Source organism: Streptomyces sp. NPDC051214 (assembly GCF_040682375.1).
Lineage (GTDB): Bacteria > Actinomycetota > Actinomycetes > Streptomycetales > Streptomycetaceae > Streptomyces.
Window position 1 is genome coordinate 228,847 of sequence record NZ_JBFBAT010000003.1, and the last position, 230,686, is coordinate 459,532.

The window sequence follows — 230,686 nt, forward strand, 5'->3', positions numbered from 1 at the left end:
GCCCATCGGACCGGACACCCTCACGGTGATCGCGGGCCCGTGCGCGGTGGAGAGCCCCGCACAGACCCTGGCCGCCGCGCGCCTGGCCAAGGCGGCCGGCGCCGCGCTGCTGCGCGGCGGTGCCTTCAAACCGCGCACCTCCCCGTACGCCTACCAGGGGCTCGGCGAGGAGGGGCTGCGGATACTCGCCGACGTCAGGGACGAGACCGGACTGCCGGTGGTCACCGAGGTCATCGACCCGGCCAGCGTCGAACTGGTCGCCCCCTACGCGGACATGCTGCAGATCGGCACCCGCAACATGCACAACTTCGCGCTCCTCCAGGCGGTCGGCGCGGCCGGCCGGCCCGTTCTCCTCAAGCGCGGCTTCGGAGCCACGGTCGAGGAGTGGCTGATGGCCGCGGAGTACATCGCGCAGCGCGGCAACCTGGACATCGTGCTGTGCGAACGCGGCATCCGTACCTTCGAGACGGCCACCCGCAACACCCTGGACATCAGCGCGGTGCCCGTCGTCCAGCGTCTCTCCCACCTGCCGGTGATCGTGGACCCCTCGCACTCGGGAGGCCGCCGCGACCTCGTCGCCCCCCTCACCCGCGCCGCCATCGCCGTCGGCGCCGACGGCGTCATGATCGACGTGCATCCCGACCCCAGGACGGCGCTCTGCGACGGCAACCAGGCCGTCACCCGGGCCGAGATCGGCGAGCTCGCGAACATCGCCGCGGTCCTGTCGCCGCTGATGGGCCGCACCCTCACACGGCCGCCGGCGCGGGCCGGGGTGGGTTCTGGTGCCCGATAGGGGTGAATAGGGGTTTCCCGCCCTAGATCAATTCTGCTAGTGAGGGGTACCCGGCCCATAAGCGCGTTGTTAGGGTGAACGTGGTTCGGCCAGCGGGATTCCGCTCCTCTGTCAGGAACGGAACGGAATCCCGGCGGAGGGGAAGTGGCGCCAAGTGCGGGTGCAGTTCCGCGATTCGACGAGAGATGTGCGGCTCGGGCTCGTCACCGCATGGCGGTGACGTAATTCCGCGCACCTCGTTCATCGCCCGGACACCGGGCGAACCAGTCTTCTTTGCGCGCCACACCTTTCACTTCATGGTCGATCTCTCCCGGAAACTGCGCCGCTCCTGACCAGCGGGTGGTCGAGCGAGCACGGGAGACATCAGATCACTAGGGGGATTTCAGTTGGCAATACCTGGGCATGCGCAGATCGACCAACTCATGGTCGTCGAAGTGGAGATCAACACACTGTCGACGGCCGACTCACCGCGAACCTCCGGAATGGACCAGGAACACGTGGAGGCGCTCGCAGTGGTGCAGAGCCCGCTGCCGCCCATCACCGTGCACCGTTCGACCATGCGCGTCATCGACGGACTGCACCGGGTGCGCGCCGCCGAGCTGCGGGGACAACGCAAGATCGCGGTGCGGTTCTTCGAAGGGGACACGGCCGACGCCTTCGTGCTGGCCGTCGAGTCCAACGTCACGCACGGTCTGCCGCTGACCACGGCGGACCGGAAGCGTGCCGCGGGGCGCATCATCGCCTCGCACCCGCAGTGGTCGGACCGGATGATCGCCTCCGTCAGCGGCATCGCGCCGGGGACCGTGGCGGAGATCCGCAGACGGGACCCGGCCGACCGGGCCGGTGAAGCGAGCAGGATCGGCCACGACGGCCGGGTGCGCCCGGTCGACGGGACCGAGGGACGCAGGGTGGCCAGCGAACTCATCGCCGAGAACCCCCAGTTGTCCCTGCGGCAGATCGCACGCGTCGCGTCCATCTCCCCGGAGACGGTCCGCGACGTACGCAACCGGATGATGCGGGGCGAGGACCCGCTGCCGCGACGCGGGAAACGCGGGGGTGGCGACGGCCTCACGAGCGCCCCCGTCAGCGGCCAGGGGCCCACCGCCGTGCCCGACCGCGACGCGGCTCAGGACCGCACCGCGGTCCTCAAGCGCCTCAACGCGGACCCCGCGCTGCGCTTCAGTGAGACCGGCCGCATCTTGCTGCGGCTGCTCAACATCCACACGATCAGCGCGGCGGAGTGGGACGAGATCATCGACAGGACCCCGCCCCACTGCGGCCGCATCGTGGCCCATCTGGCCAACGAGTGCGCGGAGATGTGGGCGGAGGTCGCGGTGCGCGTCCAGCGCAAGGTCGCCGAGACCGCGTAGGACGGCCGGTGGCCCTGGCGTCCAACTGAGCGGATTGCCCGGTTGGACGCCGACCTCGTGCCGCAAAAAGCAACGCGCCCAATTCGCTGCCCAATTGCGGACCTGGATGGCAGGAATCCCAAAAGGTATCGTCCTGCGGGTGAGTGAATTGCGTGCCACATCAGCGGACTTAATTCCGTAACGCCGAAGCAGGAGGATTCCCTCGCGTGTTGATCACCCAAGGACCTGGTGGACCTACCGTCGGAGGGCCGCAATCAGGGGCCCAGAAGCAGCCGCTCCGGCCGGGATCAGTACGCCGGGCAATGTCCTACATGAAGCCGCACAAAATCGCGTTCGCTTTTCTCCTCGTGACCACCGTGGTGGATTCCGTCATCGTCGTGTCGACGCCCTTGCTGCTCAAAAAGATCATCGACGACGGAATACTCAAGGACGACTCGTCGGTCATTGTCGCCGTCGCCCTCGTCGTGGCGGGACTCGCCGTCGTGGACGCGGTGGCACAACTCGTGCAGAGCTATTTCTCCGGGCGCATCGGACAGGGCATCAGCCACGACCTGCGGGTCGAGGCCTTCAAGCACGTGCAGCGGCAGCCGATGGCGTTCTTCACGCGGACCCAGACGGGGCTCCTGGCCAGCCGACTCAACGGCGACGTCATGCTCGCCCAGCAGGCCCTCACCACGATGCTGGTCTCCGCGACCAGCGTGCTGACCGTCCTTCTGGTCCTCACCGAGATGTTCTACCTGTCCTGGCTCATCAGCCTGATTGCCGTCGCCATGCTGCCGCTGTTCATCGTCCCCGGCATCTACGTCGGCCGGCGCCTGCAGCACTACTCCAGGGCCCAGATGCAGGCCAACGGCGAGCTGGGCGGCATCATCAACGAGCGCTTCAACGTGGGCGGGGCGATGCTCGCCAAGCTCTTCGGGCGCCCCCGCGAGGAAGCGGCCGCGTTCGAGGACCGGGCGGGCGAGGTGCGCCAGGTCGGAGTCGTCTGGACCGTCTACAGCAGGCTCTCCTTCATCTTCATGGCGCTGATCGCGTCACTGGCGACCGCCCTCGTCTACGGCGTCGGCGGCCGTCTTGTGCTCGACGACGTGTTCCGCATCGGCACGCTGGTCGCCCTGGCCGCGCTCCTCGGCCGGCTCTACGGGCCCATCACGCAGCTGTCCGCCCTGCAGTCCAACGCGCTGACCGCGATGATCAGCTTCGACCGGATCTTCGAGGTGCTCGACCTCAAGCCCCTCATCGAGGAGAAGCCGGACCCGGTCGCCCTTCCCGCGCCGGGCAGCGGCCCCGCACCGGAGATCGAGTTCGACCAGGTGTCCTTCCGCTACCCACGCGCCAGCGACGTCTCCCTGGCCTCGCTCGAATCCAACGCCCTGTCGGCGGCCGAGCGGGCCAAGGAGACCGCGGAGGTCCTCCACGGGATGACCTTCCGGGTGCCCGCGGGCAAACTCACGGCCCTCGTCGGCCCGTCGGGCGGCGGCAAGACCACCACCACCCATCTGGTGTCCCGGCTCTACGACCCGACGTCGGGAAGTGTCCGCGTCGACGGCCACGACCTGCGCGACGTCAGCCTCGACTCGCTGCGTGACGTCGTCGGAGTGGTCAGCCAGGACGCGCACTTCTACCACGACACGATCCGCGTGAACCTGTCCTACGCACGTCCCGACGCCACCCAGCGCGACCTGCTGCGAGCCTGCGACGCGGCCCAGATCGGCGACCTGATCCGCTCCCTGCCCAGCGGCCTCGACACCGTGGTCGGCGACCGCGGTTACCGGCTCTCCGGCGGCGAGAAACAACGCCTCGCCCTGGCCAGGCTGCTCCTGAAGGCGCCCTCCGTCGTGGTGCTCGACGAGGCCACCGCCCACCTGGACTCCGAGTCCGAGGCGGCCATCCAGCAGGCCCTGACCACCGCGTTGCGCGACAGGACATCCCTGGTGATCGCCCACCGCCTGTCCACCATCCGCGAGGCGGACCAGATCCTGGTCATCGACGAGGGCGAGGTCCGCGAGAGCGGCACGCACGACGAACTCCTCGCGGCAGGAGGGCTCTACTCCGAGCTCTACCACACGCAGTTCAACCGCCCCGGCACCAACGGAACGGCTCCTGACGCCCACAAGGAGCGGGTGCTGCACGGCCCGGTCCTTGGCGGCGGCCCTGTCCTCGGCGGGAGCGGACCCGTGCTCGGTTCGGGCGGCCCGCCGCCCGCGGTGGGCGCCGAGCACATCCTGCGCCTCGGCGCCGACCCGGACGAGCGCTGAGCGCCTGCCTGAAGGGGGAACGTGGTGGAGTCGTCGGTGGTGGCGGAGCTGATCGCCGCGCGGGTGGAGTCGTCGCCCGCCGCGGTGGCGATCGAGGGCGAACGGACGCTCTCGTACGGGGAGTTGTGGGCGGAGTCGGGGCAGTGGGCGGCGTACCTGACCGCGCTGGGTGTCGGCCGCGGTGACCGTGTCGCGGTGGTGATGGAGCGGTCACCGGACTTGGTGGCGCTGCTCCTGGGGGTGTGGCGTGCGGGCGCCGCCTACGTCCCCGTCGACGCGGGCTCCCCGGCAGGGCGCGTCGCCTTCGTCATCGAGGACGCCGCTGCCGCGATGGTGCTGTGCACGGCGAAGAGCCGCAGCGTGCTGCCCGGGAGCATCGACGTGCGGGTGGTCGACGACCCGGCGGTGCGGGCGGCGGTCCGCGCCCAGGACGCCCGGGACGTCGTCCGTGCCCCGCTGACCGGGCAGGACGTGGCGTACGTGATGTACACGTCGGGCTCGACCGGAACGCCCAAGGGCGTGGCGGTACCGCACGCGAGCGTGGCGGCTCTGGTGGGTCCGACGGGTTCGACGGGTCCGACGGGTTCGCCGGGGGAGGACGGCTGGGCGGTCGGCCCGCAGGACGCGGTCCTCATGCACGCCCCGCACTCCTTCGACGTCACGCTGTTCGAGGTGTGGGTGCCGCTCGCCGCCGGTGGCCGCGTGGTGATCGCGGGGCCGGGCGTGGTGGACGGCCGCCGGGTGCGCGAGCACGTGCGGAGCGGAGTGACCGCGCTGCACGTGACAGCCGGTTCGTTCCGCGTCATGGCCGAGGAGACTCCGGACTGTTTCACCGGCCTTCGGGAGGTGCTCACCGGCGGGGACGTGGTGCCGCCCGGGTCCGTGGCCCGTGTGCGCGAGGCCTGCCCGGACGTGAGGGTCCGCCATCTGTACGGGCCGACCGAGACGACCCTGTGCGCGACCTGGCATGTGCTGCGGCCGGGCGAGCCGGCGGGACGCGTGCTCCCGATCGGGCGCCCGCTGCCCCACCGCCGGGCCTACGTCCTGGACGAGGATCTCCGGCCGGTGCCGACCGGCGCCGCCGGGGAGCTGTACGTGGCGGGATCGAGCCTGGCGCAGGGCTACTGGAACCGGGCAGGACAGACCGCCGAGCGTTTCGTGGCCTGCCCGTACGCGTCGTCGGGCGAGCGGATGTACCGCACCGGTGACCTGGTGCGCGAGACCGCTTCCGGCGAGCTTCTGTTCGTCGGGCGGGCGGACGCACAGGTGAAGATCCGGGGCTTCCGGGTGGAGTTGGGCGAGGTGGAGGCAGCCCTGGCCGCTCACCCCGCCGTCGCGCAGGCTGTCGTCGTCGCCCGCGAGGACCACCACGGCGAGCGCCGCCTGGTCGGTCACGTCGTGGCCGAGAGCCCGGACGTCCTGGACCCCCGGGCCGTACGCGCCCACCTCGCGGACACGCTGCCCGAGTACATGGTCCCGGCCGCCGTGCTCACCCTGGACACCCTCCCCATGACCCGCAACGGCAAGGTCGACCGCGCCGCCCTGCCCGCGCCCGACTTCGCGGCGAAGGTCACCAGGCGCACGCCGCGCACCGAGGCCGAAGCGCTCCTGTGCGACCTGATGGCCGAACTGCTCGGCCTGGAACGGGTCGGCACGGACGACAGCTTCTTCGAGCTGGGCGGCGACTCGATCATGTCGATGCAACTGGCCGCACGGGCCCGCCGCGCCCACCTGTTCTTCAAGGCGGAGGAAGTCTTCGAGCACGCGACACCTTCGGCACTGGCCGCGGCCGCCCGGTTCGGGGAGCCAAAGGGACCGCAGGAGCCGCACGCGCCGCACGCGCCGCACGAGCCGACGCCAGGCGAGCGCTTCGCCGGCTCACTCGTGGACGACCTCACGCAGGCCGAGGCCGGCCGCCTGCGGGCCGCGGTGCCCGGCATGGTCGACGTATGGCCGCTGTCGCCGTTGCAGGAAGGGATGCTCTTCCACGCGACCTTCGCCGACGGCGGACCGGACGTGTACGCGAGCCAGCGGACGCTGGCCCTGGACGGCCCCCTCGACGTGGACCGGCTGCGTACGTCGTGGCGGACGCTGCTCGCCCGCCACGCCGTCCTGCGCGCGAGCTTCCACCAGCGCGACTCCGGCAAGACGGTGCAAGTCATCGCGCGCGCTGCCGAGTTGCCCTGGCGCGAGGCCGATCTCTCGAAGCTGCCGGAGGGCGACGTGCCCGCGGAGGTGGCACGCCTCGCCCAGAGGGAACGGACCGAGAAGTTCGACCTCCGGGCGGCTCCCTTGCTGCGGCTGCTGCTCGTACGTCTGGGCACCGGCCGGCATCGCCAGATCGTCACCGTCCACCACTCGCTGGTCGACGGCTGGTCCACCGATGTCCTCTTCACGGAGCTGTCCCAGGTGTACGCGGCAGGCGGTGACGGCCGGACGCTGCCCGCCACGACGCCGTACGACGCCTACCTGTCCTGGCTCGACCGGCAGGACAAGGAAGCGGCCGGTGCGGCCTGGCGCGCCGCGTTCGCCGGGACGGACGAGCCGACGCTGCTGGTGCCCGAGCAGCCGGGCGGGGCGCAGGTCGTGCCGGAACCGGTGCCGTTCGAGCTGACCGAGGAACTCACCCGCGGGGTGACGAAACTGGCCCGCTCCCAAGGGGTGACCGTCAACACCGTGGTGCAGGGCGCCTGGGCGCTGCTCCTGGCCCGGCTCGTGGGGCGCACCGACGTCGTGTTCGGCACTCCGGTGGCGGGCCGGACCGCGGAGCTGCCGGGGGTCGAGTCGGCGGTCGGCCTGTTCCTCAACACCGTGCCCGTACGCGTCAGCCTGGCGGCGGACCAGTCGGTCGCCGGGATGCTCGCGGACCTGCGGGAGCGACAGATCTCGCTGATGGCGTGGCAGCACCTGGGACTGCGGGAGATCCGTCAACTGGTCGGCCCCGGCGCGGACTTCGACACGCTCGTGGTGTTCGAGAACCTTCCCCGGACGCCGCTGGACGGGACCGGTACGGACACCGGCCTGTCCATCAAGCCCCTCGGGGAGCCCGAGGACAGGGGCCATTATCCGATGGCGCTGATCGTGGTCCCCGACACCCGGCTGCGGGGGCTTCTCGTGCACCGCCCGGATGCGGTCGGACGCGACCGGGCCGAGGCCGTGATCACCTCGCTGCGCCACGTCCTCGGGCAGATGGTGGCGAACCCTGCGGCGCCGGTGGGACGGATCGACACCCTTCCCGAGCCCGCCCTCGGCCCCGATCTCCGATCAGCGTCCGGACCCGAACCACAGCTCGACCCCGTCGGGACGGCACCGGAACTCTTCGCCGAGCAGGCCGCGGCCACGCCCGCCGCGGTGGCGATGGTGGACGGCGAGCGTTCACTGACCTACGGCGAACTGGCAGCCCGATCCGAGGCCCTGGCACGGCACTTGACGCTCATCGGCGTGCGTGCGGAGACACGGGTGGCCGTCCTGGCGGAACGCTCGGCGGAACTCGTGACCGCGCTTCTGGCGGTGTCCACCGCGGGCGGCGTCTACGTCCCCGTGGATCCGGGCCTGCCCGCCGCGCGGCTGCGCACGCTGATCGACGACGTGGCACCGCCGGTCCTGCTCTGCCTGCGGGAGAGCCGCGCCGCGGTGCCGGACGACTACACCGGTCAACTGGTGCTCCTGGACGACCCGTTGCCCGGCCGGTCTCCTGCCGCGGAGGGGGACGGGCCGACACAGGGCGCGCAGCGGCGTATGCCTCTGACCGCCTCCCAAGCGGCCTACGTGATCTACACATCCGGATCGACCGGCGTCCCGAAGGGCGCGATCGTCCCCCACCGGGGCCTGCGCAACCTCGTCGCCGACCGCATCCAGCGCTACCGGATCGGCGCGGACAGCGCCGTGCTCCAACTCGTCTCGCCGAGCTTCGACGTCTCCATGTCGGACATCTGGCCCGTCCTGTGCGCGGGTGGCCGACTGGTCCTCGCGCCACCCGCCCGGCGCCGCGCGTCCGGCGAGGAACTGGTCCACCTGATGCGCGCGCAGCGCGTGACGCATGTCGCGATGACCCCGACCCTCCTGGCCCAACTGCCGCCCGACGACCTGCCCGCGCTGCGTGTGCTGGTCATCGGCGGCGAACCCGCCTCCGACGAACTGCGCGCCAAGTGGTCGGCGAACCGCGAGATCTACAGCGAGTACGGGGTCACCGAGGCATCGGTCGCCTCGACTGTGAGCCGCGCTCTGGGCGCGCACGACGAGCCGTCGATCGGCCGCCCGGTGGCCAACACCTCCGCCCACGTCCTCGACGCGTTCCTGCGGCCGGTGCCCGCGGGCACGGTGGGCGAGCTGTATGTGGCGGGCGCCGGCCTGGCGCGCGGATACCTGCGCAGGACGAGGCTGACGGCGCGGCGCTTCGTGGCCAGCCCGTTCGCCCGCGGCGAGCGCATGTACCGGACCGGGGACCTGGTGCGCAGGACCGGCACCGGTGACCTCGTCTACACCGGGCGGGCCGACGCGCAGGTGAAGGTGCGCGGCTTCCGGGTGGAACTGGGCGAGATCGAGGCGGCGCTCACCGGACATCCCGCCGTCGACCGGGCCGTGGTGATCCTCAAGCAGGACCGGCGGGGCGAACGCCGCCTGGTCGGCTATGTGGTGGGCGCCGGCTCCCGGGCCGGCTCCCGGACCCACGGTCAGGAGGTGGACGGTCCATCCGTACGCGAGTACGCGGCCAAGGCGCTGCCCGACTACATGGTGCCCGCGGCCGTGCTCGCCCTCGACGTGCTGCCGGTCACCCCGAACGGCAAGATCGATGTGCCCGCGCTGCCCGCCCCCGACTTCGCCGAGCACGCCGTCGGCCGGGCGCCGCGAGGCGACGCGGAGGAGATCCTGTGCGCCCTGTTTGCCGAGGTGCTCGGCCTGGAGCGGGTCGGCGCCGACGACAACTTCTTCCGGCTCGGCGGGGACTCGATCAGCTCGATGCAACTGGTGAGCCGTGCCCGCGGGGCGGGCGCCTTCTTCAGCGCGCAGGACGTGTTCGAGCACGGCTCGCCGGAGGGCCTCGCCCGGGTGGCCAGGCTCGATGCGGGGCGAGCCGCGGGACCGGACGTGGGCGAGGGCGAAGTGGCCTGGACGCCCGTGCTGCGGGCCCTGGGGGAGCGGGCCCTCGGCGGCGCCTTCACCCAGTGGGTGGTGATGGGGACTCCCGCGAACCTCGGCGCCGCAACCCTGACGGCAGGCCTGGACGCCGTACTGGACACCCACGACATGCTGCGCGCCCACGCCCTGCACGACGGCGACGCGCGGCCACGCCTGGTGGTCCGCCCGCGCTCCTCCGTGGACGCGGCCGATCTCATCACCCGGATCGACGCGACGAAGGCGGCGGCCGGCGACCTGGACATGCTCGCGGGGCAGGCAGCGCGCGACGCGGTCCTGCGCCTTGACCCCTTCGCGGGGGTGATGGTCCAGGCCGTGTGGCTGGACGCGGGCCCGCAGCGCGTCGGCCGACTGGCCCTGGTGATCCACCACTTGGCGGTGGACGGCGTCTCGTGGCGCATCCTGGCCCCAGACCTGCGCGCCGCCTGCGAGGCGGCGGCCGCCGGGCAGAAGCCGCGCCTCGACCCTACGGGAACGTCCTTCAGGCGCTGGTCCAGCCTCCTCGTCGAAGAAGCGAACGCCGGGCACCGCACAGCGGAACTCGACGACTGGATGACTCTCCTCGGCGACCGTCCGGACCCACTGCTCGGCGAACGGCCCCTGGACCCCGCACGGGACACGGCGGCCGGCATGCGCCACCGCACCTGGACAGTGCCGCCCCGACAGGCGGCGACGCTCGCGGGACCGACACCGGCGCTCTTTCACTGCGGGGTGCACGAGGTGCTCCTCGCCACGCTGGCCGGAGCGGTCGTCCGAGCGCGGCGAGGCACCGACGGCACGCTCCTGATCGACGTCGAGGGACATGGGCGCAAGCCGGTCGGTGACGCGGATCTGCTGCGCACCGTTGGCTGGTTCACCAGCGTGCATCCCATCCGCCTCGACCTGTCCGACATCGACCTGTCCGGTGTCGACGCGGCGGGCGCTGCCCCCGGTGGCCCGGCCGCCGGTGCGCTCCTCAAGGCGGTCAAGGAGCAGGCGCGCGCGGTGCCGGGTGACGGCCTCGGATACGGGCTGCTGCGCCACCTGAACCCCGGGACGCGACCGGTGCTCGCCGCACGGCCGAGTGCGCAGGTCGGCTTCAACTACATGGGCCGCTTTCCCGCGGCCGCCGGGACGGATGCCGTCGGGCCCTGGCAGCCTGCGGGCGAAGAGGCGATAGGAAGCTCGGCCGCCGATGCCATGCCCGCGACGCACACCCTCGAGGCCGGTGCCACCGTCCGCGACACCGCCGAGGGGCCCGAACTGACCCTCTCCCTGAGCTGGCACGGCGCGCTGCTCGACGACACGGCAGCGGACCGCATCGGCGAGCTCTGGCTCGACCTGCTCGCGGGCCTCGCCGCGCACACCACCGACCCGGCGGCGGGCGGCCACACCCCGTCCGACTTCCCCCTCGTCGAACTCGCCCAGGACGAGGTCGAGCAATTCGAAGCGATGGCAGCAGAGCTCGAAGGAGGGCATTCGCTGTGAAGACACCCACCCCCGCCACGGGGCACGCGCCCGCCGCCCGCCCGTCGGTGCCCCGGGCCAAGGGCTCCGCGCTGGCGGAGGTCTGGCCCCTGTCGCCCCTCCAGGAAGGGCTCCTGTTCCACGCCGACTTCCATGGCCAGGGCCCCGACGTCTACACCGTGCAGAACATCCTGGCGGTCGACGGCCCGCTGGACGCGGACCGCTTCCGCGCCTCCTGGGAGGCGCTGCTGACCCGGCACGCGGCGCTGCGGGCGAGCTTCCAGCGGCGCAGGACGGGCGAGGCCGTACAGCTCATCACCCGTGAGGTCGTCCTGCCGTGGAGCGAGGCCGACGTCTCGGACCTCCCCGAGGCCGCGGCGAGGGCAGAGACGGAACGCCTGGCCGAACGCGAGCGCGTCCGCCGCATCGATCCGGCCGCCGCACCACTGATGCGTCTGCTCCTGATCCGTACGGGCGAGCGCAGGCACCGCCTGGTGATGACGAGCCACCACATCCTGATGGACGGCTGGTCGGCCCCGGTCCTGCTCGATGAACTCGCCGAGATCTACGCGGCCGGCGGCGACGCCTCGGGCCTTACGCCCGTCACGTCCTACCGCGAGTACCTGGCCTGGCTCTCCCGCCAGGACAAGGAAGCCGCACGCGCCGCCTGGAAAGCGGAGCTGGCCGGAGCGGACGAACCGACGCTGGTCGTGGGCCCCACGCACCCGGCCCACGGCGACACTCCTGTGCAGAAACGCTCCTCCCACCTCACCGCGAAGACGACCGAGGCGCTCGCCGCCCTGGCGCGCGCTCACGGCCTGACGACGAACACCGTGGTGCAAGGCGCATGGGCGATGGTCCTCGCCCGGCTCGCCGGACGCACGGACGTGGTGTTCGGCGCGACGGTGGCAGGACGGCCCCCGGAGCTGCCGGGCGCGGATTCCATGATCGGCCTGTTCATCAACACGCTGCCGGTACGGGTGCGGCTCGACGGCTCACAGCCGCTGCTCGACATGCTGCACGAGCTGCAGGAACGCCAGTCCGCGCTCCTCGCCCACCAGCACCTGGGCCTTCCGGAGATCCAGCAACTGGCCGGTCCGGGCGCCGGTTTCGACACCCTGCTCGTGTACGAGAACTACCCTCGGCCGCCCACAGAGGCCCCCACCCCCGACGCGATCACCCTCACCACAGTGGATTCACGCCAGGCGACCCACTACCCGCTGTCGATCGGTGTCGCCCCCGGTGAGCGCCTCCGGGTGGACGTGACGTATCAACCCGGCCTGGTGGACGAGGCGGTGGGCGACGCGCTGGGTGGGTTGCTGACAGTTGTGCTGGAACGCATGGTGGCGGACCCGTCGGCGGAGGTGGGCCGCATCGGCGTGACGAACTCGCTGCCCGTACGGGGCCCCGGAGCCCCTGCGGAGGTCCCTGTGACGCCTCCCTCGGTGGCTCTCCCGACGACGGGAGTGTCGGTGCCACAGCTGATCGCGGACCGGGTGGCACAAGCGCCGGGTGCGGTGGCGGTTGGGGGCGTACGAGCACTGTCCTACGCGGAGTTGTGGGATCGAGCGGGGCGCTGGGCAGTGCATCTGAGCTCCCGGGGTGTGCGGCGGGGTGACCGTGTCGCGGTGGTGATGGAACGGTCCGCAGACCTGGTGGCCGTACTCCTGGGCGTATGGCGGGCGGGTGCCGCCTATGTGCCGGTGGACGTGAGCTCGCCCGCGGAGCGGGTGGCCCACGTGCTGGCGGATGCGGCTCCGGCAGCGGTGGTGTGCACGTCGGACAGCCGCCACGTGCTTCCGGCTGCGGGGCGGCTGGTGGTGGCAGATGACCCGCAGGTCATCGCGGCGCTGGCGGCCGTCGAGGACACGGAGTTCGCCGCGCCGATGGACGCGCGGGACGTGGCGTACGTGATGTACACGTCGGGTTCGACCGGCGCGCCCAAGGGCGTGGCGGTGCCGCACGGCAGTGTGGCGTCGCTGGTGGGGGAGCGGGAGTGGGGAGTCGGCCCGGCGGACGCGGTGTTGATGCACGCGCCGCACGCCTTCGATGTATCGCTCTTCGAACTGTGGGTTCCCCTGGCGGCCGGCGGCCGCGTGGTGATCGCCGAACCGGGCGTCGTCGACGCTCAGCGAGTCCGCGAGCACGTGAACCATGGCGTCACGGCGCTGCACCTGACCGCGGGCTCGTTCCGGGTGCTCGCGGAGGAGTCGCCGGAATCCTTCGCGGGGCTGCGTGAGGTGCTGACCGGTGGGGATGTCGTCCCGGCCGGATCGGTGGCGCGCGTGCGTGAGGCCTGCCCGGATGTGAGGGTGCGGCACATGTACGGGCCGACGGAGACGACGCTGTGCGCGACCTGGCAGGTGGTGGAGCCGGGCGATGCGATGGGCTCCGTGCTCCCGATCGGGCGCCCGCTGCCGCAGCGTGAGGCGTTCGTGCTGGACGCGTTTCTCAAGCCGCTGCCGCCGGGGGTGACCGGCGAACTGTACGTGGCGGGTGCCGGGTTGGCGCAGGGCTACTGGGACAGCTTCGGCGCCACCGCCGAGCGGTTTGTGGCCTGCCCTTACGTGCCCGGTGAGCGGATGTATCGCACCGGCGACCTGGTGCGCGCGACCTCGTCCGGCGAGCTGCTCTTCGTCGGGCGCGCGGACGCGCAGGTGAAAGTACGGGGTTTCCGGGTGGAGTTGGGTGAGGTGGAGGCGGCCCTGGCCGCCCAACCGGACGTCGCCCAGGCCGTCGTCGTCGCCCGTGAGGACGGACCAGGCGAGCGACGGCTTGTGGGTTACGTCGTACCGGAGCGGACGGCGGCCATCGACCCCATGGTTCTCCGCGAGGACGTCGCCCGGACGCTGCCCGACTACATGGTGCCCGCCGTCGTACTTGTCCTGGACGCCCTGCCGGTGACCCGCAACGGCAAGGTCGACCGCGCCGCCCTGCCTGCCCCCGACTTCGCCGAACGCGTCTCGGGCCGCGAGCCGCAGAGCGAGGCGGAGGAGACGCTGTGCGGCTTGTTCGCCGAGGTGCTCGGTCTGGAGCGGGTCGGCGTGGAGGACAGCTTCTTCGAGCTGGGAGGCGACTCGATCATGTCGATGCAGCTTGCCGCGCGGGCCCGCCGCGCCGACCTGCTCTTCAAGGCGCAGGACGTCTTCGAACACGAAACACCTGCCGGGCTCGCGGCCGTGTGCCTGCGTACGGGCGAGGCACCGTCATCGCCGGATGTGGGCGTGGGCGATGTGCCCTGGACGCCGGTGATGCGAGACCTCGGTGAGCATGCCGTACGCCCGAGGTTCGCCCAGTGGGCGATCGTCAGTGCTCCGTCGGGGCTCGAACGACGCGTCCTGACCGCGGCGTTGAAGGCCGTCGTGGACACACATGACGTACTCCGCTCCAGGGTGGTCACGGACGATTCAGGGCCGCGGCTGCACGTCGACGAGCAAGGCTCGCTGGATGCCGGTGCGCTGATCACCCGTGTCAACGCGACCTACGCGGTGGCAGGCACCCTCGACGACATCGCGGACGAGGCGGCACAAGAGGCCACGGAGCGCCTCGACCCGTCGGCGGGCGTGATGCTTCAGGTGGCTTGGGTGGACGCGGGGCCGGGTCGCGTCGGCCGTCTCGTTGTTGTGGTGCATCACTTGGTGGTGGACGGGGTTTCATGGCGGATCTTGCTGCCGGATCTGAGGGTGGCGTGTGAGGCGGCGGCTGCGGGTGGGGAGCCGCGGCTGGATGCGGTGGGGACGTCGTTCCGGCATTGGTCGCGTCTGATGGTGGAGGAGGCGGGTGGTGAGGCGCGGGTTGCGGAACTTGACGCGTGGGCCGGCTTGATGGGCGCCTCTGAACAGCCCTTCGGGGGGCGGGAGTTGGACCCCGCTCGTGATACTGCCGGGTCGATGGGTCGTCGTTCGTGGACGGTGAGGGCTGAGGATGCGGCGGCCCTGGTGGGGCGGACGCCGGCGGTCTTTCACTGTGGTGTGCATGAGGTGTTGTTGTCGGCGTTGGCGGGTGCGGTGGCCCGTTGGCGGCCGGGCGGGGGTTCGGGTGCGGCTTCGAGTGTGTTGGTGGATGTGGAGGGGCATGGTCGCCGGTCCGACGGTGGGGTGGATTTGTCGCGGACGGTGGGCTGGTTCACGAGTGTGTATCCGGTCAGGTTGGGCGTGGAAGGCATCGATGTGGATGAGGTGGTGGCTGGTGGGGCGGCTGCCGGGGTGTTGTTGAAGAGGGTCAAGGAGCAGGCGCGAGCGGTGCCGGGTGACGGGCTCGGCTTTGGTCTGCTGCGGCACCTCAACCCGGCCACCGCACCGGTTCTGGCGGCCTTGCCCCGCCCGCAGATCGGCTTCAACTACCTGGGCCGCTTCACCTCCGACACGGCGGGCACCTCGATCGGGGGCTCGCTCGATCCCGCCATGCCCGCCACCCATACCATCGAGGCGGGCGCGCTCATCGTCGACACGATCTCGGGGCCCAGGCTGACCCTCACGCTGAGCTGGGCCGCCGCGCTCCTCGACGAGGCGGCGGCGGAACGTCTCGGTCAGCTCTGGCTCGACGTGCTCGGCGGTCTGGCCGCCCACACGGCTGATCCCGGCTCGGGTGGCCACACGGCCTCCGACTTCCCGCTCCTCGACCTCGCGCAGGATGAGGTCGACGAGCTCGAAGCCGACTTCGCCGACGACATCGAGTAGCCGCCAAGCCCCGGCCCGCATGCGGCCCTCACCCCCACCCTCTCTGTCCCTGCCTCTACCTCTGCCCTAGCGCCCGTTTGGTCCTGATTTCGTACGCAGCAACTCGCTCTGAGGAGAGAAGCGATGACCCGATCCCTTGTCGAGGACGTGTGGCCGCTGTCGCCACTGCAGGAAGGGCTGCTCTTCCACGCCGCCTTCGACAGCGACGGGCCCGACGTCTATCAAGGGCAGCGGGTACTCGAACTGGACGGCCCGCTGGAGGCGGACCGGCTGCGGAAGTCCTGGCAGGCGCTCCTCGCCCGGCACGCGGCCCTGCGGGCGAGCTTCCGCAGGCGTAAGACTGGCGAGGCGGTGCAGGTCATCGCACGCGACGTCGAACTGCCGTGGCGTACGGCCGACCTCACCGAGCTCGCGGACGCCGACGCGGCGGAGGCGGCGGCCGAGGCGGACCGGCTCGCGGGCCAGGAACGGGCTGAGCGCTTCGATCTGGCGGCGGCCCCGCTGCTGCGGCTCCTGCTGATCAGGCTCGGCGCGGAGCGGCACCGCCTGGTGGTCACCAGCCACCACGTCCTGATGGACGGCTGGTCCATGCCGGTGCTGCTCGACGAACTCACGGCGGCCTACGCGGCGGGCGGCGACACCTCAGGGCTCAAGCCCGTGACCTCGTACCGGGAGTACCTGGCCTGGCTCGGCCGGCAGGACAAGGATGCGGCGCGGGCCGCCTGGCAGGCGGAGTTCGCCGGGGCGGACGGGCCGACGCTGGTCGCGCCCGAGGATGCGGGCCGCTCGCCGCTGCCCCCGGCAAGCCTCACCAACGAACTGCCCGCGCCGCTGGCCGACGGCCTGGTGCGGTTCGCCCGTGGCCAAGGTCTGACGGTGAACACCGTGGTGCAGGGTGCGTGGGCGCTGGTCCTCGCGCGGCTCGCCGGGCGTACGGACGTGGTGTTCGGTGCCACCGTGGCCGGCCGGCCGATGGAACTTCCGGGCGTCGAGTCGATGGTCGGCCTGTTCATCAACACACTGCCGGTACGCGTCCGGCTCGACGCCGGGCAGCCGGTGGCCCACATGCTGGCCGAACTGCAAGATCGCCAGGCCGGGTTGATGGCACATCAGCACGTGGGCCTGCCCGAGGTGCAGGGGCTCGCGGATTCCGGTGGCGCGGTCTTCGACACCCTCGTCGTGTACGAGAACTACCCGAGCCCGCCCGCCGAGCGCCCGACGCGGGACACCTTCGGGGTACGTCTCGCGGTGGGCCAGGAGACCGCGCACTATCCGCTCACGCTGGTTATCGCGCCCGACGGTGAACGGATGCTCTGCAAGCTCGACTACCGTCCAGACCTGTTCGACCGCGAGACCGCCGACTCGGTGTACGCCTGGCTGGTGCGGGTGCTCGAACAGCTGGTGGCGGACCCCTCGGTGCTCGTGGGACGGATCGGGGTGCTCGCCGAGCCTGAACGCGGCCTGGTCGTGGAGGGCTGGGGCGGCACGGCGGGTGAGGTGCCGAGTGGCCCGGTCCCGGAGTTGATAGGCGGGTGCGTGGCGGCGATGCCGGACGCGCCTGCCGTGGAGGGTGAACGGACGCTCTCGTACCGGGAGTTGTGGGAGACCTCCGGCAGCTGGGCCCACTACCTCACGGACGCGGGCGTGCGGCGCGGTGACCGCGTCGCCGTCGTGATGGAACGGTCGGCGGATCTGCTGCCGCTGCTGCTGGGAGTGTGGCGGGCGGGCGCCGCCTACGTGCCGGTCGACGCGGGCTCCCCGCCGGAGCGCGTGGGGTTCGTCATCGAGGACTCGGCTCCGGTCCTCGTGCTGTGCACGGAGAAGACCCGGGCCGTCGTGCCGGACGGCGGTGCCGAGCTGGTCGTGGTGGACGACCCGCGCGTACGGAAGGCTGCGCTCGCCGGGGCTGCCCCGGACGCTTCGCCTGTCCTCGTGGGTGCGGACGACGTGGCGTACGTGATGTACACCTCGGGTTCCACGGGCGTGCCCAAGGGCGTGGCCGTGTCGCACGGCAGTGTCGTGGCGCTGGTGGGGGAGCGGGGCTGGGCGGTCGGCCCCGACGACGCGGTGCTGATGCACGCGCCGCATGCCTTCGACGTATCGCTCTTCGAGGTGTGGGTCCCGCTGGCGGCGGGCGGCCGTGTGGTCGTCGCCGGGCCGGACGCGGTGGATGCCGAGCAGGTGCGCGAGCATGTGGGCCGCGGCGTCACTTCGGTGCATCTGACCGCGGGTTCGTTCCGCGTCGTCGCGGGTGAGTCACCCGAGTGCTTCACCGGGCTGCGCGAGGTCCTGACGGGCGGGGACGTGGTCCCGGTGGAGGCGGTGGCCCGGGTGCGCGAGGCGTGCCCCGATGTGGTCGTACGGCACCTGTACGGGCCGACCGAGGTGACCCTGTGCGCCACCTGGCGGCTCTGGGGGCCGCATGACGCCATCGGGTCGGTCCTGCCCATCGGCCGCCCCTTGGGCAACCGGCGGGTCTTCGTCCTCGACGCGTTCCTCCAGCCGGTGCCGTCGGGCGTGACCGGGGAGCTGTATGTGGCGGGCGAGGGCCTGGCGCAGGGGTACTGGGGCCGCGCCGAGCTGACGGCGGAACGCTTCGTGGCCTGCCCGTTCGTGCCTGCCGGGCGGATGTACCGCACCGGGGACCTGGTGCGCTGGTCCGACACCGGTGAACTGCTCTTCGTCGGGCGTGCGGACGCGCAGGTCAAGGTACGCGGCTTCCGCGTCGAACTCGGCGAGGTGGAAGCGGCGCTCGCCGCCCATCCGACGGTGGCGCAGGCGGTGGTGGTCGCCCGCGAGGACGGCCCCGGGGAGCGCCGACTGGTCGCCTACGTCGTGCCCGGGACCCCGGACGGCGCGGAACCCTCCGTCATCCGCGCACATGTGGCACGATCACTGCCCGACTACATGGTCCCGGCCGCCGTGCTTCCCCTGACGGAACTCCCCGTCACCCGCAACGGCAAAGTCGACCACGATGCCCTGCCCGCCCCCGACTTCGCGGCACGGGCGACGGGACGCGCACCGAGCACGGAGACCGAGGCGACGCTCTGCGACCTCTTCGCCGAGGTGCTCGGTCTGGAGCGGGTCGGCGTGGAGGACAGCTTCTTCGAGCTCGGCGGCGACTCGATCATGTCGATGCAACTGGTCGCACGAGCCCGCCGCGTGGGCCTGGTGATGACACCGCGGCAGGTCTTCGACGAGAAGACTCCGGAGCGCCTGGCGCGCGTGGCGGCGGAAGTCGGGGCTGCCGGGGGCGCCGCGGAGAGGGCACGTGGCGTCGGTTCCTCGCGGGACGCGGCGCTGGGTGACGTGCCCTGGACTCCGGTGATGCGGGAGCTGGGTGAGCGCGGTCTGCGCGGTGGATTCGCGCAGTGGACGATCGTCGGCGCCCCGGCCGGGCTCGGCCGGGACGTGCTGGCGGGCGGCCTGGGCGCCCTCCTCGACGCGCACGACATGCTGCGGGCGCGGGTGGAGGCCGACGGGGACGAGCCCAAGTTGTCCGTACGGTCACGGGGCTCTGTCTCTGTCGAAAGCCTGGTCATCCGAGTCGACGCGCAGGACACACCCGAGGAGTCGCTGAACGACGTGGCGGTGCGGGCGGCGCGCGACGCGGTGGAGCGGCTCGACCCGGCCGCGGGCGTGATGGTCCAGGCCGTATGGGTGGACGCCGGACCGAAGCGTGACGGTCGACTGGCCTTGGTGGTGCATCACTTGGTGGTGGACGGGGTCTCATGGCGGGTGTTGCTGCCGGATCTGAGGGTGGCGTGTGAGGCGGTTGTTGCGGGTGGGGAGCCGCGGCTGGATGCGGTGGGGACGTCGTTCCGGCATTGGTCGCGTCTGTTGGTGGAGGAGGCGGGTGGTGAGGCGCGGGTTGCGGAACTTGACGCGTGGGCGGCCTTGTTGGGGGCCTCGGAACAGCCGGTCGGAGGGCGGGAGTTGGACCCCGGCCGTGATACTGCCGGGTCGATGGGTCGTCGTTCGTGGACGGTGAGGGCTGAGGATGCGGCGGCCTTGGTGGGTCGGACGCCGGCGGTCTTTCACTGTGGGGTGCATGAGGTTTTGTTGTCGGCGTTGGCGGGTGCGGTGGCCCGTTGGCGGCCGGGCGGGGGTTTGGGTGTGACGCCGAGTGTGTTGGTGGATGTGGAGGGGCACGGTCGCCGATCTGACGGCGGGGTGGATTTGTCGCGGACGGTGGGCTGGTTCACGAGTGTGCATCCGGTCAGGTTGGGCGTGGACGGCATCGATGTGGGTGAGGTGGTGGCCGGTGGGCCGGCTGCCGGAGTGTTGTTGAAGAGGGTCAAGGAGCAGGCGCGGGCGGTGCCGGGTGATGGGCTCGGCTTTGGTCTGTTGCGGCATCTCAACCCGGCCACCGCACCCATCCTGGCGGCCTTGCCCCGCCCGCAGATCGGCTTCAACTACCTGGGCCGCTTCACCTCCGACGTGGCGCAGAGCACGGTGGCCGCCTGGCAACCGGCCGGGAGTGAGGCGGTCGGCGGCTCCATCGATCCCGAGACGCCCGCGCAGCACGCCCTGGAAGCAAGCGCCGTCGTACAGGACACTCCTGAAGGGCCGCAGCTGACCGTCACGTTGAGCTGGCCCTCCGCACTTCTCGACGATGCCGACGCGGCAGAACTAGGCCGTGCGTGGGAGCAGGCGCTCGGCGGACTCGCCGCGCACACGGCCGATCCCGCCGCCGGCGGGTACACACCGTGCGACTTCCCCCTTCGCGATCTCGCGCAGCACGCCGTGGCTGAACTGGAGGCTACGGAACCGCAGTTAGAGGACATCTGGCCGTTGTCACCGTTGCAGGAAGGGATGCTGTTCCACGCGACGTTCGACGAAGAGGGGCCGGACGTCTATCAGAGCCAGCGGCTCATGGCGCTGGACGGCCCGCTGGACGTGGACAGGCTGCGCGCGTCATGGGAGGCGCTCCTCGCCCGGCACGCGGCCCTGCGGGCGAGCTTTCACCGGCCCGGTTCGGGTGAGGCGGTACAGGTCGTCGCGCGGCGGGTGGAGCTCCCCTGGCGTGTCGCCGACGTGTCGGGGCTCGCCGAGGCCGACGCGCAGGCCGAGGCGGAGCGGCTGGCCGAACGAGAGATGGCGCAGCGCTTCGATCTGACGAAGGCCCCGCTGCTGCGCCTGCTGCTCATCCGCTTCGGGGAGAACAAGCACCGACTCGCCGTCACCAGCCACCACATCCTGGTGGACGGCTGGTCCATGCCGGTCATCCTGAACGAGGTGTCCGCGCTGTACGCGGCGGGCGACCGGGCGGCAGACAGCGACACCCCGCACCCGAGGCCGACCGCCTCCTATCGCGACTATCTGGCCTACTTGCGGCAGCAGGACACGGAGGCCGCACGCGCCGCCTGGCAGACGGAGCTGGCCGGTGCGGACGAACCGACGCTGGTGGCGCCCGCTGACCCGGGCCGGCCACCGGTGCTGCCCGAAGTCAGCTCGGCGGAGCTCTCCCGTGCGGAGACCCAGGCGCTGACCGAGCTGGCCCGCACCCATGGTCTGACGGTGAACACCGTGGTGCAGGGTGCGTGGGCGCTGGTCCTCGCACGCCTCGCCGGGCGCACGGACGTCGTGTTCGGCGGCACCGTGGCCGGGCGGCCACCGGAGCTGCCCGACGCCGAGTCGATGATCGGCCTCTTCATCAACACCCTCCCCGTGCGCGTGCGGCTCGACGCGGACCAGCCGGTCCTGGAGATGCTCGCCGAGTTGCAGGAGCACCAGGCCGCGCTCATCGCCCACCAGCATGTGGGCCTGTCGGAGATCCAGCAGCTCGCGGGCCCCGGCGCGGTCTTCGACACCATGCTGATGTTCGAGAACTATCCGCGGAACGCGGCCACGCTCGCCGGACCGGCCGACGAGGTCACGATCACCCAGCTGCACACCCTGGCCGGTACGCATTACCCGCTGGCGGTCGGGGTCATTCCGGCCGACCGGCTCCGCGTCCTGGTGACCTACCGGCCGGACCTGATCGGCAGGGAGAACTCCCTCCGCACGGCACGTGAGGTCGTGCGGGTCCTGGAACAACTGGTCGCGTATTCCGCCCTGTTGGTGGCGCAGGTGGACGCGCTGAGCGCCCCTGACCGCGCGACGGTCGTGGAGGAGTGGAACGACACAGGGGCGCAGGCCGCCCGTGTGACTGTCCCCGAGTTGATCGCCGAGAAGGTGGCTTCATCGCCGGACAGCGCGGCGATCGAGGGCGAACGACTCATGTCGTATGCGGAGTTGTGGGCGGAGTCGGGGCAGTGGGCCGCGTACCTGGCCGGGCGCGGGGTGGGGCGGGGTGACCGGGTGGCGGTGGTGATGGAGCGGTCGCCCGACTTGCCTTCGCTGCTCCTGGGGATCTGGCGGGCCGGTGCCGCGTATGTGCCGATCGACGTCGGATGGCCGGTGGAGCGGACTGCTTTCGTCGTGAGCGACGCGGCCCCGGCTGCCCTGGTGTGCACTTCGGACAGCCGAGCAGCGGTACCGGTCGGCGGTCACGTGCCCGTCGTGGTCCTTGACGACCCCCAGGTGCGGGCGGCGCGGGCCGAGCGCGACGGCGAGCGCGACGGCGAGCGGCCGGTCGTGCCGCTGACAGCGCAGGACATGGCGTACGTGATGTACACGTCGGGATCGACCGGCACACCCAAGGGCGTGGCCGTGCCGCACGGGAGTGTGGCCGGGCTCGTGGGGGAGCCCGGCTGGTCCGTGGGCCCGGACGACGCGGTGCTGATGCACGCCCCGCACGCCTTCGACGTATCGCTGTACGAGATGTGGGTGCCGCTGGCTGCCGGTGGCCGCGTGGTCATGGCCGAGCGCGGTGTGGTCGATGCCCGGCGGATGCGCGAGCTCGTGCGGCGCGGGGTGACGTCGGTCCATGCCACGGCGGGCCAGTTCCGGGCGCTGACGGAGGAGACACCTGACTGCTTCTCCGGCCTGCGCGAGGTGCTGACCGGCGGTGACGTGGTCCCCGCCGGTTCGGTGGCCCGGCTGCGGGAGGCGTGCCCCGACGTGACCGTCCGCCACATGTACGGGCCGACCGAGGTGACCCTCTGCGCGACCTGGCATGTGCTGAGGCCGGGCGACGCGATGGGCTCGGCGCTGCCGATCGGGCGCCCGATGCACGCACGGCGTACCTATGTCCTGGACGCGTTCCTCAAGCCTCTGCCGCCGGGCGTGACCGGCGAACTGTACGTGACCGGGGAGGGCGCCGGGGCCGGGTTGGCGCAGGGCTACTGGAGCCGCCCCGGCCTGACCGCCGAGCGGTTCGTGGCCTGCCCGTACCTGCCCGGCGAGCGGATGTACCGCACCGGCGATCTGGCGCGCTGGACCGAGGACGGGGAGTTGCTCTTCGTCGGGCGGGCGGACGCACAGGTGAAGATCCGGGGCTTCCGCGTGGAGCTGGGCGAGGTGGAGGCGGCCCTGGCGGCGCACCCCGACGTGGCCCAGGCGGTCGTCGTCGCCCGCGAGGACCGGCAGGCGGAGCGCCGCCTGGTCGGCTACGTCGTCCCGGACGGCGGAAACACGGACGGTGGAAACACGGACGGTGGAAACACGGACGGCGGAAACACGGACGGCGGAAGCACGCCGCCGGACCCCGAGCTCCTACGCGCCCACGTCGCGAAGACACTGCCCGAGTACATGGTCCCCACGGCCGTGATCACCCTGGACGCCCTCCCGGTGACCCGCAACGGCAAGGTCGACCGCGACGCATTGCCCGCCCCGGACTTCGCGGGGAAGGTCACCGGGCGCGAGCCGCGCACGGAGACCGAGGCGGTCCTGTGCGCGCTGACGGCCGAGTTGCTCGGCCTGGAACGGGTCGGGCCCGACGACAGCTTCTTCGAGCTGGGCGGCGACTCGATCATGTCGATGCAGCTGGTCGCCCGCGCCCGCCGGGCGAACCTGCTCCTCACGGCGCAGGACGTCTTCGAGCACGAGACGCCTGCGGGCCTCGCGGCGGTCGCCCGGCACGAGGGTGCACGCACGGCTGACCCGGAGTCGGGCATCGGTGAGGTGCCCTTGACGCCCGTGATGCGGGCGTTGGGCGAGCGAGGGCTGCGCGGCAGGTTCGCGCAGTGGACGATCGTCGGTGCCCCGGCGGAACTCGGCCGGGACATGTTGACCGGTGGCGTGGCGGCCCTCCTCGACACGCACGACATGCTGCGGGCCCGCGCCGTGACGGGCGCGGCCGATGGGCCCGGTGAGCGGGGGCTCAAGCTGACTGTGGGGCCGCGTGGCTCGGTCGACGCGGCAGGCCTGGTCACGTGTGTCGACGCGTCGGACACGCCGGACGACGAGCTGGACGGCCTCGCGGACGATGCGGCCCGTGCGGCCACCGAGCACCTTGACCCCTCGGCGGGGGTGCTGCTGCAGGCCGTCTGGGTGGACGCAGGGCCGGGGCGGACCGGTCGACTGGCCCTGATCGTCCACCACTTGGTGGTCGACGGGCTGTCGTGGCGCGTCCTCGTCCCCGATCTGCGGGCCGCGTGCGAGGCGCTGGCGGCCGGACAGCCGGCGGAACTCGACGCGGTGGGCACGTCGTTCAAGGAGTGGACGGAGACCCTTGCCGAGCAGGCCACCGGCGAGAGCAGGACCGCGGAGCTCGCGGACTGGGCGGCTCTGCTCGGCCCGGCTCCCCTCGCGCCAAGCATGCTCGAACCCCCGCTCGGCAAACGGGAACTGGACCCCGCGCTGGACACCGCCGCCTCCATGCGGCGCCGGACATGGACCCTGCCGCCGCATCTCGCGGAGGTGCTGGCGGGCCGGGCGCCGACGCTGTTCCACTGCGGGGTGCACGAGGTGCTCCTGGCGACGCTCGCGGGCGCGGTCACGCAGTGGCGCGGCGAGGGTGGATACGGGGGCGGAAACGAAGGTGGGCACGAGGCCGGACACGTGCTCCTCGATGTGGAAGGCCACGGCCGGGAGCCGCTCGCGGGCGCCGAACTGTCGCGCACGGTCGGGTGGTTCACCGCCACGCACCCCGTCCGCCTGGACGCGAGCGGCATCGACCTGGACGCAGCGCGGACCGGTGGCCCGGCGGCAGGAGCCCTGCTGAAGACCGTCAAGGAGCAGGCGCGGGCCATACCCGGCGACGGGCTCGGATTCGGACTGCTGCGCCACATCAACCCCGAGACCGCGCCGACCCTCGCGGCGCTGCCGACGCCGCGGATCGGCTTCAACTATCTCGGCCGGTTCAGGGCGGAGGCACCGGAGGGCCAGGTCGCCCCCTGGCAGCCGGTGGGCGGCGAGGCGATCGGCGGTTCGGTCGACCCGGACATGCCCGCCCTGCACGCCCTGGAGGCGGGCGCCGCGGTGCAGGACACGCCCGAAGGGCCGGAGCTGACGGTCACGCTGACGTGGCCCGCCGGCGTTCTGGAGGACGCGGAGGCGGAGAGGCTCGCCCGGACCTGGCTCGACCTGCTCGCCGGCCTGGCCGCACACACCGCCGCCCCGGTGCCGGGCGCCGCCACCAACCCAGCCACGAGCAGCCCCACCACCGGCCCCAGCACCGGCTCCGCCGCGGGCGGGCACACCCCTTCCGACTTCTCTCTCGTCGACCTCGCACAGCACGAGGTCGACGAACTCGAAGCCGCCGTGCCCGAGTTGGTGGACGTATGGCCCCTCTCACCCTTGCAGGAGGGGCTGCTGTTCCACGCGGGGTTCGACGAGCAGGGACCGGATCTCTACGAGGGGCTTCGTGTATTGGACCTGGACGGCCCTCTGGACGTGGGCCGGCTGCGGGCTTCCTGGGAGGCCGTCCTCGCCCGGCACCCGATCCTGCGGGCGAGCTTCCACCGGCGCGCGTCGGGTCAGGCCGTGCAGGCCATCGCCGGGGAAGTGCTGCTCTCTTGGCGTGAGGTCGACTTGTCGGCACTTCCGGCCGCCGAGGCCCGCGCCGAACTCGACCGGATCGCAGGGGAAGAGCGTGCCCGCCGACTGGACGTGACGAGGGCTCCGCTGCTGCGCCTGCTGCTGATCCGCCTCGGCGAGAACCGTCATGCCCAGGTGGTCGTCAACCACCACATCGTCACCGACGGCTGGTCGCTGCCGGTCCTCATCGCCGAGATGTCCGCGATCTACGCCGCGGGCGGCGACGGGCACACCCTGCCCCCCGCGACCTCGTACCGCGAGTATCTGGCATGGCTGGCACGCCAGGACAAGGAGGCGGCCCGCGAGGCCTGGCGCACGGAGTTCGCGGGCGCGGACGAACCCACCTTGGCGGCGCCGGACGACCCGTCGGCCGCGTCGGCCGTGCCCGCACGCCTGCCCTTCGAGTTCGGCGAGGAACTCACCCGGAGCGTCGTCGAACTGGCACGTGCGCACGGTCTGACGGTGAACACCGTCGTGCAGGGCGCCTGGGCGCTGCTCCTCGCCCGGATCGTCGGGCGTACGGACGTGGTGTTCGGTGCGACGGCGGCCGGCCGGCCCGCCGAGCTGCCCCGCGTGGAGTCGATGGTCGGCCTGTTCATCAACACGCTTCCCGTACGGGTCGATCTGCGGGCGGAGCAGTCGGTCGCCGCGATGCTGACCGGTCTCCAGGAGCGGCAGGTGTCGCTCATGTCCCACCAGCACATCGGTCTCTCCGAGATCCGCGGCCTCGCCGGACCGGGCGCGGCCTTCGACTCGCTCGTCGTCTACGAGAACTACCCGCGCCCGCCTCTGCGGGAGCCCTCACCCGACACCCTGTCCATCCGCCCCGGCGGCACACCGGAGGACACCGGCCACTACCCGCTGACGCTGATCGCGGTGCCCGGCGAGCGGCTGCACGGCGAGTTCATCTACCGGCCCGGCGTGTTCGACCGTGTCTGGGCCGAGGAGATGGTGGCGTCACTGGGCTGTGTGCTCGAAGGGATGGCCGCCGACCCGTCGGCGCCCGTGGCCCGGGTGGGCGTCCTGGACGGGGCGCGCCGCGAGCGCGTCGTGGGCGAGTGGAACCGTACGCGGGTCCCGGTGCCCGCCGAGACGTTGCCCGAGCTGTTCCGGCGGCAGGCGGAGCGGTCGCCGGACGCCGCCGCCCTGGTGTCGGGCGAGCGGACGCTGACGTACGCGGAGCTGTCGGCCGAGGCCGGGCGCTGGGCGCGCTGTCTGATCGCGGCGGGCGTGGGGCCCGAGCGCCAGGTGGCCGTCCTTGCCCCGGCGTCGGCGGCGACGGTGATCTCCCTCCTCGCGGTGTCCATGGCGGGCGGGGTCTTCGTGCCGGTGGACCCGGGATACCCGCCGGAGCGGGTGGCGTTCGTGCTCGCGGACGCGGACCCGGCGGTGCTGCTGTGCACGCGGGAGACGCGTGCCTCGGTGCCGGAAGGGTTCACGGGCCGCCTGATCGTCCTCGACGACCCGGAGGTCGTCGCGGACGTCGCCGCGCGGGCGGCCGGACCCGTCGGCCCCGGGGAGCGGACCGGGCCGCTCGGCCCGGACAACGCGGCCTACGTGATCTACACCTCGGGGTCGACCGGGACGCCGAAGGGCGTGGTCGTCCCGCATGCCGGGCTCGGCAACCTGGCGCGGGCGCAGATCGAGCGGTTCGCGGTGGGGCCGGACGCGCGGGTCCTGCAGTTCGCGTCACCGAGCTTCGACGCGGCGGTCTCCGAGCTGTGCATGGCGCTGCTCTCGGGAGGTGCGCTCGTGGTGCCGGGCGCGGACGCCCTGCCGCCGCAGGTGCCGCTCGGGCAGGCGCTCCGCACCTGGAACGCGACCCATGTGACCGTGCCCCCCAGCGTGCTGGCGGTGGAGGACGAACTACCGGCGGAACTGGCCACGTTGGTGGTCGCCGGAGAGGCTTGCCCTCCGGCGCTCGCGGACCGCTGGTCGGCAGGGCGGCGCATGGTGAACGCGTACGGGCCCACCGAGCTGACGGTGTGCGCGGCCATGAGCGCGCCCCTCACGGCGGAGGCGGGAACACACCGGGACGCGGTGCCGATCGGCAGCCCGATGGCCAACGTCCAGGTGTTCGTGCTGGACCGCTTCCTCCAGCCCGTACCACCGGGAACGCCGGGCGAGCTGTACGTCGCGGGCGCGGGGGTGGCCCGCGGGTACTGGGCGCGGCCCGCTCTGACCGCCGAGCGGTTCGTGGCCTGTCCGTACGCGAGCGGCGAGCGGATGTACCGGACCGGCGACCTGGTGCGCTGGACCGACGACGGCGAGCTCGTCTTCGTCGGGCGCGCGGACGCACAGGTGAAGGTCCGGGGCCACCGAATCGAGCCGGGCGAGGTCGAAGCGGCCCTCGCAGCGCATCCCCAGGTCGCCCAGGTCGTGGTCGTGGCGCGTGACGACCGACGGCCGGGAGAGCACCAACTGGTGGCGTACGTCGTCACTGATGCCCCCGACGCGTGCCCGGCCGAGCAACTCCTCGCCGCATTGGGCGACTTCGCGGCCGAGCGGCTCCCCGCCTCCATGATCCCCTCGGTGTTCGTCCCGCTGGAGCGCCTGCCCCTGACCCCGAACGGGAAGGTGGACCGGCGTGCGCTGCCCGCCCCCGACTTCGCGGGGAAGGTCGCGGGACGGGAGCCGCGGACGGAGACCGAGGCAGTGCTGTGCGGTCTGTTCGCCGAGGTGCTCGGCCTGGAACGCGTCGGCGTCACGGACGGCTTCTTCGAGCTGGGCGGCGACTCGATCTCCTCGATGCAGCTGGCTTCCCGTGCCCGCCGCTCCGGCCTCGTGGTGACGCCCCGGCAGATCTTCGAGGAGAAGACCCCCGAGCGCCTCGCCACAGTGGCCGAGACGACCGACGGCGGCGGGCACGACGCCGTGGAGGACATCGGCGTGGGTGAGGTGCCCTGGACGCCGGTGATGTGGGAGCTGGGCGAGCCCGCACGGCGGCCGCGGTTCGCGCAGTGGGCCGTCGTCGGGGCCCCGGCGGGCCTCGGACACGACGTACTCCTGACCGGTGTGGCCGCGCTCCTCGACACTCACGACATGCTGCGCGCACGCGTGGTCACGGCGGACGACGACCGCACCGAACCGCTGCTCGTCGTCGGCGAACGGGGAGCCGTGGACCCGGCCGGCCTGGTGACCCGCGTGGCCGCCGAACACGCGGCGGCCGACGCACTGGACGAGATCGCGGAAAGCGCGGCGCGAGAGGCCGTCGGACGCCTCGATCCAGCGGCGGGGGCGATGTTCCGGGTCGTGTGGGTGGACGCGGGCCCGGAGCGTGTCGGGCGGCTGGTCCTGATGGTCCACCACTTGGCCGTGGACGGAATGTCCTGGCGGATCCTGCTGCCCGATCTGGCGCTCGCCTGCGAGGCCGCGGCGGCGGGACAGGCGCCCGTGCTCGACCCGGTGGGGACCTCCTTCAGGCGCTGGGCGAACCTCCTTGCGGCACAGGCGCACCAACCGGACCGGGTGGCGGAGCTCGCCGCGTGGACGGCACAACTGGACGGCACGGAACCACTCCTCGGCCGACGTGCGCTCGATCCGGCCGTGGACACCGCCGGGACGACGCGCCGCGCGTCCTGGCAGGTCCCACGGGAGGAAGCGGCCACGCTGGCGGGCCGCACCCCCGCGCTGTTCCACTGCGGGGTGCACGAGGTGCTCCTGGCGACGCTCGCGGGAGCGGTCACGCACTGGCGCGACGAGGACGGGCCCGTACTCCTGGACGTGGAGGGTCATGGCCGCGAGCCGGTCGAGGGCGTCGATCTCTCCCGCACCATGGGCTGGTTCACCAGCACGCACCCCCTGCGCCTGGCCGTCGCCGACGTGGATCTGACCGAGGCGGCGCACGGCGGACCGGCGGCCGGAGCACTCCTGAAGGCGGTCAAGGAACAGGCACGGGCGGTGCCCGGCGACGGCCTCGGATACGGCCTGCTGCGCCACCTGAACCCCGAGACGGCCCCCGTGCTTGCCGCCCTGCCCGGACCGCAGATCGGCTTCAACTACCTGGGCCGGTTCGCCGCCGGAGACCCGGCCGACGGCCGCACCGCCGCTGCCTGGCAGATGGCCGGCGACACGGCGATCGGTGGCTCGGCCGACCCGGACATGCCGTCCATGCACGCCCTGGAAGCGGGCGCGGCCATCGTGGACACTGCTGACGGGCCCGAGCTGACCGTCTCGCTCAGCTGGGCGGGCCACGCGGTCGACAGCGCCGACGCCGAACGTGTCGGACGGCTCTGGCTGGACATGCTCCGCGGTCTCGCCGCCCACACCACCGATCCCGCGGCCGGTGGCCACACACCTTCCGACTTCCCCCTGCTCGGCCTGGCACAAAGCCAGATCGAGGAGCTCGAAGCCGGATTCGGCCCGCTCTGACACGAAGTCCCGAGGCTCCGAGGAGAAAAGAGATGACCCGATCACCGGTCGAGGACGTGTGGCCGCTGTCGCCGCTCCAGGAAGGACTGCTCTTCCACGCCGCCTTCGACGACCAGGGTCCGGACGTGTACACCGTGCAGTCCGCGCTCGACATCGACGGCCTGGTGGACGCGGGCCGGTTACGGGCATCGTGGGAGGCGCTCCTGGCCCGGCACGCCGCACTGCGCGCCTGTTTCCGGCAGGTGAGCGGCGCCCAGATGGTGCAGGTCATCGCACGCGAGGTGGCACTGCCCTGGCGTACGGAAGACGTGTCGCACCTCGACGGGCCCGAGAGGCCGGCAGCGCTGGAGCGCCTTGCGGAGAGCGAGCGCGCGGAGCCTTTCGACCTGGCAGCGCCCCCACTGCTGCGCCTCCTCCTGGTACGCGTCGGCGAAGAGCAGCACCGCCTGGTGATCACCAGCCACCACATCCTGATGGACGGCTGGTCGGCGCCGGTCCTCATCGGTGAACTCTCCGCCCTCTACGCGGCAGGCGGCGACGCCTCCCGCCTTCCCCGTACGACCTCCTACGGCGCGTACCTGAAGTGGCTCGGACGCCAGGACAGGGAAGCCGCTCAGGACGCCTGGCGGGCGGAGCTCGCGGGTTCCGACGAACCGACGCTGGTGGCACCGGCCGTCCCGGACCGGCTCCCCGTCTTCCCCGAGAACGTGAGCGAAGACCTCCCCGAGGAGGCCACGCGAGGTGTGGTGGAGCTGGCCCGCGCCAACGGCCTGACGGTGAACACCGTCGTGCAGGGCGCGTGGGCGATGGTCCTCGCGCGGCTCGCCGGACGCACGGACGTGGTGTTCGGCGCGACGGTGGCGGGGCGTCCCCCCGAGTTGCCGGGCGTGGAGTCGATGGTGGGGCTGCTCATCAACACACTGCCCGTGCGCGTACAACTGCACGGCGCACAACCGGTGATGGAGATGCTCCGGGCCTTGCAGGAGCGTCAGTCCGCCATGATGGCGCATCATCACCTCGGTCTCTCGCGGATCCAGAAGGCCGCGGGACCCGGAGCAGGCTTCGACACGCTCCTGGTGTTCGAAAGCTTCCCCCAGCCCCCCGCCTCCTCAGAGACGGCTGCAGTCGGCGAGAGCCTCTCGCTCAGGCCGGCGGGATTCACCCGCGAGGCCGCGCACTACCCGCTGACACTGGTGGTCGGACCCGGCGAACGCATGCACCTGAAGCTGGAGTACCGGCCGGACCTGTTCGACCGAGAGGTCGCCGTGGCGGCGCTCGCCTCCCTTGTGGGCGTCCTCGAGCAGGTGGCCGCCGATCCCGAGGCGGTGGTGGGAAGCGTCGGGGCGATGGCGCGCGCCGGACGTGCGGCGGCCGTCCGGCCTCCGCGCGAGGTGGTGCCGGAGCTGATCGCCGGACGCGTGGTGTCGTCACCGGGCGCGGTGGCCGTGCAGGGCGAACGGGAGTTGTCGTACGGGGAGTTGTGGGCGGAGTCCGGCCGCTGGGCCCAGTACTTGACCGGCACGGGGGTGCGGCGAGGCGACCGTGTCGCGGTGGTGATGGAACGCTCGCCGGACCTGGTGGCGCTGCTCCTGGGAATCTGGCGCGCGGGCGCCGCCTATGTGCCGGTGGACGCGGGCTGGCCGAGGGAGCGGGTGGCCTTCGTGCTGGCGGACGCGGCTCCGGTGCGCGTGGTGTGCGCCCCGGAGTGCCGGGACCTGGTGCCGGAGCGGGATGCCGCGCGTCTGGTGGTCCTGGACGACCCCCAGGTGCGCGCGTCACTGGCGGCGTGCGGAACCGACAAGCCGCCGGTCGTTCCCGTGGACGCGCGGGATGTGGCGTACGTGATGTACACGTCGGGTTCGACCGGCGCGCCCAAGGGTGTGGCGGTGCCGCACGGCAGTGTGGCGTCGCTGGTGGGGGAGCGGGAGTGGGGGGTCGGCCCGGCGGACGCGGTGTTGATGCATGCCCCGCATGCCTTTGACGCCTCGCTCTTCGAACTGTGGGTGCCGCTGGTCGCGGGCGCTCGCGTGGTGATCGCCGAGCCCGGCGTCGTCGACGCCCAACAGGTGCGCGAGCACGTGAAGGGCGGTGTCACGGCGGTGCACCTGACCGCCGGGTCGTTCCGGGTTCTCGCGGAGGAGTGGCCCGACTGTTTCGCCGGTTTGCGTGAGGTGCTGACCGGTGGGGATGTCGTCCCGGCCGGATCGGTGGCGCGCGTGCGTGAGGCCTGCCCGGACGTGAGCGTGCGGCACATGTACGGGCCGACGGAGACGACGCTGTGCGCGACCTGGCAGGTCGTGGAGCCGGGCGATGAGATGGACGCCGTACTCCCGATCGGACGCCCGCTGCCGCACCGTGAGGCATACGTCTTGGACGCGTTCCTCAAGCCACTGCCGCCGGGGGCGACCGGCGAACTCTACGTGGCGGGCGCCGGGTTGGCGCAGGGCTACTGGGGCAGCTCCGGCGCCACCGCCGAGCGTTTCGTGGCGTGCCCGTATGCGCCGGGTGAGCGGATGTATCGCACCGGCGACCTGGTGCGTGCGACCTTGTCCGGTGAGCTGCTCTTCGTCGGGCGCGCGGACGCCCAGGTGAAAATTCGGGGCTTCCGCGTGGAGTTGGGTGAGGTGGAGGCGGCCCTGGCCGCCCACCCGGACGTCGCTCAGGCCGTGGTCGTCGCCCGTGAGGACGGACCGGGCGAACGACGGCTTGTCGGCTACGTCGTACCGGAGGGGACGGCGGCCATCGACCCCCAGCATGTCCGCGCACACGCCGCCGAGACGCTGCCCGGCTACATGGTTCCGGCCGCCGTACTGGCCCTGGGTGCCCTGCCCGTGACCCGCAACGGCAAGGTCGACCGCAAGGCCCTGCCCGCCCCCGACTTCGCCGAACGCGTCTCCGGCGGCAAGCCCCGGACAGCCGCCGAGGAGACCCTGTGCCGCCTGTTCGCCGAGGTGCTCGACCTGGAACGGGTCGGCCCCGACGACAGCTTCTTCGACCTGGGCGGCGACTCGGGGCTCGCGATGCGCCTCGCGGGACGGGTCCGCGAGGAGTTCGACGCCGAGCTCGGCATCCGGCAGTTCTTCGGCTCTCCGACACCGGTGGGGGTGGCCCGGCTGCTCGCCACGAAAGCACGCCCCGTACTCCAGCCGGTCGAACAGCGCGACGAAGTCCCTGTCACAGCAGGCCAGTTGCGCGCCTGGCTCATGTCCCGGCTCGACGACGAGGCAGCAACCGACCGCATCCCGGTGGCGCTGCGGCTCAGCGGCGAGCTCCACCAAGAGGCGCTGCGCGCCGCCCTCGGCGATGTGGCCGCGCGGCACGAGATCCTGCGCACCACGTTCGACGGCGCACGCGGGGGCGCCCTGCGGCAGCGCGTGCTCGACGCCGCCACTTCCCGCCCGGCGCCGGCCGTGGTGCGGACGACCGAGGCGGAGCTGCCGGAGCTGATCACCACCTGGGCGGGGCACGCGTTCGACCTGGGCCAGGAGGTGCCGTGGACGCAGACGCTGTTCCGCCTCTCGGACGACGAACACGTGCTGCTCCTGGTGGTGCACCGGATCGCCGCCGACGAGGCATCGCTGGACGTCCTGGTCCGTGACCTGGCGACCGCGTACGGCGCGCGCCGCGAGGGCCGGGTGCCGGAACGGGCGCCCCTGCCCCTCCAGTTCGCCGACTACGCGCTCTGGGAGCGGCAGCTCCTCCAGGGCGAGCAGGAACCGGAGAGCCTGGTCAACGATCAACTCGCGTACTGGAAAGACACCTTGGCGGACATCGACGTCGAGATCGAACTGCCCGCCGACCGCAAGCGGCCGTCCCTCGCCTCGCACCGGGCGGGAACCGTCCCGCTGGGCCTGGACGTCGAGGCGCACGGCCGTATCGCCGACCTCGCCGAGGACGACGGGACGACCACGTTCATGGTGGTGCAGGCGGCCCTCGTGATGCTGCTCGCCCGGCTCGGCGCGGGCACCGACGTCACGATCGGCACGCGGATACCGCGACGGGACGAGTCCGGTCTCGAGACGCTGGTGGGGCCCTTCGCCGGGGCCCTCGCCCTGCGTACGGACGTGTCGGGCGACCCCACCTTCCGCGAGTTGCTCGGCCGGGTCCTCGCGGCGAACCAGGAGGCGCACGAACACCGGGACGTGCCGTTCGAACGCCTCGTGGACGCCCTGGAGCTGCCGCCCTCACTCGCGCGCCACCCGGTGTTCCAGGTGCTCCTGGAGGTCGACGACAGCGTCGCCGAACCGTGGGACCCCTGGGAGCTGCCGGGCCTGCGTACCGTACGCCTGGATGCGGGAGCGAACGCCACCGAGCTCGACCTGGAGTTCAGCCTCACCGAACGGTACGAACCCGACGGCGACCTCGGCGGCATCCAGGGCCGACTCCGCTACGCCACCGAGCTGTTCGACCACGCGACGGCGCAGACGCTCGCGCGGCGGTTCGTGCGCGTGCTCGACCAGGTGACGGCCGACCCGGAGCGGCGCCTGAGCGCGGTGGACGTGCTGCTGGACGCCGACGAGGCCCGTCGCCTCACGGCGGGCGTGACCGGCACGGCGGCTGGGCGCCCGACGCGCTCCGTGGTGGAGACGCTGGCCGAGCAGACGGCACGTACACCCCACGCGGTCGCCGTCACGGACACCGATGGCTCGCTGACGTACGAGGCGTTGGACGCCGCGGCGGAACGGCTCGCGCGGCGGCTGACCGCGCGCGGAGCAGGCCCGGAAGACGTGATCGTGGTGGCCCGGCCGCCCGGCAACGCGTCGGTCGTCGCGCTGCTCGGGGTGCTGAAATCCGGCGCGGCGGCCTCCGTCGTCGAAGCACTCGAAGATCCCGCCCGCCCGTCGGTGGGTGAGGGTCTCGCGGCCGGAAAGATGCTGGTCTGCTCGGCGGCGTTCGCCGCGTCGCTGCCCGCTGACACCGCGGTTCCGGTCGTGGTGCTCGATGCCGGGACCGACGCGGCACCAGCGCAAAGCGGAGCCCCTCGGGCCCTCCCCGGGCACTCGGCGCTCGTCGTCGAAGGCTCCGTCGTGGAACACCGCACGCTCGCCTCCCACACAGCGCACCGCCTGCATGCCTCCCCGGCGTTGGGAGCGGCACCGCTGCTGGATGCCAGGGCACCGTTCGCGGCGCTCGTGACGCCGCTGCTCGCGGCGCTCTGTGCGGGAGGGAGCGTGCGGCTCGGCCTGCCCGGCCAGGAACCGGAAGCGGGGGGACCCGGAACCTTGGTGGTCACGACCCCCGAGTTCTTCGCCTCCGAGCCGAACACCCTGGTCGTGGACGTGGCGGGCGAGCCGCGGGCCCTGGACCAGGTGCGCGACCAGCGGGAGCGGCACCCCTCGCAGTCGCCGGCGTGCGGATACGGAGTGCCCGAGACCGCGGGGGTCTGGCTGGAACACCGGCCGGCGTCCAGGACGACCGGCGCGTGGGAGCCCCGCACCGGCGACCCGGCGGCGGACACCCGGGCTCTCGTGCTCGACGAACGCCTGCGCCCGGTGCCGCCGGGCGTCACGGGTGACCTCTACCTGGCCGGCACCACACTGGCCCGCGGCTATGCGGGCGACCCGCGACGCACGGGCGAACGGTTCGTCGCGTGCCCCTTCGGCTCCGCGGGCGAGCGCATGTTCCGTACCGGGGAACGGGCGAAGCGGACGAACGCGGGCCACATCGCCGTACAGCCCGAGGACCGGGGGCGGGCACGCGGAGCCGGTGTGGGACGGCGGCTGGGCAGGAAGCGCGGTGACTTGAACGTCCTGCTGCCCCTGCGCCTGGAAGGCAGCCGGCCCCCGTTGTTCTGCCTGCACACCGGCATGGGCCTGAGCTGGACCTACGCCGCTCTCCTGCCGCACCTTCCGCAGGATCTTCCGGTGTACGGCGTCCAGGCGCGCGGTATCGCGCGATCCGAGCAACTGCCGGGCAGCGTCGAGGAGATGGCGGCCGACTACGCGGAGGAGATCCGCACGGTGCAGCCCGTCGGCCCCTACCACCTCCTCGGGTGGTCCATCGGCGGGACCATCGCCCAGGCCGTCGCCGCGCGCCTGGAGGAACTGGGCGAGGAAGTGGCGCTCCTGGCGCTGCTCGACGCCTATCCCGGCAGTGGCGCGGCGAAGTCGCGGTTCCGTGGCGAGGAGGGGCAGGAGTCCGAGGGGTACGGCGTGCTGCGGCAGGGGGAGGGGCAGGCGCAGGGCGGCGACGTGGCCTCCCTCTACCGTTCGTCCGGCATGAGCGAGCAGGCCCTCGCCAACCTGGAGACGGTCGTCCGCAACATGTCGGGTTTCGTGCCGGACCACACGCCCCGCCCCTCCCGCGGCGACCTGACGCTCTTCGTGGCGGCCGCCGACCGGAGCGAGGACCGGCCCGTGGCGGAGGCCGTCGCGAGCTGGCGGCCCTACATCGAGGGCGCCATCGAATCGCACGAAGTGCCCGTCGGCCATTACGACATGCTCAAACCCGAGGCCCTCTCGCGCATTACACGCGTGGTCGCGCGAAAACTCGACGCCACGGGAAAGACCACGGAGAAGAACACGGAAAAGAATACCGATCAGAGCGCAGCAAGCACCGCAGCCGAAAAGGAGACCGAACGATGACCAACCCCTTTGACAACGAAGACGGCACCTTCCTGGTTCTCGTCAACGACGAGGGACAGCATTCCCTGTGGCCCGCGTTCGCCGAGGTCCCCGAAGGCTGGACCACCGTGCACGGCGAGGGCACCCGGCAGGAATGCCTCACGTACATCGAGGAGAACTGGACGGACATGCGCCCCAAGAGCCTCGTGGCGGACATGAGCAGGAACGAGACGGCGGTTCCGTAGATGGACACGGAGTCGCTGGTGACCGTGGCGCTCGGCGATGTGGCCGTCATCCTCATCGCCTCCCGCCTCCTCGGAGCGCTGGCCCGCCGCTGCGGCCAGCCGGTGGTCATCGGCCAGATCGTCGCCGGTATCGCCCTGGGCCCGACGCTCCTCGGCCGCCTGCCCGGAGATCCGACCTCGCGGCTCTTCCCGTCCGAGGTGCTGCCGTTCCTGACCGTCCTTTCGCAGATCGCCATCGTCATCTTCATGTTCGTCGTGGGGTACGAGATGGACTGGCGGCAGCTGCGCCAAGGAGGCAGAGCGGCGGCCACCGTGGCGCTGTGCGCGTTCCTGGTCCCGGCGGCTCTGGGCGTGGGCTCGGTGGGTCTTTTCCACGGGGCGTTCGACGCGGTCCAGCCGGGGCGCGCGGACGGCAGGGCGTTCTGGCTGTTCATGGCCGTGGCGGTCTCCGTCACCGCGCTGCCCGTGCTGGCGGCGATCGTCCGTGAGCGGGGGCTCGCGGGCACCCCCGAGGGCACCGTGGCCACCACCGCGGCCGCCCTCATGGACGTGGTCGCGTGGCTGGTCCTGGCTGCCGCGCTGGCCGGCACCGGGCACGCCACGGGGCGGTCGTGGCAGCTGACGCTGCTGCTGATCTCCCTGTTCGTGGCCGCCTTGTTCCTGGCGGTGCGACCGGCGCTCGGGTGGTGGCTGCGGCGCTCGGGGGCGGCGTCCGCCAACCAGCTCACGATCGCGCTCGGCCTCGCCCTGGGCAGCGCCTGGGTGACCGCGGAGCTCGGCCTGCACCCCGTGTTCGGCGGGCTGCTCGCCGGCCTCACGATGCCCCGCACGGGCGGTGTGCCGGACGCCGATGTGCTGCGTCCGCTGGAGCAGACCTCCGATCTGCTGCTCCCGCTGTTCTTCGTGACGACAGGGCTGTCGTTCAACCTGGGCGCGCTGGACGGGGACGCCGGCCTCCTGCTGCTGTTGATCCTCGCCGTGGCGGTCCTCGGCAAGCTCGGCCCCGCGTACGCGGCATCCCGCGTCAGCGGTCTGGACACCTACCGGTCGGCGACCGTGGCCGCGCTGGTGAACACCCGTGGGCTCACGGAACTGATCGTCCTGAACGTCGCTCTGGACGCGGGCATCATCGGTCCCGCACTTTTCACCGTTCTCGTGCTGGTGGCTCTGGTCACCACCTTCATGACAGGTCCTCTGCTGTCCCTGACACAGCGCAGGCAGCAGCGGAAAACTCCGCGCGGTACGGAAAAGAAGGCTGTTCCCGCATTGACGGATGGACAGCCTTGACGCCCGGGACGGGCGATTTCAGACTCGTTTGAGCATCAGAAATATCTGGGGCAGTGGGATTCTCCGGGCGGGTGCCGTGGCATTCGGTTCTCCGTCCGGGGAAAGGGGAGAGGGATGACCTTGCCGGATTCCGAGCAATTCGACGTGGTGGTGGTCGGCGGAGGGCCCGCCGGGTCGACACTGGCCGCATTGGTGGCCCTGCAGGGCCGGCGCGTCCTGGTCCTGGAGAAGGAGTTCTTCCCGCGCCACCAGATCGGGGAGTCCCTGCTGCCGTCCACCGTGCACGGTGTGTGCAGGCTGACCGGCGTCGCGGACGAACTGGCCAGGGCGGGCTTCCCGCGCAAGCGCGGCGGCACGTTCAGGTGGGGGTTCAACCCGGACCCCTGGACCTTCTCCTTCTCCGTCTCCCCGCGCATGAGCGGGCCGACGTCGTTCGCCTACCAGGTGGAGCGCTCCAAGTTCGACGACATCCTGCTCAAGCACGCCCGCACCGTGGGCGCCGAGGTGCGCGAAGGCTGCGCGGTCCTCGACGTCATCGCGGACGACGAGCGGGTCAGGGGCGTCACGTACACCGACGCGGACGGCAACGAACGCCGGGCCCTTGCCACCTTCGTCGTGGACGCGTCGGGCAACAAGAGCCGCGTGTACCAGCGGGTGGGCGGCAAGCGCGAGTACTCGGAGTTCTTCCGCAGCCTCGCCCTGTTCGGCTACTTCGAAGGCGGCAAGCGGCTCCCCGAGCCGAACTCCGGCAACATCCTGTCCGTCGCGTTCCCCAGCGGCTGGTTCTGGTACATCCCCCTCAGCGACACCCTGACCAGCGTCGGCGCCGTGGTGCGGCGTGAGATGGCCGAGAAGATCCGGGGCGACCAGGAGAAGGCGTTCATGGCGCTCGTCGAGGAGTGCCCCCTGATCGGCGAGTACCTCGCGGACGCCAAGCGGGTCACCACCGGGCAGTACGGTCAGTTCCGCGTCCGCAAGGACTACTCGTACCACCAGACGACCTTCTCCCGCCCCGGCCTCGTCCTCATCGGCGACGCGGCCTGCTTCGTCGACCCGGTGTTCTCGTCGGGCGTCCATCTGGCGACGTACAGCGCGTTGCTCGCGGCCCGCTCCATCAACAGCGTCCTGTCCGGGCGCGTCGACGAGGACGCGGCGTTGCAGGAGTTCGAGGCCCGCTACCGGCGCGAGTACGGCGTGTTCTACGAATTCCTGCTGTCCTTCTACGACATGCACCACGACGAGGACTCCTATTTCTGGCAGGCCAAGAAGGTCACCAGGGCCGAGCGGCCCGAACTCCAGTCGTTCGTCGAGCTCATCGGCGGTGTCTCCTCCGGCGAGCGCGTCCTGACCGACGCCGAGATCCTCGCCAAGCGCTTCTCGTCGGGCTCCGCGGAGTTCGCCGCCGCGGTCGACGAACTCGCCGACAGCGCGGACGGAAGCATGGTGCCACTGTTCAAGTCCTCGGTGGTGCGCGATGTCATGCAGGAGGGCGGCCAGGTCCAGATGAGGGCCATGCTCGGCGAGGACGCCGAAGCGGAGGCACCCCTGTTCAGCGGCGGCCTGGTGCCGTCACCCGACGGCATGTTCTGGCAGCGGCCCGCGCCCGCGTCCGGCCCGTCCGCGTAGACAGCAGCCGAACAGACAGAAGGAGGTCCGCGCATGGCGCGGCCGTCAGAGCTCTCCATGCACAACCGCAGGGACCGTCTTGACCCGCTGCCCGAGCTGGGTGAACTCAGTGCGAGGGCCCCGCTGTCCGAGGTCGAACTCGGCGAAGGGCCCGGCTCGTCCACGGGCTGGCTCGTCACGGGCCACGACGAGGTGCGCGCGGTCCTCGGGGACGCGGAGCGGTTCAGCACGGCCCCGCCCGCGGGCGGCAGCCGGCCGGTCCAGGCGGGCAACCTCATCCAGTACGACCCGCCCGACCACTCCCGGCTCCGGCTGCTGCTCACGCCGGAGTTCACGGTCCGCCGGATGCGGGACCTGGAACCCGCCGTCGAGGCCGTCGTGGCGGACTGCCTGGACTCCATGGAGAAGGCGGGGCAGCCCGCCGACTTCATGCGGCACGTCGCCTGGCCCGTCCCGGGGCTCGTCATGTGCGAGCTGTTCGGCGTGGCACGCGACGACCGGGCCGAGCTCGCCCGGCTGCTCAAGGTCAGCAGGCCCGCCTTCCGCGGCCGGCGACTCCAGATGACCGCGGGCGCCGCCTATCTGGCGTACGTCGACCAACTCGTGGCCCGCAACCGGCGTGCACCCGGCGACGACCTGCTCGGCAGGCTGGTGCGCCGGCACGGCGACGACATCGACGACGACGAACTGGTCGGCCTCACCGCGTTCGTCATGGGTTCGGGCGTCGAGAACATGGCCAGCATGCTGGGCCTCGGCATCCTCGCGCTGCTCGAACACCCCGATCAGATCGCCCTGTTGCGCCGGTGCCCGCATCTGATCGACCAGGCCGTGGAGGAGTTCATCCGCTACCTGTCGATCATCCCGACGGCATCACCGCGGACCGCCCGCGAGGACGTGCCCCTGGCGGGCGAGGTCATCAAGGCCGGTGACCAGGTGGCCTGTTCACTGTTCGCGGCCAACCGCGTACGGCCGCCCGGCGCGCCGCCGGACACCCTCGACATCACCCGTGAGGCCACCGCCCACGTGGGACTCGGCCACGGCATCCACTACTGCATCGGGGCCTCGCTGGTGCGGATGGAACTCAAGAGCGCCTACCTGGCGGTGCTGCGCCGCTTTCCCGCGCTGCGCTCCGCCGTGCCGCCGCAGGAGATCCGCTTCCGGACGCAGGCGCCGTACGGCGTGGAGACACTGCCCGTCACCTGGTAGGGGAGCGATGACACCGACGACCGAGCCCGGCCCCGTCCACGTCCGCCGTGAACGCTTCGGCCCGGGAGAAGACCTGCGGCGGCTGTCCGCGGCACGCGCCGTCACCCGGATCGACGTGGGGCCGGGGACCGACGGCATGGCCGTCTGGCTCGTCACCGGCCACGCGGAGGTACGCCAAGTTCTCGCGGACCACCGGAGGTTCACCACCCGGCGCCGCATCGGGTCGCGCGTACCGTCCGGGCGTGCCGAGGGACCGCGGCCCGACGAGCTGATCGGGCAGCTCATGGACTACGACCCGCCCGAACACACCCGGCTGCGGCAGATCCTCACACCCGAGTTCACCCTGCGCCGGATGCGCAGGATCGAGCCGGGCATCACCGGCATCGTCACCGAACACCTCGACGCCATGGAACGCGCGGGACCGCCCGCCGAGCTGGTCGCGGCCTTCGCCTCGCCCGTCCCCGGCGCCGCCCTGTGCGAGCTGATCGGAGTGCCCCGCGACGACCGCGGCGACTTCCTGCGCCGCTGCCACGCCTTCCTCGCGCCGGGCCGGGGCCGGCAGCGGCGGGCGGCGGCCGGAGAGCTGCTCTCGCGGTACGTCGCCGCGATGGTGGCCCGGCAGCGCACCGACCCCGACGAGGGCTTCCTCGGCATGCTGATCCGCGACCAGGGCGACCACGTCACGGACAAGGAACTGCGGGGCGTCTGCGTCCTGTTGGTGCTCGCGGGCCTCGACAACATCTCCGGCATGCTGGGCCTCGGCACCCTGCTGCTGCTCGGCCACCCCGACCAGCTCGCCGCCGTGCGCGACGACCCGGCGGCGGTGGACGGCGCCGTCGAGGAGCTGCTGCGCCACCTGACCGTGCCGCACGCCCCGACACCCCGTACCGCGCTGGAGGACGTCACCGTCGGAGGCCAGCTCATCAGGGCGGGCGAACACGTCCTGTGCTCGCTGCCGATGGCCAACCGGGACCCCGCGCTGCTCGCCGAGCCGGACCGTTTCGACATCACACGCGAGCCGGGGGCCCATGTCGCCTTCGGCCACGGCATCCACCACTGCCTTGGGGCGGCACTGGCCCGCATGGAACTGCGTATCGCCTACCCGGCGCTGCTGCGGCGCTTCCCCGGCCTGCGCCTCGCCGTGCCGCAGGACGAGGTGCCGTTCCGCACGCACGCGCTCGCCCACGGGGTGGAGCGGCTCCCGGTCACCTGGTGACCCCACCTTTCCCGTCGAGCCAGAACGCGGAGGACGAGCACATGGACGTACGGGTCGACCGCCACCGATGCGCGGGTTCCGGGCTCTGCATGGCCCAGGTCCCCGCGGTCTTCGACCAGTCGGACGAGGACGGCAAGGTCCTGCTGAACGTGCCGGCCCCGGGCCCCGAGTTATTGGCCGCCGTGCGCGCGGCGGCCGCACGGTGCCCGTCCGGTGCGATCACGCTGCTCGAACACGACACCGCGGGCCACTGACACTCACGTAACCCCGCTCGACCGGTCTAGGGGATGCGCACCGTACGCAGCTCCCGCGCCGCCTCGACACCGGGGCAGCCCGCGAGCCCGCGCGCGTCGCGCAGTTCGGCGGCCAGCAGGTCGAGGACCTGCCGGACCGGTCTATGGGATGCGCACCGTACTCGGCTCCCGCGGCGCCTCGACACCGGGGCAGCCCGCGAGCCCGCGCGCGTCGCGCAGCTCGTCGGCCAGCAGGTCGAGGACCTGCCCGACCGGTCTACGGGATGCGCACCGTACGCAGCTCCCGCGCCGCCTCGACACCAGGGCAGCCCGCGAGCCCGAGCGCGTCGCGCAGCTCATCGGCCAGCAGGTCGAGGACGTGGCGGACGCCCGCCTCTCCGCCCGCGGCGAGCCCCCACACCGGTGGCCGCCCCACCAGCACTCCGTCGGCCCCCGACGCCAGCGCCTTGAGCACGTCCGTGCCGCTGCGGACGCCGCCGTCCACCATGACCTCGCAGGCACCGCCGACGGCCGCCACCACCTCGGGCAGGGCGTCGATGCCGGGCAGCGCGCCGTCGAGCTGCCGGCCGCCGTGGTTCGACACCACGACGGCGTCGGCGCCGACACCGGCGGCCCGCACCGCGTCCTCGGGTGCGAGGACGCCCTTCACGACCAGCGGGATACGGATGGCGGCGCGCAGTTCCTCCACGCACTGCCAGGTCACCGCGGGCGAGAACGCCTCCGCCGTGTGCGCGGCCACGGCCGATCCCCCCGCCGCCGAGCGATGCGCCGCCGAGGCCGCACCGCCGTCGAGATGCGCCGCCCGCACATCGCCGGGCAGCGTGAAACCGTTGCGCACGTCCCGCGGGCGGCGGCCCATCCAGGGCACGTCGACGGTGAGCATCAACGCCTCGCAGCCCGCGTCCTCGGCCCGGCGCGCCAGGTCCAGGGAGCGCTGCCGCTCACGGAGCCAGTAGAGCTGGAACCACACCGTGCCGCCGACCGCCGTCACCTCCTCGACGGGGACGCTGCTCAGCGTGGCCACCGTGAACGGCACCCCCGCCGCCTTCGCCGCCCGCGCGGTCGCCAACTCGCCCTCGGGATGCAGCAGTCGGTGGTACGCGACCGGGGCGACGGCCACCGGCATCCGCACCGGACGTCCGAGAAGCGTCGCGTCCGTGGCGCAACCCGACACGTCCCTGAGCACCCGGGGTGCGACGAAGACACGGTCGAACGCCTCCCGGTTCGCGGCGAGGGACCGCTCCCGGCCGCTGCCGCCCGCGACGAAATCCCACACCTCGGGTGGCAGGGCCGCGGCCGCGGCCCTCTCGGCGTCGCCCAGATCGCGCACCGCGGGCTCAGCGCGCCACACGCTGCCCGGTCCGTTCCAGCTCCACGGCCTCGTACAGCGCCTTGATGTTGGAGCTGCCGAAGGTCTGGGCGCCCTGGCGTTCGATGACCTCGTAGAAGATCGTGCCCCTCGGATGGGCCGACGCGGTGAAGATCTGGAACAGCTGGCCGTCGTGGTCCTCGTCGACGAGGAGATTCGTCGCGCGCAGTTCGCCCAGCGTGTGGGACTTGAGCCCGATCCGCTCGGCGAGCAGTTCGTAGTACGTGGACGGGGTCCGCAGGAATGCGACACCGCGCGCGGACAGCGTGCGCACGGAGCGGACGGCGTCCTTGCTGGAGAAAGCGAGATGCTGGACCCCGGCGCCGTGGTGGCTCTTGAGGAATTCGTCGATCTGACCGGGCTGCGCCAGCGGATCGGGCTCTATCAGCGTCAGCGTCACCGCGCCGGTCGCGCTCTGCACGACCTTGGAGTCCATCGCCTGGGCGCCGACGACGATGTGCTCCTTGAAGACCTCACGGAACCCCAGGGCCCGCTCATAGAAGCGGGCCGTCGCATCGAGGTCGCCGGCGTTCAGGCACACCGCGATGTGGTCGATGTCGATGAGCCCCACCTCGCTGGTGCGCGCCTCGCGCGAGCCGAGCGCGGGAACGAAGCCGGGCGGCAGGCCGGGGCCCTCCCCCGGGGAGCGCTCGACCAGCGTGTGCACCACGTCGCCGAAACCGGCGACGGCGGCCGTCACCGCGGGGCCCTCGCCCGCGTGCCGGGTCGGCTGCCGCAGGGGACGCGCGCCGCCCGCCACCGCGGCGGCGAAGGCCGCGGACACATCGGCCGTGCGCAGGGCGATGTCGGCCACGCCGTCGCCGTGCGTGGTCACGTACGTGGTGGCGGGGTGCCGTCCGGCTGTGGCCTCGGTGAGCACGAGGGTCATGCGTCCCTGGCGCAGGGCGATGCTGCGGTGCTCGGCGGATCCGCCGGTGCCCACGACCGTGAAGGCGTACTTGTCGACCCAGGCGAATGCCGCGGCCTCCAGGCCGTCGACGTACATCTCGACATAGTCGATCGCGAGATCCGAGTGGTGACCGTTCGGTGCCGTTGCGGGTAAATCCGTCATCGTAGTCCTCGTGGGAAGAAGAATGCGGATTCTTGCTCTCGCGCCGGTTCACGGAATGCCGGAACAGCAGAAAGCGCGAGGCAGAATTGTCTTTGCGCACCTATGCTACGACTGACTTCTTTGTGTCCGCACCTGTCAAGCCATTGCTGTGGATCTGTTGTCAGGAGACGCTGAAGTGATGGAAATCCTGCAAACTGAAATCGCCGTCGCGGAGTTGAACGCGGCCACCCTGCACGCGTCGTTGTCCGATGTGTCGATGGAGTCCATGAACCTCCTCAACCAGGTCGCCGACACCTATCCGGACGCGATCTCGTTCGCGGCGGGACGCCCGTACGAGGGCTTCTACGACGTGGCGCAGATCCACGAACACCTCCGGGTCTTCTGCGACCACCTGCGGACCCGGCTCGGTCTGAGCGAGGCGCAGACCGCCCGCACGCTGTTCCAGTACGGCGCGACGAAGGGCATCATCGGCGACCTCGTCGCGCGCAACCTCGCCGTGGACGAGGGCATCGACGCCGACCCCGCCTCCGTCGTCGTCACGGTCGGCTGCCAGGAGGCGATGTTCCTGCTGCTGCGGGCGCTGCGCGCCAACAGCCACGACGCCGTGCTCGCGCCCAGCCCCACCTATGTCGGCCTGACGGGGGCCGCGTTGCTCGCCGACATGCCCGTGCTTCCCGTGCGCACCGCGGCCCACGGCATGGACCTCGACGACCTGGTGGTACAACTGCGCCGGGCACGCGCCGAGGGAAAGCGGGTCCGTGCCTGTTACGTGACGCCCGACTTCGCCAACCCGGTGGGCGTCAGTCTGCCGCTCGCCGACCGGCTCCGGCTCCTGGACATCGCCGCCGACGAGGACATCCTCCTCCTCGAGGACAACGCGTACGGCCTGCTGAACAGCGCCGCCGACCGGCCGCCCACCCTGAAGTCGCTCGACCGCCGTCAACGCGTCGTCTACCTGGGCTCGTTCGCCAAGACCGCGATGCCGGGCGCCCGCGTCGGCTACGTGGTCGCCGACCAGCGGGTGACCGGCGGCAGCGCAGAGGGCGTACTGCTCGCCGATGAGCTGTCGAAGCTCAAGAGCATGCTCACCGTGAACACCTCCCCGATCGCCCAGGCCGTGATCGGCGGCAAGCTCCTCGCCCACGACTGCAGCCTGGTCGCCGCCAACCGGCAGGAGACGGAGGTCTACCGCCGCAACCTGAGCCAGGTCCTCGACGGTCTCGACCAGCGCCTCGGGGCCTTGCCCGACGTCACCTGGAATGTGCCGACCGGCGGGTTCTTCATCGTGGTCACCGTGCCGTTCACCGTCGACGACAGCCTCCTGGAGTACGCGGCGCGCCGCCACGGCGTGCTGTTCACGCCCATGCACCACTTCTACGGAGCCTCGGCCGGGTTCCGGCAACTGCGCCTCTCCATCAGTACGTTGACGCACGACCGGATCGAGAGAGGTCTCGACGGGCTCGCCGCGCTGATCCGCGAGCGCCTGGACGGTGAGGTCACATGACGATCCGGACCCTGGCCGTCATCGGCACCGGACTGATCGGCACCTCCGTGGCCCTCGCGGCCCGCGCGCACGGCGTGAGCGTCTACCTTTCCGACCGCGACGAGTCCGCCGTCCGCGCGGCGGCGGTCCTGGGCGCCGGACGGCCGCAGCTCCCGCGGGACCCCGTGGATCTGGCCGTCCTCGCGGTACCGCCCAGCCAGATCGCCCCGGTCCTGTCCGAACTCCAGGCGCGAGGGCTCGCGTCGAGCTACACCGACGTGGCGAGCGTCAAGGCGCTCGCCGAGCGGGAGATCCTGGACACCGCCCCCGACCCGTCCCGCTACATCGGCGGCCACCCCCTGGCCGGACGTGAACGGTCGGGCCCGCTCGCCGCCCGCGCGGAGCTGTTCCGCGACCGGCCCTGGGTGCTCACCCCGACCCGCCTCACCTCCCGCGCCGCCTTCGGCCGCGCCCTCGACCTCATCGCGCTGTGCGGCGCCGTGCCGCGCGTGATGCGGGCCCGCGCCCACGACGACGCGGTGGCGCTCACCTCGCACGCGCCGCACCTGGTGGCCAGCCTGATGGCGGCCCGCCTGCGGGAAGGCCCGGTGGACGCCGCCCGCCTCGCGGGGCAGGGGCTGCGCGACACCACCCGGATCGCCCGCGGTGACTCCCGGCTGTGGAGCGACATCGTCGAGTCCAACGCGGCGGCGGTCGCCGACATCCTCACCCGGCTCCAGGAGGACCTCTCCAGCGTCGTCGCCGCCCTGTACGACCTCGCCGACCGCGAGCGGGGGCGGGAGCTGTCCGGCAAGAGCAGGCACACCCTGGTGGACCTCCTCGACCGCGGGGCCGCCGGCGTGGGGGAGCTGGACGAGCCGCGCCCTGGACAGCCCGTGCCGTGCCCTCCGCGGTGAAGTCCGCGTCACCGCAGGTGAGTTGGGGTGCCTCACCGGCGCCCGTGGCCGGGTGCCGGTGAGGCTGTACGGACGGTGTCGTTTGTATCCGCCGTGTGACCGGCGCCCGCGTAGAACTTGGCCCCATGTCCACCACACACAAGCGAACCGCACAGACACTGCTCGCGGCGTCGGCGCTTGTCGCCGGCGTCTTCCTCACCGGCTGCTCCGGTGACTCGTCGGCCGCCTCTTCGGACGACCCGAAAAAGCCGGACGCCTCGCCCACCAGCCCCTTCGACCAGGCCCTGGCCTTCTCCCAGTGCATGCGCGACAACGGCGTGTCCGGGTTCCCCGACCCGCAGAAGGACGCGGGCGGCGGCATCGCGCTCACACCGGGCGGCGACGTCGACCCCAACTCGGCGGAGTTCCAGTCCGCCACCGAGGCCTGCCGCGACAAGATGCCCCAGGGCGGCCAGCTCGGCGGGGGCGGAGGCGGCGGCGAACCGCTGGACTCGGCGAAGGTCGCGGCCTGGGCGAAGTGCATGCGCGAGAACGGCCTGCCCAAGCTGCCCGACCCCGAGATCAACGGCGGCAACATGGCCCTCGACTTCGGCGCCAGCGGCATCGACCCCGGCAGCGACGCGTTCCAGAAGGCCAGGATCGCCTGCCAGGACAAGTGGCCAGGCGGCGGCCTCACCGGCTCCGGCGGCGGCGCCTGATGACCGCGCCCGACGAGACCCGTGAGCGGCAACGGGACGATCAGGCAGGGGAGTGCGAGGAGACCGAGGAGTCGGCCCAGGGCTCAGGCAACGGCTCCGGCGCCCTGGAGCTGCACGCGCCGGGTGAGGTGTCCGAGCGGACCCCGAACGCCGTCGATGCTCTGGAGGAGACGGCTGCGCCGGAGGCCGCCCCCGACGCAGGCGACGGCGGCGAGGCGACCACGCCCCCGGCGGCGCACGGCCGCAGGCGCCGCCCCCTGCGGATGTCGCTGATCGTCGTCGCGGCGATCGCCGTGGTCGCCGCGGCGGGCGCCGCCACCACCGGCGTCCTCGGGGACGACGGCTCCGGATCGGCGGGCGACGCCCCCTCCGCGCCGCCGAAGACCGCCGAGGTGCAGCGGACCACGCTGACCCGCACGGAGAGTGTCGACGGGAACCTCGGCTACGGCGACGCGACGGCCGTACAGGCCCCCGCCGCCACCAAAGCGGGCGCCGGGATCATCACCTGGGTCCCGGGCGACGGCGACACCATCGAACGCGGCGGCACCGCCTACAAGGTCGCGGAGCAGAAGGTCCCGCTGCTCTACGGCTCCACCCCCTTCTACCGCCCCCTGGTGGCGGGCACCGAGGGCAGGGACGTCGAGATCCTGGAGAAGAACCTCTCCGCGCTCGGCTACACCGGCTTCACCGTCGACGAGACCTACGACGCGGGAACCGCCGAAGCCGTGCGGGACTGGCAGGACGACCTGGGCCGCGAGGAGACCGGCACCGTGCAGCCGTCCGACGCCGTGGTCGCCCCCGGCGCCCGGCGCGTCGCCGACGTGAAGGCCACGGCAGGCGCCCCGTCGAACGGGCCCGTCCTCACCTGGACCGGCACCGAACGCACCGTCACCGTCGACCTCGACGTGCAGTACGAGGACATGGTCGAGAAAGGCACCAAGGCCACGGTCACCCTTCCCGACGACACCACGGTCAAGGCCGAGGTGACCGACGTCGGCACCCCCACCACGCCGGCCCAGGCCGGCGGCTCCGAGGACGGGGGCGGCCAGTCCGGCGGCGACGACAAGCCCACGCTGCCCGTGGAGTTGAAGGTCGAGGACCAGAAGGGGCTCGGCCGCTACCAGGCGGCCGCCGTGGAGATCTCACTGAAGGCGGAGACGCGGAAGGACGTGCTCGTCGTCCCCGTCAACGCCCTGGTAGCGCAGCGCGGCGGCGGATACGCCGTGGAGGTCGTCGGAGCGGACGGAGAGGTGAAGCCGCGGCCGGTGAAGGTCGGCATGTTCGCCGACAGCATGGTCGAGGTGTCCGGGGCCGGCATCACCGACGGCACGGTCGTGGGGGTCCCCAAGTGACCACTGTGGCGCACCCGGTGGTCGAACTGGCGGGAGTCTCCAAGACGTACGGAGAGGTCGCGGCGCTCAAGGGCGCCGACCTCGTCATCCGGCGCGGCGAGTTGCTCGCCGTCGTCGGACCTTCCGGTTCGGGGAAGTCCACCATGCTCAACATCATGGGCACCCTCGACCGCCCCACCACCGGCACGGTGCACATCGACGGCCACGACGTGGCCAGGCTCAGCGACCGGGAGCTCTCCGCGCTGCGGGCCGGGACGATCGGCTTCGTCTTCCAGCAGTTCCATCTCGCCCCCGGCGTACCGGCGCTGGACAGCGTCGCGAACGGCCTGCTCTACAGCGGCAGGCCGCGGGGCGAGCGCCGCAGACTCGCCGAACGGGCCCTGCGCCGGGTCGGCCTCGGCCACCGTCTCTACCACGAGCCGCACCAGCTCTCCGGCGGCGAGAAGCAGCGCGTCGCCATCGCCCGTGCTGTCCTCGGCGATCCGCCGCTGCTCCTCGCCGACGAGCCGACGGGCGCTCTCGACTCCCGTTCCGGCGCGGTGGTGATCGAGCTCCTGCACGAACTGCACCGGGCCGGGACCACCGTCGTGGTCATCACCCATGACCGGGACATCGCGGGCTCCCTGCCGCGCGAGGTCCGGATCAAGGACGGCCGTATCGAGCAGGACGCCGCCGCCCTGCTGCCCGAGGAGGCCGTGCGATGAGCGTGACCAGGGAGCTGAGTACGCCGGGGGAGCGGGGCACGGCGCGTGAACTGCCCCGCCCCGCGCCGCCGCCGCGCCCCAAACCGGCCCGGATGGGACCGGCCGACGTGCTGCGGGTCGGCGGCTCCGGCCTGCGTTCGCGGCCCATGCGGGTCTTCCTCTCGGCGCTCGGCATCGCCATCGGCATCGCGGCGATGGTCGGCGTGGTGGGCATCTCCACCTCCAGCAGCGAAGACCTGAACCGGCGCCTGGCCGCGCTCGGCACGAACCTCCTGACCGTCTCCCCGGGTCAGTCCTTCGCCGGTGACGCGGCCCATCTGCCCGACTCCTCCGTCGACATGATCGGCAACATCAAGGATGTCGAGTCGGTGTCCGCCATCGGCAAGACCAGCGCCAAGGTCTACCGCAATGACCACATCAAGAAGGAGGAGACCGGCGGCCTCAACGTGTACGCGGCCCGTACGGACCTGCCGAAGACCGCGGGCGCGCAAGTCGTCGACGGACGCTGGCTGAACGCCGCCAACCAGCGTTACCCGGCCGTGGTGCTCGGCCCCAAGGCGGCCGAGCAGCTGGGCGTGTTCCGGGCGGGAGCCGACACGAAGGTGTGGCTCGGCGGCCAGTGGTTCACCGTCGTGGGCATCCTCGCGCCCAACGAACTCGTCCCCGACCTGGACTCGGCCGCGCTGGTCGGCTGGCCCGTCGCGGAGAAGGAACTGGACTTCGACGGCCACCCGACGACGGTCTACACACGGGCCGAGGAATCCGCCGTGGGCGACGTCCAGTCCGTGCTCGGCGCCACCGCCAACCCGGAGAACCCCAGCGAGGCCAACGTCTCGCGGCCCTCCGACGTCCTGGAGGCCAAGGAGGCCACCGACGACACCCTCAGCGGTCTGCTGCTGGGCCTGGGCGCGGTCGCCCTGCTGGTCGGCGGGGTCGGGGTCGCCAACACCATGGTCATCTCGGTCCTTGAACGCCGCTCGGAGATCGGCCTGCGCCGCTCGCTCGGCGCCACCCGCGGCCAGATCCGTACGCAGTTCCTGTGCGAGGCCCTGCTGCTGTCGGCCCTGGGCGGCCTGGGCGGGGTCCTGCTCGGCATCGCCGTCACCTCCGGCTACTCCACCTACCAGGGCTGGCCCTCGGTGGTGCCGGTCTGGGCGATGGCGGGCGGGGTCGGCGCGACCCTGGTCATCGGCGGGCTCGCCGGGTTCTATCCCGCGGTCCGCGCGGCCCGGCTGCCTCCCACGGAGGCACTGGCCACGACATGACTCCACAGAGGTGATCCCGTAAAACGTGCCCCACTGGACGCGGTGCCTTCGTCAGCCTAAATCCCCCGCGGGCGACGAGGGCATCGCTTTGTCCCCGGACGGCCCCCTTCCTCACCGGCCGCATTTTCGGCCGATCACCGGTCCGCGCTATTCCTGGACAGTGACTTTTCTGGACGGCCCTTTTCTCTCGTATTCTCGCCCCATGACTGAGCACTTAGGGAAAGCCGACGAAAGTGCCCTGTTCGACCTGCTCCAGGAGCAGCGCATCGGCACGCTCGTCACCCTCAAACGTGACGGCCGCCCGCAACTCTCCAACGTCGGTTACGCGTACGACCCCGACGAACGCGTCATCCGCCTCATGGTCACCGACAGCCGCGCCAAGACCCGCAACCTGCGCCGCGATCCGCGCGCGAGTTTCCTCGTCACCGACGGTGCCGGATTCTCCTACATGATCGCCGAGGGTGACGCCGAGCTGACGCCGGTCGTGAGCGACCCGCACGACGTGGTCGCCGACGAACTGGCCCTGGTCTTCAGGGGGTTCCAGGGAGAGCACCCGGACTGGGAGGGATTTCGCACCGCGATGGTCCGGGAGCGGCGCCTGGTGATCCGGCTGCACGTCAAGCACGTGTACGGCGCCGCGGGCAAACGCGTCCTCGCGGGCAGTGGCAGCGGTCCCAAGGTGGCCATCAAGGGACCCGGCAGCGAGCCGGTGGCCGGCGGCCCCGGCCTGCAGCTCGGCACGGACGGCCCGCCGCCTCACCTGCGGTAGAGCTCGGTCGCGAGCGCCACCGCGGCGTGCGTCATGGGGTGTGGATCGTGGCGGCGCCAGATGAGATGGACGGCGATCGGCTCGGTGTCGCGCAGCGGGCGGAACACGATGCCGTCGCGGCGGTACTGGTTGGCGGTGCTCTCCGGGGTGAGGCCGACGCAGCGGCCCGACGCGATGATCGCCAGCCAGTCGTCGATGTCCTGGGTGTACTCCACCGGGGGGCGGGCCTCTTCGGGCCACAACTCGGCGGTGGTCGTGCCGGTGCGCCGGTCGATGAGGAGCGTACGGTCCCGTATGTCGGCCAGCGGGACGGAGCGCCGCTTGGCCCACGGGTCGTCGCTGGCCAGGGCGCAGAAGCGGCGCTCGTGACCGACGACGGCGCTGGCGAAGCGTGACTCGTTGAAGGCGGTGCGCACCACGGAGAGGTCGCACAGTCCCTCGGCGAGGCCGCCGGTCGCGGAGTTCGTCCGGATCAGGGACAGCTCGACGTCGGGGTGTCCGGCGGCCCAGCGGCGCTGGAACTCCGCCGTGTGGCGGCCCATCGCCGACCAGGCGTGGCCGATGCGCAGCCGGGTGTGTCCGGTGGTCGCCTCCCGGATGAGGTCGTCGGCCTCCGCGAGCAGGTGCCGGGCCCGGGCGAGCACCTGAACTCCCGCGGTCGTGGGCGTGACGCTCCGGCTGGTGCGGTGCAGCAGGCGCACCCCGAGCACCTCTTCCAGAGCGCCGAGGGTGCGGGAGACGGCCGCCTGGGAGACGCCGAGCTCGGCGGCGGCATCGGTGAAGCCGCCGGTGTCGACGATGGCGACCAGGCAGCGCAGATGCCGCAGTTCCAGATCCATGTCCGCAGTGTAGGGACGGCCGGAGCACATGCATAACCAGAGCGTATGGATAACCAAAGCGTATGCATGATGCCTCGCATGCATTTTTCGTATGCGTGAGAGTGGCGCATCCTGCGGTGCATGGACACGTCTCAGAGCCAGGCCGCGCCCGCCGCCATGCCCGCTGTCGTCGACGGTGTCCCGGAGCGTGTGGGCGATCCTGCGAGCAGTCCCCGGGGGCGCCTCTCGGGCATGGCGATGATGTTCGGCAGTGGCCTGTCCAACCAAGTCGGCGCCGCGACCGGCGCGTTGGCGTTCGGTGTCATCGGTCCGGCCGGTGTCGTGGCCGTACGGCAGTGGGTCGCGGGCGCGGTCCTGCTGGCGGTGGGCAGGCCGAAGGTGCGCGCCTTCACCTGGCGCCAGTGGTGCCCGCTGCTGTGCCTGGCGGCGGTCTTCGCCACCATGAACCTCTCGCTCTACACCGCGATCGACCGCGTGGGCCTCGGTCTCGCGGTGACCCTGGAGTTCCTGGGCCCGCTGACGGTCGCGTTGGCCGCTTCCCGCCGTGCGGTGGACCTCGGGTGCGCGGTCGTGGCGGGCGCGGCGGTGGTCGCGCTGGCCCGCCCGCAGCCCAGCACGGACTACGTCGGCATCGGGCTCGGGCTGCTCGCCGCGGCCTGCTGGGCCTCGTACATCCTGCTCAACCGCACGGTCGGCGCCCGCCTCCCCGGCGTCGAGGGGTCGGCCACGGCGGCGGGGATCTCCGGGCTCCTCTACCTGCCGGTCGGCATCGTGGTGCTCGCCCATCACCCGCCGACGGCCGCGGCCCTGGCCTGCGCGGCCACCGCCGGAATCCTGTCCTCCGCAGTCCCGTTCCTCGCCGACCTGCTCGCCCTGCGCCGGGTCGACGCCCGCTTCTTCGGCATCTTCATGAGCGTCAACCCGGTCCTCGCGGCCCTGGTGGGCATGGCCGTCCTGGGGCAGTCCCTGGGGTGGGTGGAGTGGCTGGCGATCACGGCGATCGTGACGGCGAACGGGGTCAGTGTCCTGAAGCGGTCCTGAGGCCGTCCCACGCGAATGTAGCGCAGCTTAACAATCATTAAAAACTTGTTGCTTGTCCTTTCAGGTCGGCGGCGGCATCGTTTCGTTCGGTGACAACGGCCCGGCCAGGACAGGGAGATCAACAGTGAACGGCGTCCCCGGAAGAACCTGGGCAGCGGCAAGGGTGGGCGTGCTGGCCCTCCTCTGGGGATCGACCTTCCTGTGGATCGAACTGGCCCTGGAAGGCTTCTCTCCCGTGCAGGTCACGCTCCTGCGCTGCGCGCTCGGGGCGGCGACCTTGACGGTCCTGCTCTTCAGCACAGGCAAACGCCTCCCACGGGGCCGTGCGACGTGGAAGCACATCGTCGTCGCCGCCTTCTTCTGCAACGCCCTGCCTTTCGGGCTCTTCAGCGTCGGGCAGCAGACGGTCGACTCCGGGGTGGCCGGGGCACTGAACGCGACGACCCCCTTGTGGTCCGTCCTGATCGGCCTCGGCATCGGCACGGAACGCGGGCTGCGCCCCGTCCGCCTCGCCGGACTCCTCCTCGGCTTCGCGGGTACGTCGCTGATCTTCGCCCCATGGCAACAGTCGGGGCTGACGAGTTGGGGCGCCCTCGCGATCGTGGGAGCGGCGGCGAGCTACGCCGTCGGCTTCACGTACATGGGGCACCATCTCGTCGGCAAGGGCATGCCCACCCTGTCCCTCTCCGCCGCCCAGCTCATGGCGGCGACGGGCCTGACGGCGCTGGCTCTGCCGGTGGGCGGCCTGGAGCCGGCCCACGTGGCGCCCACGACCCTGATCGCCGTCACCATCCTGGGAATCTTCGCCACCGGCATCACCTTCCACCTCACCTACCGGATCATCGCGGACGAGGGCGCGACGAACGCCGCGACGGTCGGATACCTGCTGCCGGTGGTCTCCGTGGCACTGGGCGCGATCGTGCTGGACGAGCCCTTCAGTCTCCGGGTGGCCGCGGGGATGGCGGTCGTCCTCACCGGAGTGAGCATGACGCGCCGCCAGAAGAGGACCCGGATCACACCGCCGGCCAAGATCCCGGAAGCTGCGACTCATCCGGCTGACGCACGGCATCCGTGGGTACATACCTCGCATGACTGATGCCGTGGACTCCGACGAACTCCTGCGCCGCATCCAGCGTGCCCGAGCCTGGGCCCAGCAGGAGGAACAGCACTGGAAGACACAGTCCGACAAGGCGGAGCCAGAAAACCCGGACGAACCCGCAACGGCAAAAACCTCCGCCACCGCGTACGAGGCAGTCCGCCGGGTCCTGGACGAAATCATCGAACCGGGGACCCACGACCGCGACTAGGCGTGACCGCCCTGTAGGGCGCTCCCCGGGCGCAACGGTTCTCCCGCAAAGTGCGGACCAGGCCCTTCCGTGCCACCCGCCACGACATCAGCGCGACGTCCGATTCCCGCCAGCGACCGCTCACTCCCCACCCCATTGTTGAGGGTGCAAGGGAAGCGAAGAGAAGCAAAGCAGGGAAGCAAAGGGAGTCGTCATGACCGTCTACGCCACCGTTACCAGCCCGCTCGGTGAACTGCTGCTGGTGGGTGAGCCGGCGCCGGGCGGTGTCTCGCTGTCGTCGCTGTCCATGACCGGCCAGAGGAACGCACCTGCAGTGAACAGCGGCTGGGTCCGCGATCCCGACCGTTTCTCGGAGGTCGCGCGACAGCTCTCCGCCTACTTCGACGGCGAACTCACCACGTTCGAGATCGAGTTCACCCCGAGCGGCACCGACTTCCAGCGGCGCGTCTGGAGTGCCCTGGAGGAGATCCCGTACGGGACCACGACCACCTACGGCGAGCTCGCCCGGCGGATCGGTGTGGAGCGGGGGCGCGTGCAGGCCCTGGGTGCCGCGATCGGTGCGAACCCGCTGCTCCTGATCCGCCCCTGCCACCGCGTGATCGGCGCGGACGGCTCCATGCGCGGCTACGCGGGCGGCGTGGAACGCAAGGTCCAGCTCCTCACCCATGAGGGCGCCCTGCAACCCACCCTCGTCTGAGCCTCTGTCCGACCCGCACGACCACGAAGGACCCCTCATCATGATCGACACCGATCACCCGGCAGCCACCCGCGTCGGCGAACGCGTCGCGGCGCAGGACTGGGGCGCGCTGGCCGCCGAGCTCGACGAGCACGGTCACGCCCTGACCGGTCAGCTCCTTGACCCCGAAGCCTGCCGTGACATTGCCGCCCTGTACGACGACACCGACCGCTTCCGCAGCACCATCGACATGGCCCGATACCGCTTCGGGTCGGGCCAGTACCGCTACTTCACCCACGAACTCCCGGACGTCGTACGAGAGCTGCGCAAGGCGTTCTATCCCCGGCTGCTCCCCGTCGCCCGCGACTGGGCCGCCAGGCTCGGCAACCCCGCCCCCTGGCCCGACAGCCTGGGGGAGTGGGTGAAGATGTGCCACGCGGCCGGACAGGCCAAGTCCGCCCAGATCCTGCTCCGTTACGGACCCGGTGACTGGAACGCCCTGCACCGCGACGTCTTCGGCGACATGCTCTTCCCGCTCCAGGTCGTCATCGGACTCGACGCCCCGGGAGCCGACTTCACCGGCGGCGAGTTCCTCATGACCGAGCAGCGCCCCCGCGCCCAGTCACGCGGCTCGGCCACGACCCTGCCGCAGGGCCACGGCCTCATCTTCACGACCCGCGACCGGCCCGTGGCCTCCAAGCGCGGCTGGTCGACCGGACCGATGCGGCACGGCGTGAGCACCGTCCGCTCCGGGCGCAGGCACACGCTCGGCCTGGTCTTCCACGACGCGTCGTGAACCCCTCCGCGGCAGGGGAGAGGACGGGTCCGCGTACGTACAGACTGTGCGGGCCCGACGGCAAGCCGTACCCCAGCGCCACACCCGGCACCCTGGCCGGCCACCGCCGCGCACGCCTGTACGGCCGCCTCGACTGCCCCTCCGCGCTGCGGGCCGTCGCCCGCGGCCCGTACGCCACCCACCGGGTGTTCTTCCCCGACGAGGCCACCGCGATCGCGGCCGGACACCGCCCCTGTGCGGTCTGCCTGCCCGCTCAGTACGCTCGATGGAGAGCAGACCCAGAAAGCACCGGCACACCATGAGCATCCTCAAGGAGCGGGAAGCCTCCCGTTCACCCCTCGTCAGCGCCACCGAGCTGGCCGCCCACGCGGACCTCCCCGCGCCCGCCGCGCACACCGAGGCCGAACTCGCCGCCCTCATAGGCCTGTTGACACTGCCGAAGGCGCGGATCGAGACCGTCACGGTGGGCCACAGCCGCGACCCGGCGTCCCGGGCGGCCGCCGAAGCCCTCGCCGCCGCGTGGACGGCCCGCGGCGGCACCGTCCTCGCCACGGTGAGCTGGCCGGAGGCCGCCGCGTCCTGGCTGCGCCCCGCCCACCGCCTGACCGCCGAGCTCCCGGACGCCTGGGTGATGGCCGCCGCGCCCATCGGATTCGCCCAGCTCGCCCGGCGCCTGCGCCACTCCACCGACTGGGACCCGGCCCGCACCTACGCCTTCGCCTCCCTGCGGGACTCCCGCGTCCCCGCGCTCGCCGGGGACGACGTACTGCACGGCCTACGCGGCGCCACCCCCGACGGCGCCACCTGGGACGTACGCCACCGCTGGGTCACCACCCACCTCTCCGCGGAGGTGACCTCGTGAACGCCCTCATCCCCAGGCCCAAGCGGGAGATCGCCCCCGGCGCGGTCCACGTGCCGGAGTGGCTCACCCTGGACGAGCAGCGCCGACTCGTCACGGCGTGCCGCGACTGGGCCACCGGACCCGTGCCGATCCGCCACACCCAGCTGCCGCGCGGCGGAGTCATGTCCGTGCAAACCGTGTGCGTCGGATGGCACTGGCAGCCGTACCGGTACACGCGGACCGCCGGTGACGTGAACGGCCGACGGGTCGCCGCCTTCCCGGACTGGATGGTCGCGCTCGGCCGCCGGGCGCTCACGGCGGCGTACGGAGACGCGTCGGCCGCGGCCGATCACACGCCCTACACGCCCGACACCGCGCTGATCAACTTCTATGACGGGCAGGCCAAGATGGGCATGCACCAGGACAAGGACGAGCGGTCGTCGGCCCCGGTGGTGTCCCTGTCCATCGGCGACACCTGCGTGTTCCGCGTGGGCAACACACAGACCCGCACCAAGCCCTACACCGACATCGAACTGGCCTCGGGCGACCTGTTCGTCTTCGGCGGCCCCTCGCGCCACATCTTCCACGGCGTGCCCAAGGTTCACGAGGGCACCGCGGACCCCGCCACCGGCCTGGCATCGGGCCGCCTGAACATCACCATGCGGGTCACCGGTCTCACCGACTGACCGGGCGGCCCGGGGCCGCTCGCCTACTCGAAGCGCGAGGTGTCGCCCGCCCCTCGGCGCACGATCTCCGCCTCGCCGCCGGAGAAGTCGATGACCGTGGTCGGGCTCGTGCCGCAGTCGCCGGAGTCGACCACCGCGTCCACCACGTGGTCGAGGCGTTCCTTGATCTCCCAGCCCTGGGTCAGCGGCTCCTCCTCGTCGGGCAGGAGCAGCGTGCTGGAGAGCAGCGGCTCGCCGAGCTCGGTGAGCAGGGCCTGTGTGACGACGTGGTCGGGAATCCGGACGCCGACCGTCTTCTTCTTCGGGTGCAGGAGCTGGCGCGGCACTTCCTTCGTCGCGGGCAGGATGAAGGTGTAGCTGCCCGGCGTGGCCGCCTTGATCGCGCGGAACACGTCGTTGTCGACGTGCACGAACTGACCCAGCTGCGCGAAGTTCTGGCACACCAGGGTGAAGTGGTGGCGATCGTCGAGGTTCCGGATCTTCCGGATCCGGTCGAGACCGTCGCGGTTGCCCAGCTGGCAGCCGAGCGCGAAACAGGAGTCCGTCGGATACGCGATCAGCGCACCGGATCGGATGCTGTCGGCCACGGTGCTGATGCTGCGCTGCTGGGGGTTGTCGGGGTGCACGTCAAAATACTTCGCCATCCGCCGAGCCTACGTGATCGCTTCAGCCACCCCCGGTTTCTCGGCGGCCACAGAATTCTTCCCGGGTGGCGCGCGTCGACGCGTCAGTCGTCGTCGACGACCGTGATCAGCGCGAGCGTGATGTTGTCCGGGCCGCTGGCGTCGATGGCGGCCTTCCACAGCTCGAAGACGGCCCGGCCTCCGTCGTGGGCCGCGAGCAGCTCGGCCAGGGTCTCCTCGGGCACGGGGTCGGTCAGGCCGTCGGAGCACACCAGGAAACGTTCACCCCCGACGAGCGGCACCGTGCTGACGTGCGGGGTGATCGCGCTGAACCGGAGGGCGCCGCCGAGGGCCTGCGTGACGATCGACGTGGTGCGCCGGCCGGGCGCGGGCGGCGGGCTGTCGTCGACGCTCACCTGCCGGAGAGTGCCGTTCGCGCCGCTGCCGCTGCCGCTCACGTCGAGCACTCTGCTGTCGCCGACGTTGAACACAAGGAGTTCCTGTCCCAGGACCACGACACCCGCGACCGTCGTCCCCATCGTCGTCAGCTCCGGGTCGCGTTCAGCGGCCTCGTACACGGCGTGATTGCAGGCGTTCAGCGCGTCACGCACAGCCGACTCGCTGTCCAGCAGGGACCCGAGCGCCGCAAGCCGCCGTACGACGAGGCCGCTGGCCACCTCGCCGCCCGGCTGACCGCCGATGCCGTCGGCGACCGCGACGACGAGGGGGTTGCCGAGCGGGAACCCCAGGGTCTGCGGGTTCTCGGTCATCGTCCCGCACAGCGTCCATGGGCCGACGGCCAGACTGTCCTCGTTGTGGTCGCGTACGAGACCGGGGTGGCTCAGTGCGGTGACTGTGATGTAGGGCATCCGTGGGTCGCCTCTCCGCAGCGGCGGGCGTGTTCCGCAAGACCATTGTCGCGCCGTGCGCCGCTCCCGGCTCAGTGGCGGACCGTGTGCGCCCCCTGCCCGGCGGTGACCGTGCGTGCCATGGTGGGGGAGTCGGCTGGTCTGGACCAGTCTCCCGTCTCGGTGAGGTCTTGGTGACTCAGTTCTTGGTGACTCGGTGAGGAGCGTACGCATGCGCGGCACAACGGTCTTGCCCGGCGAGGGGAACAGCGGCTTACCCGGCAAGGAGGGGATGCCGACGCATCGCCTGGAAGTCCCCATGCCCAACGCGCTGCCGTTCGCCATCGGCACCTTCGACACGATCGGTCCGATGTCGCGGGCGTCGTTCCCGCACCGGCACACCTTCCACGAGATCGTGCACGTCACCGGCGGCACCGGGGAGCACGTCGTCGACCTGGCCCGCTTCGCCCTGCGGCCGCCGAACCTGTGCTTCATCGCCCCCGGACAGGTCCATCACTGGGAGAACGTCACCGGTCTGGAGGGGAACGTCATCCTCTTCACCGAGGACTTCCTCCTGGACCACCCCGCCGACCGTCACGCGCTGCGCGGGCTGGGGCAGCGCTCGTGGGTCGAACTCCCCGACGAGGAGGCCGACCGTACCGCGCGTCTCGTCGCCGATCTCGACGGTGAGTACCGTGCGGGCGCCGACGGATTCCAGGGCGTGCTGCGGGCCCTGCTGCACGTCCTGGTGGTGCGGGCGGCGCGGCTGCCGGTACGCCGGTCCGCCGAGGTCCCGTCCGCCCCGCGCACCGGCCCCGGCTCCGTGGCCGCGCGGTTCTCGACCCTGCTCGCCGGCCCGGAGGGCCCCCTGCGGTCCGTGCGCGCGTGCGCACGGCAGCTGGGTGTCTCCGAGGGGTACCTCAGCGAGGCGGTCAAGGCTTCCACCGGCCGAACGCCCGGCGAACTGATCCGGCAGGCGCGGGTGCACGAGGCCAAACGCCTGCTGCTGCACACGGAGTTGTCGGTCCGTCAGGTCGCGGACCGCGTCGGCTTCGGTGACCCCGCCTACTTCTGCCGCTTCTTCCGCCGCGAGACCGGCGCGAGCCCCGGGGACTTCCGGCGCGGCGACGGAGATATTCACCATGACCACCGACTTGAGTCCATCGCCCGGCCCCTGCCGTCCGCATAGCTTCGGAGCCGATCCGGAACCCACCCCACCCCCTTCAGGAGGAGCGATGGAGCGCGAGATCGGCACGACGGAGGACGGCATGCGCGACGACGACGGAGCCGGCCCGGCCAAGGAGCAGCGTGAGGGTGGCGGCCCCAGCCGCAAGACCGTCCTGAGAGCGGCCGCCGCGGTGGGCATGGCCCTGCCGGTGGCCCTGATGGGGGTCCCCGCCCTGGCCAGGACGGCGGGCGAACGCGGGGTGGCGCCGGAGGTGACCCCGGCCTGCGACGACGGTGACGACCCGACGCCCCCGCAGATGGAGGGGCCGTACTTCAAACCCAACTCGCCCCGGCGCACCTCGCTCCTCCAGCCGGGCACCCCGGGGGTGCGGCTCACCGTCACCGGTTACGTCTTCGGGAGCGCCTGCCGGCCCATACCCAGGGTCCTGCTGGACTTCTGGCAGGCCGACACCTACGGGACGTACGACAACACGGGGTACCGCTTCCGGGGCCACCAATTCACCGACGCCGTGGGCGCGTTCAGGCTCACCACGGTCGTGCCCGGCCTCTATCCGGGCCGTACCCGGCACCTGCACGTCAAGGTGCAGGCCCCGGGGCGCCCGGTCCTCACGACCCAGCTGTACTTCCCCGGCGAACCGCGCAACAACACCGACCCGATCTTCGACGCGCGGCTGCTCATGAACGTACGCACCGTCGGCAACGCGAAGGAGGCGGAATTCGACTTCGTCCTGAATGTGCCCCAGTAGACCTGACCGCGCTCCGGCTGAGCGGCTGTGAGGGGCGTGGGTGCGGTGGGGCGCCGTACAACCTTTGGTGGACGTGAGGGGTCAAGTGTTCGGCCGGCATGAACCGGCGGTGACATCCGCCGGGCAGCCACCCAACCGCACTCTGAACCAAGGGAATCTGTATGTCGCGAGCCAAGCAGCACGCCGTCGGTCGGCGTGCCCGTCGCACCCTGCCCCTGATGGCCGCCTCCCTGCTCGTGGGCAGCGGCCTCTCGGCCCTGGCCATCGGGCAGGGCAGCGCCTGGGCGGCCACACCGGACGCCGACGCCGGCCGTGCCGGCGCCGCCGCCGCGAAGGTGACGGACGACTTCAACGGCGACGGCTACGCCGACCTCGTCGTCGGCGCCCCGGGCGCCACCGTCTCCGGCAAGGCCAAGGCCGGGTATGTCGTCGTGACCTACGGCTCCAAGGACGGTCTCGACCCGGCCGACAAGAAGGTCATCAGCCGCTCCACGAGCGGCGTGCCCGGCGCGGCCACCGCCAAGCAGGAGTTCGGCCGGCACTTCACCAAGGCCGACCTGGACCAGGACGGGTACGCGGACCTGGTCGTCGGCACCGGAGTCGCCGGCGGAGGCTCGGTGATCCTGTGGGGCTCCGCGAGCGGCCCGACCGGCGGCACCGCCGTCAACACCTTCGGATTCGCCCCGCAGGCCGGGGACTTCGACGGGGACGGCACCACCGACCTGGCGCTGTTCGACCTGGTGGCGTATCACGGCGACGACCCGGTGGAGCAGAAGGCGCGTTTGTGGAAGGGGCCCATCGCGCGCACGGGTGCCCCGGCCGCCACCCTCGACTTCATGGACAAGTCGGAGTGGTGGAGCTACGAGAGCGAGGAGCGCCCCTACCCCGGCTGTCGCGAGAAGCCCGAGATCTGCGTCAACGGACCGCTCTCCGTGCAGGGCCCGGTGATCCCGAGGGCCGTCGGTGACATCAACGGCGACGGGCGCTCCGACATCGCAGTCAACGACTACACCGGCGACGGCTCCTGGACCAACAGCATCCTGTACGGCAGCCCCACCGGCTTCAAGCGCGGCGAGGCGGCGGGGGCCAGGGGGCAGCTCGGCATCGGCGACATCAACGGCGACCGCTACGACGACCTCGTCGTCGGCGAAAGCGAGTATGACGAAAGAGAGGCCCCGGTCATGGTCGCCTACGGCTCGGCGGACGGCCTGAAGCCGGAGGTCCAGGAGTTCGACCAGAGCCTGCCCGGCATCCCCGGCGCCGAGGAGGAGGGCGACCGCTTCGGCAGCTCCCTCTCCGTCGGCGACGTGACGGGTGACGGCTTCGCGGACATCGCGATCGGTGTCGTGGGCGAGGACGTCAAGACCGTCGGCGACGCGGGCGCCGTCGTCCTGGTGCACGGGAGTGCCGACGGCGTGACCGGCACCGGCGCCCAGGCCTTCCACCAGGACACCGCGGGCATCCCCGGAGTCGCCGAGGCCGACGACCAGTTCGGTGCGGCCGGCGCGCTGCTCGACGTCACGGGCGACGGACACCGCGACCTCGCGGTGTCCTCCACGCGGGAGAACGCCCAGGCGGGCGCGATCTGGTCGCTGCGCGGCACCTCGACCGGACTGACCGCCACGGACTCCGTCGCGTTCGGCCCCAAGGACGTCGGCGCCCCGGACGCCGCGGCGCTCTTCGGCACCACCCTGCGCTAGGCACGCAGCGGCACCAGTGCGGGCCCGTGTAAGGGGGATGACAGCTCGTCACCTCCCGTACGCGGGCCCGCCCCGTCAGTCGCCTCCGCCCCCGCCGCCCCCGCAGCCGGAGTCCGCGTGATCGGAGCCCGAGTCGCGCTCCAGGGCGTTGCCCAAGCGGATCATGGCCCGGCCAAGACCGGACGGAACGAACTGCGCCTCCGTGACGGCGCGTCGGACCGTGCCCTTCGGAAGAACCTCGGGCCCGGCGAACACGTGGTCGGGGAGGGTCCCCTCCTCCTCGGCCGCCTGGAGCCGCTGCCTGCCGACCCGGGTCAGCTGGTGCCGGGACCTGGTCACCAGGCCCCACTCGGCGAGCCGGTCGCCGATCTCCTCCACCTCCGGGGACTCACGCAGCTCCGCGCACACCGAGGCGGAGCTGCGGCTGTTGGGGCACGCCGCCATCAGGGCCCGCTCGACCGGATGCCCCGGTGTCTCCTCGCCCACGGCGCACACCCGTGACGCCCTGAGCCTGAGCAGCCCGCGCTCGGCGAGCCCGATCACCGCGCACTCCACCACGCGTCGCGGCCCACCCGCCAGATAGGCGATGTCGTACACACCAAGGGCCCGTCGTGCTGCCGCCGCCGTCGTGGCCCGCCTGAAGTACACCCGCATGCCCTCACCCCCTTCGGACACCCCGTCTTTCGCCTGTGGTGCCCGACGCACGGAGCACGCACCCCTCACCCGCGCCCCTTCAGAGCAAAACTTGAGGGTCCGGGCACCGCCCGTCTCCCTTGACAGCAACCGCCCCACGGCGATGGCCTTGAGCCCTGCCGCGCGGCGACGCGGCGGCCACGGAACCGGGCACGGGGCACAGGGGGAGAGGGCCATGCTGCGGGTGCACTTCACGGCCGAGGACCTGGCGCGGGTGCGGGTCGCCTCAGGTCCGGACTTCCTCTGGGAAATCAGCAACAGCGTCCAGACGCTCCAACGGCGCGATGGTGCAAGGGTGTTCGGGGCGTGGCGCCGCTGGGCGAGGCCGCGCCTCTCCGACAGCTGTCGCCTCCTGTCACCCCTCCTGCCGCCGCACGGCTCTTCCCCGGACTTCCTCACCCCCACCCACGGGGAAGGCGAGACGCTCCAGGCCGCGGTCGACACCCTCGTGCGCACCCCTCGGCCGCGCCTGCGCACCGATCTGTCGCGGGTGGCCGCCTCGCGCCGGCTGCCGGGCTGGACGGCATCGCTCGCGCAAGGAGACGCCGCCGCCCTGCGGCAGTTGGGGCGAGCGCTGCACACGTACCACCTGGAGGCGCTTGCGCCGTTTTGGCCCCGCATCCACGCCCAGATCGACGCCGACCGCATCGTCCGCCTGCACAGCCTCCTCGGCGGCGGGACCGACGGCCTGCTCGCGGGCCTCGGCCCGCAACTGCGCTGGCAGCCACCGGTGTTGGAGGCCGACTATCCGGTGGATCAGGAGCTGCGCCTCGACGGCCGGGGGATCACCCTGCAGCCCTCGTTCTTCTGCTGGCCCACCCCCGTCACACTCGCCGACGGCGAACTGCCGCCCGTCCTGGTGTATCCCATCGACCATGCACTGGACTGGAGCCAGCCCGCACCCGCCGACCGCACGGACGACGGCGCCCTCGGGCCGCTCGTCGGGCACACGCGCGCCGCTGTCCTCAAGGCGGCGTGCACCGGCTCCTCCACGGTCGAGCTCGCCCGCCTGCTGGCGGTCACGCACCCGGCGATCAGCCAGCACGTCAAGGTGTTGCGCGCCGCAGGCCTGCTGACCACCGTCCGCAAGGCGGGAAGGTCACTTCATGTCGCCACCGCGGAGGGGCGCGCGCTGCTGCGCAGCTGCGGGTCGTAAGTCTGGGCTTTCATCGATTGCTTCTGGCATGGGCATGCAAGGAAGCTGACCGAGCAGTTGCTCACGCATCCCCCCCCACCGCATCCCCCCCACCGCATCCCCCCACCGCATCCCCCACCGCGTCGCGTCCCGACACCCCGCCCCGCGCATCGCTCGACGCGCGTCCACGTGTGCCCTTCCGCGCACGGCAGGCCGGGACGCCTCGACGATCCGATGAAGGAGTGGCGTTGCGCACTACTCGTACCCTCCCCCTCACCCACCGCGCGGCCGTGGCCGTCTCACTCGCCCTGGCCGGCACCCTCTGCGCCGTGCCCGGCATCGCCCAGGCCGCCGCGACCCCCGCGACCCCCACGGCGCCCGCGGCCTCCTCCGGGCACGGCCTGAAGTGGTTCCAGGAGCGCCACGGCCTGCCCCGCACCGGCTCGGTCGACAACGCGACCGCCAGAGCCCTGCGGCAGGCGCCCGACGCCGAACTGCGCCGCACGTTTCGCACGGCGGCCGACCTCGGACCCGAGGAACTCGCCAACGCACGCACCGTCATCGGTGTCGGCAAAGGAGCGCAGATCCCCGAACAGGGCCTGGTCATCGCCCTGATGACCGCCATGCAGGAATCGAAGTTCGTCAACTACCTGACGCCGGTCGACCACGACTCCCTGGGCATCTTCCAGCAGCGCCCGAGCACCGGCTGGGGCACTCCGGAGCAGATCACCGATGTCGCCACCTCGTCCAAGTCCTTCTACGGAGTGGCCCCCTTCGGCAGCAACCCGGGCCTGATCCAGATCGACGGCTGGCAGACGATGCCCCCGGGCGAGGTCTGCCAGGCGGTCCAGGTCTCCGCCTACCCCGACCGCTACGCGCAGTGGGAACAGTTCGCCCGCGACCTGCTGGCCCAGGAAGGGCCCACGGTCCCGCCGATCCCCTGACCCCCGCACGCCAGCGCGCCCACCGTCCCCCTCACGTCCCCACACGCCAGGAGTCCGCATGCGCAAGAGACTTGTCTCCACAGCGATCGCCGTCGCCGCCGTCGGTGCGCTCGTCACCCCGGCCGTAGCCCAGGCAGAACCCGCACACCCGCACAGCGTGTCCGTCCTCGCCGAAGGTTCCAGGGCCGGGACCGCGGTCGTCAGCGGACAGAACGAACCGGGCACCCGGCTGAGCATCGGCGGTGCGCGGACCAAGAGCGCACACACGCTCCCGGTCGACTACCAGGTCCAGGAGACCGGCTACTGGTGCGGCCCCGCCGCCACCCGCATCGCCCTGTCCGCGCGGATCGCCCCGCCCAGCCAGGGGGCGCTCGCGGCCCAGCTCGGCACCACCGAGGCGGGCACCGATCACATCAGTCAGGTGACCGGCGTGCTCAACGCCAACCTCGGCACCGGGTGGTACGAGACCAAGGAGATGCCGAACGACCCGCCCACCCAGGCCCAGAAGGACCTGCTGTGGAACGACATCGTCCTGGACATCGACCACAACTACCCGCTGGTCACCAACATCGTGGCCCCGCCCGGCAACCAGCCGCCCGGCTACCCCTCGGACCAGACGATCTACCACTACTTCACCGTCATCGGCTACGACGACGCGAACCGCACCGTCCTCATCGCCGACCCCGCCTCCTTCGGCGGCAACCAGATCTACTGGCTCTCCTTCGATCAGCTCGCCACCCTCATCCCGCCGAAGGGCTACGCCGCCTGATTCGCGAGCAGAACATCGCGGGCTGAGTGCCGTGAGCCGAGTGCCGCGAGCCGGCGACTGTGGGTGGCGCCACCGACACATGCGCCACCCACAGCCCGCTCGGTCGCCGTCTCGGGGGTGACAGCGACAGCCTCAGCGGCACCGACTCCGCTGAGGCCGAACAGGAAGCAGGGTCCAGGCGGTCCTGCCGACCTCAGGCACAATGACGGTCACGACGAGCTACCTACTGCTTCCGTCGCGACCGGGCGCTTGGATGCACCGTGGACCAAGATTCTTCAGGAGCCCTCCTGCGCGTCCTCCAGACGAAGTCGCAGACTGTGGATGCCGCGCCGGGCATGGCTCTTCACCGTGCCCAGTGGCCACCCGGTGTGCTCCGCGATCTGCGGATGGGTCAGGTCCTCGTAGAACGACAGGCGCAACACCGTCCGCTGGGGGCGCGGAAGCCTGGCCAACTCCTGGGCCAGCAACGTCCGTTCGACCGTCGAGTCCATGCCCTCGTGCACGCCGTGATCCATCGTGGCGAGCTGCGCCACCGCGCCCTCGACGAGTGCCGCCCGCCGGGTGCGCGCGCTGAGCGCGTCCGCGATCCTGTGCCGGGCGATCCCGGTCAACCAGGCGCCCAGGCCACCGAGTTCGGGGCGGTAGCCGCCGCGGCCGCGCCACGCGGCGAAGAACACCTGCTGCGTGATGTCCTCCGCCTCGCGGCTGTCGCCGAGCGCGCGCTGGGCGAGGGCGTGCACCAGCGGACCCCACCGGCGGTACACCGCCGCGAGACTCGCCTCGTCTCCACCGGCGAGGCCCCGGGCCAGGTCTGTGGTCCGCTCCCTGACGGGGGTTCGCACCGGCTGTGGCACCAGTGGGCTCATCGGCGTGTCGTCAGCTCCCTCCGGCGATCGCGATCGCCGTACGAACGAACGTAATCGGGCAGTCGCGCCGTCGCTGTGGCCGCGATCCGGTCATCCTGGGAACAGCTGCTCCGGCACGGCAACTCGCATCGGTTGTGCGTCGTATCGTGGCCGGATGAGCGAGGGGAAACGCCGCGGTCAGAGCAGCGAACCGGCGGGCACCGGCGTCACCACCGGGACCCTGGCACGGCGGCTGGGGGTGTCACCGACGACGCTGCGGACCTGGGACCGCAGATACGGCCTCGGTCCTGCCCGGCGCGATCCCGGTCACCATCGCCGCTGGTCGGAGCGGGATGTCGCCATGGTGGAGGAGATGGGCCGCCTCACTTCCTCGGGGGTGCCGCCTGCCGAGGCCGCTCACCAGGCGCTGAAGCTGCTCGATCCCGACGTGGAATCCGGGGCCGCGCCCGGCCCGGCCGCCGTGCCGCGGCCGAGGCGGCGGGCACGTCAGACGGCGCCGTCCCCCGACACGTTCGTCCGCCGTCAGCGGGGCCTGTCGCGCGCGGCCGTGCGGCTCGACGCGCCCACCATGCAGGACCTGCTGGACGACGCGGTGGAGAGCCACAGTCTGGTCACCGCGTGGCAGGAGGTGATGGTGCCGACGCTGCACGCGGTGGGCCGCAAGTGGGAAGAGGCCGGCGACCGTTACGTGGAGGTCGAGCACCTGCTGTCGTGGCACGTCTCCCGCACCCTGCACCGTTGCTCCATGGCGCCGACGGTAACGGCCGCGAGCGCGCCCCTTGTGCTGGCCTGCGTACCGGGCGAACAGCATTCGCTCCCGCTGGAGGCGCTCAGCGCGGCCCTTGGTGAACTGGGCGTCCCGCAGCGCATGTTCGGCGCCGCCGTGCCGGTCGAGGCGGTCTCGTCCGCCGTACGGAGGACGGGCCCGGCCGTCGTGGTCCTGTGGGCCCAGGCCCGCTCGACGGCGAGCGTCCCACTGGCCCGCCACATCGCCGAGACCCGCTGGGGCGTACGAGGCGCCCGCGGCCGCCCCACGGTCATGCTGGCCGGCCCCGGCTGGGCGGGCCCCACCCTCCGCGGCGCACTACGCCCCACAAGCCTGCCCGAGGCACTGACCCAGATCGGCAGGGCTCGCGGCGCGGCCGGGGTTGACCGGGGGACGGCGTAGAGCCTCGGGAGAGTTGGCCCGCTGCCGTCGGCGACCCGCACTGCGGCTCTCCGGCCTGCGCCAGGCGTTGGCCCGGTTCGGCAGCGTGTGTGGTGGGGACGCGGACAGGCACGGGGCGTTTGCGTCCCGCGTGGCCCGTGAGGGCTCAGCCCACTGGTGTCAGCGGTGTTCGAAGTGCGCTTCGTCCCTTGGGCCAGGCGGCCAGGAGGCGGGCGCCCAGGCGGTCCTCCAGGAAGTCCGTGGCCTCGATGCCGAAGACCACGTCGGACTCCAGGCCGGGTTCGCTCGCGAGCAGGCCGCCGATCACGTCGCGGCGCACCACCTGTTCGTGCACGGCGTCGGCCTCCACGTGTTCGTCGTAGAACCGCTCGGCCGCCTTACCGGCACCGCACGTGCGCATCGCCTTGGCCAGCCGTCGCGAGCCCGGGGACGACGTCACCTCGACGGCGGCGAAGTGTCCGACGAGGGCTCCGCGCAGCGCCCGGTGCAGGCCGAGCAGGGACATCAGATTGACCGTCGCGAGTGCCTCCGCCGGAGCCGCGTCGAGGTAGTGGCCGTAGGCGGTCTCAAGGGAGAGGTCCCGCATGAGGTCGGCGTAGAGCCGGGCGTGGATGTCCTCGGCCCGTCCCGCCCCGAACTCGTCGAACTCGACGGCCACCATGCCCGCCTTGGCCCGGCCGTGCAGCCGGGGGATGACCCAGGCGTGCGGGTCTGCCTCCTTGAGGTGGTACAGGGAGCGCAGCGCCGCGTACTCCCTGAGCTGCCACAGCTCGCCGTCGCGTTGCAGATGGTGGCTGACACTGGTCGGAACGTGGCCGATCGGCTCGAGGAGCAGGTCGGCCAGGGCGCGTTCGGCGCTGTCCGTGGAGCGGCAGTTGGCGCGCAGCGCGCCAAGGAAGCGTCCTTCGAGCGCGCGGCGAAGACCCAGCAGCTCGGGGTCCCATTCGAGGTCCTCGCGGACCCCGTCGAAGCCCTGGTAGTGCAGCTCGTAGAGCGTGTAGAGAGCGAGCTGGAGGTCGTCGCCGTACGGGTCGGCGTCGTGCGTGTCGAGGGGCAGCGGCCCTGAACTCCCGCCCGCGCGCAGGGTGTTGATGACGAGCTCGGACAGCACGCCGCGGGGCTCGGGCAGGGTGGGGCTCGTGTGGCGTGACTCGCGGAGACCGTCCGGGAGCGTCTGGTTCTCAGCGGGCATCGGGTGCTTCCTCCCCCTTGGTGTGCTCGTCGGTGGCGGCAGTGGCGTCGGGGGCTGCCTCGGCGGCCCTGGCGTCCTCGGTGCGCTCGGTGTCCTCGGGCTTCACGCGGCGGCGGTGGCTCGTGTCGCACCACGGGTAGGCGCGGCTGCGGCGGCACGTGCAGATCGCGGTGGTGAAGCGCCGGGAGGCCACGACGCTGCCGTCCTCGGCGACGACCTCGACGGGCCCCTCGACCAGCAGCGGCCCCTCGGGGTCGATCGTGACCCGGCGCGGCCGTGGCTCCCGGCCGGACCCGGCCGGCGCGGGTTCAGGTGCGTTCGGCACGGATGACCACCAGTTCTTCCTTCTCCTCGTCGCCCAGCAGCCCCTGCCTGCGCAGGAAGGCCTGGCGTGAGCGCAGGACCGGCCCGAACGGAATGAGCGCGCGGTCGGTGACCGAGGCCTCGAGGCCGGCCGTGGAGAGCCGGGCCAGTGTGGCGTCGGTGTCACACAGCGCCGAATGGACCATGAGCAGCACACCTCCGGGGCGCAGCACCGCGGGCGCCGCGTCGCAGATGCGGTCGACCAGCGCGCGGCCGTCCTGTCCAGCGTCCCAGGAACGCGCCGCGCCGCGCCGTGGCACCTGGCCGGAAGGCGAGGGCACGTACGGAGGATTGCTCGCCACGAAGTCGTAGGACCGCCCGGGAACGGCGGACGTGAGGTCGCCCCGCAGGACGGTGATGCGCTGCCGCGCCACCAGCGCGTTGAGGCGGGCGGTCAGTACGGCACGCCGCGCGATGTCCACGGCCGTCACCTGGGCGCCGAGCCGCGCCGCGTGGACGGCCAGCGCACCGCTGCCGGTGCCGAGGTCCAGCAGATCGGCGCCGGGGCCGATGGCCTCGCGGCCCAGGGCGCGAGCGAGCAGACCCGTGTCGTCCTGCGGTGCGTAGACCCCGGGAAGGGTCATCAGGCGTCCCGGGGCCGCACCAACGGCTGTATCGGCGACCATCACGCACCTCCGGTGATTGCGGGGCCGGCCGGACGGTGCCCCGCCTGGTCCGGCCCTCTCACCACACTCCGCTCATCCCGCACCTGCCACCACTCGGGTGGTGACACACAGTGACGGGTCGAACGACGAGTCGGACCGACCGGGTGTCTCTCTGGCCTCATGAATTCCTCGGCTGCTCGGGGCTCGCTCCCGCGACTGTCGATCTCCCAGGTGCCCTGCCAACCGGGGCGCACACGTACGGACCGCTTCGAGCCATCGGGCCCGGCAGCGGAGGAAGGACGAGGAGGAGGGGTCGCGATTGCGCCACTGCCACCTGGGTACGCGGCCTTCTCAGCCACTCAGCGGAACAGCCGCTGGCACCCCGGACACAGAAAGGGCGCCATGCCGCTCAATATCTTCGTACTCGGCCTGGACGAGGCCAATCTTCCGACGCTGCGCGCGGTCCCCGACGCGCAGGACTACGTCTTCCACCCCCTCCTGACAGTCGACGAGCTGCAGAGTGGAGAGGTGTCCGTCCCCGCGCTGCTGGAGAAGGCGGAGGGGATACTCGACGCGTTCGACGGTCACATCGACGCGATCGTGGGTTACTGGGACTTCCCCGTCAGCACGCTCGTGCCGATCCTCAGCGAGCGCTACGGAACGCGGAGCACCAGCCTGGATTCCGTGGTCAAGTGCGAGCACAAGTACTGGAGCCGCCTGGAACAGCGGCGCGTCTCCGACGCCCATCCGCCCTTCGGCCGCGTCGACACGGAGAGCGCCGACCCCAAGCCGCCCGAGGGCATGGACTTCCCGATGTGGCTCAAGCCCGCGCTGTCCTACTCCTCGGAACTGGCGTACGGGGTCAAGGACCAGGAGGAGTTCTCCGAGGCGGCCGCCCGCATCCGCGAGGGGATGGGCCGCATCGGGCGGCCTTTCGAGGACATTCTGGCCCGCGTCGACCTGCCCCCGGAGATGGCCGACGTGGGCGGCCAGGTCTGCCTGGCCGAGGGCGCGCTCACCGGCATCCAGGTCGCGGTCGAGGGCTACGTCCATGAGGGCGAGGTGACCATCTACGGGATCATCGACTCGATCCAGTACCCCGACTCACCGTGCTTCCTGCGCCACCAGTACCCCTCGCGGCTCCCCGAGCCCGTGCAGGAGCGACTGCGGGACATCTCGGAACGGGTGATGCGTCAGATTGGCATGGACGCGGCAACGTTCAGCATCGAGTACTTCTACGAGCCGCGGTCCGACGAGCTCAACCTCCTCGAGATCAACCCGCGCCACTCCCAGTCGCACGCGGAGATGTTCGAGTACGTCGACGGGGTGCCCAACCACCACTGCATGCTGAGCCTCGCCCTCGGCAAGGACCCCGAGCTGCCGCACCGCAAGGGCGACTACGCCACGGCGGCGAAGTGGTACTACCGCTGGTTCGCCGACGCCACCGTGCACAACGTGCCCTCGCGCAAGGACATCGAGAGCATCGAGCGGCGTATCCCCGGAGTGCGCATCGACGTGGTGCCCGAGGAGGGACAGCGGCTCTCGGACATCTCCCAGCAGGACAGCTACAGCTACGAGGTGGCCCATATCTTCACCGGCGGCGAGAGTGAGGAGGACATGCGGGCCAAGTACGACCAGTGCGTGGCGGCCCTCGGACTCACCTTCGACGAGGCCGAACCCGGTGGCCGCGAGACGAAGAACGACTGAACGCCGAACACCCTCCCAATCACCCCCCCCACAAACACCCCCCACGAAAGCACCCCCGCAACACGAAGGAGCGTCTCGGCTTGCGCTATGTGAGCGACCTTCCGTACGAGACCAAAGAAGAGGAGAACGTCACCATCCCCGCGGCGGACGGAACCCGCCTCGCGGCCCGCATCTGGCGGCCGACGTCCTCCGACCAGGACCCCGTCCCCGCGATCCTGGAGTACATCCCCTACCGGCAGCGTGACCTGACCGCCGAGCGCGACTCCATCCATCACCCCTATATCGCGGGGCACGGTTACGCCTGCGTCCGCGTGGATTTGCGTGGCACCGGCGACTCCGAAGGGGTGCTCAAGGACGAGTACCTGGAGCAGGAGCAGACCGACGCCGAGGATGTCCTGGCCTGGCTCGCCGACCAGCCCTGGTGCGACGGCACCACCGGCATGATGGGGCTCTCCTGGGGCGCCTTCGCCGCGCTGCAGGTCGCCGCGCGGCAGCCGGAGAGCCTGCGCGCCATCGTCATCGCGTCCTTCACCGACGACCGGTACGCCGACGACATGCACTACATGGGCGGCCAGCTCCTGTCGGACAACCTCGCCGAGGCGGGCACCATGTTCGCCTACGGCACCATGCCCCCGGACCCGGTCATGGTCGGCGATCGCTGGCGCGACATGTGGCACGAGCGGATGGAGGGCACCCGCCCCTGGGTGCTGGAATGGCTCAGGCACCAGCGCCGCGACGACTACTGGCGGCACGCCTCGGTCTGCGAGGACTACCAGGCCGTGCGCACGCCCGTCCTCGCCTCCAGCGGTTGGGCGGACGGCTACTCGAACGCGGTGACGCGGCTGCTCGGCAATCTGGACGTGCCGCGCAAGGGCCTGATCGGCCCCTGGTCCCACAAGTTCCCGCACCTCGGTGAGCCGGGCCCCGCCATCGGCTACCTCCAGGAAGTGGTGCGCTGGTGGGACCACTGGCTGAAGGGCGTCGACAACGGCGTCATGGACGGGCCGATGCTGCGGACGTGGATGCAGGACAGTGTCCCGCCCTCCACGTCGTACGAGGAGCGTCCTGGACGCTGGGTGGGCGAGCCGTCCTGGCCGTCCCCGCACATCACGCCCGTCGTGCGGCGCCTCACCCGCCACGGGCTTTCCGAGCCGGTCTCGGAGACGGACGCGTCGCGCGATTCCCCCGAGGGGGAGCGGACGGGTGCGGGCGAGGGGCTGTCCGTCCAATCACCGCTGTCCGTAGGCCAGTTCGGCGGGAAGTGGGCCTCCTACAACGCGCCCCCCGACCTGCCCTACGACCAGCGTGAGGAGGACGGCGGCTCGCTGGTCTTCGAGACCGACCCGCTGACCGAGCGCACGGAGATCCTCGGCTCGCCCTCCGTCGACCTCGACCTGAGCGTCAACCAGCCGGTGGCCATGGTCGCGGTACGGCTGTCCGACGTGGCGCCCGACGGCAGCGCCACGCGTGTCAGCTACGGCCTGCTCAACCTCACCCGCAGCGAGGCCCACGGTGATCCGCGTCCCCTCGAACCGGGGCGCCGATACCGCGCCTCCATCCCGCTCAACGGCGTCGCCCAGGCCTTCCCGCCGGGCCACCGCATCCGCGTGTCCCTGTCCACCTCGTACTGGCCGCTGGCCTGGCCGCCGCCCAAGCCGGTGCTCCTGACCGTGTACGAGACGTCGAGCACCCTGACACTGCCGGTCCGCCCGGTCTCGGAGCCCGACGCCCTGCCGGAGCAGCCCTTCGGCGAACCGGAGGGCATGCGGCCGAGGTCTCCCGTCCAGCTGGTCGCTCCCGAGGAGCGCTGGCAGGTCAAGCGTGACCTGGTCGACTACGCCGCGGAGCTGGAGATCGTCAAGGACCGGGGGACGGTGCGCCTCGAGGACATCAACCTCGACGTCGGCCGCCGCGCCTACGAGCGCTACACCTCCAGGGCCGAGGACTTCACCTCCGCGACCGGCGAATCGGCCTGGACGATGTCCTTCAAGCGCGACGACTGGGACGTACGGGTGGAGACGCGCACGGTCCTCAGCTGCGACGAGGACACCTTCCGGGTGGACGCCACCCTGGACGGTTACGAGGGTGACCGGAGGGTTTTCTCGCGTACCTGGAATGAGACCGTGCCCCGCGACTTGCTGTGACACCGCGCTTGTCGTGACACCACGGCGGAATGCCGTGGTGAGACGGCCGGAATTTTCTGTTTGGCCCCTATGCGGCAGGGCACCCGGTGCGTTGGAGGTTGATCATCTCCTCCCGCCATGTGAATCCCTGCGTCTCGGGGAAAACGAATTGAGGAGTTCTCGATGAGCAACGAAATCTGGAGCTACGCTCCCACCGCCGGGCACGGCCCGGACGCCGATCTGACCGGTTACAAGGTCGAGGCCGCCGACGGCCACATCGGCAAGGTCGACAAGCACTCGAACGAGGTCGCCAACCAGTACATCGTGGTCGACACCGGAGTGTGGATCTTCGGCAAGGAGGTGCTGCTGCCTGCGAGCACCGTGACCGCCATCGACCACGAGGCGCGCAAGATCCTCGTCTCGCGCACCAAGGAGCAGATCAAGGACGCTCCCGAGTTCGACAAGGAAAAGCACCTGGGCGACCCCGCCTACCGTGACCAGCTCGGCGGCTATTACGGCGGCATGGGCCCGGGTCACTGAGCAGCACGGCGGCGTGAACATTCCGCCCCATGGACACCGATGGCGTCCGAGGCAGCATCTGCCTCGGACGCCATCAGGCGTTTATTGAGGCGTTTATGCGGGGGCGCGGGAAAAACCGGCCCGGCGCACTTCACGTCCGCCGGTGCTTTCGCTCAGCCGACGCGGGCGGCGATGACCCGGGCGCATTCCAGGGATTCGGTGTGCGTCGTGTCCACTTCCATGTCGTAGAGCACGCCCTGGTGGACCAGTTCGGCCTGGGACGCGGCCATCCCGGCGGCCCGGTCGCCCCGTGCCGTCTCCCGGCCCGCGGCGACCGTGCTGTCACAGCGGACGCCGACCCACAGCACCCCGACGTCCTTGAGGGCTTTGTGCCACCGCTCCTGGGAGGCCGGACCGCCGAGAAAGACCTCGTCGACGATGATCCGGGCTCCGGCGCGGGCCATCGAGGCGATCCCCTCGATCCAGGCCGCCTCAAGGGTCCGGAACGCGGGGCCGACGGCGACCTTGCCGTCGTCGGCGATCTCGATTCCCTCCGAAGCGGTCCGCATGGCCGCGGGCATGGCGTCGACCAGTGTGTCGCAGCCGAAGGTCAACCACGGATCGGGCAGCACCGCCTGCAGGCACCGCGCGATGCCGGACTTACCGGAACTGGACCCGCCGTTGAGGACGATCACTTGAGTGGTCACCGCGCCACAGTAGGAGCAGCACCGCGCCACCGGAAACGGATTTCGGCCCCGCCCCGGGTGCCGTCCGCGGTCCGCTTGGTCAGCCTCTGCCGTCGTACGGGCTGACCCGTCGGTAGGCGGCTCGCGCGTGCAGGACCCGGCCCGCCGTCGTGCCGACGAGGGCCGCGATCAGCAGACACGTGATCCACTCGGGGTCCCGGTGTCCGGCCCAGGAGATCTCGCCGATGGGATGCGCGGCAAAGAAATTCAGGAGCAGCCAGCACAACAGGGCCGTCCCCGGTGCCGCGACGAAACGGCCCCGCAGCCCGAGGAGCGCGGCAAGGACCGAGAGAGCCGCGAGCGCGATCCCCGTCCGGTCGAGCGCACCGAGCAGATCGAGCACCATCACCAGCACGAAGGCACCCGCATAGGCTCCCGTCCAGATGAAGGGCGTGGCAACAGGCTCGGGAACGACCCGCACCCCTTTGGCGATGTACCGCCACTCCACCACCATGGTTTCCTCCCCACCGCCGGTCCGCCGGGGCGCCGCTGCCCCGGGGACATCCGTGACCGGCGCCTCCCGCAACGGGACGACGCACCGGAGATCGGGCACGGGCGTGGTCCCGGGCAGATTGTCGCACCACATTCGACGGCCGCCGTCCCGACGGACATCGGCCCGGTGGTCTCCCGCTCGTCGTGTCCGCGTCATAATTTTCGGATGAACCTCGCCTCGGCTCCCGAGCCCTCCGCGCCCCGACGGCGTGCCCGCATCGTCGTCGTGGGGGCCGGACCGGCGGGCCTCGCCGTCGCCAACATCCTCCGCGCCGCCTCCGTCGACTGCGTGGTCCTGGAGACGGAGAGCAGGGAGTTCATCGAACAGCGGCCCCGCGCGGGCTTCATCGAGGAATGGGCCGTGCGCGCCCTGCAACAGCGGGGTCTGGCCGACCGGCTCCTGGCGCACGCGCAGACGCACGGCGAGTGCGAGTTCCGCTGGGCGGGGGAGCGCCACCGGTTCGCGTACGCGGAGCTCTCCGGGCACCGCCACTTCGTCTACCCCCAGCCCCTGTTGGTGACGGACCTGGTGGGCGCCTACGCCGACCGGGCGGGCGGCGACATCCGCTTCGGCGTACGCGACGTGGAACTGCACGGCATCGACACGGACCGCCCGTCGGTGTCGTACACCGACCCGGAGAGCGGCGAGCGTGTCCACATCGAGTGTGACGCCGTCGCGGGCTGCGACGGCGCGCGCGGCGTGACGCGGACCTACGCCGCGGCGCGGCGGGCCACCGTCGCCCGGCACGACTACGGCATCGGCTGGCTCGCCCTCCTCGCGCAGGCGCCGCCGTCCTCGGACTGCGTCGTCTTCGGCCTGCATCCGCGCGGCTTCGCGGCCCACATGGCCCGAAGCCCCGAGGTCACCCGCTACTACCTGGAGTGCCCGCCCGGCGACGACCCCGAGAACTGGCCGCACGAGCGCGTCTGGTCCGAGCTGCACGCCCGCCTCACGGTGGCGGGCGCGCCGCCGCTCACCGAGGGGCCACTGATCGAGAAACGCGTCCTCGACATGCACAACTACGTGGTGGAACCCATGGCGTACGGGCGCCTGTACCTGGCGGGCGACGCCGCACACCTCGCCGCCCCGATCGCGGCGAAGGGCATGAACCTCGCCCTGCACGACGCCCTGTTGCTCGGTGACGCACTCGTCGCCTACTGCGCGGACGGGGACGAGAGCGGTCTGAGCGGTTACTCGGAGGCATGTCTGCCGAAGGTGTGGCAGTACCAGGAGTTCTCCCGGTGGCTCTCGGAGCTGCTGCACGGGGCGTCGTCGGGTGACCCCTTCCAGGCGGGCATCGCGACCGCGCGGCTGCGCGGGATCCTCGGCTCGCCGGCGGCGGCGGCCGCGTTCGCCGAGGTCTACATCGGGAAGCGGGCCGATGGCTGAGGATCTGCGGGTGCGCGCTGCCCGGTTAGGGTGGGGGGACCCCCCGCCGTGTCGCAGCCGCCGAGCGCAGCGCTCCCGGCTCCTTCTTCCCGCACGCCCAGGGTGATGCCAGGCGCTGCCCGAGCATGACAGGTACCTCTCTTGTCCACGTCCGCACCGTCCCCGGCCGCCCGGCTGCGTGGCCTGCGCCCCGACTGGCTGTCCGACCCGAAGGTGTGGCGCACCGAGGTGCTCGCCGGTCTGGTGGTCGCGCTCGCGCTGATCCCCGAGGCGATCTCGTTCTCCGTGATCGCCGGGGTCGACCCCGCGATCGGACTCTTCGCCTCCTGCACCATGGCCGTGACGATCTCGATCGTCGGCGGACGCCGGGCGATGATCTCCGCGGCGACCGGCGCGGTGGCCCTGGTCATCGCCCCGCTCAACCGTGAGCACGGACTCGGTCATCTCGTCGCGGCCGTCATCCTGGCCGGCGTCTTCCAGATCGTCCTCGGCGCGCTCGGGGTCGCCAAGCTGATGCGTTTCGTGCCGCGCAGCGTGATGGTCGGCTTCGTCAACTCCCTCGCCATCCTCATCTTCATGGCGCAGGTCCCCGAGATGCACGACGTGCCCTGGCCCGTCTATCCGCTGATCGCGGCCGGGCTCGGCCTCATGGTGTTCTTCCCGAAGGTCACCAAGGTGGTCCCGGCACCCCTCGCGTCCATCGTGATCCTCACGGTCATCACGGTCGGCGCCGGGATCGCGGTGCCGACCGTCGGCGACAAGGGCGAGCTGCCGTCCTCCCTGCCGATGCCGGGGCTGCCCGATGTGCCGTTCACCCTGGACACGTTGACGACCATCGCGCCCTACGCGTTCGCCATGGCGCTGGTCGGCCTGATGGAGTCCCTGATGACCGCCAAGCTCGTCGACGACATCACCGACACCCCTTCCTCCAAGACCCGTGAGTCCATCGGCCAGGGCATCGCCAACATCGTCACCGGCTTCTTCGGCGGCATGGGCGGCTGTGCCATGATCGGCCAGACGATGATCAACGTGAAGGTGTCCGGGGCCCGCACGCGGCTGTCCACCTTCCTCGCGGGCGCCTTCCTGATGGTCCTGTGCATCGTCTTCGGGCCCGTCGTCTCCGACATCCCCATGGCCGCGCTGGTCGCCGTGATGGTGATGGTCTGCTTCGCGACCTTCGACTGGCACTCCGTCGCCCCCAAGACGCTCAAGCGGATGCCGGCCGGTGAGATCGCGGTCATGGTCGTCACCGTGGTGTGCGTGGTCGCCACGCACAACCTCGCCGTCGGCGTGGTCGCGGGATCGATCACCGCGATGGTCATCTTCGCCAGGCGCGTCGCGCACCTCGCCGAGGTCACCGCTTCCACCGACCCGGACGGCGGCCGGGTGACCTATGCCGTCACCGGCGAGCTGTTCTTCGCCTCGTCCAACGACATCGTCGGACAGTTCGACTACGCGGGCGATCCCGACCAGGTCGTCATCGACCTGACGGCCGCCCACATCTGGGACGCCTCGTCCGTGGCCGCCCTGGACGCGATCGAGACCAAGTACGCCCAGCGCGGCAAGACCGTGGAGATCGTCGGCCTGAACAAGCCGAGCGCCCAGATCCACGAGAAGCTCACCGGCGAACTCACCGGCGGGCACTGAGAGTCCGGCACGGATGACTTTTGTACCGGGGGACCGGCGACATCCGTCTCTGCCCCGCACCGCACCCGTTCCGTCACGCTGAGGTGAGTACCGCGGGGGTGTCCGAGCCCCCGCGGACGCCGGCAGAGGGAGGCGTCGAGGCCATGGTCCCGGCGAGTCCGACTGAACAGAGCGTGCCGAGGAGCGGTACGTACGAAATCGACGCGGCGGCCTCGACAGTGCGGTTCCGCACGCGCACGGTCTTCGGCCTGTTCCTGGTCCGGGGCACCTTCGGCATCACCCGGGGACAGATCACCGTGGCCGACCCCGTCGACACGTCCTCGGTGGACGTCACGGTCGGGGCGGCCTCGTTCGACTCCGGTCTGCGGCCCCGCGACCGGCACGTCACGTCCGCCGACTACTTGGACGCGGCCAGGCACCCGGAGATCGAGTTCCGCAGCCGGCAGGTGACGCGGTCCGCGACGGGCACGGCCGTGCTGCAGGGCGAGTTGACGGTACGAGGCGTCACGCGGCCCGTGGCCGTCACGGTCGGGGCGCTCCAGCTGAACGGAGGACGCCTGACCGTCGAGGGCACGGCCACCGTCGATCGGTACGCGTTCGGAGTGACCACGGCGAAGGGCATGACCGGACGCCGCCTGGACATCCACCTCGCGGTCGAAGCGGTCGAAGGGGTCGTCGGCGGATCAACCGGTCCCGGCGGCCCGTGAGGCAGGCGTCAGCGCGCTCTCAGGCGGGGCGTCCGTCGATCCGGGTGCGGCTCGTGATGGACTCGGAGCATGGCTGTAGAGGCTCTCATCGTCATCGACATGATCAACACGTACGACCACCCCGACGCGGAAATCCTCCGTAAGTCGGTCGAGGAAGTCCTGCCCAACGTCCGCAGACTGATCGAGCGGGCACGGGAGAAGGACGTCGCGGTGATCTACGCCAACGACAACTTCGGCCTGTGGCGCTCGCACCACGACGAGCTCCTCGACATCGCCCTGAGCGGTCCGCACGCCGATCTGGTCGCCCCCATCCGCCCCGAGGGCGACTCGCTCTTCGTGGTGAAGGCCCGGCACTCGATCTTCTACGACACCCCTCTGGAGTACCTGCTGCGCCAGCGCGGCATCGAGTCCGTGCTCCTGTGCGGCCAGGTGACCGAGCAGTGCGTCCTGTACTCGGCGCTCGACGCGCACATCAGACACCTGGACGTCGTCGTGGCCGAGGACGCCTGCGCCAGCATCCAGGGTGACCTCGCGGCGGCCGCCTTGCAGATGATGGAACGGAACATGCAGGCACGCCTGGTCCGCTCCACCGACGAGGCGCTGTTCGGGTCCGCATGAACCCGCTGGACGAACTGGACGCGCGGGTCACGGAGTGCTTCGCCTGCCCCCGCCTCGTCGAGTGGCGGGAGGAGGTGGGTCGGGTCAAACGGGCCGCCTTCATGGACTGGACGTACTGGGCCCGGCCGGTGCCCGGGTTCGGGCCGCCGGACGCCTCCATGCTCGTCATCGGCCTCGCGCCCGCGGCGCACGGCGGGAACCGGACGGGCCGGATGTTCACGGGCGACCGTTCCGGGGACGTCCTCTACCGGGCGATGTACGAGCTGGGCCTCGCGTCGAGCCCGCTCGCGGTGTCCGTCGACGACGGCCTGACGCTGCGCGGGGTGCGGGTGACCTCTCCGGTGCACTGTGCGCCGCCCGAGAACAAGCCCACCCCCGGCGAGCGCGACACGTGCAGGCCGTGGCTCGTACGGGAGATGGAGTTGCTGGGGCCCCGGCTGCGGTCGGCCGTGATCCTGGGGGCGTTCGGCTGGCAGGCCGCCCTGCCGGCGTTCGCGGCGGCGGGCTGGCGCGTGCCGAAGCCCCGGCCGCGGTTCGCGCACGGAGCGCGGGTGACGCTGCAGCGTGACGACGCGGAGGTGGCCGCAGGCCGCTCGGCGGCTGCCGAGTCCGGACAGGCCGGGCCGGGCCCCGTCACCCTGTACGGCTGCTTCCACGTCAGCCAGCGGAACACGTTCACCGGCCGGCTGACCCCGGACATGCTCAAGGACGTCCTGCGGGAGGCGGCGGGCGAGGCGGGCATCGCGCCCTACGCACGGGAGCACGGGCAGGACTGACCGGCGAGGCGGTCGCCACCCGTGGCCTCAGCCGCCCTCGACCCCGGTCGAGTCATGGGCCGAGCCGACCGGCTTCGACTCCGGCGAGCCCCGCTGGCGCAGATACACGGAGAAGATGGCCATCGACCCGACGGCCAGCAGTTCGGACTGCCAGTTCTGCAGCGTGCGGTTCCAGAAGTCGGCGGCGCCCAGGTACTGCAACCAGCTGATGGGCGCCTGGAGTTCCCGCAGGTGTTCCTCGTTGTACGCGGCCGCGCCGGTGACGGACTGCGCCAGCCAGGAGAACAGGAACAACGTGCACATGAGGATGCCGAGGGACCGGGAGTACCAGGCCTGCCGCGCGCCGCCGGCAGCCGCCCAGCGCGGCGAGTCGGCCTTCGCGTACGGCCCGACCTTCTGGTCCTTGTCCGCTTCGAGGCCCGCCTTGCCGAGCTCCTTGGACTCGGGCGATCCGCGCTGCAGCAGCCAGACCGTGCCGAAGATGTAGAGGAAGAACTGCAGGTACTCCGACTGCCAGTTCTCCGTCACGTCCACGGCGAAGTCGGAGGTGAGGAGATAGCCGCCGAAGCTCACCGGCCGCAGTTGCTCGGCGATGAGGTGATTGTTGAAGTCGGCGTGCCCGGCGATCGCCTGGCCGGCCAGGGTGAGGACGAAACCGGCGCCGAACACCAGGGTCAGCCCGTTGTCGCGCAGAAAGCGTCTCGCCCGCGTCATCGCTGCATCAGCCCCAGGGTGATGCAGTAGACAAGGCCTCCGGTCACCATCAGGAGATACAGCGTGAACAACGACCGCACCCGTCAACCGCCCTTGATCAGACACTGATACGGCATCTCCGGGCGCTCGGTGCAGCCGGCCGCCGTGATCTTCCACCCGCCGGGGAAGGACGACAGGAAGAGCGTGTCGCGGTTCGTCACGACACGGGCCTGACGCCCGTACACATCGACGGCGCGCACCTCGTCCGCCGTGCCCGCCTTGGGCAGCCCCGCGTCGGACAGGGCGCGCGTGCAGGGCAGTTCGGCGTTCTGCTCCAGCTCGTCGCGGGTCCCGGGGGCCAGCGCCGCGCAGCCGCGCGCGGTGTCCGTCATCCGCAGGTGCTCCTGGAAGCGGAGCACCACCGCCGACGCGGAGTCCTCGCGCTCCTGGACGCTGCCGCAGCCGCTCAGGGCGGCGGCCAGCAGCACTGCCGCGAGGGCACCCGCTCTCGCTCCCCGCATGGCGCGCACCAGATCTGCTCCTCTTCACGGACCGCCGGTCCGGGAGACGATGCCGCACACCTTCGCGGCCGGCTGCCCCCACGCGCCCGACACGCTGTGGCGAGCGGAACGATTCATCTCGGCGGCCTAGAAACGGCCGAGAGGGGGCCCGGAACGGCACGAAGCCCCCGCACGGGAGTGGGCGGGGGCTTCTGCGGAGTCTGGTCAGGCGTCGCGGCGCTTCATGGAGTCGCGCGCGTCCTCGGCACGGTCACGGGCGCCGCCCATGGCCTTCTTGGCCTCGCCCTTGGCCTGGTCCATCTTGCCCTCGGCCTGCTTGCCGCGGTCGCCCGTGACCTTGCCGGTCATCTCCTTGGCCTTGCCCTTCATCTTGTCCATGCCGCCCTTGTCAGCCATGACCACTCCTTTGTCGGTACAGCGCCCACCGGGTGTCACACACGGTGTGGGCCTCTGCGTTCAACGTAAGCGGGACACGGAGACCTCGCCCGTCCAGCGGTCACGCACCGTGACGTCGGGGCTCAGTCCAGGCAGAACTCGTTGCCCTCGGGGTCGGTCATCACGAGGTGACCGGCGCTCAACGGGGGAGCGGGCTCGTCGCGACGCACCCGCTTTGCCCCCAGCGCGACGAGGCGGTCGCACTCGGCCTCCAAAGCCGCCATGCGCTCCTCCCCCTGGAGGCCGGGGGCCGCACGGACGTCGAGGTGGACGCGGTTCTTGGCGGTCTTGCCCTCCGGGACCTGCTGGAAGAACACCCGCGGCCCGTCTCCCTGAGGGTCCTCGATGGCCGACCTGGTGTTGCGCTGGTCCTCCGGTACGCCGATCCGGGCGAGGAACTCGTCCCACGCCGCGAGCGCGTCGGCGCCCTCGGGCAGGTCGACCCCGGGCGGGCCGGGGTGGACGTAGCCCAACGCGTCGCGCCAGAAGGAGGACAGAGCCCGCGGGTCGTGGGCGTCGAAGGTGATCTGGAGGTGACGGCTCATCGGACTGCTCCGTTCGTGGCGGGACTCGTGGCCTTCACCCTGCCAGGGAAGGCGGACAGGATCGGTCCGCCATTCCTGGCAGGGTGGCCCTCATGGACGAGGGACTCGACGACGACCTGGGGACGACCGAGCGCGTGCTCACCCTGCTTGGGCTGCTCCAGCAGCGCCAGGCGTGGACCGGCCCCGAGCTCGCCGACCGGCTCGGGGTCACGACACGCACCGTACGGCGGGATGTGGAACGGCTGCGCACACTCGGCTATCCGGTGTACGCGGGCCAAGGCGTGGGCGGCGGCTACCGGCTCGGCCCGGGGCGCGAACTGCCGCCCCTGCTGCTCGACGACCAGGAGGCGATCGCGACCGCGGTGTCCCTGCTCGCGGGGGCGGGCGGCGCGGTCGCCGGAGCCGGTGACGCCGCGCTGCGGGCCCTGTCCAAGCTCGACCAGGTGCTGCCCGCGCGGCTGCGGCACGAGGTGCGCGCGCTCTCCGACTCGGTGGACGTCTTCGGGGGAGGCCGCGCGCCCGTCGATCCCGGGGTGCTCATGACGCTGGCCAGGGCGTGCCGCGACGAGGTCGAGGCCGGTTTCGACTATCCGTCCAGGGGCCAGGTGCGAGGGCGCCGCGTAGAGCCCTACCGCCTGGTCGCCTCCGACCGGCGCTGGTATCTCCTCGCCTACGACCTCGACCGCGACGACTGGCGCAGCTTCCGCGTCGACCGGATGACCGACGCGTCCGCGCGGACCTTCCGGTTCAGCCCGCGGGAGGCGCCCGACGCCGCCGCGTACGTACAGGAAGGTGTGGCCAGCCGGGTCTACAAGCATCAGGCGCGCTTCCTCGTGCACGCGCCGGCCGACACGGTGCGCGCGCAGATTCCGGCCTCGGCGGCGGTCGTACGGCCGCGGGGGAGCGGGTGCTGCGAGGTGCTCAGCGGCGCCGAGCGCCTGGACGCCGTGCTCCTGCACGTCCTCCTGCTGGGCCACGACTTCGAGGTGCTCGATCCACCGGAGCTGGGCGAACGCTGTCGTGCACTGGCGCAGAGACTTCGCTCGGCCGCCCCAACTGCCCCGCCGTCGCCGGACGTCGAGACACTCTGAGCCGTCGACACCCGCGGAAAACGCAACTCCCGTTCGATGAACACAACTCTCGTCGCACCCGTATCTAGGACCGGACATGTCCCCGGCTCCGGCCGGTGAGCGTATTCGGAAATCCCCCACAGGAGGCGACGAGTTGAGGCACAAGCGAATACCCAAGCGAAAGGCCGTGCTGGCAGGGGCTGCGGCATTGGGCATGGTCGCGACGGCCGTCCTGCTGCAGCAGGCCAACGCCTCGCAGTCGGGGTCGGAGACCGGTTCAGGGGCCGCTGCCAAGAGGCTCAGCGCGGCATCGGCGACGAAGCTGGTCAAGCCGTTGGCCTCGCAACTGGGTGACTCCTACGCCGGGGCGTACTACGACGAGGAGAAGCAGCAGCTCGTCGTCAACGTCGTGGGCGACAACAACGCGGTCGACGTGCAGGTGAAGAGAGCGGGAGCGGTGCTGCGCACCGTCGACAACAGTTCCGGCGAACTGGGCTCGGCCACCAAGACGTTGGCCAGTCGGGCCACCATCCCCGGCACCGCGTGGGCCACCGACCCCAGGACCAATCAGGTCGTCGTCACGGCCGACCGCACCGTCACCGGCGAACGCTGGGACAAGCTCGAGGCGACCGTCGACTCACTCGGCTCGGGCATGGCCCGCATCCAGAAGTCCGCCGGGGAGTTCAAGCCCTTCGCGGCGGGCGGTGACGCCATTTTCGGAGGCGGCGCACGCTGCTCGCTCGGCTTCAACGTGACGACCGAGGACGGCAGCCCCGGCTTCCTCACGGCGGGGCACTGCGGGGTGGCCGCCGAAAGCTGGTCCGACGCCCAGGACGGTGCGGCCATCGGAACCGTCCAGGCCGCCACCTTCCCCGGTGACGGCGACTTCGCGCTGGTCACGTACGACGACCCGGCGACGGAGGCCCCGAGCACGGTCAACACCGGCGACGGTCAGACCACGGAGATCGTGCAGGCCGCCGAGGCGGCGGTCGGGCAGGAGGTGTCCCGCATGGGCAGCACCACCGGCCTCCAGTCCGGCGCGGTCACCGGCCTCAACGCCACGGTGAACTATCCGGAAGGCACCGTCAGCGGACTCATCCAGACCGACGTCTGTGCCGAACCCGGGGACAGCGGGGGCTCGTTGTTCACCGCCGACGGCAGCGCGATCGGCCTCACCTCGGGCGGCAGCGGCGACTGCACCGCGGGCGGCGAGACCTTCTTCCAGCCCGTGACCACCGCGCTGGAGGCAGTCGGTGCCGAGATCGGCGCGGGCGGCAACTGAGGGGCGTACGCAGCCCTGACAGCCAGGAGCCCTGACAGACAGGAGCCCTGACCATCGCGGCGCCGACCGCCCCCCCCCGGGCGTGCGGCGCCGCGATGCGGTGAAGCCGGTCAGCGGTGAAGCCCGTCAGTCGACCGGCTTGCCGGGCTGGTCGTGGGTGGAGCAGTGGATGCCGCCCCCGCCGGAGGCGATGGTGTCGATCCGGACAGGCACGACGTCCCGCTCGGGGAAGTGCTCGCGCAGGATGCTCTGCGCGCGTCGGTCGGCCTTCCGGTCCCCGAACTCGGGCAGGAACACAGCGTCGTTGGCGACGTAGAAATTGGTGTACGTCGAGACGAAGTCGTCGCCCTCGCCCCTGATCCTGTCCGGGTCGGGCTGCGGCAGATCGACGACTTCGAAGGACCGGCCCCTGGCGTCCTTTGCCTCGCCCAGCACAGCCTTGGCCTGGTCGGCCGACCGCGACCAGGAGTCGGCGGGCATGCCGGGAACCGCGCGGTCGAGAAGCACCACACCGGGTGCGGTGAACCGCACGAGGCTGTCCACGTGCGCGTCGGTGATGTCCTCACCGCGCACGCCGGCCAGCCAGATCACCTTCTCGACGCCCAGCGTCCGCTTGAGCTCGGACTCGATCTGGTCCCGGCTCTTTCCCCGGTTGCGGTTGTCGTTGACGATCGAGCTCTCGGTGATGAGGAGAGTGCCCTCGCCGTCGGTCTCGAAGGAGCCGCCCTCGGCGACCAGGGGAGCCTTCCTGCGCGGGATGCCGTACTCCGGCAGGAGCGAGCGGCCCACGCGGGCGTCGTTGGTGTGCTCCTGCTTGTTCCCCCACCCGTTGAAGTTGAGGTCGATGCCGACCACGTCACCGTCCTGCTCCACGAACACGGGCACGGTGTCACGGGCCCACAGGTCGTCGACGGCCAGGGAGATGACCTCGACGTCGCTCCCGCAGGCCTTCTGGGCGGCCTTCCGCTGCTCGGGCCTGGCCAGCATCACGACGTACTCGTACTCCGCGATGGCACGGGCGACGCGCGCGATGTCCTCGCGTACGTACGGGAGGTCCTCCTCCCACACCGACTCCAGGGCGGGCCACGACATGAAGGTGCGCGCGTGGCTCTCCCACTCGGCGCCCATGCGCAGCCCCTTGGCTGTCGTGGCCTCGGCGCCCGGCCCGCACGCCGAGGCACCGAGGGCGGCGGTGCCGATTCCGGCGAGCGTCCGGAGGGTGGTGCGACGCGAGGGGAAGAGAGGGGACACGGTGTGCTCCGGACAGTTGAGGGGGGTCACACGGCTGTGATGATGTCCGACTCTGACACAAACTGAAAATTCAGTCAAAGAAGCGGGTGCATCCCGGAGCGCCGCGCCCGGAAGGGCCCGATAGGGTCTGGATCCATGGCGTCTCGCACCACTCAGATCCTCGAAGCGGCCGCACGGCTCATCGCCCGTCGCGGCGTCCGCGGCCTGCGCGTAGAAGAACTCGCCGCCGAGGCCGGGGTGTCGACCGGATTGATCTACTACCACTTCAAGGACCGCACCGGGATCCTGCGCCACACGCTGGAGTTCATCAACGACCGCGCCGAGCGGTACACCACCGACCGCGCGACGGACGCCGAACCCCTGTCCCCGCGTGCGGAACTGGACGAGACCCTCCTGCTCGAACTGCAGGACACCCAGGTGGTCAGGGAGAACAGCACCGCGTGGGGCGAGCTGCGGGCGAGCGCCGTCTTCGACGAGGTGCTGCGCGAAGACCTCGCCAGGGCCACCCTGGTGTGGGTCCAGGAGGTGGCAGCCCTCCTCGGTCAGGTGCAGCCGACGGCCCCGGCGCCCGCCCTGGCCGCGGCGGCTGAGCGGCTCACCGCCCTGCTCGAAGGGCTCAGCATGCGCTGGCTCAGCGGCGGCCTGCGCATCGACCACGCGCGTGAGCTGATGCGCGGAGCCGTCGACGCCGAGCTGGCGCTGCTGCGGGAGAAGTAGCGGATTGAAGGTAGAGCCCTACGCCACTGAAAATTAGGTCAGTGGGGGAGGCCGGTGGTCGACCCGCCTCACGCCATGCTCGTCGCACCGTCCAGGGACTCGCGGATGATGTCGGCGTGGCCCGAGTGCTGGGCTGTCTCCGTCACGATGTGCATCAGGACCTGCCGGGCCGACCACTGCGCGCCGTCCTCGGACCACGGAGCCTTCGGCAGCGGCCACGAGACGTCCAGGTCGGGCAGGGTGGCGACCACTTCGTCGGTCCGGCGGGCCACCTCGGCGTAGTCGGCAAACACGCCTGCCAGCGTCTCGCCGGGCAGCAGCCGGAAGCTGTCCGCGCGGGCGGCCCAGTCGGCCTCGGTCATGGCCGTGAAGTCCGGCATCGACGCCGGGCCGTCCAGAATGAAGCCCACCCAGGACTCCTCCACCGCGGTGACGTGCTTGATCAGGCCGCCGACGCACAGCGCACTGGCGGTGGTCCGCTGCCCGGCCTGCTCGTCGGTGAGGTCACGTGCGGTGAAGCGCAGGAAGTGGCGGTGCTTGGCCAGCGTCTCCAGCCACTCGGCGCGCTCGCCCGTGACGGTCGGGGCCGCTGCCTGGTCGGAGGTGGTGGTCGCTTCGGTCGCAGTCATGGTGCTTCGCCTTCCGGTGTGCCTGTCTCGCCGGTCGAGGAACACGTTAAGAGGCGTATAGGTCAGACGCTGTCCTAGATCACGGGCTGCCCGGGGGATATCCCTACCTCGGGCCGGGCGGCCAGCAGGATCGTGCCGGGCCGTCGCCCCCGGACATGCTGAGACCGGCAAATGCCGCTGGTTTTCTTCCATGTATCCCCAGGAGTTGGCGCGTGCGTGAGCAGGTATGGCAGAGGTCCCGTTCTTCCCGGCGGCAAGGAGGTCCGCGCAGAGCCCTTCCCGTCGCGGTCGCAGTGGCCGTCGGCGTCATGACGGCGGGCGCCCTTGCGCCACCCGCCGCAGCCGAGCCCAGGCCGGACGCCGTCGACACCGTTCAGCAGGGGCTCGACAGGCTGGTGCGCTCCGACGGACTGCCCGCAGCGCTGGCCGGCGTGCAGAGCCGCGGGGACCGCACCCGTGCCTACACCGCGGGGGTCGGCGACGTGGCGACCGGCTCGAAGGTGGCGAGGGACGGCCGGGTGCGCATCGGCAGCAACACCAAGGCCTTCACCGCGGTGGTCGCGCTGCAACTGGTCGGCGAGGGGAAGATCGGCCTCGACACCTCGGTCGAGACCTATCTGCCGGGCCTCGTCCGCGGCGAGGGCATCGACGGCAACCGCATCACCGTCCGCCACCTCCTGCAGCAGACCAGCGGTCTCCCCAACTACAGCAACTACCTCGGGGAAGAGGTCCGGTACTTCGCACCGCGTGAACTCCTCGACATCGCCCTGAGGCACAAGGCCGACTTCGAACCCGGGAAGAAGTGGGCGTACAGCAACACGAATTACGTGCTGGCCGGCCTGCTCATCGAGAAGGTCACCGGCCACTCCCTGGCCGAGGAGATGGACCGGCGCATCATCAAGCGCGTCGGGCTGCGCCACACCTACTTCCCCGCCCCTGGGGACGCGAGCATCCGAGGCCCCCACCCCCACGGCTACTACCGCGATTCGCCCGACGGGCCCCTGCAGGACATCACGGAGATCGACCCTTCCTGGGGGTGGGCCGCGGGGCAGTTGATCTCCACCAACTCCGACCTCAACCGCTTCTACTCCAAGCTCCTGGACGGCCACCTCCTGCCTCCGGCCCAGCTCGCCCAGATGCGCGGCTCCACCCGTCCCGCCGACGAGACCTTCGGTCCTGGCGCCCGCTATGGCCTGGGACTCGTGAGCAAGCCGCTTGCGTGCGGCGACGGCCTCTACTGGGGCCATGGCGGCAGCTTCCCCGGCTACGAGACCCGGGGCGGAGCCACGGACGACGGCCGCGCGGTCAATGTCGCGGTGACCATGCAACTGGACGACGCGGCGGGCAGAGAGCGCGTCGACAAGGTCGTGGATGCTGCCCTGTGCCGATGAACCGGCGCGCGCGCAGCGGTACTTGATGTCCCTCAGTCCCCGCAATCTGCGGCGGCCCTGCCCGCACTCGGTGAGCCCCGCTCGGCGTGAGCCGGGCGGGGCTGCTGCGCAACCGCCCGCCACTGCACACCTCTTGAGTTGCCCGCCGTACGCGACCTAGGCTTGCCGGGCCTTGAATGAAACGTTTCATTCGTGTTCTGGGCACTCGGATTCATCATCCAAGGGACGTGTGATGAGCGAAGAGCGTGAGATGGCGCGCGGCAGCGCGTGGAACCGGCGGGCCTTTCTGCGGACCTCCGCGGTCGGCGCCGGAGTGGGCGTCATAGGGCTGGGCCAGGGCATGGACACCGCCGCCGCGGACGAGCGCGGGGACCAGGGGGAGGGGGCAGGGGCGTTGAGAGTCGAGCGCACCACGGTCGAGTACGCGCCCACCCTGCTCGGTACGGACGTCGCCGAGCCGCGGCTGAGTTGGGAACTCTCGGCGCCTGGTCAGGGCGCCCGGCAGAGCGCGTATCAGATCCGGGTCTCGCTCGGCATGGGCGCCGGAAAGGGCAGCAAGGGCGCCTCAGCGGTGTGGGACTCCGGTCGCGTCGCCTCCTCGCGGACCCTCGGAGTCCCGTACGGCGGGCCCTCGTTGAAGCCTCGTACGCGCTATCACTGGCAGGTGCGGGTCTGGGACGCCGACGGCCGGGCCTCGGCCTGGAGCACCTCGCGCTGGTGGGAGACCGCGCTGGCCAAGGACGCCTGGCGGGGCCACTGGATCGGCGCGGACGCGGCGCCGAAACCGCCGGGCTTCGAGGGGGCGTCATGGATCTGGTCCCCCGGCTCCACCGTGGAGAACGCGCCGGCGGGGGCCAGGTGGTTCCGCGGCGTTCTGGAACTGCCGGAGGGCACCGATGTCTCCGCCGCCCAGGTCGTGGCCACCGCCGACGACGACTTCACCCTCTACGTGGACGGCCAGGAAGTGCTGCACGCGCCGGAGCAGACCGACGGCTGGCGGTCCGCGCGGCTGGCCGACGTGACCGAGCACGTGCGAGACGCGGGCCGGCGAGTGGTGGTCGCAGCCCGCGCCACGAACCGCGGCAGCGCCTCGGTCAACCCCGGCGGCCTGCTCGTCCGGCTGCTGGTGCGATCCACCGGCGACGTCCACGAGTTGGTGACCGGCGCCGGGTGGAGATGCGCAGAGTCCGAGCAGGAGGGCTGGCAGGGGGCCGCCTTCGACGACAGCGGCTGGCCCGAGGCGAAGGTGCTCGCGCCCTACGGCCAGGGTCCCTGGGGCAGCGACGCACAGGTTCCGGCGACCGAGCAGCCCGCGCCGCTGCTGCGCCGCGAGTTCACCGTCCGCAAGCCCGTGACGCGCGCCCGCCTCTACATCAGCGGCCTGGCGTACTACGAGGCGCACCTCAACGGCCGGCGGGTCGGCCGTCACGTGCTCGACCCGGGGTTCACGGACTACGAGGAGACGGTCTTCTACGCCGTGCACGACGTGACGGACCAGATCCGTCGGGGCCCCAACGCCATCGGCGTCACGCTCGGCCGCGGCTTCTACGGCATGACGACGCCCAACGTGTGGAACTGGCACAAGCCGCCGTGGCACGGGGAGCCCCAACTCCTCGGCCAACTGGAGATCGATCACCCGGACGGCTCCCGCACCACCGTCGCCACGGACGGCTCATGGCGGATGACGGAAGGCCCGACCCGCACCAACTCCCTGTACGCGGGCGAGACGTACGACGCCCGCGAGCAGCCTGGGAAGTGGACCGAGCCGGGGTTCGACGACGGGGGCTGGCAGCGGTCCGTGCGCCGTGATCCGCCGAAGGGTGAGCTGCGGGCGCAGCCCCACGACGCGATCGAGGTCATCGACACCGTGCGTCCTGTGGCGGTGAAGGCGCACGGCGACGACTGGATCGTCGACATGGGACGCACCATGGCGGGATGGACGCGCCTACGAGTGCGCGCCGGCGCGGGCACCCTCGTACGGCTCGCGCACGGCGAGAAACTCAAGGACGACGGAAGCGTGCACGCCGAGACAGGGCATGTACCCGGCCGGTTCCAGACCGACGAGTACATCTGCGCGGGCGGCGGCGCCGACGAGGTGTGGGAGCCCCGATTCTCGTACAAGGGTTTCCGCTATGTGCAGGTCAGCGGGCTGCCGGGCAAACCCGACCTGGACGACGTGCTCGGCCGGCTGGTCCACACGCCCGTCGAGGACACCGGCACCTTCGCCTGCTCCGAGCCGTTCTACGAGCGGCTCGAGAAGGCCATGCGGCGCACGATCCAGAACAACCTGCACGGCATCCCCACGGACACACCGATGTACGAGAAGAACGGCTGGACCGGCGACGCGCAGGTGGGCGCGCCCGTCATGATGTACGCCCTCGGCATGCACCGGTTCCTGGGCAAGTGGCTCGGCGACCTGCGCGACAGCCAGAACAAGGACGGCCAGCTGCCGGTGATCGTGCCGAGCGGCGGCTGGGGGTACGGGGACCTGGGCCCGTCCCCGGAGTGGACGACGGTCTACCCGTTCCTCGTGCGCGAGATGTACCGGGTCTATGGCGACGAGCGGGTCATCGAGCAGCATCTGCCCACCCTGGTGCGGTACTTGGACTGGGAAACCGACCGGCTGAAGGACGGCCTGGCGGTCACGGCCCTCGGCGACTACCTCTCGCCCGGCTACGGGGGCAACCCGCCCGAGGACACCCGGCTCACCGCGACCGCGTATCTGCACCGGGCGCTCACCGACACCGCCGAGATGGCACGCGTAGCGGGTGACAACGATGTCCGACGGCGTTTCCTCGATACCGCCGAAGAACTGAAGAAGAGCCTCAACGCGACGTTCCTCGCCCCCGAAGGCCACTACCGCACGGCCAAGGACCCCGGATACCGCCAGACCAACAACTGCATACCGCTGGCCTTCGGCCTGGTGCCGCCCGGCGCGCGGGCGAGCGTCACCGCCTCGCTCCTCGACGACATCAAGAAGCGGGGCAACCACCTGAACACGGGCTGCCTCGGCACGAGCGTGCTGCTGCGCTGCCTCAGCGCGCAGGGCCACTCCGAGGTGGCCCACGCCATCGCCACCCAGCGCACGTACCCGAGTTGGGGTCACTGGCTCGACAACGGCGCGGACACGATGTGGGAGATGTGGCCGCTCGACTCACGCTCACGCGACCACTATTTCCAGGGCACCGTGGTGCAGTGGCTGTACGAGAACGTGGCGGGGCTGCGGCCCGGCGACGAGGGGTACCGCACCTTCACCGTGCGCCCCGACGCGCGTACGGGCGTCACCTGGGCGCGCACCGAGTTCCACACCGTGCGCGGACCGGCGGAGGTGTCCTGGTCCCGCGTCGACGAGACGGTACGCCTCACGGTGCGGGTCCCGGTGGGCGCGACGGCCGAGGTTCACGTGCCGGCCGCATCGCGCACGGCGGCACAGGCTCCCCAGGGCGCTGAGTTCGTGCGCACGGAACCGGGCTACGCGGTGTACCACGCGCCGCACGGGACGTGGAGGTTCAGCGGGCGCCCCTGACGCTCCCGGACATGTGTGACCCCGCCTCGGTGCTCTGTGCCGAGGCGGGGCCGCAGCAGACGGGTCGTCAGCTGGGCCATCTGTGCTGGGCGTCGGCGTCCACGGGCATGCGATCACACCCGGAAGGATCAGTGTGCCGGCCCCCGTCCGGGAGAGACGGACGCCCCCTGGCCTGCCGGTTCGCCCGGTCCTGTCCCCGCCGCCGGGCCCTGCCCCGGATCCTCGCGCTGCGCTCTCCAATAAGTCGGGTTAGTTTGTGCACGTTTTTCCGACTTGTGATTTTCGTCCTGCGCTCTGTGGGCCGAAAGGGGAGCCCTGCCGCGTGTAGGGGGGAAGGCAGGCGATGGTCAAGACCTTGAGTGCCCCGCTCGTCCCAGTGGAGAGCCGTGGCCCGACGCCGATCGTCCGTACGCCGCGACGCGCCACGGGTCAGGTGTGGCCGGCCGCCGTGGCGGTGGCTTTCGCGCTGGTCCAACTGGCCCTCGTACGGCCCGGGATGGGGCTCGGCTGGGACGAGGCGGTGTACGTCAGCCAGGTCAGCGGGCACGCCCCGGCTGCGTTCTTCAGCGCGCCGCGCTCCCGTGGGGTCTCCCTGCTGGCCGCGCCGATCGCCTCCTGGTCGTCGTCCACCTCGCTCCTGCGGGTCTACATGGCCCTGCTGTCCGGCCTCGGCCTCTTCCTGGCGCTGCGCGTCTGGCGCGGGCTCTTCCCGCAACGGGTGGTGGTCCTGGCCGGCGTCCTGTTCGCGACGCTCTGGGTGACCGTCTTCTACGGTCCTGAGGTCATGCCCAACTACTGGGTCGCGATCGGCGCCCTGGCCGTGGTCGGCTGCTTCCTGCGGGCCCAGGCCGACCGCCACGACCGGGCCGCGCTGTGGGGAGCGGGGGTGGCGGCGGCGCTGCTCGCCTGGATGCGGCCCACCGACGCCGTCTGGGTGGTCCTCCCGCTGTTCGTGCTGCTGCTGTGCGTACGCCGGTGGCGTCGGCCGCGGCTTTTCGCGGCGCTCGTCGCGGGCCTCGGGTCGGGGGCCGTCGGCTGGGTGGCCGAGGCGTACGTCAGCTTCGGCGGGCTCGACGCGCGCCTGGCCGACGCCTCCCGGATCCAGGGCGGCCTCGGCTGGAACATCGCCGTCCTTGACCAGCTGCGCGGTCTGGGCGGCCAGACCCTGTGCCGCCCGTGCGACAGCCCGGTTCCGGCCCCCGAGCTGATCGCGTGGTGGTTCGCCCTGCCGGTGCTCGCCGCGCTGGGCCTCGCCGTCGCGGTCCGGGGCCGGCGCACCGCGCGCACGCTGCTGCCGCTGGCCTGCGCCACGACGGCGGGCATCCCGTACCTCTTCATGATCGGATACGCCGCCCCGCGCTTCCTGCTGCCGTTCTACGCGCTGCTCGCCATCCCGGTCGCCGACGCCCTCGTCCACCTGGTCACCACCCCGCGCCGGACGTGGCGACCGGTGGCGGTGACGCTGGCGGCGCTGGTCTTCGCCGGGCACCTGGCCATGCAGTACGTGGTCCTTGAAGACACCGTGGCCCGCTCGACCGCCGGCCGCCAGGAGTGGGCGCGCACGGCGGCCGAGCTGCACCGGCTCGGCGTACGGCCGCCCTGCGTGGTGAACGGCCACGAGGCCCTGCCGATCGGCTTCTACGCCGGGTGCTCATCCGCCCAGACCCAGGGGCACAACGCGAGCATCAGCCAGGCGGACCTCCTCCGGACGGCCCAGCGGACACCGACGGCCACTCTGGTCCCGGAGAAGGACGGGCCGCCGGGCTACGCGCGCGACTGGCCGTCCCATCGGGCCGGTGACCTGCGCATTCATCTGGGCCCCGCGGTCCGGGCTGACAGCCGGGGGTGACGCGGGCCGAAAGCCCGTCTCTCGACGCGGTCATTCGCACCCTTTTTGGCATATGAACTGTTTGCGTCTCGCGGTGACGGGTACCCCGGGTTGGGGCCGGAACGCGTTGTTCCGCCGCCTGCCGTCACTCGTCGCTCTGGAGAGTTCATGCCGGATCAGCGCAAAAGTTCGTTCGCGACCGTGAGCCCGTACACGGGGGAGACCCTCGTGGAGTTCCCGGTCATCGAGGGCGAAGAGGTCGATGCGACGCTGGAGACCGCGGGCCACGCGTTCGACGCGTGGCGCGAGCGCCCGATCGCGGAGCGCGCGGCCGTTGTCGGACGCGCGGCCGACCTGATGAAGGAACGCAAGGAAGAGCTCGCCCAGCTCATCACCCTGGAGATGGGCAAGCTCATCTCCGAGGCGCGCGGCGAGGTCGACCTCGCCGCGTCGATCCTGGAGTACTACGCGCGCCACGGTCCGGACTTCGCCGCCGCGGAGCCGCTGGACTTCGAGGGCGAGGGCGAGGCGTACCTCGTCAGCGAACCCCTCGGCGTGCTCCTCGGCGTCATGCCGTGGAACTTCCCGCTCTACCAGGTGGTCCGTTTCGCGGGCCCGAACCTGGTGCTCGGCAACACCGTCCTGGTCAAGCACGCCGGCATCTGCCCGCAGTCCGCGCTGGCCCTGGAGTCGCTCTTCCGCGACGCGCAGGCCCCGGAGGGTGTCTACACGAACCTCTTCGTGAGCCACGAGGAGATCTCCCGCATCATCGACAGCCCGGTGGTCCGCGGAGCCTCCCTGACCGGCAGCGAGGGAGCGGGGGCCAAGGTCGCCGAACGGGCCGGGCGGAACATGAAGCCCAGCCTCCTCGAGCTCGGCGGCAGCGATGTCTTCATCGTCCTCGACGGCGAGAACCTCGAGCGGACGATCGGGGCGGCGGTGGCGGGCCGGATGGCGAACACCGGCCAGAGCTGCGTCGCCTCCAAGCGGTTCATCGTCGTCGAGGACGCGTACGACGCCTTCGTCGAGGGGATGCGGCGCAAGTTCGAGGAGCTGCGGCCGGGCGACCCCGCGGACGAGTCGACCACCCTGGGCCCGCTCTCCTCCGAGCAGGCGGCCTCGGACCTGGCCGACCAGATCCGCGAGACGGTGGAGCAGGGCGCGGAACTGGTCACCGGCGGCCACCGGATCGACCGGCCGGGTGCCTTCGTCGAACCGACGGTCATCACCGGCGTCAAGCCGGGCATGCGCGCCTACGCCGAGGAGCTCTTCGGTCCCGCCGCGGTCGTCTACCGCGTCGCCGACGAGGACGAGGCGATCGCCCTGGCCAACGACAGCCAGTACGGCCTCGGCGGATCCGTGTTCTGCGCGGACGTGGAGCGGGGCCGCAAGGTGGCGGAGCGCGTGGAGACCGGCATGGTCTGGGTGAACCACCCGACCTCGACCCAGCCCGACCTGCCGTTCGGCGGCATCAAGCGCTCCGGCTACGGGCGGGAGCTCTCGAAGCTCGGCATGCAGGAATTCGTGAACCGCAAGCTCGTCCGGGTCCTGCCGCCCGACGCGAAGCTGCACGGCATCGCCGGCTGAGCGAGCGAGCCGGCCCGCCCGTACCGCCCGCACATCCGCTGCGGGACAAAAGCTGACCATCCGTGTGTTTTGCGGCCGAGTGAACGGCAAGCCGTCCTGACGGACAGCTCATGGCGTCCTCCGCCCCGCGAGACCAGCAAAGCAAGGAGCCACCGTGACCGCAGTACCCGCCATCACCCTCAACAACGCCGTGCAGATCCCGCAACTCGGCTTCGGCACCTTCCAGATCGAGCCGGAGGAGACCCGGGAGACGACGCTGGCCGCCCTCGAGGCCGGATACCGCCACATCGACACGGCGCAGATGTACGGCAACGAGAAGGAGGTCGGCCAGGCGGTCCGTGACTCCGGCATCGACCGCGCCGACGTCTTCGTGACCAGCAAGCTCAACAACGACGCCCACGCGCACGACGACGCGCTCAAGGCGTTCGACCGGACGATGGACGAGCTGGGCCTCGACTACCTGGACCTCTTCCTCATCCACTGGCCGCTGCCCGGCAAGGGCGACTTCGTGGAGACCTGGAAGGCCCTGGAGGAGATCTACCGCTCGGGACGCTCCAAGGCCATCGGGGTCTCCAACTTCCAGCCGCACCACCTGCGTCGGCTTCTGGAAGGCAGTGACGTGGTCCCCGCGGTCAACCAGATCGAGGTGCACCCCTACCTCACCCAGGACGTCGTCAGGGCCTTCGGCGCCGAGCACGACATCGCCACCGAGGCCTGGTCGCCCATCGCCCAGGGCAAGGTCCTCGACGACCCGACGATCAACCGCATCGCGCAGCGCGTGGGCAAGACGCCTGCCCAGGTGACCCTGCGTTGGCACATCCAGCGCGGCGACATCGTCTTCCCCAAGTCGGCCACCCAGAAGCGCATCGAGGAGAACTTCGACCTCTTCGACTTCGAGCTCAGCCAGGGCGACATCGGTGAGATCTCCGCCCTGAACCGCGACGAGCGGACCGGCCCCGACCCGGACCGCTTCAACGGCTGAGGGCGGACCGGCTCACACCGTGGTGGGGAAGGCCTGTTCCGTCCAGATGGTCTTGCCGGAGCGGGAGTAGCGCGTTCCCCACCTCTGGACGAGCTGCGCGACGATGAACAGGCCGCGCCCGCCTTCGTCCTCCTCGCCGCTGTGGCGCAGGTGGGGCGAGGTGTGGCCGCGGTCCGCGACCTCGCACAAGAGGGTGCGGTCGCGGATGAGCCGCACCTGGATCGGCCCTTCGGCGTACCTGACCGCGTTGGTGACCAGCTCGCTGACGACGAGCTCGGTGGCGAACGCCAGTTCCTCGAGGCCCCATTGCCGCAGCTGCTGGGTCGCCAGCTCCCGGGCCTGGCCGGGGGCGACCGGCTCAGGAGGCAGCTCCCACTCGGTGACCTGCGCGGTGTCGAGTTCACGGGTCCGGACGAGCAGCAGGGCCGTGTCGTCGGCCGTCGAGCCGCTCGGCAGGAGCTCCGCCACGGCCCGGTCGCACAGTTCCTCGAGCGAGGCGTGCCGGTCGCTGAGCACCTGGCCCAGGGTGTCCATTCCGTGATCGATGTCGCGGTCGCGCGCCTCGACCAGGCCGTCGGTGAAGAGCGCGAGGAGGCTGCCCACCGGCAGCTCGATCTCCGCCGACTCGAACGGCAGACCGCCGAGGCCGAGCGGTGGCCCCGCCGGCAGGTCGGGAAAGATCGGCGGGCCCTCCGGGGTGACCACGGCCGGCGGCAGGTGCCCGGCCCTGGCCATGACGCAGCGCCGCGACACCGGGTCGTAGACCGCGTACAGGCAGGTCGCGCCGGTGGTCACGTCGGCGTACGTCCCGTCGGGTGTGCCCAGCTCGCTGCGCTGCTCCTCCGCGGACTGCGCCACCAGATCGTCGAGCCGGGAGAGCAGCTCTACGGGGTCCATGTCCATCTGGGCGAACGCGCGTACGGTCGTACGGAGCCGGCCCATGGTGGCGGCCGCCTGCAGGCCGTGACCCACCACGTCCCCGACCACGAGCCCGACGCGGGTGCCGGACAGCGGGATGACGTCGAACCAGTCGCCGCCGACGCCCGTCACGTCGTCCGTGGGCAGATAGCGGTGCGCGACCTCGACGGCCGACTGCTCCGGAACGTGCCGCGGCAGCAGCTGGCGCTGCAGGGCCAACGACGCGGTGCGCTCACGGGTGAATCGGCGGGCGTTGTCGATGGACACCGCCGTACGGGCGACCAGCTCGTCGGCCAGCGCCACCTCACCGCTGTCGAAGGAGGCCGATCCGGGGTCACGGACGAAGGTGACGAGCCCCAGCGTGCTGGTCCCCGCCCGCAGCGGCACGACCAGGGCCGCGTCGTCGAGCACGAGCCCGCCCGAGGAGAGGCTGCGATGCTGCGGCGAACCGGGCGGGTACTCCACCGGAGGGTGGTTCTCGACGGGAGCAGCGCGCCCCCGGTCGGCGGGACCGCGGGCACTGGGCCCGCAGTGGGAAGGATGACCGCCCGGCTCCAGCCGTTCGGCCTCGTCGGCCGAGCAGCGGGCGACCCGCACCAGCGATGCCGCCGCCGCGCTGATGGTGGCGGGCACCTCGCCCTCGAGGACGGCTCGGGCGAGGTCGACCGTCACCGTGGTGGCGAACTCCGGCACCGCCACCTCGGTGATCTTCTCGGCGGTGACCCGCACGTCGAGGGCGGTTCCGATCCCGCGGCCCGCCTCGACGAGCAGCGCCAGACGCCGCTGGGCCTTGTGGCGGTCGGAGATGTCGAAGGCGTCCTCGCACACCCCGATGACACGGCCGTCGGCGTCCTGGAGCCGGTAGTAGGCACACGACCAGAGATGGTCCGTTTCCGGGTCGCTGGGCGGCCTGCCCTTGAAATGCAGGTCCAGAAATGGCTCTCCGGTGTCCAGGACGTGCCGCATGACCGCTTCGAGCGTGGGCGGGTGCCCCTTGCTCACGAAGGTTCCGCTGGAGTACAGCTGATCGGCCCGAAGGCCCCGGAACTCGGCGAACGGTCGCCCTATCTCCCGTTCGTACGCCGCGTTGCACCAGGTCAGACGCAGGTCGGTGTCGTAGATGCCCAGACCGACGGGTGACTGGGTGGCGAGGCCCTGCAGCAGGGCGAGACGGGATTCCCACTCCCGCAGTTCCTGCAGCTCCGTCGCGACGAGGACGCGCGCGGCCGGGCCCGCGCCGGGCAGGGGGCACGACGCGGTGGCGACGATCAGGTCACGCCCGTCCTGATGCCGGGCCACGTGCAGCTCGTTCCCCCGGACCTGGGGAGGGAGAGGGAGGAAAGACGGCGTCGGGCCGGGGGACAGGAACGTGGTCAGGGGCCCGCCGACGACCTCCTGCGGCGGGTATCCGAAGAGCCGCTCGGCCGCGGGGCTCCAGCCGATGACCGTGTCCTGGGCGTCGACGACCATCGTGGCCGCCCTGGTGACGTCGAGGGGACCACGAAATTCAGCACCCTGCTCCTCGTTCCATGCCTTCATGGCGCCACACCAGCCCCGTTCATTCCCTACAGAATCCGCTGTCCCCGGGGCGGGCACAACCGCGGCGCACCCGCTCGGCGAAACCGTGGGGTCCGCACACCCGCAGGTTTGTCCTTTGACCGGCACAGGAAACGGGCCACCCCACTGCCGATCGGCCTGGTGCAGGCGGCCGCCCTCCATCACGCCGACGACAGCCTCGACACGTTCGCGGACCAGCTGCGCCGCCCCGCCCGCGCCTACCCCGGGGTGCGTCTTTTCGCGTTCCCGGAGCTGCACGTGTGTGGCCACCGGCCGGACGAGGAGCCCGAACGGGTCATGACCGCGGCCGCACAGGACCTCGACGGGCCCAGGGGTAAACTCTTTGCCGGCCTGGCCCGTGAACGAGGTCTTCCCCTGCCTTCCCTACGAGACGACGGCGGCGGGCGGCAGCTTCGTCGTCTTCGACCTGGAGGGGCACGGGCGGGTGGGTCTGTCGATCTGCTACGAAGCGTGGCGAACTCCCGCTGTACGAGGGCCGGATCGACCCGTCGCGCTGGCGCGACGGACCGCGGCAGACCTGATCGGGCGGACCCTGCGTCCCGGCTCCGTCGGCGGCGCCGGTGGCCGCGTCGATGATGCCGAGGGCGGGGCGTATCTGCCGGTGCGGGAGAGCCGACGGGGGTCCAAGATCCGGGGCATGGTACTCCGCGGTCCGATGGCCGAATTGACCCCCTGTGAGACCACGGCACCTAAGCGACATGTTTGCATGTGTCCATGATCATTAACGCACAGCAAACATCTGGACCGCAGACGTACGTGGACCGCGTCCTGGAACAGTGGGGCACGGACGAGGACGCCGAGGCGCTCGTCCAGGGTGACCGGCGACTGACCCGGGCGCAGGCGCGGCGGCAACTGTTCCGGTTGGGGCACGCGCTGCGCCGCCAGGGGCTCGCGCCCGGCGACGGAGTGGGTCTTTTCCTGGCCAACCGTGTGGACTCCGTCCTGGTCCAGCTCGCGGTCCATCTCATCGGCTGCCGCGTCGTGTTCCTGCCGCCCGAACCCGGGCCCGGGGAGCTCGCCGCGCTGGTCGAGCAGTCCCGGGCACGCGCCGTGGTCACCGACCCGCTCTTCGCCGACCGGGCCGCCGACGCGGCGGACCGCAGCGTCCACGCCCCCGTGCTGCTCAGCCTCGGGACCTGCGAACAGCGGTGCACCGACCTGCTGGCGGTGGCCGCCGAATGCCCCGCCGAGCGCCCCGAGGGGGTGCCCGCCCCGGGGCCCGACGACGCCGTCACCGTCCTCTACACCGGCGGCACCCTGGGCCGCCCCAAGCTCGCCGCCCACAGCCACCGGCTGTACGACGCACTGGTGGACCTGGCGGACGGCCGGGAGGGAACGAGCCCCGCCGTCTTCCCGACCGCGAACCCCGGCACGGACAGGGTGCTCGCCTCCACGCTGCTCACCCACGGCAGCGGCCACCTCACCTCGGTGCAGGCCCTGGTGACAGGTGCCGCCCTCGTCGTGCTGCCCGAGTTCGAGGCGGACGCGGCCCTGACGGTGCTGCGCGAGGAGCGGATCACCGCCACCATGTTCGTGCCGCCGATGCTGTACGCGCTGCTCGACCACCCGGAGTGCGTGTCGGGCGCCCTCCCCGCGCTGCGCCGGATCGTCGTGGGCGGCGCGGCCTCGTCGCCCAGCCGTCTGCAGCAGGCGGTCGAGGTGTTCGGGCCCGTCCTCAGCCAGGGCTACGGACAGTCGGAGGCACTCGGTATCGCCGCGTTCGGCGCGGACGACCTCGCCTCTCAGGGGGCTCGCCGCCCCGAGCTCTGGCGCAGCTGCGGTCGCGCGATATCCGACACCGAGATCGAGATCCGTGGCGAGGACAGCGCGGACGCACTGCCCGCCAGGCAGGTCGGCGAGGTGTGTGTCCGGGGCGAGACGGTGATGCTCGGCTACTACGAGGACCCGGAGCGCACCGCGCAGGCGCTGCACGAAGGCTGGCTGCGGACGGGGGACCTGGGCTATCTCGACGCCGACGGGTACCTCTTTCTCGTCGACCGCGCCAAGGACATCATCGTCACCGGCAGCACCAGCGACAACGTCTACTCCAGGGTCCTCGAGGACTTCCTGCTCACGCTGCCCGGGGTGCGCAACGCGGCGGCTCTTGGCGTGCCGGACGAGGAGTTCGGGGAGGCCGTACAGATCTTCCTGGCCACGGCCGAGGGTGCCGACGTCGACCCGGACACCGTCGGCGCGGCGGTGACCGCCGAGTTGGGAGAGCTCTACACACCCCGCAAGACCGTCCTGCTCGACCGGCTGCCGACGACCAAGGTCGGCAAGGTGGACAAGAAGGCCCTGCGCGCCGCGTGGACGGACACGGCTCTGGCCTCGAGGTAGCCACCGCGGTGCGTCTGCTTCAGGCGACCGTACCCCTTGACCTCGGTGGCTCCGGCCGACTAGTTTGCGGTGGCCATCGACCTGTCACGAATGAAAGGGGGCGACCCGGCGGATGAACACCAGCTCTGATCTCGGTCGCCTCGCCCAGCGCACTGTCTGGGTTCCGGGTCGGATCGCGCACGGCGCCTGAGTACGCCTTCACGGCGCCCGAGTACGCCCTTCTGATGTGCCCGTCCGTGGCACATGCGTGCCTGCTGACCGCAGCGCGTCAACGTCGGCCGTCTCGGGCGCCGTTCGCGTACCCCATCACCGCCTCATCACCTCACCACCGCCTTCCGGCACGTCACTGCCGCGTGCTGTCGTGCGCCCGTCTCCCGTGGCGCGTCTGAACACAGAAAGCTGCCTGAAATTGGCGAACTCGATGCATCAGATGAAGCAGATGAACCAACCGATCGCGCAACGAAGCGAAGGCCAGTCATGACAGCGGCGCGCATCACCGTCAACGGGAAAGAAACGCCGATCTCCCCGGCCGCGTCCCACACCTCGGCGCTGGACTTCCTGCGCGAGCGTGGTCTGACCGGCGCCAAGGAGGGATGCGCCGAGGGCGAATGCGGCGCCTGTTCGGTCCTGGTGGCCCGCCCCGGGGTGAACAAGCCGACCGACTGGGTGGCGATCAACGCCTGCCTGGTCCCGGCAGCGGCCCTGGACGGGCAGGAGATCGTCACCTCCGAAGGGCTGGCCACCGTCGGTGAACCCGGCACACCGCGCACGCTGCACCCGGTGCAGCAGGAGATGGCGGTCCGCGGCGGCTCCCAATGCGGTTACTGCACACCGGGATTCATCTGCAGCATGGCCGCCGAGTACTACCGCCCTGACCGGTGCGCGCACGCGGCTTCCACGGACTCGGCCACGAGCGAGGGGCCGATCGGCGACATCGACGCCGAGCACGGTGCGAACGGGTTCGACCTCCACGCGCTGAGCGGAAACCTGTGCCGCTGCACCGGCTATCGGCCGATCCGCGACGCCGCGTTCGCCGTGGGCACGCCCACCGACGAGGACCTGCTGGCGCAGCGCCGCGAGCAGTCCCCGCCCCCGCCGGTCGCCACCGCATACACCCGGGACGACAAGGCGTTCCTGCGGCCGGGCACCCTGGCAGACGTACTGCGTCTGCTGCGTGAGCGGCCCGACGCGGTGGTGGTCGCCGGGTCCACCGACTGGGGTGTGGAGGTCAACATCCGCTCCCGCAGGGCGGATTGCGTGGTCGCCGTCGACCGGCTGCCCGAACTGCGGGAGCTGCGCGTCGCGTCCGACCACGTCGAGATCGGGGCGGCGCTGACGCTCACCGAGATCGAGCGCCGCCTCGACGGCCAAGTGCCGCTGCTGGGCGAGCTGTTCCCGCAGTTCGCGTCCCGGCTCATCCGCAACAGCGCGACCCTCGGCGGCAATCTGGGCACCGGTTCCCCCATCGGTGACAGCCCGCCGGCGCTGCTCGCCCTGGATGCCTCGGTGGTCCTCGCCGACGCCGACGGCGAGCGCGAGGTCCCGCTGGCGGACTACTTCACCGGATACCGGCAGAGCGTGCGCCGTCCCGGCGAGCTGATCCGCGCGGTGCGCTTTCCGCTGCCGCTGTCACCAGTCGTGGGCTTCCACAAGATCGCCAAGCGGCGTTTCGACGACATCTCCAGCGTCGCGGTCGCTTTCGCGCTCGACATCGAGGACGGGCTCGTACGCAAGGCGCGCATCGGCCTGGGCGGCGTGGCAGCCACGCCGATCCGCTCCCTGGCCACCGAGGCGGCCCTGGAGGGCAACCCGTGGGCGGCGGAGACCGTCGAGGCCGCCGCCCGGGTGCTGCGGGCGGAGGGCACACCGATGAACGATCACCGAGCGAGCGCCCTTTACCGTTCCGCGATGCTCGGCCAGAGTCTGCTGAAGCTGTACGCACAAACCACCGAGGGTGTGTCGTCATGAGCCATCTGTCCGAGCGCCCCGAGAACCCCGTCGTCGGCGTTTCCGTGCCGCACGAGAGTGCTGTCCAGCACGTCACCGGCAGCGCGCTCTACACCGACGACCTGATCCACCGCACCAAGGACGTGCTGCACGCCTACCCGGTCCAGGCCACCAAGGCCCACGGCAGGATCACCGCGCTGCGCACCGCACCCGCACTCGCCGTGCCCGGAGTGGTGCGCGTACTGACCGGCGCCGACGTTCCCGGCGTGAACGACGCCGGAATGAAGCACGACGAACCGCTCTTCCCCGACGTGGTGATGTTCCATGGGCACGCGGTCGCCTGGGTGCTCGCCGAGACACTGGAGGCGGCCCGGCTCGGCGCGGCGGCCGTCGAGGTGGAACTCGACGAACGGCCCTCCCTGATCACCCTGCGGGACGCGATTGAGGCCGACAGTTTCCACGGTGCACGGCCCATGATGCTGGCCGGTGACGTCGAGGCCGGCTTCGCCGACTCCGCGCACGTGTTCACCGGCGAGTTCCAGTTCTCCGACCAGGAACATTTCTACCTGGAGACGCACGCGGCGCTTGCCCACATCGACGAGGCCGAGCAGGTCTTCGTGCAGAGCAGCACCCAGCACCCTTCGGAGACCCAGGAGATCGTCGCGCACGTGCTCGGCCTGCACAGCCACGAGGTGACCGTGCAGTGTCTGCGGATGGGCGGCGGCTTCGGCGGCAAGGAGATGCAGCCGCACGGGTTCGCGGCCATCGCCGCACTCGGCGCCAAGCTCACCGGCCGCCCCGTACGGCTGCGGCTCAACCGCACGCAGGATCTGACCATGTCCGGCAAGCGCCACGGGTTCCACGCCCAGTGGAAGATCGGCTTCGACGCCGAGGGCCACATCCAGGCCCTCGACGCCGAGTTGACCGCCGACGGCGGCTGGAGTCTGGACCTGTCCGAACCCGTGGTGGCTCGCGCGCTGTGCCACATCGACAACACCTACTGGATCCCCAACGCGCGTGTCGCGGGTCGCATCGCCAAGACCAACAAGGCGTCCAACACCGCCTTCCGCGGTTTCGGCGGGCCGCAGGGAATGCTGGTGATCGAGGACATCATGGGCCGGTGCGCACCGCTGCTCGGACTGGATCCCACGGAGCTGCGCGAGCGCAACTTCTACCGGCCGGGCCAGTCGACGCCGTACGGACAGCCCGTCACTCAGCCCGAACGGATCTCCGCCGTCTGGGAGCAGGTCAAGCACAACGGCGACCTCGCCGATCGCCGCCGTGAGATCGCCGCCTTCAACGCCGCGCACCCCCACACCAAGCGGGCACTGGCGATCACCGGCGTGAAGTTCGGCATCTCGTTCAACCTCACCGCCTTCAACCAGGGCGGCGCACTGGTGCTGATCTACAAGGACGGCTCGGTCCTGATCAACCACGGTGGCACCGAGATGGGTCAAGGTCTGCACACCAAGATGCTGCAGGTGGCGGCGACCACCCTGGGCATCCCGCTGCACAAGGTGCGGCTCGCGCCGACGCGTACCGACAAGGTCCCCAACACCTCCGCCACAGCGGCGAGTTCCGGAGCGGATCTCAACGGCGCGGCGGTGAAGAACGCCTGCCACCAACTGCGCGAGCGCCTGTTGCAGGTGGCCGCCACCCAGTTGGGTTCGAGTGCCGCGGACGTGCGCATCGTGGACGGCGTCGCCCGCAGCCTCGGCAGCGACAAGGAGCTGGCCTGGGACGACCTGGTACGCACCGCGTACTTCCAGCGGGTGCAGCTGTCGGCGGCCGGTTTCTACCGCACCGAGGGTCTGCACTGGGACGCGAAGTCCTTCAGCGGCTCGCCGTTCAAGTACTTCGCCATCGGCGCCGCGGCGGCCGAGGTGGAGGTCGACGGTTTCACCGGCGCGTACCGCATCCGGCGCGTGGACATCGTGCACGACGTCGGCGACAGCCTGTCCCCGATGATCGACGTCGGTCAGGTCGAGGGCGGGTTCGTGCAGGGCGCGGGGTGGCTGACACTCGAGGACCTGCGCTGGGACGCCGGCGACGGGCCGGGCCGCGGCCGACTGCTGACCCAGGCCGCCAGCACCTACAAGCTGCCGAGCTTCTCCGAGATGCCCGCGGAGTTCAACGTGGCGCTCATGGAGAACGCCACCGAAGAAGGCGCGGTGTACGGGTCCAAGGCGGTGGGCGAGCCCCCGCTGATGCTGGCGTTCTGCGTACGGGAAGCGCTGCGGCAGGCTGCCGCGGCGTTCGGACCGAGCGGGATCAGCGTCGAGCTGGCCTCGCCCGCGACCCCGGAAGCGGTGTACTGGGCGATCGAGGGGGCGCGCCAGGCACGGCGCGTGACGCGCGAGGCCGACGACCGTGAGGTCCGAGCCGGCGCAGTCGACACCACCGGCGCAAAAACGTTGAGCGGTGCCTGACATGACGTGGATCGCCGCGGTCGCGCGGTTGCGAGCACGCCGGGAGCCCGGCGTCCTCGTGACCGTCGCGTCCGTGCGCGGACACGCCCCGCGCGATGCCGGTGCGAAGCTCGTGGTGGGGGAGACGGAGGCGTGGGGTTCGATCGGTGGCGGCAATGTCGAGGCCGTCGCGATCGACCGGGCCCGGGAGATGATCGCCGCTTCCCTGTCCGGATCCCTGTCCGCGTCCGGTTCCACGTCCATGTCCACGCCGGAGCCGGAGCTGATCGATTTCGCCCTGAACGACAAGGTGACCAACCAGCACGGCGTGCAGTGCTGCGGCGGCACGGTCTCGGTGCTGCTCGAACCGCTCGCGGTGGTACGGGCCGTGGCGATCTTCGGCGTGGGACACGTCGGCCTGGAACTCGCGCGCATCCTGGCACGGCAGGACCTGGACCTCCATCTGATCGACACCCGCTCCGACATCCTCACCGAGGAGCGGCTCGCTGTGCTGGCGGACGCGGTGGGGCAGGTGCATGTGCACCACACTCCGCTGTTGCCCGAGGAGGTTCTGGAGGAGTTGCCGCGCGGCACCCACGTCCTGATCATGACCCATGATCATGCGGAGGACGCCGCCCTGTGCGACGCCGCCTTGCGCACCACCCATCTCGGTTCCATCGGGCTGATCGGGTCGGCGGCCAAGTGGGTGCGATTCCGCAACCGCCTCACCACCGAGGGCGGTCACGACGAGACCACCATCGGCCGGATCAAGACACCGATCGGCCTCGCGGACATCACCGGCAAGGAACCCGCGACCATCGCGGTGAGCGTCGCCGCGGATCTGCTGCGCACGTTCGAGGCCGAGGAAATCCCCTCGGGTCCTACGGCGACGGGAGCCGCCCCGGGGAGCGCAGCACGAGCAGGGTGATCTCGCTGGGGGCGAAGACCCGGAAGGGCGGGCCCCAGAATCCGGTGCCACGGCTCGTGTAGAGGAGGGTGCGGGTGCCGTGGCGGCTGAGGCCCGCGAGGGCGGGCTGGTCGATGCGCACCAGGTAGTGGAAGGGCCAGATCTGACCGCCGTGGGTGTGGCCGGAGAGCTGGAGATCGATGCCGTCGGCTGCCGCCCGGTCGATGAACTTGGGCTGGTGGGCCAGGAGCAGGACGGGCAGTTCGGGGTCGGCTCCGTCCAGTGCTCCGGCGAGGTGGGCGCGGTGGCCGGCCAGGCCGGAGGGCTCGGCGGTGACGTCGTCGACGCCGGCGACCACGAGCGTGTCACCGCCGCGTTCGAGCAGCAGATGGCGGTTGCGCAGCGGCTCCCATCCCAGCTCGTCCATCAGGTCGACCCAGCCTTGGGCCTCGCTGTAGTACTCGTGGTTGCCGGTGACGTAGACCTTGGCCCGGGAGGCCCGCACGGTGGCGAGCGGGGCGGCCTGGGCGCGACGGCGTTCGGCCGTGCCGTCCGCGATGTCGCCGGTGTGGCACACCAGATCGGCGTCCAGGGTGTTCACCGTCTCGCAGACCTTCGCCGACCAGCGTGCGCGGTCGAGGGGGCCGTAGTGGGTGTCGGTGATGAGGGCGACGCGGGTGCCGTCCAATCCGGCCCCGAGGCGCGGCAGTTCCACGTCGAGACGGCGCACCCGAGGCACGCGGCGGGCCTCGGCGTACCCCCAGGCGAGGAGCACGGCGGTGACACCGAGGACCACCCACGTGACGATCCGGGCCCGGTCCTGGCCCTCGCCGACGCCGGCCGCGGTCAGGGCGAGGCGCAGCAGGAGGCCGAGCAGGACGGACCAGGTGAACAGGACCCAACTGGCGCCCAGCAGGGTGTCCCCGACGATCGCCGCCCGGTCCTCCTGGCGCCGGCCGTGTCCGCGCGTCATCGCGATCGGCATGCCGACCAGTCCGAGGGCGAACAGGGCGGTGCCGCCCAGGGCGACGGGGAGCGGCCAGTGCTGGCCGGTGTGCAACAACACCCAGCAGGGCACGACCCACAACAGGACGGGTGCGATCAAGGGGATGTAGCGCATCAGGCGGCGCAGCGGACTGCGCTGAGTCGTGTGCGCCGCACGGTCGGCGGGTTGGGTTTCGCTGGTGTCGGTCACGCGTGCCCTTTCAAGCAACCAGGCTGCCGTCGCGCGCACTGTACCGGTACGGTCCGGCCAAGCCCCACCCGCGGATCCCGCCGCCGTCAACAGGGCTCAGGCGTTGCCCAGGCGAGTGCCCAGGGCGCGGACGATCTCGGTGCCGAGGACGGCCTGGCCCCGGGCGTTGAGGTGGATGCCGTCGGTGCTCCAGATCGACCCGTCGCGGTCCGTCGGATGGCTGCGCAGATCGACGTGGACGGCGTCCAGACGCTCCGACACCGATCGGATCCTCCGCGACAGGACGGCGAGACGCTCACGGGCCACATCCCGGTAACGCGCGTCGAAGTACGGGTTGCCGATGATGTCGAAGAAGCCGGCGGTCACCAACGTGCCGGCGGCACGCAACGGCGTGAAGAGGGTCTCGAGTTCGCCCTCCACGGCATCCGCGTCGAAAGCCTTGCGCAGGCCGTCGTTGCCCCCGCACAGCGCGATCACCAGGTCAGGTCCGAAAGCCAGCGCGGACTTCAGCTGCGTCTCGCGTACCTGCGCGGTCACCAATTCACGCTGTCCCAGGTTCAGATGTACCAGTTCCGGCCGCACCTCACGGAGAGCGGCGATCACCAGACTCGACCACGAGCCGGTGAGATAGCCGGGGCACGACTCGCTGACGCCCCGGGCGACGCTGTCTCCGACGATCACCAGCCGGGACCACGGAGCGCCCCGGAGCAGTGCCGCTCCCTCGGCCGGTGACATCACCTGCGGGTCGTCCCTCTCCGTCATCCGGATCGTTTCCACTGCCCCAACCCCTCCTGAGCCCGGTGCCTGTTCATCGACGTCATCGACGGTGGCATCCGGTGTCCGTGACCGCTGGCGGAAAAGCGCCATCACCGCGGTGCGGTGTCCCGGGCAGTCTCGGTCCCGCGGCAGCAGGGGGCCTGAGACGTCCGTGTCAGCGGGATCTCAGGGCGCTACCACCCGGCGCCTGAACGATGAGACAGCACTCCGTCGCACCGCCGGTGCGTTCCCAGCTCTCGGAAGGAGCGAGGTGTGGACAAGGCAGCCGGGACGAACCGGCACGGCACAGTCGTCGGCGGTCGAGGACCCGGCCTGGCGCCCGGCGTACCCTCCCTCACCCGGCAGCTCGCCGAGTGGTCCGCCGGTCTGCGCCACGCGGATCTGCCCGCGCGGATCGAGGAGTACGCCACCAGCCAGGTCATGTCGCATCTCGCGGTGCTGCGGGCGAGCCTGGCACACCCCCTGGGGCGAAAGCTGGTCGGGGCCTTCGGCACCCCGCTCATGACCGACCCCTGCCGAGCGGCGCAGGTCATGGCCGCGCTGTCCTCGTGCCTCTACTACGAGGACAGCATGTACGCGGGCCATGTCACCCACGCCTCCGTCGGCGTCCCGCTGGCCTACCGGCGGGCGCAACGGCTCAACGGGCGGGCCCTGCTCACGGCGGTCGTCGCCGCGAACGAGTGCGCCGCCCGGGTCACCGCCGCCTGCGCGCTGGGCCCGCTGCGGGGGCAGGGGACCTCGTACACCCAGCTCGTGGGTGCCGTGGCGGCCCGCCTGCACGGCGCCCGGGTCCCGGCCGGGTTGTGGACCAACGCCTGGGGCCTGGCCCTCGCGATGCCGCCATGGCCGCTGCGCAGAGCGCTGCTCGGCAGTGAGGCGAAGGTCCTCTCGGCGGCGACGCCGGTGCGGACCGCGCTGGACGCCTGCGACGCGGCGGCAGCGGGGCTGCGGGGCGCGGAGGACATCCTGGAGCACCCCGGCGGCTTGCTCGCCAAGTTCTCCGACGTGGCGTCGCCGGAGACGGTCACGGCCGGACTCGGCACGCGCTGGCACACCGAGACACTGACCTTCAAGCTCAACCCGGCCGGCGCGTACGTGGACGCCGCCGTCGACTGCGCCTCGCAGCTGCACGCCCGGCTCTCCCCGGAAGACCTCCACGACATCGAGGAGATCGTGGTCTCGGCGGCCCGGCTGACCATCGCCATGGACCAGGAGGGCGCGCCGTACGTGGACCGCGACCGGTCAGCGATCATGGCGCTCAACGTCTCCGTCGCCTACAACGTGGCGACCGCCCTCACCACCGGCGCCGTCGTCCCCGCGGACCTCGCGGAGCCGGCGACCGCGGACCGCCTGCGCTGGTCGCTCGCGGACCGGGTGCGGCTGGAGTACGACCGCGGGCTGAGCCGCGAAGTGCTGCGCGGGACAGCCCCGCTGGGCGAGGCGCTGCGGCAGGCCGGAGAGAACGGCAAACGGTGGCTCGTGGCCGTCATGGGCGAGGGCATCACGGCCACCACCGACATCGCGGGACCGCCGAGCACCACCTTCCAGGAGGCCGACAAAGCGGTGGGCGCCCGGCTGCGGGTCACCCTGCGCGACGGCCGGGTGCTGACCGCCTCGTGCGGGCGGCCGAAGGGGGCGGCCGGTCCCGAGACGCGGCACGGCCACCGTGAACTGGTCCGTTCCAAGCTCGCGTCGTCCGGAACCTCCACCGAGGTGATCGACGGCCTGGACCGCCTCGCCTCGCTGACCACACGCCAGGTCGACGCGCTCGTGACCAGAGCACTGTCCGAACCGCTGCCCACGCCCGAGGCCAATCCGGCCTCGATCCGCTGAACGCCAGCACGCAAGAACGCCAGAACGCCCTGACGTCAGAAGGGGAATCGCACGATGAGCGACCGCGAAGCCAACGACCGCGAAGCCAACGACCGTGAACGTTCTTGCCCCACACCCAGGTTCACCTATCCCACCAAGCGCACCGACCCGCTCGTACCGGCCGACGTCTACGCACAGGCGCTGCGCGAGGAGCCGGTCTGCCCGATCACCCTCGCGACCGGCGACCCCGCCTGGTTCGTGGCCCGCCATGAGGACGTACGGACCGCGCTGTCGGACCGCCGGTTCAGCAGGGAGGCGCTGTTCCGCCCCGGCGCCGCACGAGCGCAGGTGGTCGAGCCCGACCCGGACAGCATGATCACCATGGATCCGCCACGGCACACCCGGATCCGCAAACTCGCCAACCGGGCGTTCAGTCCGCAGCGCGTGCGGCGCATGCGGCCGTACGTGGAGGAGGTCGCCGCGGAGCTGCTCGATGCCATGGAGGCCGGCCCGCCCGCGGGCGACCTCGTCGAGACATACGGGCGCCCGCTCGCGCTGCGCGTCATCTGCCGCATCCTCGGGGTCCCGTTCGCGGATTACGACAAGTTCGGGGACTGGTGCGACCGGTTCTTCTCGCTCACCAAGTACCCGCCCGAGGAGCTCCAGCAGGCCAACGAGGACATGCGGGCCTACTTCGCCCGGCTGGTCGGCCACCGGCGCGAGGAACCCGGCGACGATCTGATCAGCGCCCTGGTACAGATCCACGACGAGGAGGGTGAGCCGTCCGAGCGCGAGATCGTCAGCCTGGGCGCGCTGCTGCTGTTCGCGGGACACGACACCACGGTGACCGTGCTGTGCGCCGGGACGGCGACCCTGCTCGGCAATCCCGACCAGCTCGCGCTGCTGCGGGCGGATCCCGCGCTCTACCCCGATGCGGTGGAAGAGCTGGTGCGGCTCAACGTCCCCGGCGGCGGGACCGCCATCCGGATCACGACGAGCGACGTGAAGCTGGGCGGCACGGTCATCCCCGAGGGGTCGGCGGTGCTCGCCTCCGTCGGCACCGCCAGCCGGGACCCCGAGGTCTACCCGGATCCCGATGACTGCGTCATCCAGCGTGAGCAGCGCACCCAGATGGCCTTCGGGCAGGGCCCGCACTTCTGCATCGGCGCCGGTCTCGCCCGCCTCGAACTGGAGATCGGCCTGCGCGCCCTGTTCGAGCGGTTCCCGCGGATACGGCTGACGGTGCCGGCCAGGGAGTTGCGCTGGAAGGACTTCGCGCACCTCGGAGGTCTGGAAGAGATGCCCGTGGCCTGGGACTGATCACGCGATGACCGAGCCCCCGCACGCGCACCCGGCCCCGACCCCGTCCTCGGCTCCGCTCGCCGCCGCCTTCTTCGACGTCGACGAGACGCTGATCTCGGTCAACAGCATGTCCCGCTTCCTGCGCCACCACTGGCGGGCCGCCGGCCGGCCGCGCCCCGCCCTCGACGAGGCGGTGCGCGACCTGCGGGCCCTCGCGGCGCGCGGTGCGTCCCGGTCCGAGCTGGCCCGCGCGTACTACCGCCTCTACGCCGGCTGCGACGCCCGGGAGCTCGCCGCCCAGGGGCGCGCCTGGTTCGCCGCGGAAGTCCGCGCCGGCGACCTCTTCCTGACCGCCACCGTGGCGGCGTTGCACCAGCACCGGCGCCGCGGTGAGACGGTCGTTCTCGTCTCGGGGTCCTTCGCGCCATGCCTGGATCCCCTCGTGGAGTGGCTCGGCGCCGACGAGGTCCTCTGCGCGCGTCCCGCGTCGGTCGGGGGAATCCTGGCCGGCGGGCTCGACGTCGCGATGGTCGGCGAGGAGAAGGCCGCCGCCGTACGCGCCCTGCTCCGTGCGCGCGCGATCCCCGCCGCCCGCTGCCATGCCTACGGCGATCACGCCTCCGACCTGGCGATGCTGCGCGCCGTGGGTCAACCGGTGGTGGTAGGCGCGGACCCGCTGCTGATCCGGCATGCCGAGCAGCATGGATGGCGTCGCATTCCCGCCAGCACCCGCCCCCGGAGCTTGCCAGATTGGAGCGGACAGCGGCGGCCACTCCAGGGCCGTACGACGAGGGGTGAAGACGCATGAGCCGGAACCCGAATTCGGCCGAACGACAGCCGAGTTACCCGGTCGTGGTGACGCTCGCGGCGGGCGCGATCTTCCTGTCGATCCTGGACACCACCGTGGCCAACCTCGCGGTGACCGACCTGCACAGCAGCTTTCCCGGCTCCTCGGTGACCGACCTGACCTGGGTCATCTCCTTGTACGCCATCGTGTTCGCCGCGTTCCTCGCCCCCGCGGGACGTCTCGCCGACGTCCTGGGGCGGCGCCGTCTCTATATCGCCGGCATGGGCCTGTTCACCTTCGCCTCGATGCTGTGCGCCGTGGCCCCCGCCCTCCCGGCGCTCCTTGTCGCACGGGGGCTGCAGGCGCTGGGAGCGGCGGCCATGATCCCGGCCTCCCTCGCCGTGCTCCTCGCCGATGTGGACCCGCGGCGCAGAGGGGCGGCGATCGGCCTGTGGAGCGCCGCGGCCTCCGCCGCGGCCGCGGCGGGGCCCAGCCTCGGCGGCATCCTCATCGACGCGGCCGGCTGGCGCTCGGTGTTCCTCGTCAACGTCCCCCTGGGCCTCGCCCTGCTCGCCGGGATCAGGGCCGTGCGCGCACCGGCACACCCCGAGCAGGGGCTTCCCGACCCGCTCGGCACCCTGCTTCTCACGGCCGGCACCGGGCTCCTCGTGCTCGGTGTCACCCAGGGGCGGGAGTGGCACTGGGACGACCCGCGCACCCTGGGCTCCCTCATCGCGGGCCTCGTCCTGTCCGCGTGGGCCCTGCTGCGCGCCAGGCGGCACCCGCGGCCCGCCCTGCAGACCAGGCTGTGGCGCAGCAGGCCGTTCGCGCTGGCCAACCTCGTCTCTCTGTTCTTCGGCGCGGCGCTGTACGCCTGGCTCCTCATCGGGGCGCTCTTCCTGGTGGACGTATGGCATTACCCGTGGATCTCGGCCGGTCTGTCGATGACGCCGGGGGCGCTGCTGTCCGCGGCGGTCGCGGCGATGGTGGGACGCTCCCTGAGCCGAAGCCGCCCGCACCTGGTGGTGTTCTGCGGCGCGCTGACGCTGGTCGCGGCCGGACTGTGGCTGGGCCTGACGCTCTCCTCGCAGCCCGCCCTGTGGAGCATGTGGATCCCGGTCGGCCTGCTGGCCGGTGCCGGCATCGGCGCCGTCAGCACCGGGGTGTCCAGCGTGGCGGCCCTGTCCGTGGAGCCCGCGGACTTCGCCGGTGCCACCGGACTCAACCTGGCGGTACGGCAGATCGGCGGCGCCCTGGGCATCGCGGCGCTGGCCGCCATCCTGCCCGTGGCGACCTCGTCCGACCCTGCCCCGTACCGCCATGTGGTGTTCTTCACCTGTGCCACGGCTGCCGTCGCGGGCCTGTTGGGCCTCGGCTTCGCCCGGCGCCGCGGCCACCCCGCGCCGCACACCACCGTGCGGACCACCGCGCCGACGCCCGCCGCCGGCACCGCCGGCACCGTCGGCACCGTCGGCGGCAAGGAAGCACGCCCGTGACGGAGTCCGACGACGCCCCGCCCTCCCACGAGCCGGACTCCCTCGCCCGCATGCCCTGGCGGCGCTTCATCGTGCTGGGCGGTGGCGCCGAGGGTCCCGGGCCCGCCCGCGGCTGCGGCCACGCGGACTGGGCGGACCATGTGGCCGAGGCATTGAGGTCGGTCCGGCCGGACCTCGCCTATCTCAACCTGGGTCGGCACGAGCTCTCGACGGCCCAGGTCCGGGCCGGCCAACTGGCCAGAGCGCTGGCGTTCCGGGGAGACCTGGCCGCGGTCGTCGCCGGTGGCCGGGAGGTGGTGCGCGAGCCCTTCGACATCGACGCCGTCGAGACGGAGCTGGGCCGGATCGTGGGTCCGCTGAGGAGCTCCGGGGCCGATGTGCTCACCCTCGGGCCATACGGGGCGGGCCTGTTCGCCGCGCCGGCCGAGGAGCAGCGGAGCGGGCCGCGGCGACGGCTGCGGATCCTGGCGGAGCGCACCCGCGACCTCGCTCTGCGGCACGGCGCGCTGTATGTCGACGTGCCGCCGCGGGCCGCCGAGGCCGACGGCCGCAGCGTGGCTGCCGCGGTGATCCACCGCCTGGTGCACCACCTCGACGCGACCCTGAACACCCGTTACTGAGCCTGAACTCGGGTTGGTTCAGTAGCCGCAGATCACCGGCCCCACCGCAGCCCTCTTGGTTTGACCGAAGTGTGTCTCCTACCAATCCGGGTGCGCCCGCACTACGAAGTAGGGGCGAGAACACACGTCAGTCACTTCCCATGTGGCAATAAAAAACCGGGGGTTCACATGCAGGTAAGGCTACTCGGCCCGCTCCATGTGATCGAGGAAGGCATTCCCGTCCAGCTGCCGGGCGAGAAGCTCAGAACGATTATGGCGGCACTGGCTCTCACACCTGGTACCCCCGTACCGGCCCTTGATCTGCTTGACGAGCTCTGGGGAGATCAGCCTCCGAAAACCGCGGACAACTCCCTGCAATCCCACGTCGCACGATTACGCCGCGTCCTCACGGAACAGACCGGCAAGCCTGAATCCCGTCATGTCATCCGCACGACGCGCTCCGGATACCTGCTCGACGTCGAACCGGCGGACGTCGACGCATGGCGCTTCTCGAACGCCGTGGAGGCGGCAGGCCAACGCCTGAACGGGGACTGCGAACTCGCCGTCAAGCTGCTCGCCGATGCGTTCTCCGAATGGCGGGGGCCGGCCCTCATGGATACGGGGCACGGCATGATCTGCCGCATCGCGTACACGCGACTCGAGGAAACCAGGCTGATCGGCCGGGAGTTGTTCGTCGAGGCACACTTGAGGCTCGGCCGGCACTGGCAGGTGATCCCGGAACTCGAGCAGTTGCTGACCCAGCACCCCTTGCGCGAGCGCTTCTGCGAACAGCTCATGACCGCCCTGTACCGCTCCGGTCGGCAGGCGGACGCCCTCAGTGCCTACCGCAGGGTCCAGCACAACCTGGGCGCGGAACTGGGGATCGAGCCTGGCCCGGGAATGCAGCGGAGGTTCCGGCAGATCCTTCAGCAGGAGGGGGCTCTGCTGCGCGGGGCCTGAGAGCGGACCGGAGGTGACCGCGATTCAGATGGACCTGGTCAGCCTGAGGATGCGCCATACGGCGCGCAGACTCGCGCCCCCCTCGAAGGCCAGGTACTCGGGCAGCACCAATTGCGGATCCCACTTGCTCTTGTACGCGAGCTGACTGGCGGCCGGGTAGACGGACTCCCCCTTTTCCGCGAGGAATCGCAGGAGTTTTCCCGTCAGGGCGCTGCTGGGCGTCAGTTCATGCGCGGCGTCCAGGCCGGTGAAGGGCGTGAACCCGAAGTGCAGCCACTCGGCGTGCTCACGCGTGAACGCCTCCATGGCGGTGGCGTTGATGGCCTCCATCACCCCGGGCCCGGCATCCGGCATGCGTCGGCTGAGATCGTGCAGCCAGCCGGGGCGGGATCCGTACGCGGGGGAGTAGGAGATATAGGCCAGCGGCCTGCCGTCGAGCATCCCCAGGAACAGCCGCCGGTGCCGCTGCACCGGCCCGCCGGTCTGCCCCACCAAGAACTCGATCTCCTTGACGTGCCTGCCCTTGCCGCGCAGCCACGCCTCGTCGATCAGCTCGACACTGCCCCGGTGTACGGCGAACGAGACCTCCTGGACGTCGAGTCCGTCACGCCTGGCCCGCGAGATCTTGTTGCGCAGCTTCATGAACCGCGTGCCGCGCAGCGTGAATTCGGGCAGCCGGACCGCATAGGAGGACCCGACCTGATTGAGGACGAACCCCGTCGCCGCATACAGTTCGGCATCGGCGCGTTGCAATTGAATACCGGCGATCACGCGTTTTCGCGCCCGCGCATACTCCTTGAAGTCGCGGAGCAACGTCGCCTGTTGCCCCGGAGGTCCGAACACCCCACCGAACTGAACGAAGTGGCCACCCGCCTTCCGGTATGCGATGAAGGCACCCCCGCCACCGAAGAACATCTTGTTCCCGGCGTTCAGTGCCAGAAAAGCGCTGGGGTTCTCCGCATACTTCTGAACGGCGGTCAGCGCCAGCTCGGCCGCCTCGGGGCCCTCCATGTCCGCTCGTAATTCATTCTGCACTCGGCTCATATGTCGCACGCTCTCCATTGGCGGACGCTATTTCCGGGCAACCTATCCGTCAGTAACCTGAATTGACTGACGTCGCGGTCTCAGTGGATTTTCAGCGGGCTTTCAGGCGCCCTTGCCATGCTCGCCGACATGTACCGCAACTATGCGTCCTATGTAAACGCGCAACACGTGTCCGGCAAGGAATGGGTCTACGTACTCAGCGCCGATTCCCTGCTGGACGACGTCTTCGCGAGCCTGGCACTCAAACGGAAACTGGAACAGGGCCGCATCCCACCGCACGACCTCCCGCCGACCGTCGTCGGACGCGTCGCCAAGGCCGACCGCGGCACGGTCCAGCGCGCCGTCGAAGCCGCGGCGGCGGCCGTACCCGCATGGAGCGCCGTTGCGCCGCACACCCGTATCGAGACCGTGGGCCGGCTGCTGCACGCCCGCCTCGCCGACCACGCCGAGGACATAGCCGCCATCCTGGTCGAGGAAGGCCACCCCCTGGCACTGGCGCGGTGGCAGGTCTCCGGCATGCTGGAGTGCTTCGGCCCGGAGTCGGTCAGTTTCTACCGGTCCCAGATGCTGCAGGAGTTCCATCGCGGCGAGCGCCGCCTTCAGGTGCGCCGGCAGCCCGACGGAGTGGTCTGCCTCAACCCGCCGCAGAACGCGCCCCTGTCCAGCGCCCTTCTCGGCGTGACGGCGCTGATGGCCGGCAACGCCCTGGTGGTGCGGGCCCCGCGCAGCGCGCCGTTGGGCGTCATGTACGTGATGCAGGAGATCGTGGCCCCCGTCCTCGCGGAGTGCGGCGCTCCACCGGGCACGCTGAACGTCGTCTGCGGCGATCCGGCGCCGATGCTGAGCTGTTGGCTGGAGCATCCCGCGGTGAACGACATCATCTATTTCGGCAGCAGCGACGCGGGGCTGAGGTTCGAGGCACGCTGCATCGCCGCCGGCAAGAAGCCGATCCTGGAACTGGCGGGCAACGACGTCGTCACCGTATGGAAAGACGCCGACATCGACCTCGCGGCCGAGGCCCTCACCGAGAGCTTCTACGGCTCCGGGCAGCTGTGCATGATTCCCAACCAGGTGCTGGTGCACCCCGATGTGGCGGACGCGCTCGTGGCGTCCCTGGTACGGCAGATCGGCCACATCCGGCCGGGCTATCCATGGGAGCCCGACGTGCTGCTGACGCCGGTGCTGCGCAACGAGAAATTCTTCAGCTGCCTGAAGGACGCCCGCGACAAGGGCGCCAAAGTGGTCTGCGGCGGCCACCCCATGCAGCTCGACGAGATCCGCGACCCGGGCGGCATCTTCCTGGAGCCGACCGTGATCCTGGTGCGCGGCGTCGAGGGCGCACGCGAACTCCACGCCGTGCGGCACGAGACGTTCTTTCCGCTGCTGCCCGTGATCGTCGCCGAACCCGCGCTGGACACCGAGCTGATGGCCACCTTCATCGGCTTCGTGAACTCCAACCGCTACGGCCTGCGCAACTCGCTGTGGGCCAAAGACCCGGCCGTCATCGACGAGTTCACCGCCCGCGTCCACACCGGCGGCCTGCTCAAGGTGAACGACTCGCACATCGGCTTCCTGCCGTACATGCCCACGCACGGCGGCACCGGGCTGACCGGCGGCGTATTCGGCGAGGCCAACTACCCGATCCTGCGGACCTCGCACCTCCAGGGCGTGAGCATCAGCCGGGGGTCCCGCCCCCGGGACGCGGTCTTCGGCGCCTGGCAGAACCTGGTCGACGAACGCCTCGGCAACGGCAGCCGCTCGCAGCCGGACGCCCCCAAGGAGACGACGCCATGCGTTCGATGAACACCGCCCGCCGCACCTGCGAGGAGTTCCTGCCCGGCCTTTTGGCCGCACTCGACGCAATTCCGCTCGCCGATCTGGAGCGGCCGGGCAGCCCGGCCATCAACCTCTTCCGGGCGCATGGCGGTCCAGGTCTCGTCATTCCCCGAACCTACTCGGGAAGCGGCGCCACGCCGACGCAGGCCCTGGACGTCACCCGGGCGCTGGCCGCCGTCGCCCCGTCCCTCGCGGTGGCCACCACCATGCACCACTTCTCCGTGGCCACCCTGTTCGCGCTCGCCGACAGCCCGCAGAGCGCCGGTGTGGAATGGGCGCTCCTTGAAGGGATCGTCGAACAGCGGCTCCTGGTCGCATCGGGTTTCGCCGAGGGACGCCCCGGCCAAGGCATCCTCAGCCCCACGGTCCTGGCACGGCCGGACGGAAAGGGCTACCGCATCAGCGGGTCGAAGAAGCCCTGCAGCCTCTCTCGCTCCATGGACCTGCTCACCGCGAGCGCCGCGCTGCCGAACGCGGACGGCACCAGCGACATGGCGGTGGTGCTCGTACCGCGGCAGGCGGAGGGACTGACCGTGGAACCGTTCTGGTCGAGCTGGGCACTGGCCGGCGCGGAGAGCGACGAGGTGCGGCTGCGGGATGTCTTCGTCGACGAGCAGCAGACGATGCGCACCAAGCCGGGGGAGGCGGGCGAGCTGGACGAACTCCAGACCGTCGGCCTCATCTGGTTCGAACTGCTCATCACCGCCTCGTACGTGGGCATGGCCGGCTCCCTGGTGGAACGCGTCCTGGCCGGCGGCCGCGGCACGAACACCGAACGGGCCGAACTGCTCACCCGCTGCGAGACGGCGACACTGCTCACCCAGGGCATCGCCCGCATGGTCCAGGACAAGGCGGTGGGCGACGAGGGACTCGCGCGGGCCCTGGTCGCGCGCTACGGCGCGCAGGACCTGATCCGCGACGTCGTGGCCCGCGCCGTGGAGCTGCTCGGCGGGATGGCCTTCATCGGCTCGCCCGACATCGCCTGTCTGGCGGCCGCCTCGCACGGCCTGTCCTTCCACCCGCCGTCCCGCTCCAGCTTTACCGACCCCTGGCTCGAGCACGCCGCCGGCCATCCGCTGCGGCTGACATGAGGAGCGCCATGACCACGACCGCCGGGCCCGCGCAGCCGCCGGACCGCGAAGAGATCGGCCGGCTGTACCGGACCCGCCTGAGCAAGGGCCGCGCCACCCTCGGTGAACTGCTCGGCGGCGAGCTGGAAACGGAGTCGCAGGGCGCCTGGGTGACCACCGCGACCGGACGCCGGCTGCTCAACTGCGGCGGCTACGGCGTCCTCCTGATGGGCGCCCGGCACCCCGTCGTCGTGGCCCACGTCACCGAGCAGCTGCACCGCAACCCGGTGGCCACCCGCGTCCTTCTCGAACCCCAGGCGGCGCTGGCTGCCGACGCGTTGGTGGCCAAGGCGCCGGCGGGACTCGACCGGGTGCACTTCGCCTGCTCGGGCGCGGAGGCCGTGGAGGCCGCCATCAAGATCGCCCGCACCCGGGGCAAGGACCGGCTGATCGCCACGTACGGCGGCTACCACGGCAAGACCATGGGCGCGCTCGGCCTCACCGGCGCGGACCTGTTCAAGGAGCCGTTCCGCCCCCTGCTCCCCGGCATCTGCCATGTGCCGTACGGCGACGCCGAAGCGCTGGCCGAGCGGCTCGACGCGGCGTCCGGCCGCGCCTGCGTGGTGATCGAGCCGGTCCAGGGCGAGGCCGGTGTGGTGCTGCCGCCACCCGGCTATCTGCGCACGGTCCAGGAGCTGTGCCACGCCCATGACGCGCTCTTAGTCCTGGACGAGATCCAGACCGGACTCGGCCGTCTCGGCTCCTGGTGGGGAGCGGACGAGGAACGGCTCACCCCGGACCTGCTCCTCGCCGGCAAGGGTCTCGGCGGCGGCATCATGCCCGTCTCGGCGGTCATCGCGGCGGCGGACGTGTTCGGCGCCTTCGACCGGGACCCGTATCTGCACACCTCCACCTTCTCCGGCATGCCGCTGGCGATGGCCGCCGTGCGCGGCGCGCTGCGGGCCATCGAGGAGGAGGACCTGGTGACCCGCGCCCGCGAGCTGGGCCGCACGCTCCTGGCCGGGATCGGCCGGATCGCGCGGGAGTGCTTCGGCGCTCTCGTACGGGAAGTGCGCGGCCGGGGGCTGCTCATCGGCGTCGAGTTCGCCGTTCCCGGACCGGCCGGCGACCTCCTAGTCGAGCTGATCCAGCAGGGCGTGGTGGCGAACCACTCGCTCAACTCCCACCTGGTGCTGCGTTTCACCCCGCCCGCCGTCCTCAGCCCCGCGGAGACGCAGTTCCTCCTCGCGGCGTTCGAACGTGCCTGCCGCGTGCAGGCAGCCCGCTATGACACGGACATCCAGACTCACGAAGGTGGCGCCGCCCATGCGCAGCGTTGATGTGACCATCGGCGTTCCCGGTATCGCCGCGGAAGCGGTGTACGACCGGGTCGCGGAATTCGCCCGCTATCCCGAACTCAGCCCGGTGGTCCTTTCGGTCACCGTCCACGACCTCAGCGATACGGAGGAGACCAGCGCCTGGGAGGTGTACTTCCGCAACGGCATCCTGCGCTGGACCGAATCCGACCACTTCGACCGGCCGGCGCTCACCATCACCTTCACCCAGCTCGACGGCGACTTCGAGGTGTTCGAGGGCACGTGGCGCATCACCGCCGCGAGCGGTGAGGTACGGGTCGGCTTCCGCGCGGCCTTCGACTTCGGCATCCCCAGCCTGGCGGGCATCCTGGAGCCGGTGGCCGAGCGGGTCATCAAGGAGACCATCGCCCAGGTGGTGCTCGGCCTGTTCCCCTCGGGCGCGGTCCTTGACGACCAGGCGCTGGCCCGCGCGGTGGGCGGCGGTCCGGCCGCGCCGTCGGCTCCCGCCCCGTCGCGGCAGGCCGGCTGATGGACACCAAGAACCTGTTCATGACGCCGGTGACCGCGCGGCTGATACGGGCGGAGTACGGGCTCGGCCTTGTCGTCGCCACGGTCTTGTTCTTCGTCCACCTCGATCAGGTGCGATGGCTGCCGGCCCTGGTGCTCTTCGCCTACATCGACCTGATCGGATACCTCCCGGGAGCCATCCAGTACCGGCGCCGCGAGGGCCGGATCGGCAAGGGCTATTACGTCGCCTACAACACCATGCACTCCATGGTCACCCAGGGTCTGCTGGCGCTGGGGTGGATCTGGCTGTGGGGTTTCGAGTGGGCGCTGCTCGCGCTGCCCATCCATCTGTGCGGCGACAGGGCGCTGTTCGGCAACTACCTCAAGCCTTTCGGTCTGCGCTTCGAGCCCGTCACGCACCAGGCGTACGGCAGCTTCCGCAGTGAGTTCGCGGCGGCGGACGCGGCGGGTGCGGCGGGTGCGGCGGACGCGGGGGCCGCCGACAGCGATGCCACGAGCCTGGGTCGGCTGCCATGGCGGTGACCACCCGACGCGCTCCCGCGACGGCGCGTGCGGCCGGCGACACCGCCGTCCTCACCGCGATGCGCCACTTCGTCACCGGCGTGACGGTCCTCATCTGCGGGGTGGGCGAGGCGGCCGAGGGGGTGACGGTCAGTACGTTCAGCACTGTCCCCGGCGACCCTCCGATGGCGTGCGTGGCGCTGCGCCGCGGCAGCAGGGGACTGCGCGCCCTGGCGAACAGCCCGGTCTTCGTCGCCAACGGACTGGCGGCGACGCAGGTGCCCCTCGCCCGGCACTTCGCCCGCCGCGGCAGGCCCCGCGGCCTGGGACAGCTGCCGCCGGACGCCTGGCTCGGCGACCCGGGCGACGACGTGCCCCGGCTCAGCGGAGCGGTGGCGTGGCTGGAGTGCCGGCCGGAGCTCACCCTCCCGCTCAACGACCACGAACTGGTGGTCGCGCAGGTCGTATCGGCGGTCCACACCGGCGCCGCCCCGCTGGTCAATTTCGCCTACGACCTGCACCCCGGCCCCGGTTCACCCGCAACCGCCGACCCTGCCCCACGCCAAATCGAAAGGGACTCCTCATGACTACACCGAGCACAACATCGACCACGAAACCGACCACTAAACCGGCACCGAGGACCGCCCCCGCGGCCGTTCCCGCCGAGGCCGACTGGGACACGGCCCCCTCGCTCCTGGACGGCGCGGAACGCCTCGAACTCACCCCGTCCGTCTGCAACTTGAGGTACTGGCTCAACGCCGTACCGCACGGCACCTTGCGCGGCAACGTCTCGGGCCACGACGGGCACGTACGGCCGCTGGCCGCGGTCAGTGCGCCCGGCCCGCTCAACAGTGCACTCACCCAGGAGCTCGCCTACCGCTCCGTCGCCGAGGAGAAGGCCACCCGGGCCATCGGCCATCTGACGGCGCTCGCGCCCGACACCGACAGCATGGAGTTCTACGCCACCCAGCTGCTCGACGAGGCCCGGCACGCCATGGTCTTCCGCGACCACCTGCTCGACCTCGGCGTGCCCCGTGCGGCGCTGCGCGACACCGTGGCCCGCCTCGCGGCCACCGACGAGGAACGGATCCTCCTCCCGCTGGAGGACTTCGGGCTGCGCGTTCTGCGCGACGAGCGCGACTTCATCGGCGGCGTACTGGTCCTCACCGTCCTGGTCGAGGGCGTCCTTGCGCCGGCCGCCGAGCTCAGCGAGCGCAAGTGGCGGATGTTCGACCCGGCGGCAGCCGACATCGAGCGGGGTGCCGGAATCGACGAGATCCGGCATCTCACGGTCGGCAGCACCATCGTCCGCGACCACCTCCGTGCACGCCCGCACGACAAGGCGCGGCTCCTGGAGCTGATCCGGGAGGGCTACGCCCTGTGGGACAAGCTGCCGACCACCGAGGTCCTTGCACGCCGCGAGGAGCTCTTCCAGGAGGGCATGGAGCGGCACGCCGGTCTCCTGGGCGACTACGAGATCTGGCCCGGCCGCCGCCTGGCGGACACCACCGCACGCGAACGCCTCGAAACCGCCCACGCGTGGGCCGCGCACCTGCAGCGGACCCGGCTGGCCTACATGGGCCTGAAGGAGGCGATATGAGCTCCCTGGACGGCACCCCCCGCCCCTTGGCCGCGGCGTCTGAAGGCACCGCGAGCATGCAGGAGATCACCCGCCTGGTGCGGGAAGCCGGCCTCCTGGACTCCCGACCCGGCTACTACACCTTCAAGATCAGCGCCAACCTGTTGCTCCTCGCCGTCGGCTGGACCTGCTTCGCGCTGCTCGGCGACACCTGGTGGCAGCTGGCCGTGGCAGCCTTCCTCGCGGTGTGCTGCGGCCAGACCGACCTCATCGGACACGACGCCGGCCACCGCCAGATCTTCCGGAACCGGCGGGCCATCGAGATGATCGGGTACACCCACGGCAATCTGCTCACCGGCGTGAGCTTCGGCTGGTGGGTCGGCCACCACACCAAGCACCACAACTACCCCAACCACCTTTCGCTGGACCCCGACATCCTCCGCCGACAGGTGATCTTCGACGCCAAGGACCGCACCAAACGCACCGGAGCCGTCGGCCGGTTCATCGTGCGGCATCAGGCGTGGATGTTCTACGTGCTCATCCTCATGGAAGGGCTGCGCCTGCACGCCTCCGGCTACGTGGCGGCACGCAAGGGCGCGCTGAAGCGGCACGTCGCCCTCGACCTGGGCCTGCTGACACTCCATCTGGCGGCCTACCTGACCGCCGTCTTCATGGTTCTTCCAGCGGCCATCGCCGTGGCCTTCATCGTCGTCCACCAGGCGCTCTTCGGCTTCTACATGGGCCTGCTGTTCGCCCCCAACCACAAGGGTCAGCCCGTACGCGACGGTGCGGAGGAGGAACTCGACTGGCTCACCAGGCAGGTGATCACCTCCCGCAATCTGGCACCCAACCGGATCACGGACTTCTTCTACGGCGGGCTCAACTACCAGATCGAGCACCACCTGTTCCCGTCCATGCCCCGCACAAATCTGCGCCGCGCCCAGCCGCTGGTGAAGGGCTACCTGGTGCGCGGCGGCCTGCCGTACGCCGAGGAGCGGCTGCTGCGCTCCTACCTCACGGTCGCCGACTCCCTCGGTGCGGTGAGCCGGGCCGCGGCCGGTCTCGACCACGCCTCGTCGGCCCGGGAAGCCCGGTGAACGCCGCGGCGGCGGTGCTGTGCGGCCTCGGCACGTGGCTTCCGCCACAGGCAGTCACCAATGACGACCTGGCCCGGGAACTGGACACGTCCGACGCCTGGATCCGCAGCCGTACCGGAATCGGGACCCGCTTCGTCGCCACCCCGACCGTCGCCACCTCCGATCTCGCGGTGGAGGCGGGCCGGCGGGCCCTGAAATCCGCGGGCCGCGATGCCGTGGACGGGGTGGTGCTTGCCACCACCACCCCGGACCGCCCCTGCCCGGCCACCGCCCCGCTGGTGGCGGCCCGGCTCGGACTCGGCACCGTGGCCTCCTTCGACGTGGGCGCGGTCTGCACCGGATTCCTGTACGCCCTGGCCGCCGGTGCCGGGCTGATCGCCGCGGGCACGGTGGACAGCGTGCTGGTCATCGGCGCGGACACGTACTCCCGCATCCTCGACCCCGCCGACCGCTCCACGCGCGCCATCTTCGGCGACGGCGCGGGAGCCGTGGTGCTGCGGTCCGGTGACGCGACGGAGCCCGGCGCGCTCGGCACGCCGGTGCTCGGAAGTGACGGCACGGGAAGCGAGCTCATCACCGTCCGCTCGGGCGGCTCCCGCGAGCCACTGCACACGTTCGGCACAGACACCGGCGCGGATGGTCGCGCGGACCCGTACTTCCGGATGGCGGGCAAGGCTGTCTTCCGCAGCGCCGTGGAGCGCATGGCCGATGCCGCGCTGAGCGCGGCGCGTCGGGCCGGCTGGACCACGGACGACATCGACCGGCTCGTCGCGCACCAGGCCAACCTGCGCATCCTGCACGCGGTGGCGGACCGGATGCGCATCCCGCGGCACCGCTGCCCGGTCCATCTCGACCAGGTCGGCAACACCGCGGCCGCCTCCATCCCGTTGGCCCTCGCGCACGCCGCGGCCACCGGCACGCTGGCGCCCGGTCACCGCACCGTACTCACGGCCTTCGGCGGCGGCCTCACCTGGGGCGCCTGCGCCCTCCGCTGGCCGGACCTCACCCCCGCCTGAGCACACCCGTACTGACTCGACAAGGAGATACGACATGACCGCCACCACCACTTACGACCGCTTCGTGGGCCTGCTGACCAAGGGCTTCGGTGTCGAGGCCGACGAGGTCTCACCGGAGAGCACCTTCGCCGATCTGGAACTGGACTCACTGGCCCTCGTGGAGCTGACCCTCGCCGCGCAGGAGGAATTCGACATCACCCTCACCGACGACGAGTTGCATGCGTCGAGCACCATGAGGGACGCGGCGGGGATACTCGACGCCAAGCTGGTGACGGTCCGATGACCGTCCCCGCAGACGGATACGGCGCGGCGGTCACGGGCATCGGCATGGTGACCGCCGCCGGTCTCGACACCGCCGCGTCCTGGGACCGCATCAAGGCCGCGTCGGGCACCGCCGCGGAGCAGGTGCCCGGACTCGCGGGCATCCCCGCCGACATCGGCTGCTGGATACCCGACTTCGACCCGGCCGCCGTGATCGGCGCACGCAAGGCGTGGCGCCTGGACCGCAGCAGCCAGTTCGCGCTCGCCGCCGCGGCCGAGGCTCTCGCGGACGCGGGCCTGTGTCCGGCGGACTGGGAGGGCACCGCGGGTGCGCGGGTGGGCGTGGTGCTGGGCAGCGGCATCGGCGGGGCCGGGACCTGGGAGAAGCAGCACAGCGTGCTCCTTGACCAGGGGCCGCGGAAGGTGTCCGCCATGCTGATCCCCATGCTCGCGGTCAACATGCCGGCCGGTTATGTCGCCATGGAGATCGGTGCCCGCGGGCCCAACTTCGTGACGGCCACCGCCTGCGCGTCGGGCGCCACCGCCGTGGGAGCGGCGCGCGAACTGCTGCGGGGCGGGCACTGCGACGTGGTGCTCACCGGCGGCACCGAGGCGTGTCTCGTCCCCTCCATCATCTCGGGTTTCCAGCAGATGGGCGCGCTGTCCGGGCGCCGCGAGGACCCCACGGCGGCCTCCCGCCCGTTCGACGTCGACCGTGACGGCTTCGTGCCGGCCGAGGGCGCCGCCGTCCTGGTCCTCGAGCGCCCGGAGAGCGCCCGTGCCCGCGGAGCGCGCATCCGCGCCCACATCAGCGGCTACGGGGCCTCGGCGGACGCCTACAACGCCACCGCGCCGGAACCCCGGGGCGCCGGTGCGGAGTTGGCCCTGCGCGCGGCCCTGAAGGACGCGGGAGTGGCCGCGCATGCGGTGGACCATGTCAACGCCCATGGCACCGCGACGCCCCTGAACGACCTGATGGAGGCCCGGCTGATCCGCCGGGTCCTCGGTGGCCGGCCCGCGGTGACCTCGGTCAAGGGCGTGACGGGCCACTCGCTGGGGGCTTCGGGAGCCGTCGAAGTGGCCGTCGCCGCCCTCACCATGGAGCAGCAGCTGATCCCGCCCACCGCGAACCTGGACAGCCAGGACCCGCAGATCGATCTGGACGTCGTCGCAAAGGAAGCCCGCCCGGCCGACGTGGAGGTCGCCGTCAGCAATTCCTTCGGTTTCGGCGGACAGAACGCCGTGGTGTTGCTGACGCGTCCCTGATGAATGCCGCCGCCGACCCAGCAAGGCTCCGCCGGACCCGGTCAACGGGTCCGGCGGAGCCTTGCTGGGCCCTTCGTCCGGGTTCGGCGGAGTGTGTGCCGCCATCGCATGTGTCACCATCGCAACGTCGCCCCGGAGCGGCTCGGTTCAGCCGTCGTCGCCGGCGGTGGTGGTGAGCCGCCCCTCGGCGATCGCGTGGTGGACCTCGCCCTGCCGTGCCTCGAGCTCGCGTCGCTCCGCGTCCAGCGTCTCCGCCTGGGCCTCGTCCGCCGCCATCAGCTTCAGCAGGTCGCGGTCCGCCATCTCCAGCACGCCCATGTCGGCGTAGGCCTGCTGGACCCTGCGCCCCCACAGCCCGATGTCCTTGACGCAGGGCACGATCCGGGTGAAGAGCCGTGACCGGAAGGCGCGCATGCGCGGGCCCCGGTTCATGTACTCCATGCATTCCTTCATGTCGAATCCCAGCGTCTCCCACACCTCCTGCATCCGCAGCCGATCGCGCATCAGATAGCAGCCCTCGACGATGAAGTCCTCGCGTTCCGCGATCTCCTTGCTGGTCAGCTCCTTGTAGTAGTCACGCAGCGCCAGGCGCCCGAAGGCCACGTGCCGGGCCTCGTCCTGCATGATGTAGGAGAGAATCTGCTTGGGCAGCGGCTTGTCCGTACGGTCGCGCAGGATCCCGAAGGCCGCGAGGGCCAGACCCTCGATGAGCACCTGCATGCCCAGGTACGGCATGTCCCATCGGGAGTCGTTCAGCGCCTCGCCCAGCAGGGACTTCAGATGGGGGCTGATCGGATAGCTCATGCCGATCTTTTCGTTCACGAAGCGCGTGAACAGCTCCGCGTGCCGCGCCTCGTCCATGACCTGCGTCGCGGCATAGAACTTGGAGTCGATGTCCGGCACCGACTCGACGATCCGGGCGGAGCAGATCATCGCGCCCTGCTCCCCGTGCAGGAACTGACTGAACTCCCAGGCCGCCATGTGCCGTCGCAGCTCCTGCTTCTCCCGCTCGTTCAGGCGCGAGTACTGTCGGGAGCCGTACAGCGCGAGGGTGTTCTCCGGAGTGCCGAGGACATCACAGGGGTCCACGTCCAGGGACCAGTCGATGCGCTTCGTGCTGTCCCACTGCTTGTCCTTGCCCTTCTGATAGAGGCTCAGCAGCCGCTCCCGATCCGTGTCGTACACCCAGGTGAAGGTGTTACGTCCCTGCATCGGGAAGGACCAGGCGGTGCTGGTGTCGGTCTGCGGGATATGGGCGCTGTTGCTCATGCGAAGTCCCTTGCGTGTTACGGATGTTGGTCGCCCGGCGGTCATACGGGCTCGGCCGGGGCCAGCACCGGCAGCACCGAGGGAAGGACGTCGAGCGCGTAGCGCGTGCGCCCGGCCTTGACCTCGCCGTCCCACTCGAAGGTGAGGGGGGCGCCGTCGGTGCGTTCGATCTCGACGCGGCGACCCCGCCGGTACAGCACCTCGGGCCGTTGGAGATGCCGTCCCTCCCGGGTGAGACCGGGAAGCTCCAGAGGATCGAGGTCGCCGGTCACCACACACACGTCGAGCAGAGCGTCGTCCAGCACGGAGTGGGGCAGCAGGAGGAACCCGCCGCCCCGGTAGCGGCCGCCACCGACGGCCACGAGGACCACGCTGCCGTCATGCACGACCTCGTCGTCCACCACGACCCTGGCCGGGTGCGGCGCGAAGTCGCGCAGGGTCGCGGCCACCGCCTGCTGATAGCGGGCCCGACCGCTGATCCCGGTGAGCCCGGCAGCCGTCTGCAGCGCCTCGGCGACGAGACCGGAGCAGGCGCCCAGCAGGACGGTCTCCCGCGTCTCCGCCACGCGCGCCAGGTCCAGCCGCCGCAGTCGCGGCCGGGTCGGGGTGAAGGCGGAGGCGAGCGCCACGCGCCACGGCCGGTCATGCCAGACCTCTTTGTAGAAGGAGTTGCCGGTGCCGGCCGGAACACAGAACAGGGCCGGGCCGACGAGACCCGGCCCGGCCGCCACGCACTCCCCGGCCGCCACGATGCCGCCCGCCACTTCGCCGGCGGTGCCGTCGCCGCCGACCGCGACCACGGCGTCCACGCCGTCCCGTACGGCCTTCGCGGCCAGTAATCGGGCGTGCCCGGGGTACGCGGTCCGCACTACGCTGACCTCTGCGACGAGCCTCTGACACGCCTCGGCGACCTCCGCGACCGGGACCGAGCCGGCGCCCCCCGCCCGTTCGTTCGCCACGATCACCGCATTGCGTGCCCAGTGGCTCATGCTCTGCATCCTTGTCCGCATCGGATCGGCCGCCGCCGCGCTGAGCGGAGAGAGCAGGATTCGAACCTGCGCGGGGCCTGACGCCCCTGACCGGAGACGGGCTCCGGCCCCCATTGGGCCGCTATGGGTATCTCTCCTCGCCGGCCTGAGCGGCCGACGTAAGGACGGTGCCACGCCGGACTTGCAGACTGCTGAAACGCACGTCTCAGTCCACTTCGCGCGGGGCGATGCGGGGCGGTGCGATGCGAACAGACGGTCTCTGTCGGAGGCGCCACGTTGTCTGACGTGGTCGCAGCGAAGGCGCCTGACCGGTGCGAGACCAGTTCAGGCGCCTTCTCCTGTGCTCCTAGAAGAAGCCCAGCTTCTGCGCCGAGTACGACACGAGCAGGTTCTTGGTCTGCTGGTAGTGCTCCAGCATCATCTTGTGCGTCTCGCGTCCGATGCCGGACTGCTTGTAGCCGCCGAACGCCGCGTGCGCGGGGTACGCGTGGTAGCAGTTCGTCCAGACACGGCCCGCCTGGATCGCGCGGCCCGCGCGGTAGGCGGTGTTCATGTCGCGCGTCCATACTCCGGCGCCCAGGCCGTACAGCGTGTCGTTGGCGGTCTTGATGGCGTCGTCGAAGTCGCTGAACGACGCGACCGAGACCACCGGGCCGAAGATCTCCTCCTGGAAGATCCGCATGCGGTTGTCACCCTCGAAGATCGTCGGCTGGACGTAGTAGCCGCCCGCCAGTTCACCGTCGTACGTAATGCGCTGACCGCCCGCCAGGACCTTCGCGCCCTCCTGCTGGCCGATGTCCAGGTAGGAGAGGATCTTCTCCAGCTGGTCGTTGGAGGCCTGGGCCCCGATCATCGTGTCGGTGTCCAGCGGGTGGCCCGGCACGATCTGCTCGGTGCGGGCGACCGCCGCTTCCATGAACTCGCTGTAGTGGCCGCGCTGCACGAGCGCACGCGACGGACAGGTGCACACCTCGCCGTTGTTGAGGGCGAACATCGTGAAGCCCTCGAGCGCCTTGTCACGGAAGTCGTCGTTGGCGGCCCACACGTCGTCGAAGAAGATGTTCGGCGACTTCCCGCCCAGCTCCAGCGTCACCGGCTTGATGTTCTCCGAGGCGTACTGCATGATCAACCGCCCCGTCGTGGTCTCACCGGTGAAGGCGACCTTCGCGACGCGAGGGCTGGAGGCGAGGGGCTTGCCTGCCTCGACGCCGAAGCCGTTGATGATGTTCACGACACCCGCCGGCAGCAGATCGGCGACCAGGCTCATCCAGTAGTGGATCGAGGCCGGGGTCTGCTCCGCGGGCTTGAGGACGACCGCGTTACCCGCCGCCAGAGCGGGCGCGAGCTTCCATGTCGCCATCAGAATGGGGAAGTTCCACGGAATGATCTGCGCGACGACACCGAGCGGCTCATGGAAGTGGTACGCGACGGTGTCGTCGTCCACCTCGCTCAGCGTCCCCTCCTGCGCACGGATGACCCCCGCGAAGTAGCGGAAGTGGTCGATGGCCAGCGGAATGTCGGCAGCCAGCGTCTCGCGCACCGGTTTGCCGTTCTCCCAGCTCTCGGCCACCGCGAGCTGTTCGAGGTTCGCCTCCATGCGGTCGGCGATCTTCCGCAGCACGTCCGCGCGTTCGGTCGCGGAGGTACGGCCCCACGCGGGCGCGGCGGCATGCGCCGCGTCCAGGGCTCGCTCCACGTCCTCGGCCGTGCCGCGGGCGACCTCGGTGAAGGGCTGTCCGTTGACCGGGCTCGGGTTCTCGAAGTACTGGCCACGGGCGGGCGGGACGTACTCGCCGCCGATGTAGTGGTCGTAGCGGGACTGGTAGGAGACGACTGCGCCCTCGGTGCCGGGCGCTGCGTAACGGGTCATCTTGGTGGCCTCCCGGGGAAGGCTGCCCGCCGTTGGGCAGCTCTCGCCCGGAGGCTAGGAGGCCGGACGTTGCAGGTACGTTGCGGGAGGCTGAGGTGGTGCTCGTCCGGCGCGGTGCCTCCCTGTCTCGCCTCTACCTCGCCTCGATCAGCTCCGCGTCCAGTTCGGCGAGTCGCGCCAGTACCGGCGGCGTCGACCGTACCTGCGCCAGCGCTCGCCACGCCGCCAGGTCGTCCTCACCCCACGGCGTGTGCACCCAGTCCGCCAGGAGATCCGGGTCGGCGCGTGCGATGAGAGCGGCCCGCAGCTGACCGGCGAGCCTGCGCCGCAACCGGGCCACCGCGGGTGCCTGCGAGGCGGGCAGGAGCGGACCCGCGTACGCGGCGGCGGCCGCCGTGACCGCCCCCGAGCCGAGCCGTCGCTCGACGGCGTCGACATCCGACTCGACCGGCACCGAAAGCCTGTACGGACGTGACCTCAGCAACTCCGGCCCCAGGAGCCGCCGCAACCGCGCCAACTCGGCCCGCAACGTCACCGGCGTCACCGACTCGTCCTCGTACAGCGAGCACAGCAACTCGTCACCGGTCAGCCCCTCCGGATGCTGGGCCAACAGGACGAGGATCTCGCTGTGCCTGCGGCTCAGCCGCACCTTGCGACCGCCGGTCACCAACAACGCCTCGTCACGTCCGAGCGCGGTGAGACCCACGGAGCCCCTGTTCTGCACCGGCGGCGTCAGCAACGCCAACTGTGACTCCGCTGCCCGAGCGACCGCCTGTACGAAGGCGAGGCTGTGCGGATGCGCGAGCCCGTCGCCCCCGGTGATGTCCACCGCTCCGAGCAGCCGCCCGGTTCGCGGATCGTGCACCGGGGCTGCCGCGCATGTCCACGGCTGGACGCGCCGGATGAAGTGCTCGGCCGCGAAGACCTGCACCGGCCGGTCCACTGCCACCGCCGTCCCCGGAGCGTTCGTCCCCATCGCGGACTCGGCCCACCGTGCGCCCGGCACGAAGTTCATCCGCCCCGCCTTCTGCCGGGTCGCGGAATGTCCCTCGACCCAGAGCAGCCTGCCGTGCGCGTCGCACACCGCGAGCAGATGTTCACCGTCCCTCGCGAACGTGCCCATCAGCTCACGGAACAGCGGCATCACCCCGGCCAGCGCATGCTCGGCGCGATATGAACCGAGATCCCCGTCGGTGAGCTCCACCGCCGCGCCGGTGTCCTCCGGGCTGACCCTGGCCCTGGCCGAGCGCCGCCAGGACTCGGCCACCACGGAACGCACCGGTCGCGTGAGCGTCCCCGCCTCGGTGAACCTCTCGTGCGCGCGCCGCAGCACCCGCACCCGCTCGGCAGGATCAGCGCCGGCTTCCAGGGCCACCCATGGTTCGGACAACTCTGCCTCCCGGGACGGCGATGGATGCAGCCATCGTCGCCCCGCGAGCCTGCCCCGACAAGCGCTGCGGCAACCGCCCCGCCAAGCGCATCGACACCTGCCGGGGTGCGAGCCGGCGATGGTCAGGCAGAGTTGACCAGCCGGATGTAGCGCGTCCAGTCCCAGTGCGGACCTGGATCGGTGTGGTCGGCTCCGGGCACTTCCGCGTGCCCGATGATGTGCTCCCTGTCCTTGGGGATGTCGTATTTCTCGCAGATGGCCGAGGTCAGCAGCGCGGACTGCTCGTACATCGCGGCGGTGAAGTACTCCGGCTGATCCACCCATCCTTCGTGCTCGATGCCGATGCTTCTGGTGTTGTAGTCCCAGTTGCCCGCGTGCCAGCCGACGTTGCGCTCGCGGACGCACTGGGCGATGTGTCCGTCCTTGGAACGCACCACATAGTGGGCCGACACCTTCTTCGCCGAGTTCTGGAAGATGGCGAGAGTGTCGGCGTAGGTCTCCTGGGTGACGTGGACGACCACGTAGTCGACGGGGTAGGTGCTGGGGCGGTTGGCGGTTGTGTAGTTGGAGCTGCTTGCCGGAGCCCACTCGGCGAGTGGGTAGTCGACCGCCTGGGGCCGGGCGGTGGCGCGGGCGACGGGGAGGAGCGCGGCGGGGACGGCGGCCAGGGCCGCGCCCTGCAACAGCCGGCGCCTGCTGGGGAAGCGTCTTGCTCGATCCATGGCTGGCCTGCCTCTCGGTGGGGGGAACAGCTGGACTTCTCAGTGGGGCAGCAGCGCCGCCGTCTCTCGCAGCCGCGCGTGGAGCCCCCGGTGAGTCTCGCGCGCAGGCAGCCACTCCTTGCGGAGCTTGGCCACGCACGTGTAGTTGGTGTCGCAGACATTGGCGAGCGGCGACTCGACGGTCTGGGTCGCGAACTGATAGGCGTCGAGCTCGCTGAAGCCGTAGTCGCGCACCAACCAGTGCACCAGGTCGAGTTGGGATATTCGGAAGGCGTCCTCCAGCGGGCGTGCCGAGCCGGTGGAGATGATGTGGGTGTCCGATTCCAGACGCGGCCAGGGTGTGGCGATACCCTTCAGGAGTTCGACGATCACGACTGTGTTCATCGCACACTCGACGGCGACTCCGCAGGTTTCTCCCTCGCCCTGCCGAGCGTGTCCGTCGCCCAGGCTCAGGAGCGCGCCCTCCACGTTCACCCCGAGGTAGCAGGTGACCCCGGCCCGCATCTCGGGGGTGTCCATGTTGCCGCCGTGCGCGTCGGGCACGAGAGCCGAGCGCACCTCCAGATTGGCCGGTGCGACGCCGACCGTGCCGTGCATCGGATCCATCGGCAGCGCGATGTCGAAGTCACCGTCACGCGCGCTGAACTGTGCGGTGCGCCGGCTCCGGTCGAGCTGCCATATCCATACGGTCTCGGGCAGCGGAGGCTGGAGTGACGCGGTGGCGTGAGTGGAGGTGAGCGCTCCGAAGAGAGGAACCGTGGTGGACGCCGCCCAGTCACGGGCCGGTTCGATGGACACGAAGTGCACGGCGACGGTGTCGCCCGGTTCCGCTCCCTCTACGTGGAAGGGACCGGTCTGCGGGTTCAGGAACGGGAACTGGCAGACCTCGGAGACCAGGTCCTTCTCCGAGCGCACGTTCCCCGCGAAGCAGTCCTCCGTGTAGAGATCGAGCACCGTGCCCGGAGCGAGCCGCGCCACGGGTGGCGCACCGCCGAATGTCCACGCGTACTCGCCGGGTTCTGGCCGCACGGTCAGGATACGAGGCTCGTTCATGGCTGGACCGCACTCCTCTGTCGCTCCGTGAGGGACTCGTAGGCCTGGTGCGGCCCGACGGCCCCGCGACGCAGCCCATGACGGCTTGCTCCCGACACCTGAATCCCCCGATCCGCGTGAACACAAAACCGCCGCCGAGGCGATGGTGTCCCGCGTCAATTACGTTACGGTGCAGGCTGGTTGAGGTGGAAGGGCCTGATCTGAATCTGTGTACGGCACCGTGATTGTGGATAACACGGTCACTCGTGTGGGTGCCGAGATTGCAGAGAATGCCGTAGCGCGCCGACGATGGCTGGGCGACGAACCGGCCCACCGCAGCTCAAGCCGGCCTGCCTCAGCCCAGAACAGCCGCCCCCGCGGCGGCCTGTTCCTCCGCACGGGCGCGGGCGGACTCCGCCTGGGCCGTGTCGCCAAGCCGGTCCGCCAGCCGGGCGCGCGCCCGCCAGTTGTAGGGGCAGATGGGACGCAGGTTGATGCGTTCGCTGAGCAAGGTGTGCGCCAGGTCGTGTCGGCCGGAACGGATGGCTGCTTCCACGAGCGTCCGCTGGATGGCGTCGCGCTGCGCGTGGCTGCCGCCGAAGGTATGGAGGTGGTGGCGGATCGGCGCCAGCAACTCGACCACGCGGGCGTACCGGTGCTGCCCGTAGGCGATGAGGGCGCGGCACACCGGGACACCGATCTCGCGTGTCATGGCGTGATTCGACACCGTCGGGCCGGACCGATCGAGCCAGTGTTCGCGCTCCTTCACCAGCCGCTCGGCGTCGGAGAGCCGCCCCGCCCCCACGTACGCCATCACCGCGTGGACATCGTTGAAGGCGTAGTGGGCACCGTCCTTGCGCCCGGCCCATGCCTGGGCGAGCGCCACCCAGCGGGATTCGACGTCGATGTCGACCAGGAGCAGCCGCCACAGCAGGGCGGAGGCGTCCAGGAGCTCCATGGCGACGGCCTGCGACGCCTCGTTGTGCAGGGTGTTGTCGTAGACGCCGAGGACCCGTTCGATGGAGCCCGCTTCCAGTGCGTACAGGGCGTAGTGCCACGCGTTGTGGACGGAGAGGTAGTTGCCGTCGGCCCAGTCCTCGGTCCGCGCGTCCAGGTAGCGGATGCCCTGGTCGAACATCCCGCGCATCTCGTATGTGTGGACGACCGCATGGATGCCCCACACATCCCGTGGGTGACGTCCGACCGCCTGAAGTCCGATCTCCTCGGCTTGACCGTAGTGCCCGGCCTCTTCGAGCCCGAAGGCGTACATCCCCAGCAGAGGGCCGAGATGCGGGTCGTCACTGTCCCATGCGGAGAGCGCGCCACCGATCCGGTCACGCAGCCGCGGTGCGTCTCCGGTGAAGAAGTCGATCTGGTGGCCGACGGCCAGGGCGAGCGCGTCGCGAGGGAACTCGGTGCTGATCTCGCCGAGGATCTGTCCGGCCCGCAGCATGTCCCCGTCCAGCCACGACTCGGCGGCCGCCGCGTGCATCGTCTCGCGAGGCGAGAGCCCGGAGGAATCGAACGCGGCTCGGAAGGCGCCGAAGGAACGCCGGGCATCGGCCGCGTCCTTCTCCTCGGTGCCGAGAAGGCCGAGATAGGCGTTGAAGACGTGCGCCATCGCCGAATCCGGAGATGCCGCCACCATCGCCTGTGCCTCGTCGGCGACTTCGGCACGGAAGAACAGCAGGGCGTCGAGCGCACGCTCGTAGTGACGCGCGGCTTCATCGCTGGTGCCACTCAGGACGTGGGCGTGCCGGTCCTTTTCCATCGCTGTCCCCTCGTCTGCCGGCTCTGTCCGGTCCATCCGGTTTCCACTCGTTCTGCTCAGCCAGTCCAGTTTCGGGGTTCTGCCCCTGGGATACGAGGGCGACGCTCGGTTCATCAGAACGACATAAAGCCGCACTGCTCGACGACGGCCCTGCCTGAGACCCCGTCACAGCGTCCGCGTACGTGTACTCCAAGTTCCCGTACGCGTGTGACGCCGCCCGGGGCGCTCTGCGAGCCGCCCGTGGAGCGGTGCCAGGCCGAGCGCATCATGACGGCGACGGGGGGAGCGCTCGCACCCAATGCCCCGGCGAGCGCGAGGACCGGCGCGACGGACCCACCATCGCGCCCCACCACGAGCAGCAAGAGCGTGACCGTCACGTACGTGGCCAGGAGGCCCAGCAGGACCGGGCGTGGCGCGTGTCGGTCGATGAGGCGGCCGCGCAGGGGAGCGGTCACCCCCTGGCCGACTGCCAACGCACTCACTGCGAGCCCCGCCGCCCCGTAGGAGTGGCTGCGCCCGACCAGGAGCAGCAGACCCAGGCCGACCATGCCCGACGGGAGTTTCGACGTCATGCCGACCACGGCGAGCCGCCAGAAGCCGGGTACGTCCCTCAGGTCCCGGTAGCCGACGAGGAAGCGCCGGGGCGCTGCGGTGGCCGTCTCGGTGGAGTCGATGCGGAACGCGTTGGTCCGGCCCACTACCGCGGCAGCCGAGCGCGCAGGGCCCGGCCGGTCCAGTCGAGCACCGGCGCCAGGCTCTCGGGCGCGGGCCACCCGTTGATGACCGCGAGCAGCAGCAGGTAGCGATCGCGCCGGGGGTCGTCCATGGTCGCGATGCGGGACAACAGACGTCGGCGGAGGTCGGTGTCGTCGGGGAGGCCGAGGATGTGCGCGTAGTGCCCGGCGAGCGCCGTGACGATCGGTTCCGCCTCTGGCGAGGCAGGGTCGGTGCCTGCCGCCAGGGCCGGCGCGACCTGCGAGCGAAGGGCCTCGGCGAGGACGCGGGGCAGGCCGGTGCTGTCGTCCGGGGCGCGGTCGGCCGCCAGATCTCTGGCCATGCCCTGCATGGTGGAGCGGAACCCCGAGTCCTGGAACAGCTCGGCCAGCTCCACCCAGGCCTCGACCTGCTCGGCGTCGGGGTCGTCCGGCAGTTCGGGCGTGAGGGAGCGGGCGACGCCCGCGAAGGCGGGGTGATCGTCCAGGCCGTCGAAGACGGTGCCCAGGAAGTCGTCGATCAGGCGATTGCGTTCTTCCTCGGAGAGCTTGGCCAGCTTGTGCATGAGATCCAACTCCTCAGGGGTGGAGCCGCGCCTGGCCACCGCCGTCAGGACCGCGCGCCGCAGGCGCAGCACTCTGATCTGCACCTCGAGCGCGTCCGCGTGCGCCGCGGCCACCTCAGGGAGCGAGACCTCCCGGTCGACGACCTTGCGGATGGTGGGCAGGTCGAGACCCAGGTCGCGCAAGGTGCGTACGAGATCGAGGCGGGCGACGGCGTCGGTGCCGTACAGGCGGTAGCCGGCCGGGCTGCGGTCGGTGGGCGGCACGATCCCAGCGTCGGAGTAGAACCGGACGGTCTTGACCGTCAGTCCGGTCCGCCGAGCCAGATCACCGATCGAGTGGAGCGTGTCGCCGTTCATGGCCCCACCTTCATGTCTCCCCCTGGTGGAGACTCAAGTCCCGCCGTCCCCGAGGGCCGGGCCCAGTACTTACTGCGCACGCGTGGCCTCCAAGGCGTCGAGCAGATGTCGCGTAGCTGGGGACAGCGGTCCCGGCCGAACGGCGAGGCTGACGGCTGAGCGTGCACCGAGCAGCGGCCCGAAGGCGATACGCCGGGCCGCCGGAAGCTCACCCACGAGGTCGAAGACCGTCCAGGAAGGCGAGCCGCTCGTCGAGTCCGCGGCGATCGCCGCCAGAGTCTCCTGCAAGGTGGTGAAGTGCGGGCCGGCCGGTACGTCGATGCCCGCGCGCCGCATCAGCCCCGTCACCAGATCGTGAAACGCCGGGTTGTGGTCCCGTGGTGCCAGCCGCAGCGGCAGGCCCGCGAGATCGGCGGGCTCGAAGCGAGGCAAGGCTGCCAGCGGATGCGTGGCGGGCAGTGCGACGATCAGCGGATCGTCCCAGACCGGCGTCACAGAGAGCCCCGGCAGCGGAGCGTCGCCTCGGACGAGCGCGGCATCCAACTCGCCGCTCCGTAGCGCCTCGATGCGCCGCTCACGCACCTCCTGGAGCAGCCGGACCCGTAGCCCCGGGACGCGTTCCGCCAGAAGATCGAGCGCCGGATGCACGCGCTCCGCGAACGCTCGGGTGGTTCCGAGGCGCAACACGCCCTCTGCGCCGGAGACGATCTCGTCGGCCACGTGGCGCACGCGGGCAGCGGCGGCGAGCGCGGCCCTCGCCTCCGGCAGCAAGCGCTCCCCGGCCGCCGTGAGCCCCACGCGGCGGGTGGTCCGGTCGAAGAGGCGCAGGCCCAACTGCCGCTCCAGACGCGCGACCTGCTGACTCACCGAGGCCTGGACGACGTGCAGCCGTACGGCCGCCCGACCGAAGCCGCCCTCGTCCGCGACCGCCACGAAGTACTCCAGCTGCCGAAGCTCCACTGTGTCCGCGCTCCTCCCCACATCCGGCCCCCGCGAGCACATCCATCGGCTCAAGTGATCACTGCCTTCATGAACGGCTTCTTGGACGCGCCGTGTTCCCGCGATGGACTGGTGCCTCACGAGCAGGCACACCACCCGAAGGAGTACGACGTGTCCCACGATCCGCACGCCCTGATCGTCCACGCCCGAGACGCGGAGGAAGTTCCCCTGCCCGGAGGGGGCCGGTTCCGGTTGCTGGAAGACAGCCGGGGGACCGGCGGGCTACTGGGGGCCAACCGTCTGGCCCTGCCCGCCGGCGCGGACGGCACGCGCCCGCATCACCACCGTTTGTCCACCGAGCTCTTCCATGTGCTCGACGGCACCATGGAGTTCCTGATCGACGGCGAGCTCACGGCCGTGGGCAAGGGCGGTCTCGTCGTGGTGCCACCGGGCACGGTTCACGCCTTCGGAGCCTCGGCCGACGGCCCGGCGGAGTTCTTCGCCGTGCTCACCCCAGGGATCGAACGGTTCGGTTACTTCCGGCAGCTGGGTCGCATCGCACGAGGCGAGGCGGACTGGGACAGCATGGACGAGCTGCACGACAAGTACGACGTGCACTTCACCGGGGAAGCGAAGTGGCGCTGAACAGGGAGGCGGCCCGCAATAGATGACGTCTACGTGGGAGGCCGTGAACGCACAGGCGGCCCTACGGTGCCACCCCTGCCGGATCATCCAGGACCGCCCGCACGACCGAGTGCGCCGCCCCCAGCAACGGCCCGTCGGACCCAAGCCCGGACACGGTGACAGCGCAGGCCGTGCCCGCCGTACGGCGCCCCAACTCGCCCTCCAGGGAGGGCAGCAACCACGGAGCGAGCCGGGACAGCGCACCGCCGAGCACCACCGAACGCGGATCCAGCAGATTCACCGCACCGGTGAGCGCGATGCCCAGCGCAGCCCCCGCACCTCGCAGCGCCCTGCGTACGTTCTCGTCGCCCTGCGCGGCGCGCTCCGCGAGCAGGCCGACGCGGTCCGTGCCCGGATCAAGACCCGCCGCGCGCCACACCGCTTCCTCGCCCGCGTACTGCTCCAGGCAGCCGCGGCCGCCGCACGGACACGGTGGGCCGTCCGGCCAGACCGGCACATGTCCCAGCTCGCCCGCGAAGCCGCGCGTCCCGCGCAGCAGCCGTCCGTCGACGACCAACGCGGCTCCGATGCCGATCTCCGCCGACACGTGCAGGAAGTCCTGGGGCACCTCGTCGCCGAGCCACAACTCGGCCAGCGCCCCGAAGTTGGCCTCGTTGTCCACCGTCAGCGGCAGCCCGCTCGGTACCAGGGCGCCGAGGTCGACGTCGTGCCAGTCGAGGTTGGGGGCGCGTACAGCCACCCCTGTGCCGCGGGCGACCAGGCCAGGTACGGCGAGGGCCAGGCCCGCGGGGCGCAGCCCTGCCCGGCGGGCCTCCTCGCTGACCTGCCCCACCAGCGCGATGAGTTCCTCGATGACGGGTTTCGGGGGCCGCCCGCGGTTGTCTCCTTGTCGCACGGCACGCGCGCGTACCTCCCCGCGCAGGTCGACCGCGCACACGGCGAGGTGATCGACGCCGACTTCGGCGCCGATGCCGGCGGGTCCGCTTCCGCTCACCGCGAGCGCGGAGCCGGGGCGCCCCACCTTGCCGGGGCGCTCGGGGCCCAGCTCGTCCAGGAGCCCGGAGCGGATCAACTCGTCCACCAGGGTGGAGACGGCGGCCCGTGTCAGTCCGATCCGGGTGGCCACGGCGGCACGGGAGAGCGGCCCGTGCGCCGCGACGGCGTGCATGACGCGCGAGAGGTTGCGGCGGCGCATCCCCTGCTGGGTGTCGGGCAGCGGAACTCCGGACGTGCCCCGGCGCGCGTCGTGCGGTGGTGCGGTCATGCCCCCGTCAGTCCCTGTTCTTCCGTCCTCATGGCCGTGCGTCCTCGTGGCCCCCGGCGCCGAGCAGCGGCGCCGCGTCGGAGACTACCCCGGCGATCCGCGCGAGCGCCGATTCGTCCCGCTCCACGGGCGGCAGCACGGGCCCCTCGGCCGTGCCCCAGCGGCGCGCGACGGCCGCCGGGTCCTCACCCGTGAGGAGACCCGCTGCCTGGGCGGCGGCACCGAGCGCGACCAGTTCCTTGGCCTCGGGCACCTGAACGGCACGCCCGGACAGCCGCCGCACGGTGTCCTGCCAGGCCCTGCCCCGCGCCCCGCCGCCGATGAGCAGCAACGGAGCCGAGCGGTCCGCGTCCGCGTCCAGGACCAGATCGAGGGCGCCGAGCAGCGAGTGCACGGCCCCGTCGTAGGCCGCCTGCAGCAGCTGTCCAGGAGTCGTGTCGTGCCGCAGGCCGTGCAGCAGCCCCGAGGCGTGCGGCAGGTCGGGGGTGCGCTCGCCGTCGAGGTAGGGCAGCAGGGTGACGGCGCCGCCGGCCTCCACCGCGTCACGGTCGAGGCTCAGCAGCGCGGCCACCCGGTCCACGGCCAGGGTGCAGTTGAGGGTGCAGGCCAGCGGCAGCCAGTCGCCGCGCGCGTCGGCGAAGCCCGCCACGGTGCCCGTCGGGTCCGCCTGGCGTCGCGTGGAGACGGCGTACACGGTGCCCGACGTCCCCAGGCTCAGCACCGGGGTGCCGGGGCGCAGGCCGAGCCCCAGTGCCGCCGCCGCGTTGTCGCCGGTCCCGGGGGCGACCAGGGTGCCCTTGGAGAAGGGAAGTTCGCCGCTCCCGCGGACGGTGCCCGCGACCTCGCCGGGCCGCACCACGCGCGGCAGCAGCTCGGGATCCAGGCCCACGAGCCCCAGGATCTCCTCGTCGTACGCTTCCGTCGCCGAGGCCCACCATCCCGTACCGGAGACGTCGCCCCGGTCGGTCGTGCCGCTCCCCGTGAGGCGTTCGGTGAGGTAGTCGTGGGGGAGTCGCACGGCCGCGGTGGCGCGGGCGGCCTCGGGCTCGTGTTCGCTGAGCCAGGCCCACTTGGTCACCGTGAAGGAGGGCCCCGGCACGCTGCCGACGCGTTCGGCCCACGCCTTGGGGCCGCCCAGGCGGTCCACCAGAGAGCGGGCCTGCGCCGCCGAGCGCACGTCGTTCCACAGCAGCGCGGGTCGCACCGGCCTGGACTGCGCGTCCAGGGTGACGAGTCCGTGCTGCTGGCCGCCGACCGACACCGCGGCGGCTTCGCGCGCGGCGGTGCCGCACTGGTCGAGCGCCGCGCACAGGGCGTTCCACCACTCCTCGGGGTCGCTCTCGCGGGCGCTGCCGGAGCTGACGCTGTGCGGGGCCTGACCGCTTGCCACGACCCTGCCCGTGGCGGCGTCGACGACCAGGACCTTGGTGGACTGCGTGGAGCTGTCCACGCCGACGACGAGGGGCCCGTCGGCTGCTGGCGCTGATGACATCGGGGGTCTCCGTTCCCGCGGCTCTTTCCGGGCACGCCCGGACTTCTTTCCGTCCGACCTTCCCAGGGATGCCTTCGGATACTAATTTGTTAAGCGCCATGACGAAATAGTCGCGGCAGCCGCACATGAGCGGGCGCGCAGCCGTGCCCGGCTCGGCCTCACGCCGTGCACCAGTCATCAAGGGAGCCGCACATGACGTACCAGCCCACTCCTGAGGACAAGTTCACCTTCGGCCTGTGGACCGTCGGCTGGCAGGGGAGGGACCCGTTCGGCGACGCGACGAGGGCGGCCATCGACCCGGCCGACTCCGTGCGGCAACTGGCCGAACTGGGCGCCTACGGAGTGACCTTCCACGACGACGACCTGATCCCCTTCGGAGCGTCGGACACCGAGCGCGAGTCGCACATCAAGCGCTTCCGGCAGGCGCTCGACGCGACCGGCCTCGTGGTGCCGATGGCGACCACGAACCTGTTCACGCACCCTGTCTTCAAGGACGGGGGCTTCACCGCCAACGACCGCGACGTGCGCCGCTACGCGCTGCGCAAGACCATCCGCAACATCGACCTCGCGGTGGAGCTCGGCGCCCACACCTATGTCGCGTGGGGCGGCCGAGAGGGTGCCGAATCCGGTGCGGCCAAGGACGTGCGTGTCGCGCTCGATCGCATGAAGGAGGCCTTCGACCTGCTCGGCGACTATGTGACGGAGCAGGGGTACGACCTGCGCTTCGCGATCGAGCCCAAGCCGAACGAGCCGCGCGGTGACATCCTGCTGCCCACCGTCGGGCACGCCCTCGCCTTCATCGAGCGCCTGGAGCGTTCCGAACTGTTCGGCGTCAACCCCGAAGTGGGCCACGAGCAGATGGCCGGCCTCAACTTTCCGCACTCCATCGCCCAGGCCCTGTGGGCGGGCAAGCTCTTTCACATCGACCTCAACGGCCAGACCGGCATCAAGTACGACCAGGACCTGCGCTTCGGGGCGGGCGACCTGCGCAGCGCCTTCTGGTTGGTCGACCTCCTGGAGAGGGGCGGTTACGAAGGGCCGCGGCACTTCGACTTCAAGCCGCCGCGCACGGAGGACTACACCGGCGTGTGGGCATCCGCCGCCGGCTGCATGCGCAACTACCTGATCCTTCGCGAGCGTGCGGCCGCGTTCCGCGCCGACCCGGAGGTCCAGGAGGCCCTGCGGGCGTCCCGCCTGGACGAGCTGTCCCTGCCGACCGCAGAGGACGGTCTGTCCGGGCTGCTCGCCGACCGCGGTGCCTTCGAGGACTTCGACGTGACGGCGGCGGCAGACCGCGGCATGGCCTTCGAGCACCTCGACCAGCTGGCCATGGATCACCTGCTGGGCGCCCGGAGCTGACCGGAGGCTCCAGCTCCGTTCTCACTCGGAAGGGAGCAACGTGCGCGCAGGGGTCGCGCCTTGACCCTTTCGAGGCGACTCTTGACGGTATGGCCATGCCGCCCGTACCACCGCCGCCTCCTCCTCCGCCGGGCGACCCACCCCCTCCGGGCGATGGGGGCTTCGGACCGCCCGGGGGCGGGTACGGGCCGCCGCCGGGCGACGGCTTCGGACCGCCCCCGGACGGCGGAGGGTGGCCTCCCGCGGGCGGAGGCGGTATGCCCCCTGGAGGCGACGGGTGGCCGCCTGCTCCGCCGCCGGGCGGGCCGTCCGGCCGAAGGGGCGGGATGTTCATCCTGCTCGCGGTGATCGTCGCGATCGGAGCCGTCGTGGCCGTGGTCCTGGTGGCCACCAGCGGTGACGGCTCAAGCGACAAGAAGGGCCCTTCCGAGAGCAGCGAGAGCTCGGACGGCAAGCCCAAGCCCTCGCTGAGCATCCCGTCTCAGATCCCCTCCGAGCTGCCGACAGGGCTGCCGACAGAGGTGCCGACGGAGGCCCCCTCGAACCTGCCGAGCGGGCTGCCGTCGGAGTTGCCCAGCGACCTGCCGAGCGGCCTGGACTCGTTGGTGCCCTCACGCGCGGACAACGAAGTGCCCTACTACTTCTTGAAGGTGAAGGTCAGCAAGGCGAGCGTCACCGTACCGGCGTCCTGAACGCCGCGTCGCACACGGGACCGGCAGCTCAGATGCCCTTCGGCAGCCGCACGTACGTCACCGTGGTCTCCACGTCGCTGTCCACGAGCCGGCCCTCCGCGTCGAACGCCTCCGCCCCGTCCGTCATCCCGAAGTCGTTGTCATTGATCAGGGCCAGAGTGTGACCGTTCACGCGGGCCACGCCTTCGATCTTGTCGGGTACGCCGTCGATGCCGCCCAGGTCGACCAGCAGGCGCTTCCTCAGGACGGGCACTCCGGAGGCCGCCGGATCCTCGAGCTGCTCCAAGGAGGGCTGCGTGGCGTCGTCGTCCCACCGCTCGCCGAGGATGTCGGACCTGCGGTCGAGCTTCACCGTGTGCAGTCGCGCGGCCTTGTCGGTGCGCTCTTCGACCATGAGCCGGTCACGGCCGACGGCCACCACGGAGGAGATCTTCAGCTCGGAGGTGTCGTCCTCGCCCGGGTCGACGACACCCACCGCGTCGAAGCGGTAGGCGTACTCGGCGGTGACCGCCTGCTTCTTCGGCGAGAAGCGCAGCAGCCGCGTCGTCCGCGACGCGTCGCCCGCGTCCTCGTCGGGCAGGGACAGGGGGCTTTGGACCGCCATCACCAGGTCACCGCCCGGAAGTTGCGCGAGACCCTCGAAGCCGCGGTTGCCCTTGCGGTGCAGCAGGATGCCCGGAAGTGCCTCGGCGACCGGGTAGTCGGCGCCCGACAGCTCGAGGCCCTCGGGGACGTAGCGCTTGAGCACCTTGCCGCGCGCGGAGACGTGGACCAGCGAGGGGCCGTATTCGTCGACCAGCCAGAAGCTGCCGTCGTGCGCCCGCACGATGCCCTCGGTGTCGAGGCCGTTCGGGTCGTAGGTCAGTGCCGTCTTCGCGTCGTAGGTGTACGGCGCCTCATCGCGTCCCTTCTGGTTGGGCAGGCCGGTGACGGGCTTGCCGGAGGAAGTCGTCAGCGGGAGCGCGTCGATGACCTTCACGGTGTCACCGGAGACGCGGATCTTCACGATCGCCGGATCGAAACCGGGCACAGGGAAAGTGCGACGCTTCTTGCCGTCCACCTTGATCTGGCCGTTGGGGCCGCGATCGGTGACCGTCCAGAACTCGCCCTTGCGGCCCGCCGGATAGATGTCGCTGCCTATGCCGCCGAGCTTCACACCGCGGTCGTCGCTCACCGTGCCGGGCATCAGGGAGTTGCTGAATCCCCCCAGGGGGATCTCCCCGAGCGTCGCCGTCGAGGTGATCCGAGGCGACTTCTCCTTGCCGCCGGTCGGGGCGCCCGTGGCGGTTCCGGTCACCGCGATCGCGGCGAGCACGGCGATCGGCAGGCCCGCGGCGACGGAACGACGGACGCGACGCTTACGGGCGGCGTGCGGGGACATGGGTGCCTCCTGGGGCGCGGGTGTTCGGTGACTGCGATCAGACTTCGCCGTCGCCGCGAACACAGGGAGGCAGAGAGGTGAACGGGAGGGGGCACACTGACGGCGCCTCCCACGAGGGGCGGGAAGCGCCGTCGTCCTGTAAGGGCCGGTCAGCGGCAGTTGGGCACCTGGCCCTGGTCGCCCCCCTTCGCCTGGATCGCGCTGACGTGCTCCGGCACTCCGGGGCCCTGCGGAACGGGGGAGTCAAGTCGCGGTCAGCACCCCCTGAACCGATGTGATCCACACTCGCGGATGTCATGCCCGCGCTCAATCGCTGGCCAGGGGGAGTGCTCGCGCCGGTGTTCCCGGCGCGTATGCGAGCGACGTGAAAACGCCGGTGGCCGCCGCGCTCCGTGAGCAGGTGAAGCGGCGTGAACGCTCGGGTCCGGTGCGGGCCTGCGCAAGGGCCGTTCGGTGCGGGCCCGCGAACGGCCCGCACCGAACAAGGGCGGGCTATTCGCCGCCGGTCGCCACGGCCAGAGCCGTCGCGGGGTCGTGGGCCGCGGGGCCCGCCGGGGTCCAGCGGCCGCGCTCCTTGCGGTAGGGCCACCAGCGGCCGTCGGTGCCGTGCCGCAGCTGGGCATCGCTTCCGACCACGGTCCAGCGATTGCGGGCGGCGCGCAGTTGGGGGCGCTCCTCGTCATCCCATGCGGCCTCCAGCGCCGCACGCGCGCGTGCCAGCGTGTCCGCCGCGGGAGTCCACTCCTCCTCCAGAACGGCCAGCGCTGCCGCGCCGCCGTACTCCCACGCCCGTACGGCCAGCGCGAGGCCGTCCTTGCCGCGGCCCGCGGCGGTCGCGAGGCGCTCGGTCACCGGCGCGGGTGCCGAGAGGGCGAGGCGGACGGCGTCCTGGTCCGGCGTCAATTCCTCCGCGACCGGATGGCGTTCGTGCCCGGGGGAGAGCGCTTCCGCCAGCATCTGGTGCGCCTCCACGGCCGCCTGCGCCGCCAGGAATTCCAGCGCGTCCACATCGAGGCCGGGCGCGGGCTCCTCCTCGGTGTCGAGCGAGGGCGGCAGACCCGGCTCAGGCGGCAGCGGAGGCAGTTCGGGCAGCGGGGGCAGGATGGCCCCCTCCGCGTACGCCTCGTCGGCGTCCACGCCCTCCTGGGCCCCCTCCTGCTCCTCGCCGGGCGTCTCCTCGACCTCCGCGTGCGCCACGCTGCGTACCTGCAGCTCGTCCAGCAGCTCGCGCTCCGCACGGCCACGCATCAGGAACAGCACGAACGGATCCTGGTCGAGCAGCCGGGCCACCTGGTAGCAGAGCGCGGCGGTGTGCCCGCAGTGGTCCCATGCGTCGCAGTCGCACTCGGGCTCCAGGTCACCGATGCCGGGCAGGAGTTCGACGCCGGCTGCCGCCGCGTCCTCCACCAGGTGCGGCGGCATCTCACGGTCGAGCAGCGCCGCGATGTGCCCGGCCCGCTCGACGGCCATGCCCAGGAAGCGGTCCCACTCGTCCTCGCTGAGCCGCTGCAGGAGCACGTCGGAGCGGCGCGGGGTGCCGTCGCGGTCCTGGACGACGGCGGTGATCCGGCCCGGGCGCACCGAGACCGCGCCCACGGCTCCCGCGCGCGCGAACCTGCGTCCGGCCTTCAACTGCTGCAGGTCCAGGGCCGTGTCCTCGAGGGCCTTGAGCCAGGCCTGGCCCCACCAGCTCTGCGCGAACCCCCGGCCGTGTGTGGCCGGCAGGGCGGCGAAGGTGCGCTCGTGCGCGGACGGGCCCTGTCCGGGCCGACTGTCCCCGCGCGTCTCGTCGATCGGCTCGTCATACATGTCGTCGCTCATCGAGTCCCCCCTCGAAGCTCCACCAGGTCCGACAGCTCGGCGTCGGTGAGTTCCGTCAGCGCGGCCTCGCCGGAACCGAGCACCGAATCCGCCAACTCCCGCTTGCGCACCAGCATGTCGGCGATGCGGTCCTCGATCGTCCCCTCCGCGATCAGCCGGTGCACCTGCACCGGCTGCGTCTGCCCGATGCGGTACGCCCGGTCGGTGGCCTGCGCCTCGACGGCGGGATTCCACCAGCGGTCGTAGTGCACGACGTGCTCGGCCCGCGTCAGGTTCAGTCCGGTCCCCGCCGCCTTCAACGACAGCAGGAAGACCGGTACTTCACCGTCCTGGAAGCGCTCCACCATCGCCTCGCGCGCCGCGATGGGCGTGCCGCCGTGCAGGAACTGCGACGGAGTGCCGCGGGCCGCCAGGTGCTGCTCGATGAGGCGCGCCATCTGGACGTACTGCGTGAAGATGAGCACGCTCGCGTCCTCGGAGAGGATCGTGTCGAGCAGTTCGTCGAGGAGTTCCAGTTTTCCGGAACGGCCCTCGATCCGCGGCTTGTCCTCCTTGAGGTACTGCGCGGGGTGGTTGCAGATCTGCTTGAGGCCGGTGAGCAGCTTGACGATCAGGCCGCGTCGGGTGAAACCGTCGGCGCCGGCGATCTCGGCGAGGGTCTCGCGCACCACGGCTTCGTAGAGCCCCGTCTGCTCCGTGGTGAGGGACACGGCGCGGTCCGTCTCCGTCTTGGGCGGCAGTTCGGGTGCGATGCCCGGGTCGGACTTGCGCCTGCGCAGCAGGAAGGGGCGTACGAGCTGGCCGAGCCGCTCGGCGGCTGCGGGATCCTTGCCGCTCTCGACGGCCTGGGCGTAGCGGGTGCGGAAGGTGCCGAGCTTGCCGAGCAGGCCCGGTGTCGTCCAGTCGAGGATGGCCCACAGTTCGGAGAGGTTGTTCTCCACGGGGGTGCCGGTGAGTGCCACGCGCGCGCGTGCGCCGATGGTGCGCAGCTGCTTGGCGGTGGCCGAGTACGGGTTCTTGACGTGCTGGGCCTCGTCGGCGACGACCATGCCCCAGGGGGTGTGCGCCAGGCTGTCCGCGTCGAGTCGCATCGTGCCGTACGTGGTGAGCACGAACTCCCCGTCGGCGAGGTCCTCCAGGCTGCGCCGAGAGCCGTGGAAGCGGCGTACGGGGGTGCCGGGGGCGAACTTCTCGATCTCGCGCTGCCAGTTGCCCATGAGGGAGGTGGGGCACACGACAAGGGTGGGTCCCGCGGTCTCGTCGTGGGTCTGCCGGTGCAGGTGCAGGGAGATGAGCGTGATCGTCTTGCCCAGACCCATGTCGTCGGCGAGGCAGCCGCCCAGGCCCAGGGAGGTCATCCGGGCCAGCCAGTTCAGACCGCGTAGCTGGTAGTCGCGCAGGTTCGCGGCGAGCGTCTCGGGCTGGCCGACGGGCTCCATGCCCTCGGGGTCCGCGAGGCGTTCGCGCAGCGTGGCCAGCCAGCCCGTCGGCTGGACGTCCACGCGCTGCCCGGCCAGTTCGGTGGTGCCCGTCAGGACGGCGCTCAGGGCGTCGATCGGGGTGACCTTGTGGTCCTGGTGTGCGCGAGCGCGCCGGGCCTCCTCGGGGTCGATGAGGACCCACTGGTCGCGCAGGCGCACCACGGGGCGGTTGGCTTCGGCGAGCTGGTCGAGCTCCGCGCGGGACAACTGCTGGTCGCCCAGGGCGAATCGCCAGTTGAAGGCGAGCAACGCGTCGGCCGAGAGATACGACGGGGTGTCCGATGCCGCCTTCTCGGGGCCCTTGGTGTCCTCGTCGGGCGGGCCGATGACCGCACGGGCGGTCAGATTGCGCGCCAGTTCCCTGGGCCAGTGCACCTCGACACCCGCGGTGGCGAGCATGCGGGACCCCTCGCCCAGGAGCGAGGTGACTTCTTCGTCGGCGAGTTCGATCGCGTCGGGGACGGTGGCCGAGAGCAGCGGGGCCAGCGGCGGCCACGCGCGCGTGGCGCGCCGCAGCGCGAGCAGGGCGTCCATCCGTGATCGAGCGCCGAAAGCCTGCCCCGACGCGCCGGAGCCGGCCCATGCCTCGGCCGCGTCCGCGACGAGCGAAGGGTCGCTGACACTGTGCAGTTGCAGTACGGCGCGGAAGGGCAACCGGGTTTCGTCGGGGGTGTCGGACACCAGGCCGGGCACTTCGACGCGCAGCGAGATCCGGACGCCTGCGTCGTGCCCGGCGGCGACGTCGGCGGCCCAGGGCCGCTGCTCGGGGATGCGTTGGGGCTGTGGCGCGGCGAAGGGCGCGGCGCCAGCGGCCAGCGACGCGGCGGGGGTGCGCGGCAGCGTGTCGGCCACCGCGTCGAGGAACTGGCGCAGTAGCCGCTCGGGTTCGGGCAGCCGCAGGGGTGCGGAGCCGCCCTCCAGTGCAAGGGCGTGCGCGGCGGGGGGCATCGCCGCGGCGAGGTCGCGCAGGCGTCGCAGGTCGTCGGCGCCCAGTGGGCCCGAGCGCCATGCATCGTGATCGCTCGACGTCAGTCCGGGCAGCAGCAGTCCGCGCGCGGCGAGTTGCAGCGCGAGCAGGCCCGCCGTGCCCCAGAACGCGGCCGTCGGATGAACGCCCGCCGAGGCGCGCGCGCGTGTCAGGACGGGCAGCGCCGCGCGCATCGGAAGCACTGTCGCGGGTACGTCGCTGAGCTCAGCTCCTTCGTCGCCGGGAACCGCGATGGCCAGTTCCTCGACGGTGCCCGCGGAGCAGGCGGGGGGCGCATCCCCCTCGGGGTGCCAGAACGCGACCCGGCCGACGCGTGCCGGGTCGGCGGGGACGAACAGGACGGAGCAGCGGGACAGTTCAGAGATCTCGGAAGGTGACGCGGCAGAAGGCCTGGGCACGGCGATGGCGCATTCCTCAAACTTGACTACTGGGAGTGGAGCGGCCGAGAGTACAACACGTCGGACCTCAGGCGTGAGCGATCACGGGGTGATCCGCGTCACGAAGCGCCGGGGGGTGTAGCTAGCCCCCCTTCCGGGCGGTGCTGTCCCCCTCCCGAGACGGGTGAGAGCGCCATGGTTGTCGCAGGTCACGGGCTCATACGTTGTGTCACGTCAGCCCGATCCAGTCAGAGACCGGAGACCTCACCATGTCCCAGGCCGCCGCAGCCGTCGCGGAACGTTCCCCAGGCACCACCACGAGGCAGCCCGCCGGGAGCGATTTCGCGCCTCTCCTGCGCACCGTCAAGGAGCAGGGGCTCCTGGGCCGCCGCACCGGCTGGTACGCCCGCACCATCGCGATCAACGCTGTGGCCCTGGCCGCCGTGGCGACGGGAATGTTCCTCGTCGGCGGCTCCTGGTGGGTGCTGCTCCTGGCGCCCGTCCTCGCCGCACTGTGCGCCCGTACGGCGTTCATAGGCCACGACGCCGGGCACTCCCAGATCACCGGCGACCGCGGCGTGAGCCGCGCCATCGGCCTCATCCACGGCAACCTCCTCCTCGGCATGAGCTCGGCCTGGTGGAACGACAAGCACAACCGCCATCACGCCAACCCCAACCACATCGAGAAGGACCCCGACGTCGCCGCGGACGTCCTCGTCTGGACGAGCAAGCAAGCCAAGGTCCGGGTGGGATTCCGACGCTGGCTCACCCGCAACCAGGCCTGGCTGTTCTTCCCGCTGACGCTGCTCCAGGGCGTCGCCATGAAGATCTACGGCTTCCAGGACCTGCGCCGCCAGGCCCCTCGCGAACGGCTGCTCGAAGGCTTCCTCCTGGTGGCCCACCTCGTCGGGTACGTGACGCTGCTGCTCGTCACCATGCCGGTGGGGCACGCCCTGGCCTTCGCCGCCATCCACCAGGCGCTCTTCGGCCTGCACCTCGGCCTGGCCTTCGCGCCCAACCACAAGGGCATGGAGATGCCCGACCCCGACGGCGAGCGCTGGGGCCACCTCAGCCGCCAGGTCCTCACCTCACGCAACATCCGGGGCAGCGCGCTGACCGACTGGTTCCTGGGGGGACTCAACTACCAGATCGAGCACCACCTGTTCCCGAGCATGCCCCGCCCCAGCCTGCGGCGCGCCCAGCCCCTGGTCCGCGCCCACTGCGCCGAGCTGGGCATGCCCTACACGGAGGCCGGATTCATCGACTCCTACCGACAGGTACTGCGCCACATGTACGAGGTCGGCGAGCCGCTGCGGGTCGAGTAGGCCCGCGACCCGCGAGGCGGCTCAGGGTTACCTCAGGGTCGTCCTCAGGGGTCTATCAGGGGAGCAGTCCGGAACCGTGGACGGCCGGAACCCGTTTCTCAAGACAGAGAGCGGCAGCAGCCGCGAAGGAGGCGACACATGTCGAAGAACGCGAAGATCGCCGCAGGAGGCGTGGCGGCCGGACTCATCCTGTTGATCTGGCTGCCCTGGTGGGTTGCCTTCCTGATCGTGGTCGGAGTCCCGGCCGCGGCCTATCTGACCCTCGACCCCGGACAGCGGCGCAGGCTGCGCCGCGTCTCGCGCAAGGAACTCGGGCGCTGATCCGACACCCCCGCAGCGGGCAGCACACCGGTGAGACGTTGCCCGACGAGCAGCGGCTGACGGCTTCTCCGCTCGCGGCCCCGCCCTGCGCGGGGCCGCGAGCGGAAAACCCCTTGCGCCCCGGCAGCCGCGTGGTGATCATGGCACCCATGACTTCCCGAAAGGAGGCCCAGCGATCCCACGGTGATCGCTGATGGCCGCACACGAGGTGTCGCAGACGCCCTCCCTCCCACCGCAGTCCATGCCCGCGCCGCTGACGGCGGCCTGGCTGTCGGCTCACTTCGACCCACTGCCCTTCCCGGCCCGCATGAGCGCCCTCGCCCGTTACGCCAGGGCGCTCACCGAAGACGCGTACGGCACACTCCGCGCGGCCCTCGCCGCCGGAACCCCTGACGACCGGCACACCGCCCTCTTCTTGGCCGTGGCCCGGCGTGACCTCACCACCATCGCCGAAGCCCTCGCCGATCCGTTCCAGCGCCGCCGCGCCCTCTCGGCGTCCATCCGGTTGCCCGTGCCGGAAACGGCCCTGGAACAGCTCGCGTTGAGTGACGTCGCGGCGGTACGCCGCGACACCTACCGCGTCCTGCGCCTGAGCCGGCGAAGCGCCCTCGCCGCACGCCTGCTGCCCGAGGTCCACGCCCGGTTCGGCGCACGGGACGCCGCTCACCTGCTGCCCGCATGCCCGGCCGAGACGGTCCGAGCGTGGCTGCCCCGCCTTGATCCACCTGCCGGCGTCCTGAGCGCGCTGACCCGCAGCGCACCACGGGCCGTGGCCCAACTGCTCGTCACCCGTGGCGAGAGCCGCGCCGATCACGACCGCCACCGGTTCGTGGGCCGCAACCGGGCGAACGCAAGCGTGGCCGCGCAACGCGACCCGGAGGCCGGGCTGCTGCTCCTGGCACAGGCCCCCGATCTCCTGACCCCGCGAGCAGCCCGAACGCTGCTGCTTCGCCCCTCCAGAGTCCTTGAGATCCTGCGCGCGGCCCCGCCCGACCAGGACGGCTCTCCCCGCGAGCTGCGGATCTCCGCCGGCGCACTGCCGCCCGCCATCCGACGAGCCCTGCACGCGCTCCCGCCCGCGGAGTTGCTGGACCTCACCCGTCGCTGCCCCGTGACGCAGTCACGACACCGTTGGCCGGGATGTCACGACATCGAGCCCGACGGCCTGGTGGCCATGCTGCCCGCACCGGAACGCCGCCGCCTCGTCGAGGAACGCACCGCCCGGCCCCGCTCGGTGCGGAGCCTGCCCACGGCCACGCTCACGGCCCTGGAGCCCGCCGACAGGGCGGAGCTCGTCCTGCCCTGGGTGGAACGCTTCTCGCGTCGCGAGTGGATACTGAGCCGCCTGGCTGTCGGCCTTCCGCTCGCCCTGGGAGAACCGCTGCTGCGCGACATGGCCGGACAACACCGCGCCCACCAGCGCCAGATGGCCTGGCCCGCGCTGCTGGCCTGCGCGGAACTCGAAGACGACCCGGCGCAGTTCGCGCGGATCGCGGAAGACTGCGAGCGGGCCTGGCACGACCAGGAGGAGGTGCGCAGGGCCGCCCTCCAGCAGCTCGCCGGGGCGCCCCCACGTCTGCTCGCGGCGCTGCCCGACCGGGTCCTGCGGGACGCGGCACTGACCACCGTCCAGTCCCGCGACACGACCACCCACACCCTGGCCGCGGCGGAACTACTGCTCCGCCGCGCCGCCGAGAGCGCCGCGGCGACCGGCAGGCTCCACCGCGCGGCCTACGCGGTGGAACTGCTCTGCCACGTCGTGTCCGACCCGGGCTCCCGCAAAGCCGTCACGCCGCTGCGCATCAGTGAGGAAGCGGCGCGTGCCGTCTGGTCCGCCACATCGCACAGCACACCGGCACCTCCCGGCCTCCGCAGCGCCCTCGCGGAACTCCTCGCGCCACACCTCACCGCACTGCCGGAACTCGACGCTCTGGTGCGTGCCATGGCGCTGGAATCCGACGACCCGGACATCGCCGCCCGCGCGGCGGCCGCCTGGGTGAGCCCGGTGGGGCTGCGGGAGCGGCGCAGTGCCGAACTGGTCGGCCATGACGCGTCGTTCGCGTCGGTTCCGGTCGTCCTGCGCACGATCGTCACCCGGCGCACCGACCTGCTGGACGCGGTGCTGATCGCCGCGCGGGACGGCCTCACAGGCCGCGTGCGCCCCCGCGCCGTCGCCTGGGCCGCGGGGCTGCACGCAGGTGTCATCGGCCGCTGGCTGCCGGCGCAACGCCGTGCGTGGGACGAGCACCACGCGCGCGTGGCGGCCGACGAGCTGGCTCACGTGCGTACCCGTGCCGACGCGGCAGCCCAGGTACGCGAAGCCGCGCTGCTGACCGCACTCGCGAAAACAGCGCCGCAACCTGTCGCCGCGGCGGCTCTCGGCGCACTGGGCGAGGTCCTCAGTGCGGCGTACGTCGGCGTACCGCCTGCCACCGAGGCCCTGCTGGACACCCTGCTGCGGCACGCCGCAACGGGCGGAGTCCGGGGTCGGGCCGCCATGGCATCCGTACGCCGACTCCTGGCGGTGGTGCCGGACCCGGAAGCGGTCACCCTGCTCCGCCCCGTGGCCTGCGCGGCGGACACCCCCGTCGGCTCCCGCAAGGAAGCCGTCCGCGCCCTGGGCGCGCTCACCGGTGACGCGGCGTTCGACGCTCTGGTGGCGGCCTGGGACGCGCCGCGCCAACACCGCGACGTACGCGCCGTGGTGGCCCGCCACCTCCTTGCCGCGATCGACCGCCCCGCCATCGCGGACCGCCTCGCCCGGGCAGCGGACCAACCCGCCATACGGGAAGCGGTGATCCACGCGCGCGTGGGGCGCGTGCACGAATCCGCCGGAGAGGCCTACGCGGACTTCCTGGCCCGCCTGGTGAGGGACGGTGACGAAGAGACCGTGGTCGCCGCGTGCCGCGCCCTGCCCGCCTGGTTCACAGCCCGGTCCGCCGACGCCATGAGGGCCGTCGCCGACGTCGCCACGGACCCGGGGCGGAGCCGACGGGAGTGGGACACGGCCGCACAGCAGTTGGCCCGCTTCCCTGCGGGGCCGGTCGGAGGGCCCGTCCTGAAGAGCGTCATCGAGCGGCTTCAGGGCCTTGCCGGCACGTCGGACCCACAGGTGCGCGCTGATGCGCTCCGCCGTCTCTCCGGCATCGCCGAGGCCGTGCGCGTCCGGCGAGGCTCCGCCCAGACGCTCCTCGTCGCCGACACCTTGGCCCGGTCGCTGCACGCCGTGGGCCTCTACCCCGATGCGGCGGCCCTGACCTGGGAGACGTCGCTGGCCGCCGTGCGCCACGGCCAACATGACGCGGCGCGCTGGGAGCGGCTGCTGGATCTGGTGGAAGAACGCCCCGAACGACTGCCCCTGGCGAGCGCACTGCAGCTCGACGTCCCGACGCCACGCGCGGGTGCGGCCCTGCTCGCGGCCGCCCGTCTGCTGCGCGAGCGAGGCACCCCGGTGGCCGGGGTGATGGCGCTCGCGCTGGTGCGGGCCGGCGGCCGGGCCACATCGTGGGAGGCGACCTGGCGCGCCGAACTGGTGGCGCTGCGCGAACACACGGACCACGACACGGCGATGGGCGCGTTCCTCCTCGCCTCCGAGCAGAACATCTGAGGAATCGCGGGCCCCGGAGACTCGCTCCGGTCGAAGGCGGGGCGAGGCGATCAGGTGGGGCGTACGGCCATCTTGTCGAGTGCGTCAAGAAGCGCGGGGAGCTCGGGGCCGCGGCCCACCGGCAGCACCTCGCCCGGCTCCTCGTCGAGCAGCACGAACGCGATGTCGTCGGTCCTGGCGACCATCGACCAGCCAGGACCGTCGGCGCGAAGAATGCGCGCCTCACCGGAGGCGAACGAGGAGCGCACGCGGCCCAGCGGCGGCGGGGTGCTCACATACGCCCGTACTTCGGCCAGCACGCGGCGCACACCGGTGAGGGGGGCTTGAGCGGCCTCAGCCTCGACAGCGACATCCGCCCCGGAGCCGTCATCGGCGCCGTCCCCCAAAAAGTCGGCGTCGTCGATCTGCTCGCGCCACGCCGCCCACTGCAGCGCGATCTCGTCGGCGCCCAGCCGGCGCTGAGCAGGACCCCAGGTATCGGACTGCGGCGGTGAGAGCGGCTTCTCGTCCGCTTCCTCGGGATCGGGATCGTGCGGAGCGGGCACGTTGGGCGCCGCGACGGCGACCGCCAGCGGCCAGCCGGGCAGTGCGGCGACCACCGTACGTTCGTCGGGCGACAGGTCGTACTCCATGCCGCAGTCCCAGGAGGCGATGGCGACGGCCACGAGTGACACGTCGTCGACGACGACGGTCCACCGGGCGCCCGCACCATCCTGACCGAGCACCAGACCGTAGCCGGTTGCCAGGGGCGCGAGCCCCAGGGCCGCGCACGCCTCCGGATAGTCGTCACCGAGCACACTCGGGAACTTCGCGGGTGTCAGCAGCACCGCGGTCAGCACGTACAGCGCGTCGTCCTCGGCGGCGACAGCGTCGTCCGTTCCGGCCATGCCAGCCTCCCCATCGCTTCATCTGTCGGCGCACCCTAACCACAGGTCCGGTTGATCGTCGAGGGGCGCGTGACCAGGAAGGGTGCTCACGGGCGTCGCGAAACTCGCTCGTGAGAGCCCGCGCCGGTCGCCTAGGGTGCGTGACATGCCGAGAGCCAGTGCGCACTACGTCTGCCTGCCGTGCCGTGCTTCTTTCAAGAAGTCGGCCGACTACGGCCGCGCGGGTGCCGAGATCTGCCCGCGCTGTGAGGGCCTGTTGCTCAACGCGGGATCGGCGCTCGCCGTGCCCAAGCGCCGCGACAAAGCGGCCTGGCGCGCCTTGAGCGTGGTCCTGCTCTCCGGACTGCGCTTCCGGCAGGGCTGCTGCGGCGACGGCCCGGGCTATCGCCCGCGCACCCCGCGCGAGGTCCGAGATCGCCTCGCGCACGCGGCCGAGACAGGCACCCTCCTCCATGAGGCACTGGCCTGCCCCGATCCCACGCACACGGACGTCAGGCGGCAGGCAGGCCGAGGAGCGTACGCGCCACGACCGCCGGCGACTCGTCGCGTTCCCGGGCGAGGGCGATGACCGCTCGGCAGGCGAGTTCGCTGACGCCGAAGGACAAAGCCTCCGGCGACACCCAGCCCGCGGCTTCGTCCGCGCGGTCCTGATCGTCGTCGGCGGACGCGGACACGTAGACGGCAGCCGCCTCGAAGAGGTTGTGCGGGCGGCGCCGCTCCTCCTTGCCGCGCACAGCTTCGTCCGTGCGCCACAGCTTGCGCAGCTTGTCGAACATGTGGGCCACCTTCCCCCGGTTGTCGTTGCCGCTGATGATCACTCATCTGCTCTACCCCAACGTAGAGTTGGAGCTCCGACGACAGAAGGGGGGCCGTGCGGTGAAGCGCTATGACCGGCTCAAGGAGATTCGGCGTCTCGATCCGGAGAAGGACGCCCTGGCGATCTACCGGCTCACCGCGACATACGAGTTCCCCTGGGACTATACCCGCGCTCTCGAGCTCGCGCTCTACCGCACCTACGCCGTTCCCAGCATCGGACGGCTCCTCGCCGAGACGGCGGAACTGACGGACCGTACGCAGAAGCGGTACGACGACACGGCCCTGCTTCTGGACACCGTCGTGGAGCACGGTTTCGGCACGGACGAGGGTCGCACCGCGATCCGCCGCATCAACCAGATGCACCGGAGCTACGACATCAGCAATGAAGACATGCGCTATGTGCTGTGCACGTTCGTGGTGATGCCCAAACGCTGGATCGACGCCTACGGCTGGCGCAAGCTGTCGCGCCACGAGACGACCGCGGCCGCCGTCCACTACCGCACCTTGGGGCGGCACATGGGGATCCAGGACATACCGGACTCCTACGAAGCCTTCGAGAAGTGTCTCGATGCCTACGAGGAGGCGCACTTCGCGTGGGACGAGGGTGCGCGCAAGGTCTCCGACGCGACCCTCGACCTCATGGCCTCCTGGTACCCGCGCCCGCTGGCGCCCTTGTTGCGCGCCTCGACCATCGCCCTGCTCGACGAGCCCCTCCTGCGCGCCTTCCGCTATGAACCGCCGAGCCCCGCGATGCGCACGCTGGTCAGGCGCGCGGTGCGATGGCGCGGCCGGGCCGTGCGCCTGATGCCGCCCCGCACCGCCCCGCACTACGCCCGGCAGAACTGGGAGATCAAGGGCTACCCGCGGGGCTACCGGGTCGGCGAGCTCGGCACCTTTCCCGTGCCCGGCGTCCGGGGCTGTCCGGTGCCGCACGGGGGCGGCTCGGAGGCCACCTCAGCGCAGTGATTCCAACGTGGCGCGCAGCCAGGCGAGTTCGGCACGGCTCGTCGCACGGGCGATGGTGAGGATGCCGCGTCGAAACGGATCGTCCAGATCCTCGGCGCGCAATGGGCGCTCGCCGTCGTAGAAGAAGCTGGCCGGCTCTTCGAGGAAGGTCAGGCGGCGCTTGAGGACCGCCGCCTGCGCCGCCTTGTCGTCGACGTGGCGGAGAAACGCGAGGACCGTGAACCACCGGTTCTCATCGCTGATGTCGGCCTGCTGCGGCTGCGTGAGCCTGCGGTGCAGCTCGCTCCTGCCTTCCGCGGTGAGGTCCAGGACATGGCGGGGGGCCGCCACGGAGCCGGGCTGTGTCTCGCGGGCCAGCAGTCCGGCCTTCTCCAGCCGTTTGATGGCGGGGTACAGCGTGCTCTCCGCGACCGGGCGCACGTGCCCGGTCAGGGCGGTGATGCGCTTGCGCAGCTCATAGCCGTGCAGGGGCGCTTCGTAGAGGAATCCGAGGATGGCCAGTTCGAGCATGCCGTGCATTGTGCCGTACCAGCGGTGTACATCCCACACGCAATACATCGGTGGCGATGTATTGTCCTCCCGGAGCAGGAGTGGACGAGCGAGGGAGTGGCGATGCGACAGGCACGGTTCGACGCGCAGGGCAGCTGTGTCCGCTGGACGGAGAGCGAAGGGGCCGACCCGGCCCGGGTGTACGTGCACGGGCTCGGCGCGGCGTCGTCGGTCTACCACGCTCACATCGCGGCCAGAGCCGAGCTGAGCGGATGCCGGTCGCTCTTCGTCGATCTGCCGGGCCACGGCATCAGTGACCGCCCGGCGGACTTCGGATACTCCCTGGAGGACCACGCGGACGCCTTGGCCGCGGCGTTGGACGCGGCCGGGGTGACCGGCGCGGAGATCGTCGCGCACAGCATGGGCGGCTCCGTCGCCATCGTGCTCGCGCACCGGCGCGGCGACCTGGTGTCCCGGCTCGTGCTGACCGAGGCGAACCTCGACCCCGACCCGGCCGCGACAGCGGGCAGCAGCGGCATCGCGGCGTACGAGGAGGAGGACTACGTCGCCGATGGCCACGCGCGCGTGCTCGACAAGGTCGGTCCCCTCTGGGCTGCGACCATGCGGCTGGCCGACCCCCGCGCCCTGCACCGCAGCGCGAGGGGACTGGTGAGGGGAACCAGCCCGACGATGCGCGCGATGCTCACGGAACTGCCCGTCGAGCGTGTCTTCCTGCAGGGCGCGCGCAGCGGCGAACTCCTGGGCACGGAAGAGCTGATGGCTTCCGGAGTGAAGGTCGTGACCGTGCCGAACGCGGGACACAACGTCATGTTCGACAACCCGGAGGCCTTCGCCTCGGCCGTCGCCGGACGCCGGTGACAGTCCGGCGCCGCGGCCCTAGCCCTCCCGTACGGCCAGGGCGAGAAACCGCGCGTCCTCGTCGACGTAGGAGGTCAGCCGCCAGCCGGCACCGGCGAGCAACGGGCGCAGGTTCGCCTCGGCGCGCAGATCGTCCGGCGTGATCTGGCGGCCCTGCCGCGCCGCGAGCGCCGCCCTGCCGATGGGATGGAAAAGGGCGAGGACCCCTCCAGGACGCACGACACGCCTCAACTCCCGCAGGTTCTCGGCCGGATCGGCAAGATGGGAGATCAGGCCCGCGCCGAACACCGCATCGAGCGACGCGTCGCGCACCGGGAGCCGGGAGACGTCCGCGAGCAGGAGTTGCCCTGCGCGGTCCCTGCCCGCCCGCGTGGCGGCCTCCAGCATGGCGGGCGTCAGATCGGCCCCGAGCACGACTCCCGAGGGCCCCACGGCGTCCCTGAGCGCGGGCAGGGCGCGTCCGGTCCCGCACCCGGCGTCCAGGACACGGCCGCCGGGACGCAGGCCGAGCTCGGTCGCGGCGGCCCGGTAGGCGGGGCCGTCGTCGGGGAAGCGGCTGTCCCAGTCGGCCGCTCGGGCGGAGAAGAAGTCACGGACGCGCGTGTGGTCATCGCTCATGTGGCCATGATTGCTCAACGACCGGCATGCGCGTCGGGGGCACACGTTCGAGCGTCACGCGATCGTTCAGGACCCTCTCTCAGTCATATTCCAACACCTTTCGAACTGCGCCCCCGTTGTGCGCCCCTGTTCGGACTAGCGTCCCGGAGCCATGGGACACCTGGACCACGCCACCTTCGGCTGGCTGACCCCCGTGCTGTCGTACGTGATGGCCTGTATCGGCGCCGCTCTCGGGCTGCGCTGCACCGTCCGTGCGCTCGGCGCCACGGGCACGTCGCGCCGCAACTGGCTCATCACCGCGGCCTCCGCCATCGGCGCCGGCATCTGGACGATGCACTTCGTGGCCATGCTCGGCTTCGGCGTCACCGGCACGCAGATCCACTACAACGTGCCCCTGACCATCCTCAGCCTCGTCGTGGCGATGGCCGTCGTCGGAGTCGGGGTCTTCGCCGTCGGCTACGGCCGTCACCGCGGACGGGCGCTGGCGCTCGGCGGTCTGACCACCGGGCTCGGCGTGGCATCCATGCACTACCTGGGCATGGCCGCCCTGCGACTGCACGGCAGCGTGCGCTACGACCCCGTGCTGGTCGGCCTCTCCGTGGTCATCGCCGTCGTCGCCGCGACCGCGGCCCTGTGGGCGGCACTCAACATCAAGTCACCACTCGCCGTCGCCGTCGCGTCCCTCGTCATGGGCGGTGCGGTGAGCAGCATGCACTACACCGGCATGCTGGCCGTGAGCGTGCGGGTCACCGAATCCGGCGCCGCTCTGGCCGGCGCGACGACCATGCAGTTCATCTTTCCCCTGGCGGTCGGCCTCGGGTCCTATCTCTTCCTGACCTCAGCGTTCGTCGCGCTCTCCCCGACCTCAGGGGAGCGTGAGGCCTCCGTGGCGGCCCAGCGGCCGGTGGAGGGTGCCGCCGGATAGCGGCGTATCCGGGCCGGACACGGCCGGGCGGACACACCCCGAAATCTCTCCGAGCGAGGAGGCCATGCCTACACCCCGCAGGACCACTGACCCGGCCGACGGCACAGCGCCGCCGCAGACCGGCGCCCCGGCACGCGGTCGACGCGCCCACGCGGGACCGCCCGCCGACGAACGTCCCGGCACCAACGCCCCCTCGGAACCCGGCCCGCCGACGGCCCCGGCCTCGCGAGACCGCTCGTGGTGGCCTCGCCCTCGCACCGTACGAGCCAAGATCGTCTGTCTGCTGATGGTGCCGGTCGTCTCCCTGATCGGTCTGTGGGGGTACGCCACGGTCAGCACGGCCCAAGACGTGGCGCACCTACGGCAGTTGCAGCGCGTCGACACAGAGGTGCGCGGTCCCGTCGACACGGCCGTCGCCGCACTGCAGGCAGAGCGCGTGACAGCGGTGCGGTACGCGACCCGACCCGCACCCGACGGGGGCAGCGAGCTCAACAGGCGCGCGGAACGCACGGACCGCGCGGTCGCGAAGCTGCGGCGCGGCGAGGGCGGGACGGTCGCCGACGGCGCCGATCTGCCCACCGGCGTGACCTCCAGGCTCGCGTCCTTCGTCACCGCCGCCGAAGGCCTGGACGCCCTACGGGCCGACGTGATCGACGGGCGCACGGGCTGGGACGCGGCCTACGGCCAGTACACCAAGGCCATCTCGGCCGCCTTCGGGGTCGGCGGCGCACTCACCGGCGTCCAGGACGCCGAACTCGGCTCCGATGCGCGCGTGCTGCTCGAATTCGCCCGGGCCGCCGAGATGCTGGCACGCGAGGACGTCGTCCTGGCCAGCGCGCGGCTCGACGGCTCCCTCGACGGTGAGCGCCTGCGGCAGTTCACCGGAGCCGTCGACACCCGGCGCACCCTGACCGATGCGGCGGTCGCGGATCTGCGTGGGTCCGAACGAGCAGCCTGGCAGGACCTCGCGGAGGGGAGCGCGTACGCCGACGTGCGCGCCGTCGAGGACAAGGTGCTCCTCGCGCCACCGGGCCGCAAGGCCGCCGACGCGGCTTCGGCCGCCAAGTGGGACAACTCCCACGCGGTGGTACGCGACGAGCTGCGCGCGATCGACGCGGGCGCCGACCGGGACGCCGCGGGCCGGGCCGACCCCCTGACCCGCGGGCTGCTCACACCGGCAGGTGCCGCCGTGCTGCTCGGGCTCGTGGCCGTCGCCCTCTCCCTGGTCATCTCCGTCCGCATCGGGCGCGGCCTGGTCGTCGAGCTGGTGAGCCTGCGCAACGGCGCCCTGGAGATCGCCCGGCACAAACTCCCGCACGCCATGCGGAGGCTGCGTGCGGGCGAGGAGATCGACATCCACGCCGAAGCACCCCCGGGACCGCCCGCGGAGGACGAGACGGGGCAGGTCTACGAAGCGCTCGGCACGGTGCACCGGGCGGCCCTCCACGCCGCCATCGAGCGCGCCGAACTCGCCAGCGGCATCTCGGGCGTCTTCGTCAACCTCGCCCGCAGGAGCCAGGTCCTCGTGCACCGCCAGCTCAGCCTCCTCGACGGCATGGAGCGCAGGGCGGACGACCCGAACGAACTCAGCGACCTCTTCCGCCTCGACCACCTCACCACCCGCATGAGGCGACATGCCGAGAGCCTGATCATCCTCTCCGGTGCGGCGCCCGGTCGCGCCTGGCGCCTGCCCGTGTCCTTGACGAACGTGGTCCGCGCAGCCGTCTCCGAAGTCGAGGACTACGCGCGCGTGGAGGTCCGACAGCTCCCCGCCGCCGCGGTCCTCGGGACGGCCGTCGCCGACCTCACCCACCTCCTGGCCGAACTCGTCGAGAACGCCGCCCAGTTCTCGCCGCCCCACACCAAGGTGCGCGTCAACGGCGAACCGGTCGGCAACGGCTACGCCCTGGAGGTCGAGGACCGTGGTCTGGGCATGGGCGCGGAGGCCCTGGCAGAGGCCAACCGCCGCATCGAGCAGTCCGAAGCGCTCGATCTCTTCGACAGCGACCAACTGGGACTCTTCGTCGTCAGCAGGCTCGCCGCGCGACACGGGATCAAAGTGCACCTGCGCACGTCCCCGTACGGCGGCACCACCGCGGTCGTTCTCCTGCCCACCGCACTACTGCAGAGCACCACGCCGGAGAGTCCCGGAGACCACACCATGGAACGTGACCGCGAACTGAACGCGCACGCACGCGTGCCCGACGCCGCCCCGCTGAACGGCAACTCGGTGCCGCCCCCGGCCTCCCGCCCCGCACTGGCCCCCTCGGCGGACGCTCCGCCGGCGACGCCCCCGGGCGTCACGGCCCTGCGCCCGCACAAGCCGCCGGCAACGGAACCCGAGGCCGCCCCAGGGCCTTCGGACGATCTTCCGCGCCGGGTACGCCAGGCCAGCCTGGCCCCCCAGCTGCGCGAGCGCCCGCGTGACGTGGCGGCCGGATCCGTGAGCGTCCGCGAAGAGACCGAACGCAGCCCCGAAGACGTACGGGACCGTATGTCCGCCTACCGCGAGGGCTGGGCGCGCGGCGGCGGCCGCAGGCCCGGCATCGTCGGCGCGGTCCCCGACATCCCAGGGCCCGCCCCGGCCAGTGACAGCACCGAAGGAGATCACGCATGATCCAGGATCAGAGCATCACCGCCGGCAGGGCCGGCGAACTCGACTGGCTGCTAGATGACTTGGTGCTGCGCGTCGGAGAGGTACGGCACGCCGTGGTGCTCTCCAACGACGGTCTCGCCGTCGGCGCCTCGACCGCCCTCACCCGCGAGGACGCCGAACACCTCGCCGCGGTCGCCTCCGGATTCCACAGCCTCGCCAAGGGCGCGGGCCGGCACTTCGGAGCCGGCGGAGTGCGCCAGACCATGGTGGAGATGGACGACGGCTTCCTGTTCGTGGCAGCGGCGGGCGACGGCTCGTGCCTCGCCGTACTCAGCTCCGTGACCGCCGACATCGGCCTCGTCGCCTACGAGATGGCACGCCTGGTCAAACGCGTGGGCGAGCACCTGCACACCCCTCCGCGCTTCGCGGCGCAGCCGCCGGCCGTCGGATGACGCAGGGCGGCCGACGCAGATGACCGAGGACAAGAGCGCCGCCCCGCGCGACGCGGGCAGCCAGTGGTACGACAACGAGGCCGGACCACTGGTCCGTCCCTACGCGATGACCGGCGGGCGGACCCAACCGGGCCCCAGCGGAGTGCGCTTCGACCTGATCGCACTCGTCGCACTCGACGCGAACGCACCGAGCCTCGGCGACGACACCGCGCTCGGCCCCGAACACCGGTCGCTCATCGAACTGTGCCGCACCGAGACCCAGTCGGTGGCCGAACTGGCGGCCGACGCAGATCTGCCCGTGGGGGTGGTCAGGGTGCTGCTCGGCGACCTGCTGGAAATGGGCTGCGTGAAGGTGAACCGACCCGTGCCACCCGCACAGCTACCCGACGAGAAGATCCTGCGAGAGGTGATCGATGGGCTCCGAGCACTCTGACGCCGACGGCGGCGACACGACCGCCATGGCGTTGAAGATTCTGGTCGCGGGCGGCTTCGGGGTGGGCAAGACCACCCTGGTCGGCGCGGTCAGCGAGATCCGCCCGCTGCGCACCGAGGAACTCCTCAGCGAGGCGGGCCAGTCGGTGGACGACACCGGCGGAGTCGACCGCAAGACCACGACGACCGTCGCCATGGACTTCGGCCGCATCACCATCAGGTCCGGCCTGTCGCTGTACCTCTTCGGTACGCCGGGGCAGGACCGTTTCTGGTTCCTGTGGGACGAGTTGTCCCAGGGCGCGCTCGGAGCCGTCGTCCTCGCGGACACCCGACGGCTCGAGGACTGCTTCCCCGCCGTCGACTACTTCGAGCACCGGCACATCCCGTTCGTCGTGGCCGTCAACTGCTTCGCGGCCGCGCGTACGTACGGCGCGCACGAAGTGTCACGGGCCCTGGACCTCGACCGCGGCACCCCCGTGGTGCTGTGCGACGCACGGGACCGCGATTCGGGAAAGGAGGTGTTGATACGCCTGGTCGAGTACGCCGGGCGGATGCATACCGCCCGGCTGCTCGACACGGTGGGCTGAGATCAGGCGCGGAGAGGACGTCAGTCGGCGACCGCGCCCTGCGCGATCACCTTGTCGATCTTGACGCGCACGAGCAGCTCACCCGGCACGCCATTGCGCTCGCCGAACTCCTCGGCGCGGCCCTCGCCCATATAGCGGGCGCCGAGCCGGGCGGCCCAGTGCCGCACCTCGTCGGGATCGTCGCTCAGCCGCGCCTGCCCCTGCAGGATCACGAACGTGAAGGGAGGCCTGTCGTCGTCCACACAAAGGGCGACACGCCCGTCTCGCGCCAGATTCCGCCCCTTGACGGTCTGTGCCCCGGTGTTGAACACCACCTCGTCCCCGTCCAACAAGAACCAGATCGGTGCGATATGGGGGCTGCCGTCCGCCCGGACAGTCGACAGCTTGCCGGTACGGGTGCCCTGCGAGACGAAAGCCCGCCACTGGTCCTCGGTCATCTTCTGTGCCATGTCCTCATCATGCTTGCCGGAGGGCCGATGGTGGGGAAGGCTGGCAGGTCAGTTCCACCGGCCAGGGGGAACAGAAGGCGGGGAGACGGGAACATGGTGCAGAACACGGGCCTCGGTTGGCTGCTCGACGACTTGACCAAGCGGATGGAGCCCGTACGGCACGCGCTCGTGCTGTCCAACGACGGCCTGGTGACCGGCGCGAGTTCGGAACTCAAGCGCGAGGACGCGGAACATCTGGCCGCGGTCTCGTCGGGTCTGCACAGCTTGGCCAAGGGCTCAGGGCGGCATTTCCGCGCGGGCAGCGTGCGCCAGACGATGATCGAGTTCGACGACGCGGTGCTGTTCGTGACGGCGGCCGGCGACGGCAGTTGTCTGTGCGTCCTCAGCTCCGCGGAGGCGGACATCGGCCAGGTCGCCTACGAGATGACACTCCTCGTCAACCGTGTCGGCGAGCACCTCGGCGTCGGCGCCAGGCAGCCGGAGCGAACACCGGTCGTAGACCTCTGACCCCCGCACCTGACCTGCTGAAACGTCGACGCGTCGAGAGTTATCCACAGGCTCGGCGCGGATCGCGGTGATCGCGCTACGGTTTTTCCCGAGAGCAACGACGCCTCACGGGGGAGAACCACCATGACAGGTCACACGATCACGCAGGAGACCGCCGAAACCGCCGCCACGGCGGCGCAGACCTCGGTCGCGCAGAGCCGAGCAGCACGGGAACTGGGGGTGAAGCGCGGCGAGTTCGAGCTCGCCGTGATGCTGGGGCGCGTCCGCACCGTCGCCGACACGCCCGGTGGGCGCCGTCGGGTCACACGCGAGGAGATCGAGCGCGTCCGTGCCGGGGACGGCTTCCCGGAGGCATGGCTCGAGCGCATCAGAGCCGTGGGCACCACCGAGGGCGCGGCCCTCATGGGCATCTCCACGGCCCGGTTCACCCGCCTCACACGCGCAGGCTTCGTCACCCCGGTGAAGTTCTATCTGAACCGCTATCGAGCGGTGGTCTGGCTGTATCTGGCAGAAGAGCTGAAGCACTTCGCCGAAGCCGAGGTCAACGCAAGCCTGCTCACCGGCCGAGCCCCCGGCACGATCCGCGCCCAACTGGAGGCGGGCGTCGACCTGCGGGCACGGAACTGGCGGGGCCGCCACGCGGGAGCGCTGCTCCGGCAGTCGGACGACCCCTGGGAGCGCGCGGCAGCCGTGGCCTCGCTGCTCGACCCGGTCCAGCTCGCGGGAATCATCCGGGATCCCTACGAACGCGCCTACGTACGAAGGCTCATGCCTGACCCCTTCGGCCAGAGCGTGCCGGAGTCACCCGCAGGACGGATCATCTACAAGATCATGACTGCGGACCATCCGGACGAGATCCGTTGGCTGCGGGCCAATCTCACGATCGGTCTCTCCCAGGCCCGAGGCCTGCGCCCGGCGCCACGGCCCGCGCCGCAACCCGGGACCGATGCGGTGGCGGGTGTTGTCCCCGGACCGCGGGCGGAGCACGCTGCCGAGCCGTCCCCGCACGACCCCGCGCCACAGCCCGCGACGCACCCCGAGGCTCCGCCCGCCGCGCTGCCCGAGGAAGGGAGCAACCGGAGGACGTCGGAGCCACGAGGCCTGCTCAAGTGGATGCGCCGCAGGGGAGCGTAGTCGCAGCCGCGGGGGAGCGTGGCCCCCCGCGGGCGCGACGGCGGACCCCGTGCGGCTCGCGTCGCTACTCGATGGCGTCGAGGTCCTTGGCGTAGTGCTCGATCGCGGGGCGGTACGCGGCGATGTCCGGGTCCTGACTCGTGGTGGCGAGCAGGGTCAGCAGGATCTCCATCGCGTCGTGTGCCCGGCCGGTGTTGTACAGAGCCATGGCCAGGAAGGTCTTGAGGGCGGCGTCGTCCGGGAACTCGGCTGCCGCGTCCCCCAAGGTCGTGACCGCCTCCGGATACCGGCCCAGGACGCGGTAGGTGCTGCCCAGACCCAGGAGCGCACCCCGGCGGTCATCCGGGGAAAGGCCGGGTTCCTCGACCGCGCGCACGTAGTGCGGCACGGCCTCGGCCTCCAGGCCGAGTGCGTCGTGCACCCACGCGGTCTGGTACGCCACCTCCGCGTCCAGGGGGAACTGCTCGCACAGGGCGAGCAGTCGATCCCGGGCCTCCTCCCGGCGGCCGTCCTCGCGCAGCCCGATGGCTTCGGCGAGCAGGCGGTCGCGGTGCGCGGCCAGGTCCCCGTCCTTCGTCAATGCCCCGTCCCTCTCTTCTGCCTTGTCTGAGCCCTGACCGAATGATCGGAGGCATCAATGTCATTCTGCCGGAAGTGGCTGCGCCACCTATGGGCGCTTCGGTGGCGGGCCCGTGGACCCTCGTGGCGTGAGGGTGGGTGTGGGCACCTGGTGAGGCGCGACGCGCCGGCCGGACAGGACCTCATAGAGGGAGCGGGCCACATCCGCACCGAAGGCGTAGATGTCATGGCTCATGGCGGAGAGCGTCGGGTGGGTCAGCTTGCACAACTGCGAGTCGTCCCAGGCAAGCAGCGAGATGTCGGCGGGCACCCGCAGGCCCATCTCGGCGGCGACGGACAGCCCGGCCACGGCCATCAGGTCGTTGTCGTAGATGATCGCGGTGGGCCGCTCCGCCGCGGCGAGCAGCGAGCGCGTCGCCCGGGCCCCCGCCTCTCCGGAGAAGTCCGTGGCCAGCTGACGGCCTTCCGGCAGCCCCAGGTCGGCCATGGCCGAGGTGAAGGCGGCGCCGCGGATCACGCTGTGTCCCAACTCGGCGGTGCCGCCGATGCGGGCGATGGAGCGGTGTCCCAGGGCGGCGAGATAGCGCACGGCTTCGGTGACGGCCGTGGTGTCGTCCGTCCACAGCGAGGTGAACGGCCCTGTCAGCGAGGGGTGGGCGACAGCGACCACGGGCATCCCGAGCTGCGAGAGAACGGGGACGCGGGGGTCGTGCTCACGGAAGTCGACCAGGACGGAGCCGGCGATCTGCCCCGACCGCCACCAGTGACGCTGCAGTTCGATCTCCTCGTCCAGGCTCTTCACCAGGCGCAGGAGCAGGGCGCTGGACTGGTCGGAAAGGACGCTCTCCAGGCCCGAGATGAACTCCATGTAGAAGGGTTCGAGGCCGAGTTGCCGTGCGGGGCGGCTGATCGCGAGCCCGATCGTGCCCGTGCCCTGTTTGTTGAGCGCCCGAGCCGAGCGGTTCGGCTCCCACCCCATCGACCGGGCGACCTCCATGATCCGGGTGCGCGTCGCCTCCGACACCCCTGGTTTGTTGTTGAACGCCAGCGATACGGCCGCTCGCGAGACGCCCGCGCGGGCGGCGACATCCCGGATGGTCAGTCTCTGCTCCGTCATGCGGGCTCCACCGCGAACAGGGCCGCCTTGACCTTGGCGAGGGTGCCTGCGTCGTCGGAGCTCGGGCTCCAGCCGCGTACACCGATCGTCACGCTCTCACCGGGCAGCAGCGTCACGAGTCCTCGATCCGCTGTGGCCGTGGGCGCGACTCGGTCGGCCTGCAGCAGCAGGTCTCGCAGCAGCGTGCGGGCAGTCACCACGACGTCGACCCTATCCTCGCGCCGGACCACGTCCACCTCGTACGAGGGAACGGGATACGCGAACTCCTTGTCCGGCACGGGAAGGTGCAGGGCGCGCAGCCCGTCGGCGTCGGCGATCAGGAGTTCCTTGCCCGAGCCGGCATCGGGAAGCAGTTCGTCGGGGACATCCGCGCACACCACCGAGCGTCCGGCGGCGCGTACCGGGAGGATCGTCTGGGCCAGAGTGCGTCCGTCCGCCGTCATCCTGCGCAGCCGCACGTCGGTGACCCAGGCAGTCGCCGATTGGTTGACGGCGGCCACGACCAGGCGGCCGTCACGCGACTGGACGGTGAGCAGGCGGTCCGCGTAGAGCCGGCGCAGCTCGTGGTAGAGCGGCTTGAGGCGGCCGTCGCCGTCGATGGCGGCCCAGGAGGTGACCGGCCAGCAGTCGTTGAGCTGCCAGACCACGGTGCCCGCGCAGCGCGGCCAGTGGGAGCGCCAGTGCTCGATGCCGGTGGCGATGGCGCGGGCTTGATTGACCTGGGTCAGGTAGTGCCAGCGGTCGAAATCGTCAGGAAGGGTGAAGTGATGCTCAAGTCCCCGTGCCAGCTTGCCGTTTCCGTCCTCGGCCTTCTGGTGGTGGAGCATGCCGGGCGAGTCGGCCCGCAGTGGTTCCCCGGGCAGGGCGCGTCGGAGAGTGGCGTGGGCGGGCGGTGCCTGCCAGCCGAACTCGGCGACGAAGCGGGGCACCGTGTCGAGGTAGTCGGTGTAGTCGGTGCGGTTCCACACCTCCCAGGAGTGGGTGGTGCCGTGGTCGGGGTCGTTCGGGTGGTGGTCCCAGCTGCCGGACCACGGGCTGCCGGCCCAGTAAGGGCGGGTGGGGTCGAGTTCGGCGACGATGCGGGGGAGCAGGCCCAGGTAGTAGCCCTCGCCCCAGGAGTCGCCGGCGAGTCGTTCCTCCCACTGCCAGTCGCGAAAGCCCCAGAGGTTTTCGTTGTTGCCGTTCCACAGGACCAGAGAGGGGTGTGGCATGAGCCGGGTGACGTTCTCGCGGGCCTCGGCCTCGATCTCGGAGCGCAGGGGCTGTTCCTCCGGGTAGGCGGCGCAGGCGAAGAGGAAGTCCTGCCAGACCATGAGGCCCAGTTCGTCGCAGAGGTCGTAGAAGGCGTCGGCCTCGTAGATGCCGCCGCCCCAGATGCGTACGAGGTCGATTCCCGCCTCGGCGGCCTGGGTGAGGCGGGTGCGGTAGCGGTCGGGGGTGACACGGGAGGGGAAGACGTCGTCCGGGATCCAGTTGACTCCGCGGGCGAAGAGGCGCTCGCCGTTGACGGCCAGGGTGAAGCCGGTGCCGTGCTCGTCGGCTTCGGTGTCGAGGGTGACCGTGCGGAATCCGAGCTTTCGCTCCCAGCGGTCGAGGGTCCTGCCTTCCTCGTCGATGAGCTGGAGCTGGGTCTCGTGGAGTATCTGTTCGCCGTAGCCCCGGGGCCACCAGAGGGTCACGTCCGGTACCTCGACGGTCAGGATGGCGCTGTCCCCGGAGAAGGTAACGGATGCGGTGTGCTCACCGATGCGGGCGCGGGCGGTGAGCGGGCCGCTGCGGGTGCGTTCCACCTCGATGCGCAGTTCGGCGCGGCCCGCCGTTCCGTCGACCGTGACCAACGGGCGGACCTGATAGAGCCGCGCCGTCGACCAGTGCTCCAGGCGCACGGGGCGCCACATTCCGGCCGTGACCAGGGTCGGGCCCCAGTCCCAGCCGAAGGAACAGGCCATCTTGCGGATGAACTGGAAGGGCTCCGGATAGGAGTTGGGGCGCTCGCCGAGGGCGGTGCGTACGGCTTGGGCCTCGGTGTAGGCGGAGGTGAAGTGGACCGACAGGGGCACCTCGGCGTCCGGGCTCGCATCCGCGAGCCGACGGGTGATGTCGAAGCGGTGGCTGCGGTGCATGTTGCGGGTGCGGCCGATGGTCTCGTCGCCGAGCGTGATCTCGGCGACCGTGTCCAGGCCGTCGAAGACCAGATCGGTGCGCTCGTGGGCGGTGTCGCGCGGGCCGAGCACGGTGACGTAGGTCCAGTCGGTGTGGCCGACCCAGGCGACCTCCTGCTCGTTCCGGCCGAGGAAGGGGTCGGGGATCCGACCTGCTGCCAGCAGGTCGGTGTGGACGCACCCGGGGACCTGGGCGGGTATCGCGGTGTTCTCGTGCCGCAGCGTCCAGCCTTCGGTCAGGGTGGTGACGTCCTTCATGAACCGTGCTCCATTCAAAACGGTTGAGGGGTCTCGCACATGCGGTGAGGGGCCTTGCCCGTCCGGGTGCGGAACGGTCGGTGCGGTCACGACTTGACGGCCCCGTCCACCAGGGCGTTCTCCATGCGGCGCTGCAGTGCGATGTACACGGCGTAGACCGGGGCGAGGGAGATCAGGCAGGCGGCGGCGAGGGTGCCGTACTGGATCATCGTCGCGGAGGTGAGGGAGGGCAGGGCGACCTGCACGGTGCGCAGTTCGGGGTCCGGGCCGAGGATGACGAGGCTGAAGAGGTATTCGTTCCAGAAGCCGAGGAAGTTGAGGATCGCCACGGTGATCACGCCGGGTGCTGACATGGGGACGTAGATCTTCCACAGGACCGTCCAGCGTCCGGCGCCGTCCATCATGGCGCTCTCCTCCAGCTCCGGCGGGATGGTGCGCATGAACTGGGTGAGGAGGATGACCGAGAGCGGCAGGGCGGTGGCGGGCAGGAAGAGGATGAGGAACGCCTGCATCTGGAACATGCCGAGTTCGATGGCCAGCAGCACGGTGGGCACCAGGGCGGCGAAGGCGGGGACGAGGAAGCCGAGTCCGAAGATCTTCTCCACGACGGCGGCGGTGCGGCCGCTGCTGCGGGCCAGGCCGTAGGCGGCGGGGAAGGCGAGGGCCAGGGTGATGGCCTCGGCGCCGGCGGTGACGAGGACGGAGTTGCCGAGGGCTGAGCCGAGCGAGGCCAGGTCCCAGGCGTTCGTGAAGTTCTCGAAGAGCCACTGCGAGGGCAGGGCGAAGGGGTGGTCGAAGACCTCGGGGTTGTCCTTGAGGGAGGTGGTGAGGAGGTAGTACAGCGGCAGGATGAGGAGCAGTGCGTAGAACCAGGCCAGGATATGGCCGGTCAGCAGGCCGCTGCTGCGGCGGGGTGCCATGGGCAGCCTTCCCAGGTCGTTCGGGCTTGTTGGTTGCGGCTGGTGGGCCGGCTAGTGGTTCTGGCGCAGGAGGCGGCGGATGACGACCATGCCGATGAGTCCGGCGACGAAGAGGAAGACGCCGACGGCCTGGCTGTAGCCGACGTCCTGCTGGAGGAAGGCACGTTGGTACATCAGGTACGAGAGGGTGGTGGATGAGGTGCCGGGGCCGCCCTTGGTGAGCATGAGGACGGTCGCGGCGGAGCTGAAGAGCGTCCACAGGAACTGCAGCATCGTGGCGACGCCCACGAACCCCTTGCACATCGGGTACGCCACCTGCCACATCCGGCGCCAGTGTCCGGCTCCGTCCAGGGCGGCCGCCTCGTACATGGCCTCGGGCACGCTGGCGAGGCGGGCCGCGAAAAGAACCGCGGTGTAGCCGATGCCGCCCCACACGTCGACGACGATCACGGTGGCCAGGGCCGTCGAGGGATCGGCGAGCCAAGGAGTGGTCGCCGAGCCCAGGCCGAGGGACTCCAGCAGGCCGTTGACGCCGCCGTCCGGCGCGAACATCCCCACGAAGATCATCGCCTTGGCGGAGATCGACAGCAGGCCGGGGGTGAAGCACAGGACGCGCAGGGTGCGGTGACCGGGCGGTTTGAGCTGGAGGTAGTAGCCGAGCATGAAGGCGAGCGGGATCATCAGCGGCAGGGCGACGGCCAGTTGGATCCCGGTGTTGTGCACCGCGTCCCAGAAGACCGGGTCGTCGAACATCCGCCGGTAGTTGTCCGTCCCGGTGAACGCGTGCGGCGAGATGAGGCTCGCCCAGTCGTTGAAGCTGATGACGAACATCGCCACGACCGGACCGAGCATGAACACGCCGTACCAGGCCAGGGCGGGCACCGCGAAGAGCGCGGGGCCCCGTCCGCGCCGCCGACGTCGGACGGCGGCGCGGACGGGCGGCGGGGAGGCCGGCGGAGAGGGCGCCTTCGCGGTGGCGGGCCCGGATCGGGTGAGTGCGTCCGCCATCACTGGGCTCCGGAGTACGCCTGGTCGAGGGCGCCGCAGATCTGCTTGGCGTCCTTGCCCGGTCCGAAGGCGAGCGAGGTGGCCTGGATGAGCGGGGTGTTCGCGGCGGCCGGGATGTGCAGGTCGGGCAACTGGGCGTCGGTCGTGGCCTGCGGGATGTCGTTGATGGCGCTGTTCAGCAACGGGTCGTCGCTCTTGCGGTGCTCGGCGTCGAGCTTGACGGCCGGGTAGATGCTGGCGTCGGCGACGAAGCGGCCGGCCACCTCGGGCTGGTAGAAGTGGCTGACGAACTGCTTCACCGCGTCCTGCTTCTTGTCGCCGTTCGGACTGATCCAGAATCCGGTGCTGGTGTAGCCGGTGAACACGGTCGGCTTGTCGAAGGCCGCGCCCTGCGGCAGCGGCAGACCGGCCAGCTCGGTGGTGCCGCGGACCTTGTCCGGGACTTCGCTGAACGCCCAGGAACCCTGCGACATGATCGCGGCCTTGCCGGTGTAGTACTGGTTCTGCATCGCGTCGAAGGTGAAGCCCTGTGCCTTGTCGGCGAAGACGCCCGCGTCGCGCAGCTCGGTGAAGAGCTCGATGCCCTTCATCGCCCCGGCCGAGGCGCAGTAGCCGCCCTTGGCGTCGAGTTTCTGCGCGGCCTGCTTGTTCACGTACGACTGGGATATCTGCAGGAAGAGCTTCTGGCCGCTCCAGTCGTTACCGCCCACCGCCATGGGCTGGATGCCCGCCTTGCGCAGCTTCTTCGCCGCGGCGATCAACTCGTCGGTGGTGGAGGGGATGTCGTCGACGCCGGCCTTCTTGAGCAGGGAGGTGTTGTACCAGACCGGCCAGGAGAAGCCGGCGAACGGAAAGCCCATGGCCTTGCCGTCGGGGTTGGTCCACTCCTTGAGCGCTTGCGGTTCGGCCTTGTCCCTGAGCCCCCAGTCGTCGAGGTATTGGTCGACGGGGACGGTGGCGTCGTTCTTCGTCCAGGCGAGGGTCTTGTCGAAGAGGTTGACGAAGACGACGTCCGCCTCCTTGCCGGCGGCCAGCGAGGTCTCGTACGACTCGTCGAGGTCCTCGCCGGCCTCGACGATCTTGACCTTGATGCCGGACTCCTTGGAGAAGGCGTCGACCTCGTCGTAGAAGACCTTGCCGCCCGGCGTCGCCTTCAAGTACTGCGAGAGCACGGTCAGTTGCTTGGGATCGTCGGCGCTCGCATCGCCGCCCTTGCCGCACCCGGTCGCCACGGCGAACAGAGAAAGGGTGCCGACGAGGGCGATGGCGGTTCTGCGTGTCATCTGCCTTGTCCTTCAGGGGAGTTGCGGGCGGCCCTGACGCGGCCCGCTGACCTTGGCGCACAACCTAGACAGGAATTCCGGGCCCCGTCCATAGACCGATTCAGTTTTCTTTTGCTTGGAACAGGCGCCAATTCACCATGCATTACTGAACCTTTACTTAACTCGACACACATATAGACAACGTTGTCTCCAATCGGCAGAGTGTGCGCTCGACCGCGGGCCGCTCCGGTCTCGCAACCCCGACAGAGGGGCTTTCCCATGCACAGAAAACGCATCACCGCGTTTCTCGCGGCGGCGCTCCTTGCGCTGTGCCTCACCCCCGACGCCCAGGCTTTCCCGAGCAGTTCCAAGCAGCAGGTGATCAACTACCTGCGTTCCGTATCGGGTTCGAACATCGTGTCCGGCCAGCACAACAAGGAGCCCGCGAGCAATCCGGGCCAGTACACCCAGCAGGTCAAGGACGTCACCGGCCAGTACCCGGGCCTGTGGGGCGGTGATCTGATGTTCCGGGCCGAGGACGTCGCCAACCGGCAGCGGGTGATCGACCAGGCGAAGACGGAGTGGGCCAACGGCTCACTCGTGTCGCTGACCTGGCATGTCTGCCCGCCGACGATGGGCAGCTCCTGCGAGTTCGAGGGCGGCGTCAAGTCGCGCATCACCGACGCCCAGTTCGCGCAGGTCGTCACCAACGGCACGGCGCTGAACAACGCCTGGAAGCGCCGCCTCGACGAGGTCGTCCCGTACCTGCAGCAGCTGAAGGCGGCCGGAGTGCCCGTGCTGTTCCGGCCGTTGCACGAGATGAACGAGCAGTGGAACTGGTGGGGCAAGCGTCCGGGCGCGAACGGCGGGGCCAAGCTCTACCAGATCACCCACGACTACCTCGCGGGCAAGGGCCTGAACAACCTCATCTGGGTGTGGAACGTCCAGGACAACCCGGAGGGCGGCTGGGCGAGCTACTACCCGGGGAACAGCTACGTCGATGTCGCCTCGCTCGACGTCTGGTACAAGAACTACCCGAGCACCTCCGACTACCAGCAGCTCCAGAGCATCGCGGGCAGCAAGCCGATCGCCCTGGCGGAGATGGGCAAGGTCCCCAACGCGGCACTGCTCAACAGCCAGACCCGCTGGTCGTACTTCATGATCTGGTCGGAGCAGCTCAAGGGGAACAACACCAACGCCGAGATCCAGGCCTGCTACTTCCACCCACGCGTACTCAACCAAGGTGAGGTGAAGCTCCCGGCCGCCTAGGCCGGCACCCCCACCCGGGCGCGCAAGCGGCCCCTCACCCCCCTGGCGCGGGGCACGAGGGGCCGTCACCCGTTTCGCCGACCCTGGGTGCCGGGTGTGCCGACGTTGCGTTGAATCCGGAGTGACCTATGCCTTCGGGAGCAAGCATGTCTGTGCCACACGGGCCGAGCGAGCCACGGCCGAGCGCCCCACCGCCGGGGTCGGGCGCTTCACCCTCCCGGCCGAGTGCCGCACCGCCCCGGCGCGGACGGCTTCGGGGGATCGGGCAGTGGTGCGCCCGGCACTGTGTGACCGTCATCGTGGTGTGGCTCGCCGCGCTGGTCGGGCTGCAGGTCCTGAACTACGCCTACGGCGGCGCGTACTCCGACGACTTCTCCCTGCCCGGCACCGCGTCGCAGGAGGGCCTCGACGTACTCAAGGCACACGAGCCCGCGGCCGGCGGCTACAGCGCCCAGGTCGTCCTGCACGACGCGGCCAAGCCCCTCAGCGACCAGAGCGACCAAGTCGGCTCGGCGGTCGGCAGCCTGCAGAAGCTGCCCCACGTGCTGTCCGCGCAGAGCCCGCTGCCCGCACAGCAGCAGCCCGCCGGCACCCCGAACCTGGGGCCGCTGTCCTCCGACGGCAAGACGGGCTACATCACCGTCCGCTTCGACGTGCAGCCCTCCACGCTCGGCGCCGACTACCTGAACGGCGTCGACAAGGCGGTGCAGCCGCTGCGTTCCGCCGGCGTGGAGGTGGACTACGGAGGCCCGCTGGGCGAGCTCGCCCGCCCCGAGGCGGACGACCGCACGAGTGAGGCCATCGGGTTCGGTGTGGCGATCGTGGTCCTCCTCATCGGATTCGGCAGCGTGCTCGCCGCACTGCTGCCCCTGGTCACGGCGCTGGTCAGCGTGTTGTGCGGCCTTGCCTGCCTGGGGCTGCTCGCGGCCGCCTTCACCTTCGCCACCGTGTCACCGACGCTGGCCACCATGATCGGACTCGGCGTCGGGATCGACTACGCCCTCTTCCTCGTCACCCGCCACCGGCAGAACATCCTCACCCAGGACCCCGTCACGGCGGCGGGGCACGCCACGGCGACCAGCGGCCGGGCGGTCCTGGTCTCCGGATGCACCGTGATCATCGCCCTGTCCGGACTGTGGGTCTCCGGGATCTCGTTCATCGGCAAGCTGGGCCTGGCCGCCGCGGTCACCGTCGTCACGGCGGTGCTCGGCGCCCTGACCCTGGTGCCCGCCCTCCTCGGCCTGATCGGGCGCCGCATCGACAAGCTGCGGGTGCGGACCCCGATCGCCGAGACGAGCACCGATCCGGGGTCCACGGACCAGGGCGGCTGGCATCGCTACGCGCAGCGCGTGGAGCGGCGGCCCTGGTGGTTCCTCCTCGGCGGCGCCGTCGTACTCGCCGTCCTGTCCGTCCCGGTCTTCTCCATCCAGCTCGGGCACATCGGCGACGGGGCCGACCCGAAGTCCTTCACCGACCGGCGCGCCTTCGACCTGATGTCATCCGCCTTCGGACCCGGCTCGAACGGCCCGATGACCCTCGTCATCGACCAGAGCGACGTACCCCAGTCGGACCGGGCGGCACTGAAGAGCCAGGCGCAGAAGGCCCTCACCGACGTGCCCGACGCGGCCGCCATCACGCCGCTCACGACCACGTCGGACGGCGACGTCCTGATCTCCACCGCCTACTCCGTGGCCGCCCCGCAGGACCAGCGGACCACCGACCTGCACGAGAACCTGAGCGACGACGTGCTCCCGCAGGCGGTCTCGGGGACGAAGGCGAGCACCTACGTCACGGGGACGACCGCCGCGCAGGCCGACTTCCTGGAGATCGTCTCCAAGAAGCTGCCACTGATCATCGCGGTGGTGGTGGCGCTCGCCTTCCTCGTCATCCTCGTCGTGTTCCGCGGCCTGCTCGTCGCGGTCAAGGCCGCGGTGCTCAACGTCCTGTCGATCGCCGCCTCGTACGGGGTCGTGGTGGCCGTCTTCCAGTGGGGCTGGGGCGGACCGGCGCTCGGGGTTTCGGGGAAGGTCCCGATCGAGAGCTACGTACCGATGATGATGTTCGCGATCGTCTTCGGTCTGAGCATGGACTACGAGATCTTCCTGCTGTCCCGGGTCCACGAGGCGTGGCTGCGCACCCGGGACGCCAGGGCGAGCGTCGCCCACGCCCTGGAGATCACCGCACGGGTCATCACCTGCGCCGCACTGATCATGGTGAGCGTCTTCGCCGCGTTCGTCATCAGCGACAACATCGTGGTCAAGATGCTGGGGCTCGGCCTCGCGGCCAGCGTGCTCATCGACGCCACCGTGGTCCGTCTGCTGCTTGTGCCCGCGGTGATGACACTCCTGGGTAAATCCGCCTGGTGGGCGCCGCGTTGGATGGACCGGCTGCTCCCGCACATCGATGCCGAGGGCGAGAGCCAGGCCGCACCACCGGTCGCCAAGCCCGACTGAGGCGGCCGCTCACGCCCCCGTGGAGGGCCGGCCGTCCATGTGGCGCTCTCCGTAGGGCCTGAAGAGACCCTCCTGGACGACCGAGACCAGCAGCCTGCCCTCGAGGTCGTAGATGCGGCCACGCGCCAGACCGCGGCCGCCCGTCGCGATCGGCGACTCCTGGTCGTACAGGAACCACTCGTCCGCGCGGAAGGGACGGTGGAACCACATGGCGTGGTCCAGCGAGGCCATGTCGAAGCCGCGCGGGCCCCACAGGGGTTCCACCGGGATGCGGACGGCGTCCAGGAGCGTCATGTCGCTCGCGTACGTCAGCGCGCAGGTGTGGACGAGCGGGTCGTCGCCGAGCGGGCCCACCGCGCGCATCCAGACCGCGCTGCGCGGCTCGGCGTCCTTGATCTCCTCGGCGGTCCAGCGCAGCCGGTCCACGTAGCGGATGTCGAAGGGCTGGCGCCTGGCCATGCGCTCCAGCTGCTCGGGGAGCACCCCCAGATGCTCGGTGATCTCCTCGACGACCGTCGGCAGCGTCTCGGGGTCGGGAGCTGTGATGCGCGGCGGCAGCTGGTGCTCGAAGGCCCCTTCCTCGGGCTGATGGAAGGAAGCCGTGAGGTTGAAGATGGTGCGCCCCTGCTGGACCGCCGTCACCCGGCGCGTGGTGAAGGAGCGCCCGTCCCGCACCCGCTCGACCTGGTACACGATCGGCACTCCCGGACGGCCGGGCCGCAGGAAGTAGGCGTGCAGCGAGTGCACCGGACGCTCGCCCTCCGTGGTGCGCCCCGCGGCCACCAGGGCCTGCCCGGCGACCTGCCCGCCGAAGACCCGCTGCAGAGACTCCTGCGGGCTGCGGCCACGGAAGATGTTGACCTCGATCTGCTCCAGGTCCAGCACGTCGACAAGACGGTCGGCGGGATTGTTCATGGCGGTTCCTCGACTCCTGTCCGGGGGGAAGGGCGGTCAGCGGTCAGAGCTGGCCGACGTCCGTGACGCGGACGACGGCGCGGCCCTCCTCGTCGGAGGCCGCGAGATCGACCTCCGCGCTGATGCCCCAGTCATGGTCGCCGTTCGGGTCGGCGAACGTCTGCCGGACGCGCCACAGACCGTGCTCCGGGTCTTCCTCGATGAGCAGCAGCTTGGGGCCGCGCGCGTCGGGACCGGTGCCGAGATCCTCGTACTCGTCCCAGTACTTGTCCATGGCCGCGCCCCAGGCGTCCGCGTCCCAGCCGGAATCGGCGTCGAGCTCGCCCAGCTCCTCGACGTGGTCCAGCGCGGCGAGCTCGACGCGGCGGAAGAGCGCGTTGCGGACCAGGACGCGGAAGGCGCGGGCGTTGGCCGTGACCGGCTTGACCTGGTCGGCGCGCTCCTGGGCCTCCTCGGCGGTCATCACCTCGGGGTTGGCGAGCTGCTCCCACTCGTCGAGGAGGCTGGAGTCGACCTGGCGGACCATCTCGCCGAGCCAGGCGATGAGGTCCTCAAGGTCCTCGGACTTCAGGTCGTCCGGGATGGTGTGCTCCAGTGCCTTGTACGCGCTCGCGAGATAGCGAAGGACGATGCCCTCGGTGCGGGCGAGCTCGTAGAAGGACGTGAACTCCGTGAAAGACAGCGCGCGTTCGTACATGTCGCGGATCACGGACTTGGGGGAGAGCGGGTGGTCGCCGACCCACGGGTGGCTCGTCTTGTACGTGTTGTACGCGTGGAAGAGCAGCTCTTCCAGGGGCTTGGGGTAGGTGACGTCCTGGAGCCGCTCCATGCGGTCCTCGTACTCGACGCCGTCCGCCTTCATCAGCGCGACCGCCTCGCCGCGCGCCTTGTTCTGCTGGGCGGCGAGGATCTGGCGCGGGTCGTCCAGGGTGGACTCGACGACGGACACCATGTCCAGGGCGTACGAGGGGGATTCCTGGTCCAGCAGGTCGAAGGCGGCCAGGGCGAACGTCGAAAGGGGCTGGTTGAGCGCGAAGTCCTGCTGCAGGTCGACCGTCAGACGCACGATGCGGCCCGAGGCGTCCGGCCCGTCGAGCTTCTCGACCACACCGCCGTCGAGCAGCGAGCGGTAGATGGCGATGGCACGGCGGATGTGCCGCAGCTGCTGCTTGCGCGGCTCGTGGTTGTCCTCGAGGAGGTGACGCATCGCCTCGAAGGCGTTGCCCGGACGGGCGATCACCGCCAGGAGCATGGTGTGCGTGACGCGGAAGCGGGAGGTCAGCGGCTCGGGCTCGGAGGCGATGAGCTTCTCGAAGCCGGACTCGGTCCAGCCCACGAAGCCCTCGGGGGCCTTCTTGCGCACCACCTTGCGGCGCTTCTTGGGGTCGTCGCCCGCCTTGTTGAGCGCCTTCTCGTTCTCGATGACGTGCTCGGGCGCCTGCGCCACGACCAGGCCCGCCGTGTCGAAGCCCGCACGTCCTGCGCGGCCCGCGATCTGGTGGAACTCCCGGGCGCGCAGGGTGCGTACGCGCGTGCCGTCGTACTTGGTGAGGGCGGTGAAGAGGACCGTGCGGATCGGGACGTTCACGCCGACGCCCAGGGTGTCGGTGCCGCAGATGACCTTCAGCAGACCGGCCTGTGCCAGCTTCTCGACGAGGCGCCGGTACTTGGGCAGCATGCCCGCGTGGTGCACGCCGATGCCGTGGCGCACGTACCGCGAGAGGTTGCGGCCGAACTTGGTGGTGAAGCGGAAGTTGCCGATCAGCTCGGCGATCTTGTCCTTCTCCTCGCGGGTGCACATGTTGATGCTCATCAGCGACTGCGCGCGCTCGACGGCCTGTGCCTGCGTGAAGTGCACGATGTAGACCGGCGCCTGCTTGGTCTCCAGGAGCTCGGTGAGCGTCTCCGTGATGGGCGTCAGGCGGTACTCGTACGACAGGGGGACCGGGCGTGTCGCGGAGCGGACCACGGAGGTGGGGCGTCCCGTACGGCGCGTCAGGTCCTTCTCGAACATCGAGACGTCGCCGAGGGTCGCGGACATGAGGATGAACTGCGCCTGCGGCAGTTCGAGGATCGGGATCTGCCAGGCCCAGCCGCGGTCCCCCTCCGCGTAGAAGTGGAACTCGTCCATCACGACCTGGCCGATGTCGGCGTGCTTGCCGTCCCGCAGCGCGATCGAGGCGAGGACCTCGGCCGTGCAGCAGATGACCGGGGCGTCGGAGTTCACGGACGCGTCACCGGTCAGCATGCCGACGTTCTCGGTGCCGAAGAGCTTGCACAGGTCGAAGAACTTCTCCGACACCAGCGCCTTGATCGGAGCCGTGTAGAAGGTGACCTTGTCCTGGGCAAGCGCCGTGAAGTGCGCGCCCGCCGCGACCAGGCTCTTTCCGGAGCCGGTCGGCGTCGACAAGATCACGTTGGCTCCGGAGACCACCTCGATCAGCGCCTCCTCCTGAGCCGGATAGAGAGTGATCCCCGTCTCCTCGGCCCACGAGGAGAAGGCTTCGAAGAGGGCATCGGGGTCGGCATCCGGCGGCAGCTGATCAATAAGGGTCACACCCCCATCTTGCCTTCCTTCTGTCCCGATCCGGGAACCGGCGGTCTGCACGAAGATCACGAACGCTACGCTGTGTGGCCAACGGGGCGTCAGCACAACAGAAATGGGGCGGGCAACAGCCATGATGGGTCCGGCACACTCACTGTCGGGGGCCGCGGCCTGGCTCGGCGTCGGAGCGGCCGCGGCGGCCGCGGGGCACACGATGCCCTGGCCGGTCCTCCTCGCCGGAGCCCTGATCTGCGCCGGGGCCGCGCTCGCACCCGATCTGGACCACAAGTCGGCGACCATCTCGCGAGCCTTCGGCCCCGTCTCCCGGGGCCTGTGCGAGATCGTCGACAAGCTGTCGGCCGCCGTCTACAAGGCGACCCGCAAGCAGGGCGACCCGCGTCGCGCCGGCGGGCACCGCACCCTCACGCACACCTGGCTGTGGGCCGTCCTCATCGGGGCGGGCGCCTCCGCCCTCGCCATCTTCGGCGGGCGCTGGGCCGTCCTCGCGCTGCTCTTCGTCCATATGGTGCTCGCCATCGAGGGCCTGCTGTGGCGGGCCGCGCGCGGGTCGAGCAGCGATGTCCTGGTGTGGCTGCTCGCCGCGACGAGCGCCTGGATCCTCGCCGGAGTCCTGGACAAGCCGGGCAACGGCGCGGACTGGCTGTTCACCGCCCCGGGCCAGGAGTACCTGTGGCTGGGTCTCCCGATCGTGCTCGGCGCCCTGGTGCATGACATCGGGGACGCGCTCACGGTCTCCGGCTGCCCGATCCTGTGGCCCATCCCCATCGGCCGCAAGCGCTGGTACCCCATCGGGCCGCCGAAGCTGATGCGGTTCCGGGCGGGCAGCTGGATCGAGCTGAAGGTCCTGATGCCGGCCTTCATGCTGCTCGGGGGAGTGGGCGGGGCGGCCGCCCTCAATTACATTTGAGGATCTGAGGATCTGAGGACGGATTCTCGTTCAGGTGCGCCCCGGCGATGAGTTCTGGCCGGGAGCGGGGTCTACACCACCATGACGACGCATACGCATACGCTCACGACCCCCGGCGCCGAGCTCACCTACGACGTGCACGGCCCCGTGCCGACGGCGGACGGGCGCCCCTTGCTGTTCATGATCGGCCAGCCCATGACCGCCGACGGATTCGCCGCCCTGGTGGCCCGGCTGCCCGACCGCACCGTGGTCACCTACGACCCGCGCGGCCTCGGCCGCAGCAGCCGCAGCGACGGCAGGGACGACCACGACCCCGAGGTCCAGGCCGGCGACGTGCACGCCTTGATCCACACACTGGGGGCCGGGCCCGTCGAGCTGTTCGGCAGCAGCGGTGGTGCCGTGGTCGCGCTGGCACTGGTGGCGGCGTACCCCGACGACGTGGTCACCCTGGTCGCGCACGAGCCGCCGCTGCTCTCCGCGCTGCCCGACGCCGAGGCCGCCGAGCGCGCGCGGGCCGGTGTGCGGGACGCGTACGACAAGAGCGGCTGGGGCGCGGGCATGGCCGCCTTCATCGCGATGACGTCATGGCAGGGCGAATACACCGACGCCTACTTCGCGCAGCCCGCCCCCGACCCCGCCGCCTTCGGCCTGCCGACCCAGGACGACGGCTCACGCGACGACCCGCTGCTCTCCGACCGGTCCTGGGCGGTCAGCGGCCATCAGCTCGACGTCGGCGCGCTCGCCGCGGCTCCTACGCGCATCGTGCTCGCGGTGGGGGAGGAGTCGGAGGGCGTGTTCACCTGGCGTACCGCGGAAGCGGCGGCCACGCTGCTGGGGCAGCGGCCGGTCGTGTTCCCCAGCCACCACGGCGGCTTCACGGACGCCAGTTCCGGATACCCGGGCAAGCCCGACGAGTTCGCGCTCCGGCTGCGCGAGGTCCTCGAAGCGTAGGGCGGGCCGGGCCCCCGGTGTCCGGGAGCGGCGGCACCTCTACCCGTGCCAGGACCGCCACAGCGCGGCGTACGCGCCGCCCGCCCCCACCAGCTCGTCATGGCTGCCCAGCTCGCTGATCCGGCCGTTCTCGACCACCGCGATGACGTCCGCGTCGTGCGCGGTGTGCAGCCGGTGCGCGATGGCGACGACCGTACGGCCGTCCAGGACGCGCGCGAGGGAACGTTCCAGGTGACGTGCCGCGCGCGGGTCGAGGAGCGAGGTCGCCTCGTCGAGGACCAGGGTGTGCGGGTCGGCGAGGACCAGACGGGCCAGCGCGATCTGCTGGGCCTGCGCCGGGGTGAGCGAGAAGCCGCCCGAGCCCACCTCGGTGTCCAGGCCCTCGCTCAGGGCCCTCGCCCAGGAGTCCGCGTCGACCGCGCCAAGGGCCGCCCACAGTTCGGCGTCCCGCGCCCCGGTCCTCGCGAGCAGGAGGTTGTCGCGCAGCGAACCCACGAAGACGTGGTGCTCCTGGTTGACCAGCGCGACGTGGGAGCGCACGTCCTCCGCGGGCATGGCCGACAACTCCGCGCCGCCCAGCGTCACATGACCGGCCCGCGGAGCGTAGATCCCGGCGAGCAGCCTGCCCAGCGTCGACTTGCCCGCGCCGGACGGGCCGACCAGGGCGACCCGCGAGCCCGGCTCCACGGCGAGGGAGACCTCCCGCAGGACGTCGACGCCCGCGCGGTAGCCGAAGTGCACGTCGTCCGCGAGCACATCGCGTCCCTCGGGCGTGACGGAGCCGTCACCCGTGTCCGGCTCGATGTCCCGTACGCCGACCAGGCGGGCCAGCGACACCTGAGCTACTTGCAGCTCGTCGTACCACCGCAGAATGATCCCCAGCGGATCGACGAGCATCTGCGCGATCAGTGCGCCGGTGGCCAACTGCCCGACATCGATCCAGCCCTGCAGGACGAACACTCCGCCGATCATCAGGACAGAGCAGAGCACGAGGGTGTGCGTGAAGGTGATGACCGGGAAGAGGACGGAACGCAGATAGAGCGTGTGCCGTTCCCACGCCGTCCATTCACGGATACGACGCTCCGACTGGTCCACGCGGCGCTTCCCGAGCCGGTGCGCCTCCACCGTCCGCCCCGCGTCGATGGTCTCGGCGAGAGCGGCGGCGACCGCGGCGTACCCGGCGGCCTCCGAACGGTAGGCGGAGGGCGCCCGCTTGAAGTACCAGCGGCAGCCGACCACGAGCAGCGGCACCGCGACGAGGATGGCGGGAGCCAGCGGCGGCGCGGTCACGGCGAGTCCGCCGATGAGCAGCGCGGCCCACACCACGCCGATCGCGAGCTGCGGCACCGCTTCCCGCATGGCGTTCGCGAGCCGGTCGACGTCCGTGGTGATCCGTGAAAGGAGGTCGCCCGTCCCGGCCCGTTCCAGCACGCCGGGCGGAAGCCCGACCGACCGCACCAGGAAGTCCTCGCGCAGGTCGGCCAGCATCCGCTCACCGAGCATCGCGCCGCGCAGCCGCACCTGGTGGACGAAGAGGGCCTGCACGACGAGAGCGACGGCGAACAGGCCGATGGTGCGGCCCAGATGAAGGTCGCGGGCGCCGTCCGCGACGCTCTCGACCAGATCACCCAGCAAGTAGGGACCCGCCATCGAGGCGATCACGGCGCAGGTGTTGACCGTGACGAGCAGGGCGAAGGCCCGGCGGTGCCGCTTGACCAGCTCGCGTACGTAGGCCACGACCGTCGCGGGCGCGCCGACGGGCAGGGTGTCCGCGGTGGTCGGGGCCGCCGGGTCGTACTCCGGTGGCGCCAGGCCGATCATGCCGTCTCCTCGATGTCGATGTTGATGCCGGTCCTGATGCCGGTCTGCGCCTTCGGCGCTCGTTCCTCGTCCGTCTCGCGGGTGACGACCGCCCGGTAGCGCGGCTCGGTGTGCACCAGTTCGCGGTGCACGCCCACCGCCGCGACCTCGCCCTCGTGCAGGAAGACCACACGCTCGGCCCGGTCGAGGAGCAGTGGCGACGAGGTGAGGACCACGGTCGTACGTCCCTTGCGCAGCCCCTTGACGCCGTCGGCGACCCGCGCCTCGGTGTGCGAGTCGACGGCGGACGTCGGCTCGTCGAGCACGAGGACGCCGGGGTCGGTGACCAGCGAGCGGGCCAGCGCGAGGCGTTGCCGCTGGCCGCCCGACAGAGAGCGTCCGCGCTCGGTGACATGGGCGTCCAGCGGGGCCTCGTCCACCGATGCCTGCGCGAGGGCGTCCAGGACGTCCGCGCACTGCGCGGCCTCCAGTGCCTCGTCGGCGCTCACCGCTCCCGACGACGGTACGTCGAGGAGTCCGCGGAGCGTGCCGGAGAGCAGCACCGGGTCCTTGTCCTGGACGAGGACGGCGGTTCGGGCGGTGGCCAGCGGGACCTCGTCGAGCGGTACCCCGCCGAGCCGCACGGACGGCAGCTTCTCCGCCTCGTCGAACGCGGCGTGCCCGCCCAGGCGTTCGGCGAGCCGTCCCGCCTCGTCCGGATCGCCGCACACGACGGCGGTGAGACGACCCGAGGGTGCGAGGAGCCCGGTCGCCGGGTCGTAGAGATCGCCGGCGGGCGTCCCGCCGTCGACACGCGGTTCGTCGTGCGGCTCGTCACCGGCCTGCGTCGTGCGCTGCAGGGAGAGCACCCGGGCGGCGCGCTTGGCAGAGGGGCGCGAGAAGCTGTAGGCCATCGCGATCTCCTCGAAGTGCCGCAAGGGGTAGGTCAGCAGCGTGACCGTGCTGTAGACGGTGACCAGCTCGCCGATGGTGATACGGCCCTCGCGGGCCAGGTTCACGCCGTGCCAGACGACCACGATCAGGAGCAGCCCCGGCAGCAGCACCTGGACGGCCGAGATCGCCGCCCACATGCGGGCGCTGCGCACGGCGGCCGTACGCACTTCCTGCGAGGCGTGGCGGTAGCGGTCGAGGAAGAGTTCCTCGCCGCCGATGCCGCGCAGCACCCGCAGGCCCGCCACGGTGTCCGATGCCAGCTCGGTCGCGCGCCCTGCCTTCTCCCGCTGGTGATCGGCCCGCCGCGTGGCGCGCGGCAGCAGCGGCAGCACGGCGAGCGCGAGCACCGGGACCCCCACCGCGACGACGACGCCGAGGGCGGGCTGGTACACGACCAGGCCCACGCAGACGAGGACGACCGTGAGCGCGGCCGCCGCGAAACGTGACGCCGCCTCGACGAACCACCCGATCTTCTCGACGTCACCGGTGGACACGGCGACCACCTCACCGGCGGCGACGCGCCGGGTGAGCGCCGAGCCGAGCTGGGCGGTCTTGCGGGCAAGCAGCTGCTGGACACGGGCGGCCGCGGTGATCCAGTTCGTGACGGCGGTGCGGTGCAGCATGGTGTCGCCCAGGGCGATGGCCATGCCGCACAGCAGCATCACCGCGCCCGCGACGGCGAGGCGTTCGCCGGACCGGTCGATCACGGCCTGCACGGCGACGCCGACGAGGTAGGGGAGCACCGCGATGGAGCCGAAGTGCAGGAGGCCCCAGGCGAGGGACTTCAGCTGGCCGTCGAGCTGGTTCCGCCCGAGCCAGCGCAGGAAGTGAGGGCCCGAGCGGGCATCCGGCATGCCCGGGTCGGTGTACGGAAGGTCGCGAATCTGCATGACGTGTGACGTCCCAAAGTCGGAGAGACGGAATCGTCGGTTCGGCGGAGCGTGCCGGCGTGAACGGACGACGGTGATCGGGCGTTGGCGGATGGGCGGGGAGCGGCTCCGCGGAGGGAGGCGGCCGACATCGAGCGGAGGTAACAGGCCGTGAAAGGTTCGCCTCGCACGGTGGCGCGAGGCAAACGATTTTCCGTCGGCGAGTAAAGATTCGGCCCCTTCTCGATCGCGGGCCGGGCGCCGGCGCGGCTCGCGTGAACCGAGTGCGACCATGGACGGATGCGTATAGCCGGTGCGGTGCGAGCGGCGGCCGCCGTCGCGGCCTGCGGTGTTCTTCTGACGTCCTGCGGAAGTTCGGACGACGGGGCGAGGGCCGGAGCCAAGAACGACCAGGGCGCGGGCCGCGCGAAGAGAGCCGAGGCGTCGCCGACGACCGACCTCAAGCGCATCCCCGACGTGGGTGAGCGCCTGCGGAGCAAGATCCCCGAGAACTCCCGGCAGGTCGTCGCGGTCTACGGAGAGGGCGTGGACTCGGCGAAGTCGACGGTCGTCCTGTACGAGAAATCCGGCTCGACCTGGGACAAGACGCGCACCTGGGCCGCGCACAACGGCAAGAAGGGCTGGACGACCGACCACCGCGAGAACGACAAGCGCAGCCCGGTGGGTGTCTTCACGCTCACCGACGCGGGCGGCGTCCTCGCCGATCCCGGCGCCGGCCTCCCGTACACCCGCAGCGCGTCGATGCAGGCGCCCCACTACTGGGCCAAGTCGCACTGGCACGACTTCGACTACGTCATCGCCATCGACTACAACCGCGCCAAGGGCACCCCGCCCAATGACCCGACCCGCCCCCAGGGCCAGTCCAAGGGCGGCAGCATCTGGCTGCACATGGACCACGGCAGCGGCACGTCGGGCTGCGTCAGCCTGTCGAAGGAGGGCATGCGCTACCTCCTGAAGAACCTCGACCCGAAGCAGCACCCGGTCGTGCTGATGGGCGACAAGACGAACTTGAAGGGCTAGGGCTTGACCGGGGCCCGGCGGTGCCCATGTGAGCACTGCCGGGCCCAAGCCCCTTACGCCTTCGGCTTCTCCGAGTCCACTCCCGGGCGGGCCTTCTTCCACATCCCGCGAGTGAAGTCCGGGATGGCCTGCGGCGCGCCCTTCGCCTTGATCGAGAGGTGGCTCAGGGGGACGGGTGACGTCCAGACCGCGGCGTCGTAGACGTCGAAGTCCGGGACGAGGCCGAGCTGCATGGTCTGCATCAGACGGAAGATCATGATGTAGTCCATGCCGCCGTGCCCGCCCGGCGGGTTGGAGTGCTCCTTCCACAGCCAGTGGTCGAACTCGGCCGCGTACTTGCCGAAGTCGCCCCACTCGTCGTTCGTGTGGTCCGGCTCGATGTAGATGCGCTCGGGGTAGTCCTCGAAGACGCCCTTCGTGCCGCCGAGGCTGTTGATCCGGGAGTAGGGGTGCGGGGTGCTGACGTCGTGCTCCAGGCGGATCACCCGGCCCTTCGCCGTCTGGACGAGACTGATCGTGCGGTCACTCTCGATGTACGTCTCCTTCCAGCTCGGGTCGCCCGCGGGCATGTGCTCCTTGCGGTACTCGGCCAGACCGAGGGCGGGCGTGCCGAAGCTGGAGATGTGCGTGACGCGGTCGCCGCGGTTGATGTCCATGTAGTTGGAGACGGGACCGAAGCCGTGGTTGGGGTAAAGGTCGCCGCGCAGCCGCGTGTGCCACAGGCGCCGCCAGGGGCCCTCGTAGTAGTCCGGGTCGAACATCAGGCCGCGCAGGTCGTGGTTGTAGGCGCCCGCTCCATGCAGCAGATCACCGAACTTGCCCGCGTGGGCCATGCGCAGGACACGCATCTCGTTCTTGCCGTAACAGCAGTTCTCCAGTTGCATGCAGTGTCTGCGCGTGCGCTCGGAGAGGTCGACCAGCTCCCAGAGCTGGTCGAGCTGAAGGGCGATGGGACACTCCACGCCGACGTGCTTGCCGTTGAGCATCGCCGTCCTGGCCATGTCGAAGTGCCAGTCCCAGGGCGTCGCCACGTACACGAAGTCGACGTCACCGCGCTTGCACAGGTTCTCGAAGTCGTGATCGCCCTTGGTGTACGTCGCCGGGGCGGGCTGGCCCGCGTCGGTGACCTTCTTCGCCGCGGCCGCCGTCTTGTCCTTGACCGGGTCGCAGAGCGCGACGACCTTCACTCCCGGGATCGCCAGGAACAGGTCGATCATGCTGCCGCCGCGGTTGCCGAGCCCGACGATGCCGACCCGCACCGTGGAACGCCGCTGGAAGGGTACGCCGACCATGGTCTTGCCCTTGCGCGGCGGCGCGTCGGCGGCCGTGGCCGCGCCCGCGGGCGCGCCCTGGGGGGCGTCGGCGTGTGCCGTGCCGCCGGTGAGTGCGCCGAGACCGAGCCCGGCTCCGGCGAGGCCGGCGGTGCGGAGCACGGCGCGGCGGGATGCGCCGTCCGCGGAGTCTTCAGGGGTCGCGGACTCGTCGGGGTTCGGGGTGGCGTGCTCGTCGTGCATCGGACCTCCGTGGCTTGGATGCCTGCGCTGGAACGGATGCCACCCTGATGGCGGGATGGGCGTGGCGCAAGGGACCGAAGTGGCCAGGGAGTTGGATTTATTTCATCCGGCGTGCGGTGCTGTGCTCACGGCCGCGTCGCGCGCTCCAGCTCCAGGAGCACGGAGTAGTAGGAGCGGCCCGTCGCGTGGTCCATGCCCACCTCGCACATGCGGTTCGCCGAGAGGTGCGCGTCGTAGGGGCGGGAGGTGACCTCGGCCGCTTCCTTGCGGGTGGCCGACTCCGTCAGCTCCTTGTGCAGCATGCCGCGGTCGCCCGCGAAGGCGCAGCAGCCCGCGTCGTCCGGGACGACCACCTCGTCCGCGCAGGCCTCGGCGAGGGCACGCAGCTGGGCCTCGTCACCGAGGTGGCTCATGGAGCAAGTGGGGTGCAGGACGGCGGAGCCGACCGTGCGGTGCACGGTCAGGTGCGCAAGCAGCTCGTCCGCGGCCCAGACGAGGGAGTCGACGACGGTCAGCTCCCGGTGCAACTCGCGGTTCTCGGCGGTGAGATAGGGCACGACCTCGTGCGCGATGCCGAGCGTGCAGGACGAGGCGTCCACCACCAGCGGCAGCCTTCCGCCCGCCGTCCAGGCCCAGGCCGCCTCGACGATGCGATTGGCCATCACCGCGTTGCCCTGGTCATAGCCCTTGGAGTGCCAGATCGTGGCGCAGCAGGTCCCCGCCACGTCGTCCGGAATCCAGAGGGGCTTGCCCGCACGCGCGGCGACGGCGACCATCGCCTCCGGCAGCGAGCGGTCACCGGGGCTCCCGAAGATGCGGTTGACGCACGCCGGGTAGTACACGGCGCTCGCGCCCCCGGGCTGCGTGCGCGGCAGTTTGCGGGCGGCCGCCCCCGGGATGTCCGGCAGCCATTCGGGGACCAGGTCGGGGCGGACGGCCTTGCGGGCGGCGCGCGTGACCGAGGTCAGGAGCCGGTCGCCGATCCGGTCGGCGGCGGCCACCGCGAGCCTGGCGGCAGCCTCGACCGCCTTGAAGTTTGTGGCGGCGACGGCGGCCGCCCTCTCCTCGCGCGGCGAGTGCCGTGCGTGCCGGAAGTCCTTCATCAGGGCTCCGGTGTCGATGCCCACCGGGCAGGCCAGCTTGCAGGTGGAGTCGCCGGCGCAGGTGTCCACGGCGTCGTATCCGTACGCCTCGACCAGGCCGTCCTCGACCGGGGAGCCGGGCCTCTGGCGCATCATCTCGCGGCGCAGCACGATCCGCTGGCGCGGAGTGGTCGTCAAGTCCTCGCTGGGACAGGTGGGTTCGCAGAAGCCGCACTCGATGCAGGGGGCCGCGATCAGCTCCACCTTGGGGATGGTCTTGAGGCCGCGGAGGTGGGCCTTGGGGTCGCGGTCCAGGACGATGCGCGGTGCGAGCACGCAGTCCGGGTCGATCACCTGCTTGGTGCGCCACATCAACTCCGTGACCTTCGGCCCCCATTCGAGCTCGAGGAACGGGGCGATGTTGCGCCCCGTCGCGTGCTCGGCCTTGAGCGAGCCGTCGAAGCGCTCGACGGTCAGCCGGCAGAACTCGTCCATGAACGCGGCATAGCGCTCCACGTCCGAGGGCAGGCCCGCGTCGAAGGCGAGCAGGAAGTGAAGGTTGCCGTGCGCGGCGTGACCCGCGACGGCGGCGTCGAAGCCGTGCCGTGTCTGGAGCTCGAGCAGGGCCCCGCAGGCGTCGGCGAGCCGCGACGGCGGCACCGCGAAGTCCTCGGTGATCAGTGTCGTCCCGGAGGGGCGGGAGCCGCCGACCGCTGTCACGAAGGCCTTGCGTGCCTTCCAGTAGCCCCCGATCGTCTTCGGGTCGCGGGTGAAGGCGTTGGTCACCGAGGGAACGGGCGCGACGAGTTCGAGCCCTTCGACGACCTTGGCGGCCGCGGCCTCGTACGCCTCCCGGCCTGCCTCGTCCGGTGCGCGGAACTCCACCAGGAGCGCGGCGGTCGACTTCGGGAGCCGTGCCCAGTCGGCGGGCACGCCCGCGACGCTGGTCGAGGCGCGCAGGGTGTTGCCGTCCATCAGCTCGACGGCCAGTGCGCCCGCTTCGTTGAACAGGGGGACGGCAGCCGCGGCGGCCGGCAGGGAGGGGAAGAACAGCAGAGCCGTGGTGAGGTGCCGGTCCAGCGGAAGCGTGTCGAAGACGACCTCCGAGATGAACCCGAAGGTGCCCTCGGAGCCGACCATCAGGCCGCGCAGGATCTCCACGGGCGTCGCGCCGTCCAAGAACGCGTCCAGGCGGTAGCCGTTCGTGTTCTTGATCTCGTACTTGGCGCGGATACGGGCCGTGAGCTCCTGGTCCGCCTCGATCTCGCGCTTGATCTGCAACAAGCCCTCGCACAGGGCCCGTTCGGCGTGCGCGAGCTGTGCGTCGGCGTCCGGGTCCGCGGTGTCGACGACCGTGCCCGTCGGCAGGACGAAGGTGAGTGAGGCCACCGTGCGGTACGAGTTGCGGGTGGTGCCCGCCGTCATCCCGGAGGCGTTGTTCGCGACGACCCCGCCGATCGTGCAGGCGATGGCGCTCGCCGGGTCGGGGCCGAGCACACGGCCGTGCCGCGAGAGTGTGGCGTTGGCCCGCAGGATGGTCGTCCCGGGGCCGATGCGGGCCTGCTCGCCGTCGCCGATGACCTCCACGCCCGCCCAGTGCTTGCGCACGTCGACCAGGATGTCCTCGCCCTGGGCCTGGCCGTTGAGCGAGGTGCCCGCCGCGCGGAAGACGACCTCGCGGCTCCTGCCGTGCGCGTACGACAGGACGGCCGAGATGTCGTCGATGTCCTCGGCGACGACCACGACCTGCGGCACGAAGCGGTAGGGGCTCGCGTCGGAGGCGTACCGCACGAGGTCGGAGATCTTCGTCAGTACCTTGTCCTCGCCGAGCAGCGCGGACAGCTCCGAGCGCAGGGGCTCGGGGGTGCCCTTGGCCTGCCGGTCCGGCACCCGGTCGTGCGCCGGTGCCTCCGGGTGCGTCACGGGGCGCAGGGCTTCCGGCTTGGGCTCCAGGAACGGCATGAGCTCTCCTCGGCGGGGTCGGACGGTCGGGCGGGTCGGTCGGCGGCGGGCGCCCGGTGTCAGCGGCCGGGGGCGTCCCGCACATCGAAGAGCGCGTTGAGCAGGCCGCCGAGCTGCGTGCGCTGCTCGGCGTCCAGTGGAGCCAGGATGTCCTCCGCGGCGGCCAGGCGCGCGCCGCGCAGCTCCCCGAGAGCCTTGCGTCCCGCGTCCGTGAGCTCGATGCGGATCACCCGGCGGTTGGTGGGATCGGGGACGCGCCGCACGAGATCGCCCGCCTCCAGGCCGTCGACCAGGCTCGTCACGGCACGCGGGACCACTTCGAGGTGCTGGGCGAGGTCAGCCATGCGCGGCGGGGTGTCGTACTGCACGAGGGTGCGCAGCAGGCGCGACTGGGCCGGGGTGATGCCGATCGGCACCAGATGGCGCTTCTGGATGCGGTGCAGCCTGCGGGTCAGCCGCAGCAGCTGTTCGGCGAGGAGTCCGTCGGCGTCCGGGGTGTTCATGCGGGAACATTATCAGGACCTTGTGCATTGTGAGTATAGGTAACAGTGAGCTATGATCGCTCAGCCATCGTCGGCAGTCACTGCCGACAGCCGTCCCACCCCCCGTAGGAGCCCATGCCTCACGACGAACCCAAGTGGACACCGCAGCCCCCGGCCCCCGGCCAAGAGGAACAGCCGCGGCAGATCCGCCGCATCCTGCGCCTCTTCCGCCCCTACCGCGCTCGCCTCGCGATCGTCGGCCTGCTGGTCGGCGCCGCCTCCCTGGTCTCGGTCGCCACCCCCTTCCTGCTGAAGGAAATCCTCGACACCGCGATCCCGCAGGGACGGACCGGCCTGCTGAGCCTGCTCGCCCTGGGAATGATCCTCAGTGCCGTCGTCACCAGCGTCTTCGGCGTCCTGCAGACCCTGATCAGCACGACGGTCGGGCAGCGCGTCATGCACGACCTGCGCACCGCTGTCTACGGCCGGCTGCAGAGCATGTCGCTCGCCTTCTTCACCAGGACGCGCACCGGAGAGGTCCAGTCCCGCATCGCCAGCGACATCGGCGGCATGCAGGCGACGGTCACCTCCACCGCCACCTCCCTGGTCTCGAACCTCACCAGCGTGATCGCCACCATCGTCGCGATGCTCGCCCTCGACTGGCGCCTCACCGTCGTCTCGCTGCTCCTGCTGCCCGTCTTCGTGTGGATCAGCCGCAGGGTCGGCCGTGAACGCAAGAAGATAGCCACGCAGCGGCAGAAGCAGATGGCCGCGATGGCGGCGACGGTCACCGAGTCGCTCTCCGTCAGCGGCATCCTGCTCGGCCGCACGATGGGCCGCTCCGACTCGCTCACCAAGACCTTCGCCGAGGAGTCCGACCGCCTGGTCGACCTGGAGGTCCGCTCGAACATGGCGGGGCGCTGGCGCATGGCCGTCATCTCGATCGTCATGGCCGCCATGCCCGCCGTCATCTACTGGACCGCGGGCCTGGCCTTCCAGATGGGCGGCCCGACGGTCTCGATCGGTACGCTCGTCGCCTTCGTCTCGCTCCAGCAGGGCCTGTTCCGGCCCACCGTGAGCCTGCTCTCCACCGGTGTGCAGATCCAGACCTCGCTCGCGCTCTTCCAGCGCATCTTCGAGTATCTCGACCTGCCCATCGACATCACCGAGCCCGAGCACCCGGTGCGCCTCGACAGGATCAAGGGCGAAGTCCGCTTCGAGGACGTCGAGTTCCGTTACGACGGGGAGGACGGCCGGAGCCGCCCGATCCTCGACGGCATCGACATCACCGTCCCCGCAGGCGGCAGCCTGGCCGTCGTGGGCCCCACCGGTTCGGGGAAGTCGACCCTCAGCTATCTGGTGCCGCGGCTGTACGACGTGACGGGCGGCCGCGTCACGATCGACGGCGTCGACGTACGCGACCTGGACTTCGACACGCTGGCCCGCGCGGTCGGCGTCGTCTCCCAGGAGACCTACCTCTTCCATGCCTCGGTCGCCGAGAACCTGCGCTTCGCCAAGCCCGACGCCACGGACGAGGAGCTGATCGCCGCCGCCGGGGCCGCCCAGATCCACGACCACATAGCGTCCCTGCCCGACGGGTACGACACGGTCGTCGGCGAGCGCGGCCACCGCTTCTCCGGTGGCGAGAAGCAGCGCCTTGCCATCGCCCGGACGATCCTGCGCGATCCGCCCGTGCTCATCCTGGACGAGGCGACCAGCGCCCTGGACACGCACACCGAGCATGCCGTGCAGGACGCCATCGACGCGCTGTCCGCCGACCGGACGACGCTCACGATCGCCCACCGGCTCTCCACGGTCCGCGGCGCCGATCAGATCGTGGTCCTGGACGCGGGCAGGACCGCCGAGCGCGGTACGCATGAGGAGCTCCTGGAGAAGGACGGCCGTTACGCCGCTCTGGTCCGCAGGGACGCCCAACTGGAGCCAGCGACATGAAAATATGCTCGGTATGTCCGTGTTTGCACGATAATGTGCCCGCATGCTGCAGACCAAGACTCCGCGCCGGGGCACGATTCGACTGACGCGTCGGGGCCGGATCGCCCTGATCGCGACCGGAACCGTCGCGGCGGTCACCGCCGTGGCGGTGCCGCTGCTGCTCCCGGACGACGACGCAGGCCCCGAATCGCTGACCATCCCGGAAGGCTGGCGCACCAGTCAGGTGTACGAGGCCGTCGACAAGGCCCTCGATGTACCGGCGGGCACCACGAAGAAGTCCCTTCCCAAGGCGCACCTCAAACTCCCCGGCGACGCACGCGGCAACCCGGAGGGTTACCTCTTCCCGGCGACGTATCCCATCGACGAGAAGTCGACCCCCGCATCCGTGCTCTCGTACATGGTGAACACGGCCGCCAAGAAGTTCGGCGGCAGTCAGGTCACGGCGGGCGCCGACCGCAACACCATGAACGTCTACCAGACCGTCACCATCGCCAGCATGATCGAGGCCGAGGCCGGCTCCAAGGCCGACATGGGCAAGGTGGCCCGGGTCATCCACAACCGCCTCGAGCAAGGCATGCCGCTGCAGATGGACTCGACGATCAACTACGCCCTGAACCGCTCCACGCTGAAGACCCGCGACAGCGACACGAAGATCAACAGCCCGTACAACACCTACACGCGCATGGGTCTGCCCCCCACCCCGATCGGCAACCCCGGCGAGGAGGCGCTGCGCGCGGCGATCAATCCGACGCCGGGCAACTGGCTGTACTTCGTGACGGTGAAGCCCGGCGACACCCGCTTCACCGCGAACTTCGAGGAGCAGCAGAAGAACGTGGCGGAGTTCAACAAGAACCAGAGCGAGAAGAAGGGCGAGGCAAAGCAGGCCGGCTAGGTCCCGGACGTCCCGGTCCCGGGTCTCACACCGTGATCGGGACGTCCTCGAGCAGTCGCTTGATGTCGCGTACCGCCGCGCGCCCCGCTCGGTTCGCGCCGATCGTGCTGGCCGAGGGGCCGTACCCCACCAGGTGGACGCGGGGGTCGACGGCGGCGCGGGTGCCCTCGATGCGGATGCCGCCGCCCGGCTCGCGCAGCCGCAGCGGAGCCAAGTGGTCGATGGCCGCCCGGAATCCGGTGGCCCAGAGAATGATGTCGGCGTCCACGCGGCGCCCGTCGTCCCACTCGACGCCGCTCGGCGTGATGCGGTCGAACATCGGCAACCGGTCGAGCACCCCGTCGGCCCTGGCCTGACGGATGGCGTCGTTCACGGGCAGCCCGGTCACGGACACCACGCTTTGCGGCGCGAGCCCCTGCCGCACCCGCTCCTCGACCATGGCGACGGCCGAACGCCCCCAGTTCTCGTCGAAGGGTCCCTCGCGGAAGACGGGCGGGCGCCGGGTGACCCAGGTGGTCTGCGTCGCGTACGGGGCGATCTCCATCAGATGCTGGGTGCCCGATGCCCCGCCGCCCACGACGATCACCCGCTGCCCCTTGAACGCCTCGGGCCCCGGGTAGACGGCCGTGTGCATCTGCCGTCCGCGGAACGTTTCCTGTCCCGGGTAGCGCGGCCAGAACGGCCGGTCCCACGTCCCCGTGGCGTTGATCAGCGCGCGCGCCGACCAGACCCCGGCCGACGTCTCGACGAGCAGCCGCCCGCCCTCGCCCTCGCGCACCTTGTGGACGTCGACGGGACGGTGCACCCGCAGGTCGAAACGCCGCTCGTACTCCTCGAAATACTCCTGGATGACCTCGGACGAGGGGCGCGCGGGGTCGGCGCCCGTCAGTTCCATGCCGGGCAGCGCGTGCATGCCGTGCACCTTGCCGTAGGTGAGCGAGGGCCAGCGGAACTGCCACGCGCCGCCGGGTCGGGGCGCGTGGTCCAGGACGACGAAGTCCCTATCCGGCACGAGGCCGGCCTTGCGCAGGTGGTGGGCGCTGGACAGGCCCGCCTGCCCGGCGCCTATGACGACGACGTCCACCTCGCGTGCCGCTTCGTCGCGTACCGCTTCATGTGCGGTCGCATCCCGCGCCGCCGCGTCCCGTACCCCGAGGTCGTTCACGCTTCTACTAACTCCATCGGGGTACGGGATCTTCCCGTGCGGGCCCGCGGGTCAGCGCCCGCCCGCCACCAAAAGCGGGGCGCCGCCCGGAGCGGAGGCCGGACGCCCGTTCGCCGCGGGCACGCCGGCGAGCCGGGATGCCGGAACCCGGGGCAGCAGACCGCGCGCCGCCAGGTCCGGGATGACGCCCTCGCCGAACCAGTACGCCTCCTCCAGATGCGGATAGCCCGAGAGCACGAAGTGCTCGACGCCCAGCGCGTGATACTCCTCGATCCGGTCGGCGACGTCCGCGTGGCTGCCCACGAGCGCGGTGCCCGCGCCGCCCCGCACGAGACCGACGCCCGCCCACAGGTTCGGCGAGATCTCCAGCTCGTCGCGGGAACCGCCGTGCAGCGCGAGCATCCGCTGCTGGCCCACCGACTCGCTGCGGCCGAGCGCCTGCTGGGCGGCGGCGATGGTGTCCGGGTCGAGGTCGTCCAGCAGCCGGTTCGCCGTGGCCCACGCCTCGGCGGCCGAGTCGCGCGAGATGGTGTGCAGCCGGATCCCGAACCGGACCGTGCGCCCCTGCTCCTCGGCGAGCCCACGAATCCAGTCGATCTTCTGCTTGACCTGCTCGGGCGGCTCGCCCCAGGTGAGGTACACATCCGTGTGCCGCGCCGCGACAGGACCGGCCGCCGCCGACGAACCACCGAAGAAGATCTCCGGCAGCGGGTCCGGCGGCAGCGCGGTGAGACCGCCCTCCACGTCGTAGTGCTCGCCGTGGAAGTCGAAGGGCTTTCCGCCCCACACGCCCCGCACGACGGACAGGAACTCGTCCGTGCGGGCATAGCGGCGATCGTGGTCGAGATGGTCGCCGAAGCGCCGCTGCTCGGTCGAGTCTCCGCCCGTGACGACGTTCAGGAGCAGCCGTCCGCGCGTGATGCGCTGATACGTGGCCGCCATCTGCGCGGCGAGCACCGGGGAGATGACGCCGGGCCGGAACGCGACCAGGAACTTGAGCCGCTCGGTGTGCTGGGCCAGGGCGACCGTCGTCAGCCAGGCGTCCTCGCACCAGGTGCCGGTCGGGGTAAGGACCGCCTCGAAGCCCAACTGCTCGGCCGCCTTGGCGATCTGGATCAGGTAGTCGATGTCGGGGGCCCGCACCCCGCTGACCGGTGTGACACGGGAGCGCTTGATGCCGCCGTCGGTGTACGCGTGCCGGTCCACGAGGGTGCGTCCGTCGCCGCCGGTGGGCAGGAACCAGTTGAGGTGGACGGTCATGGTCAGGACTCCTTGCGGTACGTGCGCGGCTTGCTGGTAGAGGGCGGCAGGTCGCCGTTGAAGCGGGTGTCGACGTAGTCGCCGAAGTCGATGCGGCGCGGAATGAGCTTCTGGTCGGCGAAGATGTCCGCGATCTCCTGCTCGGAGGCGATCACGTCCTTGTCGACGGCCACCGGGACCCGCGTGCCGTTGCTGCGCTTGACCGCGGCGAGCGCGACCTCGTAGGGCAGCCCGGTGTCCTTCGCCCAGACCTTCGCCCACGCCTCCGGGTGGTCGTAGACCCAGTCCTGGGCCTTGCGCAGCCGCTTGAGGTAGTCGTCGATCGCGGCGGACTTCTTCTTGTCCTTGAGCGCGCCCGGCGCCGCCACCTGGAAGGAGAGGCCGTTCACCAGACCGTCCCCGTCGGTCAGGACGTGCCCCTTCTTGCTCTCCAGAACCTGCGAGGTGTACGGGTCCCAGACGGCCCAGGCGTCCACCTTGCCGCTGGTGTAGGCGGCCAGCGCGTCGGCCGGCTGCAGATACTTGACCTTGACGTCCTTGATGCCGAGCCCGGCCTCCTTCAGGGACGCGATCAGCTGGTAGTGGGCCGATGAGCCCTGCGCCACGGCGACGGACTTGCCCTTGAGGTCCTCGGTCTTCTTCAGGGGGGAGCCGTCGGGCACCAGGATCGCCTCGCCCGAGGCGGTGCCGTGGTTCGCGGCCACCACGGAGATCTTCGAGTCGGCTCCGGCGGCGAAGACGGGCGGCGTGTTGCCGACGGCGCCGATGTCCACGGCCTTGGCGTTGACGGCCTCCAGGAGGGGAGGCCCGGAGGTGAAGGTGGACCAGCGGATCTTGTACTTCAGGTCGTCGAGCTCCCCGGCCGCGCGCAGCACGGCCTCCGAACCACCCTTCTGGTCACCGACGTTGAGGGTGAGCGACCCCTGGCCGTCGGTCCCGCCGCCCGCGCCCGCGGACGAGGTGCTCGCGGAGGGGGAGCCGGAGCAGGCGGCGAGCAGCAGGGCCAGGGGGAGGAGCAGGGCGGGGGCGGCGAGGTGTCGTCGCATGATGAGTCCGTTCGGTCTGGGCGGGCTGTTCGTACTGGACGTGCTGTGCGGTGTGTCCGTGCCGGTCATGAGGGAGGGGGCATGAGCTGGGTTCACGCCGCGGCGGCTTCCGCGCTGTGATCGGGAGCGTCGACGCCAAGGCGCTGCAGCAGCTCGGCACGCAGCTCGCCGAAGCGCGGATCGGATATGCCGCGCGGCCGGTCCAGGTCGATCTCGGTCTCGTACGCGATGACGCCCTCGTCCATGACGAGCACCCGGTCGGCGAGGAGCACGGCTTCCTCCACGTCGTGGGTGACCAGCAGGACGGCGCAGCCGCGCCGCTGCCACAGCTCGTCGACCAGGCGCTGGGCCTTGATGCGGGTGAGCGCGTCGAGTGCGCCGAACGGCTCGTCGAGCAGCAGCAGATCGGGCTCGCGCACCAGGGCGCGGGCCAGTGAGGCGCGCTGGGCCTCGCCGCCCGAGAGCGTCTTGGGCCAGGCGTTCGTACGGTGCTTGAGGCCGACCTCCTCCAACGCCTGCTCCGCGGCGCCGCGTCCGGGCTTGCCCGGCAGCCCGAGCAGGACGTTGCGCCACACCCGCTTCCAGGGCATGAGCCGGGGTGCCTGGAACGCGACGGCCTTGCGGCGCGGCACGAGGACCGTGCCCTCGATGTCCCGGTCGAGCCCGGCCAGGATGCGCAGCAGGGTCGACTTGCCGCAGCCGCTGCGTCCGAGCAGCGCCACGAACTCGCCCGGCCGCACGTCGAGGTCGAGGCGATCGATGACGGCACGCCCGTCGAAGGCGCGGGTCAGCCCCTCGACCCGTACGGCCGAACTGGCCGCGTGCGTGGGCGTGCTGGGGGTCACCGGCCGGTGAATGTCGGTCGCCATTGCAGCAACAGCCTTTCGAGGGTGCGGACGATGAAGTCGGCGATGAGGCCGAGGAAGGCGTAGACGATCAGGCAGACGACGATCACGTCGGTCCGCAGGAAGTCACGCGCCTGGACCATCAGGAAGCCGATCCCGGAGTCCGCGTTGATCTGCTCGGCGAAGACGAGGGCGAGCCACGCGATGCCCAGGGAGTAACGCAGCCCGGTCATCGCACCGGGCAGCGCGCCCGGCAGGATGACGTGCCGCACGAGCCCCCACCGGGAGAGACCGAGGGACTCACCGGCCTCGATGAGCTGCGAGTCGACCCCGCGGATGCCCGCGTACACGTTCAGGTAGAGCGGGAAGGAGACGCCGAGCGTGATGATGGCGATCTTGGGCGCCTCGCCGATGCCGAACCAGATGATGAACAGCGGGATGAGCCCGACGAACGGCACGGTGCGCAGCATCTGCACGCTGGCGTCCACGAGATCCTCGCCGACGCGGAACAGCCCGGAGACGAGCGCGAGCGAGGTCCCGACGACGGTGCCGAGCAGCAGTCCCACCGCGACCCGTTGCAGGGAGACCCCCATGGCGGAGGTCAGTGAGCCGTCGGCGAGGAGATCACGGGCGACGCCCGCGATGGTCCCCGGTGAGGCGAGGATGTCCTTGCTCAACGCCCCTGTGGAGCTGAGGAGTTGCCACAGGGCGAGCAGCGCGAGGGGGCCGGACGTGCGCCGCAGCCAGCGGGGGACGCGGGTGCGACGGGTGGAGGACGGGACGATGGGAACGAGATCGGGATCGGCCGGACGGGTGTCTTCGGCGCCCTTGGATATTCCCGAAATGTCGGATGGGGGATCCGGCGGGGCATGGGTGATGCTCATGGGTGCTCCAGGGCAGGAGGGAGGGATGCCCGAAAGGCCTACGCGCAGGACGGGGCGGTCAACCGCGCGAAGGCATCAGGACGGAGAAGAGCGAGAGAAAAGAAGTGAACTGAGAAGGCGTCAGCAGCCGCGACGACACGCAGCAGAAGCCACCCGCAGCAGGTCGATGTGACCGCGCGTGGTGAGCAGGGCTGAACGCAACATGCCGCAGAACGTAGCCAGGTCGTCCGCGTACGGTCAATGCCGTCTCGAAAGGCGGACGCCGCAGCTCAGCGGGCGGACGATCCCTGAGGGAGGATGGACCCATGTCCGATGCTTTCACCACACGTGTCCTGAACATCACGACCGGGTCGTCCGAGAAGGTCTTCGACCTCACCGGCGACATCGAGGGTTTCCTGAGTGAGGCGGCGGCCGGCCGCGACGGTCTGCTCAACGTCTTCGTGCCCCATGCGACTGCCGGGGTGGCGATCCTGGAGACCGGCGCGGGCAGCGACAACGACTTGCTCGCCGCGCTGCACACCCTGCTCCCCGCCGACGACCGCTGGCAGCACCGGCACGGCAGCCCCGGCCACGGCCGCGACCACGTCCTGCCCGCCCTGGTGCCGCCGCACGCGACGCTGCCGGTGGTGGGGGGCCGCCTCGAGCTGGGGACGTGGCAGTCGGTGTGCCTGGTGGACACGAACCGGGACAACCCCCGGCGTGAGGTTCGGCTTTCGTTCCTGGGGTGAGGGCGCGGGTCTCGGGCGGTTTCCGGCCGGTTTGCGGGGGATCATGGCCGAGACCCGAGCGCTCCGTTGACAGGTGTCCGGGGCCTTCGTAGCTTTTCAAATCGTTGGGAACATCGATGATTTGAGAAGTAGATCATTTAGATCTCGGGGGAATGATGTCCGGACGAACGACCTCGGTGGGCGGGCGGGGGTGGACCCTGGCCGTGGTGTGTGTGGCCACGTTCATGCTGCTGCTCGACCTGACCGTGGTGAATGTGGCGCTGCCCGACATCAGGGATGCGTTCGACGCGAGTTTCACCTCGCTCCAATGGGTGCTCGACGCGTACGCCCTCGGTCTCGCCGCCGTGCTGCTGACAGCCGGATCGCTGGCCGACCGTCTGGGGCGCAAGCGTGTCTTCAACATCGGCTTCGTGGTGTTCCTGGTGGCCTCGCTCGCCTGCGGCCTGGCGAACGACGCCGTCGTCCTGTCCGTGGCCCGGGGGGTCCAGGGGCTGGGGGGAGCGGTCCTGTTCGCCGTCGGTCCCGCGCTGATCGGCCAGGAGTACCAGGGCAAGGACCGGGGCAAGGCGTTCGGCATCTTCGGGGGCGTGGTCGGGCTGTCCATCGCCTTCGGCCCGCTCATCGGGGGCGCGCTCACCGACGGGCTGAGCTGGCGCTGGATCTTCCTGGTGAACGTGCCGGTCGGGCTGCTCGCCATGGCCGTGAGCGTGCTGCGGATGCGCGAGTCCCGAGCGGAGTCGGCCCCGGCGGTGGACTGGTGGGGGATGGTGCTGTTCACCGGCGCGCTGACCCTGCTGGTGCTCGGGCTGTTGCGAGGGGAGGCCGAGGGCTGGGGCAGCGCCCCCATCGTCGGCATGTTCGCGGCGGCTGTGCTGCTGCTCGCCATGTTCGGCGTCGTGGAGCGGCGGCGGGGCGAACGGGCCATGTTCCAGCTGTCGTTGTTCAGGAACAGGACGTTCAACGGGGTCTCGGTGGTGACGCTCCTGTGCGCCGCCGCGACCATGTCCGCGATCTTCCTCCTGGTGTCGTACGTGCAGAACGTCCTCGCGTACTCGCCGTGGGAGACGGGCCTGCGGTTCCTTCCGCTGACCGGGACGTTGTTCGTGGCGGCCGCGATCTCCGGGTCGCTGACGACCCGGGTGCCGCAGCGGCTGCTGATGGGGACCTCCCTCGCACTCATCGCGGTCGGGCTCTTCCTGGTCGCGCTCACCGGTCCGGACACCTCCTGGACCGCGCTGCTGCCGAGCATGTTCGGGATCGGCCTGGGCATGGGTCTCTTCAATCCGCCGCGTGCCTCGCTGTCCATCGCCGTCGTGGAACCGTCCAAGGCCGGCATGGCCTCGGGGATCAACGAGACGTTCCAGCAAGTGGGCGTGGCCATCGGCATCGCGGGATTCGGCGCGGCGTTCCAGGGCAGGGTGACCGACCTCTTCACGCAGTCCGATGCCGGGCGGCAACTGGGGGCGTCCGCCCACGAGTTCGGTGAGGCCGTGGCGGCGGGCGGCGGCGCGGAAGCCGTCGGCCGTGCGCCCTCGGGGGCGGCGCCCGCACTCGAAGCGGCGGCGCGCGCCGCCTTCGTGGACGGGCTGACGGATGTGATGTTGGTGTGCGCGCTCGTCGCCGCCGTCGGTGCGGTGGTGGGCTTCGCCTTCATCCGTACGCGCGATCTGCACGAGAGCGCCCGGGGCGAGACCGTGGACGTGCAGAGCAGCCGGACTGTCGTCAACGCCGGCCAGCCACAGGGGCTCTTGGAGGGGGAGAGCGCCGGAGCGCCGGCCGTGGCCCAGTCCGTACATGCCGGGGGAGACGGGTGAGCCACCGGGTCGGGGGAGATGGGTGACCCGGTCGGAGACGGCCGGGCTACCCACCCCGAACAGTCGTGGCACCCTGCGTGACACCGGCCTTGGAGGCCGGTGTCAGCGCCAGTACCCTTGACGTGATCGACGATCGGCACGGGGGATGCTCGGCATGACCGAGCGACAGCATCCCCCGGCCCGGTCCCTTCACCGAAATGACAGCAGTAAAAGGGGAGCGGCCCGGATGACTGAGGCGACGCCCACTCCGGCGCAACCCGCCGGGCTCGACTTTCCCCTCGTCCGCAGGACCGGCTATCTGCTGAACAAGGCAGGATCGATCCTGATGGAGGACGCGGAGAAGGCGCTCATGGCGCAGGGTATGCGCCTGCGCTATTTCTACGTTCTCGCGGCGCTGGAAAGCGATCTGACCCTGTCTCAGCAGGATCTGAGCAGACTCCTCCACCTCGATCCGACGACCATGGTGGCCCTGATCGACGAGATGGAGCGGGCCGGGCATGTGGAGCGGCGGCGCAATCCGTCGGACCGCAGGCGCTACATCCTGCGTCTCACCGACGACGGCCGCGCGGCGCTCGAACGCGCGGGGCGCGCCGTCGACGCCGTGGAACAGGACTTTCTCTCCGCCGTGCCCGCGCAGGACCGCGAGCGGCTGCGGACACTGCTCGGCGATCTGCTGGCCGACCGCTGGCCGCGCGTGGTCGCCTGCGAGTGATCTGCGCATGTCCGGGTGTCCGGGTGTCCGGGCGTCCTGATGGCCCACCGAATTCCGTGAATTCTGCGGTGCAACTGGAGTTAAAGACTCCCTATTTGAGGTTTACTTTGGGTCGATCTGTGGAGGCCGTCACAGATTACCTTGACTAATTGCTTTCCCTCTGATGTGCCGGATAGTGTTTTTTCTGTCCGGGTCGCATGACTCGCGACATGGGGGAAGGTAAACGGGGAATGAGCAGCAAGGAATTAGTATACGGATCTCTGGAAAGTTGCCTCGGGCCCGGCAGCTCCCGCTTTTTCGGAAGCGGATACAAGCGCGTCACCCAGGGCCTCAAGGACATCACCACCGATGGCTCCGCCGACCCGGGTGCGCTGGTCACCGCGCGCGGCACGCTCACCTATCCGCGCGACTGGTCCCGCAAATCGGGCGCCGGTGAGCTGCGACCGCATCTGAGCAGCATCGACGCGCTGGTGCTCGCCGCGAACCTGGCGGAGACGCACCTCGGCCGGGCCTTCGGGCTCGGCGCCGCCGAGCGGCGCAGGATCTGGCTGCGCAGCGCGGACGTACGGGCCGGCAGCGCGCCGCACGAGGACCTCGCGGACTTTCCCGTACGCGGCAGGCTGGTCGCCGTCGAGGGTCCGACCGGGGAAGGGGGCTCCACCGGGGAAGAGGGGCCCACCGGGGAACGCGCCACGCTGGCCAGTACGTTCGACTGCCGCGTCGGGAGCCTGAAGGTGCGTTGCACGCTCGTGCACGGGCAGGGCAGCCGGGCGGGGACCCCGGTCACGTACGACGACGAGAAGCAGGCGCTCGGGCCGGCGCGCGCACGCCACTACGGGGTGGGCTACAAGCAGCGGGCCCAGCACGCCGAGCAGGTCCGCGTCGACCTCGACCGGCAGCAGATCCAAGGGCTGCAGCGCGTCGTCGCCACGGACGAGGACGCCCACACCCGCGGGGACGCGCGCACCTGCGGGGCGGAAGCGGCTTACGGGCCGTCGGTCTCCCTGGTCGACGCGCTCGTGGGCGTGGCCCAACTGGCTCAGGTCCTGCTCTACGCACAGGACGGGCTGTCCCGCGGCAGCACCGACACGCTCTGGATGCGGCGCTTCGTCATCAGCGCGGGCACGCCGGTGCGCCCCTTGGGGCACAGCTTCACCCCGACCGTGCGCACCGCGAACTCCCGGCTGCTGTCCATGGGCGATGCCCGCTGGCGCACCGCGGAACTGGCCGTCGACGACTTCGCGGGGATCGACGGCCGCTGCTGGCTGGCGCACCGTCTGCCCGCTGTCGCCGCATAACCACGCGGGCAGGCGCAAAAAAAGAATAAGACGCGTACAAAATGCGTGAGACGCAAGAAATGCAAGAAACGCAAGAAACGCAACGGGGGATAGAGATCATGCGCTTTACGCCCACGCTCCGATTAGGAGACGTGCTCGTCGTGCTCGAAGGGCCGGCCCGCCTGCTCTGGGAAGAGCACGGCCACGGAATGGGTCCCAGGCACTGGACACCGACGGCATTGTGGCCGAACGAAAAGGAGCGTGCCGAGGTGCGCGAGCACCTGGACGGGGAACGGCCGCTGCTCGTCCTGCTGGACGAGGCCCGATGCCGCGTGCCGATGCTGCGCGAGGAGTGGCGGGCCGCGCCCCGTCAACTGCTGCGGCACCAGGCGGACATGCACGTGGACATGCAGGCGGACATCGGCTTCGAGGGGGCCGCGGACGACGAGGTCGTCGAGGTCGGTCTGCCGTTCCTCGACTGGCTGCCCGAGGTACACAGGGAACGTGCGGCGCGCTTCCTCGCGGAGAGCGACGCCGAACTGGCCCGTACACCGATGGCGTTCCTGCCGTCGCTGCTGACGGAGGAACCGCGTGACGGAACACCGCTGAGCCCGCGCTTCGCCCGGCGGCTGCTGCCCAACGCGCTGACGGCCGACCGCCTCGCGGCGGCCGTCGAGCACCTGTTCGCCGATGCGTCGCGGTACTGCGTGGCGGCGACCGGCTCGGCGAGGTGATCCCGATGACCGAGCACGCGATGGACGAGCACCTCAGCCTGGGGGAGATCGGCCTCCTGATCGTCACGACAGCCGCCCGGAACCTGGCACTCACCGGCCGACGTACGGCGGAACTCCGCCGTACGTCGGGTCAGCGGGCCCGTCAGGCGCACGACGCCACCACCCCGGGGAGCCACTGATGGGACGCTCGGTCATGGTCACCGGCGGAAACCGCGGCATCGGACTCGCCGTGGCCACCGCCCTGGCGGCCGACGGTGACCGGGTCGCCGTCACCCACCGGGACACCGCACCGCCCGACGGGCTGTTCGGTGTCCGCGCGGAGATGACGGACGCCCAGAGCATCGACGCCGCCTTCACGGAGGCGGAGGCCGCACACGGGCCGGTCGAAGTGCTCGTCGTCAACGCGGGCATCACCCGGGACGCCCTGATCCTGCGCATGGACGAGCAGGACTTCACGGATGTCGTCGACGTCAATCTGCACGGCGCCTTCCGTACCGTACGGCGTGCCGTGCGCGGCATGGTCCGGGCGCGCTGGGGCCGGATCGTGCTGATCTCCTCCATGACGTTCGCGTACGGAGCGCCCGGCCAGGTCAACTACGCGGCGGCCAAGGCGGGAATGCTCGGCATGGCCCGCTCCCTGGCCTGGGAGCTCGGCCCGCGGAACATCACCGTCAATGTCGTCGCGCCAGGTCTGATCGACACGGACATGAGCCGCGAGATCACCGACGACCGCCGCGGACACCTGCTGTCCATCACTCCGCTCGGCCGCGTCGGGGAGGCGGCCGACGTCGCCGCCGCCGTGCGCTACCTCACCGGCCCATCGGGCCGCTTCGTCACCGGAGCGGTCCTGCCGGTCAGCGGAGGCCTGGGCCTGGGCGGCTGAGCACAGCCGACGACATCACTCACACCCGGCTGCGGCCGGGCCACCCACACCCGGCTGCGGCCGGGTCCCTCACCACGGGAAGAGAACACACCATGGGGAACACAAGCACCCCCACACCACACACCGGTCTGCACCTGGCGATCTCCGGGACGTACTCCAGCGGCAAGAGCACCACGACCGAGACGCTGTCGATGGCCACGGGCATCCCGCGCACCCACGCGATGACGTCGCGGGAGATCCTCGTGGACCTCGTTCCGGGCAAGCAGGTCCAGGAGCTCAGCGCGATGGAGCTGACGATGCTGGGGTTACGCCGGCTCGAGGAGCGGATCCACCACGAGGCCGGCGAGGGGCCGTTCATCTCGGACGGCTCCGTGATCCACGAGTGGATCTACGGCGAGGCCCGCATGCGGGTCGGCATCAACCCCGGGGCCAACCTGTTCCTGCGGGCGGTGAAGAACATGGCCGGACTCCCGGTCAAGCGGTTCTACCGCCAGTACATGGACGCCTACGGCGCGGTCGCCAAGGCCCGTGCCCAGCGGATCTACGACGCCTATGTGCACCTGCCGGTCGAGTTCGAGATGAAGGCGGACGGCCACCGGCCGGTCTCCGAGAAGTTCCGGCAGATGTCCGACGACCTGCTGATCGAGACCCTGGAGGAGCTGGAGATCCCGTACCACGTGGTGGGCGGCAGTGTCCGCGAGCGCGTGGAGCGGATCGTCGAGATCTTCGAACTGCCCCTGGTCATGCCCCTCGACGAGGCGATCGAACGGGCCGGGGCGAAGGTGCGCCGAGCCACCGAGATCCTCGAACAGGACGCCCGCTTCCACGAGGCCCAGCGAACCAAGTCCCTGCGCCGCCGCGCCGCTTACGCGGTGCGCTTTTGACCGCACCTTCCGGTGGGCGACTCCGCGCGCCCACCGGAAGGCGGTCCGGCCACTTCACGCGGTGAGCTCCTGCAGAACGGCCTGGCCTGCCGCGCGGTGTTCGGCCGCTGTGGTGGGGTCCGTGGTGTCGAGGATGGTCGCGATGCCCTCGTGTGCCAGTGCTTCCTGGTTGCGGTAGCCCAGGCGTGGGGCGAGTTCGAGAGCCTGGCGGTGCAGGCGCAGGGCCTCTTCGGGCAGGCCCGCCAGGCGGCAGGTCTCTGCGTAGCCGTTGAGGAAATGGATCTTCCAGTGTTCCTCGAAGAGCTCGTCGAGCAGTGCGAACGCCCTTCGGTGACTGGCCAGTGCCTCGTCGTGGCGGCCCATGCGCCGCAGCGCGACACCCAGGCAGTTGAGGCACCACGCCTCGTTGTGCAGGTGCCCGTCCTCGCGGGCCAGCGCCAGCGCCTGATGCAGGTGCTCCGCCGCCTCGTCGGGCTCCTCGTCGGCGATGGCCACGCCGAGGGTGATCCGGGCCGTCAGCGCGGGCGGCGACGCGGGGTCCGCACGGGGTAGGCCCAAGACCTCCCGGGCCCGCTGCGCCGCCTCCTCCCGGTGTCCCAGCTGCAGCATCGCCCAGGCCTCGGCCGCGGCCGCCGCGGCCCTGCCCGTCGGGCAGTCGGCCTGCTCGTACAACTTCCCGGCCAGCCGGAAGAGTTCGAGCGGCTCCTCGACGAACCCCTCGTCCCACTTCAGATAGCCGCGCCGCAGGGTCAGCTCGGCCTGCGACCCCGGGCTCCCCGCCCGGGAGGCGGCCTTGTACGACGCGGCGGCCTCCGCCATACGGCCCGCGTTGTAGCGGGCGAAGCCCAGGTCGCTGTGCGCGTCGGCCAGTTGAAGCGGGTCGCCGAGGCGCTCGGCGGCGGCCAGCGCCCGCTCGAAGAGAACATTGAGATGCGTCGTGCCGCACCGCCGGGCGAAGTACGCCCGCAGGAAACGCGGCAGCTCGCACACGTGCGCGTCGGCCCCGACGGCGGCCGCCGTCTCGAAGGCGGCCACCAGGTTCTCGTACTCCGCGACGAGCCAGGCGAACGCGGCGTGCTTGTCGGGGAAGCGGTGCAGGGCGGCGGGCGCCGGGCCCGCCGAGGGCGCTCGGCCGGGGGACAGGAACGGCATCGCGGCGTCGGCGGCCGCCGCGGCGTGCACGTAGTAGTCGAGGAAGCGGCCGAGGGCCCGCTGCCGTTCGGCCGGTGAGTCCTGCTCCTCGCCAGCCCGGCGCGCGTGCTGGTGCACCAGGTCGTGCAGGCGGTAGCGGCCCGCCGTCGACTCCTGTACGAGGTGCGCGTCGACCAGGTCCTCCAGCATCGCCCGCGCGCTGTGCAGCGGCACGTCCGCCAGGGACGCCGCCAGATACTCGTCGAAGGAACCTCCCGGCAGCAGGCCCAGCAGCCGGAACAGGCGGGCCTGCGCGCGGTCCAACTGCCGTACGGACATGGCGAAGGCGGTGTCGAACTCGTTCGCTCCCTCGGCCATCCGCTCGACCAGGATGCCCGCGGTCCAGCCGGGCCGGTGCCGCAGCCGGGCCGCGGCCAGGCGCAGCGCCAGCGGCAGGTGGCCGCACAGCCGCAGCACCTCGGCGGCAGACTCCGGGTCGCGGGCGAGCCGGCCCTCGGGACCGCTCGGGTCGCCGCTGGCACGGGCCAGGAGCTCCGCGCTCTCCTGCGGGCTCAGCACGTCGAGCGAGACCGGCGGCACCTCGTCCAGGCCGAGGAGCCGGTTGCGGCTGGTGATCAGGGCCACGGACGGACCGGCGCCCGGCAGCAGAGGGCGGACCTGATCGGCGTCGGCGGCGTTGTCGATCACCACAACGACCCGTCGGTCGGCCAACTCGGCGCGCCAGCAGGCGGCCAGTTGCTCGACGCCCTCGCGGGGCACCTTCTCGGAGGGGACATCGAGCGCGCCGAGCAGCATCCGCAGCGCGGAGTCGGGGTCGAGCGGCTCGCGGCCCTCGGTGAACCCGTGCAGATCCACATAGAGCTGCGCGTCCGGGTAGTCGGCGGCCAGCCGGTGCGCGGCATGTATCGCCAGACAGGTCTTGCCCACGCCCGCCATGCCGTCGACGGCGACCACGCGGTGGCTGCTCACCGCGTCGAGCACGGCAGCGAGTTGCGCCTGGCGGCCGGTGAAGTCGGGTACGTCGCGCGGCAGGTCGTTGCGGGGCCTCGGCCTGCCCTGGCGGCTGGACTTCGGCGGCGCGGGGAGGGGAGTCGAGGAGCGTTCCCACAGGGGGCGCAGGGGGCGGGGGTCGCGCTTGACGAGACGGCAGAGCGCGACCACCGCGGGCCATGGCGGCAGGGTCTGGCCGCTGAGGTAGCGGGACAGTGACGAGGAGCTGAGGCCCGCGTCGCGCGCGAGGGCCCGTACGCCGAGTCCGGACAGTTCCTGGATCAGGCGTAGTCGCGCCGCCAGTTCGTGCTGCGGATCCGCCTTCGCCGTGCGTTGCGGCTCATCCACCAGATACCCCCCAGTGTCCCGTGTCGCCAGAAACCTACCGGGCCACGTCGTCGCTGCTCAAGGGTGTTTCAGCTGTCCCACGGTGTCCCACGGGCGTGGTCGTGGCGAGCGGTTCCCGCTGATATGGAGTCACGCCCCGAGGGAACGGGGGCCGAACCGGAAGAAGGAGAACACCGAGATGCAGTCCCGTATGCAGAACCCCGCCGTCGTCCTGTCCGACGCCATGCCGGCCATCCAGACGCTCTTCAAGGCCGTGCACTCCGGAGGGGTGGAGGCGCAGACCCTGGAGCTGGTGCACCTGCGGGTCAGCCAGATCAACGGCTGCAGCGCCTGCGTCGACGGCGGCGCCAAGTCGGCCCGCAAGGCGGGCGTCAGCGACGAGCGGCTCGCCGCGGTCGCCGCCTGGCGCGAGGCCCCGTACTTCACCGAGGCGGAGCGGGCCGCGCTGGAGCTGGCCGAGGCCGCGACGCGCCTCGCCGACCGCGCGGACGCGGTGAGCGACGAGGTGTGGGACGCCGCCGCCACCCACTTCGACGAGAAGCAGCTGGCCGCGCTCGTCCTCATGACCGGTGTCACCAACCTGTTCAACCGGCTCAACGCCACGACCCGCCAGATCGCCGGCGCCTGGGGCTGACCCGCCGCCGGGGGAAGCCGCCACGGCGGCTTCCCCCGGGCACCACCGCTTCCCTCTCACCTACGTACGTAAGGACACCTGCCATGACTGCCACCACTGCTTCCGCTGCGAAGTTCGACGGATTCACCGACGAGGAACGCGGCGCGATGAAGGCCCGCGCCCAGGAGCTCAAGGCCACCTCGCGCCGCGGGTCGCGCGCCGACAAGGCGGCGGAGGAAGAGGCCGCCGTGGTCGCGAAGATCGCCGAGATGCAGGAATCGGACCGCGTCATGGCCGAGCGGATCCACGCCGTGATCAAGGAGAACGTGCCGGAGCTGGCGCCGAAGCTCTGGTACGGGATGCCCTCCTACGCCAAGGACGGCAAGGTCGTCTGCTTCTTCCAGAGCGCACAGAAGTTCAGCGCGAGGTACGCGACGTTCGGCTTCAGCGACAAGGCGGACCTCGACGACGGCGCCATGTGGCCGGCCTCGTACGCCCTGAAGGAGCTGACCGCCGAGGGTGAGGCGAGGATCGCGGAGCTGGTGCGGGACGCGGTGAGCTGATCCGATGACGTCAGGGCGACGTCGCGTACCGCGTGCCGACGTTCCCCGCATGCCATTCGTGACTGCCGCCGACCCAGTTCGTCAGACCCGTCATGAAGCGGGCGACGAGCGGATCGGTCGCGGAGAGCACGGCGGCCTGTTCCTCGAAGAGGTGGACGAGTTCGTTGTGCACCTCGATCGCCTTCTGGAAGGCGTCCTCGATGGAGCACTTCTCCTCGGCGGCGATCACGGTCGGCAGGCTGTAGTGGAAGCGTTCGCTCTGCTGCTCCTTGCGCAGCGAGTAGAGGTCGTTGCAGAGGGTCGCGCCGTTCGAGGACAAGGCAACAGCGCGCTGTACGGCGGGCTCGGCGAAGAGGTGTGCGGGCAGCTCGTATCCGCCGACGGCGTCGGTGATGGTCAGGCACGGGCGGAAGTTGTTGAACTGCCGCTGCACCAGGTACTCCCACACCGCCGGTGTGCGGCGCTGGGTGATGCAGTCGCCTTCCGCGTTGTAGCCGAGGTAGAGGCCGGCGATGTCGTGCCGGTAGCGGTGTGCCTGCGCCGGGGTGGCCAGGGCCCGGAAGTGGTCCATGGCCGAGCGCATCGCGCGCAGGGCGGGGTGGGATTCCACCCCGGACCGCCAATCGGCCTCGTAGCGGGGGGTGTTGTGAGCCGGGTCTATCGCGGACTGGGCGATCGCGAGTGCCGCGCCGCGCCGGTCCGCGTGGCCGCCGTACTCCGCTTCGCAGAAGTAGTCGTCCACGGCGTTCTCGCCGACCAGCAGGCGTGCCGCGGCCATGAGGTGGTCGATGTCCGGTGCGTCCGGGTGGCACAGGACCACCGACCGCCCCGGGTCGAAGCCGACGAGCGCCTCCCGGTGCTCGGTGCCCGGGTAGAGGCCCACCTCCTGCTCGGCCCACTCGACGAGCCGGTGGTTGATCTCGTCGGCGAGCGCGCGGTCGTCCCGTACGGCGGGCGGGCAGTAGAGGCCTTCGATCCGTCGAGAGGAGGGCTCGGAGCCAGGGTGGGTCTCCGCGGGCGACTCTGCTTCCGCTTCCGCTTCCGTGACGGGGGCGAGGCGCAGGGAGTCGGTCCCGATACCGGACGGGCCCGAGAGGATGCGTGCCAGCAGCCGGGGCGAGGGACGAGGGTCCGCAGGCCCGTCGGTCGTATGCGTTCCGGGAATGGGCGCCTTCATCCGCAACTCCGTCCACGGGAGGCTTCTCGCTCTTCGACGCAGGGATAGCACGGCCCTTGAGGTGCAACAAGGCGGTCCGCTCGATTTCCGGCCGTCCTCGGACGCGGAGGCTGCCGCTCCCACAGCGGGTCACGGGTTGTTCGTGCAGGCTATCCGGGATGCGGGGAATGTGGCGCAAACGCATGGTGTGGGCCTGAGGTCGCTCTCGACCGGCATCCTGGCGCGCTGCTTCACTTGCCGCGCAGCTCCTAGCAACGCACTGCCGTGGGAGGGGACCAGGATGGCGACCGCAGCGTCGGGCGAGCAGTCGGAGCAACCTGAACAGAGCGCCGGGCAGGCGCAGTTGAGCCTGGGCATCGCGGCCGCACGCAATCTGGCGACCACCACCAAGACCGTTCCGCAGATGCAGAACATCAGCTCCCGCTGGCTGCTGCGGACGCTGCCCTGGGTGGAGGTGGGCGGCGGCACATACCGGGTGAACCGGCGCCTGGTGTACGCGGTCGGCGACGGCAGGGTGACCTTCGTCCAGGAGGGCGCCGAGGTCCGCGTCGTCCCCGCGGAACTGGGCGAGCTCTCGCTGTTGCGCGGATACGACGACCCCGAGGTGCTGCGGGCGCTGGCCGAGCGGTTCCAGCAGCGGGAGCTGGCGCCGGGAGAGGTGCTCGCCCAGGAGGGGCGGCCGGCCGACCACGTCTACCTGATCGCACACGGCAAGGTGGAGAAGACCGGGACCGGCAAGTACGGCGAGGAGACCCGGCTCGGGATGCTCGCCGACGGCGCGTTCTTCGGCGGGCAGGTGGTCGCGGACGAGCCCGGCGACTGGGAGTTCACGACGCGTGCGGTGACCGCGTGCACCGTCCTTGTGCTGCCCCGGCAGGCGTACGAGGAGGTCGCGGGGCAGAGCGAAGGGCTGCGGACCCACGTGCGGCGGCGTCAGGCCGAGGGGGAGCGGCCGCGCAACAAGCGCGGCGAGGCCGACATCGCGCTCGCTGCCGGGCATGTGGGCGAGCCCGCGTTGCCGGGGACCTTCGTGGACTACGAACTCGCGCCCCGTGAATACGAGTTGAGCGTGGCCCAGACGGTCCTGAAGATCCACACCCGGGTCGCCGACCTCTACAACGACCCCATGAACCAGGTCGAACAGCAGCTGCGGCTGACCATCGAGGCGCTGCGCGAGCGCCAGGAGTACGAGCTCGTCAACAACCGGGAGTTCGGGCTGCTGCACAACGCCGACTACGGCCAGCGCATCTCCACCCACTCCGGGCCGCCCACGCCGGACGACTTCGACGAGCTGCTGAGCATGCGGCGCCAGACCAGGGCGTTCTTCGCGCACCCGCGCGCCGTCGCCGCCTTCGGCCGTGAGTGCAACAGGCGGGGCATCTACTTCGGCGACACCGAGGTCGGCGGCCACCGGCTGCCCGCATGGCGCGGGGTGCCGATCTACCCCTTGGGGAAGCTGGAGGTCTCCGCCGAGGGCGCCACCTCCGTCCTGGCCCTGCGGATGGGCGAGGAGGCGGAGGGGGTGGTCGGCCTGCGCCAGACGGGGATACCCGACGAGTACGAGCCGGGTCTGAACGTGCGGTTCATGGGCATCAACGACCAGGCCGTCATCTCCTACCTGGTCAGTGCCTACTACTCGGCGGCCGTACTCGTCCCCGACGCGGTCGGAGTCCTGGAGAACGTCGAGGTCGCCCGGACGCCCGCCTGACACCGAAGGAGCTCTCACGATGACGGTGACTCCGGATGCCTCTGCCCGCGTGGTGCGCACGGCCTACCAGCGGGCGGTCGCGGACTACTGGAACAACGAGCAGGACCCGGTCAACCTCCGCCTCGGCGATGTCGACGGCCTCTACCATCACCACTACGGGATCGGCGACTGGGATCCGTCGGTCCTCGACGGTCCCGAGGAGACCCGGGACGAGCGTGTCATCGAGGAGATGCACCGTCTGGAGTCGGCGCAGGCGGACGTCCTCCTCGACCACTTGGGGGCCATCGAGCCCGGCCATCGTCTGCTCGACTCCGGCTGCGGCCGGGGCGGCACCAGCATCATGGCCCATCAGCGGTTCCGTTGCCGGGTCGACGGTGTCTCCATCTCCGAGGCACAGGTCGCCTTCGCCAACGACCAGGCCCGTAAGCGGGGTGTGGCCGCCAAGGTGGGCTACCACTTCCGCAACATGCTGAACACGGGCCTCGCGTCCCACTCCTTCCAAGGGATCTGGAACAACGAGTCCACCATGTACGTGGACCTGTTCCCGCTGTTCGCCGAGTACTCCCGGCTGCTGGTCCACGGCGGGCGCTACGTCTGCATCACCGGCTGCTACAACGACGTGACCGGGGGCCGCTCCAAGGCGGTCAGCCGCATCGACGAGCACTACACCTGCAACATCCACTCCCGCGGCGCGTACTTCAAGGCACTGGCGGCCAACGGGCTGGTCCCCATCAACGTCGTCGACCTCACCGCCGCGACCATCCCCTACTGGGAGCTGCGGGCCAAGTCCTCGCTGGCCACCGGCATCGAGGAATCCTTCCTGACCGCGTACCGAGAAGGCAGCTTCCACTACCTCCTCATCGCCGCCGACCGCATCTGACCTGCCCCGCGTTCGCCCTGCTCGGGACTCAGTAGCCCGCAGTGAACCGGGCCCGGTGGTGCTTCGGGCGTTCGGCCTCGTCGAGGAGGGCCACCGCGAGGTCCTCCATCGAGAGTGCGGAGACGCCGTGGGCGTCGACGATCAGTTCGTCGGCGCCCAGGCGGAAGCGGCCGGTGCGCTCGCCCGGTTCGAGGAGGGACGGCGGACTGAGGTAGGCCCAGTCGACGTCATGGGCGGTGGTGCGGCACGCGTCGAGTTGTTCGTTGCAGGCCAGGGCGATGGGGCGCAGGGACGGCGGGAAATCGGGGGCGTTCACCACCAGGGTGCCGTCGGTGCCGGGGAGGGTGAGACCGGCGGCGCCGCCGACGAGCAGGAGTCGTACGCCGGTGGCGTGCAGTCCGGTGAGCAACGCTCGCGTGACGGCGGCCAGTTCGGGCTCGCGACCGGAGGCGGGGCGGGTCGCGGTGATCACCAGGTCCTGTCCTGTGGCGAGCGTCGCGACGGTGTGGGGGTCGGCGGCGTCGCCGGTGCGGATCCTGGCGGCGGTGGGCAGTCCGGATGCCTTGGCCGCGTCACGGACCACGGCGGTGACCTCGTGCCCGCGGGCCACGGCCTCGGTGACGACACGGCGGCCGACGTTGCCCGCGGCTCCGAAGACGGTGATGTGCATGGGTACTCCTCAATTACGTGGATACGAAGGTCACTTGGAGGGCCGGTAGCGGTCCCAGGCCCACACGGTCACGGCGCCTACGGCCAGGGTCGCTCCCAGTGCGCAGGCCCCGGACCAGCCCGCGGCCGCCCAGACGACGGAGGCGAGCGCGGAGCCGGCGGCGCCGCCGAGGAAGAGGCTCGTGGCGAACGCCGAGTTGATGCGGTTGCGTGCCTCGGCGTCGAGCGCGAACAGGATGGTCTGGCTGCTGTTGAGGACCGCCTGCTGGCCGATGTTCAGGGCGACCACACCGACCGCGAGCCAGACCAGCGACCGCTCTCCCGCCAGCAGGGTCAGCCAGCCGGTGAGCAGCAGGGCCGTCGCGACACCGGCCACGTGCTGGGCGTGGCCGCTGTCGCTCAGGCGCGCCGCGAACGTCATCGACAGGATGCCCACCGCGCCGACCAGGCCGAAGAGACCGATCGCGGGGGCCGCCCAGTGGAAGGGTTCACCGGCCAACAGGAAGGTGAGCGCGGTGAGCTGGACGCTGTAGGAGGCGAAGGACAGTGCGCCGAGGAGGGCGCGCCGGCGCAACACGCTCTCCTGGCGCATCAGGGAGAGCGTGGAGCGGAGCAGGGCCGGGTAGCGCAGGTCGGCGGTGACCGCGAGGTACGGCAGCCGGTGGTGGAGGACGACGGCGGCGCCCGTCATGAGGGCGGCGAGCACCCAGTACACGGTGCGCCAGCCGCCCAGTTCGGACAGCCCGCCCGCGACGGTGCGGGCGAGCAGGCCGCCGAGCAGCACGCCCGACATCACGGTGGCGACGGCGCGGCCCCGGGTCGCTGCGGTGGCGAGAGCGGCGGCATGGGCGACGACCACCTGGGCGCCGACGGAGGCGAGGGCGGCGAGGACGGTGCCCGCGAGGAGGACCGGGCCGCTGGGAGCCAGGGCCGAGACGCCGAGGAAGAGGGCGGTGGCCACGAACAGGGTCACCGCGAGGCGGCGCCGGTCGATGACGTCACCGAGCGGGACGAGCAGCAGAAGACCGAGTGCGTACCCGGCCTGGGACGCGGTGACGACGAGCCCCGCGAGCACGCTGCCGAGGTGGAGGTCGCGGGAGATGAGGTCGAGCAGCGGCTGGGCGATGTAGTTGCCCGCCGCGGACAGGCCGGTGGCGACGGCCATGAGGAGCAGCAGGCCGCGGCCCGGGGTCTCGCGCTCGTCCGGATCCCTCGCGCGATGGTGGTCAAGTCCCGTCTGTGTCATGGCAGTCAGCCTGCGGCCGGTCCCATTGATGAGTCCAACACATCCTTGTCATCCGAACGATCGCGCAGCACGATGGATCGCATGGAGCTGCAGCAGTTGCGCTATGTCGTCGCGGTCGCCGAGACGGGTGGGTTCACGCGGGCCGCCGAGCGGTGTCTGGTGGTGCAGTCCGCGCTCAGCCACCAGATCGGGAAGCTGGAGAAGGAGCTCGGGGCGCGGCTGTTCGAGCGGACGAGCCGGCGAGTGGCGCTCACGCCGGCGGGCGAGGCGTTCCTGCCCGCCGCGCGCCAAGCGCTCGAGGCGTCGGAGCGGGCACGGGCCGAGGTGGCGGCGGCGACCGGTGAGATCCGCGGCCGCCTGGCCATCGGGGCGATCTCGACGGTGACGGCGGTCGACGTGCCGGGCCTGATGCGGGCCTATCACGCCACGTATCCGCAGGTCACGATGCGGCTGATCGACGGAATGAGCGAGGCTCTGGTGCGCGGGGTGCGGGAGGGCGCCCTGGATCTGGCGTTCCTGGGGGTGCCGCCGTCGTTCCGTACGGACGAGCCCGGTCTGAGCAGCCGGACGCTCGTGGTCGACCGCCATGTGGCGGTGGTCGCCCCCGGTCACCCGCTGGCCGCCGCGGCTTCCGGGGAACCGCTGCCGCTCGAACGGCTGGCGGACGAGGTGTTCGTGGACTTCCCCGCGGGCATCGCGGCGCGGGCGCAGACCGACGAGGCGTTCCAGGCCGCGGGGCTGCGGCGCGAGGTGGCGTTCGAGGCCAAGGGGCTCGAGTTCTTCGCCGACCTGGTGCGTGGCGGGCTCGGCATCGCGCTGCTGCCCTCCCGCCTGGTGCCGAGGCTTCCCCGCCTTGCGGTGGTGCCGGTCGCGGACGGGCCCGTCCGCGAGGAGCGGCTGGTGTGGAGCCGGACGCGGAACTCACCGGCGGCGGCCGCGTTCGTGGAGTCGATGCCGGACTGACCCGCCGGCCGCCGCCGGGCGAATGGAGTGGCACCCGGGTGAGCCGTGTCTCACCAGGGCGGCGCCACTTGTTTATGCAACGAGTTGCATAGCAGGATCGGGGCATGGCGCTAGAGCACGCGATCCTCGTCTCGCTCCTTGAGAAACCGGGCTCCGGCTATGAGCTGGCCCGGCGGTTCGAGCGGTCCATCGGCTACTTCTGGACCGCCACCCACCAGCAGATCTACCGCGTGCTCAAGCGGATGGAGAGCGACGGCCTCATCGACGTCCGGGAAGTCGCGCAGCAAGCGCGCCCGGACAAGAAGGAGTACTCCGTCGCCGCCCTCGGGCGGTCCGCGCTCTCCCGGTGGCTGCACGAGCCGATCGAGCCCGAGAGCGTGCGACACGAGCTCGCCGTGAAGATCCGCGGCGCGGCCTTCGACGACCCGGCCGCGCTGATCCACGAGGTCGAGCGGCACCGCCAGGCGCACACCGACCGGCTCGCGCGCTACCTCGCGGGGGAGCTGCGTGACTTCACCGGACCCGACGCGCCCGCCACGCCCGACGCCGGGCAGGAGCTCCAGCACGTCGTGCTGCGCGGAGGCATCGCCTACGAACGCATGACGCTGGACTGGCTCGACGACGTGCTCGCCACCCTCCACCGGCTCGGCCCCCAGGGCTGACCGGCCTGCTCCACGAACCACCCCTCGTTTCTTTGAATCCGCCGAAACCTCCCGAGCCGGAAAGGCGAACACCCATGGCCGACCCGCTGCTGTTCAACCCGCGTACCTACGACCCGAAGCACTTCGACCCCGAGACCCGCAGGCTGCTGCGCGCCACCGTCGACTGGTTCGAGGCCCGCGGCAAGCGCCGGCTGATCCAGGACTACCGCGACCGCGCCTGGCTGGCGGACTTCCTGGAGTTCTCCGCCAAGGAGGGCCTCTTCGCGGCCTTCCTCACCCCGGCGTCCGCCGCCGGTGACAAGCCGGACGCGCGGTGGGACACCGCCCGGATCGCCGCCCTGAACGAGATCTTCGGCTTCTACGGGCTCGACTACTGGTACGCGTGGCAGGTCACGATCCTGGGCCTCGGCCCGGTCTGGCAGAGCGAGAACGAGACCGCCCGTGCCCGCGCGGCCGAACTCCTCGACCAGGGCGAGGTGTTCGCCTTCGGCCTGTCCGAGAAGACCCACGGCGCCGACATCTACTCCACCGACATGCTCCTGACGCCCGACGGCGACGGCGGCTTCAGGGCCAGCGGCTCCAAGTACTACATCGGCAACGGCAACGCGGCCGGACTCGTCTCCGTCTTCGGCCGCCGCACCGACATCGAGGGCCCCGAAGGCTACGTCTTCTTCGCCGCCGACAGCCGACACGAGGCCTACCACCTGGTCAAGAACGTCGTCGACTCGTCGAAGTACGTGAGTGAATTCCGCCTGGAGAACTACCCGGTGGCGCCCGCAGACATCCTGCACACCGGCCGCGCCGCCTTCGACGCCGCCCTCAACACCGTCAACGTCGGCAAGTTCAACCTCTGCACCGCCTCCATCGGCATCTGCGAGCACGCGATGTACGAGGCCGTCACCCACGCCACCGGCCGCATCCTCTACGGCCGCCCCGTCACCGCCTTCCCGCACGTGCGCCGCGAGCTGACCGACGCCTACGTCCGCCTCGTCGGGATGAAGCTGTTCAGCGACCGCGCCGTCGACTACTTCCGCTCCGCGGGCCCCGACGACCGCCGCTACCTCCTCTTCAACCCCATGACGAAGATGAAGGTGACCACCGAGGGCGAGAAGGTCATCGACCTGATGTGGGACGTCATCGCGGCCAAGGGCTTCGAGAAGGACAACTACTTCGCGCAGGCGGCCGTCGAGATCCGCGGCCTGCCCAAGCTGGAGGGCACGGTCCACGTCAACCTGGCCCTGATCCTCAAGTTCATGGGCAACCACCTGCTCAACCCCGCCGATTACGAGCCCGTGCCCACCCGCCTGGACGCGGCGGACGACGCCTTCCTCTTCCGGCAGGGCCCGGCCCGCGGCCTGGGCGCCATCCGCTTCCACGACTGGCGCACCGCCTACGACTCCTACGCCGAGGTGCCCAACGTCGCCCGCTTCCGCGAACAGGCCGACGCGCTCTGCGAGTTCGTCACCACCGCGGCTCCCGATGAGGAGCAGAGCCGCGACCTCGACCTCCTGCTCGCCGTCGGCCAGCTGTTCGCGCTGGTCGTGCACGGCCAGCTGATCCTGGAGCAGGCGCGCCTGACCGGCCTCGACCAGGACGTGCTCGACGAGCTGTTCGCCGTCCTCGTACGCGACTTCTCCGCGCACGCCGTCGAGCTGCACGGCAAGGACTCCGCCACCGAGGCGCAGCAGAACTGGGCCCTCGGCGCGGTACGGCGCCCGGTCGTCGACGACGCGCGCTCGGCACGGGTGTGGGAGCGGGTCGAAGCGCTGGCCGGAGAGTACGAAATGGCACCCTGACCCCTCCGGACAGGCGTCCGGGCGGATGGCAGAGGCGATCAGGCCTTACCATCCGCCCATGGGGCGGGACATGAGAGTGGTGCTGAAGGGGCGCGGGGGCGCCATGCGACTGGAGAGCGGAGAGGTGCGTGTGGTGCGGGGGCGCGCGACGTGGCGGATACCGCTGCGGGCCCTCGGCGCCGTGGAGAGCGACGGCATGACCTCGGTGCGGCTGCGGATCAGCGGCGACGCCTCGGGGGACGGCTTCCAGGTCAGCAGCGGCAACAGCAACGCGGTGGGCGCGTTCGCCGAGGGGCTGCGGCAGGCCATGGAGGGCGTCACGCCGGTGGCGGACGGCACGGCGCTGGTGACGACCGGGCCGACGCCCCGGACACCGCTCTCGCTGACCACGCGCGCGGCCCGGGTGAGCATGGGCGTGTGCGCTTATCTGCTGCTGCTCGTCCTGCTGTTCACGGTGGTGCAGGCACCGGACCAGGTGAAGTGGCTGGCTCCCACCGCGTTCCTGCTGCCCGGCGGCGCCGGACTGCTGGCGCTGGCCTGGAAGGTCTTCCTCCGCGACCCGTGGATCCTGCGGCGCCGTGGGGTGACGGTGCCCGGCGAGATCATCGACTACCGGACGTCGAACAAGCAGCAGGCCATGAACCCCGTCCTGCGGTTCACCACGACCGGGGGCGTGACGCTGACGCACGACTCGTCGGTCACCGTGCTGATGCGGCGCCGGAACCCGGCGGTGGACGTCACCTACGATCCGGACGATCCCAGCAGGGTCCGCGGAGGCCGGGCGCTGGCCCACCTGGGCGCGGGCCTCGCCCTCGGCGCACTCGGCGCGGCCGTGGCCCTGGTGCCCCTGACCGGATTCCTGATGACCGTGCTGGGCGATCTGCTGCAGGGCTGACGGATCAGACGGCGAACACCTGGGAGTCGTCGGCGAACGCCTTGAACTCCAGGGCGTTGCCGGACGGGTCGAGCAGGAACATCGTCCGCTGCTCGCCCTTCTCGCCCTCGAAACGTACGTACGGTTCGATGACGAACTCGACGCCCGCCGTGCGCAGGCGCTCGGCCAGCTTCTGGAACTCGGGGACCGGCAGGATCAGTCCGAAGTGCGGCACCGGGACGTCGTGGCCGTCGACCGCGTTGTGCACGCGCTGGGCGGCCTTCGGCGCGAGATGCGTGACGAACTGGTGGCCGTGCAGATTCCAGTCCACCCAGGTGTCCGCGCTGCGGCCCTCCTCCAGGCCGAGCACCTCACCGTAGAAGAGGCGCGCCGCGGCGAGGTCGTCGACCGGCATGGCCAGGTGGAACCGGGGGATGGGGGAGTCGGGATCGGTCATGGCGCTGCCTCCTGTGACGGGAGTCTTGGCGGACCTCGGGACGAGCCCCCGGTCACCCGCGGGCGCAGTCCGGGCACATTCCGCGGTACGTCACCTCGGCCGCGGACACGGTGAAGCCGTACCGCTCGGAGGCCGGCAGGGCGGCCAGGGGGTCGCCGCCGGGATGGACGTCGCGTATGGCGCCGCAGCCCGAGCACACCAAGTGCTGGTGGGGCTGGTGGGCGTTGGGGTCGTAGCGCTTCGCGCGGCCGGTGGACACCTCGATGACCTCGCCGAGGGTGACCAGTTCGCCGAGGGTGTTGTAGACCGTGGCACGGGAGATCTCCGGCAGCCGGTCGGTGGCGCGCGCGAGGACCTCGTCCGCGGTCAGGTGGACATGTTCACCGTCGAGTACCTCGGCGACCACCCGGCGCTGCGCGGTCATCCGCCAGCCACGTCCCCGAAGCCGTCCCAGAAGATCGCTCATGCTTACCAGCCTATCTGTGCTTTGTCTGACGACTGAATTCGTACGGACCCGTCTGTCGTATTGACTTGGACTTGGTCCATCGTAGGATCAGTTCCGGCCGACGGCCAAGGGACAGGGCAACAGCAGGGAACAGCACGTGACTTCAGGAGACGGGTCCGCTCGGCCCGGCATCCGGTACCCCGCTCGCGGAATCTCAATCCGGCGGGCCCTTCAGGCCGCCGAGGCCCGTGTCACCTCTGGGCGCCCCCAACTGTTCCGCCGTTCGCAGTTCCAGAGCACCGTGATCCGCCCCGTCCGGAAGGATTCCCATGACTGAGAACCATGACGCGCTCGTCACCGACCCGAAGCCGGAAGAGACCGGCGGCTGCCCGGTCGCGCACGGACGCGCGCCGCACCCGACCCAGGGCGGTGGAAACCGTCAGTGGTGGCCGGAGCGGCTCAACCTGAAGATCCTCGCCAAGAACCCCGCGGTGGCCAACCCGTTGGGCGAGGAGTTCGACTACGCCGAGGCGTTCAAGAGCCTCGACCTGCCGGCCGTGAAACGCGACATCGCCGAGGTCCTCACCACCTCGCAGGACTGGTGGCCGGCCGACTTCGGCAACTACGGCCCGCTGATGATCCGCATGGCCTGGCACAGCGCCGGCACCTACCGGATCAGCGACGGCCGCGGCGGCGCGGGCGCCGGACAGCAGCGCTTCGCCCCGCTCAACAGCTGGCCGGACAACGTCAGCCTCGACAAGGCCCGCCGGCTCCTGTGGCCGGTGAAGAAGAAGTACGGCCAGAACCTCTCCTGGGCCGACCTCATGGTCCTCACCGGCAACGTGGCCCTGGAGACGATGGGCCTGAAGACCTTCGGCTTCGCCGGTGGCCGCGCCGACGTCTGGGAGCCCGACGAGGACGTCTACTGGGGCCCCGAGACCACCTGGCTCGACGACGAGCGCTACACCGGGGACCGCGAGCTGGAGAACCCGCTCGGCGCGGTCCAGATGGGTCTCATCTACGTCAACCCCGAGGGCCCCAACGGCAACCCGGACCCGGTCGCCGCGGCCCGCGACATCCGCGAGACGTTCCGCCGCATGGCGATGAACGACGAGGAGACCGTCGCCCTCATCGCGGGCGGCCACACCTTCGGCAAGACCCACGGCGCGGGACCGAGCGAGAGCGTCGGCGACGACCCCGAGGCCGCGTCCATGGAGCAGCAGGGCTTCGGCTGGAAGAACACCCACGGCACCGGCGTGGGCAAGGACGCGATCACCAGCGGCCTCGAGGTCATCTGGACCACCACGCCCACGAAGTGGGGCCACGACTTCTTCAAGCACCTCTTCGAGTACGACTACGAGCTCACCCAGAGCCCGGCGGGTGCGAACCAGTGGGTGGCGACGAATGCCGAGGCGATCATCCCCGACGCCTTCGACGCGTCGAAGAAGCACCGCCCGCAGATGCTCACCACCGACCTGTCGCTGCGCTTCGACCCGGTCTACGAGCAGATCTCGCGGCGTTTCTACGAGAACCCGGACCAGTTCGCGGACGCGTTCGCCCGCGCCTGGTACAAGCTGACGCACCGTGACATGGGCCCGGTCGTGCGCTACCTCGGCCCGGAGGTGCCCGACGAGGTACTGCTGTGGCAGGACCCGCTGCCGACGGCCGAGGGCGAGCCGGTCGACGCCTCGGACATCGCGTCGCTCAAGGAGCAGATCCTCGCCTCGGACCTCACCACCGCGCAGTTTGTCTCCGCGGCCTGGGCCGCGGCGTCCTCCTTCCGCGGCAGCGACAAGCGCGGTGGCGCCAACGGCGGTCGCATCCGTCTGGAGCCGCAGCGCAGCTGGGAGGTGAACAACCCGGACAGCCTCGCGCAGGTGCTGCGTACGCTTGAGGGCATCCAGTCGTCCTTCAACTCCGGTGCCAAGAAGGTCTCGCTGGCCGACCTGGTCGTTCTCGGCGGCTCCGCGGCGGTCGAGAAGGCGGCCAAGGACGCGGGTGTCCAGGTCGAGGTGCCGTTCACGCCGGGCCGTGTCGACGCCACGCAGGAGCAGACGGACGTCGAGTCGTTCGCCGCGCTGGAGCCGACCCACGACGGCTTCCGCAACTACGTCGGCAAGGGCAACCGCCTGCCGGCCGAGTTCCTGCTGATCGACAAGGCCAACCTGCTGACGCTGAGCGCGCCCGAGCTGACGGTCCTCGTCGGCGGTCTGCGCGTCCTCGGCGCCAACCACGCCGGTTCGAAGCACGGCGTGTTCACGGACAAGCCGGGCACTCTGTCGAACGACTTCTTCGTCAACCTGCTCGACATGGGCACGACCTGGAAGTCGACGTCCGAGGCGCAGGACGCGTTCGAGGGCCGCGACGCGAGCGGCGCGGTCAAGTGGACCGGCACCCGCGCCGACCTCGTCTTCGGCTCGAACTCCGAGCTGCGTGCGCTGGCCGAGGTCTACGCGAGCGATGACGCCAAGGCGAAGTTCGTGAAGGACTTCGTCGCGGCGTGGAGCAAGGTCATGGACCTCGACCGGTTCGACCTGGTCTGAGTTCTCTGACGCACCCGTACGGGCCGGTCCTCGCGGACCGGCCCGTACGTCGTCTCACCCCTCCATGAGGCTTCGGACGTCGACCGGAAGCCCCGTGACGAAGGACTGGTTCGCCGCCAAGCCCGTGGCCAGCGAGCGGGCCCCGTCGCCGGCGTCCGCCGCGCGGCCCAGCGGGTCCGCGCCACCGGGAAGCCGTTCGCCGAAGAGATCGGCCAGCATGCGCACGTCCCCGCCGCCGTGCCCACCCTCACCCGCGGGCACCTTCACCTCCCGGGGCTCCTCCCAGAAGCGGCGCAGCTGGAGGTGCGTACGCCCTGCCTCGTCGCCGACCGCCGCTCCGTGCAGCACGGGGCTCGTGCCCTCCGTCCGTACGTCGGGGCGTGTCCAGGTGGACTCCTCCACGAGGAGTTCGAGGCGTCCCTCGCTGCCGTTGAGCGCGATCCGGTAGCCCTCCCAGGGCGCGTACGCGGTCAGGTGGTACGTGAGGGTCGCGCCGGAGGAGTAGCGCACCAGGACCGCCATGTCGTCCTCGATGCTCACCCCGGGGCCGAACACGTTCTGGTCGCGGTGATAGCCGTCCTCACCCTCCGCGTCGAGGTACAGGGCGCTGAGCACGGACGAGTCGGCCAGGCGGACGGCGAACGGATCGTTTTCGGCGGCGGGGGAGCCGTGGGCGCGGGTGTAGTCGCGGGCCAGGCCGCGCCGCTTGCCCGCCTCGTCGCCGTAGAAGAAGAGCCCGCCCTGTGCGTAGACGGTCTCGGGCCGCGCGCCCAGCCACCAGTTGACCAGGTCGAAGTGGTGGGTGGCCTTGTGCACCATCAGGCCGCCCGAGTTCGCCTTGTCGCGGTGCCAGCGGCGGAAGTAGTCCGCGCCGTGCCGCAGGTCGAGCAGCCACTCGAAGTGCACGGAGCCGATCTCGCCGATCGCGCCGTCCGCCAGGAGCTCACGCAGGGCCGAATGCGCCGGGTTGTAGCGGTAGTTGAAGGCGACCCGGACCTGGCGGCCAGTTCGGCGCTGGGCTTCGAGGATGCGTCGGGCGCTCTCGGCGGTCGTGGTCATCGGCTTCTCGGTGACCACGTCGCAGCCCGCTTCGAGGGCCCGCACGATGTAGGAGGCGTGGAGGCGGTCGACGGTGCAGACCACGACCAGGTCGACGCGCTCACGCCGCAGCATCTCCTCGAAGTCGTCCGCCAAGTACGCCGGTACGGGCGGGCGGCCGGGGTGAGCGGTCGCGAGCCAGGCGTTGTGGACGGCCATGCGGTGCGTGTTGACATCGCAGAATCCGGCCAGCTCGATCCGGTCCGCGTAGGGACCGGCGAGCGCCTCGGTGAAGAGCTGGGCGCGGGCGCCGAGTCCCACCACGGCACAGCGGCGGCGACGGCGCGCGGCGTCGATGGACATGCGTGACTCCTTCGAGGGGCTGAGGTGTGGGGGGGCCGGTGGGGGCGTCGTGAGGAGGCGGTGAACGCACGGCGACGGCCGCGAGCTGGCGCGCCGGACTGGCGCGTCCACATATTGAGTCGTTTCAGTTTTCGGCTCCGAGGTCTTGTCCTGACATTCACGCGGTGCCTAGGGTCAATCCCGGTGCAAGCGCTTTCTAAGCTCGTTCGAGGAGACCGTATGTCCTCCACCCCCACTCGTCCACGGGCCGCCGTCGTCGGCACCGGCGGCATCGTCACCGGAAGTCATCTGCCGGCCCTGCGCGCCCACTCCGACCGGATCGACCTCAGAGCCGCCGTGGACGTCGACCCGTCGAGGCTCGCCGCGTTCCGCGCGGAGGCCGCGGCGCTGGACATGGACGTCGCGGGCTACACGGACGTCGACGCGATGCTCGACGCGGTCCGCCCCGACCTGGTCCTGATCGGCACACCACCGTCGCTGCACCGTGCCCAGACCGTGGCCGCGCTGAAGGCCGGCGCGTGGGTGCTGTGCGAGAAGCCGCTGTGTCTCTCCCTCGCCGAGTACGACGAGATCGCCGCCGCCGAGGAGGCTTCGGGGGCGTACGCCTCGGTGGTCTTCCAGCACCGCTACGGCTCGGGCGCCGTCCACGCCCGCGAACTGATCGCCGGCGGCGAGCTCGGTGCGCCCCGGGTCGCGCACTGCCAGACCACCTGGCACCGCGACAGCGCCTACTACGCGGTGCCCTGGCGCGGCCGTTGGCAGAGCGAGGGCGGCGGCCCCACCATGGGCCACGGCATCCACCAGTTCGACCTGCTGCTTCACCTGCTCGGCGACTGGACCGAGGTGCGTGCGATGGCGGCCCGCCTCGTGCACGACACCGAGAGCGAGGACGTGTCGACCGCCCTGGTGCGGTTCGAGAACGGCGCGCTCGCCACCGTCGTCAACAGCGTCCTGTCCCCGGACGAGGTCAGCCGCATCCGCGTCGACTGCGCCGACGCGACGCTCGAACTCACCCACCTCTACGGCCACTCCAACGGCGACTGGGTCTACACCCCGGCCCCGCACGTGGACGCCGGACGCGCCGACGCCTGGCGCACCCCCGCCGCCGACGTGCCCAGCTCGCACGCCGCCCAGCTCGGCGCGCTCCTCGACGCGTACGAACAGGGCGTACGGCCGCCGGGCAGCGGCGCCGACGCCCGGCGCACCCTCGAATTCGCCGCCGCGCTCTACAAGTCGGCGTTCACCGGACGGCCGGTGCTCGCGGGCGAGATCACCTCCGGTGACCCCTACTACCCGGCCATGCACGGCAACCACCCCGACTGGAGCCCCACGCGATGACGATCCAGGTCACCCACACCCACGGCGAGCGCATCACGGTCACCTCCGGCGGCGTCGAGCTGCTCAGCTACGTCTACGCACCGGACCCGGACGCCTTCGAGGCCCGCAAGCCCTACATCCACCCCCTGCGGACCCTGGCCGGACACCAGGTCTCCGGGTACCGCCCGAACGACCACCGCTGGCACAAGGGCCTCCAGATGACCGCGAGCCATCTGTCCGGGCAGAACTTCTGGGGCGGCAACAGCTATGTGCACGGCGAGGGTTATCTGCGCCTGCCGGAACGCGTCGGGTCCATGCGCCACGACGGTTTCTCCGCCCTCGACGTCGAGGAGGACCGCCTCCACCTCACCGAGGAGCTCACCTGGGTCGAGAACGGCGGCCAGGAATGGGCCAGGGAGGAGCGCGACATCACGGTCCACTCCGTCGACCAGGACGCGGGGTCCTGGGCCGTCGACTGGTCGATCCGCCTGACCAACATCCGTGACGAACCCCTGCGCTTCGGCTCGCCGACCACCGCGGGCCGCGACATGGCCGGATACACGGGCCTGCAGTGGCGCGGTCCGCGCGACTTCACCGGCGGCACCGCCTTCGGCCCCGACGACGAGAAGGACGCGGCCGGCCTCATGGGCACCCAGGGCCCCTGGCTCGCCTTCACCGCCGAGCACGACGACGTCGACGCGCACTCCACGCTCGTCTTCGCCCACGCTCCCGAGAACCTCGACGGCAGCGCGATCAACGCATCGCACTGGTTCGTACGCTCCGAACCCATCCCCACCGTCGCCTTCTCCTGGGCGTTCTTCGACGAGTTCGCGCTGGCACCCGGCGCGTCCTTCACCTACCGCTACCGCGTCGTGGTCGCCGACGGAGCCTGGGACCGCGACCGCGTCGCCACGCACCTGAAGGGACTGACATGGTGA

General features: G+C 71.1%; 181 protein-coding genes, 1 tRNA gene and 1 pseudogene (2 of these 183 running past the window's edge). 114 read left to right on the top strand and 69 right to left on the bottom strand.

Annotated features, from left to right (window positions below):
* From aroF to AB0M70_RS09155, 13 genes are all read left to right on the top strand, one after another.
* Window positions 1–793, top strand: partial view of a 3-deoxy-7-phosphoheptulonate synthase gene (gene aroF / locus AB0M70_RS09095; RefSeq protein WP_365817981.1) — the 3' portion only. Its footprint begins 263 nt before the window's first position; 793 of the gene's 1,056 nt are visible here — the last part of the coding sequence; its start codon lies off the left edge, out of view; the stop codon is at window positions 791–793.
* A gap of 434 nt (window positions 794–1,227) precedes the next feature.
* Window positions 1,228–2,163, top strand: coding sequence for a ParB/RepB/Spo0J family partition protein (locus AB0M70_RS09100; protein WP_365817983.1), 936 nt, complete (start codon window positions 1,228–1,230; stop codon window positions 2,161–2,163).
* 311 nt (window positions 2,164–2,474) lie between these two features.
* The gene (locus AB0M70_RS09105; protein WP_365817985.1) at window positions 2,475–4,421 is read left to right on the top strand and encodes an ABC transporter ATP-binding protein; all 1,947 of its coding nucleotides are present in this window, start codon (window positions 2,475–2,477) and stop codon (window positions 4,419–4,421) included.
* Window positions 4,422–4,445: 24 nt separating this feature from the next.
* A complete protein-coding gene (locus tag AB0M70_RS09110) occupies window positions 4,446–11,024 on the top strand; it encodes an amino acid adenylation domain-containing protein (RefSeq protein ID WP_365817987.1) in 6,579 nt (2,192 codons plus the stop codon).
* A complete protein-coding gene (locus AB0M70_RS09115) occupies window positions 11,021–15,682 on the top strand; it encodes an amino acid adenylation domain-containing protein (RefSeq protein ID WP_365817989.1) in 4,662 nt (1,553 codons plus the stop codon). Before AB0M70_RS09110 ends, AB0M70_RS09115 begins: the two co-directional genes overlap by 4 nt.
* Before the next feature lie 123 nt (window positions 15,683–15,805).
* The gene (locus AB0M70_RS09120; RefSeq protein ID WP_365817991.1) at window positions 15,806–29,917 is read left to right on the top strand and encodes an amino acid adenylation domain-containing protein; all 14,112 of its coding nucleotides are present in this window, start codon (window positions 15,806–15,808) and stop codon (window positions 29,915–29,917) included.
* Between the two features lie 32 nt (window positions 29,918–29,949).
* Entirely contained in the window at window positions 29,950–36,501 is a 6,552-nt protein-coding gene (locus tag AB0M70_RS09125) for an amino acid adenylation domain-containing protein (protein ID WP_365817993.1), read from the top strand.
* Window positions 36,498–36,725: an MbtH family protein gene (locus AB0M70_RS09130; RefSeq protein WP_365817995.1), complete on the top strand. Its 228-nt coding sequence runs from the start codon at window positions 36,498–36,500 to the stop codon at window positions 36,723–36,725. Before AB0M70_RS09125 ends, AB0M70_RS09130 begins: the two co-directional genes overlap by 4 nt.
* Entirely contained in the window at window positions 36,726–38,012 is a 1,287-nt protein-coding gene (locus AB0M70_RS09135; protein WP_365817997.1) for a cation:proton antiporter, read from the top strand.
* Window positions 38,013–38,126: 114 nt separating this feature from the next.
* Entirely contained in the window at window positions 38,127–39,638 is a 1,512-nt protein-coding gene (locus AB0M70_RS09140; RefSeq protein ID WP_365817999.1) for a tryptophan 7-halogenase, read from the top strand.
* A gap of 33 nt (window positions 39,639–39,671) precedes the next feature.
* On the top strand, window positions 39,672–40,844 hold the full coding sequence (locus tag AB0M70_RS09145) for a cytochrome P450 (protein WP_365818001.1): 1,173 nt from the start codon (window positions 39,672–39,674) through the stop codon (window positions 40,842–40,844).
* Between the two features lie 7 nt (window positions 40,845–40,851).
* A complete protein-coding gene (locus tag AB0M70_RS09150; RefSeq protein ID WP_365818003.1) occupies window positions 40,852–42,060 on the top strand; it encodes a cytochrome P450 in 1,209 nt (402 codons plus the stop codon).
* A 41-nt stretch (window positions 42,061–42,101) separates the two neighbouring features.
* Complete coding sequence (locus AB0M70_RS09155; protein WP_365818765.1) at window positions 42,102–42,314, top strand: ferredoxin; 213 nt, start codon at window positions 42,102–42,104, stop codon at window positions 42,312–42,314.
* Between the two features lie 256 nt (window positions 42,315–42,570).
* Here AB0M70_RS09155 and AB0M70_RS09160 read toward each other — a convergent pair whose 3' ends face one another.
* Window positions 42,571–43,665, bottom strand: coding sequence for an alpha-hydroxy acid oxidase (locus AB0M70_RS09160; RefSeq protein ID WP_365818005.1), 1,095 nt, complete (start codon window positions 43,663–43,665; stop codon window positions 42,571–42,573).
* Complete coding sequence (gene hppD, locus AB0M70_RS09165; protein WP_365818007.1) at window positions 43,652–44,755, bottom strand: 4-hydroxyphenylpyruvate dioxygenase; 1,104 nt, start codon at window positions 44,753–44,755, stop codon at window positions 43,652–43,654. Before hppD ends, AB0M70_RS09160 begins: the two co-directional genes overlap by 14 nt.
* A 178-nt stretch (window positions 44,756–44,933) precedes the next feature.
* On the opposite strand from hppD, the gene AB0M70_RS09170 reads away from it, so the two are divergent.
* From AB0M70_RS09170 to AB0M70_RS09200, 7 genes and pseudogenes are all read left to right on the top strand, one after another.
* The gene (locus AB0M70_RS09170; protein WP_365818009.1) at window positions 44,934–46,259 is read left to right on the top strand and encodes a PLP-dependent aminotransferase family protein; all 1,326 of its coding nucleotides are present in this window, start codon (window positions 44,934–44,936) and stop codon (window positions 46,257–46,259) included.
* Complete coding sequence (locus AB0M70_RS09175) at window positions 46,256–47,155, top strand: prephenate dehydrogenase (protein ID WP_365818011.1); 900 nt, start codon at window positions 46,256–46,258, stop codon at window positions 47,153–47,155. Before AB0M70_RS09170 ends, AB0M70_RS09175 begins: the two co-directional genes overlap by 4 nt.
* A 125-nt stretch (window positions 47,156–47,280) precedes the next feature.
* Window positions 47,281–47,853: a hypothetical protein gene (locus AB0M70_RS09180; RefSeq protein ID WP_365818013.1), complete on the top strand. Its 573-nt coding sequence runs from the start codon at window positions 47,281–47,283 to the stop codon at window positions 47,851–47,853.
* On the top strand, window positions 47,853–49,205 hold the full coding sequence (locus AB0M70_RS09185) for a peptidoglycan-binding protein (protein ID WP_365818015.1): 1,353 nt from the start codon (window positions 47,853–47,855) through the stop codon (window positions 49,203–49,205). The genes AB0M70_RS09180 and AB0M70_RS09185 overlap by 1 nt, the downstream gene beginning before the upstream one ends.
* Window positions 49,202–49,909 (top strand): ABC transporter ATP-binding protein, encoded by a 708-nt coding sequence (locus AB0M70_RS09190; RefSeq protein ID WP_365818017.1) that lies wholly within the window; start codon window positions 49,202–49,204, stop codon window positions 49,907–49,909. The genes AB0M70_RS09185 and AB0M70_RS09190 overlap by 4 nt, the downstream gene beginning before the upstream one ends.
* 92 nt (window positions 49,910–50,001) lie before the next feature.
* Window positions 50,002–51,174 carry an ABC transporter permease gene (locus AB0M70_RS09195; protein WP_365818767.1) on the top strand — a complete coding sequence of 391 codons (1,173 nt, stop codon included), beginning with the start codon at window positions 50,002–50,004 and terminating at the stop codon, window positions 51,172–51,174.
* A 202-nt stretch (window positions 51,175–51,376) separates the two neighbouring features.
* Window positions 51,377–51,808, top strand: a pseudogene (locus AB0M70_RS09200) (PPOX class F420-dependent oxidoreductase); the annotation flags it as partial.
* A gap of 122 nt (window positions 51,809–51,930) precedes the next feature.
* Here the strand turns inward: AB0M70_RS09200 and AB0M70_RS09205 are convergent.
* Entirely contained in the window at window positions 51,931–52,782 is an 852-nt protein-coding gene (locus AB0M70_RS09205; protein ID WP_365818019.1) for a LysR family transcriptional regulator, read from the bottom strand.
* A 120-nt stretch (window positions 52,783–52,902) separates the two neighbouring features.
* On the opposite strand from AB0M70_RS09205, the gene AB0M70_RS09210 reads away from it, so the two are divergent.
* The 8 genes from AB0M70_RS09210 (at window position 52,903) to AB0M70_RS09245 (ending at window position 58,129) form a co-directional block, all read left to right on the top strand.
* On the top strand, window positions 52,903–53,823 hold the full coding sequence (locus AB0M70_RS09210) for an EamA family transporter (protein WP_365818021.1): 921 nt from the start codon (window positions 52,903–52,905) through the stop codon (window positions 53,821–53,823).
* A 124-nt stretch (window positions 53,824–53,947) separates the two neighbouring features.
* Window positions 53,948–54,919: a DMT family transporter gene (locus tag AB0M70_RS09215; RefSeq protein ID WP_365818023.1), complete on the top strand. Its 972-nt coding sequence runs from the start codon at window positions 53,948–53,950 to the stop codon at window positions 54,917–54,919.
* On the top strand, window positions 54,912–55,130 hold the full coding sequence (locus AB0M70_RS09220) for a hypothetical protein (RefSeq protein WP_365818025.1): 219 nt from the start codon (window positions 54,912–54,914) through the stop codon (window positions 55,128–55,130). Before AB0M70_RS09215 ends, AB0M70_RS09220 begins: the two co-directional genes overlap by 8 nt.
* Window positions 55,131–55,323: 193 nt before the next feature.
* Window positions 55,324–55,827 carry a methylated-DNA--[protein]-cysteine S-methyltransferase gene (locus tag AB0M70_RS09225; RefSeq protein ID WP_365818027.1) on the top strand — a complete coding sequence of 168 codons (504 nt, stop codon included), beginning with the start codon at window positions 55,324–55,326 and terminating at the stop codon, window positions 55,825–55,827.
* A gap of 40 nt (window positions 55,828–55,867) precedes the next feature.
* Entirely contained in the window at window positions 55,868–56,602 is a 735-nt protein-coding gene (locus AB0M70_RS09230) for a 2OG-Fe(II) oxygenase (protein WP_365818028.1), read from the top strand.
* Window positions 56,599–56,904 carry an Ada metal-binding domain-containing protein gene (locus tag AB0M70_RS09235; protein WP_365818030.1) on the top strand — a complete coding sequence of 102 codons (306 nt, stop codon included), beginning with the start codon at window positions 56,599–56,601 and terminating at the stop codon, window positions 56,902–56,904. The genes AB0M70_RS09230 and AB0M70_RS09235 overlap by 4 nt, the downstream gene beginning before the upstream one ends.
* A complete protein-coding gene (locus AB0M70_RS09240; RefSeq protein ID WP_365818032.1) occupies window positions 56,901–57,464 on the top strand; it encodes a hypothetical protein in 564 nt (187 codons plus the stop codon). Before AB0M70_RS09235 ends, AB0M70_RS09240 begins: the two co-directional genes overlap by 4 nt.
* A complete protein-coding gene (locus AB0M70_RS09245) occupies window positions 57,461–58,129 on the top strand; it encodes an alpha-ketoglutarate-dependent dioxygenase AlkB (protein WP_365818034.1) in 669 nt (222 codons plus the stop codon). Before AB0M70_RS09240 ends, AB0M70_RS09245 begins: the two co-directional genes overlap by 4 nt.
* Window positions 58,130–58,152: 23 nt before the next feature.
* Here the strand turns inward: AB0M70_RS09245 and AB0M70_RS09250 are convergent, their stop codons facing one another.
* Entirely contained in the window at window positions 58,153–58,773 is a 621-nt protein-coding gene (locus AB0M70_RS09250; RefSeq protein WP_365818036.1) for an L-threonylcarbamoyladenylate synthase, read from the bottom strand.
* Between the two features lie 83 nt (window positions 58,774–58,856).
* Window positions 58,857–59,621, bottom strand: coding sequence for a protein phosphatase 2C domain-containing protein (locus AB0M70_RS09255; RefSeq protein ID WP_365818038.1), 765 nt, complete (start codon window positions 59,619–59,621; stop codon window positions 58,857–58,859).
* A gap of 211 nt (window positions 59,622–59,832) precedes the next feature.
* Between AB0M70_RS09255 and AB0M70_RS09260 the strand changes: the two genes are divergently transcribed.
* From AB0M70_RS09260 to AB0M70_RS09270, 3 genes are all read left to right on the top strand, one after another.
* Window positions 59,833–60,789 (top strand): AraC family transcriptional regulator, encoded by a 957-nt coding sequence (locus AB0M70_RS09260; protein WP_365818040.1) that lies wholly within the window; start codon window positions 59,833–59,835, stop codon window positions 60,787–60,789.
* A gap of 79 nt (window positions 60,790–60,868) precedes the next feature.
* On the top strand, window positions 60,869–61,534 hold the full coding sequence (locus AB0M70_RS09265) for a dioxygenase (RefSeq protein WP_365818769.1): 666 nt from the start codon (window positions 60,869–60,871) through the stop codon (window positions 61,532–61,534).
* A 161-nt stretch (window positions 61,535–61,695) separates the two neighbouring features.
* Complete coding sequence (locus AB0M70_RS09270; RefSeq protein ID WP_365818042.1) at window positions 61,696–63,234, top strand: FG-GAP-like repeat-containing protein; 1,539 nt, start codon at window positions 61,696–61,698, stop codon at window positions 63,232–63,234.
* 75 nt (window positions 63,235–63,309) lie between these two features.
* Here the strand turns inward: AB0M70_RS09270 and AB0M70_RS09275 are convergent, their stop codons facing one another.
* Complete coding sequence (locus AB0M70_RS09275; RefSeq protein ID WP_365818044.1) at window positions 63,310–63,888, bottom strand: TIGR04222 domain-containing membrane protein; 579 nt, start codon at window positions 63,886–63,888, stop codon at window positions 63,310–63,312.
* Between the two features lie 214 nt (window positions 63,889–64,102).
* Here AB0M70_RS09275 and AB0M70_RS09280 point away from each other — a divergent pair, with 214 nt between their 5' ends.
* The 3 genes from AB0M70_RS09280 (at window position 64,103) to AB0M70_RS09290 (ending at window position 66,775) form a co-directional block, all read left to right on the top strand.
* Entirely contained in the window at window positions 64,103–65,083 is a 981-nt protein-coding gene (locus AB0M70_RS09280) for a winged helix-turn-helix domain-containing protein (protein WP_365818046.1), read from the top strand.
* Window positions 65,084–65,310: 227 nt separating this feature from the next.
* Window positions 65,311–66,006 (top strand): peptidoglycan-binding domain-containing protein, encoded by a 696-nt coding sequence (locus AB0M70_RS09285; protein ID WP_365818048.1) that lies wholly within the window; start codon window positions 65,311–65,313, stop codon window positions 66,004–66,006.
* 58 nt (window positions 66,007–66,064) lie between these two features.
* On the top strand, window positions 66,065–66,775 hold the full coding sequence (locus AB0M70_RS09290; RefSeq protein WP_365818050.1) for a C39 family peptidase: 711 nt from the start codon (window positions 66,065–66,067) through the stop codon (window positions 66,773–66,775).
* Window positions 66,776–67,050: 275 nt separating this feature from the next.
* On the opposite strand, the gene AB0M70_RS09295 is transcribed toward AB0M70_RS09290, so the two are convergent.
* Window positions 67,051–67,641, bottom strand: a complete 591-nt coding sequence (locus AB0M70_RS09295; RefSeq protein ID WP_365818052.1) for a sigma-70 family RNA polymerase sigma factor — start codon at window positions 67,639–67,641, stop codon at window positions 67,051–67,053.
* A 154-nt stretch (window positions 67,642–67,795) separates the two neighbouring features.
* Here AB0M70_RS09295 and AB0M70_RS09300 point away from each other — a divergent pair, with 154 nt between their 5' ends.
* On the top strand, window positions 67,796–68,809 hold the full coding sequence (locus tag AB0M70_RS09300; protein ID WP_365818054.1) for a MerR family transcriptional regulator: 1,014 nt from the start codon (window positions 67,796–67,798) through the stop codon (window positions 68,807–68,809).
* Between the two features lie 145 nt (window positions 68,810–68,954).
* On the opposite strand, the gene AB0M70_RS09305 is transcribed toward AB0M70_RS09300, so the two are convergent.
* From AB0M70_RS09305 to AB0M70_RS09315, 3 genes are read right to left on the bottom strand one after another with little or no spacing between them, the layout of a single operon-like run.
* Entirely contained in the window at window positions 68,955–70,001 is a 1,047-nt protein-coding gene (locus AB0M70_RS09305; protein ID WP_365818056.1) for an iron-containing redox enzyme family protein, read from the bottom strand.
* A complete protein-coding gene (locus tag AB0M70_RS09310; RefSeq protein WP_365818058.1) occupies window positions 69,991–70,326 on the bottom strand; it encodes a CDGSH iron-sulfur domain-containing protein in 336 nt (111 codons plus the stop codon). Before AB0M70_RS09310 ends, AB0M70_RS09305 begins: the two co-directional genes overlap by 11 nt.
* Window positions 70,310–70,948: a HemK2/MTQ2 family protein methyltransferase gene (locus AB0M70_RS09315; RefSeq protein ID WP_365818060.1), complete on the bottom strand. Its 639-nt coding sequence runs from the start codon at window positions 70,946–70,948 to the stop codon at window positions 70,310–70,312. The genes AB0M70_RS09310 and AB0M70_RS09315 overlap by 17 nt, the downstream gene beginning before the upstream one ends.
* Before the next feature lie 423 nt (window positions 70,949–71,371).
* Here AB0M70_RS09315 and AB0M70_RS09320 point away from each other — a divergent pair, with 423 nt between their 5' ends.
* The 3 genes from AB0M70_RS09320 to AB0M70_RS09330 all read left to right on the top strand — a co-directional run bounded on the left by AB0M70_RS09320 (window position 71,372) and on the right by AB0M70_RS09330 (window position 75,339).
* On the top strand, window positions 71,372–72,676 hold the full coding sequence (locus AB0M70_RS09320; RefSeq protein ID WP_365818062.1) for an ATP-grasp domain-containing protein: 1,305 nt from the start codon (window positions 71,372–71,374) through the stop codon (window positions 72,674–72,676).
* An 80-nt stretch (window positions 72,677–72,756) separates the two neighbouring features.
* Entirely contained in the window at window positions 72,757–74,820 is a 2,064-nt protein-coding gene (locus tag AB0M70_RS09325) for a CocE/NonD family hydrolase (RefSeq protein WP_365818064.1), read from the top strand.
* A 162-nt stretch (window positions 74,821–74,982) separates the two neighbouring features.
* A complete protein-coding gene (locus tag AB0M70_RS09330; RefSeq protein WP_365818066.1) occupies window positions 74,983–75,339 on the top strand; it encodes a PRC-barrel domain-containing protein in 357 nt (118 codons plus the stop codon).
* 152 nt (window positions 75,340–75,491) lie between these two features.
* Here the strand turns inward: AB0M70_RS09330 and cpt are convergent, their stop codons facing one another.
* Entirely contained in the window at window positions 75,492–76,025 is a 534-nt protein-coding gene (gene cpt / locus AB0M70_RS09335) for a chloramphenicol phosphotransferase CPT (protein WP_365818068.1), read from the bottom strand.
* A 79-nt stretch (window positions 76,026–76,104) separates the two neighbouring features.
* The gene (locus tag AB0M70_RS09340) at window positions 76,105–76,518 is read right to left on the bottom strand and encodes a hypothetical protein (protein WP_365818070.1); all 414 of its coding nucleotides are present in this window, start codon (window positions 76,516–76,518) and stop codon (window positions 76,105–76,107) included.
* Window positions 76,519–76,722: 204 nt separating this feature from the next.
* On the opposite strand from AB0M70_RS09340, the gene AB0M70_RS09345 reads away from it, so the two are divergent.
* The 5 genes from AB0M70_RS09345 (at window position 76,723) to AB0M70_RS09365 (ending at window position 81,694) form a co-directional block, all read left to right on the top strand.
* Window positions 76,723–77,946 (top strand): 4-hydroxybenzoate 3-monooxygenase, encoded by a 1,224-nt coding sequence (locus AB0M70_RS09345; protein WP_365818072.1) that lies wholly within the window; start codon window positions 76,723–76,725, stop codon window positions 77,944–77,946.
* 141 nt (window positions 77,947–78,087) lie between these two features.
* Window positions 78,088–79,593: a SulP family inorganic anion transporter gene (locus AB0M70_RS09350; protein ID WP_365818074.1), complete on the top strand. Its 1,506-nt coding sequence runs from the start codon at window positions 78,088–78,090 to the stop codon at window positions 79,591–79,593.
* 143 nt (window positions 79,594–79,736) lie between these two features.
* Window positions 79,737–80,300 (top strand): YceI family protein, encoded by a 564-nt coding sequence (locus tag AB0M70_RS09355; RefSeq protein ID WP_365818076.1) that lies wholly within the window; start codon window positions 79,737–79,739, stop codon window positions 80,298–80,300.
* A gap of 69 nt (window positions 80,301–80,369) precedes the next feature.
* A complete protein-coding gene (locus AB0M70_RS09360) occupies window positions 80,370–80,918 on the top strand; it encodes an isochorismatase family cysteine hydrolase (protein ID WP_365818078.1) in 549 nt (182 codons plus the stop codon).
* Window positions 80,915–81,694 carry a uracil-DNA glycosylase gene (locus tag AB0M70_RS09365; protein ID WP_365818080.1) on the top strand — a complete coding sequence of 260 codons (780 nt, stop codon included), beginning with the start codon at window positions 80,915–80,917 and terminating at the stop codon, window positions 81,692–81,694. Before AB0M70_RS09360 ends, AB0M70_RS09365 begins: the two co-directional genes overlap by 4 nt.
* A 27-nt stretch (window positions 81,695–81,721) precedes the next feature.
* Here AB0M70_RS09365 and AB0M70_RS09370 read toward each other — a convergent pair whose 3' ends face one another.
* From AB0M70_RS09370 to AB0M70_RS09385, 4 genes are all read right to left on the bottom strand, one after another.
* On the bottom strand, window positions 81,722–82,408 hold the full coding sequence (locus tag AB0M70_RS09370; protein ID WP_365818082.1) for a DUF6766 family protein: 687 nt from the start codon (window positions 82,406–82,408) through the stop codon (window positions 81,722–81,724).
* 83 nt (window positions 82,409–82,491) lie between these two features.
* The gene (locus tag AB0M70_RS09375; RefSeq protein ID WP_365818084.1) at window positions 82,492–82,908 is read right to left on the bottom strand and encodes a hypothetical protein; all 417 of its coding nucleotides are present in this window, start codon (window positions 82,906–82,908) and stop codon (window positions 82,492–82,494) included.
* A 204-nt stretch (window positions 82,909–83,112) separates the two neighbouring features.
* Window positions 83,113–83,304 carry a CsbD family protein gene (locus tag AB0M70_RS09380; protein ID WP_365818086.1) on the bottom strand — a complete coding sequence of 64 codons (192 nt, stop codon included), beginning with the start codon at window positions 83,302–83,304 and terminating at the stop codon, window positions 83,113–83,115.
* Window positions 83,305–83,426: 122 nt separating this feature from the next.
* Window positions 83,427–83,888, bottom strand: coding sequence for a VOC family protein (locus tag AB0M70_RS09385; RefSeq protein ID WP_365818088.1), 462 nt, complete (start codon window positions 83,886–83,888; stop codon window positions 83,427–83,429).
* Window positions 83,889–83,980: 92 nt separating this feature from the next.
* Between AB0M70_RS09385 and AB0M70_RS09390 the strand changes: the two genes are divergently transcribed.
* Window positions 83,981–84,979, top strand: a complete 999-nt coding sequence (locus AB0M70_RS09390) for a WYL domain-containing protein (RefSeq protein WP_365818090.1) — start codon at window positions 83,981–83,983, stop codon at window positions 84,977–84,979.
* Window positions 84,980–85,112: 133 nt separating this feature from the next.
* Window positions 85,113–86,240, top strand: a complete 1,128-nt coding sequence (locus tag AB0M70_RS09395) for a S1 family peptidase (RefSeq protein WP_365818092.1) — start codon at window positions 85,113–85,115, stop codon at window positions 86,238–86,240.
* A gap of 126 nt (window positions 86,241–86,366) precedes the next feature.
* Here the strand turns inward: AB0M70_RS09395 and AB0M70_RS09400 are convergent, their stop codons facing one another.
* A complete protein-coding gene (locus tag AB0M70_RS09400; RefSeq protein ID WP_365818094.1) occupies window positions 86,367–87,491 on the bottom strand; it encodes an agmatine deiminase family protein in 1,125 nt (374 codons plus the stop codon).
* A gap of 135 nt (window positions 87,492–87,626) precedes the next feature.
* Here AB0M70_RS09400 and AB0M70_RS09405 point away from each other — a divergent pair, with 135 nt between their 5' ends.
* Window positions 87,627–88,208 (top strand): TetR/AcrR family transcriptional regulator, encoded by a 582-nt coding sequence (locus AB0M70_RS09405; RefSeq protein ID WP_365818096.1) that lies wholly within the window; start codon window positions 87,627–87,629, stop codon window positions 88,206–88,208.
* 68 nt (window positions 88,209–88,276) lie between these two features.
* On the opposite strand, the gene AB0M70_RS09410 is transcribed toward AB0M70_RS09405, so the two are convergent.
* A complete protein-coding gene (locus AB0M70_RS09410) occupies window positions 88,277–88,837 on the bottom strand; it encodes a DinB family protein (RefSeq protein WP_365818098.1) in 561 nt (186 codons plus the stop codon).
* Between the two features lie 308 nt (window positions 88,838–89,145).
* On the opposite strand from AB0M70_RS09410, the gene AB0M70_RS09415 reads away from it, so the two are divergent.
* From AB0M70_RS09415 to AB0M70_RS09435, 5 genes are all read left to right on the top strand, one after another.
* The gene (locus AB0M70_RS09415) at window positions 89,146–90,228 is read left to right on the top strand and encodes a serine hydrolase domain-containing protein (protein WP_365818771.1); all 1,083 of its coding nucleotides are present in this window, start codon (window positions 89,146–89,148) and stop codon (window positions 90,226–90,228) included.
* A gap of 232 nt (window positions 90,229–90,460) precedes the next feature.
* Window positions 90,461–93,754 (top strand): family 78 glycoside hydrolase catalytic domain, encoded by a 3,294-nt coding sequence (locus tag AB0M70_RS09420; protein ID WP_365818100.1) that lies wholly within the window; start codon window positions 90,461–90,463, stop codon window positions 93,752–93,754.
* Window positions 93,755–94,097: 343 nt separating this feature from the next.
* On the top strand, window positions 94,098–95,603 hold the full coding sequence (locus AB0M70_RS09425; RefSeq protein WP_365818102.1) for a hypothetical protein: 1,506 nt from the start codon (window positions 94,098–94,100) through the stop codon (window positions 95,601–95,603).
* A 147-nt stretch (window positions 95,604–95,750) separates the two neighbouring features.
* Window positions 95,751–97,169, top strand: a complete 1,419-nt coding sequence (locus AB0M70_RS09430; protein ID WP_365818104.1) for an NAD-dependent succinate-semialdehyde dehydrogenase — start codon at window positions 95,751–95,753, stop codon at window positions 97,167–97,169.
* Between the two features lie 154 nt (window positions 97,170–97,323).
* Window positions 97,324–98,151, top strand: coding sequence for an aldo/keto reductase (locus AB0M70_RS09435; protein WP_365818106.1), 828 nt, complete (start codon window positions 97,324–97,326; stop codon window positions 98,149–98,151).
* 12 nt (window positions 98,152–98,163) lie between these two features.
* Here AB0M70_RS09435 and AB0M70_RS09440 read toward each other — a convergent pair whose 3' ends face one another.
* The gene (locus AB0M70_RS09440; protein ID WP_365818108.1) at window positions 98,164–100,608 is read right to left on the bottom strand and encodes a SpoIIE family protein phosphatase; all 2,445 of its coding nucleotides are present in this window, start codon (window positions 100,606–100,608) and stop codon (window positions 98,164–98,166) included.
* A 753-nt stretch (window positions 100,609–101,361) separates the two neighbouring features.
* Here AB0M70_RS09440 and AB0M70_RS09445 point away from each other — a divergent pair.
* The 4 genes from AB0M70_RS09445 to xdhC all read left to right on the top strand — a co-directional run bounded on the left by AB0M70_RS09445 (window position 101,362) and on the right by xdhC (window position 108,267).
* Window positions 101,362–102,984 (top strand): AMP-binding protein, encoded by a 1,623-nt coding sequence (locus AB0M70_RS09445; protein WP_365818110.1) that lies wholly within the window; start codon window positions 101,362–101,364, stop codon window positions 102,982–102,984.
* A 477-nt stretch (window positions 102,985–103,461) separates the two neighbouring features.
* Window positions 103,462–104,952 (top strand): FAD binding domain-containing protein, encoded by a 1,491-nt coding sequence (locus AB0M70_RS09450; RefSeq protein WP_365818112.1) that lies wholly within the window; start codon window positions 103,462–103,464, stop codon window positions 104,950–104,952.
* Entirely contained in the window at window positions 104,949–107,360 is a 2,412-nt protein-coding gene (xdhB, locus tag AB0M70_RS09455) for a xanthine dehydrogenase molybdopterin binding subunit (RefSeq protein ID WP_365818114.1), read from the top strand. The genes AB0M70_RS09450 and xdhB overlap by 4 nt, the downstream gene beginning before the upstream one ends.
* 1 nt (window position 107,361) lies before the next feature.
* On the top strand, window positions 107,362–108,267 hold the full coding sequence (gene xdhC / locus AB0M70_RS09460; RefSeq protein ID WP_365818773.1) for a xanthine dehydrogenase accessory protein XdhC: 906 nt from the start codon (window positions 107,362–107,364) through the stop codon (window positions 108,265–108,267).
* Here the strand turns inward: xdhC and AB0M70_RS09465 are convergent.
* Together AB0M70_RS09465 and AB0M70_RS09470 are read right to left on the bottom strand one after the other, a co-directional pair.
* Complete coding sequence (locus tag AB0M70_RS09465) at window positions 108,221–109,441, bottom strand: metallophosphoesterase (protein WP_365818116.1); 1,221 nt, start codon at window positions 109,439–109,441, stop codon at window positions 108,221–108,223. The two genes, xdhC and AB0M70_RS09465, sit on opposite strands and share 47 nt — an antisense overlap.
* Window positions 109,442–109,537: 96 nt before the next feature.
* Window positions 109,538–110,218 carry an SGNH/GDSL hydrolase family protein gene (locus AB0M70_RS09470; RefSeq protein ID WP_365818118.1) on the bottom strand — a complete coding sequence of 227 codons (681 nt, stop codon included), beginning with the start codon at window positions 110,216–110,218 and terminating at the stop codon, window positions 109,538–109,540.
* A 252-nt stretch (window positions 110,219–110,470) separates the two neighbouring features.
* On the opposite strand from AB0M70_RS09470, the gene AB0M70_RS09475 reads away from it, so the two are divergent.
* From AB0M70_RS09475 to AB0M70_RS09500, 6 genes are all read left to right on the top strand, one after another.
* Window positions 110,471–112,051: an MmgE/PrpD family protein gene (locus tag AB0M70_RS09475; RefSeq protein ID WP_365818120.1), complete on the top strand. Its 1,581-nt coding sequence runs from the start codon at window positions 110,471–110,473 to the stop codon at window positions 112,049–112,051.
* Between the two features lie 54 nt (window positions 112,052–112,105).
* Window positions 112,106–113,350, top strand: coding sequence for a cytochrome P450 (locus tag AB0M70_RS09480; protein ID WP_365818122.1), 1,245 nt, complete (start codon window positions 112,106–112,108; stop codon window positions 113,348–113,350).
* Window positions 113,351–113,357: 7 nt separating this feature from the next.
* On the top strand, window positions 113,358–114,140 hold the full coding sequence (locus AB0M70_RS09485; RefSeq protein WP_365818124.1) for an HAD-IB family hydrolase: 783 nt from the start codon (window positions 113,358–113,360) through the stop codon (window positions 114,138–114,140).
* A complete protein-coding gene (locus tag AB0M70_RS09490) occupies window positions 114,137–115,615 on the top strand; it encodes an MFS transporter (protein ID WP_365818126.1) in 1,479 nt (492 codons plus the stop codon). Before AB0M70_RS09485 ends, AB0M70_RS09490 begins: the two co-directional genes overlap by 4 nt.
* A complete protein-coding gene (locus AB0M70_RS09495; protein ID WP_365818128.1) occupies window positions 115,612–116,235 on the top strand; it encodes a GDSL-type esterase/lipase family protein in 624 nt (207 codons plus the stop codon). The genes AB0M70_RS09490 and AB0M70_RS09495 overlap by 4 nt, the downstream gene beginning before the upstream one ends.
* 198 nt (window positions 116,236–116,433) lie before the next feature.
* A complete protein-coding gene (locus AB0M70_RS09500; protein WP_365818130.1) occupies window positions 116,434–117,174 on the top strand; it encodes a BTAD domain-containing putative transcriptional regulator in 741 nt (246 codons plus the stop codon).
* 24 nt (window positions 117,175–117,198) lie between these two features.
* On the opposite strand, the gene AB0M70_RS09505 is transcribed toward AB0M70_RS09500, so the two are convergent.
* On the bottom strand, window positions 117,199–118,185 hold the full coding sequence (locus AB0M70_RS09505) for a DUF2156 domain-containing protein (protein WP_365818775.1): 987 nt from the start codon (window positions 118,183–118,185) through the stop codon (window positions 117,199–117,201).
* Window positions 118,186–118,347: 162 nt separating this feature from the next.
* On the opposite strand from AB0M70_RS09505, the gene AB0M70_RS09510 reads away from it, so the two are divergent.
* From AB0M70_RS09510 to AB0M70_RS09560, 11 genes are read left to right on the top strand one after another with little or no spacing between them, the layout of a single operon-like run.
* The gene (locus AB0M70_RS09510) at window positions 118,348–120,021 is read left to right on the top strand and encodes an aldehyde dehydrogenase (RefSeq protein WP_365818132.1); all 1,674 of its coding nucleotides are present in this window, start codon (window positions 118,348–118,350) and stop codon (window positions 120,019–120,021) included.
* Entirely contained in the window at window positions 120,009–121,145 is a 1,137-nt protein-coding gene (locus AB0M70_RS09515; RefSeq protein ID WP_365818134.1) for an acyl-CoA dehydrogenase family protein, read from the top strand. The genes AB0M70_RS09510 and AB0M70_RS09515 overlap by 13 nt, the downstream gene beginning before the upstream one ends.
* Before the next feature lie 8 nt (window positions 121,146–121,153).
* Entirely contained in the window at window positions 121,154–122,464 is a 1,311-nt protein-coding gene (locus AB0M70_RS09520; protein ID WP_365818136.1) for an aminotransferase class III-fold pyridoxal phosphate-dependent enzyme, read from the top strand.
* Window positions 122,451–122,969 (top strand): SRPBCC family protein, encoded by a 519-nt coding sequence (locus AB0M70_RS09525; protein WP_365818138.1) that lies wholly within the window; start codon window positions 122,451–122,453, stop codon window positions 122,967–122,969. The genes AB0M70_RS09520 and AB0M70_RS09525 overlap by 14 nt, the downstream gene beginning before the upstream one ends.
* Entirely contained in the window at window positions 122,969–123,490 is a 522-nt protein-coding gene (locus AB0M70_RS09530; RefSeq protein ID WP_365818140.1) for a hypothetical protein, read from the top strand. The genes AB0M70_RS09525 and AB0M70_RS09530 overlap by 1 nt, the downstream gene beginning before the upstream one ends.
* On the top strand, window positions 123,481–124,056 hold the full coding sequence (locus AB0M70_RS09535) for a flavin reductase family protein (RefSeq protein ID WP_365818142.1): 576 nt from the start codon (window positions 123,481–123,483) through the stop codon (window positions 124,054–124,056). Before AB0M70_RS09530 ends, AB0M70_RS09535 begins: the two co-directional genes overlap by 10 nt.
* Window positions 124,053–125,069, top strand: a complete 1,017-nt coding sequence (locus AB0M70_RS09540; protein ID WP_365818144.1) for a VlmB-like protein — start codon at window positions 124,053–124,055, stop codon at window positions 125,067–125,069. Before AB0M70_RS09535 ends, AB0M70_RS09540 begins: the two co-directional genes overlap by 4 nt.
* The gene (locus AB0M70_RS09545) at window positions 125,066–126,145 is read left to right on the top strand and encodes an acyl-CoA desaturase (protein WP_365818146.1); all 1,080 of its coding nucleotides are present in this window, start codon (window positions 125,066–125,068) and stop codon (window positions 126,143–126,145) included. The genes AB0M70_RS09540 and AB0M70_RS09545 overlap by 4 nt, the downstream gene beginning before the upstream one ends.
* Window positions 126,142–127,161 (top strand): beta-ketoacyl-ACP synthase III, encoded by a 1,020-nt coding sequence (locus tag AB0M70_RS09550; protein WP_365818148.1) that lies wholly within the window; start codon window positions 126,142–126,144, stop codon window positions 127,159–127,161. The genes AB0M70_RS09545 and AB0M70_RS09550 overlap by 4 nt, the downstream gene beginning before the upstream one ends.
* Before the next feature lie 34 nt (window positions 127,162–127,195).
* Window positions 127,196–127,444, top strand: a complete 249-nt coding sequence (locus AB0M70_RS09555) for a phosphopantetheine-binding protein (protein WP_365818150.1) — start codon at window positions 127,196–127,198, stop codon at window positions 127,442–127,444.
* A complete protein-coding gene (locus AB0M70_RS09560) occupies window positions 127,441–128,688 on the top strand; it encodes a beta-ketoacyl-[acyl-carrier-protein] synthase family protein (protein WP_365818152.1) in 1,248 nt (415 codons plus the stop codon). Before AB0M70_RS09555 ends, AB0M70_RS09560 begins: the two co-directional genes overlap by 4 nt.
* A gap of 147 nt (window positions 128,689–128,835) precedes the next feature.
* Here AB0M70_RS09560 and AB0M70_RS09565 read toward each other — a convergent pair whose 3' ends face one another.
* From AB0M70_RS09565 to AB0M70_RS09615, 11 genes are all read right to left on the bottom strand, one after another.
* Window positions 128,836–129,900: a ferritin-like domain-containing protein gene (locus tag AB0M70_RS09565; protein WP_365818777.1), complete on the bottom strand. Its 1,065-nt coding sequence runs from the start codon at window positions 129,898–129,900 to the stop codon at window positions 128,836–128,838.
* A gap of 98 nt (window positions 129,901–129,998) precedes the next feature.
* The gene (locus AB0M70_RS09570; protein WP_365818154.1) at window positions 129,999–130,946 is read right to left on the bottom strand and encodes a diacylglycerol kinase family protein; all 948 of its coding nucleotides are present in this window, start codon (window positions 130,944–130,946) and stop codon (window positions 129,999–130,001) included.
* Window positions 130,947–130,991: 45 nt separating this feature from the next.
* Window positions 130,992–131,083 (bottom strand) — tRNA-Arg (locus tag AB0M70_RS09575).
* A gap of 209 nt (window positions 131,084–131,292) precedes the next feature.
* Window positions 131,293–132,816 (bottom strand): aldehyde dehydrogenase family protein, encoded by a 1,524-nt coding sequence (locus AB0M70_RS09580; protein WP_365818156.1) that lies wholly within the window; start codon window positions 132,814–132,816, stop codon window positions 131,293–131,295.
* Window positions 132,817–132,949: 133 nt separating this feature from the next.
* Window positions 132,950–134,206 (bottom strand): GAF domain-containing protein, encoded by a 1,257-nt coding sequence (locus tag AB0M70_RS09585; protein ID WP_365818158.1) that lies wholly within the window; start codon window positions 134,204–134,206, stop codon window positions 132,950–132,952.
* A gap of 122 nt (window positions 134,207–134,328) precedes the next feature.
* Window positions 134,329–134,928 (bottom strand): peptidoglycan recognition family protein, encoded by a 600-nt coding sequence (locus tag AB0M70_RS09590; protein WP_365818160.1) that lies wholly within the window; start codon window positions 134,926–134,928, stop codon window positions 134,329–134,331.
* Between the two features lie 39 nt (window positions 134,929–134,967).
* Window positions 134,968–135,981 (bottom strand): acetamidase/formamidase family protein, encoded by a 1,014-nt coding sequence (locus tag AB0M70_RS09595; protein WP_365818162.1) that lies wholly within the window; start codon window positions 135,979–135,981, stop codon window positions 134,968–134,970.
* A 334-nt stretch (window positions 135,982–136,315) separates the two neighbouring features.
* Window positions 136,316–137,731: a tetratricopeptide repeat protein gene (locus AB0M70_RS09600; RefSeq protein WP_365818164.1), complete on the bottom strand. Its 1,416-nt coding sequence runs from the start codon at window positions 137,729–137,731 to the stop codon at window positions 136,316–136,318.
* 113 nt (window positions 137,732–137,844) lie between these two features.
* Window positions 137,845–138,429, bottom strand: a complete 585-nt coding sequence (locus AB0M70_RS09605; RefSeq protein ID WP_365818166.1) for a hypothetical protein — start codon at window positions 138,427–138,429, stop codon at window positions 137,845–137,847.
* A complete protein-coding gene (locus tag AB0M70_RS09610; RefSeq protein WP_365818168.1) occupies window positions 138,429–139,367 on the bottom strand; it encodes a MerR family transcriptional regulator in 939 nt (312 codons plus the stop codon). Before AB0M70_RS09610 ends, AB0M70_RS09605 begins: the two co-directional genes overlap by 1 nt.
* A gap of 69 nt (window positions 139,368–139,436) precedes the next feature.
* Window positions 139,437–140,327 (bottom strand): LysR substrate-binding domain-containing protein, encoded by an 891-nt coding sequence (locus AB0M70_RS09615; protein ID WP_365818170.1) that lies wholly within the window; start codon window positions 140,325–140,327, stop codon window positions 139,437–139,439.
* Window positions 140,328–140,477: 150 nt separating this feature from the next.
* Between AB0M70_RS09615 and AB0M70_RS09620 the strand changes: the two genes are divergently transcribed.
* Window positions 140,478–140,951 carry a cupin domain-containing protein gene (locus AB0M70_RS09620; RefSeq protein WP_365818172.1) on the top strand — a complete coding sequence of 158 codons (474 nt, stop codon included), beginning with the start codon at window positions 140,478–140,480 and terminating at the stop codon, window positions 140,949–140,951.
* A gap of 61 nt (window positions 140,952–141,012) precedes the next feature.
* On the opposite strand, the gene AB0M70_RS09625 is transcribed toward AB0M70_RS09620, so the two are convergent.
* Together AB0M70_RS09625 and xylB are read right to left on the bottom strand one after the other, a co-directional pair.
* Window positions 141,013–142,215 carry an ROK family transcriptional regulator gene (locus AB0M70_RS09625; RefSeq protein WP_365818174.1) on the bottom strand — a complete coding sequence of 401 codons (1,203 nt, stop codon included), beginning with the start codon at window positions 142,213–142,215 and terminating at the stop codon, window positions 141,013–141,015.
* Window positions 142,216–142,243: 28 nt separating this feature from the next.
* Window positions 142,244–143,707 (bottom strand): xylulokinase, encoded by a 1,464-nt coding sequence (gene xylB, locus AB0M70_RS09630; RefSeq protein WP_365818176.1) that lies wholly within the window; start codon window positions 143,705–143,707, stop codon window positions 142,244–142,246.
* Window positions 143,708–143,899: 192 nt separating this feature from the next.
* Between xylB and xylA the strand changes: the two genes are divergently transcribed.
* Window positions 143,900–145,066 carry a xylose isomerase gene (xylA, locus tag AB0M70_RS09635; RefSeq protein ID WP_365818178.1) on the top strand — a complete coding sequence of 389 codons (1,167 nt, stop codon included), beginning with the start codon at window positions 143,900–143,902 and terminating at the stop codon, window positions 145,064–145,066.
* A 326-nt stretch (window positions 145,067–145,392) separates the two neighbouring features.
* Window positions 145,393–145,758 (top strand): hypothetical protein, encoded by a 366-nt coding sequence (locus AB0M70_RS09640; protein ID WP_365818180.1) that lies wholly within the window; start codon window positions 145,393–145,395, stop codon window positions 145,756–145,758.
* 28 nt (window positions 145,759–145,786) lie between these two features.
* Here the strand turns inward: AB0M70_RS09640 and AB0M70_RS09645 are convergent, their stop codons facing one another.
* From AB0M70_RS09645 to AB0M70_RS09655, 3 genes are all read right to left on the bottom strand, one after another.
* Window positions 145,787–147,139, bottom strand: a complete 1,353-nt coding sequence (locus tag AB0M70_RS09645) for an esterase-like activity of phytase family protein (RefSeq protein WP_365818182.1) — start codon at window positions 147,137–147,139, stop codon at window positions 145,787–145,789.
* A gap of 492 nt (window positions 147,140–147,631) precedes the next feature.
* Window positions 147,632–148,960 (bottom strand): SWF or SNF family helicase, encoded by a 1,329-nt coding sequence (locus tag AB0M70_RS09650; protein ID WP_365818184.1) that lies wholly within the window; start codon window positions 148,958–148,960, stop codon window positions 147,632–147,634.
* On the bottom strand, window positions 148,957–151,827 hold the full coding sequence (locus AB0M70_RS09655; protein ID WP_365818186.1) for a DEAD/DEAH box helicase: 2,871 nt from the start codon (window positions 151,825–151,827) through the stop codon (window positions 148,957–148,959). Before AB0M70_RS09655 ends, AB0M70_RS09650 begins: the two co-directional genes overlap by 4 nt.
* A gap of 248 nt (window positions 151,828–152,075) precedes the next feature.
* Between AB0M70_RS09655 and AB0M70_RS09660 the strand changes: the two genes are divergently transcribed.
* The 3 genes from AB0M70_RS09660 to AB0M70_RS09670 all read left to right on the top strand — a co-directional run bounded on the left by AB0M70_RS09660 (window position 152,076) and on the right by AB0M70_RS09670 (window position 157,059).
* Complete coding sequence (locus AB0M70_RS09660) at window positions 152,076–153,131, top strand: acyl-CoA desaturase (RefSeq protein WP_365818188.1); 1,056 nt, start codon at window positions 152,076–152,078, stop codon at window positions 153,129–153,131.
* Between the two features lie 138 nt (window positions 153,132–153,269).
* Window positions 153,270–153,452, top strand: coding sequence for a hypothetical protein (locus tag AB0M70_RS09665; protein WP_365818190.1), 183 nt, complete (start codon window positions 153,270–153,272; stop codon window positions 153,450–153,452).
* 193 nt (window positions 153,453–153,645) lie between these two features.
* The gene (locus AB0M70_RS09670) at window positions 153,646–157,059 is read left to right on the top strand and encodes a hypothetical protein (protein ID WP_365818192.1); all 3,414 of its coding nucleotides are present in this window, start codon (window positions 153,646–153,648) and stop codon (window positions 157,057–157,059) included.
* Between the two features lie 50 nt (window positions 157,060–157,109).
* Here AB0M70_RS09670 and AB0M70_RS09675 read toward each other — a convergent pair whose 3' ends face one another.
* On the bottom strand, window positions 157,110–157,946 hold the full coding sequence (locus AB0M70_RS09675) for a hypothetical protein (protein WP_365818194.1): 837 nt from the start codon (window positions 157,944–157,946) through the stop codon (window positions 157,110–157,112).
* Window positions 157,947–158,437: 491 nt separating this feature from the next.
* Window positions 158,438–158,722, bottom strand: coding sequence for a hypothetical protein (locus AB0M70_RS09680; RefSeq protein ID WP_365818195.1), 285 nt, complete (start codon window positions 158,720–158,722; stop codon window positions 158,438–158,440).
* Between the two features lie 100 nt (window positions 158,723–158,822).
* Here AB0M70_RS09680 and AB0M70_RS09685 point away from each other — a divergent pair, with 100 nt between their 5' ends.
* Window positions 158,823–159,728 (top strand): oxygenase MpaB family protein, encoded by a 906-nt coding sequence (locus AB0M70_RS09685; RefSeq protein WP_365818197.1) that lies wholly within the window; start codon window positions 158,823–158,825, stop codon window positions 159,726–159,728.
* Here AB0M70_RS09685 and AB0M70_RS09690 read toward each other — a convergent pair.
* Window positions 159,717–160,238 (bottom strand): PadR family transcriptional regulator, encoded by a 522-nt coding sequence (locus AB0M70_RS09690; protein WP_365818199.1) that lies wholly within the window; start codon window positions 160,236–160,238, stop codon window positions 159,717–159,719. The genes AB0M70_RS09685 and AB0M70_RS09690 overlap by 12 nt on opposite strands.
* Window positions 160,239–160,340: 102 nt before the next feature.
* On the opposite strand from AB0M70_RS09690, the gene AB0M70_RS09695 reads away from it, so the two are divergent.
* Window positions 160,341–161,096 (top strand): alpha/beta hydrolase, encoded by a 756-nt coding sequence (locus tag AB0M70_RS09695; protein WP_365818201.1) that lies wholly within the window; start codon window positions 160,341–160,343, stop codon window positions 161,094–161,096.
* Window positions 161,097–161,114: 18 nt separating this feature from the next.
* On the opposite strand, the gene AB0M70_RS09700 is transcribed toward AB0M70_RS09695, so the two are convergent.
* Entirely contained in the window at window positions 161,115–161,714 is a 600-nt protein-coding gene (locus tag AB0M70_RS09700; RefSeq protein WP_365818203.1) for a methyltransferase domain-containing protein, read from the bottom strand.
* 151 nt (window positions 161,715–161,865) lie between these two features.
* On the opposite strand from AB0M70_RS09700, the gene AB0M70_RS09705 reads away from it, so the two are divergent.
* The 5 genes from AB0M70_RS09705 to AB0M70_RS09725 all read left to right on the top strand — a co-directional run bounded on the left by AB0M70_RS09705 (window position 161,866) and on the right by AB0M70_RS09725 (window position 166,706).
* Window positions 161,866–162,639, top strand: coding sequence for an MHYT domain-containing protein (locus AB0M70_RS09705; protein WP_365818205.1), 774 nt, complete (start codon window positions 161,866–161,868; stop codon window positions 162,637–162,639).
* A gap of 64 nt (window positions 162,640–162,703) precedes the next feature.
* The gene (locus tag AB0M70_RS09710) at window positions 162,704–165,256 is read left to right on the top strand and encodes a nitrate- and nitrite sensing domain-containing protein (protein WP_365818207.1); all 2,553 of its coding nucleotides are present in this window, start codon (window positions 162,704–162,706) and stop codon (window positions 165,254–165,256) included.
* Complete coding sequence (locus AB0M70_RS09715; RefSeq protein ID WP_365818209.1) at window positions 165,253–165,687, top strand: roadblock/LC7 domain-containing protein; 435 nt, start codon at window positions 165,253–165,255, stop codon at window positions 165,685–165,687. The genes AB0M70_RS09710 and AB0M70_RS09715 overlap by 4 nt, the downstream gene beginning before the upstream one ends.
* A gap of 19 nt (window positions 165,688–165,706) precedes the next feature.
* Window positions 165,707–166,120, top strand: coding sequence for a DUF742 domain-containing protein (locus AB0M70_RS09720; protein WP_365818211.1), 414 nt, complete (start codon window positions 165,707–165,709; stop codon window positions 166,118–166,120).
* A complete protein-coding gene (locus AB0M70_RS09725; RefSeq protein WP_363205958.1) occupies window positions 166,101–166,706 on the top strand; it encodes an ATP/GTP-binding protein in 606 nt (201 codons plus the stop codon). The genes AB0M70_RS09720 and AB0M70_RS09725 overlap by 20 nt, the downstream gene beginning before the upstream one ends.
* A 20-nt stretch (window positions 166,707–166,726) precedes the next feature.
* On the opposite strand, the gene AB0M70_RS09730 is transcribed toward AB0M70_RS09725, so the two are convergent.
* Window positions 166,727–167,155 (bottom strand): PPOX class F420-dependent oxidoreductase, encoded by a 429-nt coding sequence (locus AB0M70_RS09730; RefSeq protein ID WP_365818213.1) that lies wholly within the window; start codon window positions 167,153–167,155, stop codon window positions 166,727–166,729.
* 93 nt (window positions 167,156–167,248) lie between these two features.
* On the opposite strand from AB0M70_RS09730, the gene AB0M70_RS09735 reads away from it, so the two are divergent.
* Together AB0M70_RS09735 and AB0M70_RS09740 are read left to right on the top strand one after the other, a co-directional pair.
* Window positions 167,249–167,662: a roadblock/LC7 domain-containing protein gene (locus AB0M70_RS09735; protein ID WP_365818215.1), complete on the top strand. Its 414-nt coding sequence runs from the start codon at window positions 167,249–167,251 to the stop codon at window positions 167,660–167,662.
* A gap of 123 nt (window positions 167,663–167,785) precedes the next feature.
* The gene (locus tag AB0M70_RS09740; RefSeq protein WP_365818217.1) at window positions 167,786–168,796 is read left to right on the top strand and encodes a DUF6397 family protein; all 1,011 of its coding nucleotides are present in this window, start codon (window positions 167,786–167,788) and stop codon (window positions 168,794–168,796) included.
* Between the two features lie 64 nt (window positions 168,797–168,860).
* Here the strand turns inward: AB0M70_RS09740 and AB0M70_RS09745 are convergent, their stop codons facing one another.
* From AB0M70_RS09745 to AB0M70_RS09770, 6 genes are all read right to left on the bottom strand, one after another.
* A complete protein-coding gene (locus tag AB0M70_RS09745) occupies window positions 168,861–169,376 on the bottom strand; it encodes a tetratricopeptide repeat protein (RefSeq protein ID WP_365818219.1) in 516 nt (171 codons plus the stop codon).
* An 87-nt stretch (window positions 169,377–169,463) separates the two neighbouring features.
* A complete protein-coding gene (locus tag AB0M70_RS09750) occupies window positions 169,464–170,492 on the bottom strand; it encodes a LacI family DNA-binding transcriptional regulator (protein ID WP_365818221.1) in 1,029 nt (342 codons plus the stop codon).
* Complete coding sequence (locus AB0M70_RS09755) at window positions 170,489–172,912, bottom strand: glycoside hydrolase family 2 protein (RefSeq protein ID WP_365818223.1); 2,424 nt, start codon at window positions 172,910–172,912, stop codon at window positions 170,489–170,491. Before AB0M70_RS09755 ends, AB0M70_RS09750 begins: the two co-directional genes overlap by 4 nt.
* A gap of 86 nt (window positions 172,913–172,998) precedes the next feature.
* Complete coding sequence (locus AB0M70_RS09760; protein WP_365818225.1) at window positions 172,999–173,832, bottom strand: carbohydrate ABC transporter permease; 834 nt, start codon at window positions 173,830–173,832, stop codon at window positions 172,999–173,001.
* Between the two features lie 51 nt (window positions 173,833–173,883).
* Window positions 173,884–174,840, bottom strand: a complete 957-nt coding sequence (locus AB0M70_RS09765; protein ID WP_365818227.1) for a sugar ABC transporter permease — start codon at window positions 174,838–174,840, stop codon at window positions 173,884–173,886.
* Complete coding sequence (locus tag AB0M70_RS09770; RefSeq protein WP_365818229.1) at window positions 174,840–176,123, bottom strand: ABC transporter substrate-binding protein; 1,284 nt, start codon at window positions 176,121–176,123, stop codon at window positions 174,840–174,842. The genes AB0M70_RS09765 and AB0M70_RS09770 overlap by 1 nt, the downstream gene beginning before the upstream one ends.
* Before the next feature lie 258 nt (window positions 176,124–176,381).
* Between AB0M70_RS09770 and AB0M70_RS09775 the strand changes: the two genes are divergently transcribed.
* Together AB0M70_RS09775 and AB0M70_RS09780 are read left to right on the top strand one after the other, a co-directional pair.
* Complete coding sequence (locus AB0M70_RS09775) at window positions 176,382–177,371, top strand: glycosyl hydrolase (RefSeq protein ID WP_365818231.1); 990 nt, start codon at window positions 176,382–176,384, stop codon at window positions 177,369–177,371.
* Between the two features lie 287 nt (window positions 177,372–177,658).
* Window positions 177,659–179,824 (top strand): MMPL family transporter, encoded by a 2,166-nt coding sequence (locus tag AB0M70_RS09780; protein ID WP_365818233.1) that lies wholly within the window; start codon window positions 177,659–177,661, stop codon window positions 179,822–179,824.
* Window positions 179,825–179,833: 9 nt separating this feature from the next.
* Here AB0M70_RS09780 and AB0M70_RS09785 read toward each other — a convergent pair whose 3' ends face one another.
* Both AB0M70_RS09785 and AB0M70_RS09790 read right to left on the bottom strand, forming a co-directional pair.
* Entirely contained in the window at window positions 179,834–180,739 is a 906-nt protein-coding gene (locus AB0M70_RS09785; RefSeq protein WP_365818235.1) for an acyl-CoA thioesterase II, read from the bottom strand.
* Window positions 180,740–180,782: 43 nt separating this feature from the next.
* Window positions 180,783–183,419, bottom strand: coding sequence for a DUF3516 domain-containing protein (locus tag AB0M70_RS09790; RefSeq protein ID WP_365818237.1), 2,637 nt, complete (start codon window positions 183,417–183,419; stop codon window positions 180,783–180,785).
* Between AB0M70_RS09790 and AB0M70_RS09795 the strand changes: the two genes are divergently transcribed.
* Window positions 183,418–184,212 carry a metal-dependent hydrolase gene (locus AB0M70_RS09795; RefSeq protein WP_365818239.1) on the top strand — a complete coding sequence of 265 codons (795 nt, stop codon included), beginning with the start codon at window positions 183,418–183,420 and terminating at the stop codon, window positions 184,210–184,212. The genes AB0M70_RS09790 and AB0M70_RS09795 overlap by 2 nt on opposite strands.
* Window positions 184,213–184,293: 81 nt before the next feature.
* Complete coding sequence (locus AB0M70_RS09800; RefSeq protein ID WP_365818241.1) at window positions 184,294–185,163, top strand: alpha/beta hydrolase; 870 nt, start codon at window positions 184,294–184,296, stop codon at window positions 185,161–185,163.
* A 39-nt stretch (window positions 185,164–185,202) separates the two neighbouring features.
* Here AB0M70_RS09800 and AB0M70_RS09805 read toward each other — a convergent pair whose 3' ends face one another.
* Both AB0M70_RS09805 and AB0M70_RS09810 read right to left on the bottom strand, forming a co-directional pair.
* Complete coding sequence (locus AB0M70_RS09805) at window positions 185,203–186,984, bottom strand: ABC transporter ATP-binding protein (RefSeq protein ID WP_365818243.1); 1,782 nt, start codon at window positions 186,982–186,984, stop codon at window positions 185,203–185,205.
* Entirely contained in the window at window positions 186,981–188,807 is a 1,827-nt protein-coding gene (locus AB0M70_RS09810; RefSeq protein WP_365818245.1) for an ABC transporter ATP-binding protein, read from the bottom strand. The genes AB0M70_RS09805 and AB0M70_RS09810 overlap by 4 nt, the downstream gene beginning before the upstream one ends.
* Window positions 188,808–189,086: 279 nt before the next feature.
* On the opposite strand from AB0M70_RS09810, the gene AB0M70_RS09815 reads away from it, so the two are divergent.
* Window positions 189,087–189,827: a L,D-transpeptidase family protein gene (locus AB0M70_RS09815; RefSeq protein WP_365818247.1), complete on the top strand. Its 741-nt coding sequence runs from the start codon at window positions 189,087–189,089 to the stop codon at window positions 189,825–189,827.
* A gap of 53 nt (window positions 189,828–189,880) precedes the next feature.
* Here AB0M70_RS09815 and AB0M70_RS09820 read toward each other — a convergent pair whose 3' ends face one another.
* The 3 genes from AB0M70_RS09820 to AB0M70_RS09830 all read right to left on the bottom strand — a co-directional run bounded on the left by AB0M70_RS09820 (window position 189,881) and on the right by AB0M70_RS09830 (window position 194,888).
* Window positions 189,881–191,341, bottom strand: coding sequence for a Gfo/Idh/MocA family oxidoreductase (locus AB0M70_RS09820; RefSeq protein WP_365818249.1), 1,461 nt, complete (start codon window positions 191,339–191,341; stop codon window positions 189,881–189,883).
* A 125-nt stretch (window positions 191,342–191,466) separates the two neighbouring features.
* Complete coding sequence (locus tag AB0M70_RS09825; protein ID WP_365818251.1) at window positions 191,467–194,385, bottom strand: FAD-binding and (Fe-S)-binding domain-containing protein; 2,919 nt, start codon at window positions 194,383–194,385, stop codon at window positions 191,467–191,469.
* A gap of 59 nt (window positions 194,386–194,444) precedes the next feature.
* Window positions 194,445–194,888 (bottom strand): MarR family transcriptional regulator, encoded by a 444-nt coding sequence (locus tag AB0M70_RS09830; protein ID WP_365818253.1) that lies wholly within the window; start codon window positions 194,886–194,888, stop codon window positions 194,445–194,447.
* 114 nt (window positions 194,889–195,002) lie between these two features.
* On the opposite strand from AB0M70_RS09830, the gene AB0M70_RS09835 reads away from it, so the two are divergent.
* Both AB0M70_RS09835 and mltG read left to right on the top strand, forming a co-directional pair.
* Entirely contained in the window at window positions 195,003–196,820 is a 1,818-nt protein-coding gene (locus AB0M70_RS09835) for an ABC transporter ATP-binding protein (RefSeq protein ID WP_365818255.1), read from the top strand.
* Between the two features lie 46 nt (window positions 196,821–196,866).
* The gene (gene mltG / locus AB0M70_RS09840) at window positions 196,867–197,712 is read left to right on the top strand and encodes an endolytic transglycosylase MltG (protein WP_365818779.1); all 846 of its coding nucleotides are present in this window, start codon (window positions 196,867–196,869) and stop codon (window positions 197,710–197,712) included.
* A gap of 25 nt (window positions 197,713–197,737) precedes the next feature.
* Here mltG and AB0M70_RS09845 read toward each other — a convergent pair whose 3' ends face one another.
* From AB0M70_RS09845 to AB0M70_RS09870, 6 genes are all read right to left on the bottom strand, one after another.
* Window positions 197,738–198,796 (bottom strand): NAD(P)-binding domain-containing protein, encoded by a 1,059-nt coding sequence (locus tag AB0M70_RS09845; RefSeq protein ID WP_365818781.1) that lies wholly within the window; start codon window positions 198,794–198,796, stop codon window positions 197,738–197,740.
* Window positions 198,797–198,928: 132 nt separating this feature from the next.
* Window positions 198,929–200,137, bottom strand: coding sequence for an LLM class flavin-dependent oxidoreductase (locus tag AB0M70_RS09850; RefSeq protein ID WP_365818257.1), 1,209 nt, complete (start codon window positions 200,135–200,137; stop codon window positions 198,929–198,931).
* Window positions 200,138–200,139: 2 nt separating this feature from the next.
* Window positions 200,140–201,183: an ABC transporter substrate-binding protein gene (locus tag AB0M70_RS09855; protein ID WP_365818259.1), complete on the bottom strand. Its 1,044-nt coding sequence runs from the start codon at window positions 201,181–201,183 to the stop codon at window positions 200,140–200,142.
* Between the two features lie 92 nt (window positions 201,184–201,275).
* Entirely contained in the window at window positions 201,276–202,052 is a 777-nt protein-coding gene (locus tag AB0M70_RS09860) for an ABC transporter ATP-binding protein (protein ID WP_365818261.1), read from the bottom strand.
* Window positions 202,025–202,912 carry an ABC transporter permease gene (locus AB0M70_RS09865; protein ID WP_365818262.1) on the bottom strand — a complete coding sequence of 296 codons (888 nt, stop codon included), beginning with the start codon at window positions 202,910–202,912 and terminating at the stop codon, window positions 202,025–202,027. Before AB0M70_RS09865 ends, AB0M70_RS09860 begins: the two co-directional genes overlap by 28 nt.
* A 120-nt stretch (window positions 202,913–203,032) precedes the next feature.
* Window positions 203,033–203,116 (bottom strand): putative leader peptide, encoded by an 84-nt coding sequence (locus AB0M70_RS09870; protein WP_349817350.1) that lies wholly within the window; start codon window positions 203,114–203,116, stop codon window positions 203,033–203,035.
* 101 nt (window positions 203,117–203,217) lie between these two features.
* Between AB0M70_RS09870 and AB0M70_RS09875 the strand changes: the two genes are divergently transcribed.
* The 8 genes from AB0M70_RS09875 (at window position 203,218) to AB0M70_RS09910 (ending at window position 209,944) form a co-directional block, all read left to right on the top strand.
* Window positions 203,218–203,640 (top strand): secondary thiamine-phosphate synthase enzyme YjbQ, encoded by a 423-nt coding sequence (locus tag AB0M70_RS09875; RefSeq protein ID WP_365818264.1) that lies wholly within the window; start codon window positions 203,218–203,220, stop codon window positions 203,638–203,640.
* A gap of 155 nt (window positions 203,641–203,795) precedes the next feature.
* Window positions 203,796–205,454, top strand: a complete 1,659-nt coding sequence (locus tag AB0M70_RS09880) for an MFS transporter (protein ID WP_365818266.1) — start codon at window positions 203,796–203,798, stop codon at window positions 205,452–205,454.
* Window positions 205,455–205,680: 226 nt separating this feature from the next.
* Complete coding sequence (locus AB0M70_RS09885) at window positions 205,681–206,166, top strand: MarR family transcriptional regulator (RefSeq protein WP_365818268.1); 486 nt, start codon at window positions 205,681–205,683, stop codon at window positions 206,164–206,166.
* A gap of 230 nt (window positions 206,167–206,396) precedes the next feature.
* Window positions 206,397–207,464, top strand: coding sequence for an AvrD family protein (locus AB0M70_RS09890; protein ID WP_365818270.1), 1,068 nt, complete (start codon window positions 206,397–206,399; stop codon window positions 207,462–207,464).
* 98 nt (window positions 207,465–207,562) lie between these two features.
* Complete coding sequence (locus tag AB0M70_RS09895) at window positions 207,563–208,177, top strand: hypothetical protein (protein ID WP_365818272.1); 615 nt, start codon at window positions 207,563–207,565, stop codon at window positions 208,175–208,177.
* Window positions 208,178–208,182: 5 nt separating this feature from the next.
* Window positions 208,183–208,356 carry a hypothetical protein gene (locus AB0M70_RS09900; protein WP_365818274.1) on the top strand — a complete coding sequence of 58 codons (174 nt, stop codon included), beginning with the start codon at window positions 208,183–208,185 and terminating at the stop codon, window positions 208,354–208,356.
* Window positions 208,356–209,060: a 3-oxoacyl-ACP reductase FabG gene (fabG, locus tag AB0M70_RS09905; protein WP_365818275.1), complete on the top strand. Its 705-nt coding sequence runs from the start codon at window positions 208,356–208,358 to the stop codon at window positions 209,058–209,060. The genes AB0M70_RS09900 and fabG overlap by 1 nt, the downstream gene beginning before the upstream one ends.
* A gap of 92 nt (window positions 209,061–209,152) precedes the next feature.
* Window positions 209,153–209,944 (top strand): AAA family ATPase, encoded by a 792-nt coding sequence (locus tag AB0M70_RS09910; protein WP_365818277.1) that lies wholly within the window; start codon window positions 209,153–209,155, stop codon window positions 209,942–209,944.
* 54 nt (window positions 209,945–209,998) lie between these two features.
* On the opposite strand, the gene AB0M70_RS09915 is transcribed toward AB0M70_RS09910, so the two are convergent.
* Window positions 209,999–212,434, bottom strand: a complete 2,436-nt coding sequence (locus AB0M70_RS09915) for a tetratricopeptide repeat protein (RefSeq protein WP_365818279.1) — start codon at window positions 212,432–212,434, stop codon at window positions 209,999–210,001.
* A gap of 178 nt (window positions 212,435–212,612) precedes the next feature.
* On the opposite strand from AB0M70_RS09915, the gene AB0M70_RS09920 reads away from it, so the two are divergent.
* Entirely contained in the window at window positions 212,613–213,068 is a 456-nt protein-coding gene (locus tag AB0M70_RS09920; protein WP_365818281.1) for a carboxymuconolactone decarboxylase family protein, read from the top strand.
* Window positions 213,069–213,151: 83 nt separating this feature from the next.
* The gene (locus tag AB0M70_RS09925) at window positions 213,152–213,610 is read left to right on the top strand and encodes a DUF1801 domain-containing protein (protein ID WP_365818283.1); all 459 of its coding nucleotides are present in this window, start codon (window positions 213,152–213,154) and stop codon (window positions 213,608–213,610) included.
* Between the two features lie 10 nt (window positions 213,611–213,620).
* Here AB0M70_RS09925 and AB0M70_RS09930 read toward each other — a convergent pair whose 3' ends face one another.
* A complete protein-coding gene (locus AB0M70_RS09930) occupies window positions 213,621–214,787 on the bottom strand; it encodes a family 2 encapsulin nanocompartment cargo protein terpene cyclase (RefSeq protein ID WP_365818284.1) in 1,167 nt (388 codons plus the stop codon).
* A gap of 280 nt (window positions 214,788–215,067) precedes the next feature.
* On the opposite strand from AB0M70_RS09930, the gene AB0M70_RS09935 reads away from it, so the two are divergent.
* Together AB0M70_RS09935 and AB0M70_RS09940 are read left to right on the top strand one after the other, a co-directional pair.
* Entirely contained in the window at window positions 215,068–216,495 is a 1,428-nt protein-coding gene (locus tag AB0M70_RS09935; protein WP_365818286.1) for a family 2B encapsulin nanocompartment shell protein, read from the top strand.
* 19 nt (window positions 216,496–216,514) lie between these two features.
* A complete protein-coding gene (locus AB0M70_RS09940; protein WP_365818288.1) occupies window positions 216,515–217,375 on the top strand; it encodes a geranyl diphosphate 2-C-methyltransferase in 861 nt (286 codons plus the stop codon).
* Between the two features lie 28 nt (window positions 217,376–217,403).
* Here the strand turns inward: AB0M70_RS09940 and AB0M70_RS09945 are convergent, their stop codons facing one another.
* Window positions 217,404–218,045, bottom strand: a complete 642-nt coding sequence (locus tag AB0M70_RS09945; protein WP_365818290.1) for an NAD(P)H-binding protein — start codon at window positions 218,043–218,045, stop codon at window positions 217,404–217,406.
* A gap of 30 nt (window positions 218,046–218,075) precedes the next feature.
* Window positions 218,076–219,290, bottom strand: a complete 1,215-nt coding sequence (locus AB0M70_RS09950; protein ID WP_365818292.1) for an MFS transporter — start codon at window positions 219,288–219,290, stop codon at window positions 218,076–218,078.
* 81 nt (window positions 219,291–219,371) lie between these two features.
* Between AB0M70_RS09950 and AB0M70_RS09955 the strand changes: the two genes are divergently transcribed.
* The 4 genes from AB0M70_RS09955 to AB0M70_RS09970 all read left to right on the top strand — a co-directional run bounded on the left by AB0M70_RS09955 (window position 219,372) and on the right by AB0M70_RS09970 (window position 223,606).
* A complete protein-coding gene (locus tag AB0M70_RS09955; RefSeq protein WP_365818294.1) occupies window positions 219,372–220,253 on the top strand; it encodes a LysR family transcriptional regulator in 882 nt (293 codons plus the stop codon).
* 104 nt (window positions 220,254–220,357) lie between these two features.
* Window positions 220,358–220,915 carry a PadR family transcriptional regulator gene (locus tag AB0M70_RS09960; RefSeq protein WP_365818296.1) on the top strand — a complete coding sequence of 186 codons (558 nt, stop codon included), beginning with the start codon at window positions 220,358–220,360 and terminating at the stop codon, window positions 220,913–220,915.
* A gap of 74 nt (window positions 220,916–220,989) precedes the next feature.
* On the top strand, window positions 220,990–222,711 hold the full coding sequence (locus AB0M70_RS09965; RefSeq protein WP_365818298.1) for an acyl-CoA dehydrogenase family protein: 1,722 nt from the start codon (window positions 220,990–220,992) through the stop codon (window positions 222,709–222,711).
* 58 nt (window positions 222,712–222,769) lie between these two features.
* Window positions 222,770–223,606, top strand: coding sequence for a DUF3592 domain-containing protein (locus tag AB0M70_RS09970; protein WP_365818300.1), 837 nt, complete (start codon window positions 222,770–222,772; stop codon window positions 223,604–223,606).
* A gap of 4 nt (window positions 223,607–223,610) precedes the next feature.
* Here the strand turns inward: AB0M70_RS09970 and AB0M70_RS09975 are convergent, their stop codons facing one another.
* Both AB0M70_RS09975 and AB0M70_RS09980 read right to left on the bottom strand, forming a co-directional pair.
* Complete coding sequence (locus tag AB0M70_RS09975; RefSeq protein ID WP_365818302.1) at window positions 223,611–224,042, bottom strand: VOC family protein; 432 nt, start codon at window positions 224,040–224,042, stop codon at window positions 223,611–223,613.
* Between the two features lie 52 nt (window positions 224,043–224,094).
* Window positions 224,095–224,508, bottom strand: a complete 414-nt coding sequence (locus AB0M70_RS09980; protein ID WP_363308688.1) for a Fur family transcriptional regulator — start codon at window positions 224,506–224,508, stop codon at window positions 224,095–224,097.
* A 308-nt stretch (window positions 224,509–224,816) separates the two neighbouring features.
* Between AB0M70_RS09980 and katG the strand changes: the two genes are divergently transcribed.
* Window positions 224,817–227,030, top strand: a complete 2,214-nt coding sequence (gene katG / locus AB0M70_RS09985; protein WP_365818304.1) for a catalase/peroxidase HPI — start codon at window positions 224,817–224,819, stop codon at window positions 227,028–227,030.
* A 54-nt stretch (window positions 227,031–227,084) separates the two neighbouring features.
* Here katG and AB0M70_RS09990 read toward each other — a convergent pair whose 3' ends face one another.
* The gene (locus tag AB0M70_RS09990; RefSeq protein ID WP_365818306.1) at window positions 227,085–228,431 is read right to left on the bottom strand and encodes a Gfo/Idh/MocA family oxidoreductase; all 1,347 of its coding nucleotides are present in this window, start codon (window positions 228,429–228,431) and stop codon (window positions 227,085–227,087) included.
* A 219-nt stretch (window positions 228,432–228,650) separates the two neighbouring features.
* On the opposite strand from AB0M70_RS09990, the gene AB0M70_RS09995 reads away from it, so the two are divergent.
* Window positions 228,651–229,769, top strand: a complete 1,119-nt coding sequence (locus AB0M70_RS09995; RefSeq protein ID WP_365818308.1) for a Gfo/Idh/MocA family oxidoreductase — start codon at window positions 228,651–228,653, stop codon at window positions 229,767–229,769.
* Window positions 229,766–230,686, top strand: coding sequence for a PmoA family protein (locus AB0M70_RS10000; RefSeq protein WP_365818310.1), 921 nt, complete (start codon window positions 229,766–229,768; stop codon window positions 230,684–230,686). Before AB0M70_RS09995 ends, AB0M70_RS10000 begins: the two co-directional genes overlap by 4 nt.
* Window positions 230,680–230,686: the 5' portion of a cupin gene (locus tag AB0M70_RS10005; RefSeq protein WP_365818312.1), read on the top strand. It continues 740 nt past the right edge of the window; the window shows 7 of its 747 coding nt (coding positions 1–7); its start codon is at window positions 230,680–230,682; the stop codon falls past the right edge of the window. The genes AB0M70_RS10000 and AB0M70_RS10005 overlap by 7 nt, the downstream gene beginning before the upstream one ends.

Bases quoted from the DNA above. Each gene is read 5' to 3' on its own strand.
- AB0M70_RS09850 (WP_365818257.1), bottom strand. From the start codon at position 200,137: ATGACCGTCCACCTCAACTGGTTCCTGCCCACCGGCGGCGACGGACGC.
- AB0M70_RS09240 (WP_365818032.1), top strand. From the start codon at position 56,901: ATGAGCATCCTCAAGGAGCGGGAAGCCTCCCGTTCACCCCTCGTCAGC.
- AB0M70_RS09130 (WP_365817995.1), top strand. From the start codon at position 36,498: ATGACCAACCCCTTTGACAACGAAGACGGCACCTTCCTGGTTCTCGTC.
- AB0M70_RS09600 (WP_365818164.1), bottom strand. From the start codon at position 137,731: ATGGAAAAGGACCGGCACGCCCACGTCCTGAGTGGCACCAGCGATGAA.
- AB0M70_RS09660 (WP_365818188.1), top strand. From the start codon at position 152,076: ATGTCCCAGGCCGCCGCAGCCGTCGCGGAACGTTCCCCAGGCACCACC.
- AB0M70_RS09950 (WP_365818292.1), bottom strand. From the start codon at position 219,290: ATGACACAGACGGGACTTGACCACCATCGCGCGAGGGATCCGGACGAG.
- AB0M70_RS09775 (WP_365818231.1), top strand. From the start codon at position 176,382: ATGCACAGAAAACGCATCACCGCGTTTCTCGCGGCGGCGCTCCTTGCG.
- AB0M70_RS09140 (WP_365817999.1), top strand. From the start codon at position 38,127: ATGACCTTGCCGGATTCCGAGCAATTCGACGTGGTGGTGGTCGGCGGA.
- AB0M70_RS09365 (WP_365818080.1), top strand. From the start codon at position 80,915: ATGAACCCGCTGGACGAACTGGACGCGCGGGTCACGGAGTGCTTCGCC.
- AB0M70_RS09220 (WP_365818025.1), top strand. From the start codon at position 54,912: ATGACTGATGCCGTGGACTCCGACGAACTCCTGCGCCGCATCCAGCGT.
- AB0M70_RS09825 (WP_365818251.1), bottom strand. From the start codon at position 194,385: ATGCCGTTCCTGGAGCCCAAGCCGGAAGCCCTGCGCCCCGTGACGCAC.
- AB0M70_RS09440 (WP_365818108.1), bottom strand. From the start codon at position 100,608: ATGAAGGCATGGAACGAGGAGCAGGGTGCTGAATTTCGTGGTCCCCTC.
- AB0M70_RS09385 (WP_365818088.1), bottom strand. From the start codon at position 83,888: ATGAGCCGTCACCTCCAGATCACCTTCGACGCCCACGACCCGCGGGCT.
- AB0M70_RS09225 (WP_365818027.1), top strand. From the start codon at position 55,324: ATGACCGTCTACGCCACCGTTACCAGCCCGCTCGGTGAACTGCTGCTG.
- AB0M70_RS09570 (WP_365818154.1), bottom strand. From the start codon at position 130,946: ATGAGCCACTGGGCACGCAATGCGGTGATCGTGGCGAACGAACGGGCG.
- AB0M70_RS09730 (WP_365818213.1), bottom strand. From the start codon at position 167,155: ATGGCACAGAAGATGACCGAGGACCAGTGGCGGGCTTTCGTCTCGCAG.
- AB0M70_RS09900 (WP_365818274.1), top strand. From the start codon at position 208,183: ATGACCGAGCACGCGATGGACGAGCACCTCAGCCTGGGGGAGATCGGC.
- AB0M70_RS09705 (WP_365818205.1), top strand. From the start codon at position 161,866: ATGGGACACCTGGACCACGCCACCTTCGGCTGGCTGACCCCCGTGCTG.
- AB0M70_RS09265 (WP_365818769.1), top strand. From the start codon at position 60,869: ATGCGCGACGACGACGGAGCCGGCCCGGCCAAGGAGCAGCGTGAGGGT.
- AB0M70_RS09300 (WP_365818054.1), top strand. From the start codon at position 67,796: ATGAGCGAGGGGAAACGCCGCGGTCAGAGCAGCGAACCGGCGGGCACC.
- AB0M70_RS09490 (WP_365818126.1), top strand. From the start codon at position 114,137: ATGAGCCGGAACCCGAATTCGGCCGAACGACAGCCGAGTTACCCGGTC.
- AB0M70_RS09185 (WP_365818015.1), top strand. From the start codon at position 47,853: ATGACCGCGCCCGACGAGACCCGTGAGCGGCAACGGGACGATCAGGCA.
- AB0M70_RS09955 (WP_365818294.1), top strand. From the start codon at position 219,372: ATGGAGCTGCAGCAGTTGCGCTATGTCGTCGCGGTCGCCGAGACGGGT.
- AB0M70_RS09625 (WP_365818174.1), bottom strand. From the start codon at position 142,215: ATGACCGCACCACCGCACGACGCGCGCCGGGGCACGTCCGGAGTTCCG.
- AB0M70_RS09405 (WP_365818096.1), top strand. From the start codon at position 87,627: ATGGCGTCTCGCACCACTCAGATCCTCGAAGCGGCCGCACGGCTCATC.
- AB0M70_RS09380 (WP_365818086.1), bottom strand. From the start codon at position 83,304: ATGGCTGACAAGGGCGGCATGGACAAGATGAAGGGCAAGGCCAAGGAG.
- AB0M70_RS09895 (WP_365818272.1), top strand. From the start codon at position 207,563: ATGCGCTTTACGCCCACGCTCCGATTAGGAGACGTGCTCGTCGTGCTC.
- AB0M70_RS09995 (WP_365818308.1), top strand. From the start codon at position 228,651: ATGTCCTCCACCCCCACTCGTCCACGGGCCGCCGTCGTCGGCACCGGC.
- AB0M70_RS09415 (WP_365818771.1), top strand. From the start codon at position 89,146: ATGACGGCGGGCGCCCTTGCGCCACCCGCCGCAGCCGAGCCCAGGCCG.
- AB0M70_RS09675 (WP_365818194.1), bottom strand. From the start codon at position 157,946: ATGGCCGGAACGGACGACGCTGTCGCCGCCGAGGACGACGCGCTGTAC.
- AB0M70_RS09510 (WP_365818132.1), top strand. From the start codon at position 118,348: ATGTACCGCAACTATGCGTCCTATGTAAACGCGCAACACGTGTCCGGC.
- AB0M70_RS09320 (WP_365818062.1), top strand. From the start codon at position 71,372: ATGCCGCTCAATATCTTCGTACTCGGCCTGGACGAGGCCAATCTTCCG.
- AB0M70_RS09790 (WP_365818237.1), bottom strand. From the start codon at position 183,419: ATGGCTGTTGCCCGCCCCATTTCTGTTGTGCTGACGCCCCGTTGGCCA.
- AB0M70_RS09990 (WP_365818306.1), bottom strand. From the start codon at position 228,431: ATGTCCATCGACGCCGCGCGCCGTCGCCGCCGCTGTGCCGTGGTGGGA.
- AB0M70_RS09975 (WP_365818302.1), bottom strand. From the start codon at position 224,042: ATGACCGATCCCGACTCCCCCATCCCCCGGTTCCACCTGGCCATGCCG.
- AB0M70_RS09515 (WP_365818134.1), top strand. From the start codon at position 120,009: ATGCGTTCGATGAACACCGCCCGCCGCACCTGCGAGGAGTTCCTGCCC.
- AB0M70_RS09930 (WP_365818284.1), bottom strand. From the start codon at position 214,787: ATGAAGGCGCCCATTCCCGGAACGCATACGACCGACGGGCCTGCGGAC.
- AB0M70_RS09260 (WP_365818040.1), top strand. From the start codon at position 59,833: ATGCGCGGCACAACGGTCTTGCCCGGCGAGGGGAACAGCGGCTTACCC.
- AB0M70_RS09980 (WP_363308688.1), bottom strand. From the start codon at position 224,508: ATGAGCGATCTTCTGGGACGGCTTCGGGGACGTGGCTGGCGGATGACC.
- AB0M70_RS09250 (WP_365818036.1), bottom strand. From the start codon at position 58,773: ATGGCGAAGTATTTTGACGTGCACCCCGACAACCCCCAGCAGCGCAGC.
- AB0M70_RS09940 (WP_365818288.1), top strand. From the start codon at position 216,515: ATGACGGTGACTCCGGATGCCTCTGCCCGCGTGGTGCGCACGGCCTAC.
- AB0M70_RS09195 (WP_365818767.1), top strand. From the start codon at position 50,002: ATGGGACCGGCCGACGTGCTGCGGGTCGGCGGCTCCGGCCTGCGTTCG.
- AB0M70_RS09670 (WP_365818192.1), top strand. From the start codon at position 153,646: ATGGCCGCACACGAGGTGTCGCAGACGCCCTCCCTCCCACCGCAGTCC.
- AB0M70_RS09855 (WP_365818259.1), bottom strand. From the start codon at position 201,183: ATGCGACGACACCTCGCCGCCCCCGCCCTGCTCCTCCCCCTGGCCCTG.
- AB0M70_RS09870 (WP_349817350.1), bottom strand. From the start codon at position 203,116: ATGTTGCGTTCAGCCCTGCTCACCACGCGCGGTCACATCGACCTGCTG.
- AB0M70_RS09275 (WP_365818044.1), bottom strand. From the start codon at position 63,888: ATGCGGGTGTACTTCAGGCGGGCCACGACGGCGGCGGCAGCACGACGG.
- AB0M70_RS09810 (WP_365818245.1), bottom strand. From the start codon at position 188,807: ATGCAGATTCGCGACCTTCCGTACACCGACCCGGGCATGCCGGATGCC.
- AB0M70_RS09645 (WP_365818182.1), bottom strand. From the start codon at position 147,139: ATGTCCCCGCACGCCGCCCGTAAGCGTCGCGTCCGTCGTTCCGTCGCC.
- AB0M70_RS09330 (WP_365818066.1), top strand. From the start codon at position 74,983: ATGAGCAACGAAATCTGGAGCTACGCTCCCACCGCCGGGCACGGCCCG.
- AB0M70_RS09770 (WP_365818229.1), bottom strand. From the start codon at position 176,123: ATGACACGCAGAACCGCCATCGCCCTCGTCGGCACCCTTTCTCTGTTC.
- AB0M70_RS09695 (WP_365818201.1), top strand. From the start codon at position 160,341: ATGCGACAGGCACGGTTCGACGCGCAGGGCAGCTGTGTCCGCTGGACG.
- AB0M70_RS09210 (WP_365818021.1), top strand. From the start codon at position 52,903: ATGGACACGTCTCAGAGCCAGGCCGCGCCCGCCGCCATGCCCGCTGTC.
- AB0M70_RS09740 (WP_365818217.1), top strand. From the start codon at position 167,786: ATGACAGGTCACACGATCACGCAGGAGACCGCCGAAACCGCCGCCACG.
- AB0M70_RS09720 (WP_365818211.1), top strand. From the start codon at position 165,707: ATGACCGAGGACAAGAGCGCCGCCCCGCGCGACGCGGGCAGCCAGTGG.
- AB0M70_RS09580 (WP_365818156.1), bottom strand. From the start codon at position 132,816: ATGACCCGTTACGCAGCGCCCGGCACCGAGGGCGCAGTCGTCTCCTAC.
- AB0M70_RS09345 (WP_365818072.1), top strand. From the start codon at position 76,723: ATGAACCTCGCCTCGGCTCCCGAGCCCTCCGCGCCCCGACGGCGTGCC.
- AB0M70_RS09735 (WP_365818215.1), top strand. From the start codon at position 167,249: ATGGTGCAGAACACGGGCCTCGGTTGGCTGCTCGACGACTTGACCAAG.
- AB0M70_RS09875 (WP_365818264.1), top strand. From the start codon at position 203,218: ATGTCCGATGCTTTCACCACACGTGTCCTGAACATCACGACCGGGTCG.
- AB0M70_RS09590 (WP_365818160.1), bottom strand. From the start codon at position 134,928: ATGGATCGAGCAAGACGCTTCCCCAGCAGGCGCCGGCTGTTGCAGGGC.
- AB0M70_RS09690 (WP_365818199.1), bottom strand. From the start codon at position 160,238: ATGCTCGAACTGGCCATCCTCGGATTCCTCTACGAAGCGCCCCTGCAC.
- AB0M70_RS09820 (WP_365818249.1), bottom strand. From the start codon at position 191,341: ATGCACGACGAGCACGCCACCCCGAACCCCGACGAGTCCGCGACCCCT.
- AB0M70_RS09960 (WP_365818296.1), top strand. From the start codon at position 220,358: ATGGCGCTAGAGCACGCGATCCTCGTCTCGCTCCTTGAGAAACCGGGC.
- AB0M70_RS09700 (WP_365818203.1), bottom strand. From the start codon at position 161,714: ATGAGCGATGACCACACGCGCGTCCGTGACTTCTTCTCCGCCCGAGCG.
- AB0M70_RS09560 (WP_365818152.1), top strand. From the start codon at position 127,441: ATGACCGTCCCCGCAGACGGATACGGCGCGGCGGTCACGGGCATCGGC.
- AB0M70_RS09505 (WP_365818775.1), bottom strand. From the start codon at position 118,185: ATGGAGGGCCCCGAGGCGGCCGAGCTGGCGCTGACCGCCGTTCAGAAG.
- xylA (WP_365818178.1), top strand. From the start codon at position 143,900: ATGACGTACCAGCCCACTCCTGAGGACAAGTTCACCTTCGGCCTGTGG.
- AB0M70_RS09230 (WP_365818028.1), top strand. From the start codon at position 55,868: ATGATCGACACCGATCACCCGGCAGCCACCCGCGTCGGCGAACGCGTC.
- AB0M70_RS09925 (WP_365818283.1), top strand. From the start codon at position 213,152: ATGACTGCCACCACTGCTTCCGCTGCGAAGTTCGACGGATTCACCGAC.
- hppD (WP_365818007.1), bottom strand. From the start codon at position 44,755: ATGACGGATTTACCCGCAACGGCACCGAACGGTCACCACTCGGATCTC.
- AB0M70_RS09765 (WP_365818227.1), bottom strand. From the start codon at position 174,840: ATGGCGGACGCACTCACCCGATCCGGGCCCGCCACCGCGAAGGCGCCC.
- AB0M70_RS09880 (WP_365818266.1), top strand. From the start codon at position 203,796: ATGTCCGGACGAACGACCTCGGTGGGCGGGCGGGGGTGGACCCTGGCC.
- AB0M70_RS09280 (WP_365818046.1), top strand. From the start codon at position 64,103: ATGCTGCGGGTGCACTTCACGGCCGAGGACCTGGCGCGGGTGCGGGTC.
- AB0M70_RS09710 (WP_365818207.1), top strand. From the start codon at position 162,704: ATGCCTACACCCCGCAGGACCACTGACCCGGCCGACGGCACAGCGCCG.
- AB0M70_RS09255 (WP_365818038.1), bottom strand. From the start codon at position 59,621: ATGCCCTACATCACAGTCACCGCACTGAGCCACCCCGGTCTCGTACGC.
- AB0M70_RS09815 (WP_365818247.1), top strand. From the start codon at position 189,087: ATGCGTATAGCCGGTGCGGTGCGAGCGGCGGCCGCCGTCGCGGCCTGC.
- AB0M70_RS09290 (WP_365818050.1), top strand. From the start codon at position 66,065: ATGCGCAAGAGACTTGTCTCCACAGCGATCGCCGTCGCCGCCGTCGGT.
- AB0M70_RS09105 (WP_365817985.1), top strand. From the start codon at position 2,475: ATGAAGCCGCACAAAATCGCGTTCGCTTTTCTCCTCGTGACCACCGTG.
- AB0M70_RS09270 (WP_365818042.1), top strand. From the start codon at position 61,696: ATGTCGCGAGCCAAGCAGCACGCCGTCGGTCGGCGTGCCCGTCGCACC.
- AB0M70_RS09795 (WP_365818239.1), top strand. From the start codon at position 183,418: ATGATGGGTCCGGCACACTCACTGTCGGGGGCCGCGGCCTGGCTCGGC.
- AB0M70_RS09175 (WP_365818011.1), top strand. From the start codon at position 46,256: ATGACGATCCGGACCCTGGCCGTCATCGGCACCGGACTGATCGGCACC.
- AB0M70_RS09525 (WP_365818138.1), top strand. From the start codon at position 122,451: ATGCGCAGCGTTGATGTGACCATCGGCGTTCCCGGTATCGCCGCGGAA.
- AB0M70_RS09970 (WP_365818300.1), top strand. From the start codon at position 222,770: ATGGGGCGGGACATGAGAGTGGTGCTGAAGGGGCGCGGGGGCGCCATG.
- AB0M70_RS09340 (WP_365818070.1), bottom strand. From the start codon at position 76,518: ATGGTGGTGGAGTGGCGGTACATCGCCAAAGGGGTGCGGGTCGTTCCC.
- AB0M70_RS09865 (WP_365818262.1), bottom strand. From the start codon at position 202,912: ATGAGCATCACCCATGCCCCGCCGGATCCCCCATCCGACATTTCGGGA.
- AB0M70_RS09860 (WP_365818261.1), bottom strand. From the start codon at position 202,052: ATGGCGACCGACATTCACCGGCCGGTGACCCCCAGCACGCCCACGCAC.
- AB0M70_RS09135 (WP_365817997.1), top strand. From the start codon at position 36,726: ATGGACACGGAGTCGCTGGTGACCGTGGCGCTCGGCGATGTGGCCGTC.
- fabG (WP_365818275.1), top strand. From the start codon at position 208,356: ATGGGACGCTCGGTCATGGTCACCGGCGGAAACCGCGGCATCGGACTC.
- AB0M70_RS09715 (WP_365818209.1), top strand. From the start codon at position 165,253: ATGATCCAGGATCAGAGCATCACCGCCGGCAGGGCCGGCGAACTCGAC.
- AB0M70_RS09170 (WP_365818009.1), top strand. From the start codon at position 44,934: ATGGAAATCCTGCAAACTGAAATCGCCGTCGCGGAGTTGAACGCGGCC.
- AB0M70_RS09535 (WP_365818142.1), top strand. From the start codon at position 123,481: ATGGCGGTGACCACCCGACGCGCTCCCGCGACGGCGCGTGCGGCCGGC.
- AB0M70_RS09750 (WP_365818221.1), bottom strand. From the start codon at position 170,492: ATGACGGAGCAGAGACTGACCATCCGGGATGTCGCCGCCCGCGCGGGC.
- AB0M70_RS09355 (WP_365818076.1), top strand. From the start codon at position 79,737: ATGGTCCCGGCGAGTCCGACTGAACAGAGCGTGCCGAGGAGCGGTACG.
- AB0M70_RS09445 (WP_365818110.1), top strand. From the start codon at position 101,362: ATGATCATTAACGCACAGCAAACATCTGGACCGCAGACGTACGTGGAC.
- AB0M70_RS09205 (WP_365818019.1), bottom strand. From the start codon at position 52,782: ATGGATCTGGAACTGCGGCATCTGCGCTGCCTGGTCGCCATCGTCGAC.
- AB0M70_RS09935 (WP_365818286.1), top strand. From the start codon at position 215,068: ATGGCGACCGCAGCGTCGGGCGAGCAGTCGGAGCAACCTGAACAGAGC.
- AB0M70_RS09530 (WP_365818140.1), top strand. From the start codon at position 122,969: ATGGACACCAAGAACCTGTTCATGACGCCGGTGACCGCGCGGCTGATA.
- AB0M70_RS09565 (WP_365818777.1), bottom strand. From the start codon at position 129,900: ATGCAGGGACGTAACACCTTCACCTGGGTGTACGACACGGATCGGGAG.
- AB0M70_RS09480 (WP_365818122.1), top strand. From the start codon at position 112,106: ATGAGCGACCGCGAAGCCAACGACCGCGAAGCCAACGACCGTGAACGT.
- AB0M70_RS09805 (WP_365818243.1), bottom strand. From the start codon at position 186,984: ATGATCGGCCTGGCGCCACCGGAGTACGACCCGGCGGCCCCGACCACC.
- xylB (WP_365818176.1), bottom strand. From the start codon at position 143,707: ATGTCATCAGCGCCAGCAGCCGACGGGCCCCTCGTCGTCGGCGTGGAC.
- AB0M70_RS09150 (WP_365818003.1), top strand. From the start codon at position 40,852: ATGACACCGACGACCGAGCCCGGCCCCGTCCACGTCCGCCGTGAACGC.
- AB0M70_RS09610 (WP_365818168.1), bottom strand. From the start codon at position 139,367: ATGAACGGCGACACGCTCCACTCGATCGGTGATCTGGCTCGGCGGACC.
- AB0M70_RS09830 (WP_365818253.1), bottom strand. From the start codon at position 194,888: ATGAACACCCCGGACGCCGACGGACTCCTCGCCGAACAGCTGCTGCGG.
- AB0M70_RS09485 (WP_365818124.1), top strand. From the start codon at position 113,358: ATGACCGAGCCCCCGCACGCGCACCCGGCCCCGACCCCGTCCTCGGCT.
- AB0M70_RS09725 (WP_363205958.1), top strand. From the start codon at position 166,101: ATGGGCTCCGAGCACTCTGACGCCGACGGCGGCGACACGACCGCCATG.
- AB0M70_RS09885 (WP_365818268.1), top strand. From the start codon at position 205,681: ATGACTGAGGCGACGCCCACTCCGGCGCAACCCGCCGGGCTCGACTTT.
- AB0M70_RS09120 (WP_365817991.1), top strand. From the start codon at position 15,806: ATGACCCGATCCCTTGTCGAGGACGTGTGGCCGCTGTCGCCACTGCAG.
- AB0M70_RS09145 (WP_365818001.1), top strand. From the start codon at position 39,672: ATGGCGCGGCCGTCAGAGCTCTCCATGCACAACCGCAGGGACCGTCTT.
- AB0M70_RS09835 (WP_365818255.1), top strand. From the start codon at position 195,003: ATGCCTCACGACGAACCCAAGTGGACACCGCAGCCCCCGGCCCCCGGC.
- AB0M70_RS09125 (WP_365817993.1), top strand. From the start codon at position 29,950: ATGACCCGATCACCGGTCGAGGACGTGTGGCCGCTGTCGCCGCTCCAG.
- AB0M70_RS09665 (WP_365818190.1), top strand. From the start codon at position 153,270: ATGTCGAAGAACGCGAAGATCGCCGCAGGAGGCGTGGCGGCCGGACTC.
- AB0M70_RS09910 (WP_365818277.1), top strand. From the start codon at position 209,153: ATGGGGAACACAAGCACCCCCACACCACACACCGGTCTGCACCTGGCG.
- AB0M70_RS09555 (WP_365818150.1), top strand. From the start codon at position 127,196: ATGACCGCCACCACCACTTACGACCGCTTCGTGGGCCTGCTGACCAAG.
- xdhC (WP_365818773.1), top strand. From the start codon at position 107,362: ATGACGTGGATCGCCGCGGTCGCGCGGTTGCGAGCACGCCGGGAGCCC.
- AB0M70_RS09945 (WP_365818290.1), bottom strand. From the start codon at position 218,045: ATGCACATCACCGTCTTCGGAGCCGCGGGCAACGTCGGCCGCCGTGTC.
- AB0M70_RS09315 (WP_365818060.1), bottom strand. From the start codon at position 70,948: ATGACCCTTCCCGGGGTCTACGCACCGCAGGACGACACGGGTCTGCTC.
- AB0M70_RS09420 (WP_365818100.1), top strand. From the start codon at position 90,461: ATGAGCGAAGAGCGTGAGATGGCGCGCGGCAGCGCGTGGAACCGGCGG.
- AB0M70_RS10000 (WP_365818310.1), top strand. From the start codon at position 229,766: ATGACGATCCAGGTCACCCACACCCACGGCGAGCGCATCACGGTCACC.
- AB0M70_RS09295 (WP_365818052.1), bottom strand. From the start codon at position 67,641: ATGAGCCCACTGGTGCCACAGCCGGTGCGAACCCCCGTCAGGGAGCGG.
- AB0M70_RS09370 (WP_365818082.1), bottom strand. From the start codon at position 82,408: ATGACGCGGGCGAGACGCTTTCTGCGCGACAACGGGCTGACCCTGGTG.
- AB0M70_RS09890 (WP_365818270.1), top strand. From the start codon at position 206,397: ATGAGCAGCAAGGAATTAGTATACGGATCTCTGGAAAGTTGCCTCGGG.
- AB0M70_RS09520 (WP_365818136.1), top strand. From the start codon at position 121,154: ATGACCACGACCGCCGGGCCCGCGCAGCCGCCGGACCGCGAAGAGATC.
- AB0M70_RS09155 (WP_365818765.1), top strand. From the start codon at position 42,102: ATGGACGTACGGGTCGACCGCCACCGATGCGCGGGTTCCGGGCTCTGC.
- AB0M70_RS09920 (WP_365818281.1), top strand. From the start codon at position 212,613: ATGCAGTCCCGTATGCAGAACCCCGCCGTCGTCCTGTCCGACGCCATG.
- AB0M70_RS09965 (WP_365818298.1), top strand. From the start codon at position 220,990: ATGGCCGACCCGCTGCTGTTCAACCCGCGTACCTACGACCCGAAGCAC.
- AB0M70_RS09305 (WP_365818056.1), bottom strand. From the start codon at position 70,001: ATGCCCGCTGAGAACCAGACGCTCCCGGACGGTCTCCGCGAGTCACGC.
- AB0M70_RS09450 (WP_365818112.1), top strand. From the start codon at position 103,462: ATGACAGCGGCGCGCATCACCGTCAACGGGAAAGAAACGCCGATCTCC.
- AB0M70_RS09800 (WP_365818241.1), top strand. From the start codon at position 184,294: ATGACGACGCATACGCATACGCTCACGACCCCCGGCGCCGAGCTCACC.
- AB0M70_RS09545 (WP_365818146.1), top strand. From the start codon at position 125,066: ATGAGCTCCCTGGACGGCACCCCCCGCCCCTTGGCCGCGGCGTCTGAA.
- AB0M70_RS09640 (WP_365818180.1), top strand. From the start codon at position 145,393: ATGTTCATCCTGCTCGCGGTGATCGTCGCGATCGGAGCCGTCGTGGCC.
- AB0M70_RS09650 (WP_365818184.1), bottom strand. From the start codon at position 148,960: ATGAGCGACGACATGTATGACGAGCCGATCGACGAGACGCGCGGGGAC.
- AB0M70_RS09540 (WP_365818144.1), top strand. From the start codon at position 124,053: ATGACTACACCGAGCACAACATCGACCACGAAACCGACCACTAAACCG.
- xdhB (WP_365818114.1), top strand. From the start codon at position 104,949: ATGAGCCATCTGTCCGAGCGCCCCGAGAACCCCGTCGTCGGCGTTTCC.
- AB0M70_RS09755 (WP_365818223.1), bottom strand. From the start codon at position 172,912: ATGAAGGACGTCACCACCCTGACCGAAGGCTGGACGCTGCGGCACGAG.
- AB0M70_RS09785 (WP_365818235.1), bottom strand. From the start codon at position 180,739: ATGAACAATCCCGCCGACCGTCTTGTCGACGTGCTGGACCTGGAGCAG.
- AB0M70_RS09680 (WP_365818195.1), bottom strand. From the start codon at position 158,722: ATGTTCGACAAGCTGCGCAAGCTGTGGCGCACGGACGAAGCTGTGCGC.
- AB0M70_RS09760 (WP_365818225.1), bottom strand. From the start codon at position 173,832: ATGGCACCCCGCCGCAGCAGCGGCCTGCTGACCGGCCATATCCTGGCC.
- AB0M70_RS09180 (WP_365818013.1), top strand. From the start codon at position 47,281: ATGTCCACCACACACAAGCGAACCGCACAGACACTGCTCGCGGCGTCG.
- AB0M70_RS09375 (WP_365818084.1), bottom strand. From the start codon at position 82,908: ATGCGGGGAGCGAGAGCGGGTGCCCTCGCGGCAGTGCTGCTGGCCGCC.
- AB0M70_RS09430 (WP_365818104.1), top strand. From the start codon at position 95,751: ATGCCGGATCAGCGCAAAAGTTCGTTCGCGACCGTGAGCCCGTACACG.
- AB0M70_RS09390 (WP_365818090.1), top strand. From the start codon at position 83,981: ATGGACGAGGGACTCGACGACGACCTGGGGACGACCGAGCGCGTGCTC.
- AB0M70_RS09425 (WP_365818102.1), top strand. From the start codon at position 94,098: ATGGTCAAGACCTTGAGTGCCCCGCTCGTCCCAGTGGAGAGCCGTGGC.
- AB0M70_RS09360 (WP_365818078.1), top strand. From the start codon at position 80,370: ATGGCTGTAGAGGCTCTCATCGTCATCGACATGATCAACACGTACGAC.
- AB0M70_RS09595 (WP_365818162.1), bottom strand. From the start codon at position 135,981: ATGAACGAGCCTCGTATCCTGACCGTGCGGCCAGAACCCGGCGAGTAC.
- AB0M70_RS09410 (WP_365818098.1), bottom strand. From the start codon at position 88,837: ATGACTGCGACCGAAGCGACCACCACCTCCGACCAGGCAGCGGCCCCG.
- katG (WP_365818304.1), top strand. From the start codon at position 224,817: ATGACTGAGAACCATGACGCGCTCGTCACCGACCCGAAGCCGGAAGAG.